Here is a 230,686-nt window from a genome sequence, read left to right as displayed (position 1 = left end):
GACGCTCTGCGACAGGGACTTGGCCGTATCCAGCGTCGTGCCGGTGCCGTCGCTGCCGATGGCAATGTGGCCGCCGCCGGCGTCGCCGCTGGCGTCAACCACGGCGCCCGTCGCCACGGCCACGTCGGCGCCCGTGGCGATGACGGTGCCACCCGTCTGGCCCGCGTCCTTGCCGCTGGCGTTCAGGGTGCCGTTGACGGCGACGGTGCCGCTGTCGCCGCCCGACAGCACGATCTTGCCGTTCTTGGCGCTGACGCTGGTGGCGACCAGCACGCCGTCGGTGTTGATGACGTGGTCGATCACGCCCTTCACGGCGCGGGCCGACAGCTCGATGGTGCCGCCCTCGGCCGCGATCTGGCCGGAATTGACCACCAGCGCCTGGGCGGGCGTGCCGTCGGCGTTGTGGGGCAGGGCGGTGACGGCGGAGCTGGCGTCAAAGCTCAGCAGGCCGTCGCCCTGGAAGTCCAGGGTGAAGGTCTGGGCGCCGCCCAGGGCCACGCGACCCAGCCTGGCGTGGATGACGCCGGAGTTTCGCACGCTGGGCGCCACCAAGGCGGCCAGGCCGCTGTCCTTGATGGTGATGTCGCCGGCGTTGACGATGGCGGCGTTGGGGTTGGCCGAGGCCTGGTTGAAGGCGTACCGGCCGGCCAGGAAGTCGGCGTCGCTGATGTTGGCGGTGGTGGCCACCAGGCTGCCCACGTCCACCCGCGACCCGGCGCCGAAGACGACGCCGTTGGGGTTGACCAGCATGACCGTGCCGTTGGCGGTCAGCTGGCCGAAGATGCTGGACGGGTCGTTGCCGATGACCCGGTTCAGGATGACGCTGCTGCTGGACGGCTGCAGGAAGTCGACCTTTTCACCGGCGCCGATGCTGAAGGACTGCCAGTTGATGGCGGCCTTGTCGGTACCCTGGGTGATGGTCAGGGTGTTGGGCTTGGACGCGTCGATGACGGCTTGGCCCACCGTGACCGTGCCGCCGGTGGGGTTGGCGTGCGCCGCCGACAGCAGGGACGAGACGATGTAGGCGCCCAGCGTGGTGCCGACGGCGATGGCGGTGCGGCCGGCGCGGCGATTGCGGCGATTGGCCATCTTGGGCGTCGGCGCCGCCAGCCCGGCGACCGAAGCCATCAGCGCGCCGCGCAGGTCAGCGCGGAAGCGCTTCATGCCCGGCAGGGCCTGGGGTTGCTGCGTACCCGGACGGTTGGCGCCGGAACGGGGGCGGAAAAAGCTGCCATGGTTCATGATTGGATTTCCCCGTTCCGATCTCAGTAATGCGCCGTGATGCTGAAGAAGACCCGGGTCGGCTTTCCGCCCTGGGTTTGGACCTGACGGTCCAGCGGCTGGTCGACCTCAAGGGTCGTGAACAGCTCTTTGGCCATGTTGATGCGGACGCCACCGCCCACCGACGCCACCGTGACGCGGCCGGTGGGACGGTAGTTGGACAGGCTCCACACCCGGCCGCCGTCGAACACGGCGTAGAACTGCATCCCTTCGGGGAACAGTTCGGGCACCAGCGGCGTGTAGCGCAGTTCCAGCGAGCCGGCCCAGCCGTTGTCGCCGGAGATTTCGCCCTCGTCATAGGCGCGGCCGAAGTTCGGGCCGCCCAGCGCCATCTCCTCGCTGGCCAGCAGGGGTGCCAGCGACATCTGCGCCGTGGCCGTGGCCAGTAGGCTGAAGTTGGCCGGCAGCTGCTGGACGCGTGTCACGTCCACGGTGAACTTGGTGAAGTCGGCGTTGCCGCCCAGGCGCGAGGCGTAGTCGGACTTGCGCGGTGTCGCGTTCAGGATGTCCAGGCCCTGGTGCACGGTGCCGCGCACGGCGGTGATGCCGTCCCAGGTGTCGGTCTTGTCGTAGCTGACGCCGGCGCGGAAGATACGAAGGTGGTCCTGGTTGAAGAGGTCGGCGCCCAGCGTGGTGCGGATGTCGCGGTACTCGAATTCCCCGAAGGCGCGCAGGTTTTCCAGGCGCGACCGGATGATGGGGTAGGTGACGGTGCCGGTCTCGGACGCCACGCGGCTGTGGACGTTCAACTGGTCCAGCTCCTGCCCCGGGCTGGCGCGGGAGAAGCTGGAGGTGAGGCCGGCCGTCAGCCCGTCACTGCTGAACATGCCCTGGTAGCCGCCCTGGACGAACCATTCGCGGCGGAAGGGGGTGGAGACCTTGCTGGTCAGGGTCAGGCGGTCGGCATGCTCGCCGAAGCTGTTGACCGAGACGGAGCCCACCCATTCGAAGGCGCCGACATAGGGTGTGTTGCGGTTGTCGAAGGCCAGCGAGGCGTCGACCGTCTTGCGCTCCGACTTCACCACGATGATGGAGGCGCCCAGGATGGTGGGCGACGGCTCCAGGCTGGCGCGCACCGTCAGGCCGGGCAGGTCGTCGGCCAGCAGCAGGCGACGCTCGATCTCGCCCACGCTGATGGGGGTAACGCCGCGCAGGGGCTCCAGCAGGCGGGCCACGGCCGCGCGGGCCGGGCCGATGTCGTCGTCGAACCGGATGTCGGCGACGAAGCCCTCGATGACCTGGATGCGGAAGCGGCCGTCCTCGATGGTCTGCTCCGGCACCACGACCCGGCTGGTGATGTAGCCGGCCTCGCGATAGCGCACCTCGATGTCGTTGGCGACCTTGAACATGTCGGCCACGGTGACCGTCTTGCCCACCAGGCTGGCGTAGAAGGCCGCCAGTTCATCGGCGGGGAAGGCGGTGGCGCCTTCGACCGCGACTCCTTTCAGCGCAAAGCTGTACTGCTCGGCCCCCTGCGGTGCCTGGGCCGCCGTCGCCTTGGGCACGGTGATGGCACCGCCGGGTGCGCCAGGCGTGGGCATGACCGGCCGGGGCGCCTCGCGACCCGGTTCGGCGCCGGACGGCAATCGCGGCGGCTGGACCTGCTGCGCCAGCGCCGGCAGGGTGATGAACAAGGCTGCCGTCGTCAGGGCCGCCGCCCGCAAGGTACGCCGGCCGGCCCCCAAGTCCGCCCGCTTGTGGGCCATGCGCGCGTGGGGCGACAGGGGGGACTGGGCGGTCTTGGTCATTTCCAGGGGCACCTTGGGGCTTAAGCGACGGCGGACGGGATAGCGGCGGCAAACAACGGAAAACCCGGTCCCCAGGGTGTCGAACCTGGATGGGACCGGCCGGCAAGAACGGCTCAGGCGAAAGGGGGACAGGGCTGGAGGATCAGCTACTTTCGGATATATCGCTTTTGAGGGTGGCGCGACAATGGCGCACAAGAACGACGATAGTCAACGGCCATGCACTTAATAAAGAGTGAATGTTGGAAGGATGAACATTTGCGACAATATGTGATGATTTGTGATATTGGCTTTAAAATGAGAAATTTAAGGCGGGAATGTCAGAATTTATCAGCTTCCATTGGGATCATCATGCACAAATATCGGCTTTATGATCAGCATCATCTCTCAACGTTAACCAATTCAATTTCAAGTAAGTACAAATGTATGCGTAATTGAAAGACGATGTGGGGATATAGGGAATGTTCAAAATGGCGGCGCCTATACCCAAGGCATAGGTAGCCAACCGGCTTAGAGGTCTGGTCCGGGCGCGATGCCCACTGGGCACCGGGGTTGCCGTCCTTGGTCGGCCGCCGCGACCGTCCATTTGCGCGGTGGAATCCGGGCCGGAAATTTTTGGCCCGTCCCCTGGGCCACCCCTCTTGACATGGATTCCGGGCTGAATAAATTTTTGCCGCGGCCCGGCCCAGAAGGGAGGGTCGCCTTATAAAATCCATGGCATTCGCTTGTAATGAGGAGTGACCCCCATGCGATTCCGCCCCTTGCACGACCGCGTCGTCGTGCGCCGCGTTGACAGCGAGCAGAAGACCGCTGGCGGCATCATCATCCCCGATACCGCCAAGGAAAAGCCCCAGGAGGGCGTGGTGCTTGCCGTCGGTCCCGGCACCCGGGACGAACAGGGCCATGTCATCGACCTGAATGTCCGGGTCGGCGACCGCGTGCTGTTCGGCAAATGGTCCGGCACCGAGATCAAGATCGACGGCGAGGATCTCCTGATCATGAAGGAGAGTGACATCCTCGGCGTCATCGACACCAGCGCGGCCCGCAAGGCCGCCTGAGGCAGTACATCATCACGGGAGAAGGAAATGGCAGCCAAGGACGTGAAGTTCTCGGCCGATGCCCGCGCGCGCCTGCTGCGGGGCGTCGACATCCTGGCGGACGCTGTCAAGGTCACGCTGGGCCCCAAGGGTCGCAACGTCGTCATCGAGAAGAGCTTCGGCGCGCCCCGCATCACCAAGGACGGCGTGACCGTCGCCAAGGAAATCGAGCTTGCCGACAAGTTCGAGAACATGGGCGCGCAGATGCTGCGCGAGGTGGCGTCCAAGCAGAACGACCTGGCGGGTGACGGCACCACCACCGCCACCGTGCTGGCCCAGGCGATCGTGCGCGAGGGCGCCAAGGCCGTGGCCGCCGGCATGAACCCCATGGACCTGCGGCGCGGCGTCGATTTGGCGGTGGAGGCCGTCGTGGCCGAGCTGAAGGGCAAGGCCAGGAAGATCACCACCAACGCCGAGATCGCCCAGGTTGGCACCATCTCGGCCAACGGTGAGGCCGAGATCGGCGAGATGATCGCCAAGGCCATGGAGAAGGTGGGGCATGAGGGCGTGATCACGGTGGAGGAGGCGAAGAGCTTCGACACCGAACTGGACATCGTCGAGGGCATGCAGTTCGACCGGGGCTATGTCTCGCCCTATTTCGTGACCAATGCCGACAAGATGACCGTGGAGCTGGAGGACCCCTACATCCTCATCCATGAAAAGAAGCTGTCTGGCCTGCAAGCCCTGCTGCCGGTGCTGGAACGGGTGGTGCAGAGCGGCCGGCCGCTGCTGATCATTTCCGAGGATGTCGAGGGTGAGGCGCTGGCCACCCTAGTGGTGAACAAGCTGCGCGGCGGCCTGCGGGTGGCGGCAGTGAAGGCGCCGGGCTTCGGTGATCGCCGCAAGGCCATGCTGGAGGATATCGCCATCCTCACCAGTGGGCAGGTCATCTCCGAAGATTTGGGCATCAAGCTCGACACCGTCACCATCGACATGCTGGGCCGGGCTAAGAAGGTGGTCATCGGCAAGGACACCACCACCATCGTCGAAGGGGCGGGCGCCAAGGATGCCATCCAGGCGCGCTGCGCCCAGATCCGGGCGCAGATCGAGGAGACCACCTCGGACTATGACCGCGAGAAGCTGCAGGAGCGCCTGGCGAAGCTGGCGGGCGGCGTCGCCGTCATCCGCGTGGGCGGTGCCACCGAAGTCGATGTGAAGGAACGCAAGGACCGCGTCGACGACGCCATGCACGCCACCCGCGCGGCGGTGGAGGAAGGCATCCTGCCGGGCGGCGGCGTGGCCCTGGCTCGGGCGGTGAAGGCCCTGGAGGGGCTGAAGCCGGCCAACGACGACCAGCGCATGGGCGTGGACATCATCCGCAAGGCCCTGCAGGCGCCGGTGCGCCAGATCGCGGCCAACGCCGGCTACGACGGATCGGTGGTCGTCGGCAAGGTGACCGACAATCCGGACTACAACTGGGGCTTCGATGCCCAGGCCGGCCAGTACCGCGACCTGGTGGCCGCCGGCATCATCGACCCGGCCAAGGTGGTGCGAACTGCCCTGCAGGACGCGGCCTCCGTCGCCGGCCTATTGATCACCACCGAGGCCATGGTCGCGCAGCTTCCGGAGAAGAAGCCCGCCACCCCGGCGCCAGCGGATTTCGACTGACGAAGTCCTAACATAACAGCTGAGTACACTTGGCCACGGCGGCGACTGCCGCCGTGGTTATTGTCGTTCTATAATAAAATTGTCTGTCGATTTGCCTATATCAAAATCAATATTGATATATTGCCAATATTTTCTATATTCACAGGCAGTCGGATGCCGCTTGCGGATCCGGCCCGAACCGGCTCCCGGGTGGGTCCCGGGGCCGCTCGTACCTCGTTGCTCAATGGAGGACATGGCTATGAGCGCTTTTGATTTTTCGCCCCTGTTTCGGTCCGGCGTTGGATTTGACCGTTTGGCGTCTGTGCTGGAACATCTGTCCACCACCAGTCCGGCGGACAGCTATCCCCCGTACGACATCCTGAAGACCGATGAGAACGCCTATCGCATCGTTGTCGCCCTCGCGGGCTGGTCCGCCGACGAACTGGCCCTGACCGCCCATCCCAACCTGCTCATCGTCCAGGGCCGCAAAGCTGCTGAGGAAAAGGCGCAGTATCTGCACCATGGCCTGTCGGCCCGGTCGTTCGAGCGCCGTTTCGAGCTGGCCGATTTCGTTTTCGTTGATCGCGCCTCGCTGGAAAACGGCCTGCTGACCATCGATCTGAAGCGCGAGTTGCCGGAGGCCATGAAGCCACGGCGCATCGAAATCCTGTCCGGTGGCGCCAATCCGCGCCTGGAAGAGCATCAAGCCGGCGAAAAGCAAGCCGCCTGAGGCCGAAGATGAAGGGAGCCGCCGCCGGCCGTCGTGCCGGCGGCGTGTCACCGGCCCGTTGTCAGCACTTCACCTTGACGTTGCCGGTGCCGCGAAGGGCCGGCTGTTTGAACCGGTATCGCTCGTGAGGAGGGTATCGCCATGTTTCCAGTTGTCACCACCCTGGTCCGCTCCGCCATCGCGTTGGCGGCTGATGGCGCCGACCGCGCGGCGGCGGCAGGCGCCTGCCTGTCGGCCCTGCGCCTGTTGCGCCAACTCGTCGTGCAAGCGGACGGTGAGGTGTCGGCCGCCACGCTGATCGATGGCAGCGTTGGCGCCTGTCTGCTGCAGCACAAGCTGGCCGTTTTGAAGGAGGTGGGCGAGGTGCCGCCGGCAATCTCCTTGCCGGGCCCCAGCTTGCCGGGAACACGGGAATACGCCTTGGCCAGCGACCTGGTCGACAACCTGGTGATGGTTCATCAGCAGATGCCGGGCAACCAAGCCCTGGTGCAGGCCTGCGCCGAAGTGCTGTCCGCCCTGGTGGGCCAGATGGATGGCCTGCCGGACTCGGGCGCGCTGCTTGACCTCCTGCGTGACGGCGCCGCCGACACGGGCGATGGGGCGGGCGTGTCCATCCGTACGCTTCCCCTTCATTGAGCGCCTGCACGATAGATGCGCAGTCCCTATGACATCCTGGGCGTATCGCGTACCGCCTCGGCCGAGGAAATCCGGCGGGCGTACCGCAAGCTCGCCAAGACCCATCACCCCGACCTGAACCAGAACCACCCAGAGGCTGAACGCAAATTCAGGGAGGTCACCGCCGCCTACGACCTGTTGTCGGATGCCGCCAAGCGCGCCCGCTTCGACCGCGGTGAAGTCGATGCCGATGGTAATGAGCGGCCACAGGCCTATTCCCGGCGTCACCATGCCGGCGCGTCCGGCAGCGGCTTCCAGTTCACGTCTAACGTTGGCGGGATGGGTGGCTTTGAGGGCATCATCGCCGACATGTTCGGCGGCGGTTCCCGGACCGGCGCAGGGCCGCGCAAAGGCCAGGACATATCGGTCAGCGTCACCGTGGATTTCGTTGAGGCGGCGAAAGGTGGACGCCATCGTGTGACCCTGCCCGACGGGACGCGGCTGGACGTCGACCTACCGCCAGGGCTCGAAGACGGGGGCAAGGTCCGGCTGCGTGGCCGGGGTGCCCCGGGCACCGCTGGCGGACCTCCTGGCGACGCGCTGGTCACCGTTTCGGTCCGGCCCCACCCGTGGTTCAGGCGCGAGCGGGACGATGTCCACCTGGACCTGCCCGTCACGCTGCACGAGGCCGTTTTCGGCGCCAAGGTGCGGGTACCGACCATAGACGGCTCCGTCCTGATGACCATCCCCAAGGGGGCCAATGACGGCACCCGGCTGCGATTGAGGGGACGCGGCATATCCTCAACCGGCGGCCGGGGCGACCAATACGTGACCGTGCGCCTGGCCTTGCCGCCGTTACCGGACCCGGCGCTGGAATCCTTCCTGCGGAACTGGCGGCCCGCCGAGTACAACCCCCGCAAGCCCATGGAGGGGGATTGATGGCAGCAGCCACTACCGTCGGCTGCTAACTATCTGGAGAGATTAGATAAATATTGACGCGCGGCACTCCGTTGATGCCAGAATTCCATCCTCCGCACCCTGGTTGGAAGGACGTCATGACGGACTTGGAAAAGCAACTTTTGGGCTGGCGCCTGACCACGGCTGAGATCCTCTATCGCATGCCGGACCATCCCGGCTTGCTGCAAGCCTATCTATGGCAGGAACTGGACCAGGCGCCCCGTTTCCCGCAACTCCGCCAGTTCCTCGATTTCTGGGAGGCTCGGCTGGACGGCCGCATCCATCGGGTGACGGTGGTTTCGGCGGCCCTGGTCCGGCCTGCGGAAATCCGCCACGGGCAGGACGCGGGCTGGCTGCACTGACGGCCCGTCGCGCTGTTCCGGTCAGGGCCCCTTAGCGGCCCGCGCGGCGGCGATGGTCTTGACCAGGGCGTCGGGCGTCATGGCGCCGGAATGCACGGTGTCGCCGATGACCAGGCCGGGCGTGCCCCGGATGCCGATGGTTTGGGCCAGGGCGCGGGTGCGCTGCAGCCGGACGACGATGTCCGCCGACTGGCTGTCGCGCTCCAGCCGGGCGGTGTCCAGGCCGACGCCGGCGGCGATCTCCTTCACGCGCGCCTCGGTCAGCTGGTGTTCCGGCGTCTTGTCCGCCATCAGGGCGGCGTGCAGCGTCAGATACTTCCCCTGCTGCTGGGCCGCAAGGGCATAGCGCGCCGCGATTTCCGAGCCGGGGCCCAGGACGGCCAGTTCCTTCAGCACCACGCGCACGCCGGGATCGGTCTTCACCACCGTCTCCAGCGTGGGCGCCATCATCTTGCAGTAGGGGCATTCGTCGTCGAAGAACTCCACGACGGTGACGTCGCCCTTGGGGTTGCCCAGGATCGCGTCGCCGGCGTCGGCCATCAGGGCGTCGTGGTTGGCGGCCACGACCGCGCGGGTCTGCGCCTCCCGCTCCGCCGCCTGCTTGGCCGTCAGGGCCTGCTGCATTTCCGTCAGCACCTCGGGGTGGTTGATGAGGTAGGCGTGGATGCGGGCGTCGAAATCATCCGCCGGTCTGGCGGCCTGGGTGGCGGTGCTGGACAGCAGCAGGCAGGACGTGAGGAGGGCGAGGAGGATGGTGCGCACGGATTGATCCTGGAATGGCCGGTGGAAATCAGCGGGGCGTGGAAGCGCCCGGGCTGGGTGGCGGGGACGCGCCCGGGCCCAGGGGAATGGGTCGCGAGGGCAGCTGGGAATTACGGGCCGGCGCCTGGGTGAAGATCCAGTCGGCATAGCTGTCGCGGTTGCGGAAGTCCTGGTAGGCCGCTGGGAAATTGTCCTGCTTGATGGGATGCCCCGGTGCCCGGCTGTAGATCCCGATGATGCCGGCACCGTCCGGGCTCATGACCAGGCCCCAGGGCTGGCCGCCGCCCAAGGGGTCGGGCGGCACCCTCCGCAGGTAACGGCGCACACCGGGATAGCGCGGGTCGCGCACCAGATCCTGCAATGTGCGGGGGGAGCGGGGCAGGCCGGCGGGGGTGCTGTCGGCATAGCTGCGCAAGGCGGTGCGGAAGTCCGATCCGATATCGAGCAGGCTTTCCTCGGCCTGGCGCCGTTGCATCAGGGCGCCGGCCTGCAGGCTGGCTGCGGCCACCACCCCGATGATGGCCAGGATGATCAGCAGGCCGAGGTAGGTGAAGCCCGCTTCATCGGGACGGATGGCGTCACGGCGGTCCCGCATCACATGTCCCCGAAGGCCTTGCCGTCATGGCTGGGGCCCGGCGCCCCGCTTTTGATGTCGTAGACGTTGCCGGTGAACTGCTCTTCCGGCGGGACGATGATCCAGGCGCTGTCGCTGTCGGCCACCGGATCGAAAGGCAGGGCGCGCAGGTAATGCTTCTGCACCAGCTCGTCCAAGGCCTCGGGATAGCGGCCGGTGTCGCCGTAGAACTTGTCGATGGCGTCGCGGGTGACGCGCAGGTTTTCCGCCAGCACCCGCTCCTTTGATGTGTCGATGGCGTGGTAGTAGCGGGGCAAGGCCAGGCTCAGCAGCATGCCGATGATGGCCATGACCACCAGCAACTCCACCAGGGTGAAGCCGGCGGTCCGTTTCTTCGCCGCGCGTCGCGCCATGGTCCTCACCATTTGTTGTAGGGGACGCCGTTCAGGCCGACGCGGGGGCTGGCGGCGTAGACGTCATAGACATCGTCGCCCTCCTGCGGGTCGTCGGGTTCGCTGGCATAGCTGCGCTTGGCCCAGGTGGCGGCATCGGCCAAGTCGGGGTCGCTGGCCAGCGGGTTGCGCGGCACCCGGCGCAGGAAATAGATCTTGTGCTTCTCCGGATCCTTCTGGTCCTCCACCCCCGTCACCAGCACGTCCAGGTCGGGGGGATAGCCGGTGGTCCCGGCTTCCTTGGCGATACGGCCGTCGTCACTGGCGCGGTGATAGGCGTCGATGGCGGCGCGGATATCGCGCAGGGCGCGGCGCAGCTCCGTCTCCTGTGTTCGCTGGGTCGCCACCTGGGCCACCGGCAGGACCAGCGTGGCCAGCAGGCCGACGATGGCCAGGGTGACCAGCAGCTCCACCAGCGTGAACCCCGCCTCTGAGGTGCGTTGCGCCGTCATTTGGCGGCGATCTGCACGGTGTAGGGGCTGGGCGACAGCAGGGTGACGGGCACCCCGTCCACCCCGATGGGGGAGGCGGAGGCCACCTGCACATTGGCCGGCCCGGCGGCCAGCGCCTTGAAGGTCACCGTGGCCAGGACGCCCTGGCTGGTGACGTCGGCGCCCCCGGTGCTACTGTCGGCGATGATGACCTGGCCGTTGCCCAGGCGGCTGGAAAAGCTGGTGGTGGCGCCACTCTGCTTCAGGAACGGCCCCTCCGCGATGTTGGTGACCTGCAGCTTGGCGGCATCGAAGCCCAGAGTAACGGGGAAGCTGGTAACCCCCTGCGTCGCCTGGGCCAGCAGGCTCACCGTGACGGTGCCGCCCACCGCCGCCTGGTTGGTGCCTTGCAGCTGCAGCTGGGCGGTGCCGGCCCCGGGCACGGCGCCCACCGCCCCTTCCTCCGCCCCGCCGACGGTGCCGCCCACGCCATTCTGGCTGAGGCCGAGGCCCAGGTCGTTCACCGCCCCCGTGCCGCCGCCGGTGGTGGACGACGACCCGGTGCCGCTGGTGGCGTTGGGGGCGGCCGGTGGCATGGGCGATACCGGTGCCACGGTGGTGGTGACGGTGGAACTGGTGGAGACGCTGCCGCCGCCGGAACCGGGCAGGGCGGTGTGCATGCTGGTTTCCGTGCCGGCGTTGAACATGGCGTCATTCACGTCCGGCCGCTGCAGGTTGCGCACCAGGTGCGGGGTGATGGACAGGACGATTTCCGTCTTCTGGTCGTCGTCCGTCGTGGCGCCGAACAGGCGGCCCAGCACGGGCACGTCGCCCAGGCCCGGCAGCTTGTTGCCCGAGGTGCGCTCCTGGCTGTCGATCAGGCCGGCCAGCACGTCGGTTTCCCCGTTCTTCAGGCGCAGCGCGGTGCTGGCCGTGCGGGTGCCGATCTCGTAGGCGCTGGTGCCGGTCTGCGTCGTCACCTGGCGGATGATGCTGCTGACCTCCAGCGTCAGTTTTATGCCGACGTTGTCGTCCAGGTAGATCGTGGGCTCCACATTCAGGGTCAGGCCCACGTCGATGTAGTTCACCGACTGCGACAGGAATCCGGTCGAGGTGGCGGTGGAGGTGATGTTGGGCAGCCGTTGCCCGATCAGGATCTTGGCCTTCTCATGGTTGCGCACGCGAATGCGCGGGTTGGTCAGCAGCCGCGCGTCGGAGTCCTGCAGGTTGGCGTTGGCCGTGGCGCTGCCCACGCTGACGCCGATGTTGCGCGTGGTCTGGTGCGTCAGGTCATAGAGCGACACGGCGGAACTGGTGCTCGCACTGCCGCTGCTGCCGGCCGACGAACCGCTGGAGGAGCTGTCGCCGCCCGTCGTCAGGCTGCCCAGGGGGGAGGGCTGGAAACTGGCGGAGGCCGGCCATTGGATGCCGAAGTTCTGCAGCTTGCTGCGCTGGATCTCCAGCACCTCTACATCCAGCATGACCTCGGGATCCGGCACGTCCTCCACCGCCACCAGCTTTTCCGCCATGCGGATGGCCTCGGGCGTGTCGCGCGCGATGACCATGTTCAGCTTTTCGTCCACCGCGATGTCGCGCACCTTAATGATGGTCTTCAGGGTGTTGGCGATGGTCTTGGCCTCGGCGTTGGCCAGGTAGAAGGTGCGGACGCTCAGCTCCTGATAGTCTTTCTGCTTGGCCTGGGTGTTGGGGTAGATCAGGACTGTGTTGCCGTCCAGCACCTGCTGTTCAAGCTGGTTAGTCAGCAGCACCAGGCGCACCGCCGCCTCGATGGTGCTGTTCTTCAGGAAGATGGACGTGCGCTGGTCCGTCTTCACATCCTTGTCGAACAGGAAGTTCAGGCCCGAGGTGTGGGCGATCACCTCGAACACCTGCTTCAGGCTGACGTCCTTGAACTCGATGGTGATGGGCTTGCGGTAGACCTGGGCCAGCCGCGCCTGGGGCGTGCTGGCCGCCAGGCGGGTGTCGATGGCGTGCTTCAGCGCCAGGGCGCGCGGGTCGGCCGGCGCCTCCGTCAGCACGCGGGCCAGTTTCTGGCTGGCGGCGTCCACCTGGCCGCGTGACAGCAGGGCGTCGGCCTCGTTCATCCAGCCGGCCTGCCGGGCCCGGGCCTCTAGCGCCGCCAGGCCGTCCTGCGCACGCTCGTAATTGGCGTTCAGGCCCAGGGCGTGGCGGTACAGGGCCCGCGCCTCGTCATACGAGCCGGCGGCCGCCAGTTTGTCCGCCCGCTCCACATCCGTGGTCAGGGCCCGTTCCCGCGTCTGCAGATAGGCGGTGCGCACCTGCACATCGCGCGGGTCCTGGCGATAGGCCTCCTGCAGCTTGGCCAGGCCGTCGTCCATCTTGCCTTCGGCCACCAGGCTCACGCCGTCCTGATAGGCGGAATGGCCCGCGCAGGCCGTCAGCGCCACGCTGAGCAGCAGGGAAACCCCCTTGCGCGCGGCGGACCGCCACCCCCTCACAACCCCCATCACTCTTCCCCGCCGATCGTCATCGTCTGCTGTTGCTTGGTTGGTAGGTAGGTCATCGTCAGCACCGGCGGCCGGATCTGGTTGACCGCGTATTTCTGGTCGATGACCGTGCCCTCGCGCACGAAGTAGGTCTGCTCCCCGATGGCCAGGTAGACCTCCCACGCCGCGTTCTCATACTTCTTGCCCAGGTAGGTGAAGGGCAGCCCCGGCGTGGCCGACGGCACCGCCATGGGTCCCTGGGCGCCCGCCCCCGCCGGCGCCCGGTCCAGGCTTTGCGCAGCGAACAGCGTGGACTCCGGCCGCTCCTCATCGCGCGGCCCCATCAGATCCTCGCGCGGCAGCAGGGCCAGGATGACGGCCGCGTGCTTGCGCTTGGCGGGGGAGGCGGCCGCCTTGGGTGCCGCCGCGGGCTGCGGGCGCGGCGCCGGCTCCACCGTCTCGCCGCCGCCGTTGGGCGTGCGGTCGCCGAAGATGGCGAGGCCTGCGGACGCGGCCAGGGCCGCCAGCATCAGGGCCTGACGCAGCTTCATCGCGCACCCCCGTCCACCGCCTTGCCCGGCGTGTAGTCCGCCGGACCGTCGAGGTACAGCCCCAGGCGCAATCGCGCCTCCACCGTCGCGTCGCCGATGGCGGCCCGCTTGACGCTGATCTCCTCCAAGGCGGCGTAGGGCAGGGACAGCAGCACCTGCCGGCAGAAGGCGCGGATGGCGGCGTAGCTGCCCGTCACCGGCATCTGCATGGTGTAGACGTGGTAGAGGCCGGCCTTGTCATAGCTCAGCTTGTAGTCCGCCTGGGCGATGGTCAGGCCCTGGCGGTCGGCCTCATCCAGGACGACGGCCACGTCCTGGTCGATATAGCGCACATCGCCCAACGCGTCGTAGAAGGCCTGCAGGTTGCGTTGCGCCGGCGGCAGGGGGGCGGCAGCTGGCTGGGGCTGCCGCGCGGCCCGGGCCGCCCGCGCCGTCACCCGTCCCAGGTCGGCCTGACGGGTGTCCACCCGCGCCTGGAGGGCGGGCAGGCCGATGAGGAAGGCGGCGGCGCCCGCGATGAACAAGGCTCCGGCCAGCAGGCTAGTCCAGCCGATGCGGCCTAGCGCCAGCCGGGTGCGCAACAGCAGGGTGGGGGCGGAGGCCGACAGGAGGCTCATGGCGTGCCCCCAGTGAGATCCCCGGCGGCAATCCCCGCTTCAATCTGGAAGCGTAGGGGGCGTCGCGCCTGGCTTTCCTCCATTCGGTGCTTCACCAGCACGGCGCCGGCCAGCAGGGGCTGCTGCTTCAGCTGCTTCACATAGGCCAGCATGGCCTCGCCGTCCGGCGCCTCGGCCTCGATGCGCACCAGGCCGCGCCGCACGTCGGGTTCCAGCGCCAGCAGGGCGACGGTCTTGGGCGTGCCCGCCTCCACCGCGTCCAGCACGGTGCGCCAGGGCAGGTTCAGCTGGCGCACGGCGGCGTTCACCGCCGTGGCCTGCGCTTCGGGGATGGGGATGTCGGCCACGGGGGCCCGGCCGCGCGCGCGCGCCGCCAGGTCGCCTTCGGCTTGGGCGACGGCCCGGTCCAGGGCCGACAGGCGGTCCAGCCGGTCCCGCGCCTCCAGTGCCGCCGCGAGGCACAGGCCCAGGCCGACGATGCCCAGCAGCTTGGCGGCGGCGGGGGTTTCCTGCTTCAGCCGGGTGTAGCCTTGGGGGGCGAAATTGATGCTCTGCCGTTTCATCCCGCGCGCTGCCCCCAACCGAAGAGATAGGAGAACGCCTGGGCGGCCGTGGGCCGTGCCGCTGGTACCTGCCAGCTGAGCGTGGGTGTGCCCGCGGTGGGGGCGGCCAGTCCGGCGGGAGGGCGTCCTATCAGCTTGACGGCCACCGGGTCCGCCAGGCCATGGCGCAGCGCCACGGTGCGGAGCTGATCGCGCAGCCAGCGGGCGTCCACCCCCGGCGGCAGGGCCAGGCGATGCACCGCCATCAGGCCGGTGGCACCCCTGCCGGGCGGAACGTCCACACAGCCCAGGGTGATGCCCCTCTCCTGCGCGACGCCCAGCCAAGCGCCATCCAGCCGCCGGTGTTCGGCATTCCAGGCGGTGACGAAGCGCGGGGTGACGGCGGTCAGCGCCAACCGGTGCGTTCGGGCCAGGTCCAGCAGGGCGGCGTGCAGCGCCTGCGGCATGGCGCAGGCCAGGAAGGGTTGGTCCACCGCCGCGTCGAAGGTCAGGCGCCACGCGGCGATATCCTCGCCGTAGAGGCGCTGGAAGCGCAGTGCCGCCACGGCGCGGATGTCACCCAGGCCGCGCGCATTGCCCGGCGGGGCCACCATGAACAGCCGCACCAGATCGTCGCCCAGCGTGACCGACAGCGGCAGGCCGGCAAGACGGCCCGCCGCCAGGGTGGGGGCCAGCGCGTCCGGATGAAAGGTGCCGGCCAACGGCAGCTCCACCAGGGAAACGGGGCCCCCCCAAGCCGTGCGCCGCAGGGCCAGCGACAGGCTGGCGCGGGTCAGCGTCAGCTCCAACCGGCCGCCCAGGAAATGGGTGAGGGAGGGGAGGGTGGGCTTACGCATGCTGGGTCACCCGCTTGACCTCGGCCAGGGTGGTGCCGCCCTCCCGCGCCAAGGCCATGGCCACGTCGCGCAGGCTGCGGGTGCCATTGCGGTAAGCCGTGTCCTTGATCAGGCGGATGGGGCTTTTCTCCACCACCATCTCGCGCAGCTCATCCGTCAGGGTCAGGATCTCGGCGATGGCGCGGCGGCCCTTGTAGCCGGTGCCCCGGCAATCGCCACAGCCCAGGCCGCGGCGGAAGCGGAAGCCGGCGATGGCCTCCCCCGTCAGGCCCAGACGCTGCAACTCCCCGTCCTCCGGCGCGTAGTCGGCGGCGCAATGGGGGCAGTTCACCCGGATCAGGCGCTGGGCCCAGATGCCATTGAGGGCGGAGACGAAGGCATAGGGGTCGATGCCCATGTGGGTGAAGCGGCCGAAGACGTCGAACACGCTGTTGGCGTGCACGGTGGTCAGCACCAGATGGCCCGTCAGGGCCGACTGCACCGCGATCTCCGCCGTTTCCCGGTCGCGGATCTCGCCCACCATGATCTTGTCGGGGTCGTGCCGCAGGATGCTGCGCAAACCCTTGGCGAAGGTCAGGCCTTTGCGCTCGTTCACCGGGATCTGGAGGATGCCCGACAACTGGTATTCCACCGGATCCTCAATGGTGATGATCTTGTCGCGCCCGTTGTGGATTTCCGTCAGCGCGGCGTACAGCGTCGTGGTCTTGCCCGAGCCGGTGGGCCCGGTGACCAGCAGCATGCCGTGCGGTTCCTCCGCCAGCTCCCGCAGGATGGCCAGCGAGGCGGCGTCGAAGCCCAGCGTTTCCAGGCTCAGCGCGCCGTAGGCCGCCATCATGGCGCGCTTGTCCAGGATGCGGATGACGGCGTCCTCGCCATGGATGCTGGGCATGATGGAGACGCGCAGGTCGATCTCCCGGCCCGCCGCCTCCACCCGGAAGCTGCCGTCCTGCGGCACGCGGCGTTCGGCGATGTCCAGTTCGGCCAGCACCTTCAGGCGGCTGATGACCTGCTCCGACGTTTCGGTGCCATTGATCGCCGTGCCCCGGTCCAGCACGCCGTCGACGCGATACTTGATGGCCAGGCCGGTGGCCGTGCTTTCCATGTGGATGTCCGACGCGCCCGCCTTCAGCGCGTCGTAGAGGGTGGAGTTGACCAGTTTCACCGCCGGGCTGGCGGCCTCGCTGACGCTGGCGAAGGACAGGATGGCGGCGGTGCGGCCGTCGCGGCGGTCGCCGTCGGCGGCCTGGACCACGCTATCCATGGCGCGCACGGACTCTTCCAGCTTGGACAGATAGGCGTGGATGTCGGCCTGCAGGGCCAGCGCCACGCCCATCTCAGCCCCCGCCTGGGTTTCCAGCCAGGTCAGCAGGTCGGCGTCGAAGGGGTCGGTGACAGCGGCCAGCAGTCCCCCGCCCTCGGCGCGCAGCAGGGCGCAGTGGCGCTGCATGGCGCGGGGCAGGGGCAGCAGGTCCAGGGCCGGCGTCAGGACCAGCATGGCCGCCGTCTCCAGCACGGGCAGGTCCAGCACCCGGCCCAGGCGGTGCAGGCGCTGGCGCGGTTCCCCGCCAGCCAGGGCGTCGAACTCCGCCAAGGTGCCGCGCCGGCTGGTCAGGGCGGCCCGCCGCGCCTGGCGCAGCAGGGCCTCGTCATCCAATGCTGGGAAGAGGGCGTCTTGGCTCATTGCAGGCTGTCCGCCAGGTCGAAGATGGGCATGTAGAGCAGCACGACGATGGCGCCGACGATGATGCCGATAGCGGCCATGAGCAGCGGTTCGAAGATGCGGGTGAAGCGGTCGATCCAACGCCCGATCTCCCCGTCGTAGAACTCGGCGGAGCGGGTAAGCATGGCGCCCAGCTCGCCCGAGCGTTCCCCCACGCGCAGCATGCGCAGCGAGATGGGCGTGGCCAGGCCCTGGGCCTCGAAGGCATCTGACAGGGGGGTGCCGGCCTGCACGGCGTCGCTGGCCAGCCGCAGGCGGGCGGCCACGTCGGCCGACATCATGCCCTGGATGGAGGCCATGGCCGCGACCACGGTGATGCCGCCCTCCAGCAGCATGCCCATGGTGAGATAGAGGCGCGACAACTCATAAATCCGCACCCGCGCCGCCATGCCGGGAATGACGGCCAGCAGCCGGCCCACGCCGCCGCGCCGGACGACGTGCCGGACACCGAAGGCGAGCAGGGCGGCCAGGGCGACGATGCCCGCCGCCAGCGATGCGGAATGCGCCCCGGCGAAGCGGCCCCAATCCATCAGCATGCGCGACAGGAAGGGCAGGGAACGGCCGGTGCCCTGGTAGATCTGGGCGAAGCTGGGAACGACGTAGCCCACCAGGAAGAAGGACACGGCCCCGCCTACCAGGGCCAGGATGCAGGGATAGATCGCGGCGCTGACCACCTTGCCGCGCACGCCATCCACCCTCTGGCGATAGTCGAGATAGCGGGCGAGCGAGCGGGGCAGGTCGCTGGTTCCCTCCGCCGCGCGGACGATGCCCACATAGAGTGGCGGAAAGTGCGCCGGCTGTTCCGCCAGCACGACCGACAGGCGCTTGCCGTCACGCAGGCCGGCCAGCAGGCGCTGCAGGATGGCGCGTGCGGTCTCGTTCGCCTCCTTCTCCAGCAGCGCCTCCAACCCCTCGACGATGGACAGGCCGGCGCGCAGCAGGGCCAACAGCTCCTGGCTAAACAGCACCAAGGACCACTGACGGGCGGTGGCCCCCCCAAGGGCCGTGGGTACGCGCAGGCCCTTGGCCGGCCGCACCTCGGCCACGGCCAGGCCGCGCATCGCTGCCTGGCGGCGCGCGTCGTCCTCATCCTGGGCGTCCAGGACCAGCTGGGTCATCAGGTGATCGGGCGACAGCGCCCGGACCTCATACCGCATTCGAAATGATCCCCGCCTGGCCGCCTACTCGTTGCTGATGTCGGCGTCGGGGCCGCTGCCGCCCGGCTGGCCGTCGCGTCCGTAGGAGGTGATGGCGAACTCGCCCTTCTCCCCGGGGGAGCGATAAAGGTAGGGGTGGCCCCAGGGATCCGGGATCACGTCCTTGCGCAGGTAGGGGCCGTTCCATTTGTCGCCGTCGGTGGCCGGGCGGGTCATCAGGGCGGCCAGCCCTTCCTCCGTCGTGGGGAAGCGGCCCACGTCCAGGCGGAAATTATCCACGGCTTTGGCATAGGCCTCGATCTGCGCCTTGGCCGTCGTCACCTCGGACTTCGATACCTGAGAGAAGTATTTGGGGCCCACGTACGAGGCCAGCAGGCCGATGATCAGCACCACGACCAGCAATTCCAGCAGGGTAAAGCCCCGCTCGCTAGCCCTGTTCTCAAATCCCCTCATTTCCCTATCCCCAAAAGATTACTGGCCCTGAAATGCGAAGAAGCGGCGACGCCCTTTCAGGCGCCGCCGTTCTTTCAGTTGCTTGACGTCGCCGCCATCACCAGCCGATGCCGAACACCGCGTGCTCCGGCGTGTCGGTGGTGATGGTGGAGCTCTGGTCCGACACGTCGTCGTAGGCGAAGCCGTAGGCCAGGCCGCCGACGCTGTGGTCGTGCCAGAACTTGGCGTAGAAGTTGGCCGGCGCCGCGCTGTACCAGACGGACGGCGTGGCCCAGGCCCCGGCGTTGTCCATGATGTGGCGGTTGAAGGCCGCGCACAGCTGGGCTTCCAGCGCCAGCTCGGTGTCGTTGCCGGTGTGCAGGGCGCCAGCCCCGCGCAGCACGTCCTGCGTCGTCGGCTTGTTCACGATGTAGCTGCCGCCGACATAGGCGCCGTTCTTCAGGTCGACCTCGCTGAACACCATCTGGCCGCCTTGCACCTGGCCCCCCTGGACCTGACCGACAAAGCGGCGGGCGCCGCCCCACATGTCGATGGTCAGGGTGTTGGTGGCGTAGAACGCCCAGATCTGGTCGACGTAGCCGTCGAAGTAGGTGGCGTTGGCCTGGCCCACGTCGAAGGTGCCGTTGTAGGGCGCCATGATGCGGTAGGGCGACAGCGGGGCGGAATGGAAGGCCGCCGGCGTCTCCGCGATATAGGCGTCGTACAGCGCGGCACGGCTCTGGTTGATGCCGGTCTGCTTGTGGAAGGTGTTGTTGGCGCCGTAGACGTCCACCAGCAGCGGCAGGCCGAACTGGTCCACCTGGGTGGTGTTGATCCACAGGCCGGACGCGTTGTAGGTGAACTCGTACCAGTCGTAATAGACGTTGATGTTGGGGTCCGTGCCGTTCAGCGGATTGGGTCCCGCGTAACCGACCTGGTTGTTCGCATCCATCAGGATCTTGATGTACAGCGGCTCACCCAGGGCGATGAACACGCGCCCGCTGTCCATCTTGGGCAGCTTCAGCTGTTTGGCCTGGGCCAGGGTGAAGAAGTAGTTGCTGTAGTTCTGGCCGTTCTTGGTCAGGTGGCCGGCGCCGTCATTGTCGGCTGCGCTGGCGGCCGTCAGGGTGCCGTCCGGCTTCAGCCAGGCGAACTGCCCCGTGGCCGGGTCGCGGCCGATGACGGCCACGTACACCTGGTCGTCGCTGTAGGTGCCGTGGGTGTTGTTCTGCAGGTCGACACCGACGAAGCCGGGGAAGACCGTGTAGGGCAGGCCGCTGGCGTTGACCGTCAGGATGGCTGGGGTGCTGGTGACCTTGGTTCCCTGCGGGCCCGTCACGACGACGGTGTACTGGGCGTTGTTGTCGGCGCTGGTGGTGGCCGGCGTGCTGTAGCTGGCGCTGGTGGCACCAGCGATGTCGGTCCCGTTGCGCTGCCACTGGTAGGTGAAGGGACCGGTGCCGCTGACGGTGACCGAGAAGCTGGCGCTCTGGCCCAGGCGCACGGTCTGGTTTTGCGGCTGGCTGGTGATGGCGGGCGCCTGGTCCGTCTGGTTGTTGAACACCTGGAAGCTGAACAGGCTGTAGCCGTAGGGGCTGGACCGCTGCGTGCCCAGCAGGCGGACGTAGCGGGCGGTCACGGAGGTGAAGCTCAGATCCTCCACCCCGCCCTTGCCGGCGGCCTGGGTGTAGACGGTGGTCCAGTCCTTGTCGTCGGTGCCGCCCACGTTGGACACCTGGATCAGGTAGGCGATGCCGTGCGCGTTCTCCCAGTTCAGGACCACGCGGTTGAAGGTCTGGGGGGATCCCAGGTCGATGGCGATCCACGACGGATCGACGAAGGCGGAAGACCAGCGGGTGTTGGGGTTGCCGTCCACCGCGTTGCCGGCGGGATAGCCGTCATTCTCCGTGCCGCTGGCCGTGGCGGCCTTGCCGGCCGCCAGGTCGACGCCGGCCGAGGCCGGACCGAAGGTGACGGCGAGGCTGTGCGGCCCCAGGACGTTGGCGAAGGTGTAGCCGGCCTGGGGGCCGATGTCCTGCCCGTCCACCGCCACCTTGGTGACGACGAAGCCGTCGGCCGCGGTGAAGGTGTAGTGCGGGTCGGCCCCCTGCAGCACCTGGGTGGCGCCGGCCGGGGTGATGGCGCCGTTGTCGCCCGCCGTCGCCGTGACGGTGAAGCGGGGCGTGCTGGCGGTGTTGTACACCTCGAACTCGAACAGGCTGTAACCGTAGCCGGAAGAGCGCTTCACCCCCTGCAGGCGGACGTAGCGGGCGTTCACGGTGGCGAAGGACAGATCCTCGTCCCCGCCCTTGCCGTTGGTCTGGGTGAAGGCGGTGTCCCAGGTCTTGCCGTCGGTGGAGGTCTGGATCAGGTAGCCCACGCCGTAGGCGTTCTCCCAGCGCAGGACCACCCGGTTGACCGCCCGCACCGCGCCCAGGTCGGCCTGCAGCCAGGCCTGGTCGTCGAAGTTGGAGGAGAAGCGCGAGTTGGCGCTGCCGTCGGCGGCGTTGCCGGCGGGGTAGCCGTCATTCTCCGTGCCGCTGGCCGTCATGGTGACGCCCAGGGCCAGGTTGGCGTTGGTGGAGACCGGCGGCGTGCCGCCAGTGCCCGTGTTGCCGTTACCGGTGTCGCCCGTGCCCGACCCTGTCCCCGTTTGGGGTGGGGCAGTCACCGTCACCGTGGCGCTGGCGCTGGCGACGGTGCCGGCCACGTTGCCGACGACGACGCTGACGGTGGTGCCACTGTCGGCGGTGGTCAGGCTCTCGGTGGTGAACAGGGGGGAGTCGGTGGTCGCCGCCAGCGTGCCGTTCACGTACCACTGGTAGGTGAAGGGGGCGGTGCCGGTGGCGGCCACGGTGAACTGCGCGGTCTGGCCGGCCGTCACCGTGACGTTGGCGGGCTGGGCCGTCAGCGCCGGCGGGGTCGGCATGTCGTACACCTGGAAGGACCAGAGGCTGTAGCCATAGGGGCCGGACCGCTGGGTCAGTTTCAGGCGCACATACTGGGCGGTCACCTCGGTGAAGGTGATGTCCTCGATCCCGCCCTTGCCGTTGGTTTCGGGATGGACCGTGGTCCAGTTCTGGTCATCGGCGCCGCCCACGTTGGACACCTGGACCTGGTAGCCCACGGCGTAGGCATTCTCCCAGCTCAGCACCACGCGGTTGAAGGCCTTGGGCGCGCCCAGGTCCACCTGCAGCCAGGCGGTGGGCCCGACGGCGGACGACCAGCGGGTGTTGGGGTCGCCGTCGACCGCGTTGCCGGCGGGGTAGCCCGCGTTCTCCAACTCGCTGGAGGTCGCGGGCTGGTGCAAGGCCAGGTCCACCGCCGCCGAGGAGACGCTGAACGTGGCGGCCACGGTGTGGGTGGCCTGGATGTTGGTGAAGGTGTAGCTGGCCACCTGGCCCACGCTCTGGCCGTCCGCCGTCACGCCGGTGGCGGCGAAGCCGTTGGCCGGCTGGAAGGTGAAGGTCTGTGTGGCGCCGGCCAGGACCGACACCGTGCCGGGCAGGATGGTGCCGTTGGCCCCGGCCGTGGCGGTCAGGGCGTACTGCGGCGTGGTGGCGGTGTTGTAGACCTCGAACTCGAACAGGCTGTAGCCGTACTGGCTGGAGCGCTTGGTGCCGCTCATCCGCACGAACTGCGCCTGGGTGGCGTCGAAGCGGATGTCGTCGACCCCGCCCTTGCCCTGGGTTTCGGTGTGCACCGTCTTCCAGGACTTGTTGTCCGTCGACACCTCGATCAGATAGCCGACGCCGTAGGCGGCTTCCCAGCGCAGGACCACGCGGTCCACGGTCTGGACGGCACCGAGATCGACCGTGATCGATTCCGTGTCGCTGAAGCCGGACGACCAGCGGGAGTTGAGATCACCGTCCACCGCGGCCGACGCCGGATAGCCGTCGCCCTGGTCGCTGGTGGCCGTGGCCTTCTTTCCGGCGGCCAGATCCGACGCCGGGGACTTGGTGGGCGGCGCCAGCGGATCGGCGTTGCCGCCGCCGTTATTGCCCCCGCCATTGTTGCCACCACCACCGGTGTTGCCGCCGGTGTTGCCGTTGCCGCCATTACCGGTGTTGCCGTTACCGTCGCCGGCGGTGCCGTTCAGGGTAAGGGTGGCCACAGCACTGGAGGCACTGCCGCCGCCGTTGCTGACGATGACGTTGAAGGACGCGCCGTCATCGGTCGCCTGCAGGGGGGCCGTGGTGAAGGTGGGAACGGTGGTGATGCCGATGGGGGCGCCGTTCTCCAGCCACTGGTAGCTGAAGGGGCCGGGGCCGCCGACGCCGACGGTGAAGGTGGCGGTGCCGCCCAGCGGCGCCGTCTGGTTGGCGGGCTGCGCCGTGATGGTGGGGGCGGCCAGCGGCTTGCCCACCACGCACAGGGCCCAGCCCGGCGAATTGTCGGTGATCTGCGAGGACGACTGGCCGGCCGAGGAGACGAAGTAGGACCGGTCAGTCTCACCCGCCACGTCGGTTTCCGTCCAGGTGGTCCAGGGGTTGGGGAAGGCGCAGGCCGAGTAGTTGTTGCCGGCGATGGTCAGCGCCTCGTCCTGGGTGGGGACGCGCATGCCCACGGAGGCGCAGTACTGCTCGGCCACCGGCCGGGTGAACTGGGCGCCCGCCTGGGTGAAGGTCGTCACGTACTGCTGCCAGGTCAGGCCGCTGACGTTGTCGACCACGGTGGGCACGAAAGGCCCGTTGGGGATGCCGGCGATGGGCGAGACGTAGGTGCCCGACCTGGCCGGCTGCAGGGTGTAGCGCTCCGTCGCCGTGCCGCATTGCGGCACGTCGTAGACCTGGAACTCGAACAGGCTGTAGCCGTAGTCCGTGGCGCGCTTGTTGCCCAGCATGCGCACGAAGCGGGCGGTGGTGCTGGGGAAGGCCAGGGTTTCCGTACCGCCGTGGCCGACGGCCATGCTGCCGTCCGCGGGGTACACGGTGGTCCAGGTCTTGTTGTCGCCCTCGTCATTGGAAACCTGGATTTGGTATTCCGTGGCGTAGGCGTTCTCCCACACCAGGACAACCTCGTCGAAAGTCTGGAGTGAGCCGAGGTCCACACCCACCCAGGACGGGTCGATCTGTGGGGCGGAGGACCAGCGGGTGGTGGCGTTGCCGTCGAAGGCGTACTTGGCGGTCAGGCCGCCGTTCTGCTCGCTGCTTTCCAGCGGCGTCTTGCCCTGGGCCAGGTTGGTGCCGTTGCTGCCGCTGACCGACAGGGTGGCGGCGGGCTTGGAGGTGATGGTGCCCGCCACGTTGGTGACGGTGACCGTGTAGGCGCCGGCGTCGCCCGTCTGCACCGACGGGATGACGAAGTTGGCGGCGTCGGGGCCGACGGCCACGCCGTCATGCGTCCACTGGTAATGCAGCGGCGCCGTGCCTGAGGCCAGGACTGACAGCACCACCGTCTGGTTCACCGGCACCGCCTGGCTGGCGGGCGGGGTCAGGATGGTGGGCGGGGTGGCGGCCCCCACGGTCAGGACGGCGGCGTCGGAGGTGACGCTGCCCGCCGTGTTGGTGATCACCACGGTGTAGCTGGCGCCGTTGTCGTCCAGCGTCAGCACGGGCGTGTTGTAGATCGCCCCCGTGGCGCCGGTGATGGCGGTCTTGTTCTTGAACCACTGGTACTTCAGCACGGGCGAGCCGTTGGCCTGGACGCTGAAGCTGGCGTTCTGGCCGGCGATGACCGTCGCCCCCTTGGGCTGGGTCAGCACGGTGGGCACGGTGGGCGGCACCACGGTCAGCAAGGCCGCCGTGGAGGTGACGCTGGCGCCCGAAGCGTTGGCGACGATGACGCTGTAGGCGGCGCCGTTGTCGCCCAGGCTGGTGGCGGGGGTGGTGTAGCTGTAGCTGGTGGCGCCGGGGATGGCGACGCCGCCCCGCTGCCACTGGTAGCTCAGGGGCGCCGCCCCCGCGCTCAGCACCGTGAAGGTCGCCGTCTGGCCGACGGTGACGGTCTGGTCCTGCGGCGGGGTGACGATGGACAGCTGGCCGGCCGGCGTGGCCGGGACGGACAGGTTGCCGTTGGCGCCCAGGCTGGGCCCGGTGGTGGGCACGGTCTGGAAGCTGGCGGTACCGGCGCCCAGGCCGGGGGCCGCGGCGGTGACCGTCACGGTGCCGGGGGTGAACTGGGCGCGCACGGCGATGCGGGTGACACCTCCCTCGGCCGTCAGGTTGGGGTCGCCCGGGGCGTGATAGCCGTCGGGTTGGCTGTCGTTGACGTAATGGTCGGCGCCGCCGCGGTAGGTGCCGGGGCCGCTGACCGCGAAGGTCAGGGTGGGGGAAACGTTGGGGACGCGCACATTATTGGCGTCCACCACCTCCGCCGTGATGAAGGCGGCGTCGGTGCCGTTGGCCTGCACGGCGAAGGGCTGGCCGCTGGGGCGAACCAGTTCCGGGGTGACGGTCAGGCGGATGTGGTCCGGCGTGCCGGCGGTGACCTGGGTGTCCTGGATGGGGTTGCCGGCGGCGTCCAGCACCACGCGGGCGTTGGCGTCCAGACACTGGGCGGTCAGGGTGCCCGCGGCCCACATCACATCCCAATGCACCTGCGTGGGCAGGAGGGTGGTGTTCTGGGTCATGTCCGGGCTGACGTCGCTGGTCAGCGGGTTGGGCGTCATGTCGCCGCCCTGACGCTGGCCGTTCAGCAGCAGGCGCACGGACGGGCAGTTGGAGAAGGCGTTGACCCGCACCTGGCCCATGCGATTCCAGTGATAGGCCAGCTTCACGACCGGCCGGGTGTCGTACGGGGTCCAGGCGGCCTGGTAGATGTAGTAGAGCAGGCGGGGAATGCGGTTGGCGTCCATCATCGAGGCGCCGTTGCCGCGGATGCTTTCCGGGGTGTGGCCGCTGGCGGAACCGGTGGGCGAGCCGGGGCCGTCCACCTGGGTCACGATCTCACCCGGCGTGTCGGCCAGGTACCAGTGGGCCATGCCGAAGGACTTCATGGCCACGCTCTGCACCCACTGCTTCATGTACAGCGCGGCGAAGGGCAACTCGAAGTCATAGAGGTCGCGGCCGACGCCGTTGTCCCAGTATTCCGAGCCCCAGGCCGGAACGTTGGGGTTGTCGCGCTTCACGCCGATGTCGCAGCCGTCGCCCGAGCAGCCCAGGATGTCGCCGTTGGCGGCGTCGGGCGTGCGGTCGGACTGGGCGCGGGTCAGGACCGGGTCCCAGGTTTCCGACAGGGACTTCAGGGCGCGGGCGAAGCCGGTGTCCGTGACGCCGTTGTCCGCCTCCCACGCCAGCACGGACGGGTTGTTGCGGTCGTGCACGATCATGTCACGGTGCACCTCCTTCTTCATCTCGATGTCGAGGGTGGAGGCGGTGCAGTTGCCGACATAGGTGTCGCCCGGGCACAGGTGGGCGAAGCCGTTCTCACCATCGCCGCTGGGCTGGACCATCATCACGCCAAAGGCGTCGGCGGCGGCCAGGAACTCCGGTCCCTGGGCGGAATGGCCCGGGCGGTACAGGCTGCCGCCGGCGTTGGCCAGCAGGGCCACGTCGCGCCATTGCTGTTCCTCCGGCACGGCGGATCCCAGGGCGGGGTAGTCGTAGCGGCCCGAGGCGCCCCACAGGTAGTGGGCGTGGCCGTTGATGATGGGGAAGTTCTGGTCCCAGGCGATGGTGCGGATGCCCAGCGGCGTGGTGGTGGCGTCAACCACGACGCCGTCCACGCTGACGGTGTGCACCACCGTGTACATGTAGGGGCGGCCCCACTGGCTGTTGTTGGGGTACCAGAGGGTCGGGTGGTCCACCGTCAGCGTCTGGTCGAAGGTGGCGGGCGGCGGGGCCGTCTCGGGCGCGTTCTGCGCCGGGGTGGCCGGCAGCGGCGCCGAGGCCAGCGTCTTGGTGTCCTGGGCGGACGCCACCACATTGCCGGCCGCGTCCACGATCTGCGTGTTCAGCGTCACCGTCTGGGCGTTGGCGTACTCGTTGGCGACGTTGGTCTGCACCCGAACGGTGGCCGACGCGTCGCTGGCGCTGAGCGTGGAGACGTAGGTGCCCCAGGTGTTCAGCACGGCGTAGGTGTTGCGGGGGATGTGCACCCGGTCGGTTATGTACATCCACACCGGGCGGAACAGCCCGCTGTCGGCCTGGCCGAAGCGGAAGGCGCCGGAGAAGTTGGGGTTGGTGAAGAAGGTGTCGCCCCGGGCTACCTTGACCGCCAGGACGTTGTCGGCGCCGTCGAACTTCACATAGTCGGTGATGTCGACGATGAACGGCACGAAGCCAACGACGTGGGTGGCGTTGGGGTTCACCAGGCTGTTGCCCGGGATGAAATGCCCGTTGATGAAGACGCGGGCGCCCATGTGCGCGCCCTCGAACTCCACGAAGATCTTGCGGGTCTTGTAGGCGTTATCCAGCGAGAAGTGCTTGCGGTACCAGGTGATGTTGCCTGTCAGCTGACCCTGGCCGCCACCAGACTTCAGATTCAGGAAGGTGTCGTTGTCGCTGGGGGAATGGGGCACGCCGACCGAGGTCCATACCTCGTTCGGATTGGGGTTGCTGGGGGTGTCGTTGTAGGCGGGATCCATGGCGTTGGCCGGGTCGCTATCCTTCAGGAAGCGCCATGGCGTTTCGCCCAGGTTGATGGAGATGCGGTTGGACGGCGGCAATGCCGTGCCGTTATCCGCCCATGCGGCGGTCATTCCTAAAATACCGCTAATAATTAACCCGACAAACAAAACCCTCAGCGCCCCTAAGGACGCCAGCAAGGCACGAGCTGTCATTTTAAGCCCCCAACTTGCGAGAGACATGCCCCGTCTTCTCTTGCAGTAGCGCCGCCTGAGCGGGCGCGTTTCTTCGGGAGGCTGTATAAGTCAACACTGTCGAGTCAAAGAAGTGGTTAATTCCTAAAATGTTATCGATGTCGTACCCGAAGTTACTGCGCCATGTTCTGATTTCATATGGCCGCAATGGTTACAAAATTCGGCTCTAACTGTCCAAAAGGGGAAAGCGCTCGCTTACAACTTTGAACATGATGCAATGGTATACATTGTTACCTGGAACGCGAGGACGTGCTTCGGCCATGCGCAAGCCATCGAAAGGACGGGTGCGTCGTCTATCCGGATAGGTAACCGGTGACATCGAACCTGTACTTAAAAATTTGAAAGATTCAAAAGTGTGGCGCCGTTTCCGTGGCGTTAACGGCTCATTTCCAGCCGCCGTCACCGATTGGCTGTTGAAATCCCTGGCGAATCGGAGGGGTATGGCGGGCGGTCCCATGGGGCCCCCGGGAGGCATCGGGAAACGGAAAAGTGGACATCATCACCCTTTGGACATTGCTGATTGCCGCCCCCTTCGTCGGCAGCTTCCTGGGGGTGGTCGTGACCCGGCTGCCGGCGGGGCGGTCCGTCGTGTGGGGGCGGTCGGCCTGCGACCGGTGCGGCCATACGCTAGGTCCGGCCTCCCTGGTGCCCGTCCTCTCCTACCTATGGTCCAAGGGGCGTTGCCGGCATTGCGCGGCGCCCATAGGCGCCTTCCATCCGGCGATCGAGCTGGCGGCCGTCCTGCCGCCCCTGTGCCTGGTGTTCCTGATGCCCTTGGATTCCCTGACGCTCTGCGCGGGGGCCGGCCTGGGTTGGGCCTTGCTGGCTTTGGCATGGATCGACCTGCGCCACATGATCCTGCCAGACGCGCTGACCCTGCCGCTGATCCTCGCAGGCATCCTGGTGGGATGGGCGCAGGATGGGCATTTTCCGGTCGACCGGCTGGCGGCGGCTGCCGCGGCCTATGCCGGGCTGGTCCTTCTGGAAACGCTGTACCGGCGGATCAGGGGCCGTGACGGCATCGGCCGGGGGGATGCGAAGCTGCTGGCCGCCGGTGGCGCCTGGACGGGACCCGCCGCCGTGCCCCACGTGTTGCTGATCGCGGCGCTGGCCGGCCTGCTGGCGATGGCGGCGCTGCGTCTGGCAGGTCGGCGGGTGGATGGCCGGCGTGTGGACGGGACCACCCCCATGCCTTTCGGTCCCTGCCTGGCGCTGGGCATCTGGGCCGCCTGGCTGTTTACTCTTTCAGGCCTGTGACGGACGAGGGGTGACATGGATGCCTTGAAGGACCGCTTATCCGGCCTCCTGGGCCGCCACGTGCTGTCCCTGCGCCGCATGGCGGGGGGCGACCTCTCCGTTGTCTATGAGCTGACGCTGTCGGATGGCACGTGGGCGGTCGCCAAACACGGGGACGGCGCCGGGCGGGAAGGCGCCATGCTGCGGGCCATCGCGGCCACGGGCGTTCCGGCGCCGGCGGTGCTGGCGGTGGACGACGGCTGGCTGGTGATGGAAAAGCTGCCCCCGCCGAGGGCGCGCTGGTGGCGGCCTGGGATGATCTGGCGGCCTGCCTGAACCGGCTGCACGCGCCCACCGATGAACCCTATGGCTGGCTGCACGACCACAGCCTGGGGGCCGTGGCCATGCCCAATCCCAGGACAGACGACTGGCCCGCCTTCTGGGCGGAGCGGCGGCTGCGTTGCCACATCGCTCATGTCGATGCCGGCCTCGGCACCCGTATCGGGCGTCTGGCCGACCGGCTGGGCGACCAGGTTCCGCAACGCCCGCCGGCGTCGCTGCTGCACGGCGACCTATGGGGCGGCAATGCGCTGGTGTCCGGTACCCGGGTCTCCGGCCTGATCGATCCGGCCTGCTACTTCGGTGACCGCGAGGTGGACGCGGCCATGCTGACCCTATTCGATCATCCGCCGGCATCCTTCTTCGACGCCTTGGCCTTGGAGCCCGGGTGGCGAGAGCGGCTGCCGGTCTACCGGCTCTGGCCCCTGCTGGTCCATCTGCGGCTGTTCGGCCCAGCCTACGCCGCCGCCGTCGATGCCGATCTGCGTCGGCTGGGGGTCTAGGGGTGCGACCGTTCAGACGGACACGTCCGAAGCGTGATCACTTACCGAAACAGAACCCTGGATCAGGAAGAACTGCCGGTTGACGGCGAACATGTCCGTCGTAGTGCGGGATTCCGTTGCCACAATACCCATGACTGGAGAGGGCGCGGGTTGCAGCCATGTCCCGAAGGGCATGCGTTAATGCTTGTGCTTTGGCGCTGCAAGGTGGATGCTATGGAGGTCGACTTTGCTACTGGGCTATCTACCGGCTGACGCCGGTTCTGTTCCCTGTCGTGACTTTGATGCCCGTCCGCACTCTCGCGCCGGGCAGCTCCGAACGGGAAAAATCCCAGAAAGGCATCTCATGTCCACCGGTACCGTCAAGTGGTTCAACAGCACCAAGGGCTTTGGCTTCATCCAGCCCGAGGATGGCTCCGCCGACGTTTTCGTCCACATCTCCGCCGTTGAGCGCGCTGGCCTCAGCGGCCTGAACGAAGGCCAGAAGGTCAGCTTCGACTCCGTCCGCGACCCGCGCAAGGGCAAGACGGCGGCGGAGAACCTGCGCGCCATCTGACCTCCTCCTCATTTGGACGAGCGGCGGCGGCATGCCTAGGCGTGCCGCCGCCTTTTTCCTTTTTGGGAGGATGCAATGGCCAAGGAAGAATTTCTCGAATTCGACGGCTATGTCGAAGAGGCGCTGCCCGATGGCCGCTTCCGCGTGAAGCTGGAAAACGGGCACGAGATCATCGCCTACACCGCCGGCAAGATGCGCAAGAGCCGGATCCGGTCGCTTGCGGGTGACCGCGTCACGGTGGAAATGACGCCCTATGACCTGACCAAGGGGCGCATCACCTACCGGCACAAGGACGAGCGGCCTGGGTCCGCCGCCCCCGCTCGCCGTCCCCCACCCCGCCGCCGCTGACGGGGATTGTTCCTTTAGGGGGACGCCATCGATACCCACCCCGACCATCTCCGCTGTCCCGTCTACAGCCGTCGTGAGTACGCCGCCGATGCCGTCGTCCACCTGCTGGGCGTGACGGCCGGATGGTTGGGAGGTATCTGGCTGGTCCTGTCGCGCTCAGGGTCCCTCGGCACCGGCAGCTTGACGGCCGTGGCCATCTACGCCCTGGCCATGGCGGGAATGTTCACCGCGTCCGCGGCTTATAATGTGATGGGCGGCGGGTGGCTCAAGGATTACCTGCGGCGGCTGGACCATGCCGTCATCTACGCCGCCATCGCCGGCACCTATACCCCCTTGCTGACACGTCTGCCGGGGGTAACGGCCGCCATTGCCCTCGGCATCGTCTGGGGCGTCGCCATGGCGGGAATCCTGTTGAAGCTGTGGCGGCCTCGCCGCCATGAACGGCTGGGCCTCATCCTCTATGTCTGCCTGGGCTGGGTCGGCCTGCCCCTGATCCCCGCACTGTCCGGCCGCTTGCTGGCGGACACTGGGCTATGGATCGGCGCCGGCGCGCTGACCTATACGCTGGGCGTCGGTGTCTATCTGGCGCACCGCGTGCGTTATCACAACGTCCTGTGGCACCTCATGGTGCTGGTGGCCGCCTCCTTCCATTACGTGGCTATCGGAAACGAGTTTCCGTGATCAGAAGAAGTGGTGCAGGAGGGCAGGGGGGCGGCCCCCAGCGCCGCGCTGTCGCTGCCTATGCGCGAGGCGATCACGCTGGGCGGCACGGAATACGTCCGCGCACTTATCTCAGGATGGCGCGAGCGATCCCCAGGCCGGATCGGACCGGCCAGCCCGGCCGGTTTCGATATAGCCAGCCAGGCGCCAGTTCAACTGCCCCTCGGGCCCCGTCAGGGTCAGCGTGGCGTCGTACCATCCGTCACTGGCGGCGGTGGGCCAGGACAGTACCTTGGATGCCCCGGCCGCAACCGTCGCCGCGATGGGCGCGGCCCCGTAAACGCCGTCAGCGAGGTGCCATCGCACCGTCCCGTTACCATGGTTACGCATTGTCAGGGCCAGTGTCAGGTCGGCTGCGTCGGGTGTGGCCGACAGCGACAGGTGGCCAGCCATGCCCGGGCCGGCCGTGAGATGGCGCAGGAAGCCGTTGGGGCCCAGCACCAGCACATCGCACCCCTGTCCGGCCTTGAGCGGCACCGGCGTGGGCAGGCTGGTGCCCGGCGCCACCGTGTGCCGCGCCGGGCCGGAGCCGGGCGCGAGGCGATCGAAGACGTGAAAGACGGCCGCGGCCCGGCCCCGGTTGTGGAAGACCAGGGAGGGAGGCCGCCCCGGCGCCGCGACCAGATCCATCGCCAAATCATACGGCGTGGGGCGAAGCGGGCGCTGGCCGGGTTCCTGCGGCAATGGCGTGTCGTGGTGGCGGGGCGTCGGTTCCGGCCGGTGGGCCTGCGCCTCCACCTCGGCGCGATAGCCGCGCGTGTCCGGCAGAACCACTGGCGCCTGTGGGGCTTGCGCAAAGTCGAAGGCGCTGGTCAGGTCGCCGCACACCGCCCGGCGCCAGGGGCTGATGTTGGGCTCCGTCACGCCGAACCGCGTTTCCAGGAAGCGCAGGACGGAGGTGTGGTCGAACACTTCCGAGCAGACGGCCCCGCCCGTGGTCCACGGCGAAACGACGATCATGGGCACCCGGGCGCCCAGGCCGAAGGGCTGGCCATCGCCGGCGTTGATCTCGCCGGCCAGGTCCACGTTCGACAGGCCGCCGCCCGGGCCCGCCGGCGGGGCTGGCGGCAGGACGTGGTCGAAGAAGCCGTCGTTCTCGTCATACAGCACGAACAGCGCGGTGTGGCGCCACGTTTCCGGATTGGCGGTCAGCGCTTCCAGCACTGTGGCGATGTAGGCGGCGCCGTCCAACGGGGCATAGCGCGGATGTTCGGAATGGTTGTGCGGCGGCATCAGCCAGGAGACGGCGGGCAGACGGCCCGCCTTGGCATCGGCGGCGAAGACGCTGGGCGGGCGGCGGGTCATCGCCTTGGCGTGCAGCGGTGACCCTACCGGGGCATGGGCGAACTGAGTGAAGAAGCGCAGGGCGTTGAAGCAGCTGACGCCGTCGTTCTCATCCACCGCCAGGCGGTGCCGCGACCGGATCATGTCCTGGACGTCGATGGTGAAGGGGCCGTCCGCGTCCACCCCCTGATAGACGCACCAGGAGATGCCGGCCTGTTCCAGGCGCTCGGGATAGGTGGTCCAGGAGAAGGGCGGGCCGTTCAGCGGCTGGAAGTCCGATCCCTCCGCCGGCTGTTTCAGCACCGGGCCGCCGGCCCGGCCGAACGGGTCGGGGGTGCCCGTCATCAGATGGATGCGGTTGGGATTGGTGGCGCTGGGGGTGGAACAGAAGAAGGCGTCGCAGACGGTGAAGGCGTCGGCCAGGGCGCAGTGGAAGGGGATATCGGCGCGGGTATAATGCGCCATGGTCAGCGCCCCCTTGGCCGGCACCCAGTTGTCGTTGCGGCCGCCGTTCCAGGCGGCATGCCCGTCCACCCAGGAGTGGGGCAGGGAGGCGATGTTCTGGGCGGCGGTCGTGGCACCATCCAGGGGGAAGGGGCGCACATGGCCACCCTGGCCGTCCGCCTGGCGCCAGATATCGCCGTCGCTGCCGGGCGCGGTCGCCCGGTCGTGGAAGCCGCGTACGCCGCGCAGCGTCCCGAAATAATGATCGAAGGAGCGGTTTTCCTGCATCAGGATGACGACATGGCGGATGTCGTCCAGGCCGCCGCCGCTCGGGGGCGGGGACAGGGCCAGCGCCCGCCGAATGGGGGCCAGCAGGGCGGCGGTGCCGGCGGCAGAGAGAAGATGGCGTCGGGTGAACCGCACGGGGATGATCTCGCGTCGATGGGTTGAAAAAGGCGCCCCGGGGACGGTCGCCCCCGGGGCTTCCGGTCCGTCACAGGTCCGGCGTGAACCGCACGCCCACCCAGAACACGGTGGGGACGGAATAGCTGTCCTTCAGCAGGTTCTGGTTGGGACCGACCAGGCTGGTGAGGCGGCTGTGGGTCAGGTTGCTGGCCTCGCCGAACAGGGTGACGCTGTCGCGCACCTTGTAGCTGGCCTGCAAGTCCAGTTGCTCACGCGGCGCCCAGTACAGATCCTGCCAGGCGATATCGGGCACGATGGAGCGCAGGGCCTTGCCCTGGCGGTTGTAGGCCAGGCGGATCTCGAAATCGCTGTCGCTGTAGAACACCTGGACGTTACGCGTCTGGTTGGGCTGGCCCACCAGGCGGCTCAAGGTGCGGGTGGCGCCGCTGGACTGCACCACCGACAGCTCCCCTTGCATGAAGGACCAGTTGCCGCTGACGCCGAAGTCGCGCAGCCAGGGATGGATCCATTCCAGCGAGTTGACGATGGCGTTCAGCTCCACGCCCCGGATGGAGGCGTTGCTTGCGTTCTGCGGGGTGGAGACCACGGCGTTGCTGTAAGTGACGCCCTGGTAGGTGTAGCCGATGGAACTGGCCGTGAAGATCTCGTCCTTGATGTCCTTGTTGAACAGGGCCAGCGACAGCAGGCCGCCGCCCTCGTTAGGCAGCTTGTAATCGAAGGCCAGGTCGACGTTGGTGGACAGGCGCGGCTTGATGTTGGGGTTGCCGATGGTGACGGACACGCCGGTGGCGTTGGGATTGCCCAGGTCGGAGGCGTTGGTGAAGCTGATGGAGGTGCGGGCAGCGTAGGCGTCGTAGCTGGGCCGGCCGATGGTCTGGCTGGCGCCCACGCGCACGTCCACGTCATGGGTGATGTCGTAGCTGGCCAGGGCGGAGGGCAGCAGGTAGTCGTAGCTGGAACTGGTCTCCAGGTCCGTCCACGCGCCGGAGATCTTGGCCCGGCTGATGGTGTCCTGGTCGGTGCTGTCGTTGTGCAGGCCCACCTGGGCGTGGAAGTCGTCCAGGGCGTAGGCGACGGTGGCATAGGCACCCACGGTCTGTTCGGTGTGCTTGAAGTTGTCCTGGTTGTTGAAGGAGGACTGGTCGGTCAGGTTGAACCAGGACGGGTTGGCGTTGAACGCGGCCCAGGCCTTGGCCGGGTCGATGGTCAGCAGGTTCAGGCCGTTGGAATATTTCATGGGTGCGCCGGCCGGCCCGGCGGCGTTGACCAGCAACAGGCTGCCAGCGGTGTTGTTCGGCTCCCAGTCATTGCGCCAGACGTTGTAGTCGGGCCGGTCGTCGGTGAAGCTGGCGCCCAGGGCGAAGCCCAGGCCCTGATCCTTGGCCCCCATGTTGTAGCGATAATCGGCGCGGGTGTTCTTGATATCGTCATCGGCCGAGCGCTTGCCCTGGCGCCAGTACAGCCCGCTGTAGTTCGAGAGGTTGTAGTAGGCGCTGGGCGCCATGGCGAACTGCTGGTTCAGCTGGCTGGTGTCATAGGTGAAGCCATAGGCGGGCTTGGCCGCATTGGTGGTTATGGCGCCGGCGCTGCCCGGGGCCGGATAGCTCAGCCCGGTCATGTATTTCACCATGTCCAAGGGCTCGCGGTAGGTGGAGCGGGAGATGTCACCCCGAACGGACAGCACCTGGTTGGCCGCGGGCCGCCAGTCCAGCCCCGCCTGTGCCAGATTGGTGGTGGTGATGATGTTGGCGTGCTCGTACCCCACCTCCACATCGCCGCCGGGATAGCTACCTGACGTAGCCGTCTGATTGTACACGGTGCCCGTGTTGCGGGGATCGAGGATGACCTCGTTGCGGTCCATCGTGTCGACGAAGCGGTAATGGCCCAGGGTCAGGAAGCCGTAAAGCGTATCCGTGGGCTGGGCTTCCAGCTTGGTGGTGGCACCCACGCGCTGCCGGCTGTCTTCCACGTACCAGTACTTGTCCTGCTGCGGCACGGCGATGCCGTTGCCCAGGTTGTTGTTTTTCTGCAGGACGCCGGCGCTGCTGTAGAAGTCGTAGTGGACGGTGTCCGTCGTCATGTGGGTGTCGGTGAAGCTGTCCAGCTTCTGGTAATTGGCCGACACCACCACGCCGAACATATGGTCGGGCCCGAAGGTCATGCTGCCGGTGCCGCTGATGCGCCGGCCCAGCGGATCCTGGCTGCGGGGCTGGCCATGGTCGTTGGCCATGCCCAGCGCGCCCTCCGCCGTGAAGAAGGGACGGCCGCCATTGTCGAAGGCGCTGCGCGTCTTCAGGTTGATGGCGCCGCCGACGGCGTTGGGGTCGAGATCGGCGGTGAAGGTCTTGGTCACCTGCAGTTCGCTGATCATGGAGGTGGGCAGGATATCCAGCCGCACGCCGCGCCCCATGGAGCCCAGGTTGCCGTTGGGCGTGCCGGGACTGGCGATGGGCACGCCGTCGATGGTCACGTTGTTGTAGGCGGGCCCCAGGCCGCGGATGACAGGCGTCGCCGCTTCGTCACGCGGGTGTTCGTTGTCGGTGGCCGGCAGGACGGACAGGCCGGGCACGCGCCGCAGCGCCTCGACGATGGTGCGGTCCGGCAGGGCCTGGGCGTCGTCGGCGCTGATGACGTCGGTGACGCCGGGCGTGTTCAGCTTGGTGTCGATCGCCTTGGCGTTGGACCGGCGCACGCCGGTGACGATGATCTCTTCCGGGCTGTCGGCGGTATCGACGGGTGCGGCCGTTTCCGCACCCGCGGCCGGCTGCGCCCAGGCGGTCGTCGCGTGCAGAAGCCCCCAGGTCAGCGCGGACCCCATAAGTACGCGCTGGCGGCGTTTATCACAGAGCATGGTCCCCAACCTCATTTCTTTCCCCTGGCCTGTTCCGGCCCTTGAACCGCGGATGGAACCGCAGGCGCCGATTGGCGCGTTAAATGTATGCAGCATGCATACTATGCAGAATGTATGACGCCTTGATGACGACGCCGGCTTATGTCTCTATGGCGCTATCATCACCGTTAACGACTGCCTGCGCCCATGCGGATGTTCCCTGAGTCAGAACCAACACTCCCCATGGTTTCCGTGGCCCGGCCCGTCAGTGAGGGGGGCCGCCGTATCCTGGATTTGCTGTTGAAAAGCGGGGGCTTGAGCCAGGCGGAACTGACCCGGTCGCTGGATCTGTCGCAGCCGACGGTGACGCGGCTGCTGCAGGGGTTCCACCAGGACGGGCTGGTGCGCACGGCGGCGCGGCAGGCGGACCGGCCGGGCCATCCCAGCGTCCACGTCTCCCTCAACCCCGACTTCGCCTATGCCCTGGGCGTGTCGCTGCTGGGCGACGCCGTGTCCATGACCTTGATGGATTTCACCGGCAAGGTGCGGGGGCTGCGGCGCGCTGCCATGCCCACCATGGCGCGGCCGGTGGTGCTGGAGCGCCTGCGGGCCTTTCGCCGGGAATTGGAGGAGGAGACAGGGATCGATCCCCGGCGCCTGGTGGGGGTAGGCGTGGGCATTTCCGCCTTTTATGTGGGGCGGGGGCGGTTGTTCAACCCGCCGGCCTACCTGGACGATTGGGCGATGGTGGAGATCGAACCCATTCTGGAAGAGGCGCTGCGCCTGCCGGTGCGGGTGGACAACGACGGCACGGTGGCCGCCATTGGCGAAAGCCTGTTCGGCGTGGGCCGGCGCTGCCGCAACTTCGCCTACCTGCACCTGACCAATGGCTTCGGCGGCGGCATCATCGCCGATGGCAAACCCTTCCGGGGCCAGAACGGCAACGCGGGGGAGTTCGGCGGCATCTGGACGCTGGCTGGCGTGACGTATGCCAACCTGGACCTGTTGCAGACCTGCCTGAAGAACCACGGTCACGTTTTCGCGACGGTGGAGGAGATGGTGCAGGCCATCGACGCGGGCTGGGATGGCGTGGCGGATTGGCTGGACCAGGCGCGACCCTCCTTCGCCATGCTGTGCGGGCTTCTGGCCTACAGCATGGATCCCGGCCTCATCGTCATCGGCGGCCGGCTGCCCCCCTCCATCGCCCAGGCCTTGGCCGAGCGTATCGTCGTGCCGGTGCCGACCAACCGTCGGGGGTATCCGCCGCCGCTTCCCGCGGTGGTGGTGGCCGAGGCGCCGGGCGATCCGGTGGCGCTGGGCGCTGCCGTCATGCCCCTGCGGGAGGCTTTCTTCGCCTGACGTCCTGTCATAAAGCCGCAATGGCGGGCGGGCTAGTGTGCCGCCCGAACAAAGTCGGGTGGGCCGGATGTCCAGCATGGATGGGAATGGCGGCCCGGAATGGGCGCGGATGCTGCGGGTGGCCGTCTGGCGCGCCTACAGCGTCGGCCATTACGGCAAGAGCCTGATCTGGTACAGCAGCGAACTGCTGTTCGCCTATTTCCTGACCGAGGCGTGCGGCCTGCCGCCCCGCGCCATGGGGGCCGTGCTGGCGGTGTCGCTGGTGATCAACGGCGCCACCGACATGGTGATGGGGCATATGCTGCGGCGCCGGGCGGCGACCGTTCCGGCCGCCGCCCGCCTGCACGTCCTGGGCAGTATCCTCGCGGGGGCGTCGCTGCTGCTGTTCCTGGCGACCGGGCTGGTACCCGCCGGTTGGCGCATCCCCTACGCGCTGGGCACCGGGCTGCTGTTCCGCCTGACCTACGCCTTGTATGACGTGCCGCAGAACGCCGTGCTGGGCATGGTCGCCGGGGACAGGGCGCGCACCGCCCTGTCGGCCTTGCGCTTCGTCGGCGCCGGTCTCGCCACCCTATCCGTCGCGGTGGCGGCGCCGCTGCTGCTGGCCCGGAGCGGGCTGGAACAGGCGCGCGCTTTCGCCGCCTTCGCCCTGGTGTTGTGGGTGCTGGGCATGGCCAGCGCCGGCTGGTTCTGGTGGGCTGCCCGTCGCGGCCTATACCTTGAGCCCTCGGTGCCGGCGATGACGCGCCCTTTGCTGTCACAATTCCGCGTCCCCATGGCCCTGACCGCCGTGCTGGCAGCGGAGTTCGTCCTGTCGGCGACCGCCTCGGTGTTCACCCGGCTGGAGCCTTATTTCGCCGCCACCGTCCTCACCTCCTCCCTGGCGCGGGGAACCGTCATGGCCTGCGTCGCCATCGGCGGGCTGGCCGGGCAGCCACTATGGACGCTGGTGGTGGACCGGCACAGCCCCTCGGCCGCGTTTCGCGCCTCGGCGGCGGCGGCCATCACCGGGGCGCTAGCCTTTCTGGTCTTCGGCGCGCGCAGTCTGCCGCTCACCGCCGCTGCCGCCGGGTTGCTGGGAACGGGCCTGGGCGGCATGAGCATGCTGTTGTGGGCGGCGGCGGGGGCCTGCGCCGTGTCGCCCGCGATGTCGGGCCATCGCCTGGCGCCAACACAGGTGTTCGGCCTGCTGACCCTGTGCATCAAGGTGGCGTGCGCCGTCGCCATCCTGGTGGTCAGCGAGATCCTGGTCTGGCGCACCGGGGATCGCCACACGGTCGTTTCCGCCTTGGGCCTGATCCTGCCCATGACCATCCTGCCTTCCCTGGGCGCCATGCTTTGCCTCGTGCTCACCCCCCGCCTGCGCTTGACGTGAAGCAGCTGTGTGGAACGGAATTTCTAAATAATATAAATATGAAATAGTCATTGCGGCTCCGGAAGCCGCCCGTTAGCATCCACCCAGCAAATCAGCGGGGGGAGGACGCGATGGTGGTCAGCGACGGGGGCATCAGTCGGCGGCAGGTCCTGAAGGCGGGCGGCGGCGTGGCCGTGACGGCGGCCGGGTACGGCCCCCTCACCACCGCGCGGGCCTTCGCGGCGGCAGCCGGAGCGGCACGGCCTGCCGCTTCTTCCCGGGAGGTGCTGGCGCTGGACCAGGGATGGCGCTTTTTCGAGGGCGACATTCCCTTCCCCGAGATCCTCGGCCAGGACGAGTCCTACGACAACGCCAAGGCGGGCAAGGCCTGGGGGGCGGCCGCCCCCAGCTTCGATGATTCCGACTGGGCCGACGTGCGTCTGCCCCATGATTTCGTCAGTTTCCAGCCCATCGAGGCCGACGCCAACCGGGCCCAGGGCTACCGCCGGCGGGGCATCGCCTGGTACCGCACCGCCCTGCGCTTCGATCCGGCCGACCAGGGCCGCCATATCGAACTGCAGATCGACGGCATCGCCACCCATGCCACGATTTGGTTCAACGGCACGGTCGTGGACCGGAACTGGAGCGGCTACAACGGCATCACCATCGACCTGACGCCCTTCGCCGCCTTCGGCGACGACCTGAACACCTTGGCCATCCGCGTGGACGCCCATGCCATGGAAGGCTGGTGGTATGAGGGCGGCGGCCTGTACCGCCCCGTTCGCATCGTGAAGCGCGATCCCGTCCACATCATCACCGACGGCGTCTACGCCCACCCCGTCCCGCAAGGGGACGGCTGGGTGCTGCCGGTGGAGGTCACCGTCTACAACAGCGGCAAGACCACGGCCGCCATGATGGTAATCAGCACGCTGGAGGATGCGGAAGGCCGGGTGGTGGCCAGCGGCCAGGCGCCGGTGTCCGTCCCCGCCCTGGAGCAGGGAATGGCCAGGCTGGACCTGACCGTTGCCAGCCCCCGGCTATGGAGCGTGGAGACACCCACCCTTTATCGCGTCCAGACACGGTTGATGGCGGGGGATCGGTGCGTGGACGCGGTCACCACCACTTGCGGCTTTCGCACCACCAGATTCGACAAGGACAAGGGCTTCTTCCTTAACGGTCGGCCGCTCAAGATCAAGGGCGTGTGCGTGCACCAGGACCATGCCGGCGTCGGCACCGCCATACCCGACGCGCTGTGGGACTACCGTATCCGGCGGCTGAAGGAACTGGGCTGCAACGCCATCCGCTGCACCCACAACGCGCCCTCCGCCGTGGTGCTGGATCTGTGCGACCGATACGGCCTGCTGGTGATGGACGAGAACCGGCAGTTCAACCCGTCGCCCGACACTTTGGCCCAGCTGGAATGGATGGTGCGGCGCGACCGCAACCATCCCTCCGTCATCCTCTGGTCGGTGTTCAATGAGGAACCGATGCAAGGGTCGGCCGCCGGTTATGAGATGGTGCGGCGCATGGCCCACGCGGTGAAGGCGCTGGACTGTACCCGCCCGGTCACGGCGGCCATGAACGGCGGCCTGTTCACCCCGGTGAACGTGTCCCAGGCGGTGGATGTGGTCGGCTTCAACTACCAGCAGGACAAGTACGACGCCTTCCACGCCGCCCATCCAGACGTGCCGCTGATCTCGTCGGAGGACACCAGTGCCTTCAGCACCCGGGGCGCCTATGTGACGGACAAGGACAGCCGCACCATCGCCGGCTATGACGACCCGGTGAAGGACTGGAACACCCACCGCGCCGCCTGGAAGGCGATCGCGACGCGCGATTTCATCGCCGGCGGCTTCGTCTGGACGGGCTTCGACTATCATGGCGAGCCGTCGCCCTGGGGTTGGCCGTCCAATTCCTCCTTCTACGGCATCATGGATTTGTGCGGCTTCGCCAAGGCCGCCTTCCACATCCACCAGGCCCAATGGGTGACGGACCGGCCCGTGCTGGCCCTGGTGCCCCACTGGAACTGGGCGGGGCGGGAGGGCCAGCCCATCAAGGTCATGGCCTGCGCCAACATGGAGGAGGTGGAGCTGTTCCTGAATGGCCGTTCCCAAGGCCGGCAGGCGGTCGACCCCTATGAAATGAACCATTGGATGGTGCCCTACAGCCCAGGGCGGCTGGAGGCGGTGGGCTATGCCGGGGGCAAGGTCACCGCTCGCGCCCTGGTGGAGACGACGGGCCCCGCCGTGGCCCTGAGACTGACGCCCGACCGTGACCGCCTGCGCGGCGACGGACTGGACGCCACGCCCGTCATGGTGGAGGCGATCGACGCCCAGGGCAGGCCGGTGCCGCTGGCCCAGGACATGGTCACCTTCACCATCGAGGGTGGCGACATCATCGGCCTGGGCAATGGCGATCCCAACAGCGCCGCGCCTGAGAAGGGCGACCGCCGCGCCCTGTTCAACGGCCTGGCCCAGGTTATCGTGCAGACGCGGGCGGGTAGCCGTGGGGCCCTCACGCTGACGGCCACGGCGCCTGGCCTGAAATCCGCCCGTGCCCGCGTGGCGATCGAGAGGGCGGCGGCCCCGGCGGAGCAGGCGACCGCGCCCTCCGACCTGATCCTGGACACCTGGTATGCGGCACCGCTGGTTGCCACGGCGGCGGAGGCCTTGGCCTACCGGAACGCCGACATGACGGCGTGGGACGATTTCGGCACACGCTGGGCGCACGACCCGCAGACAGCGGACGGCTACACCCTCTGCTCCGTCCGCTTCACCCCGCAGGCCAAGGTGGGGCGCCAGGGCGGCCGCCTGGCCTTCCTCAGCCTGGTCGGGGCCTGCGACGTCTATGAGGGTGGCCGCCTGTTGGGCCGCAAGACGGAAACGGCGCCGGGGCCGCTGACGGTGGCGCTGGCCCCCGGGGCGGGCGTACGGCGTCTGGACGTGCTGTTCCGTACCCCGGCCGGGGCCGAGTTCGGCTTCAGCCGCAATGTCGCGGTGCGTCAGGCTTGACCGCTGGCCGGGGCGCCGCGCTGGATCCCCCGCTGGGTCCGTTGCGCGGCGGTCTTATGCAGGACATCGTGCTTGGGCAGCAGCCGGTGCAGGAAGGGCAGGGTGGCGGCCCCCACGGTCATGGCATCGGGGGCCACCACGATGCGAACGTGGCCCGGCAGGCCGGTCATTCCGTCCAGGCGCCGGTTCAAGACGCGGGCCAACTGATCCAGCAAGGGGCCCGGCAGCCGGCCGCCGAGATGGATGGCGGGCGGGTTCACCAGGCAAGTGATGGTCACGATGGGCCCCTCCAGCAGGCGGGCGCAGGTGTCGACCCAATCCGCGGCCAGGGCGTTGCCCTGTTCCGACAGGGTCGACAGCCCGTCCAGGCTGTCGATGGGCAGCCCTTGGGCCGCCATGTGCCGGTGCAGGCCGGGCAGGGAGACGATGCTGCCCATGCCTTGGGGGCCCATGCCCGCGGCGCCCGGTGGCCCGCCATGGGGGATCAGCAGATTGATGTCGTTGCCGTGCCCCCCGGCCCCGGTGAAGGGGCGGCCTTGCAGGACCAGGCCGCCACTCAACTCCCGCCCGATCAGAATCTGGAAAAAGCTGGGTTCACGCAGGCCGGGCCCAAAGTGCAGGTCACCCGCGGCGGCGGCGACCGTCATGGTTTCGGTATGGACGGGATAGGGTAACTGCGCGGCCAGCCGGTGCACCACCTCCGCCGCCAGGGCTTGGCCGGGCTCTGATGCGTAGGCCAGACCCAGCCCCATCGGCACCATGCCACCGGCGTCCGCCGGGCCACACAGGTCCTTGATACCTGTTAGGATGGCGTTCGCCCAGGCGGCCGGCGCCTTGCGCGGGATGAGCTGGGTCAGGCGATCCACGATTCGGCGGCCCAGATTCATCAGCGTCAGGGTCAGCCGGTCGCCCTCCATATCCGCGCCCAGGGCTAGCGCCCCGGCGGGATTGATGGACAGCAGCCGCCCCGGCCGGCCCCGGGCGGGAACCGGCGGGTCCCGTTCCACCAACAGGTCATCCCGCACCAGCCGCCGGCAGATATAAGCCACCGTGGGCCCGGTCAATCCGGTGATGGCCACCACTTCCGGCCGGGACAGCGACCCGGCGGCGCGGATAGATTGCAGGATGATGCGCTGGTTGTGGTCCCGCGCCTGGGCGCCGGTCGTTCCCGACAAGCCTTCGCCCGCAGATACCCGGCGGCCGGGGTGCGGGGGTGCGGGCGATAGGCTTGTATGAACTCCACTCATCGGGCCGCCTCCTGGTAGGATGGTTGACCTGATAGCCGGGAGAGGGTCGCCGCAGGTCGCTCGAAGTTATGTCTTCGTGCATGAGATTGGCGCCCTCGCCCGGTGCTTTTTGCCCGGACGGTATCCGGCGGTGTCGTGGCGAGGGGGCGGATGACCGCCCCGATCGGGGCGGTCATCCGCGCATGGACAAGCGGGGGCACGAGCACCGGCTCCGAGGCTTCCGGCCCATCCGTACGGGAGGCGCCATGCAGTTCGTCGGCATCGACATCGCGTCGGAAACCCACGTCTTCGCCGTCATCGACGCGGACGGCACAGTCCTGGTCAAACCCAAGCCGATCGCCGAAGACGCCACCGGGCACAGCACCTTGCTGGCGGCTCTGGCGCCGCCGGGTGAGGCGCTGGTGGTCATGGAGGCGACCGGGCATTACTGGAAGAACCTGTTCGCCGTGCTGGCCGCCAAGGGCTACGGGGTCGCTCTGATCAACCCGCTGCGCACCCACCGCTTCCAAGGCGAGAGCCTGGAGCGCACCAAGACCGACGCCATCGACGCCATCGGCCTTGCCCGCTTCGGCCGTGAGAAGCGGCCGGCCGCCACCCGGCTCGGCAGCCAGGCCAGCGAGGACCTGCGCGAACTGGTCCGCCACCGCGACCGGCTGCGCCAGGACTTCGACGACCGTGTCCGCCAACTCCACCGGCTGGTCGATCTCGGCTTCCCGGAATTCCGCCGCTACGTCCGCACCCTCGACAGCATGTTGGCCACCGCAATCCTGGCCGAATATCCAACCGCCGAGGCCGTCGCCAAGGCCACACCCCGTCGCCTCGCAAAGCTGCGCTACGATGGCCGCCACGCCGTCGGTGCCGAACTGGCCGACCAACTCATCGCCGCCGCCAAACGCTCGGTCGGCCAGCACCACGGCACCGCCTACCGCGTCCAGGTCCGCGACGTCTGCCAGGACCTCGACCTGTGGCGCCGCCGCCTCGCCGAGCGCGACGGCGACATTGCCCGGCTGCTCGATGACCATGAGGTCGGCTCGCTGCTCACCTCCATCGACGGCATCGGACCCGGAACCGCCGCTCGCCTCATCGCCGAACTCGGCGACCCCGCACGCTTCGACAGCGCCGCCGCCCTCGCCGCCTATGTCGGGGTGGTCCCGGCCCTGCGACACTCCGGAAAGCGCCGGCCAAACAGGGCCGCTATCACTGCCATCGGAAACGCCCGCCTGCGCACCGCCTTGTGGATGCCAACACTCACCGCAGTCCGACGAAACCCGTGGCTCAAAGCCTTCTATGACCGCCTGCGCGCCCAGGGAAAGCCCCCCAAGCTTGCCCTTCTCGCCGCCATGCGAAAGCTTCTCGTCGCCGTCTACGCCGTCGCTAAGGCCCGAAAGCCCTTCGTGCCAAAGCTCGCTGGCTGACAAAAACCCTTGATCAACGTGACGGTATCTCATGGGCTGTCCTCTCCCTCGCGAGGCCCGTGTCAGCAGTCGGGGGATCAGCAGTGGATGCAGCGGTCCAGCAGATCGTGCAGCAGGGGGTCCGACGGCTCCCACTCCCCAATGGCGGGATGGATCAGGAAGGCCATGCGCGCCGTCAGCCGGTCGGTGTTCATGGCCGACCGGATGGCGGCCCGCTCATAGGACTTCACCGACTGCACCAGGCCGTGGACTTCGTCCGGCAGGGGCTCCAGCGGTTCCGGAATGATGCTGTCGCGGCTGATCTGGCAAGGCGTTTCGACGATGTCGTCGTCCGGCAGGTTGGGCACGGCGCCATCGTTGCGGGTGTTGACGATGATGCGCGCGGGCTTGTCACCGCACAGCGCCGTCATGACGTCCAGGGCGATGCGGTGATAGCCGCTGGCCACGCGGAAGGGATCCTCGTCGAAGGGCGCGTCCTTGTCGAAGGCCGAGCCGGCCGAGGCCTCCAGCTTCATGTAGGAGCCGGAGCGGCGGTTGAGATAGGCGGCGTAGGCGGCGACCGCCCCCTCGCCGTCGTCGGCCCCCAGCCGGTCCTTCAGGGTGGCGAACAGCTCGTGGTTCAGCTGCTCCACCTCCGTGCCGCGGCTGCTGCCCTGGCGCTTCTGGTTCTCCAGCGCGCGGCGGCGGCTGTAGTAGAAGAACAGGTACTCCGTAGGGATCAGCCGCAGGGTGCGGATCATGGCGAAGTCGAATAGCGGGGCGGTGTACAGCTGCGACAGGATGCTGTCGTCGTCCAGCACACGGTCGGTCACGTCCTCGCCGCGCAGGCGGATGCGGCGCACCCAGCCCAGATGGTTCAGGCCGACATAATCGCACACCACCTCGTCATGCCGGGCGTCCAGCGCCAGGGTGATGCGGTGCAGCAACTCGGTGGGGGTGTCGCAGATGCCCACCACCCGCGCCTTGGTGTGGGTGCTGATGGCCTGGGTGATCAGTCCGGCGGGATTGGTGAAGTTGACGATCCAGGCGCCGGGCGCCAGCCGCTCCACCACCCGCGCGTGGTCCAGGGCCACGGGCACGGTGCGCAGGGCCATGGCGGCGCCGGCCGGGCCGGTGGTTTCCTGCCCTGGATAGCCGTGCTTGATGGCCGCCAGCTCATCGGCCGCGCGCGAGGCGATGCCGCCGACGCGCACGCTGTTCAGGACGAAGTCGGCGCCCTCCACCGCGTCCTCGACAGAGGCGGTTTCCCGGATGATCAGGCTGCCGCCCTCCTTGGCGACGACGGCGCGGCCCAGGGCGGCGATGACCTTCAGACGCTCCTGGTCGGGGTCGTACAGCACCATCTCGCGGGCGCCCAGGGCCTCCGCCGCCTCGTTGATGCCGAAGATGACCAGCGGCGTGCGCACGCCGCCGCCGCCGATCATCGCGATCTTACGATCGGTAGGATTGCTCATAAGTGCTCCATAGTTCCGTTCGGTCGGGGATACCCCCCAAGGCGCCCGCCACCCGGGTGGACAGGGCGCCGCATATGCAGGCGCGGCGCAGGCGTTCCAACACCGGCGCACCGTCCAGCAGCGCGTCGATGTAGCCCGCGTCGAAGGCGTCGCCGGCGCCGGTGGTATCGATGGCGTCCACTGGGGGTGGGGCCGCGCCAAGGGTCGTGTCGCCGTCCAGGCCCAGGGCGCCGCGCCGCCCCAGCTTCAGGACGGGATTGGGCAGGGCCAGGCGGCGGGCCAGGGACAGATAGTCCTCCGCCACGTCGCTGCCGCAGAACAGCGCCGCCTCCTTCTCATTGGGCAACAGATGGTCGACGGCGCGGCAGGTGGCGTGGTTGGCCGGATCGGGCAGCCACCCGGGCTGGAAACCCACGTCCAGCGAGGTGGTGCAGCCGGCGGCCCGCAGGGCGGGCAGCAGGGCGTCGGCCACCGCACGATCCAGCGGCAGGGCGAAATGCACGTGGCGGGCGCGGGCCAGGCCGGCCACCGTCGCCGGGTCGGACAGCAGGGCCGGCAGGGCGCGGTTGACGCCGATATGGGTGAAGAACGAGCGGTCCTCGCGGGTGGAGACGCTGATGCTGATCCCGGTGGCGCCGTCGCCGACACGCAGGCCGCCGGTGTCCAGGGCATAAGGGGCCAGGCGCTGCCGGAACCAGGCGGCGTCAGCCTCGCCCACGATGCCCACCAGCTGGACCGCGCGGCCCAGGCGGGCCAGGCCGCAGGCGGTGTTGGCGGCCCCGCCGCCCACCTCGCGGGTGTAGGCGTCGGTCACCACCTCCTCACCCGGCTGGGGCCAAGTGGTGAAGCCGCTCAGCACATGGTCGATGTACAGTTCGCCGACCACGGCCACGTCATGGGTCTTGGTCACGGTCATGGCGCCCGCCAAGCCGGCATCCGGAAGGGCCAGGCCCCCTCGCGCCGCGATTGCGCCAGATAGATCGCGACACCCAGCGCCAGCATGCCGATACCGATGGCGATGTGCCGGGGCTGGCTGGTGGCGACGATATACAGCCAGCCGGCGATGGTGATGATGACGGGCAGGGGGTACAGCGGCATGCGGAACTGCCCCGGGGCCGCTGCCCCTTGCCGGCGCAGCATGACCACCGCCACGCATTGGGCGGTGAACTGGAACAAGGTCTGGATGACGATCAGCACGGCGATCAGGTCGGCCAGCGAGAAGAAGCAGGCGATAGCCGAGGCCATGCCCATGAACAGCAACGACACGGTGGGGAAGCGCCCCTTGGGATGCAGCCGGGCGAAGGGCTTGAAGAAGCGCCCGTCCACCGCCGCCGCGTAGGGCACGCGGGAAAAGCCCAGCAGCACCACCAGTGCCGACCCCCAACTGGCAATCAGGATGAGGACGGAAACGACCACCCCGCCCCAGCGGCCATAGATCACCTGCATGAAATCCGCCACCACGGCGCCGGACTTCTGCGCCGTCTGCCAGGGTAGGGTGCCCAGGATGGACAGGTTCAGGCCCAGGTACAGCACGGCGACGATGGCGATGGACAGCAGCACGGCGCGGGGGATGGTGCGGCCGGGGTTCTTGATCTCCTCGCCGATCATGCAGACGTTGTTATACCCGCCGTAATCATAGACGGCGATCAGCGTGGCGGAGCCCATGCCCATCCAGAAGGCGCCCGTGGGCTTGAACGCGCCCTCAGGGAAGTCGAAGGCCAGCCTGGCATCGAAATGCAGGGCGCCGCTGAACACGATCCACAGGCAAGCGGCCACCACAACCACCGTGATGGCGATGGACAGGCGCTGGATGGAGCGGATGTCGCGGTACAGCAGGGCGGTGTTCACCAGGCAGACGGCCGCCGCGATGGCCATCATGTGCCAGGGCTTCATGTCCGGCGCCAGGAAGCTGGCGTACTGCGCCAGGCCCACGGTTCCTGAGGCGATGGACAGCGGACCGATCAGCAGCGACTGCCACAGATAGAGGAAGCTGAACAGACGGCCTAGGCGGGCGGGTCCGAAGGCGTGAAGCAGGTAATGGTAGGGCCCGCCGGAGCGGGGAAAGGCGGACCCCAGCTCCGCCCACACCAGGCCATCATAGGCGCACAGCACGGCGCCCACCAGCCAGCCCAGCATGGCCTGCGGTCCGCCCATGGCGGAAATGGCCAAGGGAATGGTGATGAAGGGGCCGATGCCCACCATGTTCAGGATGTTGGCGGCCAGGCCGCCGCCCAGCCCGATGCCACGGACGGGCCTCAGGGCCGGTTGGGAAGCAGGCGCCGGGGCCGTCGTCATAGGCGCACGGCCTGGCCGGTGGCGACGGATTGGGCGGCGGCCTCCGCCAGGGCCAGGGCCGCCACGCCGTCGTGGTATCCCACGCTGGGCTTGGCCGTGCCGGCCAGGATCTCGGTGAAATGGGCCACCTCTTGCCGATAGGCCTCGGCATAGCGGTCCAGGAAAAAGTTCTGGAAGGCGTCGCTGGCCGCCCCCGGGTTGCCGCCGGCCCCGCCCCAGGTCGAGACACTGCTTTCCAGGATGTTGTCGGCGCGCAGCAGGCCCTGCGAGCCGAAGGCCTCGATGCGCTGGTCATAGCCATAGCCGGAGCGGCGGCTGTTGCTGATGACGCACAGCTTGCCCGTGGCGGTGCGCAGGATGGTCTTGGCGGTATCGACGTCCCCGGCCTCGCCGATGGCCGGATCCACCAGGCAGCTGGCGGCGGCGTACACCTCCACCACCGGTTCGCCCAACAGCCAGCGGGCCATGTCGAAGTCGTGGATGGCCATGTCCTTGAACAGCCCGCCGGACACCTTGATGTAGCTGACGGGCGGCGGGGCCGGGTCATGGCTGGTGATCTGCAGGGTCTCCAGCGCCCCCACGGCGCCGGCCTCGAGTCGGGCCTTCAGGGTGGCGAAGTGCGGGTCGAAGCGGCGGTTGAAACCCAGCATCAGGGGAACGTCGCCACCCAGGACGGGCGCGGCGGCCTGGGCGCGGGCCAGATCCATGTCCAGCGGCTTCTCGCACAGCACGGCCTTGCCGGCGGTGATGGCGCGGGCGGCCTGGTCCAGGTGCAGGTCGGTGGAGCTGGCGATGATCACGCCGCGCACGCTCTTGTCCGCCAGGACCGTGTCCAGGTCGGTGACCGTGGCGCCGGTTTCGGCCGCCACGGCGTCACTGGCCGCGGCGTTGGGATCGGTGACGTACTTCAGGCGCAGGGCCGGGTGGGCCGCGACGTTGCGGGCGTGGATGCGGCCGATACGGCCGGCGCCCAGAATGGCGATGTCGAACATGCAGGCTCCCTGTCAAGGCCCGGCCGCCCGGCTGACCGGCCTTTTCGGCGCCGGCGGGGCGGTCATCAACACATTATGGAATGAAAATATCATACCATGGAGTATGATGGAATATCCATAACGCCGGGCGGCGTTGCCTTCACCCGGTGAGCGTCTATTCTTGGGGTCACATAGGATTTTGGAGGGGCGATGACGGGGAGTGCCACCGTGCCGCGCACGGCCGAGGAACTGCGGGCCGCCATATTGGAACGCTACGACACCTTCAGCAAGCGGCTGCAGCAGATCGCCCGCTTCGTCCTGGACCATCCGGACGACCTGGCGCTGGAAACCCTGGCCGTGGTGGCGGAACGCTCGGGCGTCCAGCCTTCGGCCATCGTCCGCTTCGCCAAGGCGCTGGGCTATTCCGGCGCCATGCCCATGCAGCGCCTGCTGCGCGATGGCCTGCTGGCCAACCACACCGCCCTGGGCTATGGCGAGCGCGTGCGCCAGTTCAACGCCGCCCTGGACCACCAGGCGGGAGGCGGCGACGGCGGCGACCTGCTGGCGGAATTCGTGGAACGCGACACGCTGGCGCTGGAAAACCTGGGTCAGACCATGACCAAGGCCGACCTCATGCGCGCCGTGAAGCTGATCGACCAGGCGCAAACCCTGTATATCATGGGTTTCAGGCGCGCGTTCCCGGTGGCGTCATATTTGGCATATTCATTCCAACAGGTGGGCAAGCGCACCATCTTCGTCGATGGCGTGGGCGGTCTGACCAGCCAGCAGATGGGCGCGGTTGGGGAATCCGACCTGCTGATCGCCGTCAGCTACCACCCCTATGCCGAGGAAACGGTGCATGCCGTCGAGGCGGCAGCCGGCGCCGGCGCCAAGGTCCTGACCATCACCGACAGCCTGGTGAGCCCCATGGCCAAGATGGCGGTCCATGTCCTGCAGGTGCGCGAGTCCGAGGTGCGCGGCTTCCGCTCGCTGGCGGCCTCGCTGTGCCTGGCGCAAACCCTGGTGATCAGCCTGGCGTTCGAGCGCGAACGGGCGAGCGCCAGGGGCGTATCGCGGCCCCGCCGCCGGAAAGCCTGACCCGTTTGGCGATACGTTATTTACAAAAACATTGAACGTGGAATATATGTTCCATTCTATCGGGCGCTGATCCGGCGCCCCCAAGGCTGGAACCGGCATGGCGTCTTCTGCGCAATCCCCCGTCCAAACCCATCCCAAGTCGCTGGATCTGATCGCCATCGGCCGATCCAGCGTCGACCTTTACGGCCAGCAGATCGGCGGCCGGCTGGAGGACATGGCGTCCTTCGCCAAGTACCTGGGCGGCAGTCCCACCAACACCGCGGCCGGCGGCGCCCGCCTGGGCCTGCGCACGGGGCTCGTCACCCGGGTGGGGGCGGACCATATGGGCCGCTTCATCCGGGAAGAGCTGGAGCGGGAAGGGGTTGATGTCACCGGTGTCGTGTCCGACCCTGACCGGCTGACCGCGTTGGTGGTATTGGGCATCCGCGACCGCGAAAACTTCCCCCTGATCTTCTATCGCGAGAACTGCGCCGACATGGCGCTGGACGTGGGGGATCTGGACCGCGACTGGCTGCGCCACACCGGCGCGGTGCTGATCAACGGCACCCACCTGTCCCAACCCCAGGCCTTCGCCGCCAGCGTGGCGGCGGCGCGGCTGGTGAAGGAAAACGGCGGTCGCGTGGTGTTCGACATCGACTACCGCCCGGTGCTGTGGGGCCTGGCCGGCCGCGACCGGGGCGAGGATCGCTTCGTGGCGCATGAGGGTGTCACCACCCGCCTGCGCGAGGTGCTGCCGCTGTGCGACCTGATCGTCGGCACGGAGGAGGAAATCCACATCCTGGGTGGCGTGACCGACACGCTGGCGGCGCTGGGCGCCATCCGCGCGCAGACCGGCGCCCTCATCGTCTGCAAGCAGGGGGCGGGCGGCTGCACCGTTTTCCCCGGTGCCATTCCGGCCACCCTGGCAGAGGGCGTCGTGGTACCCGGCTTCCCGGTCGAGGTATTCAACGTCCTGGGTGCCGGTGACGCCTTCATGGCGGGCTTCCTGCGCGGCTGGCTGCGCGATGAGCCGCTGGAGCGCTGCTGCGCCTGGGCCAACGCCTGCGGCGCCATCGTCGTGTCGCGCCACGGCTGCGCTCCCGCCATGCCCACCTGGCCGGAACTGGAATGGTTCCTGGCCCAGCCCAGCCTGCCCCACCGCCTGCGTGACAGCGCCGAGCTGGAACACATCCACTGGGCCACCACCCGGCGTCACCGCTATGACGAGCTGACGGTGCTGGCCGTGGACCACCGCAGCCAGTTCGAGGATCTGGTGGCGGAGCTGGGCGCCGATCCGGCCCGCATCCCGCTGTTCAAGGCGTTAGCCCTGCGGGCGGTGGAGACGGTGGCCGGCGGCGACGACCGCTTCGGCCTGCTGCTGGATGGCCGCTATGGCTTCGAGGCCTTGGCCAGTTCCGCCGACGACCCCTATTGGATCGGCCGCCCCATTGAGGTGCCCAAGTCCCGCCCGCTGGTGTTTGAAAGCTCCGCCGACGTGGCGACGGAGCTGGCGGAATGGCCCCTGCACCATGTGGTCAAGTGCCTGGTCTTCTATCACCCGGACGACGCCGCCGACATGCGCGACCGGCAGGAGCGGCAGCTGCTGCGCCTGTTCGATGCCTGCCGCAAGACGCGGCACGAACTGCTGGTCGAGATGATCGTGCCGGCCGGCTTGCCCGTCGATGCCATGACGGTGGCCCGCGGCATCCGCCGCCTGTATGCCCTGGGCATCAAGCCCGACTGGTGGAAGCTGGAGCCGGTGACCGACCCCGAAGCCTGGCGCAATATTGAAATGGCGGTGCTGGAAAACGACCCCTATTGCCGGGGCGTAGTTTTGCTGGGCCTCTCGGCGCCGGAGGAGGAACTGTTGGCCTCCTTCCAGGCGGCGGCCCCCTCGGGTATTGTCAAGGGCTTCGCCGTCGGGCGGACCATCTTCTATGATGTCGCGCGCGGCTGGCTTGCCAACCGGCTGGACGATGAACAGGTGGTGGCCATGATGGCGGGCAAGCTGAAGACCCTGGTGGACGCCTGGCGGCAGGCCCGCGCGGCCGTGACTGAAGGGCAAAAGGCGTGAGCGGCAGGGTGCTGCGCCTGACGGCGGCCCAGGCGACTGTGCGCTATCTGGCGGCGCAACGGGTCGAGGGCGCGGACGGGCAAGCGGTGCCCTACTTCGCCGGCTGCTGGGCCATCTTCGGCCATGGCAACGTGGCCGGGTTGGGGGAGGCCCTGCAGTGCAGCCAGGACGCCCTGCCCACCTATCGTGCCCATAACGAGCAGGCCATGGCCCACGCCGCCATCGCCTTCGCCAAGCAGGCGCGCCGCCGGCGGGCCATGGTCTGCACCACCTCCATCGGGCCGGGCGCCACCAACATGGTGACGGCGGCCGCCCTGGCCCACGTCAACCGCTTGCCCGTGCTGTTCCTGCCAGGCGACGTCTATGCCAGCCGCCGGCCGGATCCGGTGCTGCAGCAGATCGAGGATTTTGGCGACGGCACCGTCTCGGCCAATGACTGTTTCCGGCCAGTCTCACGTTATTTCGACCGGCTGACGCGGCCCGAGCAGATCCTGGATGCCCTGCCCAAGGCCATGACGGTCCTGACCGATCCTGCCGCCTGCGGCCCCGTCACCCTGGCCTTCTGCCAGGATGTCCAGGCCGAGGCCTGGGATTATCCGGAGGATTTCTTCGCCCCCCGCCTGTGGCGGTTCCGCCGCCCGCCGGCCGACCCCTATGACCTGGCCGACCTGGTGGTGCGCATCCGGGCGGCGCGGCGGCCCCTGATCATTGCCGGCGGCGGCGTGCTGTACGCCGGGGCGGAAGCCCTGCTGGCCGACCTGGCGGCGGCCACCGGCGTTCCGGTGGCGGAGACGCAAGCCGGCAAGGGGGCGCTGCCCTGGGATCATCCGTCCAACCTGGGCGCTGTGGGCGTCACGGGCACCGGCGTGGCCAACGCGGCGGCGGCCGAGGCGGACCTGGTCATCGGTATCGGCACGCGCCTGCAGGATTTCACCACCGGATCCCGCGCCCTGTTCCGGGGGGCGGGGCGCACGCTGGTGCAGGTCAACGTTTCGGCTCACGACGCGGTCAAGCAGGGGGCGGTGGGCGTGGTGGGCGATGCCGCCGCCGTGCTGGCGGCCCTGGCGCCGCTGCTGGCCGGCTGGCGCGTGCCGGCGGACTGGGCGCGGGCCCTGGCGGCCCCGGCGCTGGCCTGGGATCAGGCGTGGGAGGCGGCGATGGCCGCGCCGGGGGGCCCAGGGGGGGATAACGTCCTGCCCACGGACGCCCAGGTGCTGGGCGCCCTATGGCGCCAGGCGGCCGAGGATGCGGTGGTCGTTTGCGCCGCCGGCGGTTTGCCGGGGGAGTTGCACAAGCTGTGGCGGGTGCGGCGGCCCGGCGGCTACCACGTGGAATACGGTTATTCCTGCATGGGCTATGAGATCGCCGGCGGCCTGGGCGTGAAGATGGCGGAGCCGGAGCGCGACGTTCACGTCGTGGTGGGCGACGGCAGCTATCTCATGATGAATTCCGAGATCGCCACGGCCGCCATGCTGGGCCTGAAGCTGACCATCACCGTGCTGGACAACCGCGGCTATGGCTGCATCAACCGCTTGCAGCGGGCCACCGGCGGCGCGCCCTTCAACAATTTGCTGGCCGACACGCGCCACGCGGCCCTGCCCGCCATCGACTTCGCCGCCCATGCCGCCAGCCTGGGCGCCACGGCGCGCAAGGTAGCGGACATCGCCGCGCTGGAGGCGGCCCTGGCCGAGGCGCGATCGGGCACGGGCGTGCAGGTCATCGTCATCGACACCGACCCGGCCGTATCCACCGCCGCCGGCGGCGCCTGGTGGGACGTGGCCGTGCCCGAGGTGTCCGACCGGGCGGCCGTCCGCCAGGCCCGCGCGGCGTATGACGAGAAGACAAAAGACCAACGTTAGGGAGATCAGCCCCCATGTCTACCCGCTTAGGGTCCATCCGCTTCGGCGTCAGTCCCATTGCCTGGATCAACGACGACATGCCCGAGCTGGGCGGGGCGACGCCGGTGGAAACGGTGCTGGCCGACGCCCGCGCCATCGGGTTCAGCGGCATAGAGCTGGGCGGCAAGTTCCCCCGTGATCCGCAGGCGCTGAAGCCCCTGTTGGCCGCTCATGGCCTGGACCTGGTGGGCGGTTGGTACAGCGGCAACCTGCTGGTCCAGGACGCGGCGGCTGAGATCGCCGCCCTGCAAGGGCACCTGGCCCTGCTGAAGGCCATGGGTAGCACCGTCTTCGTCCATGCCGAGACCAGCAACGCCATCCATGGCGACCGCACCCGCCCGCTGGCGCAGACGCCCCGGCTGGATGCCGCCGAATGGGCCGTGTTCGGCCGCCGGCTGACCGAGGTCGCCGACTACATCGCGGGGCAGGGGTTGCGCTTTGCCTATCACCATCATCTGGGCACGGTGGTGGAACGGCCGGACGATCTGGCTCAGTTCCTGGCCCGTACCGGCCCATCCGTGGGCCTGACGGTGGACACCGGCCACGCCGCCTTGGGCGGCATCGACGCGGTGGAGGTCATCCGCGCCCACCCGGCCCGCGTGGCCCATGTCCATTGCAAGGATGTGCGCCAGCCGGTGTTCCAGGCCCTGATGGACCGCGGCGGCAGCTTCCTGGACGGCGTGCTGGACGGCATGTTCACCGTGCCCGGCGACGGCCGCCTGGACTATGCCGCCGTCATGCGCGCCCTGGCCGACATCGGCTACAGCGGTTGGGTCATCATCGAGGCGGAGCAGGATCCCGCCAAGGCCGACCCGCGCCAGTACGGCGAAATGGGCCTGCGTCACCTGCAACAGGCGGCGGCGGGAGCCGGCCTGACGGTGGCGTCATGAGCGCGTCGCCCTTGCTGGTGCGCTCCCAGGCGCCCGGTGCCGATGGCCGCGTGCTGGAGGTGACGCCGGAAAGCGCCGGCTGGACCCATGTCGGTTTCCGCCTGCACCGGCTGGCGCCGGGCCAGTCCCTGGAAGGGGTGGAGCCGGGCCGTGAGGCCTGCCTGGTGGTGTTGTCGGGCACGGCGCGGGTGACGGCGGGGGACCAGGACCTTGGCTCCGTCGGCGGCCGCGCCAGCGTTTTCGACGACAAGGCGCCCGGCGCGGTCTACGTGCCGGCGGGCCAGCCCTATCGCGTGGTGGCGACGGCCGCCGTCGAGCTGGCGGTCTGCACCGCGCCGGGCCAAGCCGGCGCCCAGGCCCGCGTCATCGCGGCGGATGAGATGCCGCGCGAGGTGCGGGGCCAAGGCACGAACACCCGCCATGTCCGCAACATCCTGCCGGAGGGCAAGCCGGCCGACAGCCTGCTGGTGGTGGAGGTCATCACCCCCGGCGGCCACTGGTCCAGCTATCCGCCGCACAAGCACGACACGGCCGAGGCCGGGCACGAGACGGCGCTGGAGGAAACCTACTATCACCGCCTGAACCCACCCCAGGGCTTCGCGTTCCAGCGCGTCTACACCGATGATCGCAGCCTGGATGAGACCATCTGCGTGCAGGACGGCGACGTGGTCATGGTCCCCCGGGGCTATCATCCGGTGGGCGCGCCGCACGGCTATGACCTCTATTATCTGAACGTGATGGCGGGGCCGGAGCGGCGCTGGATATTCCGCAACGACCCCGCGCACGACTGGCTCATGCGCCGCTGACGGGCCCGGTCAGGGGCCGAGATCCAGGCGGATCACCCGGTCCCAACCGTCCATGCCCTCGCCCGCCGTCGCCGGCAGGGTCAGTTCCAGTCCATCCGGTCGGGGCTGCACCGGCACGGCGCTGCCGTCGCGCAGCAGGGTCGCCTTGCGCACGGCCTGGGTCAGCGGCAGGAACAGAGGGCCATCCTTCCAGTCCAGGACATGAACGTAGACGCGGCCTGGCGCCTGGGTGGTGACGCCCCAGGGGCGCGGCGTCACGGGACCGCCCCGGGTCTGGTAGACGCTTTCGCCATAGCGCTTCAGCCACTGTCCCATTTCCTTCAGGGTCTGGACGTTCTCCGGCTGCAGCTCGCCATTGGGCATGGGGCCGGTGTTCATCAGGAAGTTGGCGTTGCGGCCGGCGGCGCCCACCAGGCTGCGGATCAGCGTCGCCGTCGACTTGTACTGGTCGTCGATCATGTTGAAACCCCAGGAGCCGTTCATGGTCTCGGCCATTTCCAGCGGCAGGGCGCTCACACCGGCCTTGTTGAAGCCCATGCTGTTCTCGCCCGGCAGGTCGCGCTCGAACATCTGGAAGTCTTCGCCGGGGAAGGGCGTCTGGTGGTGGTTGTTGCCGATCAGGGCGGCCGGCTGCAGGCTGTGGATCAGGCGGTAGGTCTCATCCAGGCGCCAGCGGTCGCGCATGGCCGTGTCCTTCTGGTCCCACCAGCCGTCGAACCAGATGCCCCCGATGGGCCCATAGTGGGTCAGCAACTCACGCAGCTGCGCCTGTTCGAAATCGATGTAGCGGTCCCAGTCGCCGCCGGCCGGCCGCTCCGAGGCATGGCCCGTGGTGCCCTGGGGGAAATAGTCGGGATGGTGCCAGTCCAACTGCGAATAATAGAAGAACAGCTTCAGCCCGGCCTTGCGACAGGCGGCGGCCAGTTCAGCCAGCGGATCGCGATGGAAGGGTGTGGCGTCGACGACGTTGTAGGGGCTGGCCTTGCTGGCGAACATGGCGAAGCCCTCATGGTGCTTCGACGTGATGACGACGTAGCGGGCGCCCGCCGCCTTGAAGGTCTGCGCCCAGGCGTCGGCGTCGAAGGCCGTGGGGTTGAAGAACCGAGCCAGGCGTTCGTAATGGCGGGCGGGGATCTGGTTCTCATCCATGATCCATTCGGCGATACCCATCTTGCCGGCGCCGCCCAGTTCGCTATACAGCCCCCAGTGCAGGAAGATGCCGAACCGGGCATCCTGGAACCACTGCCGCGCGGCTAGGTTCTCCGCCGTCGGCGCATAGGCCTGGGCCACGGCCGGCGGGGCGGTGTCCGCCCTGGCTTCCGTGCCGAGCGCCATGAGAGCGGCGAGGGCGGTCCCGGCCAGAATGGTGGCGAGGCGGCGGCGGATGACGGCCATGGCGTCGGCTTTCCCTGTCGTGTGGCTGTGCCCATTTCGATAAATATATTCCCAAACGCCGCATAATGGAAATTATTTTCCATCTTGTCGCCGCGATGGCGACCCTCGCGAGTCGGAGACCGGACGGGGGAGTCTGGCGCCGCCTGAAACCGTGTCGGCGCATCCCAAGGGTTCGCCTGGTCCAAGGCTTTGCATCGGCAAGTGGCGATGCGCCCGGGCAATGGTAGGGAAAGCGCCCTTTTTCGCGTCCATGTGAAACAGCACCTTGCGGCATGGTCATTCTGTTAGCCGATACGGCCGTATAGCTTGTTCGAACAATGCAAGCGATTCCAATATCTTCGCCGGCCGCCTTTTCCATCTTCATGAACTCGGGTTTCATATGGGAAGCGATATGGAATGGAATTTTTAGATCAAAAATAAAGAAAATAGAAAAAATGAATTGACTTGGCCGTCAGCCAGGCGTTCCTGTGTAGGTAGAACGGCGCGCTGAATCACCCTTTCCCCAGGGACCGATGCCCCGGGGAAACCGGCCGCCGCTCCACTAAAATCGGGGAGCAAGACATGGGCCTGGGCAAATTCAGGGCTGGCCTTCTGGCGGGATCGACGGTGATGGCGTTCTCGCTGCCGGCCATGGCAGGTAGCATCACCGGCACGATCGTGGACCCGGGCACGGGCAAGCCGCTCGCCGCCACGGCTATCACCATTCCCGGTACCGGCTATTCCACCGCCTCGGGTGAGGACGGGACCTTCACTCTGGCCAACGTGCCTGAGGGCACCTACACGGTGACGGCCTCGCGGGCCGGCCTGCACACCAGCTCGACCCGCGTGACCGTGCCCAGGGACGGCGCCGTGACGGTCAGCTTCGAGGCCTACACCGCCGCGCTGGAAGAGATCATTGTCGCCGCCAACCGCTACCAGGCCTCCAGCCTGCAGATGAACGCCAGCAACACCGTCGACGTCATGTCGGCGGCGGACCTGGAGCACACGGCGGTGCACAACGTGGCCGAGGCGCTGGGCCTGCTGCCCGGCGTGAACGTCATGAACACCGGCCAGTCCTTCGTGGGCGGCATCGACGGCGCCTCGCGCGGCGAGGGCATGTTCACCTCCATCCGCGGCCTGAACGGCGAGTACAACGTCAACCTAATCAACGGCGTCAACGTCGCCCAGGGCATGCCCTACAGCCGCGAGGTGCAGCTGAGCCTGCTGCCGCCGTCCGGTCTGAACACGATCGTCGTCAACAAGACATCCAAGGCCGATATGGACGGCGACGCCATCGGCGGCACCGTCGATTTCCGCACGCCCACGGCCTTCGACTACAACCAGCCGCTGATGTTCAGCTTCACCGCCAGCGGCCGGTTGGAGACGCGGGCGGAGGACTACAACAAGAGCAGCCTGGGCTATGGCCTGGCGGGCGAGGCGGCGGGCAAGTTCGGCCGCGACAACCAGTTCGGCGTCTATGTCAGCGCCTATTACGACATCCGCCACTACGCCAACAGCGAAATGGGCGCGGTGATGGAGTCCACCTGCTGCGACAACGCCTGGGCCTTCGCCGTGGCCAATGCCGACGGCAGCAATCCCAGCAACCTCGATCCGTCCAAGAATCTGGAGACCACGGGTTTCAATGCCGGCGTCTCCTCCGGCTATACCGAGCGCTATGGCGGCAACGTTTCGCTGGACTGGCGGCCGGACGACACCACCAGCGCCTTCTTCCGCCTGGGCTATGCCGTGGCGCAGACGGAACAGAACAGCACGCTGAGCCAGCTGGTCGGCATGAACGTGACCTATGACCAGATCGGCAGCACGGGCCTGTACCACCCCAACATCCAGTACCTGTCCACGCGCCTGTGGTACGAGACCAACCCGGAATATTCCGATCTGGCGACCGCCCAGCTGGGTGGGGAGAAGAAGTGGGGCAACTGGACCTTCAGCCCCAGCGTGTTCCTGAGCTGGGGTGACAACGACCGCCCCAACCACATCGAAATCTCGACCCGGTCCACCCAGAACGACGGCAACGGCTTCGCTTACGGCAACAACGTCCTGGCGACATATGTGAACGACCTGCCCTATCCGCTGGTCGGCTCGCAGATCATCTCGCAGTTGGGCAATGTCGCCAGCCTGCCGGCCCGCGACCGGGGTGAGCTGACGGAGCAGTACAGCGGCCAAGTGCGGGGCGGCGCCAAGCTGGACACCCGCTACGACGTGGACGCCGGCCCGCTGGAATACATCAAGTTCGGCGTGAAGTATCAGGACAGCGAGCGCCAGGTGACCAACCGCGACTGGTACAACGGCAACTTCACCGACGGCCGCACCTTCGGCTCACTGGGCATCATCAACGGCAACTATTCCGCAGTCTATCCCGGCGTCTACAACTGGCCGGTGCCGGTCATCGACCAGTCCGCCCTGTTCCGCCTGTACAACACCTATTCCAGCCCCGGCAACCTGGACAGCTGCAGCAGCCTGTACGTCAACAACTGGAACTGCAACACGCAGAAGGGCACCGAGGCGGTGACGGCGGCCTATGTGATGGCCAACCTGAAGTTCAACGACCTGGAGGTCATCCCCGGCTTCCGCTTCGAGCACACGGCCATCCACAACACCTTCTGGGTCACGCCGCATGATGCCGACGGCAATGAACTGGCGGGCCACTGGGGCTATAACTCCACCCATTACAACGAGCCGCTGCCCAGCATCTTCGCCAACTACCGCCCCGACGACAATTCGGTCTACCGCGCGGCCATCTGGACCAGCTACACCCGTCCCCCCTTCGTGCAGCTGGGTGGCGGGTCGCAGACCAGCATTTCCAACGGCGTCACCACCATCACCGAGGGCAACCCCAACCTGAAGGCCATCACCGCCGTCAATTACGACGTCTCCGGCCAGTGGGACAGCGGCCACGGCGGTACGTTGGTTGTGGCGGGCTATGCCAAGCAGCTGTCCAACTACATCTACGACAACGGCAGCACCTATTCGAACCCGGCTGTCACCAACAGCAACTCCGTGATCTTCCATCATCCTACCAACGGTGGGGACGGCCAGGTCTACGGCGTCGAATTGTCCGCCCGGCAGAAGTTCCAGGACATGCCGGCGCCGTTCGACGGTTTCGGCATCGGCGCCAACCTCACGCGGCAGTGGACCTCGGTCGATACCAAGGCCCCCGGGCTGGATCCGAACGAGCGCATCCAGAACGCCCCGGAATGGATGGCCAATATCGAGGCCTTCTATGAAAAGGACGGCTTCACCCTGGACCTGATCTACCACTACACCGGCGCTTATGTGGCCCAGTACGACTACCTGGGCCTGGGCAGCAGCTGGGATGACCTGTGGGTGCGTTCGTCCCAGCGGGTGGACCTGCATGCCGGCTACGACTTCGGCTATGGCGTGCGGGCCGACCTGTCGGTGGCCAACCTGTTCGACGATGTCTCCTACTGGTCGCACATCGGCAAGCAAAGCCTGGCCATCTCCGACGTGGTGGAGACGGGCCGGACCATCCTGGTCAGCATGAAGTACAGCTACTGATCCTGCGCTGAGACGAAAGGTCCTGGTGGCGGTCACCGGGGCCTTTCCCTATTCTGCAGGGGATGAGGCCGGCGGAACCGGCCCATTCCCATTACGGGCCCCGGACATGGGTTGTGGATGCCTAACCGCCGAGATGTGCTGACTATGGCCGTGGCCGGCGTGGGTATGGGCCTGACCGGCCCGCTTCGTGCCGCCGGGACGCCCACCCTGGCCGGCCGGCGCCCCGCACCTTCCGTTCGGGGCTGCACGAGCCCGGCGGTGGAAGCGGTGATACGGGATGCCCGTGCCGCCATCGCCGACCCGGAACTCTACTGGCTGTTTCAGAACTGCTATCCCAACACCCTGGACACCACGGTATCCTTAGGATCCCTGGATGGCGGGCCCGACGCCTTCGTCATCACCGGCGACATCCCCTGCCTGTGGCTGCGCGACAGTTCCGCCCAGGTGTGGCCGTACCTGCCGCTGGCGCGGCGGGACGCGGCCCTGCGCCACCTCTACCAGGGACTGATCCGCCGCCAGACGCGCTGCATCCTGATCGACCCCTACGCCAACGCCTTCAGCCGCGACACCGACGCCGCCACGCCCTTGAGCTGGGCCAAGGAGGACATGACGGAGATGAAGCCTGGGGTGGCCGAGCGGAAGTGGGAGGTGGACAGCCTGTGCCACGTCATCCGCCTGTCCCACGGCTATTGGCGGGCGACGGGCGACACCGTCCCCTTCGACGCCGCCTGGCGCCAGGCCATGGCCCAGGTGGTGCGCACCTTCCGTGAGCAGCAGCGGCTGGATGGCCCCGGCCCTTATCGCTTCCAGCGCGCCAGTGAGACGCCCAGCGACACGCTGCCCTTGGACGGCTACGGCGCGCCCACGGCCAAGGTCGGACTGATCCACTCCATGTTCCGCCCGTCGGACGACGCCTGCGTCCTCCCCTTCCTCATCCCCGCCAACCTGTTCGCGGTCGTCAGCCTGCGCCAGCTGGCCGACATGACGCAGGCCATCCATGGCGATGCCGATCTCGCCACGGACTGCGGTGCCTTGGCGGACACTGTCGTGGCCGCGCTGGCGCGGCACGGCCGCATGGCGGATGGGGAGGGGCAAGAGGTCTGGGCCTATGAGGTCGACGGTTTCGGCAACGCCCTGTTCCTGGACGACGCCAACGTGCCCAGCCTGCTCAGCCTGCCCTATCTCGGCTGCTGCGACGCCCGGGATCCGCTGTACCGCCGTACCCGGCAACGGGTGTTGAGCGGCCGCAACCCCTATTTCTTCCGGGGCCGCGCGGCGGAGGGTGTCGGCGGGCCGCATGTGGGCCTGGGTATGATCTGGCCCATGTCCCTGATCGTGCGGGCCCTGACCAGCGACGACGACGCGGAAATCCGCCAGTGTCTGGTGTGGCTGAAGGGCACGCATGCCGGTACCGGCTTCATGCACGAGGCCTTCGGCCAGGACGATCCCGGCCATTTCACCCGACCCTGGTTCGCCTGGGCCAACAGCCTGTTCGGCGAACTGATCCTGGACCTGATGGCGCGCAAGCCGGCGCTGCTGCGCCAGCCTTTGACCTGAGCCGATGATGACGGAGGGCCTTTCCATGATGACACGGCGTGACCTGCTGGGCGGTGTGGCCGCCACGGCCCTGGTGCCGCTGGCGGGCGGTGTCGGCACCGCGTTCGCCGGCACAGGGTCCAAAGCAGGCGGGGGCTTTTGCCGCCATGTCGATCCCTTCATCGGCACCGGCGGCCATGGCCACACCTACCCCGGCGCCACCGTGCCCTTCGGCATGGTGCAGCTGAGCCCCGACACCAACACCGCCGGCTGGGACGCCTGCTCCGGCTATCACATCCAGGATCGCAGCCTTCTGGGCTTTTCCCACACCCATCTCAGCGGCACCGGCGTGGGCGACATGCTGGACGTGCTGGTGGTGCCCCGGGTTGGGCCTGTGCGCCTGGACCCCGGCACGCCGGAAAGCCCGGATGAAGGGTACCGCGCCCGTTTCGACCATGCGGACGAACAGGCGACGCCCGGCTTTTACCGCGTGCGGCTGAAGGACAGCGGCATTGAAGCGGAGTTGACGGCCACAAAGCGGGCGGGCCTGCACCGGTATCGCTTCCCCGACGCGGCCGGTGCGCACCTGCTGATCGACTTCGCCCACGGCTTCCAGGACCCTGCCGGCTCCGTCACCCGCATCACCGGCGCCTCGCTGCGCCTGGTGGGCAAGGACACGCTGGTGGGCGGGCGACATGTCCACCAATGGGGGCAGGGGCGGGTCATCTACTTCGCGATGAAGCTGTCGCGCCCCTTCGCCGGCGCGCGGTTCTACAGCAACGACCACGCCATGCCTGAGGGCGCGCAGGATGTCGAAGGGGCGGCGCTGAAGTGCGTGCTGGACCTGCCGGACGCCCACAGCGGCCCCCTGCTGGTCAAGGTCGGGCTGTCGGCCGTAGACATCGACGGCGCCCTGCGCAACCTGGACACCGAAATTCCGGGCTGGGATTTCGACGGCGTGCGCGCAGCGGCGGCCGCGGCGTGGGAGGCGGAGCTGGGCCGACTGGCCATCACCAAGGGTGGTGATGCCGCCGACATCAAGATCTTCTACACCGCCCTCTACCATGCCCTGTTGGCGCCCACGCTGTTCAGCGACGTGGACGGCCGCTACCGCGCCATGGACAGCACGGTGCGCCAGTTGCCGGCGGGGGCCAACAACTACTCCACATATTCGCTGTGGGACACCTATCGCGCCCTGCATCCGCTGTTCACTCTGGCCCAACCGCCTAGCCGAGTGGGCGACATCGTCGGTGGGCTGGTGCGCATGGCGGAGGAAAGCCCCGCCGGCCCGCCCGTATGGCCCCTACAGGGCACTGAAACGGGCTGTATGATCGGCTGGCACTCGGCGGTGGTGGTGGCCGAGGCGGCGGCCAAGAACATACCCGGCGTCGACTACAAGGCGGCCTGGCCCATTTTCCGCAAGCAGGCCTTCCAGGGCCAGACCAGCGGCCTGCCGGAATACCGACGCCTGGGTTACATCCCCAGCGATACGGTGGAAGAGGCGGTCAGCAAGACGCTGGAATACGCTTATGACGACTGGGCCATAGCCCGCCTGGGCGATGCCGTGGGGGCGGCGGACGACGCCAAGGCCTTGCGCCAGCGCTCCCTGAATTACCGCAAGCTGTTCGACCGCGACATGACCTTCATGCGCCCACGCTTCACCGACGGCAGCTGGGCCCAGCCCTTCGACCCGCGCGGCATGGGGCATAGCCGCAAGTGGCGCGACTTCACGGAAAGCAACGCCTGGCAGGCCACCTTCCTGAACCAGCATGACATCTACGGCTATATGGAGATGTTCGGCGGCCCGGCGGCGTTCGAGAACAAGCTGGATGAGCTGTTCACCACCAGTTCCGACCTGCCGGACGATGCGCCCCCGGATATCGCCGGCCTGGTGGGCCAGTACGCCCACGGCAACGAGCCCAGCCACCACATCGCCTACCTCTACGCCTACACCGGTGCACATCATAAGACCCAGGCGCGTGTGCGCAGCCTGCTGAAGACCATGTACCGGGCGGATCCCGACGGCCTGGCCGGCAATGAGGACTGCGGGCAGATGAGCGCCTGGTACCTGATGAGCGCGCTGGGCCTGTACGCCGTCGATCCCGTCACCCCGATTTACGTCTTCGGCTCCCCCCTGTTCGACCGGGTGGACGTGACGGTGGGTGAGGGGCGGACCCTGACCATCGAGGCCGCCGGCAACGCCCCGGACAGCCCCTACATCCAATCGGTCACCTGGCAGGGCAAATCTTACACCCGGACCTGGATCCGGCATGGCGATCTGGTGCAGGGCGGCCGCCTGTTCTTCACCATGGGGCCCAAACCCAACCCCCGCTTCGGTGCCGCGGCGGAGGATCGGCCGTCCTCCTTCACCGCCACGCGGGTTTAGGCCTTTAAACGCTTCCGCAGGCATGGCATCATTAATTTAATTCAGTTTCATTAATGATAAACCATGCCGGGGAGCCAGCCGATGTCCCGCCCGTTCCTGCCGTCGCGCCGTGCCGTCCTGGCGACCGGCGCCGCCTCCAGCGCGCTGTCCCTGGTGGGCGCCTCGGCGGGACAGGTGCCGGCGCCCCAACCCTGGGGGGCGGTACCGACGGCACGGCAGCTGGCCTGGCATGAAATGGCGGCCTACGCCTTCGTCCATTTCAGCATCAACACCTTCACCGACCGGGAATGGGGTTATGGCGATGAATCGCCGGCCTTGTTCAGCCCCACGGACTTCAGCGCCGACCAGATCGCCGGGGCCGCCAAGGCGGCGGGTCTGACGGGCCTGATCCTGACCGCCAAGCACCACGACGGCTTCTGCCTCTGGCCCACGCGGTATACCGAGCACTGCATCCGCAACAGCCCCTACAAGAACGGGCAGGGTGACATCGTGGGGGAGATGGCTGCCGCCTGCCGCCGGGCCGGCCTGCGGTTCGGCCTCTACCTTTCCCCCTGGGATCGCAACCACGCGGAGTATGGCCGACCCGCCTACATCACCTATTACCGCAACCAGCTGCGTGAGCTGCTGACGGGCTATGGCCCCCTGTTCGAGATGTGGTTCGATGGTGCCAACGGGGGCGACGGCTTTTACGGCGGGGCGCGGGAGAAGCGCTCCATCGACGCCGAAAGCTATTACGACTGGACCAACACCTGGGCCCTGGTGCGGCAATACCAGCCGGACGCCGTCATCTGGGGCAATTGGGGCCGTGACGCCCATGGGCCCTGGGGCGCCGATGCGCGCTGGGTGGGCAATGAGGAAGGGTATGCCGGCGACCCTTGCCGCGCGACGGTGGGCGATACCCCCTACACCCAGGAAATTGGGGAGCATGGTGTGCGCGGGGGAACGCACTGGCGCCCGGCGGAGGTGGACGTTTCCTTGCGGCCAGGCTGGTTCTGGCACGCGCGCGAGGATGCCGACGTGAAGTCGGTGGGGCGCCTAACGCGGATCTATTTCGAGTCCGTCGGCCGGGGCGCCAACCTGATCCTGAACCTGCCCCCTGACCGGCGCGGCCGCATCCCGGACCATGACGCGGCCGTGCTGAAGGGCTGGGGTGACGTGCTGCGCGCCACCTTCGGCACCGACCTGGCCCAGGGGGCTATGGTCCAAGCCAGCGCTGCGCGTGGGCCGGGCTTTGACCCCGGCAACGTCCTGGACGGGCGGGCGGACAGTTATTGGGCGCCGCCCGATGCCGCCCGCGCAGCCGACCTTACATTGGAATGGTCCCAGGCGCGCACCTTCAACGTCGTGCGCCTGCGCGAATATCTGCCGTTGGGCCAGCGGATCGGCGCCTTCACGCTGGAGGTTTGGGATGAGGGGCAGGGCAACTGGGCGGAACTCGCCCGCCACACCGCCATCGGCAGTCAGCGCCTGGTGCGCCTGCCCGCCCCGGTCAGCACCACCCGGCTGCGCTTGCGCATCCTGGATGCGGACGCTTGCCCGGCCATCCGCGAGGTGGCGCTGTTCCGTCTGCCCGACCTGGTGGAGGAGCCGGGCATCCACCGCGACCGCCACGGCCTGGTGGCGCTGTCCAGCGACATTCCGGGCGCCATCCTGCACTACACCACCGATGGCGAGGTTCCGACCCTGCGCTCTCCCCTTTACCAGGACCCCTTCCCCTTGCCGGAGGGCGGTGTCGTCCAGGCCATCTGCCACCTGCCGCGGACCGGTGCCAGCAGCGGCGTCGCCATGCGCCGGTTCGACGTGTCCAAGGCGGATTGGCGGGTGGTGTCGGCCACGGCGCCGGGGGCCGAGGCGATCATCGATGAGGACCCCGGCAGCCTGTGGGTCACCGGCGGGCGCGACTTGCCCCATGAGGTCGTGGTGGATTTGGGGGCCATGCGCCCGCTGAAGGGCATCACCCTGCTGCCGGCGGGCCAGCGTCCCCCAGGGGTGGGCGCGCCGGGCGACTACCGAATCGAGGTCAGCGCCGATGGCAAAACCTGGGGGCCGGTGGTGGCGGGGGAGTTCGCCAACATTGCCGCCAACACGGGTGAGCAGCGCGTGATGTTCCCCGAGGTGCGCACCGGCCGTTTCCTGCGGTTGGAAATCACCCGGGCCGCGGGGGGCGAGGGCCAGGTGGCCTTCGCCGAGTTGGGTGTCGTGACCCGCTGATGGACTCAGGGCTGGGGGATCAGCCAGGCCTCGGCCACCTGGTGCCCCCGCCCGCTGCCGCCCAGGCCTGGGGGACGCGTCCATTCCAGATCCAGCCGGCCGTCGCGGGTGGCCTGCTGGGGGATGTCGAAATCCAGGGTCGCCGGGTTCGCCGGCCGCGGCAGGGCCGCATGAATCTCGATGCCGCCGTTGGCCGTCAGGCGCATGGGCAGGGCGTAATCCTCGCCCGCATAGGTGACGCGCAGGGTGTAATGGCGCTTGGGGTCCAGATGTCGGTACCGCAGGTGGATGGGGCGCTCATACAGCGTCTCGGCATAGGTGATCCAGGACCGGCGCCAGCCGTCATCCGGTGTCCGGTCGGCGATGCCGTCGATGGCACTGTCGTACAGTTCCGGATCCTCTCCGTAGGCCTTGCCCCGCACCAGGTGCGGCTCATGCCCCGGGTCCCCCAGGTCGTCGTACAGGCTGCCGGGTACCGGATGCCGCCAGGTGACGATCTCGGCTAGGCGGGCCTGGCGCTCCGCCTCATCCGGCAGTTGGACGATGTCCGCGAAGCGCCGGGTCAACCAGACACGGTCGTTCAGGCTAGTGTCCACCCGGTCCAGGTTGGCGCCCCGCTCGACGCCTGAGGCGCCGTAGAGAGGGACGCTTAGTTGCAGTCCCACATGCGCATAAAGGCGGCCGGCCAGGTCGAACAGCTGGTCGCGCAGGCGGCCGGTTTCGCCATCGTCGGGCTGGGCGAGGGCGGCGGTCGCCGCCGCCATGGCGTCGCGGCTGTCCCGGGCGGAGACCTGGGCCAGGGCATCCAGGGCCTGGGCCTCGCGCCGTGCCTCCGCGCCCACCCGCGCCTGGGCGTAGGCATCGTAGGTGGCACGATAGAGCAGGGACTCGAAGCGCCAATTGTCCTTCAGGCCGGAGCGTTCCTTCAGGCCCTGGAAGCCCTGCAGCGTGGCGGCGATACCGCTGTTGTCCTTGATGGGGCCTGTCCAGTTGCGCTCGAGCGCTGGGATCAGGGCGGCCAGTTGGTCTCCTTCCGCCCCGCCGAGGAAATAGCGGGTGTAGTCGCGCAGCGTTTCTTCCGGTGGGGTGGCGGCGTTCCAGCCCAGGCGCGTCCATAGCACCTTGTTGACATCGTCGTTCACCCCTTCCGAATAGGTCACGAACCCGGCCGTCAGGCCGGCGAAGTAGCGGAAGATGAGTGTTTCGTCCCGGGGGCGGGGGTTGATGGGCTCCCGCCCCTCCAGCAGGGCGAAGGCCGGATCCCAGTGCGGCACGGGGAACTGGGCGTGCAGGGTGTGGCCGATGTCGGGATAAAACTGGATGGGATAGGTCCGGGGAATGCGGGCGCGCTGCCGGGGCAGCGGATCGCGCGATTGGGGACCGAAGAACACACCGGTCAGCCAGGCCGGGCGTCGGGCCAGCAGGCGGTAGAAGGCTTCATAGTGCGCCTGGTCGAAACCTTGGCCCGATACCCACAGCTGGGCCCCGGGGTGATATCGCCGCAGGATGCGTGCCTGCCTTTCCAGCAGGGGGAACAGCAGATCCGGCGGCGTGTGGCCCGGGTCGCCGCCCGGGACGTAGACGGCATGCAGGTGGGGGAAGCGCCGCACCAGATCCTCGAACGCCGCCAGCTCCGCTGTCACCGTGGCCGGATCGGCATAGTCCTGGCGCATCTCCGGGTAAAACAGGTCGCAATCCAGGCCGTATTTGTCCAGCAGACGGGCGATGCCCAGGGTGGTCTCCAAAGCCGAGGCGGGGAACAGGGGGCTGCTGGGCTCATCGTCCGACGCCGGGGCGATCAGCTGGACGGCGTTGGCGCCGAACACCGCCAGGTCGCGGATCTGCTGCTCGAATTGCGGCAGCGTCCAGGCGTCATAGGTGTTGTTCTTGTAGCGATAGCCGATCTGGTGGCCGCGTACCGGCTGGTCCGGGCTGGTGGACAGGTTCAGCGGTTGGTCCAGGGCGATGTGGCCTGGGGTCATTGACAGGGTGCGCAGCAGGTGGCCGATGCCGAACAGCACGCCCCGGCTGTCGTTGCCGGCGATCGTCAGCACGGTCCGCTGCCCCTGCAGTCGGGTCGTGAGGCGATAGCCTTCCGGTTTGCCAACCGCATGCGTGATGACGATGCGGGCTGGCGTGTCGGGCGCCACCGACACCTGGGACCAGGCAATGCCGGTGCGCTTGCGTACCTCATCCACCAGCATGTCGATGGCGGCGACCTCCGGCCCCTTCACCCCTGGGGCCACGACCACGGCCGCCGACAAGTCCAGGGGGGATGCGGCCTGCGCGGTGAGAGACACGGCGGCCATGACCACCGTGGCCCAGTGCCGAGGGGGCAGCATTACAGCGTGCGTTCCCACAGTCGGGCGGCGCCGCGCACACCGGAGGAATCACCCCACCGGGCCGGGACCAGTTTCGCTTCCCAGACATCGGTGAAGAGATAGGGCCGGATGGCGCCGGCCAGCCGGTCGTAGATTTCGGTGACGTTGGACAGGCCGCCGCCGAAGACGAAAACGTCCGGATCGACGATGTTGCTGACCAGGGCCAGGCCGCGGCCTAGCCGGTCGATGAAGCGGCCAAAGGCGGCGACGGCATCCGGCTCGTTGCGGCGCATGCTCTGGATGATGGTCTCGGCATCCAACTTGCGGCCGGTGACTGCCCGGAACTCCCGGCTCAAACCAGTGCCGGACACCCAGGTTTCCAGGCAGCCCTTGTTGCCGCACCAGCAGTCGGGCGCCGGCACCTCATCCGCCTTGGGCCAAGGCAAGGAGATGTGGCCCAATTCCCCGGCCAGTCCGTTGGCGCCCTCGATCAGGCGGCCGTCGATCACGAGGCCGCTGCCACAGCCGGTGCCGAGGATGACGGCGAAGGCGATGCGCGCGCCGGCGGCGGCGCCGTCCACGGCCTCGGACAGGGCCAGGCAGTTGGCGTCGTTGGCGACCCTGACCTCACGGCCCAGGGCGGCGGCGACATCGCTGTGAAAGACGCGGCCGTTCAGCCAAACCGAATTGGCATTGCGCATGAGGCCGGTCTGCGGGGAAATCGAGCCTGGCACGCCGATCCCCACGGTGCCCTGCGTGCCCGCCTCCGCCTCCACCCTTTGGACCAGGCGGCAGATGGTGGCGATGGCGGCGTCATAGCTGCCAGGATTGGGTTCGCGCAGCCGCGACAGGAAGCGGCCGTTGAGATCCAGGGCAGCGGCCTCGATCTTCGTGCCGCCGAAATCGACCCCGATTTGAATCATGCGTAAGCCCTTTCGCAGGCCGTCTGGTAACGGATGGGAATGGTGCTGTGATGGCGTTGCCCGGGCCCCCTCCCTTGCTTCGAGGCCTGCGGATGTCTCCCTAGGCAGACCATACCCATTAAAAAGGCAAAATGAAATAATTAATACCGTCAGTCGGCCGCCGTTTTCATGAGGGTGGTCCGGGTGGGAAGCAGCCGGTCATTGAAGGGCAACAAGGCCGCCCCCACCGCCGGCGCGTCGACGGCCGTGGCCGCGCGGTGGACGGGAACGATGACGGGGATGGCGCCCGAGTGCGCCCACAGCCGGTCGTTGATCATCTGCGCCAGACGGTCGATCAGCGGGGCCGGCAAGCGGCCGCCGAGGAACACCGCTTCTGGATTCACCAGGCAATTGACCGCCACGATGGGCGTGGTCAGCAATTCGGCGGCCAGGTCCAGCCAATCGTTCAGCAGCTGCTGGCCCACGGTGTCGAGATCCAGCAATTGTTCCGGCCGCGTGACGGCGCGGCCCCGGGCGGTCAGATAGGCGCACAGGGCCGAGAGTGACACCGCCTCCTCCAACGTCCGTGCCGGCGTGCGGGGGGAGTTGATGGGCAGGAAACCCAATTCGCCGCTGCGGCCCTGGGCCCCCCTGAAGTACTGCCCGTCGATGACGATTCCGCCGCCCAGGCCCTGGTTGATCAGCACGTAGAAGAAGCTGGGGTCGCGTAGGCCATAGCCGAACTGCAGTTCCCCCAAGGCCGCCGCCGCCGCGTCGTTTTCCATGAACACCGGCAGGGGCAGGGTGGCGGTGAACAGGTCGGGGATATCCGTCGTGCTCCACGCCTCGAAGCTCTTCGGCCGGTTGGGCAGGTTCACCCGGCCCAGATCATCGGGTAGCGCCACGCCGACGCCGATGAGGCGGTTGCGGGGGAAGGCCTGGCTTTCCACCAATTCCTCCACCTGCGCCTTGAAGAAGGCGGCGACGGCGTCGGGCAGGGGGAAGTCCACCTCAAGCACGGCGCGGTGCCGCACCTGGCCCAGCAGGTCCAGGACCACCAGGGTCACATGGTCGCGGTCGACATTGACGCCGATGGCGAAACAACCGTCCGGGTTGATGGCCAGGCGCATGGCGGGCTGCCCGCGTGTGCCTTGCAACCGGCCAACCTCGAGGATGAGACTTTCGTTCAGGAGGCGTCGGGTGATGTTGGCGATGGCCGGTGGGGTGAGGCCGGTGATTCGCCCCAGGTCGGCCCGGGTCAGGGGACCGCTGACGCGGATGGCCTGCAGCATGACCCGCTGATTATGGTCGCCGGCGCGCTCCAGATTCGTGCCGGAAAGACTGGCCCCCAGGGTGGGGTGAAGCTCGGGCTGGTAGTGGGCGAGGGGCGGCTGCATGCGGCCGGGTTCCCTTATTCAAATTAATTTCTTTATTCCACGTTATGATGAGACACCGCTGTCAGAGACACAATGACGCAATTGCGGGCGGGCAAAGAAAGTTCATTGCACATTTGTACAGTGGGATAGCGTATAAAATATAACAGCGCCTTCCGGGTCCCCAATCGCTCAGGCGGGACCGGTCGGGCCGTCCCGCTGTCCGGCGACCCAGGTGCCGAGGACCCGCTGCTGCGCGTCCAGCAGCACCAGGTCGGCTTGGAACCCGGCGGCCAGTTGCCCTAGACGCCCGTCCATGCCCAGGAAGCGCGCGGGGTAAAGCGACGCCATGCGCAACGCCTCTTCCAGTTCCACGTCCAGCAGGCGCATGGCGTTGCGCACCGCTTGTGCCATGTCGATATCGGCGCCGGCCAGCACCCCGTCATCGGTCACCAGCCGCCCATCACGCCGGTGGATGCGCTCGCCATACAGCGTGAAGGTGGTCGCGTCGGTGCCGGTGGGCGGCATGGCGTCCGTGACCAGCATCATCTTGCCCCGGGGCTTGGCGGCCAGGGCAAGCGCCAGCAGATCGGGATGCACGTGCACGCCGTCAACGATCAGGCCGCACCAGGCGTCCTTGGCGGTCATGGCCGCCAGGGCGATGCCCGGTGTCCGGTTGCTGATGGGCGGCATGGCGTTGAACAGGTGGGTGAAACCGCGCAGGCCGGCGCGCAAGGCCGCTTGCGTGCGTTCATGGCTGGCGGCGGAATGCCCCCCGGCCAGCACGATTCCGGCGCGTACCAGCCGCGCGATGTCGCCATCGTCCACCTGTTCCGGCGCCAGGGTCAGCAGCACGCGGCCCAGGTCGCCGAAGTGGCGGGGCAGGGCGGACAGCCGGTCCAGGTCGACACCGTTGGGCCGGCGGATGTGTGCCGCCTTGTGCACGCCCCGGCGTTCCGGGTTCAGGAACGGACCTTCCAGGTGAACGCCGATGATGCCGCCGCCGGGTATGGCGGCCGCTTCGGCGGCGGCTTCCGCCGCGGCCATCATGGTGTTCAGGTCGTCGGTGATGACGGTCGGCAGCAGCGCCGTGGTGCCGAACCGCCGGTGGGCGGCGGCGATGGCCAGCGCGCCGGCGGCGGTAGGCGTGTCATTGAACAGCACGCCGCCGCCGCCGTTGACCTGGGTGTCGATGAAGCCCGGGGCGAGCAGGCTGCCCTCGGGCAGGGGCACCCGCGCCGCGCCCGCCACACTGGCAACGGCCGGCACGATGTCCAGGATTTCGGCCCCCGCCAGCAGCAGCGCGTGGTCATCCAGCAGCACGTCGCCGGTGAACAGCCGGGCCCCCGTCAGAAGTTGGCGCATGTCAGACCGTCTCCGTCACCTTGGCCAGGTTGGGGGGAACGTCGGGGTTCAGGCCCCGGTCGGTGGCGATGCGGTGGATGCCCATGTAAAAGCTTTGCACCGCCGTCAGCGGGGCCAGTTCCGCCGGCACGCCGGCCACCGCGGGCAGTGCCACCACGCCCGGAATGTCGCCCGCCGTGGACAGCACGGTGGCGCCCAGGCCGACCATACGGCGGATGGCGTCGCTGGTGGGGGCCAGGGTCGCGTCATCCTGCGTCAGCGCCAGGACGGGGAAGTCCGGACCCACCAGAGCCAGGGGGCCGTGAATGACCTCGGCCGCGCTGAAGGCATCGGCATGCAGGCGGCTGGTTTCCTTGCACTTCAGGGCCATTTCCTGGGCGGCGGCAGCGCCCAGCCCCCGGCCGATGATGTAGAGACCCCGCACGGCCGCCAGGTGCGATAGGCCGGGATACCAATCCAGCGCCATGGCCTTTTCCAGCCAGCCGGGGGCGTCCGCGACCGTGGCCAGCAGGGCCGGGTCCGCCTTCCAATACGCCACCATCTGCAGGAAGGCGAACAGCGAGGTCAAATAGGACTTGGTCGCCGCGACGCTCTTTTCCGGGCCGGCGCACAGCGGGATGGCCACGTCCACCATCTGGAACAGGGGCGAGGTTTCGTCATTCACGAAGGCCACGGTCAAGGCGCCGCCGGCCTTGGCCGTCTCCGTCAGGCGCAACAGGTCGGGGCTGCGTCCCGATTGCGAAACCGCGATGTAAAGGCTGTCCTGCAGGTGCAGGGGCGTCTGGTACAGCGACACCACGGACGGACCGATGGAGGCCACGGGCAGGCCCAGCTGCGTTTCAATCAGGTACTTGCCGTAGGTCGCGGCGTGGTCGCTGCTGCCCCGGGCGCCGGTCACGACGAAGCGTGGCGCCAGGCGGCGCAGGCGCTCGCCCAGATCCTGGAACAGGGGGGCGCAACGGTCGATTTGCCGGCGCAGGGCGTCCGGGGTTTCAGCGGCCTCGCTGGCCATAAGGGGGGCCATCAGGGTGTCAGCCATCAGGTTATCAAGGGTCATGGCAGGGCGCTCTTGGCGATGGGGGAGGGGATGTTCAGGCGGGCCATCAGCAGGGCCCCTTCCAGGGCGTCGCCCTCGGGCGCGGCCAGCAGGGACCGTGCCCAGGGGCTGAGCCACGGGGTCAGCGGGGCGGACAGCCCGCCCATCAGGCACAGGTGCGGGGCGCCCAGGGCGTGCAGGTGACGGATGTAGGTCTCCAGTTCCTTGGCGGCTTTGGCGATGATGGTGCAGGCGACCACGTCACCCTTGGCAGCATGCGCCAGAACATCCGGGGCCAGGCGGCCATAGTCGGCGGGGCCGGCATCGTTCACCCAGGCGACGATGGCGGCGGGCGAGCCCCCCAGCCGCTGCCGGATTTGCCGGGTCAGGCCGGTTTCCGGGGCCAGGCTGTCATGGGCGCGCAGGGCGACGCGGATGGCTTCGCGGCCGATGCTGGCGCCGCTGCCTTCATCGGAGACCTCGAACCCCCAGCCGCCCACGGCGTGGCCTTGGCCGTTGATCAGGGCATAGCCGGCGCTGCCGGTGCCGGCGATCAGGATGGCGCCGTCCCGGCCGGAGAAGGCGCCCAGGCAGGCGGCGTGGGCGTCCGTCTCGGCGGCAACGCTGGCGAATCTGGGGGCCGCAGCGCGGGTGCGGACGCCGTCCGCCGCCGTGACGATGCCGGCCAGGCCCAGGCCGACATGCAGCCGGGGATAGGCGGCGGCGTCCAGGCCAGCCTGTGCCAGGGCCGCCTGGATGGCCTCCATGATGCTGGCCCAGGCCCGGTCAAGGCCGAGACGGATGTTGGCGGGACCGCCCAGGCCTTCACCCAGCAGCGTGCCGTCGGGGGCGCGCAGGCGGGCACGGCATTTGGTGCCGCCGCCGTCGACGCCCAGATAGTAGCAATCGGATGTCATGAGCTTTTTCAGAAGAAGCGATAAGGATCAGGCGAGGGAGGGAGCCGCGATGGCGGCCTTGCGGCCGACGCGATGGCCGTAGAGGGCGAAGAACAGGATGTAGAGGTAGGCCGGCGCCATCAGGGCAAGGAACACGGCCTGGAAGGGGAAGTGCTGCTTCAGCTGCACGAACAGCTGGGGCAGAACGGCGCCGCCGGCGATGCCCATGACCATGAAGGCGGAGCCGATCTCCGTGTGCCGGCCCAGGCCACGGATGCCCAGGGGGAAGATGGCGGGCCACATCATGGCGTTGGCGAAGCCCAGCGCCGCCACGCAAGCGACGGAGGCGTAGCCATGGGTGGCATAGGCCGCGATGGTCAGCACCACGCCCAGGGCCGCGGACAGGGCCAGATACCGTTCCTGCGACAGCACGCGGGGGATCAGCACCAGGCCGCCCAGATAGCCCGCCAGCATGGCGGCCAGGGTGAAGGAGGTGAAGAACTTGGTCTCATCCAGCGGCAGGTCGAATCCATGGCCGTAGGTGCCGATGGCGTCGCCGGCCATGACCTCCACCCCCACATAAAGGAACAGGCACAGCACGCCCAGCCATAGGTGGGGAATGCGGCTCAGGGGCGGGGTGTCCCCGTCCCGCGATTCGCTGCCCGCATTGGAGTCGGCCGAGATTTCCGGCAGGGGGGAGCGGACCACCCAGACGGCCAGCAGGGCCAGCAGCGCCGCCATGGCGAGGTAGGGCAGGTGAATCTTGGCGGCGAAGGCGGACAGCAGCGCCTCCCGCGCCTCCGGCGTGGGGGCGGCCTTGACCTGCTGGTCCAAGGTGTCGATGCCGCTCAGCACCAGTGCGCCGATGGCCACCGGCGCCAGCATGCCCGCCACCTTGTTGCAGATGCCCATGACGGCGATGCGCTGGGCGGCGCTGTCGATGGGGCCCAGGATGCTGATGTAGGGATTGGCCGCCGTCTGCAGCAGCGACAGGCCCGCACCGATGACGAACAGGCCGGCCAGCGCGCCGGGATAGACCCGAATCGTGGCGCATTCGCCGAAAAGTGCTGCGCCGACGGCCATGACGAACAGCCCAGCCCCCATCCCCTTCTTCATGCCCGTCCGCCGGAGCACCCAGGAGGAGGGCAGGGAAAGGAACAGGTAGGACAAGTAGAAGACCATGGGGATCAGGAAGGCGTTCACATCGTCCAGCGTGAACGCCAGTTTCACGAACGTGATCAGCGGCCCGTTCAGCCAGGTGACGAAGCCGAAGATGAAGAACAGAACCCCGATGACGACCATGGATGCGCGGTTCTGATGCGGGGAAGGGGACGGTTTCACAGGGGCCATGGGCGCCATCCTTGTCCGTGATCGTGAATGGAACGGGTGGGTAGATCAGTGTCGGGGGGGCGTTGTCACCGCTTCCCGGACGGGATGGGCCGGCCGGCCCGCATCCTGCTGGTACTCCTCACTTCCGCCATCGCCCGTTTGTCTCATCATCAGGGCAAAAGGGGAATTATGAAAGCAAATTAAAAAAAAATTGACGAGCGCGGGGCTCTGCGGCACTTTGGTTACCGTTAACACCGACGCAGTAATGCCGATACGGATCGGATCGAAATCAAAGACATCGGCAGAACTCAGAAAAATAAAGCGCAGCAGGGGAAACCACATCATGGGAATTAAGAAGTATGCCTTGGTTACCACCATGCTGATGGGCATGGGGGCGACATCGTTCATATCCATCCAGGCGTACGCGGCGGATGCCAATGCTGACGACGATCTGCAAGAGATCGTTGTCACAAGTATCCGCAAGAGTTTGGAGCGCTCCATCGAGGTGAAGCGCGAGGCGAATGCTATCGTCGACGTCATTTCGGCCGAGGGCGTGGGCAAGTTCCCCGACACCAACGTGGCGGAATCCCTGTCGCACCTACCCGGCATCAGTGTCGATCACCAGTTCGGCGAAGGCGAGAAGATCAGCATCCTGGGTACGGACCCGGCGCTGAACCGCATCCTGGTCGACGGCCAGAGCATCGCCTCGGCCGACTGGGGCGGCAACCCCAACGACCCGAACAGCCGCACGTTCAACTACAGCCTGCTGTCGCCGGAAATCATCGACCAGGCCGAGGTGTACAAGTCGACGGAAGCCCGCATCGACGAAGGCAGCTTGGGTGGTACCGTCATCATCCACACGCGCAAGCCGCTGGATCTGGACGCCAATACCTTGCGCGGCTCGGTTGGTTATTCGTACAACACGCGGTCTGAGCAAGGAAATCCGCGCGGGTCGCTGCTCTACAGCTGGAAGAACGCCGCCAGCAACTTCGGCGTGATGGTCGCCGGCACTTACGATAAGGAAGACTTGTCGCGCGCCGGTATCGAATTCTTCGGTTATGGCAGCGGCAAGGACATCACGGCGGCCAATCCGAATGTGGCCGTCACGGGCGGCGACATTAATTCCGCCAAGTACCCGGCTGGCATCAACGCCGCCTACTTCCAGCAGACCCGTGAACGCGAGGGCGTGCAGGCCGCCATTCAGTACCAGCCGACCGACACCCTCGATTTTGATCTGTCGGGTATCTACATTCATGGCGACTATAACAACTTCAGCCAATCTCGCTTTATCTACCCGGCTGGCAGCAAGAGTGCGTTCCAGACTGCCACGGTGAAGGACGGGTTGATCACCAACGCGACGTTGGGTAATGGCGCCTACACCGAACTGGACACGAATTATCGCCAGACCACGGTGCAGACCGCTCGCCTGAACTTGGCGGGCACCTGGACGCCGACCAAGGATTGGAAGGTCCACACCGACGTCGGCTACACCCGCGCCTTCGGTGGCAAGGACCCCGAATACCTGCTCTCGTTCTATTCGTCGGCGCCGTATAGCTTCGCTTATGACGGCACCAACACGAACGTCACCTACACCAATGGCTCCGCGTCCGGCAATGCGCTGTCGACCCGGGCTGCGGGCGGGCAAGCGGGCGGTATCGCGGCTCAGCTGAATGCCGACTCCGAGGCCTACGGCCAGATGGACGTGACCCATGATATCAACTTGGGTCCGATCACCAGCGTCCAGGCCGGTGTGAAATACACCGACCACCTGAACACGGTCCGCGCCTACGGCAGCCGGACCATGTCCAATGGCGCGGTTTCCCTGACCAGTCTGGGCGCGTCGCCGGTGCCGAGCAGCGTGTTTGATGACCTGAATGCGAGTGGCGACCTCATCCACTTCTCCACCATCAGCAAAGAAGCGGTGGTTAACTATCTGGATGGGCTGAACACCACCTACTATCGGGATTACGGTTCCGAATATAAGGTGACCGAGAAGAATGGGAATGCGTACGTCCAAGCCAACTTTGCCGGCACCAATTACCGCGGTAATTTGGGTGTGCGCTACGTGCACAGTGACGACGATATAAAGTTCTGGAACACCAGTGACAACGGCAACAGCTATCAGTCGGTGACCACGAATAACCGTTATGGCCGCTTCCTGCCGTCCTTCAACGTCGCTTATGACGCCACAGACGATGTGGTGGTTCGTTTCGGTGCCGCCAAGGTTATTGCCCGTCCGCGTTACGCCGACTACGCCGGCGCCTTCTCGAAGGATGACACCAGCTTTAACGGCAGTGGTGGCAACCCCAACCTGAAGCCGTACGAATCGAACAACTACGACGTTTCCGCTGAATGGTACTTCAGTAAGGACTCGCTGGTTTCTGGCGAATTCTTCTTCCGCCAGATTTCATCGTACATTGTGAGTGTCACGAAGGATAACGTGCCGCTTGTCAGCCAGCGCGACGGCCTGGTTCACGATTACTCGATCACAACGCCTCAGAACTTCTCTGATGCGAACGTTAAGGGCTTCTCCGCCCTTTACCAGACCAACATTGCTTACGGGTTTGGTGTCCAGACCAACTACACCTATGCGATCGCCGATACGGCCAGTGGCCTGAACATGCCGTACCTGTCGCGGCATACGGTGAACTTCATCCCCTACTATGAGCAGGGGCCGCTGCAGGCGCGCGTGAGCCTTGGCTGGCGTTCGTCCTACTTCACCAGCATCGGTCGTTTGAATTCGAACAACATGACCGACTCGTACATGCAGTTGGACTTCTCCGCCACTTACAGCATCACGGAGAACCTGCAGGCGACGGTGAACGCCACGAACCTGCTGGACGAGTTGTACTACTCGTACAGCGGCACGAAGGCCGCGCCGATCGGTTACTATCGCAACGGCAGCGTTTACTCCGTCAGCATGTCCTACAAGATGTAAACCTTCCCTCCCCTGGGCCGTCGCCTCGCGCTTTGGCGGCGGCCCATTCTTTTTTAAATTAAAGAAAAGATTTGGCAGAATGGGACGGTTGACAGATCCGCCCCCACGGCTGGGCAGCGCCATTGCCCGCCGATCCGACTCAACTGTCCAAACCGGAGGCCAAGCCATGATCCGCCGCTCTTCACGCTTGACCGGGGGGCGCCTGATCCGGGCCTGCCTGCTGGCGACGGCGCTGTCCGTTCCGGTAGGGGCGGCTCTCGCGGCCAATCAGCCGTCAGCGCCCGCCACCGCCCCCACCGCCGACACTCTGTCGCCGGCGCAAATTGACCTGCGGTGGGAAAAGCGTGGCGCCAAGCATGTGTCCGACGTTGCCGCCGAGCTGAGGCAGGTGGAGCAGGGGGATGGACAGGGCCCATTCCGGCCGGACTGGGCCTCGCTGAAAAACTACCAAGTGCCGCAATGGTATGCGGACGCCAAGTTCGGTGTCTTCATCCACTGGGGCCTGTATTCCGTTCCCGCTTTTGGCAGCGAGTGGTACTCGCGGCTCATGTACACCAAGGGCACCAAGGAATACGACCACCATATCAAGACCTTCGGCTCCCAGGACAAATTCGGCTACAAGGACTTCATCCCCCTGTTCAAGGCGGAGAAGTACGACCCCCGCGCCTGGGCCGCGCTGTTCCGGGCAGCCGGTGCCCAGTACGTGGTGCCGGTGGCGGAGCATCATGACGGCTTCGCCCTATACGACACCAAGCTGTCGGACTGGTCGGCGGTGCGCATGGGGCCTAAGCGCGACCTGATCGGCGACCTGGCGCGGGCGGTGCGGGCGCAAGGCCTGCATCTTGGCCTGTCGTCCCACCGGGCAGAGCATGATTGGTTCTTCGATGAGGGACGCAAGATCCCCTCAGACGTCAATGATCCACGCTACGCCGATTTCTACGGGCCCGCCCAGCTGCGGGTGAAGGAGAAGGGGTCGGACGACGCCGACGTGTTCGGCGACTTCACGCCGGTGTCGCAGGCCTGGCTGAGCGACTGGCTGGCCCGCTCGGCGGAACTGGTGGATCTCTACCATCCCGACCTGATCTACTTCGACTGGTGGATCGGCCACCCGGCATTCCGCGGCACATTGCCCAAGTTCCTGGCCTACTACTACAACAGCCAGGCCAAGCTGGGCGGATCCGCCATCGTCAACTACAAGATCGGCGCCTTCCCCGAGGGCGCCGGCGTGCTGGACATCGAGCGTGGCCAGTTGCCGGGCATCCAGCCGCGCGTCTGGCAGACCTGCACCTCCATCAGCAACGACAGCTGGGGCTATGTCGAGAACGACACCTACAAATCGCCGCAGGCGCTGATCCATCTGCTGGCCGACGTGGTGTCCAAGAACGGCAACCTGCTGCTGAACATCGGCCCGCGCGCCGATGGCAGCATTCCCCAAGGGGCGCAGGACACGCTGATGGCCATGGGCGGCTGGCTGACGGTGAATGGCGAGGCCATCTACGGCACCCGGCCCTGGCGCCAGTTCGGCGAAGGCCCGACCGAGGTGGCCAGCGGGTCCTTCCAGGAAACCAAGACCAAGCCCTACACGGCCCAGGACTTCCGCTTCACCACCAAGGGCGCGGCACTCTACGCCATCGAGCTGGGCTGGCCGGCGGAAGGGGAGGCCGTGATCCACAGCCTGAAGGTGGAGGACAAGGTGAAGGCCGTGACCCTGCTGGGCGTGGGGGGCGGCACGCTGACCTTCCGCCAGGACGCCGATGGCCTGCACCTGACCCTGCCGCAGCGGCCGGCGGGCGCCATCGCCGCCTACGTCTACCGCATCGAGATGCAGTGAGCGGCGTCAAAGCCGCCTTGAAGGAGATGTCATGAAACGACTGTTGGGAACGCTGGCCGCCGGCCTGTCGATGCTGGTGGCCGCCGGATCCGCGCCCACCGCCTGGGCCGCTACTGGGGCCGCCACTGGGACCAAGGCGCCTACCGCCTTGTTCTATATGATGGAAACCCAGAAATCGATTAACTCGTTCGAGCAGCACATCGACAAGATCGACCTGCTGGTTCCCACCTGGTACGGCGTCGACCAGAACGGTCTGGTGTATGGGCAGCCCAACCCCTATGTGCTGAAGCTGGCGCACGAGAACAAGGTGCCGGTGATGCCCATCATCTCGCCGGTGGACAAGCAGAAGTTCCATGAGCTGATCACCAGTGAGCCGGCCAAGAAGGCCATGATCGCCTCGCTGTTGCAGCAGGCCAAGGAACACGGCCTGATCGGCTATCAGTTCGACTTCGAGAATATCGCCTGGACCGACCGTGACGCCTTCACCCTGCTGATCAAGCAGACGGCGACCGCCCTGCATGGCGCCGGCCTGAAGCTGTCCATTGCCGTCGTGCCCAACGCCCCGGGCCATGCCGGCCGCGGCCCCTTCTCCAAGTGGATGTGGGAGTTCTGGCGCGGCGCCTTCGACTACAAGGCCATCGGCGATGCCGTCGACCTGTTCTGCCTCATGACTTATGACGAGCACACGCGCTGGACCGTGCCCGGCCCGGTCGCCGGCATGCCCTGGGTGATGGAGCACCTGAAGTACGCCCTACAGTTCATTCCCAAGGAAAAGCTGTCGCTGGGCATCCCGCTCTATGGCTACCGCTGGTACACCGACAACCCGGTGAAGCCGGACGGGACCGAGGCCTCCAACATCGCCGGCGCCTATTTCGATGCCGACGAGTCCATCCCGCAGGCCAAGCAGTATGGTGCGCAGATCCAGTGGGATCCGGTGGAGCATGAGGCCTTTTACTTCTTCTACCGCGACCAGATGCGCGAGTGGGTGTTCATGCCCGAGGCCCGCAGCTTCCATGACCGTTACGCCCTGGTGAAGGAGTATGGGCTGGAGGGCTTCTGCTCCTGGGTCCTGGGCTCGGAAGACCCCAAGGTCTGGGATGAGCTGCCCAAGGCGCAGCGCTGAGAACAGGAACGAGGCTGAGGGGACTGGGCCGATGGGGATGGGGCCGATGGGGGTGGCAATGAGGACCGTTTTGGGGGCTTTGGCCATGACGATGGTGGTGGTGGCCAGTGCCGCCGCCGGGTCGGATCCGGTGTCATCGCCACCTGGGACGGCACCTGCTCTCATTCCCATGCCAGCCGAGTTCCAGCCAGGACAAGGGACCTTTACCCTGGACGCCGGCGCCGGTATCGCGGTGCCCGCCGGTGACGCTCAGGCGCGCCAGGCGGCCACCCTGCTGGCCGGTATGGTGAGCCGGGTGCGGGGCCTGACCCTGGACGTACGGGACGGCGGCGGCGGCGCCATCACCCTGGCCCTGGATGCCGCCGCCCCGGTGGCCCAGGTCGAAGGCTACGCCCTGGCCGTGACGCCGCAGGGCATTCGCGTCACGGCGCGGGATGAGGCCGGGCTGTTCTATGGCGTCATGAGCCTGGCCCAGCTGTTGACGCCGGAGGGGGAGGGCCGGGGCCCGGTTACGGTGCCGGCGCAGGAGATACGGGACTGGCCGCGCTTTTCCTGGCGCGGCCTGATGCTGGACGTGGCCCGCCACTTCCAGCCCCTGGACAGCGTCAAGGCCCTGGTCGACCAGATGGCGGCGCACAAGCTGAACCGTCTGCACCTGCACCTGACGGATGACCAGGGCTGGCGGCTGGAGATCAAGCACTATCCCGACCTGACCAAGGTGGGCGCCTGGCGCACCCCACCCACTGTCGGCGGGCCGGACGCGCCGAGCCCGCGCTACGGCGGTTTCTACACCCAGGACCAGATCCGTGACCTGGTGGTCTATGCCGCCGCGCGGCACGTGACCATCGTGCCGGAGATCGACATGCCTGGCCACGGCCAGGCGGTCATGGCGGCCTATCCCAAGATCGGCATCACCGGCGCACGGCCCCCGGTGGCGGTGGACTGGGGCGTGAACCCCTATCTGTTCAACGTGGATGAGGCCAGCTTCACCTTCATCCAGACCGTGCTGGATGAGGTGATGGCCCTGTTCCCCTCCACCTATATCCACATCGGCGGCGATGAGGCGCTGAAGGATGAATGGAAGTCGTCCCCCCGGGTACAGGCACGCATGCGCGCCCTGGGCCTCAAGGATGAGAACGCGCTGCAGACCTGGTTTATCGAGCGCGTGGGCCAGTATTTGGCGGCCCATGGCCGTCGCATGATCGGCTGGGACGAGATTCTGGAAGGCGGCATCCCGCCCACGGCCACCATCATGTCCTGGCGCGGCACCAAGGGGGCCGTGGATGCCGCCCGCATGAACCACGACGTGATCCTGTCGCCGGCGCCCACCCTGTACCTGGACAGCCTGCAAAGCCGCAGGAATGATGAGCCGTCCGGCCGCCTGGCCATCGTCACCCTGGCGGACATCTACGCCTACGACGCCCTGCCGGCGGAACTGGATGCGGAGCAGGCACGCCATGTGCTGGGCGGTCAGGGCAACCTCTGGACGGAATACATGATGACGCCGTGGCATGTGACCCATGCCATCTACCCCCGCATCGACGCCCTGGCGGAGGGGCTGTGGTCGCCCAAGGATCGGCGCGATTGGCGGGGCTTCCTGGGGCGCCTGCCGGCGCAACTGGCCCGCTACCGTCACCTGGGCGTGGACGCGGCCGACAGCGCCTTCGCCGTCGATTTCACGGTGGAGGGTGGACCCAACGCCGCGCTGGCCGCCGGGGCCGCCACGGTGGCCCTGTCCAATCAGGCTGGCTTCGGTGCCATCCGCTACACCACCGACGGCAGCGCGCCGACGCCGGCGTCCGCCCGCTACGAGGCGCCGCTGCGCCTCACCCTACCTGCCATCCTGAACGCGGCCGTGTTCAGCGACGCCGGCCAGATGCTGGCGGCCCCCCGCCGGTATGACCTTATCGCCGAGGCGCTGCGCACGCGGCAGAGTGGGGAGCTGGCGGCCTGCCCCGAGGGCGAAATGGGCCTGCGCATTCCCCTGACACCGGACGCGACCACGCGCGGCCCTGTGTTCAACGTCAACCTGTTCGACGCCTGCTGGGTCTATCCCAAGGCCCGGCTCAACGGCGTCACCGCGCTGACGGTGCGGGCCGCCCGCCTGCCGCGCAACTACGGTTTGGCCCATGACGCGGTAAAGGTGCGCAGCCATCCCGCGACCACGCCGAACGGCGAGCTGGTGGTGAGGATGGACGGGTGCGACGGGCCGGTGGCCGCCACCGTGCCCCTGCCGTCGCCGGCCAAGGCGCCCGTACAGTTCCCCCTGACCACCCCGCTGCCGGTGGCGACGGGGGAGCATGACCTATGCCTGACGTACACCGCGTCTATCCATGGTCCGCTATATGCCATCGGAAGTGTCAGCCTGCAGGCCGAACCATGACTAAGCTGATGCCGCACCAGAGGAAATTTCCCATGCCGCGCGCCCTGAACCATTCCCTGTCCCTGGCGTTCGCCTTGGCGCTGATGGTGCCCTGCCAGGCCGAAGCGGCGCCGGTGACGCGGGATCTGGACCAGGGCTGGACCTTCCGCCTGGCGCCGCAGGATCCGGCCGCCAAGGCGCATGGGGGGGAGACGCAATGGCGGGCGGCCACCGTGCCGGGCGCGGTGCAGACCGACCTTCTGGCCCTGGGCCGCATCGGCGACCCGTTCTACCGCGACGCCGAGGCCGGCCTGCAATGGATCGGCCTAGCCGACTGGGACTACCGCACCACCCTGGCCGTGGATGAGACGACGCTGCGCCATGACCATGTCGACCTGGTGTTCGAGGGGCTGGACACCTTCGCCGACGTCAGCGTGAACGGCAAACCGCTGCTGTCGGCCGACAACATGTTCCGCCGCTGGCGCGTGCCGGTGAAACAGGCGCTGCGCCCCGGCACCAACACCCTGTCGGTGGCGCTGCACTCCCCCATCGCCAAGCTGCAACCCTGGCTGCTCAGGCAGCCCTATGCCCTGCCGGGCGAGTTCGACAGCGCCTTCGGTGATGAACCCGCGGGCAAGCAGACCTCCAACTACGTGCGCAAGGCCAACTATCAGTACGGTTGGGACTGGGGTCCCCGCTACGTCACCCTGGGCATTTGGCGGCCGGTGCGGCTGGAGGCCTGGGACGGCCCCCGCCTGGCCGATTTCCACATCGATCAGCAGAAGGTGGGAACAGAGGCGGCGGCGGTGCGGGCGGAGTTCGAGGTCGCCGCCGACCGGCCGGGCACCGTGCGCGTGACGGTCATCCCCACCGCGCCGGATGGCACGGCGCTGCCCGCCGTCACCCAGGACGTGACACTGGACGCCGGCACCAACCAGATCAGCCTGCCGGTACGCATCGACCATCCCCGCCTGTGGTATCCGGTGGGCTATGGTGCGCCCGACCTTTACACCTTCAAGGCGACCATCAGCGATGGCGCGGAGGTGGTGGCGACCACCGCGCGGCGCACCGGCCTGCGCCAGGTGGAACTGCGCCGCGCGCCCGACCAGTGGGGCAAGAGCTTCGAGTTCGTGGTGAACGGCATCCCCGTCTTCGCCAAGGGCGCCAACCTCATCCCCATGGACAGCTTCCCCAGCCGGGTGCCGGCGGAAACCGCCCGCGCCCTGCTGCAGTCGGCCCGCGACGCCAACATGAATATGTTGCGCATGTGGGGCGGCGGCCACTACCAGGACGATGCCTTCTACGACCTGGCGGACGAGATGGGTGTCATGGTGTGGCAGGACTTCATGTTCGGCGGCGCCATCACCCCCTACGACACCGCCTTCCGCGAGAGCAGCAGGGCGGAGGCGGTGGACCAGGTGAAGCGCTTGCGCGACCACCCCAGCATCGTCCTGTGGTGCGGCAACAACGAGGTGCAGACCGGCTGGGAATCCTGGCCCGACCGCCAGACGTTCAAGGACAGCATCGCCCCGGCGGAGCGGGAGCGCATCGTCACCGGCATGACCGTGCTGTTCGGCGACGTGCTGCGGGGCGTGGTGGCCAAGTACGCCGGCGGCGTGCCCTATTGGGCCAGCACCCCCAGCACCGATTTCGACGGCCCCGCCGACCAGATGGACGACGGCGACAAGCATTACTGGAAGGTGTGGTCCGGCTCCGCCCCGCTGGAGGATTACCTGGACACCACGCCGCGCTTCCAGTCCGAGTACGGCCTGCAATCCTTTCCCGTGATGCGCACGGTGCGCGCCTTCGCCAACGCGGAGGATCTGGCCAGCCCGAATTCGCCGGTCATGCGGGCGCACCAGAAGTTCGCCAATGGCAACGGCAACGACCGCCTGCTGTTCTACATCCGCAAATATTATGGCGAGCCTAAGGACTTCGCCGCCTTCGTCTACCTCAGCCAGGTGATGCAGGCGGAGGGCATACAGATGGCGGCGGAACACCTGCGCGCCTCACGACCGCACAGCATGGGCTCGCTGTACTGGCAGCTGAACGACGTCTGGCCCGGTGCCTCCTGGTCCAGCATCGACTATTTCGGCCGGTGGAAGGCGCTGCAGTTCCACGCCCGCCGCTTCTATGCCCCACTGCTGGCGGCGGCCCAGCGGCACAACGGCAAGACCGACGTCCATTTGGTGTCGGACCTGACCGCGCCGGTGGCGGCGCAATGGCGCCTGCGGGTCATGGACATGGACGGCACCGTCCGGCAGGAGCGCACGACGCCCGTCACCCTGGCGCCGCTGTCCAGCACCGACGCGGGGTCCTTCGAGGATGCTGCCCTGTTGAAGGGGGTGGATCCGGCCCGCACCGTCGCGGTGGTGGAACTGCTGCAGGGAGGCCAGCCGGTTTCGCGCGAGATCGTCTATTTCGCCGACGCCATCGACCTGTCCCTGACGGATCCGGGGCTGACCGCCGACCTGCAGCCGGCCGCCGACGGCTATAGCCTGACGATCAAGGCGCAGCGCCTGGCCCGTGGCGTCTGGGTGGAGTTCGGCGACCAGGACGCCAGCCTGTCGGATAACGCTATCGACCTGCTGCCGGGCCAGACGGTGACGTTGGCGGTGCGCAGTGCCGCCGACATCGCCGCCCTGCGCCAGGCCCTGTCCGTGCGCTCCCTGGCCGGCGCCACCAAGGGGACACGGTCGTGAAGCGGGTTCTCGCGCTGGGGGCGGCCCTGCTTTCCCTGGTCCTGCCCACCGGGGCTTGGTCGCAGACGGAAAGCGATGCGCTGGTCAACCGCATGACCCTGGCGGAGAAGATCGGCCAGATCCAGAGTGCGGCCCCGGCCATCCCGCGCCTGGATCTGCCGGCCTACGAATGGTGGAACGAAGGGTTGCACGGCGTCGCCCGTGCCGGTTACGCCACCGTTTTCCCCCAGGCCATCGGCCTGGCCGCCACCTGGGACACGGACCTGCTGCGCCGTGTGGGCGACACCGTTTCCACCGAGGCGCGGGCCAAGTACAACGCCGCTGGGCCCAAGGCCGATCATGACCGCTACCAGGGCCTGACCATCTGGTCACCCAACATCAACATCTTCCGCGATCCGCGCTGGGGGCGGGGGCAGGAAACCTATGGCGAGGATCCCTACCTGACCGGCCGCCTGGCCGTGGCCTTCATCCAGGGCATTCAGGGGCCGGATCCGGCCCATCCCAAGGCCATCGCCACCGCCAAGCATTTCGTCGTGCACAGCGGGCCGGAGGCTGGGCGCCACGCCTTCGACGTCGACGTCTCGCCGCATGATCTGGAGGCGACCTACCTGCCGGCCTTCCGCGCGGCGGTTACGGAGGGGCAGGTGGGGTCCGTCATGTGCGCCTACAACGCCCTGCACGGCACCCCGGTCTGTGCAGATCCGGAATTGCTGAACGGCCGGCTGCGGCGGGATTGGGGGTTCAAGGGCTATGTCGTGTCCGACTGCGACGCGGTGGACGACATGACACGTTTCCATCACTACCGCGCCGACAATGCCGGCTCGGCCGCCGCCGCGCTGCTGGCGGGCACGGACCTCAACTGCGGCGGCGGCGGCCGCTACGCCTATGCCGACCTGGGCGCCGCCGTCAGCCAGCACCTGGTGACGGAGGGTGCGGTGGACCAGGCGGCGCGGCGCGTCATGTCCGCCCGCGCCCGGCTGGGCGCCTTCACCGCCGCCGACCCCTACGCCGACATCGGGGCGGAGCGCATCGACGACGTGAACGCCCGCGCCCTGGCGCTGGAGGCGGCGCGCAAATCCATCGTGCTGCTGAAGAACCGCAACAACGCGCTGCCGCTGGTCCCCGGCTCCAACTTGGCCGTGGTCGGCCCCAACGCCGACGCGTTGGGGGTGCTGGAGGCCAATTATCACGGCACCGCCGTCCAGGCCTATACGCCCCTGGCGGCGCTGCGCATGGCCCCCGGCGTGGGCACAGTCCGCTACGCGCAGGGATCGACCCTGGCGGAGGGCGTGCCCGTGCTGGTGCCGGAGACGGCGCTGAAGACGGGGGCGGGCAGCGGGGCGGAGGCCGGCCTGACCGGCGACTATTTCGACAGCCTGGATTTCAGCGGCGAACCGCGCCTGACCCGCACCGACCGCACCGTCGATTTCGACTGGGACAAGGTGCCGCCGGTCCCCGGCATGGACGCGCGCCGCTACGCCGTGCGCTGGACCGGCCTGCTGGTGCCGCCGGGGCCGGGCGACTACACCCTGGCGGTGCGGGTGGACCGCTGCTTCGACTGCCAAGGGCACGACCCCGTGCGCCTGTACCTGGACGGCCGGCTGGTGCTGAACGACCCCGGCACCGGCAAGGACAGTGACCTCATGGTGCCCTTGCATGTCGAGGGCACCAGCCCCCACCGCCTGCGCCTGGAGCTGGTGCACAGCGGCCAGGACCAGGGTGTGCGCCTGATGTGGCTGGCCCCGGCGGAGGTCCAGCGGGCGGAAGCTTTGGCCGCCACCAAAGGCGCGGACGCCATCATCGCCTTCGTCGGCCTGTCGCCGGACGTGGAGGGGGAGGAACTGGGCATTGCCGTGCACGGCTTCGACGGCGGCGACCGCACCGACATCGGCCTCCCCCTGCCGCAGCGCCAGTTGCTGGAAGCCCTGGCCGGGACCGGCAAGCCCCTGGTGGTGGTGCTGATGTCCGGCAGCGCCGTGGCCCTGAACTGGGCGCAGGATCACGCCGACGCCGTGCTGGCCGCCTGGTATCCGGGGGAACGCGGCGGCCGGGCGCTCGCCGAGACGCTGACCGGCAGCAACAATCCGTCCGGCCGCCTGCCGGTGACCTTCTACCGCTCTGTCCGCGACCTGCCGCCGTTCGTCGACTATGCCATGGCCGGGCGCACCTACCGCTATTTCGAGGGTACGCCTCTATACCCCTTCGGCTTCGGCCTCAGCTACACCCGCTACGCCTATGACGATCTGACGCTGTCCGCGACCGATCTGGCGGCTGGCCAGCCGCTGACGGCCAGCGTCACGGTCAGGAACGTGGGCGACCATCCGGGTGAGGAGGTGGCGCAGCTGTACGTCACGCCGCCGTCCGGTCCCCTGGCGCCGCGGCGCCTGCTTGCCGGTTTCCAGCGCGTGCGCCTGGAACCGGGGGAGAGCAAGCGCGTGACCTTCCAGGTGCAGCTCCGTGACATCAGTGGCGTGGACGCCGCCGGCAACCGCGCGGTGGAGGCGGGGCGCTATCAGGTCTTCGTGGGTGGTGGCCAGCCGGACTTCACCCCGGGGGTGGAGAAGACGGTCGACATCCAGGGCCGTCAAGCCCTACCCAAATGAAGGGCCGAAATGAGGAAGACGCGATGATCAGCCGGCGTGACGCGCTGTGGGGCTTGGCGGGCGGCGCCCTGATCGGGGCCTTCCCGGCAGGGCATGCCCGTGCCGCCCCCCTTGCCAGCCGGCGCCCGCCGCCGGCCCAACGCAAGGTGTCCAGCCCGGCGGTGGAGCGGGAGCTGGCGCGGGTGAAGGCCGCCATCGCGGATCCAGAGCTGGCCTGGCTGTTCGAGAACTGCTTCCCCAACACCCTGGACACGACCGTGGAACTGGGACGGCTGGATGGCAAGGCCGACAGCTTCGTCATCACCGGCGACATCGAATGCCTGTGGCTGCGCGACAGCTCCGCCCAGGTGTGGCCCTACCTGCCGCTGGCCAGGAACGACGCCGTTTTGCGCCAGGTATTCCAGGGCCTGATCCACCGCCAGGCCCGCTGCATCCTGATCGACCCCTACGCCAACGCCTTCCTGCCGGACCCCAAGGGCACCACCCCCAACAAGTGGGCGGTGGACGACCTGACGGACATGAAGCCCGGCGTGGCGGAGCGGAAGTGGGAGATCGACAGCCTGTGCTATCCCATTCGCCTGGCCCACGGCTATTGGCGGGCCACCGGGGATGTGACGCCGTTCGATAAGGAATGGCGGGCGGCCACGCGCCTGGTGGTCGCCACCTTGCGCCAGCAGCAGCGCAAGGACGGCCCCGGCCCCTATCGCTTCCAGCGCAAGGCGGAGACGCCGACGGAAACCCTGGCGCTGGACGGCTACGGCTTCCCCACGCGCAAGGTGGGCATGATCCACGCCATGTTCCGCCCCTCGGATGACGCCTGCCTGTATGCCTTTAACATCCCCGGCAACCTGTTCGCGGTCGCAGCCCTCCGCCTGCTGGTGCCCCTCTGGCGCGCCGTGGGTGGGGAGGAAGCGCTGGCCCAGGACGCGCTGGCCCTGGCGGCGGAGGTCGAGACGGCGGTGCATGCCCATGGCCGCATGGCCGACGCAGCCGGCCAGGACATCTGGGCCTATGAGGTCGACGGCTTCGGCAACCGCCTGTTCATGGACGACGCCAATGTGCCCAGCCTGCTGGGCCTGCCCTACCTGGGCTGCTGCGCTGCCGACGATCCCCTGTACCGCCGCACGCGGGCGCGGGTGTGGAGCGACGACAACCCCTATTTCTTCCAGGGCACCGCCGGGGAAGGTGTTGGCGGCCCACATGAAGGCCTGCGCATGATTTGGCCCATGGCCATCATCGTGCGCGCCCTGACCAGCGACGACGACGCCGAGATCCGCCAGTGCCTGGCCTGGCTGAAGGCCACGCATGCCGGTACCGGCTTCATGCATGAGGCCTTCGACCAGGATGACCCCACCCATTTCACCCGGTCCTGGTTCGCCTGGGCCAACACCCTGTTCGGCGAACTGATGATCGACCTTCTGGCCCGCAAGCCGGCGCTGCTGCGCGCGCCCGTGCGCTGAGGGGGAGGACACGCATGCCGAAGCCTGACGGGGCCGCGCCCCAGCACCTCTCAAACCGGACAGCCATGATCCCCCGCAGAACCTTACTGGCCGGCGCCGCCGGTCTCACCGCTGGCGCCCTGGCGCCTTTCACCGCCGCGCGAGCCGGCACCAGCCGTTTCACCACCAACGGCGACCACTTCCTGCTGGACGGCCAGCCCCTGCAGATCCTGGCCGGGGAGCTGCACTATCCCCGCATCGCCCGTGCGGACTGGCGCGACCGCCTGCGCAAGCTGAAGAGCCTGGGGCTGAATACGCTCAGCGCCTACGTCTTCTGGAACGCCCATGAAAAGGCGCCGGGGCGGTATGACTTCACCGGCAACCTGGACCTGTCCGCCTGGCTGGCCCTGGCGCAGGAGGAGGGCCTGCACGTCCTGCTGCGCATCGGGCCCTACGCCTGCGCGGAATGGGACGGCGGCGCGTTGCCGGCCTGGGTTTTCGCGGACGAAAGCGTCAAGGCGCGGTCGCTGGACCCGACCTATATGGAGCTGTCCGGCCGCTGGCTGAAGCGGCTGGGGCAAGAGGTCGCCCATCTGGAGATCGACAAGGGCGGGCCGGTCCTGATGACCCAGGTGGAGAATGAGTACGGCTCCTTCGGGCAGGACCGCGCCTATATGGAGGCGGTGCGCGACCAGATCCGGTCGGCGGGATTCGACGGCGCGCTGTACACGGTCGACGGCGCGTCGGTCATCGAAAAGGGCACCCTGCCGTCGCTGATCAACGGCATCAATTTCGGCACCACGGACAAGGCGGAGGAGGAGTTCAAGCGCTACGCCGCGTTCAAGCCATCCGGTCCGCGCATCTGTACCGAACTCTGGGGCGGATGGTTCGATCATTTCGGCGAGGTGCATTCCGCGATGCCGGCGCCGCCCTTGCTCGACAGCCTGACATGGATGCTGGACCGCCAGATCTCGGTCAGCTTCTACATGGCGCACGGCGGTACGTCGTTCGGGTTCGATGCCGGCGCCAACTTCGATCGCAAGACCGAAACCTATCAGCCCGACATCTCCAGCTATGACTATGACGCCCTGTTCGATGAGGCCGGGCGCCCCACGCCGAAATTCAGCGCAGTGCTGGAGGTGATGAGGCGCTATCTGCCGGCGGAGCGGTTCGCCCCCCTGCCGGCGCCACAGAAGGCGCTGGAAATTCCCCGCTTCCGGCTGACCGAGACGGCGGCGGTTACGCCCCTGTTCGGCAGACCGGTGGCGGCGCCGGCCCCCCGGACGCTGGAATCCCTGGGTCAAAACCACGGTCTCATGCGCTATCGCCACCGGTTCGCCAAAGCCGCCAAAGGCACCTTGCGTATCGGCGAGGTCCGCGATTACGCCGTGGTGTCGGTCAACGGGCGCCGCGTCGGCGTGCTGGACCGGCGCCTGAGCGAACGGGAAATCACCCTGTCCGTCCAGGCGGGGGACAGCCTGGAGATCCTGGTCGACACCATGGGGCACGTCAATTATGGCGAGCGCATCGGCCGGGACCAGAAGGGCCTCATCGGCGGGGTGGCGCTGGAGGACCAGTCTTTGCAGGGCTGGACCCACGAGGGGTTGCCGCTGGACGACTTGGGCGGCCTGGCGTTCCGGGTTGGCACGGTGAGCGACGGCCCCGCCTTTCACCGCGGCACGTTCGAGGTCAAGGAGGCCGGCTACACCTTCCTCGACATGCGTGGCTGGGGCAAAGGCTACGCCTGGGTGAACGGCCACAATCTCGGCCGTCATTGGTCGGTCGGGCCGCAGCGCACCCTGTTCGTGCCAGAGAGCTTTCTCAAGGTCGGGGTGAATGAGGTCATCGTTTTCGACCTGCATCCAGTCCTGGACGCCAGCCTGGCCGGCGGTCGCGCGCAGATTTGGGACCTGCCCGGACAGGTCAAGGAATAGGTATCCACATAATCAGCCCGCCGGTTCCCGCGAGGGACGGTGGCACCGTGGGCGCCCCGCCAGCAGGCGGGGACGCGATGGGGAAGGAGAAGATCATGCTGACACGTCGGACGTTGCTGGGGGGCACCGCCGGCCTGGCCTTGCTGGGCGGACGTGGGCTGCCGGTGGCGGCGGCCTGGGCCAGGGAAGGGGCAGGGGAGGGCGAGGACCTCACCCGCTGGGTCGATCCCTTCATCGGCACCGGCGGTCATGGCCACACCTATCCCGGCGCCACCGTGCCCTTCGGCATGGTGCAACTGAGCCCGGACACGGACAATGGCCGCTGGGACTCTTGCTCCGGCTATCACCAGGACGACCGCACCCTGATGGGCTTTTCCCATACCCATCTCAGCGGCACCGGCGTGGGCGACATGCTGGACGTGCTGGTGGTGCCCAGGCTCGGCCCGGTCGTGCTGCAACCGGGCAGTCTTGAGTCTCCCGAGGGTGGTTACCGCGCCCGCTTCGACCATGCCGACGAACAGGCCACCCCCGGCTATTACCGCGTGCGGCTGAAGGACAGCGGGATCGCGGCGGAACTGACGGCCACGGCGCGTGCCGGTCTGCACCGCTATATCTTTCCGCAGGGAAAGGACGGGGCTCATCTGCTGGTCGACTTCCACCACGGCATGCAGGACAAGCACGGCGTGCCCACCCGGGTGACCGACGCCAGCCTGCGCCTGGTGGGCAACGACACCCTGGTGGGCGGCCGGCGGGTGCACCAGTGGGCCGACGGGCGCCACATCTACTTCGCCCTGAAGCTGTCCCGGCCCTTCACCACGGCGCAGCTCTATTCCGACGACCAGCCGGTGGCGGGCGACCAGGCGGCCGGCACCAACCTGAAGTGCGCGCTGCATTATCCCGACGCCGCCCAGGCGCCCCTGCTGGTCAAGGTCGGCCTGTCCGCCGTGGATGAGGCGGGCGCGCTACGCAACCTGCAGGGCGACATTCCCGGCTGGGATTTCGACCGCGTGCGGGTGGCGGCGCGCAACGCCTGGCAGGCGGAGCTGTCCCGCATCCGCATCGACGCGGATAGCGACGCCGACCGCCGCATCTTCTACACCGCCCTCTACCACGCCCTGCTGGCGCCCACCCTGTTCAGCGATGGGGACGGGCGCTATCGCGGCATGGACGACGCCGTGCATCAGATGCCGGCGGGGCGCCACACCTATTCCACCTATTCGCTGTGGGATACCTATCGCGCCCTGCACCCCCTGTTCACCTTGGTGCAGCCCGATCGCGTGCCCGACCTCGTGGACGGGCTGGTGCGCATGGCGGTGGAAAGCCCGGCCGGCCCGCCCGTCTGGCCGCTGCAGGGGCGGGAGACGGGCTGCATGATCGGCTGGCATTCCGCCGTGGTGTTGGCGGAGGCGCAGGCCAAGGGCTTCAAGGGCATCGACTACAAGGCCGCCTGGCCGGTGTTCCGCAAGCGGGCCTTCGAGGACACCACCCTGGGCATGGGCGAGTATCGGCGCCTGGGCTACATTCCCAGCGACACGGTGGATGAGGCGGTCAGCCGCACGCTGGAATACGCCTACGACGATTGGGCCATGGCCCATCTGGCGGCGGGGGCCGGCGCCCGCGACGACGCCCGCGCCCTGGCCGAACGCTCCCGCAATTACCGCCATGTCTTCGACCCGGCACTGACCTTCGTGCGCGCCCGCGACGGTGCCGGCAAGTGGATCGAGCCCTTCGATCCCCGTGCCATGGGTCACATGAAGAAATGGCGGGATTTCACCGAGAGCAACGCCTGGCAGGCCACCTTCCTGAACCAGCATGACCTCTACGGCTATATGGAGATGTTCGGCGGGGCCGGCGCGTTCGAGCGCAAGCTGGATGAGCTGTTCACCACCAGTTCCGAGATGCCGGCGGACGCGCCGCCGGACATCGCGGGCCTAGTGGGCCAATACGCCCACGGCAATGAGCCCAGCCACCACGTGGCCTATCTCTACGCCTACGCCGGCGCCCCTCATAAGACCCAGGCGCGGGTGCGCATGCTGTTGCGCACCATGCACCAGGACCAACCCGATGGCCTGGCGGGCAATGAGGATTGCGGTCAGATGAGCGCCTGGTACCTCATGAGCGCCCTGGGCCTTTATGCCGTCGACCCCGTGACGCCCATCTACGTCTTCGGCTCGCCCCTGTTCCGGCGGGCGGAGCTGACCGTGGGGCAGGGGCGCCGGCTGGTGGTGGAGGCGCCGGGCAACGGGCCCGACAGTCCCTATATCCAATCCGTCTCCTGGAATGGAGCAGCCTATACCAAGAGCTGGATCAGCCATGCCAGCCTGGCGGCGGGCGGCCGGCTGACTTTCCAGATGGGCCCCAAGCCCAACCCCCGCTTCGGTGCCGACGCGGCCGACCGGCCGCCGTCCTTCGCGCCCGTCAAGGTGTGAATATCACAAGAAAGACAATGATGAACCGCCATGTCCTGATGTTGGACCTGAAGTCCGATCCCGCCTTGATCGAGCGTTATCGCCAGTGGCACGCGCCCGGTAAGGTGCCGCCGGCCGTGGTGCGCGCCATCCGCCAGGCCGGCATCCTGGAGATGGAAATCCATCTCTGCGGCGACCGGCTGGCGATGATCGTGGAGGTGACGGATGACTACGACCCCGAAGCCAAGGCCGAGGCCGACGCCGCCGATCCCGACGTCCAGGCTTGGGAGGCGCTGATGGATACCTTTCAGCGCCCCTTGCCCTGGGCCAAGCTGGGGGAGAAATGGGTGCCGGCGGAACGCATCTTCAGCCTGGCCGAGCAGTAAGGCTCACTTCATCGTCGGCATGACGAACTCGGCGCCCGCGCGGATGCCGGTGGGCCAGCGGGTGGTGATGGTCTTCAGCCGGGTGTAGAAGCGGATGCCCTCGGGCCCATGCATGTGGTGGTCGCCGAACAGCGACTGCTTCCAGCCGCCAAAGGAATGGAAGGCCATGGGCACGGGAATGGGCACGTTGATGCCCACCATGCCCACCTGGATCTGGTGGGCGAACTCACGGGCGGCGTCGCCATCGCGGGTGAAGATGGCGGTGCCGTTGCCATAGGGATGATCGTTGATCAGCTGGGCCGCCTGGTCGTAGCTGTCTGCCCGCAACACCGACAGGACGGGACCGAAGATCTCCTCCCGGTAGATGCTCATGTCCGGCGTCACGTGGTCGAACAGCGTGCCGCCCAGGAAATAGCCGTTCTCATAGCCCTGCAGCCGGATGTCGCGACCGTCCACCACCAGTTTGGCGCCTGCGGCCACGCCGGCCTCGATGTAGCCGCGTACCTTGTCCAGGTGCTGGCGGGTGACCAGGGGGCCCATTTCCGACTGCGGATCGGTGCCCGGCCCCACCTTCAGCGTGCGCAGCCGGTCGGCCAGGCGGCCCACCAGGGCGTCGGCCGTGGCCTGGCCCACCGGCACCGCGACGGAAATGGCCATGCAGCGCTCACCCGCCGAACCGTAGGCGGCGCCCATCAGGGCGTCCACCGCCTGGTCCAGGTCGGCGTCGGGCAGGATGACCATATGGTTCTTGGCCCCGCCCAGGGCCTGGCAGCGCTTGCCGTGGCGCGCCGCCGTCTCATAGATGTACTGGGCGATGGGCGTGGATCCCACGAAACTGACGGCCTGCACCTGCGGGGCGGTGAGCAGCGCGTCGACCGCGACCTTGTCCCCGTTCACCACGTTGAAGACGCCGGCGGGCAGGCCCGCCTCCTCCAGCCACCGGGCGATGACCAGGGCGGCCGACGGATCCCGCTCCGATGGTTTCAGGATGAAGGTGTTGCCGGCGGCCAGAGCCACCGGGAACATCCACATGGGCACCATGGCCGGAAAGTTGAACGGGGTGATGCCGGCGACCACGCCCAGGGGCTGGCGCAGGGAATGGCTGTCCACCCGCGTGCCCACATTCTCCGTCACCTCGCCCTTCAGCAGGGTGGGGGCGGCCGTGGCGAACTCCACCACCTCCATGCCCCGCTGGATCTCGCCCAGGGCGTCGGAGTGCACTTTGCCATGTTCGGACACGATGATGGCGGCCAGTTCGTCCGCCCGATCCTCCAGGATGCGCAGGAAGCGGTTCAGGATGCGGGCGCGGCGCAGGGGCGGGGTGGCGGCCCAGGCGGGAAAGGCAGCAGCAGCCGCCGCCACGGCCGCCGCCACCTCATCGACGGAGGCGAGGTCGACGCGGGCCGTCTCCTCACCCGTCGCCGGGTTGTAGACCGGCGCGGTGCGGCCGGACCGGCCAGCCTGGGGGCGGCCAGCGATGTGATGGGGGATGGATTTGGTCATGGCGCTCGTTCCTCCGCCGGGTCTTATCCCCTCGCTTATCCGGCTTGCAGAACTGCGCATCAACCTGCAATGTCGCGGCTTCGTTGTGCAGATTTTATAGTCTGGATATGTCGATGGAATGGGATCAGGTCCGCGTCTTCCTGGCCGTGGCCCGTGCTGGGCAAATCCTGGGGGCTGGCCAGCGCCTGGGCCTGAACCACGCCACGGTGGCCCGACACCTGACAGCGCTGGAAACGTCCCTGGGCGTGCTGTTGGTGGAGCGCCGGCCCCAGGGCTGCACCCTGACACCGGCGGGTGAGACGCTGATGGCGGCGGCCGAGCGCATGGAGTCCGAGCTGCTGCAGGCGGGGTCCATCCTCTCCGGCAGTGCCGACCGGCTGACCGGCACGGTGCGGGTGGGCGCGCCGGACGGCATCGGCACCTATTTCCTGGCGCGGGAACTGGGCGCCTTGGCGGAACGGCATCCCGGCCTGACCATCCAGCTGGTGCCCCTGCCGCGCACCTTCTCCCTCTCCCGGCGCGAGGCGGACCTGGTCATCACTCTGGAACAGCCGGACCACGGCCGGCTGATGGTGCGCAAGCTGACCGACTATTCCTTGAGCCTTTATGCCAGTCAGAGGCATCTGGACCGCCATGGCCCTCTGGGTACGACGGCGGATCTGGCCGGCCGGCTGTTCGTCACCCATGTCGAGGATTTCGCCTACAGCCGGGCGCTCGACTACGCCGGAGAAGTCGGCCGCCACACCGACCGCCATTACGAATGCGGCAGCGTCGTCGCCCAGATCGAGGCGGTGCGGTCCGGCCACGGCATCGGCGTGCTGCATGATTACGCGGCTGCGGGCTTTCCGGAACTGGTGCGGGTGCTGCCGGACATACGCTTCACCCGCACCTACTGGCTGCTGAGCCACCCGGACAGCCACCACACCCGGCGTATTGCCGCTGTGCGCGAGCACATCGCCGACCGCATCGCCGCTGCACGCGGCATGATGCTGGCCTGAGCCGTCACCAGCAGGTGAAGTTCGCCGCCTCGTCGCTGGAGCCCTTGCCGGTCCAGTGGGCGACGGCGGGGTAGGGGCACAGGGGCCGGGTGCGCAGCACGGCGGAGGTGGGGTCCAGATCCTTCTCGTGCTTGGCCGCGACCAGCCGGTCCGGCGCCTTGCCCTGTTCCACCCAAGCGCGCAGGGCGGTTACGGCATCGAAACGGTTGGGGCCGGGGCCGCCATAGCAGTGCCCCATGCCCGGCGCCATGAACAGGCGGAAATATCCCCCCAGCCGCGCCCGCGCCTGGGCCGGATCGGACGTGCCCGCCACAGCCTGGTAATACTGGATGGGATAGGTCTGGGCGTTCAGCTGGTCGGCCCAGCCCTGGCTTATGATCAGTTTGCCGCCTCGCGCCTTGAAGGCGGACAGGTCCGGCGACACGGCGGTGATGGTGGCACCGACCTTTTCGTCCGTCAGCGTCACGTCCCGGTCGAAGTCGAAGTCCTGCCAGCGCCAGGACAGGTTGTCGTAGACCATGTTCTGGAACAGGGGGATGACATAGGCTTCCAGCAACTTGCCCTGCTGCAGGTCCCAGCCCCATTCGCTGCCCGGCACCAGGCCGGGATAGATCGCCTCGCCCGTGCGCGGGTTGCGCGGGCCGGCATAGAGCGCGCGCACGGCGGCCACCTGCGGCGCCGTCAGGCAGGCCGTGGTGTCCGTGGCATCAGGCTTACATTGCAGCACGCCAGGGTCGAACCGGCAGGCCTGCGGGTTCTCGATCAGCCCGTCCTTGACGCCATCGGCGGCATCGCAAGCGTTCAGCGCCGCCTGGTGCAGCAGGGTCAGCTTTTCCGCCGACAGGGTGCTGGCGGGATCCAGCAGCGTCGCCCGCGAACTCCACAGGAAGCTCATCATCAGGCGGGTGTAGTTCATGCCCGGCGCGCCGGCATGGATGCCGTCATAGTCGCCGGGAAAATACTCCGCCTCCGTCATGGCCTGGGCGCCGCCGGTGGAGCAGCCTTCGAAATAGGCCTTGGCCGCCGGCGTGCCATAGCGGGCGGCGACGATGGCCTTGGCCGCCACGGTCATGCGGTGGATGGAGTTGTGGCCCCAGTTGGCCAACTGGGTGGGGTCGTGCATCCAGTCCAGGCGGGTACCGGGCTTGCCTTCCGCCGGGCCGTGGCCCGTGTCGGTACCGGCCACGGCATAGCCGGCGCGCAGGGCTGGGCCCATGGCGTAATAGCTGAAGTTGCCGGCGAAGCCGCCGTTGCCCACGCCCTGGAAGCGGCCGTTCCACCCGGCCTCGGGCAGCCAGACCTCCACCTTCACATCCGTCTCGGCCATGGCCACCACGCGGCAGAAGGCGGGCAGGTCGGGGAAGGTGACGGTGCCGTCCGGCGCCTTGTAGGGGCCGGCGGCCACGGGCTCGGCCGACAGGACGCGCGCCTCGGGCAAGCTGCGCCCGGCCAGGCTGGCGCAGTCTACGCTCGGGGTGGCCGCCAGGGCCGCAGGGGCGTTCGCGGCCCATACCAGCAAGGCGCCGGCCGCCGCCCCCATCCAGGTCATCACACGCATGGTCAACCTCCCCACCCTATTCTGTCTTCTGTCCCTGGGAATGCCATGGCGGAAGGGCGGAAGGAATTAGATTAACTTTATGCGATTGATAGATTTTGATTATCGCTGCTGCCCGGCCCCGGGAGGGTCAGCGTGGAATTCATTAAACTTTACTATCGCAAATATAGAACAAATCTATTTCCCTTATCGGGCCCTCCTCCTTAACCCTAGGGATCGAACCATCAGGCGCCAAGGGCCACGACGTCCGGGCTGAACCGGACGCGGGAGAAGGGGGAGAGGCATGATCGCGGTACTGGGTTTCGGTACGGTCACCGTCCTGTTCCTGGCCATTCTCAGCAACCGGCTATCACCCCTGGTGGCCCTGATCGCCGTGCCCGTCGCCGGGGCGCTGCTGGGTGGCTTCGGGCTGGAGACCAGCCGTTTCATCCTGGACGGCATCAAGGCCATCGCCCCCGTGGCCGGCATGTTCGTCTTCGCCATCCTCTATTTCGGCGTGGTCACCGATGCTGGCATGCTGGACCCCATCATCAGCCGCATCCTGCGGCTAGTGGGGCATCGGCCCTGGCGCATCACCGTTGGTGCTGCCTTTTTGGCGCTGCTGATCCATCTGGACGGGTCGGGGGCGGTGACCTTCCTGGTGACCATCCCCGCCATGCTGCCGCTGTTCGACCGGTTGGGCATGGACCGGCGCATCCTGGCCTGCGTCACCTCGCTGGCGGCGGGGGTGAACTTCCTGCCCTGGACGGGCCCCATGATCCGCGCCGCCGCCGCCCTGCACCTGCCGGTGTCCGACATCTTCCGCCCGTTGGTGCCGGTTCAGGTGGCGGGCCTGGCCTTCGTCTTCGCGGCCGCCTGGTGGCTGGGCCGGCGGGAGGAACGCCGCCTGACCCAGGCTGGAACGCTGGCGGGCGCAGGCCCCGTCCCGGCCGCCGAACGGCCGTTGACGGCGGAGGAGCGGGCGTTGCGCCGCCCCCGGCTGTTCTGGGTGAACCTGGCCCTGACGGTCGCCGTCATGACGGTCATGGTGGGCGGCTGGGTGGATCCGGTGGTCATGTTCATGCTGGGCACCGTAGCGGCCCTGATGCTGAACTACCCCGACGTGGCGGAACAGCGCCGGCGGGTGGATGCCCATGCCAAGGCGGCGCTGATGATGGCCGGCATCCTGCTGGCCGCCGGCGCCTTCACCGGCATCATGCAGGGCAGCGGCATGCTGAAGGCCATGGCCGGCGCGGCGGTGTCCGTGATGCCGTCCGGCATGGCGGGGCACATCCCCGTCATCCTGGGCGTGCTGTCCATGCCGCTCAGCCTGCTGTTCGATCCAGACTCCTTCTACTTCGGCATCCTGCCGGTCATCGCCTCGGTTCACGGCAGCTTGGGCGGCCAGCCCGTGCATGTGGCGCAGGCCGCCGTGCTGGGCCAGATGACCACCGGCTTCCCCGTCAGCCCCCTGACGCCCGCCACCTTCCTGGTCATCGGGCTGACCGGCATCGGGCTGGGAGAGCATCAGAAATTCAGCATCCCCTATCTGTTCGGCGCCACACTGCTGATGACGGCGGCCGCCGTCGTCATCGGCGTGCTGCCCCTGTAGGGATCCGCGACCAGGAGGCATCCGCGTTGAAACGCGTCAGACTAGGCACCGGCGCCGGCTATTCCGGCGACCGTATCGAGCCGGCGGTGGAACTGGCCGAGGCGGGGGACATCCGCTATCTGGTCTTCGAATGCTTGGCCGAACGGACCATCGCCCTGGCCCAATTGGCCAAGCGGCGGGATCCCTCCGCCGGCTTCGACCCCCTGCTGGCCGACCGCATGGCGGCCGTTCTGCCCGCCTGCCGGCGCAATGGCATCACCATCATCACCAATATGGGGGCCGCCAACCCCCATGCCGCCGGCGCCGCCGTGGCGGCCGTCGCGCGGTCCTTGGGCCTGGGGCCGTTGCGCATCGCCATCGTCACCGGCGATGACGTGACGGAGATCATCCGCGCCCGCCAGGACCTGACGATCGAGGAAACGGGCGCCCCGGTATCCAGCCTGGCGGACAGCCTGGTGGCCGCCAACGCCTACCTGGGGGCGGAGCCCATCGTGCGGGCGCTGAAGGACGGGGCCGACGTGGTCGTCACCGGCCGGGTGGCCGACCCGTCGCTGTTCCTGGCGCCGCTGGTGCATGAATTCGGCTGGGCGGCGGATGACTGGACACTCATGGGCAAGGGCACGCTGGTCGGCCACCTCATGGAATGCGCCGGCCAGGTCAGCGGCGGCTATTTCGCCGATCCCGGCTACAAGGACGTGCCCAACCTGGCGCGCCTGGGTTTCCCCCTCGCCGAGGTCGCGGCCGATGGCGCCGCCACCATCACCAAGGTGGCGGGCAGCGGCGGCCTGATCACCGGCGCCACCTGCCGGGAGCAGCTGCTGTATGAGGTGCACGATCCCGCGCGCTATCTGACGCCGGACGTGGCGGCCGATTTCAGCGGCGTGTCCATCACCGAGGCGGGCCCCGACCAGGTACGGGTGGATGGCGGCAGCGGGGCGGCACGGCCCGGCAGCCTCAAGGTCTCGCTGGGCTACAGCGACGGTTACATCGGCGAGGGCCAGATCTCCTACGCCGGTCCCGGCGCCCTGGCGCGGGCGCGCCTGGCCCGCGACATCGTGGCGGAACGTCTGCGCATCATCGGCCTGCCCTTGCGCGAACTGCGGCTGGACCTCATCGGCGTGGACGCCATCCATGGGCCGGAGCTGTCGGCGGCGGCCCCCGAACCCTATGAGGTCCGCCTGCGCGTCGCCGGCCGGACCCATACCCTGAAGGATGCCGAGCGCATCGGCAACGAGGTGGAGGGGCTGTACACCAACGGCCCGGCCGGCGGCGGCGGCGCCACCAAGATGGCCAAGGAGGTCATCGCCGTGCAATCGACCCTGATCCCGCGCGAGCTGGTCAATCCGCAAGTCCACATGATGGAGGTTCAGCCATGAAGCTGCGCGAGCTGGCCCATTCCCGCACGGGGGACAAGGGCAACACCTCCAACATCTCCGTCATCGCCTATCGGACGGAGGATTACACCCGGCTGGAGGCGGCGGTGACGGTGGAGCGGGTGCGCCACCACCTGGGCGCCCTGATCCAAGGGGAGGTGGTGCGCTATGCCCTGCCGGGGCTGGGGGCGCTGAACTTCGTCCTGACGCGCACGCTGGGCGGCGGCGTCACGCGATCACTGGCCCTGGACGCCCACGGCAAGTGCCTCAGCTCCGCCATCCTGGACCTCGACATTTAGGCAAGCCCCCGACGTCGCCGTGCAGGAGTTGGCCGCCGCCAGCAGCACCTTGGTGAATTCCTCCACCGCCGGCAGCAGCGAGCTTCCCCGGCGCTTGATGATGACGATGCGGCGGACGAAGCCGGCATCGTCGATCGGCCGCGTGGCGATGTCGGCAAAGCCCCGGATCTCGATGGCGGAGGCAGGCAGGATGGCCAGGCCCAGGCCAGCGCGCACCATGCTGACCGCCGTGGACATGTACGTCGCCTCGCACGCGGGGGTGGCGATGGAACCGGCGCCGGCGAAGGCCTCATCCACAAGGCGGCGCACGCTGGTGTCCTTGTCCATCAGCACCAGCGGGAATTGGGAAATGACGGGCACGGAGGCCAACGGCAGCTCACCCGCCGCATGGCCCCGGGGATAGACCAGCACCAGCCGGTCCTCACAGACGTCGATGGTGTCCAAATCCGGCTCATCCACGCCGCCGACGCCGATGCCGAAGTCCACCTCCTCATTGCGCACCATGGCCAGCACGCGCTTGCCCACCGCGTCCTTCAGCACGAAGGAGACGCGGGGGTTGCGGGCGCGGAAGTCCGCGATCAGGGCGGGCAGGGGCCCGGCGGCGAAGCTGGGCAGCACGGCCACCCGGATGGTGCCGCGCGGCTCTTCCGAGAATTCCCGGATGTCGGCCATGGCGCCGTCGAAATCCTTCATCAGGCGCTGGAACACGGGCAGCAGTTCCTGACCCACGCGGGTCAGCTGCACCGATCGGGTGTTGCGGTCGAACAGGCGCAGGCCGATCTGGTCCTCCAGCTGGCGGATGCGGATGGTCAGGGCGGGCTGGGAAATGTTCAGCGCGCCGGCGGCCCGGGTAAAGCCGCCGAGCCCGACCACCGCCAGGAAGGCGCGGATCTGCCGAAGATTGACATCCATATAAATTCCTTATCACAGCAACCTCATTCATCACAATCGTTGCCGCGCTGAAGGCGGCAGTTTTGCGATGGTTGCATTGATAAGCGCCGTTTATTAATGCATGTAAAAAACAAATTTTACAAATCTAACGACCCCTACAATACTCCTCATGAATAGAGAAGGCGATGCCGTCGTGGGTCGGCATAAAACGCCAATCGGGGAGGGGAAATAATGAAAATTGAAAGTGTATCTGCGTCTGGATTTGCAGCCAATCTGCGGGCGACCGCTTCGGTCGTGGCGCTCATTTCTTTGTGCGTGGCGGCCAATCCTGCAATGGCTCAGCAGAAGGACGTGGATCCGGCCGACGACGGCATCGCGGAGATCGTCGTTACCGGCACCTACCTCAAGGTGAAAAGCCAGGCCGATATTCCCGACCCCACCCAGACCCTGGACCGCGACGCCATCAGCCGTTCAGGCGTTAGCAACCTCAGCCAGCTGACCAATCTGACCCCCGCTAACATCGGCAGCATGGGCGGCGCGCAGGATCTGTCCAAGGGCGGACCGGAAAACCACGGCTCCCGCTCCGCCAACCTGCGCGGCCTTGGCCCGTCCTCCACCCTGGTGCTGCTGAACGGCCACCGCACGGCGGCCACGGACACCGACAGCAACCTCAACCCCTACGTCAACCTGAACACCCTGGTGCCGCTGATCGAAATCCAGCGGGTGGAGACGGTGCTGGACGGCGCATCGGCCCTCTATGGTTCCGACGCCATCGCCGGTGTCATGAACTTCATCACCGATGACAAGTTCAACGGCGTGGCCGCGGGCGGGCAGTACACCTTCATCGACGGGGCGCCCAAGTATTTGGCGGAGGGCATGTTCGGCGGCGGCGGCGACCGCTTCCACGTCGTGGGATCGTTCAGCTACGAACACCAGAAGAACCTGCAGAATTCCCAGCGCCGGGTGACCAACTTCTACAGCCCCTCGGGCACGTCGCAGCCGGGCAACTTCATCCTGTCCTCGGCCCCGCACACCGCCAGCGGCGGCGACGTCGTCATCAACAACGGCGTCAACGGCGCCATCGATTACACCCAGCTGTACAACAACACCGTGGCGGCCCGGGTCGCCGCCGGGGCCAACCCCACCGCGGCGGCCACCAAGAACGTGCAGGTGGCGGACCCCAGCTGTGACGTCCCCGGCACCGGCGGTGTGTTCGTGGGCAACAGCTTCCCCCTGGGCGCCTGCCAGTTCAGCTACCAGGCCATGAACCCCATCCAGCCGGCCTACAAGCAGGTGCTGTCGCATGTGCGCGGCACCTATGACCTGACGGACACCCAGCAGATCTTCTTTGAAGGCCGCTATTACTTCCAGGATTCCGACCGTTACGGTGTCGCCAGCACACCCATCACCCGCGGCAACATTATCGTGCCCGCCAACAACCCCGGCAATCCCTTCGGCGTGCCGGTCACCTTTCTGGGCCGTGTCATGGGCGTGAATGGCCCCCATGACGACGACAAGACGGATTTGACCGGCACCCACCTGGTGCTGGGCGCCAAGGGCAAGCTGTGGGGCGATTGGGAATATTCGCTGGACGGCGTCTATTCCCGTGAGCAGCAGGTCTACGACGTCAAGGAAACCGACCTGGTGTCGCTGCAATACGCCGTCAACGGCTATGGCGGCGCCGGCTGCCCGGTATCCTTCAATGGCACCGCCAGCTTCGTGCCCGGCACCAACGGCTGTTCCTACTTCAGCCCCTTCGGCAAGGACCAGAAGGTCAACAGCCAGGCGGTCATCGACCAGTTCTTCACCTACACCACCTCGCGCACCGTGTCGGAATACATGATCGCGGAGGGGGTGGTGACGGGGAAGCTGTTCGACCTGCCCGGCGGCACCAGCGCGCTGGCCGTGGGTGGTCAGTTCCGTAACGAATATCGCTCCATCCTCTATGACGCCTTCCGCACCAGCGGCCGCACCGCCTACCTGCCGCCGGGGGTGTCGGGATCGGGCACGCGCCAGATCGGCAGCGGCTTCGCCGAGCTGGGCCTGCCCATCCTGAAGGACCTCTATGTCGACGGCGCCATCCGGTATGAGGATTATGGTCCCTTCGACAGCATCGACCCCAAGATCGGCGTCAACTGGCACGCGACGCCGGAACTGACCCTGCGGGCCGCGGCCAGCACTGCTTTCCGCGCGCCGGCCCTGGCCCAATCGGTGGGCAGTGCTGCCACCAGCGGCACGTCCAACCTGTATGACCCGCTGGTGGCCGGGGACAAAGGCACCTTCCGCAACGTCAACACGGTGCCCAACAACAAGCTGCAGCCGGAAACCTCAACCAACTACGATCTGGGCATCACCTGGAACCCCATCCGCCACGCCGAGGTGTCGGTCGATTACTGGAACTATGACTTCAAGAAAAAGATCGCGCTGCAGAACGCCCAGGCCGTGATCAACGCCGACCCGACAGGGCCGGCCGTCATCCGCGACGCCAGCGGCACGCTGGTGGGTGTCAATGTCGGCTATTTCAACGCCGGTGCGGTCACGACCGATGGCATCGACGTCTCCGCCGCCTACACCTGGGACCTGGACGACCATGAACTGACCCTGCGCAGTACGCTGGCCTACATCCACAGCTATGAGATCCAGAACAACCCGGGCGGGCCCATCTATGAGGTGGTAGGCCACCGCAACGCCAACAGCTTCGCCCCCGTCACGCCGCGCTGGCGCGACAACACCTACCTGACCTGGGAGCATGGGCCCCACACCGCCACCCTGACCATGCGCTACACCTCCGGTGTGGTGGACGATTACGGCGTGAACCTGGGGGCAGCCAGTTCCGCCACGGTGGGGTCCTGGGTGGTGTGGGATGCGCAGTACGCCTTCCAGGCCACGGATGCCATCCGGGTCAGCGTGGGTGCGGTCAACCTTCTGGACCGCGATCCGCCCTGGGCCAAGTTCACCGGCTATCTGCCCAGTCTGGAGGATGCGCTGGGCCGGCAGGTTTATATCCGGCTGGACACCAAGTTCTGACGCGACATGCAGGCTGGCGGTCCGTCACAGGGCCGCCAGCCATTTCCTTGTTCAATCCGCCGCCGCCTGCTGCCGCAGCACATGCTTCTGCACCTTGCCGGATCCGGTGCGGGGCAGGCTTTCGACGATCAGCACCCGCTGGGGACGCTTATAGCGGGCGATGCGGCCATCCAGATGGGCCAGCACCTGCTCCGGCGTCACGGTCTGTCCGGCCCGGACCACGACATAGGCCCAGCCGGCCTCCCCCCAGCGTTCGTCCGGCACGCCGATGACCGCGACCTCGGCCACGCAGTCCAGTTCCATGACCGCCGCCTCCACCTCCGCCGGATAGACGTTTTCCCCGCCGGAGATGAACATGTCCTTCTTGCGGTCCACCAGGTAGTAATAGCCGTCGGCGTCCCGCCGGGCAGCATCGCCGGTGCGCAGCCAGCCGCCCAGTTGCGCCAGGGTGGGCAGTTCCGGACGGCGCCAGTATCCGGCCGACAGGTTCGGGCCGCTGATCCAGACCTCTCCCACCTGGCCGTCGGGCACGTCCCGCCCTTCATCGTCCACCAGGCGCAGGCGCACCGTAGGGCCGGGGATGCCGGCCGACCCCGCCTTGGCGGCGATGCGGTTCCGGTCACCCAGGGGCATGCCCAGAACGGTCCCCGCCTCGCTCATGCCGTAGCCGTCGGCGATGGTGATGCCATCGTCACAGAAGCGCTGGATCAGGGCGGCCGGCATGGGTGCGCCGCCGGTGCACAGGGCCACCAGCCGCCGCAGCCGCGCCGGGTCATAGTCGGGATGCTGGCGCAGCGTCTGGGCCATCTGCGGCACGCACATGTAGTGGGTGACGCCCAGAGCCGGGTCGGCCAGCCGGGTCAGGGTCGCCGCCGGCTCGAACCCCCGGGACACCAGCAGCGTGCCGCCGTGGGTCAACGGCGTCCGCGCCAGCGACACGAGCCCCACCACATGGAACAGCGGCATGTCGCACAGCACGACGGATCCGCCGCTGATCCTGTTCATCAGCCCGAAATTGATGGTGGTGAAGAACAGGTTGCTTTCCGTCAGCAGGGCGCCCTTGGGCCGGCCGGACGTGCCGGAGGTGTAGAGCAGGGTGCTGGGTGCGTCGGCATGAGGCGGGCAGGCCGGACGGATGGGGATGGCCTGGTCCCAATCGGCTTTGGCCGACGCCAGGGTCACGACCCGTGTCCCCGTGCCATCCGCCGCCCGGCGGGCGGTTTCCAGGAACTCGGCATCGGCCAGCAACAGGGCGGGTTCGGCGTCCTGCACCTGGAAGGCCAGTTCCGGCACGGTCAGGCGCCAGTTCAGCGGCGCGAAGATGGACCCCAGCCGCGCGCCGGCCAGATGCAGCACGATCATGGCCGCGTCGTTGCGGCCCAGGACGGCGACGCGCTGGCCGGCGGGGGCGCCCAGCGTTGCCGCCAGCCAGGCGGCGCAGCGATTCACCGCCTGGTCCAGCGCGGCATAGGTGTACCGCCGGCCACTGGTCAGGTCGGCCAGGGCCAGCGTGTCCGGCTGCGCCGCCGCCTGGAAGGCGACCGGGTCCGGTGCGGGCAGGAAGGAGGGGGGCACGGTCATGGCGGCGGGCTTCGCGGTTGCCGAGGGGGGATGGATGGGGAAGGGGCGGCGCCCTTATCCCCGCCGGTAGGCGCCCAGGCCGGGCTTGTAGCTTTTCTCGTCGATGAACTGGCGGATGCCTTCCTTGCGGCCGGTGTTGTCATGGAAATTGGCCGCCTCCTGCGCGCGGACCAGATAGTCCTCGGCATTATCGTAGGTCATCTCCTTGACCCGGCGCACCGCGTCCTTCGTGGCCTTCAGCGCCGCCGGATTCTTTTCCAGCAGCATCCTGGCCACCTGCGTCACCCGGTCCTGCAACTGATCCAATGGCACCGCCTCGTTCACCAGCCGCCATTCGGCGGCCTTTTTGCCGTCGATCAGTTCACCGGTCAGGGCATGGTACATGGCGTCGCGCAGGGGCATCAGGTCGACCACCACCTTGGTCGCGCCGCCGCCGGGCAGAATGCCCCAGTTGATCTCCGACAGGGCGAACTTGGCCTCCTCGGCGGCGATGGCCAGGTCACAGGCGTAGAGCGGGCCATAACCGCCGCCGAAGCACCAGCCGTTGACCATGGCGATGGTCGGCTTCTGGTACCAGCGCAGGGCCCGCCACCAACCATAGCTTTCCCGCTGCGACTGGCGCACGGCGCCCAGGCCCTTGGCCTCCGTCTCGCGGAAATATTCCTTCAGGTCCATGCCGGCCGACCAGGCGCTGCCCTCACCCGACAGGACCAGCACGCCGACGTCGTCGCGGAACTCCAACTCGTCCAGCACCTCCATCATGCGGCGGTTCAGGGCGGGGTTCATGCAGTTGCGCTTTTCAGGCCGGTTGAAGCGCACCCAGGCGATGCCATCGGCGACATGGTAAGCAACGGTATCGGCAGTCATGGTCCTGTTTTCCTGTCACGGGGTCGCACGACCCCTCTTGGGTTGGTTAGTTCGATAATGGGGTCAGGCGGCGAACCGGCCCGCGCGGTAGGCGCGGGGGCTGACGCCGAAATGGGCGCGAAAGCTGCGGCTGAAGTGGGACAGATCGTTGAAGCCGACATCGTAAGCGATGTCGCTGATGGTGCCGCCGGCGGCATCACGCGCCTGTCGCAGCGTGGCGGCGGCCAATTCCAGGCGCCGCGCCAGGATGTAGGCGGTCGCGGTGGTGCCCAGGCTGGCGAACGCCATCTGCACATAGCGGGATGAGATGCCCAACGCCGTCGCGATGCGGGCGCTGTTCAGGCAGGGGTCGCGCAAATGGGCGTCCACGTGCCCCCGCACCTGCCGGGTCCAGTGGGCCAGCGCGCCCCGGGCCGGAACGCCGTCGCCGTCCGACGCCGGCTCACACGCGGCGTCGCCGCGGCAGGCCAAGGCCACCACGTCCAGCAGGATGTCCGCCACGGCGCCGGTCCAGCCCGGTTCCGTCGGCAGATCGGCCTGCGGCGCCAGGGAGCGCAGCAGCGACAGCAGCATACGGGATTCCGGCCGGTCGGCCCCCATGCGCACCCCGACCAGGCGTTCCGGATCGGCCACCCGCCGGGTCAGCAGCGACTGCGGCAGCTTCACCACCAGCATCTGGTTGGTGTCGGCGAAGGCGATGGAATAGGGGCTGCGGCTGTCGCACAGCGTCCAGTCGCCGTCGTTCAGCCAAGCCTCGCGCCCCCCTTGACGGTTGAGGCTGCTGCCCCGGTGTTGGGCGTGGATCTTGAAATAGGGCTCCTCCGCCGCGTGCGGGCGGCCCTGCGGCAGGCGGCACACCTTGGCCGGGCTGGAATTGACATAGGCGAAGTCCAGCCGCCCGAGGGGCTGGCGGACGAGATGGGCGGTGAAGCCATCGTCCCGGGGGTCGACGGCCACGTTCGGAAAGGCCTGGGCGACGATGTCGTTCCAGCACGCCCGCCGCTGTTCCGGCGCTATGGTGTCCACGGAAAAGCGCTCCATGAGGCCCATGGCTCTTTTTCCTCCCTGTTTCGGACGTCCGCAGAATGGGCCGCTTGCCCACCGGAACGCTGCTTGTCGTCAGCATAGCCATGATTGTTATATGACACAACAATTGTGATGGCGAAAATGTCGCCGCAAGGCTGGCGGGCACGTCTTTTCGCCCCACGCCAAGTTCCTTTCGCCCAGTGCCAAGAACTCCCGCCCACGCGCATGGTTAGCTGCGTCCGGCGGCCCGCTCAGGGCCCACATGCGGTGCGTTGGCCAAGGGGACTCGGATGTTGGCGATGGATCAGACGGACACCCTTCGGGTACGGACGGAAGGGGGTGACGTCCTCGGCATGGTCGAGGACGGGGTGAGGGCCTGGCGCGGGATCCCGTACGCGGCACCGCCGGTGGGGGAGTTGCGCTTGCGCGCGCCGCGCCCCGTTGTGCCATGGCGGGGCGTCCGGGCCGCGCATGAGTTCGGCCCCATTCCCATGCAGCGGCGCGGGTTCGAACACATGGGCGGCGCCGGCGACACGACGCCCATGTCCGAGGATTGCCTGACCCTCAACATCACGGCACCCCTCGCGCCCGCCAGGGCGCCCCGCCCCGTGGTGGTCTGGCTTTACGGTGGCGCCTTCGCCCTGGGTGGTTCGCGCGGCCCGCTCTATCGCGGTGACCGCATCGTCAAGGACGGCGACGTCATCTTCGTCAGCCTGAACTACCGGGTCGGCGTCTTCGGCTTCAGCGACTTCAGTGCTTGGTCCACGCCCGCCGGCCCCCTGGACAGCAACGTGGGCCTGCGTGACCAGGTGGCCGCCCTGGCGTGGGTGAAACGGAACATCGCCGCCTTCGGCGGGGACCCGGCCAACGTGACCCTGGCCGGCCATTCGGCGGGTGCCATGTCAGTGCTGTGCCTCATGTGCGCGCCCGTCGCCGCCGGCCTGTTCCACCGCGCCTTCGTGATGAGTCCGGCCGCCCAGTGCGCCTACGGCCCGCAGCGGCATGCCGGTCTGGCACGCGACCTGTTGGCCGCGTTGGAGATCGATCATACGGACATGGCGGCCGTGGGGCAGACTCTGCGTCATCTGCCCGCCGACCGGCTGGTGGAGGCGTCTTTCCACCTGTTCTTTGACAAGGGACCGGACGCCTACCCCGGCGTCCTGGCGACCTCACCGGTCATCGACGGCGATTTCCTGCCTTGGCATCCGGTGGACGCGTTCCGCCAGGGAAAGGCCCACCCCATACCGCTGGTCATCGGCACCATGGCGCGCGAGGGGGCGATCCTCGACAAGGGACTGCCCCTGCTGCCCAGCCGCGTGAACCGGCTGGACGCCATGTTCCAGGCCACGGACCCGGCCGTGCGGGGCCGCGTGGCCCCGGCCTATCGCGGCTACCCCTCCCGCCGGTCGGCGATCGACATGGGGGGCGACTTCATCTTCTGGGCGCCGTCCGTCCTGATCGCCGAAGGGCACGCGGACGTCGCTGACACCTGGATGTACCGCATCGACTATGCGACGCCCTTGGCCCGCCTGATGTTTGGCGGCGCCACCCACGCGCTGGATCTGCCGTTGCTGTTCGGCACGACGGGGGAGGGGGATTTGGGTCGCCTCGACCTGTTCTGCCGCCAGACGTCCAAGCGGGTCAGCCAGCGCTTCCAAGGCGCCTTTCTGAACTTCGCTGACGGCATATCGCCCGGCTGGCCGACATACGACGCGGGCACCCGCCTGACGCGTATCATCGACACGACGGATCGGGAGGAGGGCGATCCGCGCGCTGCGCTACGTGTCGCCTGGGGGGACTATCGCGGCCCACTGTGAACCGCCCGTCTTTCCCTTCGCCTCGCGTCAAATCCCCTTCGCTCCGTTCCAAGATCCGGTGCGGCACCCCGTGTTCTTCTTCGTCATCGATAACCGGGCCGGTTTCCAAGGCCTGGGCAGGAACGGGAGGTGATGAGGATGAGGATAGCCATGCATGTGCCGGGCTTGCGGCGCTGGGGCCTGCTGGCCGGCGTCTCGGCCCTGGTGGTGGCGCCGGCGGCCCTGGCGGCGGAAACGCCCCCTGTAGTCGACCAGTTGCAGGACGTGATTGTGACCGCGCAGAAGCGGGCGGAAAATGTGCAGGACGTGCCCATCGCCGTCTCCAGCTTTTCCGCCGCCGCGCTGGAGGGCAAAGGCATCGACGATGTCCAACGCATTGGCGGCCTGGCCCCCAACGTCACCCTGGACGCAGGCTCGCCCTTTTCCGGCTCCACCTCCGTCCTTTCCGCCTCCATCCGTGGCATCGGCCAGGATGACTTCGCCTTCAACCTGGACCCTGGTGTGGGCGTCTACGTCGACGGCGTCTATCTGGCGCGCACCGTGGGCGCCAACAGCGACCTGATGGACGTCGACCATATCGAGGTGCTGAAGGGCCCGCAGGGCACGCTGTTCGGCCGCAACACCATCGGCGGCGCCATCAGCATCGTCACCCGCCAACCGTCGGAGCAGTATCACGCCACGGCGGCCATCACCGGCGGCAGCTTCAACCGCATTGACGTCGGCGCCTCCGCCGACATCCCCCTGACCGACACCCTGTTCAGCACCATCACCGTCTCCTCCAAGAAACGGGACGGCTATCAGCAGGTGGTGCCCTATCCCGGGGCGGCGGGCACGGTGACCGACGCGGCCGCCTTCTCCCGTTCCGGCAACGGCACCTCGGACACCCAAGGCGGGCAGAACAGCCAGACGGTGCGGGCCAAGCTTTACTGGAAAGGGTCCGGCCCCGTCACCGACACGCTGGTCGCTGACTACACGCAAGAGGACCAGTCGGCCACGGCCAACAGCCTGCTGGGCACGGTGACGGGCGGCGGCCTGTCGGCCCTCTACAACGCCTGCGTCACCCTGCCGGTGGCGACCCTGAACGCGATCAGCGGCGTGGGCGGCAACCCCAATTTCACCAACCTGTGCACCGTGCCCCGAGCGGTGGTGGGCACCGCCCTGACCACGGGTCCGCGCCTGACCTTCGGCAACCAGTTCCTGACGGGCGACATCGACAAGACCTACGGCAACGGCCTCAGCTTCTCCCGCCTGCAATCCTACGGCATCGCCAACACCCTGGACTGGGAACTGGGTGAGGATCTGGACCTGAAGTCCATCACCGCCTATCGCCGCCTGCTGTGGCGCACGGGACTGGACGCCGATGGCTCGCCGCTCACCATCGCCGAGCTGTCGTTCAGCATGGACCAACACCAGACCTCGCAGGAATTCCAGCTGACGGGCAAGGCACTGGACGGCCGCCTGCACTTCGTCAACGGCCTCTATTTCTTCAACGAGGGCGGCAACCTGCACGACTACGTCACCTTCGACGAAGGGCTGCTGCAGCTGGACGGGCCCAATAAGCTGGATACCACCTCGGTCGCCGCCTACACCCACCTGAACTATCAGCTGACCGACCGCATCGGCCTGACGCTGGGCGGCCGCTACACCTGGGAACACAAGACGTTCGAGGGCTTCCAGTCCGACCTGAACGGCCTGAACTACAAGATTTCCGGCTGCTATCCGGTGTCGGAGGCCTGCCGGGCGGCCCTGGGCTTCCCCGTGGCGGGGGAGCCGCTGCGCTACTACCCCGCCGGCGTCAACACCAAGGACTTCTACATCTTCACGCCCCGGCTGGGCGCGGAATACCACCTGACCGACGACGTCATGGCCTATACGTCCTGGTCCAAGGGCTTCAAGTCGGGCAGCTGGACCACGCGCCTGTCCAACCCGCTCGGCACCGCCCCCGGCTTCGGCCCGGAAAAGGCGGAAACGGTGGAATTGGGCGTGAAGTCGGAACTGCTGGACCGGCGCCTGCGCCTGAACGTGGCGGGTTTCCACACCGACTACACCGGCATCCAGCTGAACTTCCAGGAAGGGGTGTCGCCCACCCTGCACAACGCCGGCGACGCCGAGATCTGGGGCGGTGAGGTGGAGGCGCAGGCCCTGCTGGGCGGCGGCTTCACCCTGGACGGCACGCTGGGTTACCTGCACGCCCGCTACACCAGCGTCGATCCCCGTGTGGTGGGCGTGACATTGGACAGCCGCCTGCCCAAGACGCCGGACCTGAAGTTCAGCGTCAGCCCGGCCTACACGGTTGGCTTGGCCAACGGCGCCAGCCTGCGGGTCACCGTCGACTATACCCACACCAATCCCATGTACAACGACACCGCCAACACCGCACTGCTGGAGCGGCAGTCGACCAACGTGGTCAACGCCTCCGTCACCTACACCACGGCGGACGAACGCTGGCAGGCCACGGTGGGCGGCAGCAACATCACCAACGACCGCTACCTGACAACCGGCAACGAGAACGACGCCGCCGGCGTCATCTTCGGCACCTACAGCCCGCCGGCCCAGTGGTTCGCCACCCTGAAATACAAATACTGATCCCGGGAAAGAAGAAATGACCAAGCAGTTGGTGTCCGATGCATCTGACGCCCACCTTGATGGCCCATGGAACACGTCCGGGGATGCCCCAGGCGAGGGGCGGATTTTCACCGGCGCCTGGGTCCCGGCTCGGGGCGGGGTGATCGAGGTGACGGAGCCGGCGACCGGCCGGCTCCTCACCCTGGTGGGGCGGGCGGATCCGGCGGATGTCCGCGCCGCTGGCCAGGCCGCGCGGGCGGCCCAGCCGGCCTGGGCCGCCTTGCTCGCTGCGGCCCGCGCCCGGGTGGTGGAGGACGCGGCGCGGGTGATGGGCGCCATGGGCGACGTCGTGGTGCGCTGGCTGATGCGCGAGGGCGGCTCCGCCGGCGGCAAGGCGCAGGTGGAGCATGAGCACGCGCTGGGCTTCCTGCACCACGCCGCCGCCATGGCGCTGGAGCCCCGCGGCCACATCCTGGCCTCGGCCCCGCCGCGCACCAGCGTGGCGGAGCGGGTGCCCCTGGGCGTGGTGGGCGTCATCTCCCCCTTCAACTTCCCGCTGGTCCTGTCCATCCGCGCGGTGGCGCCGGCCCTGGCCGCCGGCAATGCCGTAGTGCTGAAGCCCGATCCCCGCACACCCGTCTCCGGCGGATTCCTCATCGCCCAGGCCTTCGCCGCCGCCGGCCTGCCCCCCGGATTGCTGCACATCCTGCCCGGCGGGGCGGAGGTGGGGCAGGCGATGTGCGCCGACCCCGACATCGCCATGATCACCTTCACCGGCTCCACCGGCGCCGGCCGCGCGGTGGGGGAGCTGGCGGGGCGCCACCTGAAGAAGGTGCAGTTGGAACTGGGCGGCAAGAACGCCCTGGTCATCCTGGAGGATGCCGACATCGACCTGGCCGCCCGCAATGCCGCCTGGGGCGCCTGGCTGCACCAGGGCCAGATCTGCATGAGCACCGGCCGCATCCTGGTGCACCACAGCCTGCACGACGCCCTGGTGGAGCGCCTGGTGGCCAAGGCACGGGGCCTGCCGGTGGGCGACCCGCTGGACGGTGTCGCCATCGGCCCGCTGATCGACGCCGGCCAGGTGGCCCGGGTGCATGCCATCGTCGAGGCCAGCGTGGCGGCCGGCGCCAAGCTGCTGGCCGGCGGCACGCATGACGGCCGCTGCTACGCCCCCACCGTGCTGACCGGTGTCACCCCCGGCATGCCGGCCTTCGAGGAGGAAATCTTCGGGCCGGTGGCGGTGGTCACGGCCTTCGCCGACGACGACCAGGCGGTGGATCTGGCCAACCGCGGCAACTACGGCCTGGCCGCCGGTGTCATCGGCGCCAATGTCGATCGGGCCGCCCGCCTGGGCGCCCGCCTGCGCACCGGCCACCTGCACATCAACGACCAGACCGTGGTGGCCGAACCCCAGGCGCCCTTCGGCGGCATGGGGGCCTCCGGCAACGGCAGCCGCATCAGCGGCCCCGCCAATTGGGACGAGTTCACCACCTGGCGCTGGACCACCACCCAACCCCAGGCCCCCGCCTATCCCTTCTGACCTGCCAAGGACGCAGCGACCCATGCAGATCACCGCCGCCGTGGCCCACGGCATCAAGGCCCCCCTGACCCTGGAAACCGTGGAGATCGAGGACCCCCGTCCCGATGAGGTGCTGGTGCGGGTGGTGGCCACCGGCGTCTGCCACACCGACATGGCCATGCGCGACCAGGAGCTGCCGGTACCGCCGCCGGCGGTGCTGGGGCATGAGGGGGCGGGCATCGTCGTGCGGGTGGGGGCGGACGTCACCTACGTCGCCCCGGGCGACCGCGTGGTCATGAGCTTCAATTCCTGTGGCGTCTGCCCGTCCTGCCACGACCATGTTCCCGCCTATTGCCATGATTTCTTCGGCCGCAACTTCAGCGGTCGGCGCGCCGATGGCAGCAGCGGCCTGAGCTGGCCGGGGGAAGGGCGGGTGCTGGGCGGCAACGTCTTCGGCCAATCCTCCTTCGCCACCCACGCGTTGTGTCCTGAACGCAACGTGGTGAAGGTGCCGGCGACGGCGCCCCTGGAGATCCTGGGGCCGCTGGGCTGTGGCGTCCTGACCGGGGCGGGCGCGGTCATGAACGCCCTGCGGGTGGCGCGCGGCCGGTCCCTGGCCGTCTTCGGCACCGGGGCCGTGGGGCTCAGCGCCGTGATGGCGGCCCGCGTGATGGGGGCGGCCCCCATCATCGCCATCGACTTGGTGGAGGCCCGGCTGGACTTGGCGCGGGAACTGGGCGCCACCCATGCCTTCAATCCCACCCGCGCATCCGTGGTGGACGGGATCATGGAACTGACAGGCGGTGTGGGTGTCGATTACGCCCTGGACACCACCGCCCGCCTGGCCGTCGTCGGCGACGCCGTCCGCTGCCTGGCGCCGCGCGGCGTCTGCGGCCTGGTGGGCGCCATGCCCTTTGGCCAAACCCTGCCGGTGGATGGCGGCCATCTGATGAGCGGCGGCCGCAGCGTGCGCGGCATCGTCGAGGGCGACGCCGACCCGCACCAGTTCATCCCGGCCCTGATCGACCTGTACCTCGCCGGGCAGTTTCCCTTCGACCGGCTGATCACCTTCTACCCCCTGGCGGAGGTCAACCAGGCCATCCACGACGCCGAAGCCGGACGGACGGTGAAGCCGGTGCTGCGCATGCCGGGGTGGTGATCAAGTCGCCCATCGCGATCCTCATATCCAAAACTTCCACCGTGACATAAGGTTATGGAGGATAAGAATAGGGGAGGGCGATGCACGAGTTGCTGCTTGATCTCTATGCGTGCCCGTCCGCCCCAGAACGATGGCCGGCGGTGCTGGACCAGTTGCGCGACCGCATGTCCGCCCTCAGCGCGGTGGTCCAAGTGCTGGACCACCGGGATGGCCGTTTTCATCCGGTCTGGACGGTGAGGGATTCCTATTCATCGGCCCACTGGCGCGAACATGACCGGGTCTTCAACAACGACAGCAATCCCCGGCTGCGCGTCGGCGCCGGTGACCCCATGCCGCGCCACGCTGCGGTTACGCGGGATGAGGATATTTTTCCGCCCGGCTCCGCTGACCTGAGGGAGGTTCAGCGCCGGCGGCGGGCGCTGAACCTGGGCGCCAACCTCAGCGGCATCATCGAACTGTCGCCCGGCCGCTTCCTGGCGCTGGTGCTGCATCGCTCGGCTGACTGCCCCCGGCCCATGGGCGCGGAAGAAGAGGCACTGGCCGTGACGCTGCTGCCGCACTTGCGCCAAGCCGTCGCGCTGGGTGAGCAGTTGCACATGGCGACGCTGAAGGCCGACCTGCTGGCGGACGCCAGTGAGCGGCTGGGCGCCGGCGTCGTCCTTTGTAATGGCGGCGGGCGCCTGATATGGGCGAATGGGTCGGCCCGCGCCATCCTTGCGGGTTCCCCCGTGATCCGGCAAAGCGCGGGCCATGTCCGCGCTGTCCTGCCCGCCGACGCCATCCCCTTTCGCCGGCTGCTGGCGCGCGCCGCCGGGGAAGCCGTAGAGCGGCCGCTTCTTCTGACGTTGGGGCGGATGGAAGGGGACGCCGTTGTCCAGGTCATGGCCATGGCCACGCGATGGGCGCCGGCGCCGGTCCAGGTTCCGGGACAGCCGCGCCCGGTGCTGTTGCTGCTGCGCGAGCCCGGGCGGCCCCTGAACCTGTCCCCCGCGTCCATCGCCGGGCTTTTCGGCATGTCTTCCGCCGAGGCCCGCCTGACCGCCGGACTGTGCGATGGCCTTTCCGTGGCGGAATACGCGCACCGGCGCGGGATCGCGGAAGGGACGGCGCGCATTCAATTGAAGCGGGCCTTGGCCAAGGCGGGCTGTCCCCGCCAGGCGGAATTGGTGCGGCGGGTTTGCGCGTCGCTGGCCGTCAGCCTGACGCAAGGCGGCGGCCTGGCGGACGCGCCCCGGCTGGCGGCAGCAGTACCCTGACGTCCCGTATCCCATTTGGGAGCCGCCAGCCCTTCGCACCCCCCTTAACATTATCGGTACGGACGCGCGAACCAGGCCTTGTGAAGGCCGGCCACGTTCCGGCGACATCGCCATGAACAGGGGGGAATGATGAAAGTCGATAAAGTAAGGGGCCGGGTGCTCGCTCTCATGGTCCTGCTGGCCCCGTGCGGGGTGCTGGCCTATCCAGCGCCGGTCCCCGACCCGTCGCTGCCGGCCTCGACGGTGCCGCCCGCGATCCAGGATCTGCGCCGCAAGATGAACGACGCCGACGTCAACGCGCTGACCTTCCGGGACATGGACCAACTGTTCACCACCCGGACCGTCGCGCGCTCCGGCCCGGTGTGGGAACTGCCGCGGTCCGACCACGCGCTGGACTTCACCTATTCCTTCAAGGGCCAGCGCTACACGGCGGACCAGTTCCTGGAACGCACCTACACCAACGCCCTGCTGATCCTGAAGGACGGGCGCATCGTCTCGGAGGTTTACCGCAACAACACCGATGCGGCGACGCGCCTCATGGGTTGGTCGATGACCAAGTCCATCACGTCCATCCTCATCGGCTGCGCGGTGCAGGAGGGCCGCATCAAATCCCTGGATGACAGGATCACCCAGTACCTGCCGGAACTGAAGGGCGGCGGCTATGACGGCGCCACCATCCGCCAGGTCCTGCAGATGCGTTCCGGCGTCGATTATGAGGAGCGTTACGACTTCGCCAACCCGGGCATTGCCGCCCGAAACCATGAACTTGCCCTGGTGGAGAACGTCGTCCGCTTCGCCGACGCGGCACGGACCGTCAAGCGCGCGCATGCGCCGGGCGAGGTCTGGCAGTACAAGACCCTGGACACGGCGGTTCTGGGCTGGCTGCTGGAACGCGTCAGCGGCGGCAGCACCATCGCCGCCTATGCCGCCCAACGCCTGTGGGAACCGTTGGGGGCGGAGCGGGATGGCTTCTTCATCATGGACGGGCCGCCCGGCGTGGGCCGCGAGTTCAACGGCGCCGGCTTCAACGCCACGCCGCGCGACTACGCGCGCATCGGCCTGATGATGCTGCAGGACGGCCAGGCCAACGGCCATCAGATCGTCCCCGCCGCCTGGGTCCGGGAATCGACCAAGGCCACCGGCGGGCCCGGCCCGGGCTACGGCTATCAATGGTGGATCCCCAACGACCACGCTTTCCAGGCGATCGGCCTGCAGGGCCAGTACATCTTCGTCGACCGCGCGACCCGCACCGTGGTCGTGAAGCTCAGCTATTTCCCGCCCGAGAACCAGGAGGCGCATGATGAAACGGCCGCCTTCATGGCCGCCGCGTCCGCATGGAGGCCACGGTGAGGGGATGCGCGCGATAAAGAACCAAGCCCGGCGTGCAGGCATATCCCGCCTGCACGCCGGCGCCTGTGCCCTATCGCCAGACGGGGAAGCCCAACACGGCGCCCAACTCGACCGAAAGGCGCACGCCGAATGCCAGGATGTCCTTGGATTGATGGACGGCGCCGGGCCGCAGGATGTTATCCGGGTCCAGGACGTACTGGATGTTGGGGCTGACCTTGATGCCGCGCGCGACCTTGTAGCCGTAATTGATTTCAAAGATGCTTTCGGCGTTGTGCACCGGATCCGTGCCGCCGGCCGCGGCACGCGAGGCGCGCAGGAAATCCACCTCACGCGGGCCCAATTGGATATAGCTGCCGACGATGCCGAAGGTGTCGTCCGGCCGGCTCTCGAATGGCCCCGTCAGTACAAAGCCGAGCAACGTCTGCTTCTTGAATTGGGTGTAGTCCGCGGTTGACCCGATCATACCCCCGAACAGTGTCAGGTTGCGCTGCCGGTCCCCGCTGAAGCGGGCCACGACCATGTCCCCCATGGCGTACCAGCCGGTTTGGCCTTCATCGTGGACCAGCGCCGCGCCTTTGTAGGCGATGCGTGACACGCCGCGGCTGTTAAGAAACGGGTCGGAAACGGGGGAGGTGTTGCGGAAACCGCCCAGACGCACATGGTAGGCATAGTCATCCAGGGGTGATGCGGACTGCAAGCCCATCTCCCCCGCGGTTTGCACGCCGGTCCCGCCCTTGGTCGACCAGTCAAACCCGTTGGTGGGGATGAGGGAAGTGTTGGCTTCGAACGCCCCCGCCTGGACATAGAAGGTCTTGGACAGGTTGGCCTTCACCCGCCCGCCCCAGGTGCCGTAGGGAAAGAAGGACAAGGTCTTGTTCTGGATCGGCAGGACGGCGGGGTTGAAGCAGACGGAATTATTCTGAAAGTTGCAGTAAATGGTTGAGGCGTTAAAGAACGTCAGTGCCGAGACGCGCCCGCCGGTGATGTTGATCTTGCCATCAAACAGGTCCTGATCCAGCGACAGGGCGGAAAGGCGCATGTTGTGGTAGGTCTTGAAGCGGGTCTGAAAGCTGACGGCGTTCAAGGTATGCTCAGCGGCCAGGGATGTGCCGATGGAGTCATTGATCGACATATGGAATGTCGCGCCCGTCCAGCCGACCATCTTATCGAGGTCGAGGTCGGTGCCGAAGGGGGTGGCCAGTGAATTCGCCTTGCCCTGTCCCTGGCCGCCCGTGGTGTTGGCCGCGAACTCATCCACGACCAGGGCGCGCAGGTAAACGCCCCGGTCGGCCAAGGCTTGGCCAATGTCCCTGAAGGGGCCGTCGGGGGGAGGGGGTGTGAACCCGCTTCCGGGGGGTGGAAGGATGTGGAGTTGGGGAATGATCCGGGCGCGATCGGCCTCAGTTTTCGGCGCCGCCTGACCTTCAGCGGTGGTAGCCGGTTTCTCTTGAACGGTTTCAGGTGTGGTTTCAGCCAGGCCGGGGGTCGTGCCCAAGATGATGCACCCCGCCAGCACCGCCAGCGTTTTCATGGATAAAGCCTCCCCTTTCGGACTTCGTCTCGCGCGAAGTTCCGTTGAAATTTCCCGTTGAAATTTTGACGTGTGATCGGACGGCCCAGATCTAGGGCGACAGGGTTTCCAGGGACTTGCCGGTCGTCTCCGGTGCCCGCAGCCACACGGCCAAGCCCGTGACGGCCGATACGACAGCGAAGACCAGGAAGACGGGCGCCACGGAGCCTTGGGCGACGACCATGCCGATCACCCAGGGCCCCGCCATGGATCCGGCGCGCAGCCAGGCGCTGCCCAGGCCGGCCCCTAAGGAGCGCAGGCGCGTCGGGTACAATTCGCCCGAGTAGAGGTAGAGGGAATAGGTGACGGTCTGGACGGCGGCGAAGGCGGGGGTGGCGAGCAGCAGAACGGTCAGCGCGCTGCTCGCCCCCTGCAGATAGAGCGCCGCCAGCGGGATGACGGCGAAGGCCAGGGCACCGATATACCAGCGGCGGCGGCCGACCCGATCGATGACCAGTGCGCAGATGAAGGAGGCCACCAAGGCGGCGCCGGTGGTGATGAAGCCATAACCGATGGCCTGTCCGACCGGCATGTTGAAGACCGTCTTGTAAAGGGTCGGCAACCAGGTGACCAAGCCGTTGTTGATCATGTAGGCGCCGAACCACATGACCCACAGCAGCAGCGTCCGCGGGCCATAGAGTGGACCGAATAGCTCCTTCACCGAGCCCTGGGCTTTTGGGGCGATCACCGTCGTGGGAACGGCCGGTTCCGGCAGAACCTTGCCGCTGCGGATCGCGCTCGCCTCAAGGCGGGCCACGATGGCCTCCGCTTGGGCCAGCCGCCCCTTGCCGATCAGCCAGCGCGGGCTTTCCGACAGGAAGAAGCGCAAGGGTATGACCAGGGCGACCGGCACCATGCCTACGATGAACATGGCCTTCCACCCGGCCTCAGGAACCAGCACCAGGCCGATGGCGCCGGCGGATGTAAGGCCCACCAGGAACAGAAGCTCGTACAGCAGGAAGAAGCGCCCCCGTTTCTTGGCGCCCGACAACTCGTTGACGTAGGCGCTGGCCACGGGGACTTCGCCGCCTGTTCCTATCCCTTGCAGGAAGCGGAACAGCATGAGGGAGTGCGCGTCCCAGGCGAAAATGCAGGCGCAGCTCATGGCGGCGAAGATGGCGATGGCGATGGCCAGGACGGGCAGGCGCCCCAGGCGCTCAGCCAGCCAGCCGAAGATGACCGCGCCGATCAGCTGGCCGAAATATCCGGAGGAGATGATGGCGGCGGTGGCCGCCGGCGTCAGCGCCCATTCCTTCGACAGGATGGGCATGGCGTAGGCGATGGCGATGGTCGTGTACCCATCGAAGAAAGTCGCCATGCCGACACATCCGCGCGCCCACATGACGGGCCTGGTTGCCGGCAGGCGTTCCAGCCGGGCGATGAGGCGGGCACCTTCGGTCATGGACGTGGCGCTCCGTCGCTTCGCGTCGTCCATCAAGATCATATCCATTTGACCCCTCCCTCTGGACGCACGCCTTCCCGCCCCAGCGTACCGGGCGCGTGGCATGTCTTATTGTCTTTATATGGGTGGTCAAGGCACCCCAGCGGACCTGGGGTGCCCCGCAGCCGGAATCAGATGATGGACGCCGCCTTCAGCGCGGCCTTGATCTCAGCCTCCGCTTCAGGGGACAGGTCCCGAAGGGGCGAACGGATCGTCGCGTTTTCAAGGATGCCGCGAGCGACCAGCGCGATCTTCAGGGCCACCGTGCCCTCCATATGCGACCCGCGATGATAGATGGCCTTGGTGACCGGCAGCAGCTGGTCATGAATCTTTCGGGCCTTGGGATAGTCCTTGGCCTTCCCCGCGGCGATGAACTCCACCAGCAACTCAGGCGCCACGTTGCCGTATCCGACCAGCGCGCCGTCCACATCGAACATGGTGTGCAGCAGGTATTCATCATGGCAGGTGAGGATCTGCAGATCGGGGAACTCGTTGCGCAGGACGGGGATTTCCGTGTCCCAGCGACGCATGTTGCGCACGCCGTTCTTGGTGGCCACGACGCCCGGCTGGGCGGCGATCTCCAACTGGGTCTTCAGGTTGTAGCTGGCCTTGGTGACGTCGGGGTACTGGAACAGAATGCACTGCAGGCCGGACTCTTCGTGGATGGCCTTGTAGCGATCCTGCGGCGCCCCGTCCTGGAAGCCGAAACGCAGCCAGCCATGGGACGGGTAGACCAGCGCCCCGATGGCGCCGGCGTCGGCGGCGCGGCGCGCTTCCTTTGCCGCCACTTCGGTGCCTTCGCCGGTAATGCCGGCGATGATGGGGACTTGGCCGCCCACCGCCTCCACCAGCGTTTCAATGAGTTTCACCTGCTCATCCTGGGTCAGGAAGGTGCCTTCACCGGCGTGCCCCAGGCAAACCAGGCTCTTCACCCCGTTGATGGAGACCAGCCATTTCGCCAGCGCGGCGTTGGCTTCGTAATCCACCTTGCCGTCCTTGGTGAAGGCCGTCACCGGGGCCGGGCTCAGGCCACGCAAATCCATGACGGGGGTGCGAAAGGCAGACTTCTCCTGTCGGGAGATGGGCGCGTTCATGGGTTTCCTCACAGTTATCGGTTTCAGGCGACGTCCCATCATTCGGGCAGGGATCGTTCGCGGGAACGTTCCCACGATCGATCCAAAGCCTACTGGAGTCAAGCCCCATCTTGGGGCATACAGAAGGCAGGGCAGGGCCTGCGCGGCAGCGTCAGGTCGATGGCGGGGAGAGTCTCTTGACGGAAAAGGAAGACATGGCTGGCGGCTCGGCGCGAGTGACCCCGGGTCGTGTGACCCTGCACGATGTGGCGGCGGCGGCAGGGGTGTCCAAGTCCACCGTATCGCGCATCCTGGATGAGCGGTTGCCGCAGTCGGACAGCGAAACGGCCCGGCGGGTCCGGCAGGTGGCCGCCGGTCTCGGCTATATCCGTGACGTCTCGGCCGCCAGCCTGCGGCGAGGGAAGACGATGACCATAGGCGTGATTGTGCCGCGCCTGACGGACACGGCGATGGCGATGCTCTATGAGGCGCTCACCAAGGCTTGCGTCCGTTCCGGACGCTTCGCCATTGTCGCGACGACGGACGACAGACCCAAGGCCGACAGGATAGCGGCGGAAACCTTGTTGCGGCGGGGGGTTGACGGCCTGATCTTGTCCACCGCCCGGCAGGATGACGACTTCCCGGACGATCTGACGCGGCGCGGCGTGCCTCATGTCCTGGCCCTGCGCACGGATGGCCGCAGCCTGTCCTCCGTGGGGGATGACATGTTGGGCGGGTATCTCGCCACCCGGCATCTGCTGGACCTGGGGCACCGCCACATCGGCCTGATTGCCGGCCCTTCTTATGCATCCAGCGCGCGGGGTCGCGTTGAGGGATATAAGCAGGCGCTCGCCGAGGCCGGGGTGTCGCAGGACCCCGCCTACATCGTCGAGTCAACGTTCGGCATTGAGTCCGGTGCGGAGGCGGCCTTGGCCTTGATGCGCTTGGACCCCAAGCCCACCGCCGTTTTCGCGGTCAACGACAACACGGCCATCGGCGCCCTGTCGGCGCTTGCCAGAATGGGGTATGCGGTGCCGGGCGACGTCTCCATCGTGGGGTTCAACGACATCCCCATCGTCAGCCATCTGCCAACGCCGTTGACCACGTTGCGGGTGCCCTTCGACCAGATTGCGTCAGTCGCGCTTGATTTGCTGACGGAGGATCCGATCGCCGTGAGCGACAGGATCAGGGTTTCCGCACCCACGCTCATTCCCCGCCGGTCCACGGCCCCATTTCCGCCAAAGCGGGGCTAAGCGGGACGCATACGAGATGTTGTCGCCTTCAGAGCACACTCATTGAATAATTTCCATAATTATCCTTATCGGTTTTTTCGTATGTAGGCGCAAAGTTAAAATGTCAGGCCTGTGCAAAGTAGAACTGTCAGTCTTCCGGTTGGCTGTGTCCGACGTGGGAGGCTGCGGTGGGCTGGGTCGTGATGAGCGAACGGGATGTTCGTCGGGTTGAGGTGCTGTCGGATGTCGTGGGCGGCCGGCTGACGGTGTCGTCAGCGGCGGCTGTTCTGGGCTTGAGCGAGCGTCAGGTATGGCGGTTGCTGGGCCGGTATCGGTCAGGCGGCGGTGGTGCCATCGTGCACCAGGCGCGAGGGCGGCCGTCGAACCGTCAGCTGGGTGCTGGGTTGCGCGAGTTGGCGCTGGAACTGGTGCAGCGGCATTACGCGGATTTTGGTCCGACGCTGGCGGCGGAGCAGTTGGCGGAGCGTCATGGGCTGGCTGTGTCGCGGGAGACGCTGCGGGGGTGGATGTCCGCGGCGGGGTTGTGGGTGTCGCGGCATCAGCGACGTCAGTTCCACCGCCCTCGCCTGCGCCGGGAGCGCTTGGGCGAACTGGTTCAGATCGATGGCAGCGAGCATCGGTGGTTTGAGGACCGGGCGGGCCCGTGCAGCCTGCTGGTGTTCATCGACGATGCGACGGGCCGGTTGATGGAACTGCGGTTCGCGGCGTCGGAGAGCGCGTTCAGCTACTTCGCGGCGCTGGAGGGGTATGTGACGCGGCATGGGCGGCCGGTGGCGTTCTACTCCGACAAGCACACGGTGTTCCGGGTGGCGAAGGCGGAGGCGCGGACGGGGCAAGGGATGACGCAGTTCGGTCGGGCCTTGGCGGAGTTGGGGATCGAGATTCTGTGCGCGAACTCCAGCCAGGCGAAGGGGCGGGTTGAGCGGGCGAACCGGACGCTGCAGGACCGGCTGGTGAAGGAGTTGCGGCTGGCGGGGATCAGCGACATGGCGGCGGGGAACGCCTTTTTGCCCGGATTCATGGAGCGGTTCAACGCGCGGTTTGCCGTGGTCCCTGCCCGGCCGGAGGACGCGCACCGACCGCTAGGAGCCTTGGCTGAGCGGTTGGGGGACATCCTGTGCTGGCGGGAGCGGCGGTATGTGGGGCGGCAGCTGACGCTGTCGTATGAGCGCCGGCGTGTGATGCTGGAAGAGACGGCGGTGACGCGGGGGTTGGTGGGGCAGTATGTGGACAGCTACGCCTTTGCCGACGGGCGGGTGGAGTTCCGCTGGCAGGGCGTTGCCCTGCCCTACACCGAGTTCGACAAGACCCAGCGGGTGAGCCCGGGGGCGGTGGTTGAGAACAAGCGGCTGTCGGCGGTTCTGGCAGAGATCAGGACGATGCAGGACACCAGGCTTGCGCCCCAGGTGCAGACCAATAGCGAGCGCATCGGTTATGCCAAGACGGGGGGAAAGCCGGGTCGCAAGAGGGGCTCGACGTCACTGTGTGCTGGGGGTGGCCGGTCCACTGCGCCTTCGGCTCCGCTCCCCGCCCACCCCCAGCACTGACAGTTCTACTTTGCGGGACACCCTGACACTTCTATCCGGTTGAAACATCGTATGTAGGCGGGTGGACTCAAAAACGAAGTGCGACTTTCCAACGTTCTCAGTGAGTTGGACAGGAGGTCGCAAATGGGGTCTCACTACTCTCACCTGGATTTGTCGGAACGTCGGCTGATTGAGGCCGGTCTTATCGCCGGTCTCTCGGTTGCGGCCCTGGCCTCGACACTGGGTCGGCACCGGTCGACGGTCTATCGGGAGATTGCGCGTCACTTCTACCACACGGCGGAGCGAGACCGCTGGGGCCATGGCTATCATGGCTACTATTGCGTGGCGGCGCATCGGGCGGCGGGCCGTCGGCGGCATGGCTGTGCCAAGCTGGCCCGTAATCCGGCGCTTCTGGCCCACGTGCTGTCGAAGCTTCGTGCGGGCTGGTCGCCGGAACAGATCGCCGGGCGGCTGAAGGTGGAACCGGAGGTTGTCGGCTGTGTTTCTCATGAGACCATCTACAGGTATGTTTACAGTGCCGAAGGCCGGCGCGACGGTCTGTTTGCCCTTCTAGCGATGGTCAGGCATCGCCGACGCCGACTGCGGGGCCGCAAGCCCCGCCAGGGTGCGATCCCGCCGGAGCGTTGGATTACCGCCCGGCCTGCCAGCGTGGCGGATCGCAGTGAGTTCGGCCATTGGGAATGCGACCTGGTTCTGTTTGCCAGGGCATTCGGTAAAGCCAACGTGACCTCTTTGCAGGAGCGCCAGAGCCGCTATCTCATCCTGCAAGCCAATGAGGATCGCCGAGCCGGGCCGTTGGCGGCCAGTCTATCGGCTCTCCTGACGCCCCTGCCCGCGCCCGCCCGGCAAACCATCACCTTTGATCGCGGTACCGAGTTCATGGGCTATCGGACTGTTCCGGCGGACTGTTACTTCTGCGATCCGCACAGTCCTTGGCAGAAGGGCGGCGTGGAGAATGGTGGACTCAAAAACGAAGTGCGACTTTCCAACATTATCCGCGGGTTGGTTTCCATCCTGGAGTGCGCACACCAAGGCCGCTACCCTGGCGCAGGATCGGCGACAAGGGAGAACCGCGGTGGATGACCTGAAGCCCCTGCCCGAGGCAAATCCAACCGTTTCCCGGCGCTCGATGGCGATCGCGGCGTTCTCCACGGTGGTGGAATGGTATGATTTCACGCTGTATCTCTATTTCGCGCCCATCATTGCCCGCATCTTTTTCGGAGACGGCAAGGGGTCGTTGATCACCGCGTTGGCGGGATTCGCCATCGCCTACCTGCTGCGGCCACTGGGGGCCGTGGCGTTCGGCCACGTTGGCGATCGCTTCGGGCGCCGACGCATGATGCTGCTGTCCATGGCCATGATGAGCCTGGCGATGCTGGCCACGGCCCTGCTGCCGACCTATACGGCCATCGGTGCCGCCGCCGGGTGGCTGCTGCTGGTGCTGCGCTGTGTCATGAGTTTCTCGGTGGGCGGGGAATATACCGGCGTGGTGGCCTATCTGCTGGAGGGGACCAAGCCGCGGCGGCGGGGTCTGGTCACCTCCTGCGCCTCGGCGGCCAGCGAGGTGGGCGGCCTGCTGGCTGTCGGCATGTCCGCGCTGACCGTACACCTGTTGGACGCGACGGACCTGGCGTCCTGGGGCTGGCGCGTCCCCTTCCTGGTGGGGGCCGGGCTGGCGGGTGGTGTCTGGATCGCGCGGTCGGCCATGGAGGAGTCCCCGGACTTCGAGCGGCAGGCCGCGGCCGGGGCGGCGCCGGCCCGCCCCCTGGCCTACGCCCTCATTCATCATCGCGCGGGCATCTTCCGGTCATTCGCCATCTCCGCGCTGGGGTCGATCACTTATTATGTCGGTATCACCTATGTTCCGGCCTTCCTCACCTCCACAGGGTCGTTGAGCGAAGACATGTCGCTGTGGCTGTCCACCCTCGCCGCCGTGGCGGTCATCGCCGTGACGCCGGCCATAGGCGCGCTGTCGGACCGCGTGGGGCGCAGGCCCGTGCTGATCGGCCTCACCTTGGGAAGCGCGCTGTTGCCGGCGCCCCTGTTCTGGCTGATGGCCAGCGGGTCTGCCAGCCGGGCCCTGGTCGGGGCCATCCTGTTGGCAGCGGTGGCAGGCGGTGTCAGCGCGGTAGGTGCCGTGGCGACGGCCGAGCAGTTTCCCGGCGAAGGGCGGCTGACGGGCCTGGCCCTGGGTGCCACCGGGGCAACGGCCTTGTTCGGCGGACTGACGCCCTTCATCGCCCACGCGCTGGTGACCCGCACGGCCTGGCCCTTGGCTCCCGGCGTCATGATCGCCCTGGTCGCCCTGCTGGTGCTGCCCGTCCTCACGCGGATGCGGGAAACCGCGCCTGGCAGCGGCGATTGAGCGCCGGGCCGACAAGCCCCGCCCTTTCCCCCTACCCTCCGACACACGTCACAGTTGACGCCAGCATCCCATCCGGCACAGGCTTGCGCTAAAAGCGCGAGATGCGTTGAGGCTATTGGATACAACGTGCCAGGGAAATAATCCTTGTGATGTTCGGCATGCCGCACTATACCCATGCCACCCATTAGAGCGGGCATGCCTATCACGTTAATGCAACTTTTATGGAATTGGTCGTTACCTGAGCCAACATACTGAGGCCTCCTTGCCGATTTGGCGAATTATGTAAAACATCAAGGTTTATTTATATTACTGCCTTAATACATTCATGAATGATCAACATATTCCGGCAAATAAATAGCATAACTCAAATCATAAATTAGAATATCGGTTGCGTAGCGTGTATTAAGTTCTGTCTTTAATCACGCGATGGGGCCTTAACCCGTCGTCGCGGGTGGTATCTTTTTACCGTATCCGCCGGTCTATCCGAAAATCACCGATGGTGTTCCTATGCCCGGGTCTGTTCTAGGCGCTAAAGCCATCAGAAACGTCGGCCCATCACCGATGATGGAGCCTGCGCGCGACCTTCAGGATTTTGTCGCCATCGATCAGGCCTTTGACGGCCACGCTCAAAGCCATCCCCATCATCCGGCAATCCTGACCGATGGCGGCATCCAGACCGCCGCCGACATCAACCACAGGGCGAACGTCCTGGCCGCCGCCCTGGTCGCCCGCGGCGTGGTGCCGGGCGAGGCGGTGGGGGTATTTGTGCACCGCTCCGCACAACTCCCGTTTGTGTTCCTCGCCATCCAGCGTGCGGGCGCCGTCTATGTGCCGCTGGCCGCCGACCATCCGCCCGCTCGCCTGCTGGCCATGGTGGAGGATGCGGCCATCCGTTTCGTCGTGGCCATGGATAGCCTGGTACCGCCGGTGGAGGTCATGGACCGGCTGGCTGGGCTGTCCGGCGGGTTGATAGACCCGGTCACGGCCCTGGCCACCGAATCCCGCGATGCCCCTTTGTCCGTCCCGCGGCGGACGGCCGACGACATCGCCGCCATCCTGTTCACCTCCGGCTCCACCGGCCGGCCCAAGGGCGTGCTGATCCGCCATGGGGGCATCGCCCATATGGCGCGCGGCCATGCCCAGGCGCAGGGGGTCCATCGGAACGACCGTTTCCTGCTGTCCAGCGCGCCGGGCTTCATCCTGGGTTTTCGGGAGCTGTGCCTGCCCCTGTATCTGGGCGCCACCCAGGTGCCGGCCACCCGTGCCCTTCTGGACGATCCGGCGGCCCTGCTGGCGCTGATGGAGCGTCACGCGGTCAGCGTCGCCTCGTTCACCCCATCCTACCTGCGCTTGCTGGACGGATGTTTGCCTGCCGGCCTGCGCTGCCTGATGACGGCGGGGGAGCGGCCCAATATCGCTGACGCCCTGCACTATGGCACCCGCGTCGCCTATTGGAACATGCATGGCGCGACGGAGGTGTGCGGCACCATCTGCCTGCTGCGTGTCACGCCGGAGGATTGGGCCGATGCCGACCGCCTGCCCAGCGGCCGGCCCTTCCCCGGCATTCGGGTCCTCATCCTGGATGGCGAGGGCAACCCGCTGCCCGCGGGTGAGGTGGGCGAAGTCCATGTCCTGGGTGAGGGCTTGTCGCCCGGCTATCTCAACCAGCCGGACTTGACCGCGCGCACCTTTGTCGACACCGCCTTCGGCCGGGCGTACCGCACCGGCGACATGGGCCGCTGGCGCGAAGATGGCTTGCTGGAGGCGCTGGGCCGTCGCGACGATATGGTCAAGGTCTCCGGCCAGGCCGTGGCTTTGGCGGAGATCGAGCGCGCGCTGGCCCGCCACCCCGGCGTCACCCATGCCAGCGTCGTGCTGGCGGACGGCGGCCTGGTGGGATTCGTGGCCGGCACGGTTTCGCCCGGCACGGACTGGACGGCCTATCTGGCGACCCTGCTGCCGGCCTACATGGTGCCGGCGCGGGTCATCACCCTGCCCCGACTGCCCACCAGCAGCGCCGGCAAGATCGATCGCCAGGCCCTGCTGACGCTGGCCCGCAACCAGCGCTCGGCCCGTGTCGCGACGCCCGACACCCTGCCTCAGGGCGATTTGGAACTGGCTGTGGCCGCCGCCTGGCAGGCCGTGCTGGGGCCAGGCCTCATCCTGCGCGACGATAATTTCTTCAGCCTGGGCGGTACCAGCCTGCGCGCCATCGAGGTGGCCCAGCACCTGCAGGCGCTGGGCCACGCGGCTACGGTGCAGGACGTGCTGTCCACCCTGACGGTGCGCAGCCTGGCGACCCATCTGGCGGCCGGCGGGACTGTCACCGACGACGACGGCGCAGAGGACGAGGGGCCCGCCACCGTGGGCCAGGCCGATTTCTGGCTGGCCCATCGCCTTGGCTTGGCGGGCGTGGGGCATCATGTCGTCCGGGTGCTCGAAATGGCGGCGGGGCAGGCCACGGTTGAGGAATGGCGTGCCGCGTGGCACGGCTTGGTCGCCGACCACCCCGCCCTGCGCACCGCCTTCAAAGAGCAGGCCGACGGCGCCGTCCATTGGCAGACCCTGGCTGACTTGGCGGCACCGGATCCGGCTCTCTGGGATTGCGCCGACGAGCAGGACGCACGGGACCGGTTGGCGGCCGCCGCCGCCCAGCCTTTCGACCTGACCCAGGCGCCGCTGGTGCGCGCCGGCCTCATCCGCCTGCCCACCGATGGGGGGCGCCTGCTGTTCTGGGTGGTGGCGCACCACGCTGTGGTGGATGGCTTGGCCATGGGCCGGTTGCAGGATGACCTGGCCCGCTGGCTGCGGGGCGACGCTGCCGGCCCGGCCGCGCACGGCATCCGGGCCGCCGCGACGGCCGAGGCACGCTACCTGGCCTCCGCCGCGCGGGAGACGGATCAGCGCTATTGGCGGGACCAGCTGGACGTGGCGGCAGCTGGCGGGGATGACGTCCTGGCGGATCTCGCCACCGATTACAGCCGCCCCGCCACGCCCCAACGGGCGCCCGCCGCCCCCCGCCACGCCGTCATCCCCGCCGCCGCGGCCCAGGTCCTGGCCCGGCTGGCCCGCACGGTGGAAACAGGCCTGCACGGCCTGCTGCTGGCCCTGCTGGGGTGGGAGGCGCAACGGCGCAGCGGTCGGTCCCGGGTCATTATCGGCAGCGGCTTTTCCATCCGCCCCTCGGGGGCCGAGACTGCCATCGGCCATTACGTCAACGTGCTGCCCCTGGTGCTGAATAAGGCGGACAACACCTTGGCCGGCCGGCTGGCGGACAGCCGCGACACGCTGCGCGCCGCATTGACCCATGCCCGCTATCCCGGCAGCTGGATCGCGCGGGAGTTCCAGCAGCGCTGGCCCGGCCGCCGCGCGGCGGAACGCCCTGGCCTGTTCGACATCACGCTGACTGCCAACCCGCCCCCAGCCACGGAAGATGCTCCGGACGGCATGCGCCGCCGTCCCCTGCCCGGCTTGGGCCTGCCGCCGCTGGCCGGCGTGGACCTGGCCTTCAGTTATGAATGGGCCGAGGCGGCCGATGACCAGGCCGGCGATGATCTGCGCCTGGTCCTGCATTGGAATCCGGACGTCTATGCCGCCACGACGGCGCAAGCCTGGCTGGACAGCCTGGTGGCCTGGGCGGAATGGCTGGCGGCCGATTCCGATCGGCTGCGCCAGTCGCCCCCGGCCCTGCTGGCGCACGAGGCGGCGACACTGGCAGTGTGGGAGGCTGGCCCCACCGTGGAGCGGCCCGCGGTCGGCGCCCAGGTCCTGTTCCAGGATTGGGCCCGGCGCCAGCCGGACGCCGCGGCCGTGGTGACCCTGGAGGAAACCCAGAGCTATGCCGACTTGGACGCCGCCGCCAACGGCGTCGCCAACGCCCTGCTGGCCCTGGACCTGGGGCCGGATCGTGTCGTCGCCGTCCTGACCGACTGCGCGCCGGCCCTGCCGGCCGTCATTCTCGGCATCTGGAAGGCGGGGGCCGTCTACCTGCCCTTGGCCGCCGACTTGCCGGCGGAGCGCCTGGCCTACATGGTGTCCGACGCGGGCGCCAAGGTTCTGATCACCGTTCCCTCCGGGGACGGGCAGGCACCGCCGCCAGCCCTGCTGACAGGCCTCGGCCCCGTGCTGGACGCCGGCACCCTGCCATCCGCCACAAGCGTGGACCATGCCGGCGCCGGGCCGGACGACCTAGCCTATATCATCTACACCTCGGGGACCACCGGCCGGCCCAAAGGGGTCGCCGTCACCCACCGCGGCTACGTCAACACCATCCTGTCCCATGCCGGCACGGTCGGCTTGACACATGCTGATCGCACCAGCCTGGTGGCAACGCCGGGCTTCGACGCCAGTCCCTGGGAGCTGGGGATGGCGCTGCTGAACGGTGGCGGCCTGGTGCCCATCAGCCCGGCGCTGCGTGACGATCCCTGGGCGCTGAAGCGCCATTACACCCGCCTGGGCGTCACCTGCGCCTTCCATGCCCCCTCATACCTGCGGGTCAGCGCCGAGACGCCATTCCAGGGCCTGCGTATCCTGAACACCGGCGGCGAAGCGCCGCGCCATGGCGATGCCGCCCGGCATGGTCCCCCCATCGCCTTCTGGAACGCCTACGGGCCGACCGAGACCACCATCATCGTCACCATTGGCCTGGTGGAGGGCGATGCCGACCCGCGCCGCCCGCTGTCCATCGGCCGCCCCCTGGCCAATACCAGCGTCAGCCTGCGCCGGGACGACGGCACGCCCGTGCCGCCGGGTGAGGTAGGCGAACTGTGGTTGGCCGGCGCCGGCGTGGCCCGGGGTTACCTCAACAACCCCGAATTGACGGCCGACCGCTTCGTCATGACGGACCAGGGCCGGGCCTACCGCAGCGGCGACCTGGGGCGCTGGACGGCCGATGGCCGCCTGGAACTGCGGGGCCGTATGGATCAGCAGGTGAAGCTGCACGGCCAAAGGGTGGAGCTGGGCGAGATCGAGGCCGCCCTGTTGGCCCATCCGGCGATGCGCCAGGCCGCCGTTCTGGTCTCCGCCGATACCGGGCACATGGCCCTGCGCGCCTTCCTGGTGGCGAAGGACGACCAGGCCCTACCCACCCGCGACACGTGGCAAGCCTGGCTGGCCCCCCGCCTGCCGGCGCACATGATCCCAGCCAGCTACACCCCCGTGGCCGCCATCCCCACCACCGCCAGCGGCAAGATCGACGGCCGCGCCCTGCTGGCCTTGGCGCCGGCCCTGGAGGAAGGTGCACGCACCCCGCCGACGACCGCGCTGGAGCAATCGGTGGCTGGCGTCTGGGCCACCCTGCTGGGGCCGGGCCTGACCGAGCGTGAGCCGCGCGTGGCGCGGGAGGACAACTTCTTCGCCCTGGGCGGCAACAGCCTGCTGGCCGTGACCATGGCGCACCAGTTGGCGCAGGCCTTGGGCCGCCCCGTGCCAGCGCGCGACCTGTTCATCGCGCCGACCCTCGCCCAATTCGCCGCCCACCTGGCGGCGACGGAGATCGTCGCGGACAGCGCCGTGATCGCCGATGTGGACCCCACCCTGGCCACGCTGGGTGAACGGGAGTTTTGGCTGGCGGAGGCCGCGGGCCTCGACACCGGGCATTTCACCATGCCGCTGACCCGCCGCGTGGAGGGACCGCCGCCGGATGCGGCGCGCTGGAACGCCGCATGGCAGGCGCTGGTGGCGCGGCACAGTGCCCTGCGCACGACCTTCGCCGCCGATGCGGACGGCGTGGTGCGCCGGCATGTGAGGGCCCCTGGGGATGCTGTGTTCGCGGAATTGGAATTCACCACCGTTACCGACCGCGCTGCGGCCTTGGCCCACATCCGCGACCGCCAGTGCGCGCCGCTGTCCCTGCGCCAGGCACCGCTGTACCGCGCCGGCGTCGTGACGGTCGCGGAAGGGGAAGCCCTTTTCTGGCTGGCCCTGCACCATGCGGTCGGCGACGGCGCCTCGCTGGAGGTGCTGGTGCGCGACCTGGGCACGCTGCTGCGCGGCGATGAGTTCCGGGGCCCCGCCGTGGATGCCGTGGCGTTGGCCCGGCAAGAGGTGGTCTATCTGGCCGGTCCCGGTGCCGCCCGCGATGCCCAGGCGTGGGGCGCCATCCTGCGGGCCCTGCCCGACGCGGCATTTGCGGAGTGGTCGCTGGACCATCCCCGCCGCCTGGATGCGCCCGCCCGCAGCCACCGGCTGGAGGCGGTGTTGCCCGCCCACCAGGCCGACGCCCTGCGCCGCCTGGCCCGCCGGGGTCAGGGCAGCCTGCACGCCCTGATGCTGACGCTCTTGGGTTCGGAGGTGTTCCGCCGCACCGGCCGCAGCGATTTCCTGATCGGCAGCACCGTATCCCTGCGTGAGGATGCGGCGGTCGCGGAGGCCGTGGGCTATGCGGTCACCCTGGTGCCGGTCGCTTTCCAGCTGACGGTCGACCAGAACCTCGCCAGCCGTTTCGATATCGTAAGGAATGAGCTGACGCACGCGTTACATCATGCCCGCTATCCCTTCGCCCGGTTGTGCCATGATCTGTGGCGCGAGCGCCCCGCCGTGCGCGATCCCGCCCGCTTCCCCCTGTTCGATATCGTCGTGACCGAAACGCCGGACCTGACCGGCACGCGTGACGCCGGCCAGGCGGCCACCGGCCTGGCGCGACTCAGCGCCGTCGAGGCCGGGGGCATTCACTATGAACTGGCGCCCCACGGGGCCGGCCAGGATATGGCGCTGTCGCATGAGGCCCTGCCGGACGGCAGCCTGGTGCTGAAGTGGCAGATGAACGCCGCCATCTATGACGTTGATACCGCTCATCATTGGTTGAAAGGCCTTCTGGACTTGGCCGCCTGGCTGGCGGACGGTCCGGCCATGGACGGCGCCGTGCCCGCCGCGCTGCCGTCCGAGCAAGCGCTGCTGGCGCGCTGGCAGGCGGGCTCGGCCGTCTTCCGGCCCGATGCCCGCCCGGTTGACCTGATCGCCGCGCAAGCGGCCGCCCGGCCAGAGCATCCCGCCCTGATCCTGGCGGACGGGGCCGTGGTTTCCTACGCCGCGCTGCTGGGGCGCGCCAACCGGCTGGCCCGCGGCTTGGTGGTCCAGGGGGTGACGCCGGGCACCGTGGTCGCCATCGTCGCGCCGCGCGGCGCCGCCGACCTGCCGGCGGTGCTGTTGGCCCTTTGGCAGGCCGGGGCGGTGTATTTGCCCCTGGCCGCCGACCTGCCGCCGGAGCGGCGGGAGTTCATGGCCCGCGACGCGGGTGCGGCCCATATCCTGGACCTGACGGCGGACGGGCTGGCGGCCCTGGAGCGGGCGGCCCAGGACGACATCGCCCTGCCGCAGGGGCGGTCCAACGACATCGCCTACATCCTCTACACCTCCGGTTCCACCGGCCTGCCCAAGGGCGTGCGGGTGAGCCATGCCGCCCTGCTGAACACCCTGCTCGGCGTGGGCGACGACTATGGCCTGACTGCCGCCGACCGCACGCTGATGTTCGCCTCCCCGGCGTTCGACGTATCCCTGTCCGACATCGGCTTGCCGCTGGTCTTCGGCGCCACCCTGTGCCTGGCGACAGCGGAGGTCATCGAGCGGCCGGCGGCCCTGTTGGACCTTATCCGCGACCGCGGTGTCACGGTGGCCGACCTCACGCCCACCTATCTGCGCCTGCTGGATGGCGCCCTGCCCGACAGCGTGCGCATCCTGGTGACGGGCGGCGAGGCGCCGCTGACCGGTGACGTGGCGCGCTATGGCAGCCGCCTGCGTTACGTCAACGCCTACGGCCCCACGGAAAACGCGATCACCAGCACCATGGGCGCCCTGCCCGTGGCTGGGCTGGACGGCGTGCTGGCCACCGGCCGCCCCCTGCCCAACACCCTGGTGGAGATCCGCGACGCCACCGGCGCCCTGGCGGCCCCCGGGGCGGTGGGCGAGATCTGGCTGGGCGGCCTGAATCTGGCGGAGGGCTATCTCAACCGCCCCGACCTGACCGCCGCCGCCTTCATCGGTGAGGGTGATCAGCGGCGCTACCGCACCGGCGACCTGGGCCGCTGGCGCGGCGGCCATGATGGCGGCCTGCCGGTGCTGGAGGTGCTGGGCCGGCGTGACCATCAGGTCAAGCTGAACGGCATTCGCATCGAGTTGGGGGAAATCGAGGCGGCGCTGGAGGCCCACCCCGCCGTGGCCCAGGCCGTCGTGGCGCTGGAGGCCGCCCCCAATGGCGAACCCGGCCGCAAAAGCCTGTGGGCCTTCGTCCGCCCGCAGGCCGGCAGCCCCCGCGAATGGTTGGCCCAGGGTTGGCGCGAGACCCTGGCGGGTCGGTTGCCGGCTTATATGATCCCGGCCGCGTTGCTGGTGGTGGACGCCATCCCCACGACCACCTCCGGCAAGATCGACCGCGCGGCCCTGCGCGCCCTGCTGGCCCTGTCGGGCGCGCAGGCCGACGCCGGCCCGGTCGGCGGCCCGCCCCAGGGGCCGGTTGAGGAGCGCATCGCGGCGGCGTGGCGGGATGTGCTGGGCTGTGGCGCCGTGGGTCGGGAGGACGATTTCTTCCGCCTGGGCGGGCATAGCCTGCTGGCCATCGCCGTGTCGCATCAGTTGGAGAAGGCCTTCGGCCATCCGGTGCCGGCGCGCGAACTGTTCAGCGACCCCACCCTGCGCGGCTTCGCCCGCCGCGTGGCCCAGTTGGGCCAGGGCGAAACGGTGGTGGTGGGCAGTGGCAGCGACCGCGCCACCGAAGGCCAACGCGAGTTCTGGGTGGCGGAGGGTGCCGGGCTGGACACACGCGCCTTCACCATGGCGCTGGCCCTGACGGTCACGGGCGCCGTGCCGGATGATGCCGCCTGGCGCCGGGCCTGGACCGGCCTGGTCCAGCGCCATGACGCCCTGCGCTGCCACTTCGAGGAGGCCGGCGAGGGCGTTCTGCGGCGTCCGGTGCTGGACGCCGCTGCCGCCGGGGCGCTGGTCAATCGCCACTTCCTGATCGAGACGGCGGCCGATGCCGACGCGGCGCTGGCCCAGGCGCGCGGCCATGCCGCCACGGCCATTCCGCTCGGCCAGCCCCCGCTGTGGCGGGCGGGCCTGGTGCGGGCGCCGGACACTGCCGTGTTCTGGCTGGGCCTGCACCACGCCGTGGGTGACGGCCTGTCCCTGGCCGTGCTGATCGAGGATCTGACCGCCCTGCTGAAGGGACAGGCGCTGGAGGCGCTGCCGGGCGGCCTGGCCCTGACGGCGGCGTGGGAGGAGGCCTACCTGGCCAGCCCGGCCGCCGATGCCGACGCCGCCTATTGGCGCGATACGCTGGACCATCTGGTGGCCAGCCCGGCGCCGGAGGGCAACGGACCCTTCGATGAATGGCCGCTGGACGCGCCGCGCCCGCTGGGCCGCAGCGGCCAGGCCGCGAAGGGCAGCCACAGCCTGCGCCTGTGCCTCGACGCCAACACGTCCACCGGCCTGCGCCGCATCGCCCAGGGCCAGGGCGCCAGCCTGCATGCCCTGATGCTGGCCCTGATGGCCATCGAGGTGCGGCGACGCACCGGCCGGGCCCACTTCACCCTGGGCACCGCCGCCTCCACCCGCGAGACGGCGGATGAGGCCCGGGTGGTGGGGTATTACCTGAACATGCTGCCCCTGGCCTGCCATCTGGCGGAGGGCGACACGCTGGCCGAGGTTCTGGCCGGGGTGCAGCAGTCGCTGGCCGACGGGCTCGGCCACTCCCGCTACCCCACCGCCCGCATCCTGGGGGACTTCCGTGGCCAGTACCCCCACCTGGTCCAGCCAGGGCGATTTCCCCTGTTCGACATGGCGGTGACGGAGAACCCGGGCGATATGAGCGGCGACGCCGGCCACGATGCTGCCTGGCGCTTCGTGCCGAAGCAGCCCCCCGCCACCGGGGCGTTGGATTATCGCCTGACCACCAACGCCCCGGCCCAGGACATGGTGCTGGCGCACGAGGCCCGGGCCGACGGCAGCCACGCGCTGCAGCTGTTCGTCAACGCCACCATCTATGACCAGGACACGGCGGAGAGCTGGGCGCTGTCGCTGGCAGCCCTGGCCCGCCATGTGGCGCAAGGGGCCGCCGACCAGCCCCTGCCCACCCTGCTGCCCGATGAGGTCGCCCAGCTGGCACGGTGGGAGCACGGGCCCGAATTGGCTTCGCCCGCGTCCCGCTTCGACCGCCTGTTCCAGGATCTGGCCCGGGCCCAGCCTGAGGCGCCCGCCCTCATCACCGCCGCCGGCGTGCGCACCTATGCCGAGGTGGATGCCGAGATCGGCGCCCTGGCGGCCGCCCTGCGCCTGCGGGGCCTGCGCCGGGGCCAGGTCGTGGGCGTCCTGACCGACCGCTCCCCCGCCCTGCCCGCCGCCGTGCTGGCCGTCTGGCGGGCCGGCGGCGCTTATGTGCCGCTGACCAGCGACCTGCCGGGCGACCGGCTGGCCTTCATCGCCCAGGATGCCGGCGCGCAGATGATCCTGGCGCTGGACGGCCATACCCCGCCCGACGCCCTGGCTGCCCTGGGCCTGCCCCTGCTGCGGCCGGAGGAAGTGCGGGATGTCTCCCTGGCGGACGAGGACCTGCCCCAGGATGTCGGCGCCGATCCCGCCTACATCCTCTACACCTCCGGCTCCACCGGCACGCCCAAGGGCGTGGTCATCACCCATGCCGGCCTGATGAACCTGGCGGTGGGCATGGGCGAGCGGTTCGGGATCACGCCGGCGGACCGCGTGCTGACCCTGGCCTCCCCCACCTTCGACCTGTGGGTCTCGGATGTCGTGATGGCCTGGGGGGCGGGCGCCGCCCTGTCCCCCTTGATCCGGGCCGAGATGGACGACATCGCGGCGATGCCGGCCTTGATCGCCGGCCGGGGCATCACCGTCGCCACCATGGCGCCCTCTTACCTGCGCCTGTTCGAGCGGGCGGACCTGCCGCCCTTGCGCATCCTGATGACGGTGGGGGAGGCGCCCATCGCCGCCGACGCCCGCCACTATGCCGGCCGCCTGGCCTGCTACAACGGCTACGGCCCCACGGAAAACACGGCGGCCACCACCATCGGCCGCATAGACCCGGACGCGCCACGTTTGACGGCCGGCCGGCCCCTGCCCAACATCCGCGTCATGATCCTGGACGCCCAGGGGCGCCAAGTTCCCCCTGGCGCCATCGGCGAAATCTGGGTGGCCGGCGACAGCCTGGCCCAGGGCTACCTGAACCGCGCCGACCTGACCAAACGTGCCTTCCCAACCCCGCCTGACGGACGGCGCTATCGCACCGGCGATCTGGGCCGCTGGACGGCCGGGGGCGAGTTGCTGGTGCTGGGCCGTACCGACGGCCAGGTGAAGCTGCGCGGCCAGAGGGTGGAACTGGGCGAGATCGCCGCCGCTATCGAGGCGCAGCCGGGCGTGTGCCAGGCCGTGGTGTTGGTGCACAAGGATCCCGCCGGCAACCAGGCGCTCTACGCCTTCGCCACCGGCGCCAACCTGCCGGACAACACCGCCTGGCGCGAGGCGCTGGCCCAGCGCCTGCCCAGCTATATGCTGCCGGCCGCCGTCATCCCGGTGGAAAGCATCCCCACCACCCTGGCCGGAAAGGTCGACCAGGCCAGCCTGCGTGCCCGCATCGATGAGTACCGACTGCGGCAGGACGGCGGTCAGCGTGCCACCACCCCGCCCCAGGGGCCGGTTGAAGAGCGCATCGCAGCGGCGTGGCGGGATGTGCTGGGTTGCGGCGCCGTGGGTCGGGAGGACGATTTCTTCCGCCTGGGTGGGCATAGCCTGCTGGCCATCGCCGTGTCGCACCAGTTGGAGAAGGCGTTCGGCCATCCGGTGCCGGCGCGCGAACTGTTCAGCGACCCCACCCTGCGCGGCTTCGCCCGCCGCGTGGCCCAGTTGGGCCAGGGCGAAACGGTGGTGGTGGGCAGTGGCAGCGACCGCGCCACCGAAGGCCAACGCGAGTTCTGGGTGGCGGAGGGTGCCGGGCTGGACACACGCGCCTTCACCATGGCGCTGGCCCTGACGGTCACGGGCGCCGTGCCGGATGATGCCGCCTGGCGCCGGGCCTGGACCGGCCTGGTCCAGCGCCATGACGCCCTGCGCTGCCACTTCGAGGAGGCCGGCGAGGGCGTTCTGCGGCGTCCGGTGCTGGACGCCGCTGCCGCCGGGGCGCTGGTCAATCGCCACTTCCTGATCGAGACGGCGGCCGATGCCGACGCGGCGCTGGCCCAGGCGCGCGGCCATGCCGCCACGGCCATTCCGCTCGGCCAGCCCCCGCTGTGGCGGGCGGGCCTGGTGCGAACGTCGGACACCGCCGTGTTCTGGCTGGGCCTGCACCACGCCGTGGGCGACGGCCTGTCCCTGGCCGTGCTGATCGAGGATCTGACCGCCCTGCTGAAGGGACAGGCGCTGGAGGCGCTTCCGGGCGGCCTGGCCCTGACGGCGGCGCGGGAGGAGGCCTACCTGGCCAGCCCGGCCGCCGATGCCGACGCCGCCTATTGGCGCGATACGCTGGACCATCTGGTGGCCAGCCCGGCGCCGGAGGGCAACGGACCCTTCGACGAATGGCCGCTGGATGCGCCGCGCCCGCTGGGCCGCAGCAGTCAGGCCGCGAAGGGCAGCCACAGCCTGCGCCTGTGCCTGGACGCCGACACCACCGCTGCCCTGCGCCGCATCGCCCAGGGCCAGGGCGCCAGCCTGCACGCCCTGATGCTGGCCCTGATGGCCATCGAGGTGCGGCGACGCACCGGCCGGGCCCACTTCACCCTGGGCACCGCCGCCTCCACCCGCGAGACGGCGGATGAGGCCCGGGTGGTGGGGTATTACCTGAACATGCTGCCCCTGGCCTGCCATCTGGCGGAGGGCGACACGCTGGCCGAGGTTCTGGCCGGGGTGCAGCAGTCGCTGGCCGACGGGCTCGGCCACTCCCGCTACCCCACCGCCCGCATCCTGGGGGACTTCCGTGGCCAGTACCCCGACCTGGTCCAGCCAGGGCGCTACCCGCTGTACAACCTCCTGGTCAGCGAGACGCCCATGGCGGTTGGCAACGGCGGGGATGCGGACTGGGCGCTCACGACGGCCACCATCGCCATCCCCGAACGCCCCACCTATCGCCTAAGCCCCTTGGCCGCCGCGCACGACATGGCCCTGACGCACGAGGCCCTGGCAGACGGCCGCCTCGTGCTGCAATGGTTGGTGGACGCGGCACTTTATGAGCGCGAAACGGTGGAGAGCTGGGCGCTGTCGCTGGCGGCTCTGGCCCGCCACGTGGCGCAAGGGGTCGCCGACCAGCCCCTGCCCACCCTGCTGCCCGATGAGGCCGCCCAGCTGGCACGGTGGGAGCACGGGCCCGAATTGGCTTCGCCCGCGTCCCGCTTCGACCGCCTGTTCCAGGATCTGGCCCGGGCCCAGCCTGAGGCGCCCGCCCTCATCACCGCCGCCGGCGTGCGCACCTATGCCGAGGTGGATGCCGGGATCGGCGTCCTGGCGGCCGCCCTGCGCCTGCGGGGCCTGCGCCGGGGCCAGGTCGTGGGCGTCCTGACCGACCGCTCCCCCGCCCTGCCCGCCGCCGTGCTGGCCGTCTGGCGGGCCGGCGGCGCTTATGTGCCGCTGACCAGCGACCTGCCAGGCGACCGGCTGGCCTTCATCGCCCAGGATGCCGGCGCACAGATGATCCTGGCGCTGGACGGCCATACCCCGCCCGACGCCCTGGCTGCCCTGGGCCTGCCCCTGCTGCGGCCGGAGGAAGTGCGGGATGTCTCCCTGGCGGACGAGGATCTGCCTGAGGACGTCGGCGCCGATCCCGCCTACATCCTCTACACTTCCGGCTCCACCGGCACGCCCAAGGGCGTGGTCGTCACCCATGCCGGCCTGATGAACCTGGCGGTGGGCATGGGCGAGCGCTTCGGCATCACGCCGGCGGACCGCGTCTTGACGCTATCGTCCCCCACCTTCGACCTGTGGATCTCGGATGTCGTGATGGCCTGGAGGACGGGCGCCGCCCTGTCCCCCCTGACCCGGGCCGAGATGGACGACATCGCCGGCATGCCGGGCCTGATCGCCGGCCGGGGCATCACCGTCGCCACCATGGCGCCGTCCTACCTGCGCCTGTTCGAGCGGTTAGAGCTGCCGCCCCTGCGCATCCTGATGACGGTGGGGGAGGCACCCATCGCCGCCGACGCCCGCCACTATGCCGGCCGCCTGGCCTGCTACAACGGCTACGGCCCCACGGAAAACACGGCGGCCACCACCATCGGCCGCATAGACCCGGGCGCGCCACGCCTGACGGCCGGCCGGCCCCTGCCCAACGTCCGCGTCATGATCCTGGACGCCCAGGGCCGCCAGGTACCCCCCGGCGCCATCGGCGAGATCTGGGTGGCCGGCGCCAGCCTGGCCCAGGGTTATCTCAACCGGCCCGACCTGACCAAGCGCGCCTTCCCAACCCCGCCTGACGGACGGCGCTATCGCACCGGCGATCTGGGCCGCTGGACGGCCGGGGGCGAGTTGCTGGTGCTGGGCCGCACCGATGGCCAGGTGAAGCTGCGCGGCCAGAGGGTGGAACTGGGCGAGATCGCCGCCGCTATCGAGGCGCAGCCGGGCGTGCGCCAGGCCGTGGTACTGGTGCACAAGGATGCCGCCGGCAACCAGGCGCTCTACGCCTTCGCCACCGGCACCAACCTGCCGGACAACGCCGCCTGGCGCGAGACCCTGGCCCAGCGCCTGCCCAGCTACATGCTGCCGGCCGCCGTCATTCCGGTGGAAAGCATCCCCACCACCCTGGCCGGAAAGGTCGACCAGGCAAGCCTGCGCGCCCGCATCGACGACTATCGCCTGCGGCAGTCCACGGATGGCGATCACCGCGCCGGCACCCCGCCCCAGGGACCGGTGGAAGAACGCGTGGCCGCCATCTGGTCCGCCGTGCTGAAGGTGGGTGGCCTGCGACGCGAGGATGACTTCTTCCAGCTGGGCGGCGACAGCCTGCGCGCCACGGCCATGGTCAACCGCGTGCGCCGGGAATTCGCGTGCACGGTCAATGACCTGTATGAGAACCCCCGGCTGGAGGACTTCGCCCGAAGCTGCCGTCCGCAGGCGGGCCAGCTGACCGGCCTGATCGCCGGCGCCCGCGCGCACTGGCAGGCCTTCAAGGCCCGCGAGGCCGCGTTCGAGGCGGCACGCGAAACCACGTTGGAGCCCCTGCTGGCCGCCTATCGCCAGCGTTATGAGCCCCTGGCGGCCTCGCCCCCGGCGACGACCCGCCCCTATGGCAATGTCCTGCTGACGGGGGCCACCGGTTATCTCGGCGCCTACCTGCTACGCCACCTGGCGTTGGACCCGGCACGGCGCGTCACCGCCCTGGTCCGCGGCCGCGACGACGCGGAGGCGCAAGGGCGGCTTTCCGAGGTGCTGCGCCATTATTTCGGCGACAACGCGGCAATGGACCTGCTGGCGTCCGGTCGCGTCCAGGCCTGGGCCGGCAACCTGCGCGTACCCGATCTAGGCCTGGCCGAAGGCCGGCACGACGCCTTGGCCGTCGAGACCGACGCCATCCTGCACTGCGCGGCCAATGTGAACCACTACGGCCACTACCGCGACAGCCACGCCGACAACGTCCAGGCCACCCGCCACCTGCTGGACCTGGCGGTTGAGCGGGGCCGGCGCACGGGCCGCACGGCCGACATGCACTTCATCTCCACCCTGTCGGTGTGCGGCCGGTCGCCCGACGATGGCTACCGCCTGTACACCGAATATGACGAACACCACGCGGCGTTGGACGACAACTACTACGTCCGCAGCAAGCAGGAAGCGGAGCATCTGGTGGTGGCGGCGCGGGGCGAGATCGCCAACGCCAGCATCCATCGCGTGGGCAATGTCGTCTTCGCGGCGGAAGGTGGCGCACTTCAGCGCAACATCCGGCAAAACGCCTTCTTTCGCCTGACGGCGGCGCTGACCCGCCTGCGCTTCGTGCCCGAGGACATGCACGCCTGGCTGTGCCATGTCGACAAGGTGGCGGAGGCGGTGGTGACCCTGGCGCAGGCGCCGGATCTGGCCCACCACACCCATCACGTCGACCACGCCCGCCGCGATTTCCTGGCCCAGGTCATGCGGGCGGCCCCCGGCATGGCCAGCCATCTGGACACCGGCAGCTACAGCCAATTGCTGGAGCGGATCGAGACCGCCCTGAACGACCCGGCGATGGAAAAACCGCTGGCCGAGCTGCTGCCCACCTTCGGCGTCTATCGCCAGGAATCGCCGCACGAGCGGGACCGCCGCACCGAGTTGGCGACGGCCAAGACCCAGGCCTTGCTGGCCCGTTTGGGCTTCCGCTGGCCGGACGGGCTGCCCGCCGACGGGCTGGCCGCGATGATGGAGGCCGCCCGTGACGCCTACTGACCATTCTCCGAACCCTCAGCCCCTCCTGTTTCCAAGACGGTGACGAGCCATGTTGACCCATCTTGAAGACCTAGGCCTCCGCATCGGCGACTTCGCCCTGTCGCCCGTGCCCGAGCGGGAACGCCTGTGCGTGCAGGCGGCATTACGGGAATTTTACGGCCCGGACATCCGGATCGAGCGGCTGGTGCCGCCCACCACACCCGTGGAGCTGCGCGCCGCCCTCACCGTGGCCAGCCCCACCCTGGCCGCCACGGCCGAGGCGCTGTGCCACATCCTGGAGACCGACTACAGCGGCATCGCCGTGCGCCAGGCCGGCTTGGCGCACCTGGAGCTGGAGGAGCGGGCCCAGGTGCTGTTCGCGCTGGCCGCCTGCATGGGCCGGCCGACGGCCACGGACCAGGTGAACCGCCGCGTCATCTGGGACGTTAAGGTGCGACAGCAGAAGGCAGCCACCACCTTCTCCGAGCATGCCGACGAGGCCGATCTGCACACCGATACGCAGTACTTCGCCCGGCCGGAGCGATACATGATGCTGTACTACATCCGCCCGGCGGCCTGCGGCGGCGGCATCTCCCTGGTGCGCGACCTGCAATGCCTGAAGCGATCGCTGTCCGCGACAGAGGAGGGGCGCTGGGCCATTGACCTGCTGTCGCGCAAGGTGCTGCCGTTCCGCATTCCCGGCGTTTTCACCGCCAACGGCGGCACGGACACGGTGGAGGTGACCTTCGCCACCATCTTCGCCGAACGGCCCGGCATCCGCTTCCGCGCCGACACGCTGATGAAGGGACTGGCCCTGCACCCCGCCGCCGACACACCGGACGTGCGCCGGGCGCTGGACCTGCTGCTGACGGAGGCGCGGCGGCCCGAGGCCCTGCTGCAGATCTCCATGCCGGCGGACAGCATCCATTTCGTCAACAACCACATGGCCTTGCACGGCCGAACTGCGTTCGAGGATCATGAGCGCCACGTCTGGCGCATCCGCGTCGACGATGACGTGCCGCTGTCCGCCTATGGCGGCGCGGACGCCCCCAAAGTAGGACGGGCCGCGTGAACCTTCTCCGCCTGATCAAGCTTATCGGTCCCGCCCGCATCCGGCGCCTGTTGTTGGCGGCGGCGGGATCGGCGTTGTCCAGCACCCTGATCCTGGTCATCGTCAACGCCGCCGCCTCCGAAATCGCGGAGCAGCAGCGCGCAGGCGTCAACTTCGTCCTGGCCGGTGCCTTCCTGGCCAGCCTTGCCGCCTACATGGCGACGGAAGGCTGGATGGTCACCCAGATGGCCGCCTATCTGGAAGAGGTGGTCGACACGGTGCGCATGCGCCTGGTGGACCAGGTGCGCCGGTCCGACCTGCTGAAGCTGGAGCGGTTCGGCCAGGCCCGCCTGTTCGAAAGCGTGACCCAGGCGGGGCAGTTGATCTCGCAGAACTCCGAGTTCATGGCCATCACCCTGCGCTCCGTCCTGTCGGTCGTCGCGGTGCTGGTCTACATGGCGGTGCTGTCGCCGCTGGCCTTCTTCGTCATCTCCGCCGTGCTGGTGGGCGGGGCCTGGTTCTATGTCCGGCTGAGCAGGGCGTTGGAGGAACAGCAGGTCCTGCTGATGGCGGAGGAGGAGGCGCTGTTCGAAAGCGTGTCGGACCTGTTCGACGGCTTCAAGGAACAGCGTTTGAGCAGCGCCCGTAGCGACGACCTCAACACCATTTTCGTCACCACCTCAGACCGCACCATGGCGCAGCGCGGCCGGGTGCACATGCACACCTGGCAGCAGTTCATCTTCGGGGAGATGGTCTTCAACCTGATGCTGGGCATCCTGGTCTTCGTGCTGCCCCACTATTCCAGCAGCTTTTCGCAGCAGATGGTGAAGGTCGCGGCGGCGGTGATCTTCCTGTCCACGCCCATCTTCGGCCTGATGCAATCCTTGGCGGTCATGACCGCGGCCGATGGTGCGGCCGGCCGCATGCTGGACCTGGAAAAGGATCTGGCGGCCCTGGCCGAACCGGGGCAGGACGCGCCCCCCCTGGACCTGCCGGCGGATTTCCGCGAGATCCGCCTGGATGGGGTGGAGTTCACCTTCCCGGCCCCAGCGGGTGAACCGGCCTTCGCCGTCGGACCTTTCGATCTTACCCTGCGGCGGGGCGAGGTGGTGTTCATCACCGGCGGCAACGGCTCCGGCAAGTCCACCTTCATCAAGCTGCTGACTGGCCTGTACCAGCCCATGCGCGGCCGCCTGATGGTGGACGACCTGGCCATCGGGCCCCAGCGGCTGGACCCCTATCGCGAGCAGATGGCCACCGTCTTCGCCGACTTCCACCTGTTCGCGCGCCTCTACGGCGTGCCGGCGCTGGACACGGCCGAGGTCGATGAACTGGTGCGCTGGATGGAGATGCAGCGCGTGACGCGGGTGGACGGCGACCGTTTCGCCCGCCGCGACCTGTCCGCCGGACAACGCAAGCGCCTGGGCCTGGTGGCGGCGCTGCTGGAGCATAAGCCCGTGCTGATCCTGGACGAATGGGCGGCCGACCAGGACCCGCACTTCCGTCAGAAATTCTATCGCGAGGTGGTGCCGGCCCTGAAGGACCGGGGCCTGACCCTGATCGCCGTCACCCACGACGACCAGTATTTCGACGTAGCCGACCGGCGCCTGCACATGGAGGAGGGACGCCTGCGCGAGGTGCCGCTGGATACCGCCTGGCATGGGCGGGAGGTGCCGGCATGAGACTGGCCAAGGTCGTCCTGCGGGAGATCCCGCAGAACCTGAAGATGCTGACCTTCATGAACCTGGTATCGGCCATCGCCACCACCGCCCTGCTGGGCCTGGTGGCGGCGGCCAGCCAGGAAGCGGACAAGGTCGACGCCCGCCTGGTGTTGATGTACGCGGTGACCATCACCCTGTTCTGCGTATCGCACAACGCCATCCTGGTGACGGCGTCGCGGGATGCCGAACGGCTGATCCACACCTTCCGCATGCGGGTGTTCGACGCGGTGCGGCGGGCCGACCTGGTGACGGTGGAGCGCATCGGCCGCGCCGCCCTGCACGGCGTGCTGATCCAGGATACCCAGATCCTGGCCCGCGTGCTGCCCATCCTGGCGGTGGGCGCGCAGCAGGCGGTGATGCTGGTTTTCCTGGCCTATTACCTGGCCTATCTCTCGCCCCTGGCCTGCGTGCTGGCCTTCGCCTTCGCTGGCCTGGCGGTCTCCATCCGCTATCGCCGCACCCGCTCGTTCAAGGAAATGCTGGCGGAATCCGGCCAAGCGGAGGCCGACGTCTTCGACGGGCTGACCGACCTGACCCAGGGCTTCAAGGAGGCCCGCATGAGCCGCCGCCGGGCCGACGCCCTGGTGGGGGCGGTGGGGGCGGCGTCATCCCGCGCACGGCGGGTGAATGTCGAGACCAAGACCCAGTGGGTGCGCAACTTCTCCCTGATTGAGGCCATGTTCTATGCCCTGATCGGCCTGATGGTCTTCGTCGTCCCCCTGGTGTCGGCGGAATACTACAAGGTGGTGGTGCCGGTGACGACGGCCGCCCTGTTCATCGTCGGGCCCATCAGCACCGTGTCCTTCGTGACGCCCATGGTGTCCATGGCCGAACGGGCCTTGAGCAATATCGAGGACATGGAGCGGCGTCTGGCCGAGGCCGCTGGCCGCTGGGCCGTCACCGCCGACGCCCCCGTACCGGCCGGTCGCGCGCCCATCGAGGAGAGACCGGCCGATGGCGTGGCGACGCTGCCCGCCCCCCGGTCCATCGCCCTGGCCGAGGCCGGCTTCGCCTATCGCAACGATGACGGCACGCCCAGCTTCGCCGTGGGGCCGCTGACGGCGGAGTTCCGGGGTGGGGAGGTCACCTTCATCACCGGCGGCAACGGTTCCGGCAAATCCACCATGCTGCGCCTGCTGACCGGCCTCATGCCGCTGGACCACGGCACGCTGCTGGTCAATGGCGCGCCCGTGCCGGCAGCGGCTTTGCAGGACTACCGTGACCAGATCTCGGCCATCTTCTCCGACTATCACCTGTCGCGCCGGCTCTACGGCGTGGCGTCGCCGGATCCGGCGCGGGTGCAGGGGTTGCTGACCCGGCTGGAGATGCAGGACAAGGTGGCCGTGGCCGACGGCGCCTTCACCACCGTCCGTCTGTCCACCGGGCAGCGCAAACGCCTGGCCCTGGTGCTGGCGCAACTGGAGGACAAGCCGGTCATCGTGCTGGACGAATGGGCGGCCGACCAGGACCCCCACTTCCGCGCGGTCTTTTACGAGCAGCTGCTGCCGGAATTGAAGGCGCAGGGCAAGGTGGTCATCTGCGTCACCCATGACGAGCGCTGGTTCGACCTGGCCGACCGCGTCTATCAAATGTCCGAAGGGCGCCTGCGCCTGGTGCATCCCCTGCCGCTTGAACCCGGCCCGGCCGAACCGACGGAGGCCCAGGCATGAGTTGGCTGCACCCCCTGATCCGGGGCACGAACCCTATTGGTACCATCGTCGCCTTCCCCTATGGCGGCGGCGGCTTGAACGCGCTGAATTTTCTGGCCAAGGGCGTGCCGCCGGGCCTGGACGTCTGGGGCGTGCTGCTGCCCGGCCGGCCCGGCCGCTGGCAGGAACCGGCCGCCACCCGCATGGACCAGGTGGTGCCGCCCATCGTGGCGGCGCTGAAGGCCCTGCCCCGGCGGCCCCTGGTCCTGGCCGGCCATTCCCTGGGGGCCGCCATCGCCCACGCGGTGGCCGAGGCGCTGGTGCGCGTCGGACGGCCGCCCCTGGGCCTAGTGGTTTCCGGGCGCCGGGCGCCCCACCTGCCCCCCAACCGCTCCCCGGTTTGGGAGTTGGACGACGCCGGCCTGGATCAGGAACTGCGGCGCCTGGGCGGCACACCGCCCGAGGTGCTGGAGAACCGGGACCTGATGGACCTGATGCGCCCCCTGCTGCGCGCGGACTTCACTTTGTCCGACAGCTATCGGGTGGCTACCCCCGCACCCTTGCCCCTGGAGCTTCTGGCCCTGGCCGGCGATGCCGACACGACCGTCACGGTGGAAGAGGTGGCGGCCTGGGAAACGGTCAGGGCCCGCGGCTTCCAACTACAAACGATGAAAGGAGGTCATTTTTTCATTCAGGAAAATCCCGACGATTACGTCCGCCTTATTCACAGTCTATTTTTAAAGAACGCATTGGCGGCTTCCTCAACCGGGGAACCGCCGTCATGAGCCCGTTATTGGTTAGCCCATATCGTCGGGCTGCCGGCCCTTGCCGGCGGCCAGTCACATCGGGCCGTCCCTCCCGGGATGGAACAAGCCGGACCCGTGGTCCGGACCGGTCCCCCCTCAACGTCTTCTTTGGAGCGTGAGATCATGGTCACGAAGAAAGAACTAACCCCAGAAGAGGCCGCGGCGGCCGGCCCCGAGGCCGTGTCCCCCACGGCCACCACCACGGAAGCCCCGGTCGACGCGGTCGCCTCCGACACGACCCACGCGGCCGTGGCCGTGGCGGATGAGGTCGCCGTCCGCCATATCATCCGCACCCACCTCCTGCTGGCGGCCGGCTCAGCCGTCATCCCGGTCGTGCTGCTGGATGACGCGGTGCTGGCCGGCGTGCAGCTGAACCTGCTGCGCGAATTGGCCAAGCACTACGGCGTGGATTTCCGCGGCGACATCGGCAAGGCCGCCATCGGCACCCTGCTGGCCACCGTCGCCCCGGCAACGCTGGGCGGCAGCCTGCTGGGCTCCTTCGCGTTCCGCCACACGCTGAAGGCCATCCCGCTGGTTGGCCCGGTCCTGGGCCTGCTGACCCAGCCGGCCTTCAACGCGGCCTTCACCTACGCCCTGGGCAAGGTGTTCGCGCAGCACTTCGCCTCCGGCGGCACCTTCCTCACCTTCGACCCGGCCAAGGTCACGGACTTCTTCAAGGAGAAGTTCAACGAGGTGCGTGGAAAGTCGGCGCAGGCGGCTGCGGCGGCCGCCTGATCGCGTTTGAATTGTGGTACCCTTGGAATGAGGCCGGCGTCAGCCGCCCCATTCCAAGGCCCACCACTTGCACGGCGGCCCTTTGCGGGGCTCCACTCGTACGGGATTGCGCACCTCATGCCCTTGACCGTCATCGTCATCTACCTGCTGGCCTGCATCCTCTGTGGTGTCATGGGCCGGAACACCACCATCGGCTTCATGGGTCACTTCCTGCTGGCCTTGATCCTGACGCCCCTGCTGAATTTCCTGATCCAGGCGGTGGGCCGGCAGAGTTCGCGGGTGCGTGACCATTTGCGGACGCCGACCGAACGATGACCATGGCCGAACCCGGGGCCAAGAGCGGCCCGCGATCCTTCCGTCAGCGTCTGAAGCGCTGGGCCGACGCCAACAGCCTGTCGCTCTATGCCGCAGCGCTGCTGCTGCTGCTGGCCGCCCTCGCGCTCGCCCCGGCGGTGGTCGTCGCCGTGCCCGCCGGATCCGTCGGCGTGCTGTGGCACCGCTTCGCCGGCGGGACCGTCACCGACCATGTGCTGGAGGAAGGGACGCACGTCATCGCCCCCTGGGACCAGATCTACATCTACGACAGCCGGCTGCAGACCCTGACGCGCACCTATCCCGCCGTGGCGGCCAATGGCCTGACCATGGAGGTGGAGATGTCGGTGCGCTTCCGCATCAACCCCCACGCCGCCGGCCTGGTGCACAAGCTGGCGGGTCCCGACTACGCCGACACGCTGGTGCGGCCCAAGATCGCCTCGCTGCTCTACGAATTCGTCTCCCAGCACAGCCCGGAGGAGTTCTACTCCCTGAACCGCGCGGAGATTCAGGCCTATCTGCTGAAGCGCGACCGCGAGGAATTCCCCCTGCCGACGCGGGAGACCGCGCCCGATACCCTGACGCTGGAGGAACAGATGGCCAGCGGCCGCGGCCCGGCCCTGGTGCGGGTGGAGGACATCCTGATCTCCAGCGTCACCCTGCCGGACAGCGTGCGCGCCGCCATCGAGCGCAAGGCCGAACAGCAGCAGATCATGCAGGAGTACGACTTCCGCCTGGCGCGCGAGGCCAAGGAACGCGACCGCAAGCGCATCGAGGCCGAGGGCATCCGCGACTTCCAGGCGACGGTGGCCAACACCATCACGCCGGAATACCTGCGCCTGCGCGGCATCGAGGCGACCACCACTTTGGCCAATTCCTCCAACGCCAAGACCATCATCATCGGCGGCCGCGACGGCCTGCCCGTCATCCTGAACACGGGCGACGACGGCCGCCCGCAGGAGGCGCCCAAGCCGGCCGCGGAGGAACATGGCCGCGCCCCCGCGCCTCGGGCTGAGGCGGCCAAGCCCGCTCCCGGCGCTGCCCCGGCCGCCAAGCGGCCGGAACCGACGGTGGCACGCGAAGCGGCGCCGGGACCGACCAACGCCCCCACAACCCCTGCGGAGGCTCCGCCCCTTCCCAATGAACCGACAGGGCCGGCGGCGGATCCGCCGCAGCGCTGACGTCTGCCCCCGGATCCCCCTCACAGCTGGTCGAAAACGGAACCCATGTGCGGGCTGAAAAGCCGGTCGTAGGTCTTCATCAGGAAGTTGTCGGTCATGCCGGAAATGTGGTCGCAGATGACCCGGGGGCTGTCCCCTTCCTGCCGATAACGGGCATAGACCTCGCGCGGCAGGAAATTTGCGGGCTCGGACGCCATGGCCTCGAACACCGACACCACCATCTTCTGGCCCTTGAACTCCAGTTGCTGCACGGCCGGGCTGAGGATGACGATGTCCATCACCGCCTGCTTCAGCGCGTCCAGGAAGCCCCGCGCACGGTCGTCCATGGCGGCGCGATAGCGGATCAGCGGTTCCTGGAACGCTTCCCGCGTGTCGATATGGCAGCTGGCGATCAGGTAGTGGACCATGCGGCCGATGAACAGCTTGCGCTGGTCCTCCTCCCCGAACAGCCTGTCGACGAAGGCCGCGTAAGCATCGCCGCCGAGTTCCTGGGCATAGGGCCCGCGCAGCGTGTCCAGGAAGGCGGCGCACCGTTCACGGGGCACACGGGTCGTGAAGTCATCCCGCCCTATCAGCCGCAGGGCCAGCGCGTCCTCCAGATCATGCACGCCGAAACCGATGTCGTCGGCCAGGTCCATGATGCTGCAGTCGAACGACTTGTGCAGGGGCTTGTGATGCCTGCCGTCCTGGCGGACATAGGCGCGGAAGGCGTCCCGGTCGGACGTGCTCAGGGGCGCCAGGATCCAGTCGACCACGTCCGCCTCGCTGTCCATATAGCATTTGGGCGGCTTGGACGCCTTGCGGTCGATGATCCGGATAGTGGTCGCCCTGGCGTCCAGACCGGGCCGCACCGCGGGATTGGCGGCCTCATGGTAGGCCACGGGGTATTTCAGCACACCCAGAAGGGTGCGGCGCGTCAGGTTGGCACCGGCCCCCTCGGGAAACTTCTCCAGCCGGGACAGGACGCGCAGCGTCTGGCCATTGCCTTCGAAACCGCCATGGTCGCGCATGCAGTAGTTCAGCGCCACCTCCCCGCCATGGCCGAAGGGCGGGTGGCCCAGATCGTGGGTGCAGCCGATGGCCTGGATGCGGGCGATGTCCGGCAGATGCGGATGGGCGGGGTGATCAGTGAACTGGTGCTGGAACTGGCGCACGATGCCGCCGGCAATCTGCGCCACCTCCAGCGAGTGGGTCAGGCGGGTGCGGTAGAAGTCGCTGTCGCCCAAATTCAGGATCTGGGTCTTGCCCTGCAGCCGCCGGAAGCTGGCCGAGTGGATGACACGGGCGTAGTCGATATCCGCCGGCCGGCGCGTGTCGCTGGTCTGCCCCCGCCGATCGCCCCGCCGCTCATCCCACACCATAGGAACCCTCTACCGCCGCCGCCGACCCACCGGGCGGGCCAAATCGGGCGGGAGTGTAGCGGGCGCGGCCGGGAAATGCCGCAGCTAATCCTTGGCCGTCCCGGCCGGTGGCCATGGGGACTACCGCGCCGCGATGGCGGTCATCTCGATGGCGAAATCGGGATAGGCCAGCCGTGACTCGACCGTCGCCCGGGCCGGGGGATTGTCGGAATCCACCCAGCGATCCCAAACCGAATTCATCTCATCGAAGCCGGCCATGTCGGCGAGGTAAATGGTGACGCTGACCAGGTTGGCTTTGGTGATGCCGGCCTTGGCCAAGGTCTCGTCCATCTGGGCCAGCACGTCCGCGGTCTGCGCCGCGACGGACTGGCCGCGCGTCTTATCCGCGACATGGCCGGCCAGAAACACCAGGCCATTCACGGCGACGGCGTCGCTCCAGCGTTGCGCCTTGCCGATGCGTTCGATCATTCAAAAAGCTCCCCTCTTGCATGCGCGCCACCCGGCCCGCGGAGAGGTTATAGCCGCACATGCCCTGGCGGAGAACCGTCGCGGTCCGGTCGGCCAGACCCGGCCGGCCAGACCCGGCCGGAAGTGTGGCGAGGGCTAGCGGGAATAAGCCCGTCCGTCCACACATCCGGCCGGCGGCCCCCTGCCCCGCCGCTGGCGGCTGGCGGGACTTGGCAGGGAACCGGTTGGAGATCGCCCCTTCAGAAGTCGAAGGTGGCGCGCAGAACCCCGGCGTGGCTCTGATAGTCGCGGCGCAACTCGCCGGAGTATTCCAGCCGCAGCTTGAAGCCGTCGCCCTGATCCAGGGTGGCCCCCACGCCGATGCCCAGACCATCGGCGGCGGTGCGGCCGGTGCTGCTGACGAAGCTGGTGCCGGCCAGGACGCTGGTGGTGGCGATGGGGCCGTTCAGATAGTCGTGCACCCAGGCCAGACGCAGGTCCGGCAGCAGCCGGCCCCAGGCCGTCCCTATATTACCCGACAGCTTGGCGCCCAGCTCCTGCGTCAGGTTGTCCACCTTCAAGGCGCCCACCGCCATGTTGGCCACGCCGGCATCATGCTCGTCATAGGCGTGGTTGGTCAGGCGCACGGCCCGCAGGCTGGCCTGCGGCGTCAGGGTGAAGCTGGCGGAGACCGGCAGGTCGTAGCCCACCGTCACCTTGCCCAGATACTGCTCCCCGCCATAGTTGGCGTTGGCGCGGGCGCCCAGGAAACCGATCCAGCGGCGCTGGTCGTAGTGGTTGTAGCCGAAGCTGGCCTGGCCCTCGACCGACAGGCGCTGGTCCGCCCAATCCGGTCGCCAGACGCTGTAGGCCGTCAGCTGGTAGCTGGCCGCCTTGGTCTGGCTGCCGGCGGCGGTGCCCTCGCCGTTGACCGAACCGTTCAGCCAGCTGAAGGCCAGGCCCGCCATGACCGTGTCATTGGCGTACCAGTCCACGCCCAGCACCAGGCCGGCCGTGGTGCCGCTGTAGCCCGCCGCGTCGGCGTTGTTGCCGCGCAGAACGCCGCCGCCCAGGATCTCGCCCCACACCGCGCCTTGCTGGCCGTCGGAGCCGGCCGCCGCCCCCTTCCCGTTTACATCCCCCATTGGGCCATCCATGTACGCCGCCGCATGCTGCTGGTGCAGGCTGATGGCGTTGGTGGAGGGCGTGACGGAGAAGGTGTTGATCTGCGGCGTCAGCTGGCTGGGCGACAGCTGGATCACCGCCAGCTGCTGCGCCTCGCCCGACAGCTTGGACAGGCGGGTCAGCACCGCCGTCTGGAAGGCCTGGGCCGCCGCGCCGTCGCTGTTGGCGATGACGTCCAGCGCCCGGCCGGTGCCCACCCCCGGACCGCCCGCCGCCAGGCCCACCGCCGTGTACTGGGTGCTGGGCGTGGCCGGGCCGGTGGGACCCGTGGGGCCGGTGCTCCCGCCGCTGCCGCTGCTGAGCGTCAGGATCAGATCCGTAGCGCCGTTGGCGGTGATGGTGGAACTGGTGACGGTGTAGCCGGTGGCGGTCAGGGTCAGGTTGCTGGTCGTCAGGGTGGAGCCGGCCGATGCGATGGTGTAGCTGCCCGCCGACAGCTGGCCGCCATTGATCGCCGTCAGCGTCACCGACCCGCCCGTCAGGCTGGCGCTGCCGCTGATGACCAGACTGCCGTAGCTGGTGGTGGACGACACGCCGACCACCAGATTGCCGGCCGTCTGGCTGTAGCTGCCGGTGATGTTGACCGCGCTGTTCACCAGCAGGGTCGCCCCGTTGTTCACCACGCTGTGGCTGCCGACATCGACCCGGCCGTTCAGCATCATGACGCCACGCACGAAGCGCAGATCGGACCGGGTATTGGTGATGGTGCCGCCCGTCAGGGTGCCGGGGGCGCTGTCGGTGCCGCCCGCAACCACCAGGTCGTTGGCCGACAGGTTGGTGATGTTGCCGCTGATGGTGCCGCTGTTGGCCAGGGTGCCCAAGGCGCCGGTGGCCGCGATATAGAGCGCCGTCGGACTGCTGAGCGTGCCGGTGACCGCCAAGTTGGCCAGGCTACCGCCGACATAGTCGTTGCCGGCCACGGCCATCAGGCTGCTGCCGCTGACAGCGGTACTGGCCGACAGGCCGGTGAGGCCGCTGGTGACGGTGGCACCGCTGTAGCTGGAGCCGGTGCCGCCCCGGATCAGGGTGACGCTGTCTCCCGCCAGGACGTTGGCCGTGGCACTGACACCGGCATTGACCACGCCGCCCGTCACGGTGGCAGCATTGCTGACGGTCAGGACATGACCGCCCGTGGTCAGCGTGCCGCTGCTCTGGGCGAAGTTGCCCGTGACCGCCACGTCACTGGCGAGCGCAATGCCAGCGCCGGCGTTGCTGACGGTATGGGTGGCGACGTTCAGCGCATCAGCCAGGCTGACCGCACCGGACGCGAACACCACGTTGGCCCCGGTGCTGGTGATGGTGCCGCCGGTGAAGCGGCCCACCGCGCCATTGCCGCCGCCCCCAGTGGCGCCAATGATGGTCAGGTCCCGGACACCGGTGTTCACCACATTGCCGGTGATGGTGCCGCTGTTGGCCAGGCTGCCCAGGGTGCCCGTGCTGGCAATGTACAGCGCCGTGGCACCGCCGGCCGTGTTGGCCAGCGTGCCGGTGACGTTCAGGGTGTTGAGAGTCCCGCCGACATAATCGTTGCCCGCGATCGCCAGCAGGTTGGTCCCGCTGGTGGTGCCGGTTGCATCGAGGCCGGTGACACCGCTGGTGACAGTCGCACCGGTATAGCTGGAGCCGATGCCGCCCTGGATCAGGGTGACGCTGTCGCCAACGATGTAGTTGCCGGTGGCGTTGACGCCGGCGTTGACCACGCCGCTGACGCTGGCGGCGTCGCTGACGCTCAGCACATGACCGGCAACGGAGAGTGTGCCCGCCGACTGGCTGTAAGCACCGGTGACGCTGATGTCGCTGGCCAGGCTGATGCTGGCACCGCTGTTGGCCACGGTGTGGCCGGTGGCGACAATGGCGTCGCCCAGGCTGACGGCGCCCGACGCGAACACCACATTACTGCCGGCATTCCGGATGGTGCCGCCGGTGAACACACCCACCGCGCCGTTGGACCCACCGGTGATGCTGAGATCACCCGCCGACAGGTTGACGATGTTGCCACGGATGGTGCCGCTGTTGGCCAGGCTGCCCAAGGTGCCCGTGCGGGCGATGTACAGCGCCGTGGCGCCGCCCGCATTGTTGGCCAGGGTACCCGTGACGTTCAGCGTGGCCAGGCTGGCACCGATGTAGTCGTTGCCCGCCACGGCCAACAGGTTGCTGCCGCTGGTGGTGCCGGTGGCGTCCAGGCCCGTCAGGCCGCTGACCACCGTGGCCCCGGTGTAGGTCGAGCCGTTGCCGCCCCGGATCAGGGTGACGCTGTCGCCCACCAGGTAGTTGGCCGTCCCGGTCATCCCGGCATCGACCACGCCGCCCGTCACCTGCGCCGCCCCGCTGACGCTCAAGCTATGACCCGCGACGGCCAACGTGCCCGCCGTCTGGCTGTAGTTGCCCGTCACCGCCACGTCGCCGGCCAGGGTCAGGCTGGCCCCGCTGTTGCTGACCGTGTGGCCCGTTACGTCGATGGCGTCGCCCAGGCTGACGGCACCCGAGGCGAAGGTCAGGTTGCTCAGGCTGTTGCGGATGGTGCCGCCGCTGAAGCTGCCCACCGTGCCGCCATTAACGCCATTTGGGGAACCACCGACGACCACCAGGTCATTGGCGCTGGCGTTGATCACGTTGCCGATGAGGACACCGCTGTTGGCCAGGGTCCCCAGGCTGCCGGCGCTGGTGATCAACACCGCCGTGGCGGCGTTGATCGTGCCGGTGTTGGTCAGCGTCCCCAGCGTGCCACTGACATAGTCGCTGAGCAGCGTCAGCAGCAGGTCGGTGGCCGCGCCGTTGGCGCCCGTGCCCAGCGTGGCGCTGAAGCCCGTGGCTGCGGCACTGAGGCCGCTGGTGGTCAAGGCCCCGCCCACCTCGGCGATGGTGTAGCTCTGACCCGCGATCAGGTTGCTGCCCGAGAGCGCCGTCACGGCGACGGTGCCGCCGGTGAAGGCGGCGTTGCCGCTGACCAACAGCTCACCCGCCGTGCCGCTGCCGATGCCCATGGCCAGCGTGCCCGCCGACTGGCTGTAGTTGCCCGTCACGCCGATGGCGTTGGTCAGCAGCACGTTGGCGCCGCTGTTCACCAGCGTGCCACTGCCCACGTTCACGTGGTCGTTCAGCAGCAGGTTGCCGCTGGTCAGGGTGACGTTGGCGCCGGTGCTGGTGATCGTGCCGATGCCGCCGGTCCCCGTCAGGGTGCCGGTGACCGTGCCGGTGCCGCCCGTAAACACCAGGGCGTTGGCGCTGGTGTTCACGATGCTGCCCGCGATGGTGCCGCTGTTGGCGATGGTGCCTAGCGTGCCCGTGCTGGCGATGTACACCGCCGTGGCGCCGGCGGTGTTGGTCAGGCTACCAGTGACGGCCAAGCTGGCCAGAGTGCCGCCGATATAGTCGTTGGCAGCGACGGCCAGCAGGCTGGTGCCGTTGGTCGTGCCGGTCGCCGACAGGCCGCTGACACCGCTGGTCACCACGGCGCCGGCATAGTTGGAACCGGCACCGCCCTGGATCAGGGTGGCGCTGTCACCCACCAGGTAATTGCCGGTGCCATTGAGACCGGCGGAGACCGTGCCGCCGCTGACGTTGGCGGCATCGCTGACGTTCAGGCTATGGCCGGCCACGTCGAGCGTGCCCGCCGATTGACTGTAGGCGCCGGTGACGGAGATGTCGCTGGCCAGGGTGAGGTTGGCGCCGCTGTTGCTGACGGTATGGCCGGTGACGTCGATGGCATCGCCCAGGCTGACCGCGCCCGACGCGAAGGTCAGGTTGGACAGGCTGTTGCGGATGGTGCCATCCGAGAAGCTGCCCACTGCCGTGCCGCTGCCACCCGCGATCACCAGATCATGGCTGCTGGCGTTGATCAGGTCGCCGATCAGGGCGCCGCTGTTGGAAAGATTGCCCAGGCTGCCGCTGGCCGCGATGTACACAGCCGTGGCGGCGGTGAGGGTGCCGGTGTTGGAAAGATTGCCCAGGGTACCGCCGACATAGTCGTTGCCAACCACCGCCAGCAGGTTGGTGCCCGCCACGCCTTGGCTCACCACCAGACCGGTGAGGCTGCCCTGGACCACCACGCCGAGGTAGCTGGAGCCGACACCGCCGGCCACCAGCGTGTCCACGCCCGCCAGGTAGTTACCGGTGGCGCTGTACTGGGCGACAACCGTGCCGCCGCTGAAACTGGCGGTCCCGCTGACGGCCAGGCCGACATGGGCAGGATCCGTCAGGGTCAGGGTGCCGGCCGTCTGGCTGTAGGCGCCGGTGACGCTGACCAGGCTGTCCAGGATTACCGAGGCGCCACTGTTGACCAGGGTGTGGCCTGCGACATTCACGGCGTCGTTCAGCAACAGGTTGCCGGAGGCAAGGTTCACGTTGCCAAGGGTGTTGATGATGCTGCCCTGGCTGCCGGCGGTGTAGCCGGTCAGGGTACCCACCACCGTCCCGCTGCCGCCGATGATGTTGAGCGTGTTGGCCGACAGGTTCAGGATGTTGCCGGCGACGGTGCCGCTGTTGGCCAGCACACCCAGGCTGGAGCCCGTGTCGAGATAAAGGGCGGTGGGCGCCGTGATCAGGCCGCTGTTGGCCAGCGTGCCGATGGTGCCGGCATTGTAGACGCCATAGGTGGCGCCCAGGATGGTGCCGCTGCTCAGCACCGTGGCGATGTTGCCGGTGTTGTACAGGCCGGCGGCCGTCGGGGCGCCGGCATCGATCAGGGCGCCATTGTTGACGACCACCTCGATGGTGCCGGCGTTGTTCAGCGCCATCTGGCCGGCGACAGTGCCACTGTTGCTGAGCGTGCCGATGCTGGCACCCGCCTGGTTGCCCAGGCCGGTAATGCTGCCGGTGACGGTGCCGGTATTGCCCAGGGTGCCGATGGTGCCGCTGTTGACCACACCGGCGATGGAGCCGCTAACCGAGCCGTCGTTGCTGAAGCTGCCGACGGAACCGGCGTTGGCGACACCGGCGACGGAACCGGTGACGGTACCGCTGTTGGTCAAGGTGCCGACGGTGCCGTTGTTGACCACGCCCACCACGCTGCCCGACAGCGCGCCGCTGTTGCTGACACTGCCGACGCTGCCGCCGCTGCCGACATAGAGGGCGGTGACGGCAACGATGGTACCGGCATTGCCCAGCGTGGACAGGGTGCCGCCGATGTAGTTGTTGGAAACGGTGGCCACCAGGTCGGTGTCGGCGCCGATGCTCACGGCGCTGGCGGCCGCCCCTAGGCCCGTCACGTTCACCTGGGTGAAGACACCGGTGTAGCTGGAGCCGGCGCCGCCGACCACCAGGGTGCCCAGGATGTCACCCTGCAGATAGTTGACGTTGGTGGCCGCCGCGATGCTGGTGCTGACCGTGCCGCCGCTGAGGCTGGCGACACCGCTGACCACCAAATGGTTGCCGGCCAGGGCCAGGGTGCCGCCGGTCTGGCTGTAGGCGCCGGTGATCGTCAGGGTGCTGGACAGCAGGACGTTGGCGCCGCTGTTGACCAGGGTGTGGCCCGTTACGTTGACGGTGTCGTTGAAGACCAGGCCGCCCCCCGCCAGCACCACGTTGCTGGCCAGGTTGGTGAGGGTGCCACCGGTGAAGGTGCCCGCCACGGTGCCGCCACCGGTGATGGTCAGGTCCTGGGCGCCGGCGTTGGTGATGTCGCCGATGATGGTGCCGCTGTTGGCCAGCAGGCCCAGCACGCCGCTGCTGGTGACGCTGAGCACGCCGTGGGTAGCGGTGATCAGGCCGCTGTTGGCCAAGGTACCGAGCGTACCGCTGATGCGGAAAGCGGTGGAGGCGCCGCCGGTGAGCGTGCCGCTGTTGTTGACCAGCCCGGCCTGACCGGCAATGCCTACCAGATGCGCGCCGGTCAGGACACCGGCGTTGCTGAAGCCGCCCAGGGTGCCGCCCAACGCCACCAGGACGCCGACGGTGCCGGCGGCCAGCGTGCCGCCGGCCAAGTTGCTGACCGAACCCACGATGCCGCCAGTGGCGATGTCCAAAGCCACGCCGCCGCCGGTCACCTGGCCGCTGTTGGTCAGGCTGCCCAGGCTGCCCTGGACCAGCACGCCCGAGCCAATGTCGGAGGCGATGGTGCCGCTGTTGCTGAGCGTGCCGAGGCGGCCGCCCGTGCCCACCTGCACACCGGCGGTGGAGGAGCCGCGGATCAGGCCGGCGTTGCTGATTTGGCCCATCTGGCCACCGGCCACGGCCAGACCGTTGAGGGTGCCCGCCAGGGTGCCGTTGTTGACCAGGGTGCCGACGCTGCCCGCCGCCGCCACGTAGAAGGCGGTGGGCCCACCCAGGGCGGCGGTGTTGGTCAGGCTACCCAAGGTGCCGCCGATGTAGTCGTTGGCGATGCTGGCCGTCAGGTCGGTGCCCGACAGCCGCGTCACCATGGCCAAGCCCGTCACGGTGTTGGTGATGGAGGCCGAGACGCTCAGGCCGCCCGCCGCCGACACCAGGGTGGCGATGGCCCCGCCGAAGTAGTTGACGCCCGCGTCGTAGGCGGCCGCCACGACGCCGCCCGACAGGGTGGCGGCACCACTGACCGCCAGGCCGCTGCTGCCTGCGGTCAGGCCCAGGACGCCGCCCGTCTGACTATAGTTGCCGGTGACGGAGACGACGCTGGTGAGCACCAGGGTGGCGCCGCTGTTGACCAGGGTATGGCCGGTGACGTTGACGGCGTCGGCCAGCAAAAGCGTTCCGGCGTTGAAGGCCACGTCGGCGCCGGTGCTGGTGATGGTGCCGCCGGCCAGGGTGCCCACCTGGGTGCCGCTGCCGCCGCTGATGGTCAGACCGCCGGCCGCCAGGTTGACGATGTCGCCCTGGATCAGGCCGCTATTGACGATACCGCCGACGCTGCCGCCAGCCGCGTTGCGCAGGGCGGTGATGCCGGACAGCGTGCCGCTGTTGTCCAGCAGGCCGATGGTGGCGGCGTTCAGCAGCCCCACCTGGCCACCCTGGATCAGGCCGGTATTGGCGACGGTGGCGATGGTGCCGGCCCCGCTGTTGGCGATGGCCGTGGCACCGGTGATGAGGCCGGCGTTGGCCAGTTGGCCCAAGACGCCCTGGTTGGCGATGCCACCCGCCACGGTGCCCGCGACGGCGTTGAGCAGGAGGCCCAGCATGCCGCTGTTGGCCACGCCGGCGGTGGTGCCGGTTATCAGGCCGGCGTTGTACAGCGTGCCCAGGGTGCCGAGGTTGGACGCGGCGTCGACGCCGCCCAGCAGCACGCCGCTGTTGGCGAAGCTGCCCAGTGAGCCGCTGCTGGCGATGCGCAAGGCCGTGACGGCGCTGACCGTGCCGGTGTTGGCCAGGCTGCCCAGGGAAGCGCCGATATAGTCGCTGTGGGCCACGGCCAGCAGGGCGTTGCCCACCACCGTGCTACCGATGTCGAAACCGGTCAGATCGTTGGTGATGGACAGGGTGTAGCGGGATCCCGCGCCACCGGACACCAGGGTGGCCAGGGCAGAGCCCACGGTGTAGTTGGCCAGGCTGCTGGCGCCGGTGATGGTGACCACGCCGCCGGTCAGGGCCGCACTGCCACCGACCGCCAGCTGGCTGCCGCCCAGCGACAGCATCAGGCCGCCGCCGGTCTGGCTGTAGTTGCCGGTGATGGCAACGGTGCCGCCGATGGTCAGGGTGGCGCCGCTGTTCACCACCGTGTTGCCGCCGACATCGATGGCGTCGGCCAGCAACAGGTTGCCGGCGATGAAGGACACGCCCGACAGGCTGTTGACGATGGTGCCGCCGATCAACGTGCCCACAACACCGCCACCATTTCCGCCCCCGGGGCCGCCCACGACCACCAGGTCATGGGCCGTCAGGTTGCGGATGTTGCCCGTCAGGGTGCCGCTGTTGACCAGCGTGCCCAGATTGCCGCTGGCGGCGATGTAGAGCGCGGTGGCTGCGGTGACGGCGCCGCTGTTGGTCAGCGTGGCCAGGGTGCCGCCGATATAGTCGTTATCGGCCATCAGCAGCAGGTCGCCGCCGGCGGTCAGGCCGCTGGACGCCAGGCCGGTGACGGCGGTGACGATGGTGGCGCCGGTGTAGGTGGAACCAACCCCGCCGGCCACGAGGGTGCCCAGCGTACCGGCCAGGTAATTGGCGCCGGCGCTGACGCTGGCCACGATGGTGCCGCCGGTGATGCTGGCGGCATCGGCCACCGCCAGCTGTCCCGCACCTCGGCTGAGGTCCAGCGTGCCGCTGACCTGGCTGTAGGCGCCGCTGATGCTGACGATGCTGGTCAGGATCAGGTCGGACCCGGCGTTGACCACGCTGCCTGCCACCTGGTCGTTCAGCCACACCCCACCACCCGCGAACACCAGGTTGCCGCCGGTGACGGTGATGGTGCCCTGCGTGTTGGCGGCATAGCCGGTGAAGGTGCCGACATGCGTGCCGCTGCCGCCGGTGATGCTGAGGTCGCCGATGGTGGCGACGATGTCGCCGGCCACAATGCCGCTGTTGCTGAAGCCCGCGACCTGGCTGCCGAACCGGGCCGCGACCGGGCCCTGGATCAGGCCGGCGTTGTCGATGACCCCGAAGGCGCCGGACAGGGCGACGGTGCCGCCGACCACGGTGCCGGTGTTCACCAGGCTGCCGACGCCGCTGTTGCTGAAGACGGCGGTGCCGCCGCTGAGGAGACCACTGTTGTTCAGCAGGTCCAGGCCGTTGACGTTCACCGCCCCAAAGCGGCTGACGATGCTGCCGCTGTTGAGGATCGTGCCGGTCGTGCCGGCGGCCGCCACACCGGCATAGCCGCCGCTGATGGTGCCGCTGTTGCGCAGCAGGCCGATGGCGTTGTTATAGACGACGCCCTGGCCGGCGGTCATGCCGGCGGTGAGCGTGCCGCCCTGGATCATTCCGTCGTTCACCAGCGTATCCAGGGTGTCGGCGCGAACGCCGATGGTGCTGCCCTGGATGGTGCCGCTGTTGGCCAGGGTGTTCATCACCCCGGCGTAGACAGCCTGGGCACCAATGACCTGGCCACCGCTGGTGATGGACAGCAGGCCGATGCTGCCGCCGTAGATGCCGGTGCCCGTGGCCAGACCGCCACTGATGAGGCCGCTGTTCAGCAGGGTGCCGATGGTCCCGGCGTTGTTGATGGCGAAACCGGTACTGCCCGTGGCCCAGATGGTGCCGCGGTTGTTCAGCAGGTCGATGGTGCTGGTGGTGCGGCGGTTGTTGATGCCCGCGCTGACCCCCTGGATCAGGCCGTCGTTGGTCAGGGTGCCGATCCGCTCCTCACTCTGGAGGCCCAGCTGGGTGCCGGCCAGCACGCCGCCGGCGCTGATCGACAGGCTGGCGATGGTGCCGCCTTGTGCCAGGTAGATGCCGTTGGCGTTACCGCCGATGGACCCACTGTTCAGCAGCGACAGCACCCGGCCGCTGACGTCCAGCTCGGTGATGGAGCCGGCATTGTCCAGGATGCCGATGGTGCCGCTGTCGCCCAGGCTGCTGATCCAGCCGGTATTCGACAGGGTGCCGATGGTGCTGCTGCCGTCAACGGCAACGGCGACAGCGGCGCTGATGGTGCCGGTGTTGGACAGGTGGCCAATGCTGGCCTGGGTGAGGTTGATCCCGGTCGAGCCGCCGCCGATGGTGCCGCCGTTGCTGATGAGGGTGACCAGGCCGCTGGCGCCCAGGCTGCCCATCCAGCCGGTGTTGACCAGGCTGTCCAGGCGGCCGCCCAGGGCGACCAGCACGCTGGCGAGGCGCCCGCTGTTGTCCACGGTGCGCAGCGTGCCCGTGCCGCCCACGGACACGCCGCCCATGGTGCCACTGTTGGACAGCAGGCCCAGGGTGCCGGCGATGCCCACCTGGTTGCCGGCGGTGCCGATCATGCCGCTGTTGGACAGGGCGCCGACGCTGCCGATGGTGTCGACATGGACGGCCAAGCTGTTGCCGCTGAGGCTGCCGGCGTTGACGAAGGTACCGATGACACCGGCCACGTCCACCTGGAAGACGCCGCCCGTCAGCCTGCCGCTGTTGGTGAAGCTGCCCAGGGTGCCGGTGCTGGCCACCGTCAGGAAGCTGGAGGCCAGGCTACTGACGATGGTGTCGCTGTTGCCGGCCGAGGCCAGGCTGCCGCCGATGTAGTCGCTGGTGGCCACGGCAACCAGGTTGCCGCCGTTGGAGAGGGCGGCCACGCCCTGGTAGCCGGCGGTGAGCGAGGTGCCGCTGTAGTCGGAACCCGCGCCCCCGGCTACGACCGTGCCCAAGGTGCCGGCCAGATAGTTGCCGGTGGCCGTCTGGCCGGTCAGGGAGAAGACGGCGCCGCTGATGCTAGCCACGCCGCTGACAGCCAGCTGGTTGCCCGGGGCCATGGTGACGGTGCCGCCGGCCTCGGCATAGTTGCCAGTGATGCTGACGGTGCCGGCCAGGGTCAGGGCGATGCCGCTGTTGACCACCGTGTGGCTGCCCACGTCGATGGCGTCGTTCAGCGTCAGGGCGCCGGACGCGAACACGACGTTGCCGCCGGTGTTGCGAATGGTGCCCTGGGTGCCGGCGCCGTAGCCGGTGAAGGTGCCGATGGATCCGGCGTTGTTGATGGTCAGGTCCCGGGCGGCCAGGTTGACGATATCGCCCGCCACCAGGCCATCGTTCCGGAAATAGCCGAGAGTGCCCAGGGTGCCAATGGTCAGGGCCGCGGCATTGCCGGCCAGGGTGCCGCCGTTCAGCAGGGTACCCAGGGTGCCGTCGTTGGCGAGGCCGACGACACCCTGGATGGTACCGCTGTTGGCCAGGGTGCCGAGGGTACCCAGCGCGCTGGCCGAGCCTTCGTTGAAGATCGCGGCGCCGTTGGCGCTGGTGATCAGGCCGCTGTTGTCCACCCGGGCGATGGTGGGGCTGAGCGCGCCGCTGACCATGTTGTCGACGCCGTGCGAGGTGCCGCTGATGGTTCCAGCGTTGGTCAGCGTGCCGAGGCTACCCCCGCCGGCGTTGCCGTTGCTGCCGCCGACCCGCACGCCGATGGGACCGGAGATCTGGCCGTCGTTGATCACAGCCGCCAGCGTGCCGGCATTGGCCAGCCCCGTGAACCAGCCGTGCATGGTGCCGGCGGTGCCGATGCTGACCAGGCCGATGGTGCCGCCGTTGTACAGGCCTTGCAGCATGCCGGTGTTGGACACCGTGCCGATCCCGGCCCCCCAGTTGTTGGCCAGGGCCGAATAGGGGTAGGAGGAGGCGATGGTGCCGCTGTTTTGGATCAGGCCGATGGTGCCGGCGAAGTTGTCGATGGCGGCATAGCCGGTTCCGGCCAGCGTGCCGCTGTTGACCAGGATGCCAAGGATACCGCCCTGGCCGACGAAGACGGCGGTCTGGCCGGTGATGCCGCCCTGGTTGACCAGGGTGTCCACCCGGCCGGCGGTGCCGTAGGGGCTGATGGCCACGGCCCGGCTGCTGGTGGTGATGGCACCAGTATTGGTGAAGGTGCCCAGGCTGCCGGTACCGGCGACGTACAGGCCGGTCACGACACCGCTGATGGTGCCAGTGTTGTTCAGCGTGCCCAGCGTGCCGCCGATATAGTCGCTGAACGCCATGGCGACCAGGGCGTTGCCGGCGATGCTGCTGCCGATGTCGAAGCCGGTCAGGTCGGTGGTGATGGACAGACCGGCGTAGTTGGCGCCCGCACCACCGGAAACCAGGGTGGAAAGGGCGGATCCCACGGTGTAGTTGGCCAGGTTGCTGGCGCCAGTGATGGTCAGGGCGCCGCCGGTCATGGCCACGCTGCCGGACACGGTCAGCTGGCTGCCGTACAGGTCCATCAGCAGGCTGCCGCCGGTCTGGCTGAAGTTGCCGGCCACGGCGACGGTGCCGCCGATGGTGAGGTTGGCCCCACTGTTCACCACCGTATGGCCGGTGACGTCGATGGCGTCCTCCAGCCGCAACGCGCCTTCCGTAAAGGTCAGGTCGGACTGCGTGTTGCGGATGGTGCCACCGGTCAGCAGACCCGTGCCGCCGGCCGTGTTGCCGGCGATGGCCAGCGCGTTGGCCGACAGGTTGCGGATGTCACCCGACAGCGTGCCGGTGTTGATCAGGGTACCCAGGCTGCCGGTGGCGGCGATATAGACGGCAGCGGCGGCGGTGATGGTGCCGCTGTTGGTCAGCGTTGCCAGGGTGCCGCCGATGTAGTCGTTGTTGGCGACCAGCAGCAGGTCGTTGCCCATCGTCTGGCCGACGACGTTCAGGCCGGTCAGGTCGGACGCCAGGGTGACGCCGGCGTAGCTGGAGGCGGCACCGGCCGTGACCAGGGTGCCCAGGGTGCTGGCCAGATAGTTGCCGCTGGCGGTGACGCCCTGGGCCACCAGCACGCCGCCCGTCAGGCTGACCGCGTCGCTGACCGCCAGGCTCATGATGGACAGGGTGCCGCCCGTCTGGGCGAAGGCGCCGGTGATGGTGCCGCTGCCCAGCGTCAGGGTGGCGCCGCTGTTGGTCACCGTCTGTCCGGCGGCGTCGATATCGTCGTTCACCAGCAAGTTGCCGGCGGCGAAGGTCAGGCCGCTCAGCACATTGGTGATGGTACCCCGCCCGCCGGCATAGCCCGTGACGGTACCCACCGTGCCGGTACTGCCGCCGGTGATGACCAGCGCGCCGCTGGTGGCGTTGAGGATATCGCCCGCGATGGTGCCGGCGTTGGCCAGGGTATCCAAACGGCCGCTGATGGACAGCGCATTGTCCTGGCCGGCGATCAGGCCGGTGTTGGCCAGGGTGCCGATGGTGCCCCCCACCTGCACCGCCGTGTTGGACCGGGCGGACAGCGTGCCCTGGTTGGTGACGGTGCCAATGGTGGCGGATGCCGCCACGTAGACCGCGACGGAGGTGCCGTCGATGTTCGCCGTGTTGACTACGCTGGTGGCGGAGGCGCCCAGATAGTCGGTATGGGCGGTTGCCAGCAGGCTGCTGCCGCTGACGGCGCTGGTGATGGACAGGTTCCAGCCCTGGACGGTGGCGCCGCTGACACCCAGCGTGCCGCCGGCCTGGGCGATGGTGCTGACGTCGCCGGCCAGGATGTTGGCGGTGCCGGCGTAGACCAGCACCTGGCCCGCTAGGTCGACATTGCCGCTGGCCCGCAAGGCGCCGCTGCCGGCGATGACGTCCAGCTCACCCGCCGTCTGGCGGTAGTTGCCCACCACGTTCAGCGGCGCGTTGGACAGGATGGTGGCGCCGGTGTTGCGCAGCGTCAGGGCGCCGACGTCGACGACATCGCCCATGGAGAGGCGGCCGGCGGCCAGCACCACGTCGGCGCCGCGGCTGCGAATGGTGCCGTTCTGGAAGGAACTGGCCTGGCTGGTGTTGCCGACGATGGTCAGCCCATGGTTGCCGTCGTTGATGACGTTGCCGTCCACCGTCTGTTCGTTGTCCAGCACGTCCAGCACGCCGCCGGCGGCGATGGACACGGCGGCCAGGGTGCCGAACAGGCGGTCGGTGTTGACCAGGGTGCCCAGGCTGCCCGTGCCCGCCACATAGACGCCGGTGTTGGCGCTGATGCTGCCAGTGTTGGACAGGGTCAGCAGGCTGCCGCCGATATAGTCGTTCCGGAAGGCGGCGATCAGGCGACCGGCGCCATCCACCGTGCCGGCGACGTCCATGCCCGCCAGGCCGCCGACGGTGGCGGCGCTGTAGTCGGAGCCCGCCGCCGCGCTGACCAGGGTGGTGGTCTGGTTGACGGTGAAGTTGGCCGTGGCCTGGCCCACCCGCACGCCGCCGGCGATGGTGGCCTGGTCGGCCACCTGCAGCGGGGTGGCGGTGTTGAGCTGGAGGGTACCGCCCGCCTGGGTGTAAGCGCCAGCGATGGTCACCGCCGACGCGATGGTCAGGTTGGCGCCGGCATTGACGACGCTGGCCTGCACCTGGTCGTTCAGGGCCACATTGCCGCCCGCCAGCACCAGGGTGCCGCCGGTGACGGTGATGGTGCCTTGCGTGTTGGCGGCATAGCCGGTGAAGGTGCCCACATGCGTGCCGCTGCCGCCGGTGATGCTGAGGTCGCCGATGGTGGCAACGATGTCGCCGGCCACAATGCCGCTGTTGGTGAAGCCAATGACCTGGTTGCTGAACCGGGCCGCGACGGGGCCCTGGATCAGGCCGGCATTGTCGATGACGCCGAAGGCGCCGGACAGGGCGACGGTGCCGCCGACCACGGTGCCAGTGTTCACCAGGCTGCCGACGCCGCTGTTGCTGAAGACGGCGGTGCCGCCGCTGAGGAGACCGTTGTTGTTCAGCAGGTCCAGACCATTGACGTTCACGGCCCCAAAGCGGCTGAGGATGCTGCCGCTGTTGAGGATCGTGCCGGTCGTGCCGGCGGCCGCCACACCGGCATAGCCGCCGCTGATGGTGCCGCTGTTGCGCAGCAGGCCGACGGCGTTGTTGTAAATGATGCCCTGGCCGGCGGTCATGCCGGCGGTGAGCGTCCCGCCCTGGATGATTCCGTCGTTCACCAGCGTATCCAGGGTGTCGGCGCGAACGCCGATGGTGCTGCCCTGGATGGTGCCGCTGTTGGCCAGGGTGTTCATCTCCCCGGCGTAGACACCCTGGGCACCAATGACCTGGCCGCCGCCGGCGATGGACAGCAGGCCGATGCTGCCGCCATAGATGCCGGTGCCCAAGGGGGCCTCGGCCCGGATGAGGCCGCTGTTCACCAGCGTGCCGAGGGTGCCACCGTCGTTGCTGATGGCGGCGGCGCTGGAGCCCACACCCAGGATGGTGCCGCTGTTCACCAGCCTGGCGATGGTGCCGCCGGTGTTGCTGACGCCGACGCCGCCCCCGGTGGCGCCGATAAGGCCGGTGTTGATCAGGGTGCCGATGGACCCGGTATTGCTGTTGTTGATGCCATAGCCGGACTGGGCCTGGATGGTGCCGTCGTTGGTCAGCAGGCCGATGCTGCCCATCCCATTGTTATTGATGCCCGCTTGCTGGCCGAAGATCGTGCCCTCATTGGCCAGGGTGCCAATGGACTGATCGCTGTAGACGCCGTACCGGCTGCCGGTGATCAGGCCGTCGGCGGCGACCGACAGGAGGGCAATGGTGCCGCCGGTGGCGATGGACACGCCGGTATCGCCGCCGCCCAGCCGGCCGCTGGTCAGCAGGGTGCCGATCCATGCCGTGGGGCTGGTGCCGTTGATGCTGACGCCCAGCTGGATGGCGGTGATGGAGCCGGAATTGTCCAGCAGGCCGATGGTGCCGCCGCTGACCAGCGTGGTGATCGACCCAGTGTTGGCCAGGCTGCCGATGCCGCCGAGGTTGTAGAGGGCGGTGTGCTGACTCCAGATCGTGCCGGCGTTGCTCAGCACGCCGATGGTGCCGGCCGCGTCCACCAACACGCCAGTGTTGGCGAAAATGCCACCGGTGTTGGACAGGGTGGCGACGCTGCCGCCGGCCAGGTGGATCGCCTTGCTGAAGGCGTTGAGGATGCCGCTGTTGCTGATGGTGCCGACGGTGCCGCCGACATGCACCAGGTCCGTGCCACCGCCGTGCAGGGTACCGGTGTTGGTGTAGCCGTCCAGGCTGCCCGTGACCGCGACGTACAGCTGTGCCGCCCCCAGCGTCGCCTGGATGTCAGCGCTGTTCGCCAGCGTGGCGTAGGTGGTGCCGATATAATCGTTCAGCACCACGCCCGTCAGGGTGCCGTTGGCCGCCACACCGCCCACCGCCACGCCATCGACGGTGTTGAGGTAGCGGGCGCCGCTGTAGTCGGACGCGCCGCTGCCGGTGGCCAGCACGCCCAAGGTGGTGTGGATATAGTTGACCGTGGCCGCCAGGTCGTTCACCTGGACATAGCCGCCGCTGATGCTGATCGCGCCACTGGCGCCCAGGGTATTGGTGGTGTTCAGCGACAGGGTGCCGCCGCTTTGTCCATAGTCGCCGGTGATCCTGGCAGCTGACGCCAGGGTGACGGCGGCGCCGGTGTTCAGCACGGCGTGGCCGGTGGCGTCGATGTCGTCATTCAGCAGCACATTGCCGGCCGAGAACACCACGGTGCTGACGGTGTTGTCGATCTGGCCCCGGCCGCCGTTAAGGCCGGTGAAGGTGCCAGTGAGGGTGTCGCCGCCCTGGATTGTCAGGTCCCGGGTGGCGTTGTTCTGAATATTGCCAGCGATGACACCGCTGTTGGCCAGCAGACCCAGGGCGGAATTGCTGTCAATGGTGATGGCATTGCCACTGCCGCCGATCAGGCCGCTGTTGGCTAGGATGGCAATGCTGCCCCGGTTGGTGAGCGCCACGCCGGCGCTGCTGCTGGACAGCGTGCCGCTGTTCAGCAGGGTGCCGATGGTGCCGCCGTTCACGGCGACGGCGAAGTTGTTGCCGGAAATGGAACCGCTGTTGTCCAATAAGCCCACGCCGCCGGCATTCTGCACCACACCGCCGATGCCGCCGTTGATCCAGCCGCTGTTGGTCAGGGTGTCGATGACGCCGATATTGCCGCTGGCGCTGTGATTGCGCAGGCCGAAGTGGGTGGCGGTGATGGTGCCGCTGTTGGACAGGGTGGCGATGCTGCCCTGGCTGTTCAGGCCGGTATTGGCGGCGCTGATCAGGCCGCTGTTGCTGAGGCTGCCGATGACACCGGTGTTGCGCAGGCCGACGGAGGCGCCGATGGCGCTGCTGAAGGTGCCGCCGCCCTGGCTGATGGTGGCGGTGTTTACCAGGGTGCCGATGCTGCCCTCGGTGAAAAGCCCCGCGTACTGGCCCGTCAGCGTGCCATTGTTGGCTAGGCTGCCGACGCTGCCGCTGGTGGCCACGTACAGGGCGGTACGGCTGATTATGGTGTCGGTGTTGACCAGGCTGCCCAGCGTGCCGCCGATATAGTCGTTGCCGATGAGGGCCAGCAGGTTGCCGCCGGTGACGCTGCTGGCGATGTTCAGGTTGCCCACGCCGTCGGCGGTGATGGCGGCGCCGGTCATCAGGGTGCCGCCGGCGTGGACCAGGGTGCCCAGCGTGCCGGCGAAATAGTTGCCGGTGACGCTGAAGCCCGCCATGGCCACCGTGCCGCCCGTCAGGCTGGCGTTGCCGCTGACGTTCAGGCTGTCGGTGCCCGGCCGCAGCAGCAGGATGCCGGCGGACTGGCCATAGTCACCCGTGACGCTGACGGCGCCGGCCACCGTGACGTTGGCGCCGCTGTTGACGAGGGTATGGCCGGCCACGTTGACGGCGTCAGCCAAGGCCAGGTCGCCGGACACCAGGGCCAGGTCGCTGGCGGTATTGGTGATGGTGCCACCGGTGAAGGTGCCGGAGGCACCGCCGGCGCCGCCGCTGATGGACAGGGTATGGGCGCTACGGTTGACGATGTTGCCGGCGATGGTGCCGCTGTTGGTCAGCGTATCCAGCGTGCCGGTGCCGGCGATGTACAGGATGGTGGCGGCGCTGATGCTGCCGCTGTTGGCCAGGCTGCCCAGACTGCCGCCGACGTAATAGTTGGTATGGATGCCCAGCAGGCTGCCGCCGCTGATGCTGGTAGTGACGCCCATGCCGGTGACGGTGGCGACGTGCGCCGCGCTGTAGTCGCTGCCCGAACCGCCGGCCACCAGGGTAGAGACCTGGCCCAGGGTGGCGTTTTCGGTCGCCAGGCCGGCGACAACGGTGCCGGCCACAGTGGCGGCGTCGGTCACGGACAGCCGGCCGGACGTGCCCACCACCAGCGTGCCGCCCGCTGCCTGGGTGTAGGCGCCGGTGACCGTAATCGCGCTGGTCAGGGTGACGTCGGCGCCCAGGTTGCCGACCGTGTGGCCGGTGGCGTCGATGTCATCGTTCAGCCAGAGGTTCCCGCTGGTGAAGAGCAGGTCGCTGAGACGGCTGAGGATGCTGCCCTTGGCCGTCAGGTTCCGGCCGGTGAAGGTGCCGACCAGGCCGCCGCTGCCGCCCTGGATGGACAGGTTGGCGGCCACCGTGTCGACGCCCAGGCCGATCAGGTTGTTGTCGCCATTGACGATGGTGCCGGCGATCACGCCGCTGTTAACCAGGGTGCCGAGCGTGGCGCCGCCGCCCAGGCCCAGGGCGTAGGCGGCGTTGATGGTGCCGGTGTTGACCAGCGTGGCGATGGTGCCGCCATTGCCGACCACGCCCGCCGTCACGCCACCCAGCACGCCGCTGTTGCTGAGCGTGCCGATGCTGCCGGTGGCGGCCACGTACACGCCATAGCCGCCGCTGGTGAGGGTACCGGCGTTGTTCAGGGTGGCCAGGCCGCCGCCGAGATAGTCATTCAGGTAACGGACAACCAGGTTGCCGCCGTCCTGCGCCACGCTGCCGCTGAGGCCGAAGAGGCTGGCCAGGGTGGCGGCGCCATAGTCGGCGGTGGTGGCCTGGACCAGGGTGGGCGTGTCGCCCGCCCTGTAGTTGCCCAGGGCGTCGGTCAGCACCCGGCCGGTGACGGTGGCGCTGTCGGCCGTCAGCAGGCCGGTGGTGGTGCCGATCAGCAGGCCGCCGGCCATGCGCAGGGTGCCGGTCACGGCCACGGTGCCGCCCAGCGTCACGAAGGCCGGGCTGTCGATGGACAGCGCGCCGGTGCCGGCGTTGACCGAATCGTTCAGCCGGATGGTACCCTGGGTGACGTGGATGTCGCCCAGGGTGTGGGTGATGGTGCCGCCGGTGAAGGTGCCCACACCGGTGCCGCCGGCCAGCAGCAGGCTGGCGCCGGCGCGGTCGTCGATGATGTCGCCGGTGATCACGCCGCTGTTGACCAGCGTGCCCACGGCCGTGGCGCCACCGGCGATGTAGACGGCGGTGGCGGCGCTGACAGTGCCGGTGTTGGTGATGTCGGCGCCCAGGCTGCCGCCGATGTAGTAGTTTTGCGCCGTCACCACCACGGCGTTGTTCGTGACGCTGTTGGTCAGCGCCAGATGCGCCAGGTTGCTGGCGATGGTCGCGGCGCTGTAGTCAGACCCCAAGCCGCCGGTTACCAGGGTGGCCTGCTGGCCCGGCAGGAAATTGTCGGTGGCCACGCCCGCGCGCAACTGGCCGGCGATGGTGGCCTGGCCGTCGATGGCCAGCTGGCCACCCTTGCCTACCACCAGTGTGCCGGCGCTACCCTGGACGTAGGTGCCGGTGACATCGATGGTGTCGACCAGGGTCAGGCTGGCGCCGCTGTTGAGCGCGGTGTGGCCGGTGACGTCAACGTCATCGTTCAGCAGCAGGCTGCCGCCGCTGAACACCAGGTTGCTCAGCTTGTTCTGGATCAGGCCGTTGCCGGTCTGGCCAGTGAAGGTGCCGACCGTCCCGTTGCCGCCGCCCTGGATGGTCAGGTCACTGGCGACGGTGTCGTTGGGCAGGAAACCCAGGACGCCGCTGTTGCCGTTGACGATGGTGCCGGCGATGACGCCGCTGTTGATCAGCGTGCCGATGCTGCTGGCGCCGCCCTGGCTACCCACCATGAGCAGGGCATACTGGGCGTTGATGGTGCCGCTGTTGACCAGCGTGCCAATGCTGGAGGCCGCCATCAGGCCGGCATAGGAAATGCCGGCGAAGGAATTGTAGGCGCCGGTGATGGTGCCGGCGTTTGCGAAGCGCGTGGTGCTGTCGCCAAACAAGGCGATAGCCCCCCGGACGACGCCGGTGTTGAGCACACTGCCCACGGTGCCCGTCAACCCGATGGCGGAGATGGCGCTGATGGTCCCGTTGTTGACCAGGGTATCGATGACACCACCGAGGGCCACGGCCTGCTGTGTCCCGATGACCGCGCCGTCGTTGGTCATGGTGCCGACGCTGCCGGTGCTGGCGACGACGATGCCGGGGAAGGCGCTGGTGATGGTGCCGCTGTTGGTCAGGGTCACCAGGCTACCGCCAATGTAGTCGCTGCTGAACTGCGCCAGCAGCGCGCCGCCGCTCTGGACCAGGGTGCCCAGGACGATGGCGGAGCCAGTGCCGATGGTCCCGTTCAGGGTGGCGCCGCCGTAGGCGCCGGTGGCGCCGCCGATCACGGTCCGCGCCTGGCCGACGATGTAGTTGCCGGAGGCGTCCAGGCCGATCTGGCCGCCCGTCACCGTCGCGCTGTCGGCCTGCAGGGTGTTGGCGCTGCTCACCACCAGCGTGCCGGCGCTCTGCGCATAGGTGCCGGTGACGGTGATGGCGCCGCCCAGGGTGATGGCGGCGCCGCTGTTGATGACGCTGTGGCCAGTGGCCAGGATGTCGTCGTTCAGCAGCAGGTTGCCGCCGGCGATGGACAGGTTGCTTACCCTGTTGTCGATCAGGCCCTTGCCGGTCAGGCCGGTGAAGGTGCCCACGAGGGTGCCGGTGCCGCCCAGCAGGGTCAGGTCGCCGACGGCGGTATCCACCTGGCCCGTCCACGCCCCCGTGGCGTCGCCATTCATGAGGTTGCCCCGGATCAGGCCGCTGTTGGCCACGGTACCCAGGCCGGAATTGCCGTAGGAGCGGATGACGACGCCGGCGGCGATGGTGCCGGTGTTGATCACGGTGCCCAGGGCGGCGCCGTAGGCCTCCTGGATCGCCACGTTGTCGGCCAGGATGGTCCCGGAGTTGACGATGGTGCCGATCGTCCCCGGTATGCCGTAGTTGTTGATGGCCGTGCCGCTGCCGCTGATGCGAATGGTGCCCTGGTTCAGCACCGTGCCGATGGTGCCGTAGGTGTTGGAGATGGCGTTGCCGTTATGGTCCGCCGCCATCAGGCCGCTGTTGGCGATGGTACCGACGGTGGCGTAGGAGATCTGCACGAGACCGGCTGAGGTGGTGCCATAGCCGCTCAAGGTGCCGCTGTTGGTCACCAAGCCGACCCGAGAGAATGCAAGATTGATATTGGCCCGGCCACTGATCACCCCCTGGTTGTCAATGGTGCCGATGACGTTCCCGGTGCCGCTGCTGAAGATGGCGTTGAAACCGGTGATGGTGCCGGAGTTGGTGATCTGGCCGATGGTCCCGCTATTGTTGGAGATGGCGTAGATTTGATAGACGCTGAAATCACCGGGATCGTTGGCGACGGCGATCAGGCCGGCGTTGGTGATGGTGCCGATAGAGCTGAACTGGCCGTTGTAGATGGCCGCGGTGTCCTGATGCAGGGTGCCGGCAGCGGTGACGGTGATGGTGCCGCCGGCCTGGTTTTCCAGCAGGCCCAGGGTGTTGTAGTTCAGGATGGGGCGGTAGGCGCCCGTGACCAGGCCGCTGTTGCTGAAGGTCCCTAGGCTGCCGGTGCCCCCGACCTGCAGGGCCACGGCCCCCGCCAGCGTGCCGCTGTTGGACAGGCTGCCATAACTGGCGCCGATGTAGTTGCCGGTGGCGAACAGCGCCAGGTTGTTGCCGGTCACGGTGCTGCCCATGCCCGGGATGGCGCTGCCGGTCACCGTGGCGCCGGTGTAGTCGGACCCCGCACCGCCGGCCACCAGGGTGCCGTAGATGCTGCCGGCCAGATAGTTGCCGGTGTCAGAAAGGGCGGCGGCGGCGACGGTGCCGCCGCCGATGCTGGCGGCCCCGCTGACCACCAGTTCCGCCCCCGTACCCAGGGCGAGCGTGCCGGTCGCCTGGCTGTAGTTGCCGGTGACGCTGACGATGGTGGAGAGGGACACGGCGGCCCCGGCGTTGGCCAGCGTGCCCGTACCGACATTGACGGCGTCGTTCAGCAGCAGGCTGCCGCCGGCCAGCACGACGTTGGCCAGCGTGCTGGTGATGGTGCCCTGGTTGGTCAGGCTGCCGCCCGTCAGGGTGCCCACCGTGCCGCTGGTGCCGCCCGTGATGCTGAGGGTGTTGGCGCTGGCGTTGACGATGTCACCGGCGATGGTGCCGGTGTTGACCAGGGCGCCCAGGCTGCCCGTGCCGGCGATGTACAAGGCGGTAGGTCCGGTCAGCAGGCCGGTGACGCTGATCGTGCCGTAGCTGCCGCCGATATAGTCGGTGGTGGCGAGCGCGAGCAGTTCGCTGCCGCTGGTACCCACAGTCAGCTGCGCATGGCCATCCAGCGCGCCGTGATTGACGAAGGTGCCGGCGTAGGTCAGGCCACCCGTGGCCTGCACCAGGGTGCCCACCGTGTCGCTCACCAGGTAATTGGCGGCGCTGTCGCCGGCGACCGAGGCCGCCACCTGGCCGGCGATGCTGGCCACGCCGATGACGTTCAGTTGCGCCGCCCCATCCAGCACCAGGGTGCCGGCGGACTGGCTGTAGGCACCCGTCAGGTTGATGGTGTTGACCAGGGTGAGGGCCGCACCGGTGTTGGACACGGTATGGGCGTTGGCCCGGACGTCGTCGTTCAGCAGCAGGGCGCCGCTGGCGAACACCAGGTTGCTCAGGCTGTTGAAGATCAGGCCCGTGGAGACACCATCCTGGCCGGTGAAGGTGCCCACCGTACCGCCGGTGCCGCCCTGGATGGTCAGGTCGCCGGCGACGGTGTCGTTATAGTCGGTGCTGCCGTTGTAGATGCCGCCCCGGATCAGGCCGCTGTTCACCAGGGTGCCCAGGCTGGCGTTCGCAAAACCCAAGTAGGCCCTGACGCCCATGATGGTGCCGCTGTTGACCAGGGTCCCGATGCCGCCGCCGTAGCTGTTCTGGATGGCGGTAGTGCCGCTGATGGTGCCGCTGTTCCCCAGCGCGGTGAGGCTGGCGTAGGCCATCCTGATGCCGATGGCCGCGGCGATGGTGCCCTGGTTGACCAGCGTATTGATGGTGGCGAAGTTGAGGTTGACGCCATAGCCATACCCGTCGGTGCTGACCAGGCCGCTGTTCACCAGGGTGTTGATGGTGCTGTTCGACAGGTTCAGCGCGACCGGCACGCCGGCGCCGGCCAGGGCCTCCAGCGTGCCGCTGTTGGCCAGCAGCGTGACCTGGGCGTATTCCAGGCTGACGGCGTAGGTGCCGCTGATCAGGCCGGCGTTGGCCAGGGTGCTGAGGGTGCTGTTGTTGCCGCTGTAGAGGCCCATCGTGCCGGTGATGGTGCCGATGCTGGTGTTTTCCAGCAGGCCGATGCTGCCCCGGTTTTCGACGGCCCTGCCGCCGCCGATGCTGATCAGACCGTTATTGGTGAAGGTGCCGAGTTGGCCATTCTGCACGATGCTGAGGCCGACATGGCCCGCCAACGTGCCGTTGTTGGCCAGGCTGCCCAGGCTGCCGCCGATATAGTTGCCGGTGGCGCCCAGCAGCAGGCCGTTGTTGGACACGGTGCCGGCCAGGCCCAGGGCGTGGCTGCCGGTGGTGACAGCGACGTTGGTGTAGCTGGACCCGGCCCCGCCGGCCACCAGGGTGGCGTAGGTGCTGCCGACCAGGTAATTGCCCAGAGTGGATTGGCGGGCGACGGAAACGGTGCCGCCGCTGATGCTGGCGGCGCCGCTGACCACCAGTTCCGCCCCCGTGGCCAGGGCCAGGGTGCCGGTCGCCTGGCTGTAGTTGCCGGTGACGCTGACGATGGTGGAGAGGGATACGGTGGCCCCGGCATTGGCCAGCGTGCCCGTGCCGACGTTCACGGCGTCGTTCAACAGCAGGCTGCCGCCGGCCAGGACGACGTTGGCGAGAGTGCTGGTGATGGTGCCCTGGCTGGTCAGGCTGGCGCCCCTCAAGGTGCCGACCACGCCGCCCGTGCCGCCGCTGATGGTGAGGTCGGCCGTGCCGAGATTGACGATGTCGCCGGCGATGGTGCCGCTGTTGGCCAGGGCGCCCAGGCTGCCCGTGCCCGCGATGTACAGGGCGGTGGGTGCCGTCAGCAGGCCGGTGACGCTGATCGTGCCGTAGCTGCCACCGATATAGTCGTTGATCGCCAGGGCCAGCAGCTGGTTGCTGGTGGTGCCGTTGACCAGGACCACGTGGCCGTCCAGCGCCGTGCCCGTCAGGCTGCCGCTGTAGGATACGCCGCCATCGGCCTGCACCACGGTCCCGACGGCGTCACCCACCACATAGTTGGCGCCGGCATTGCCGCTGAGCGTGACTTGGTACAGGCCCGCCAGCCCGGCGCTGCCGGTGACCGACAGCCCGCCGGCGGTGCCCATGGACAGGGTGCCGCCCAACTGGCTGTAGGCGCCGGTGATGGTGACCACCGTGTCCAGGGCCAGGGCGGCGGCGACATTGGTGACGGAATAGCCGGGGACGTAGATGTCGTCGTGCAGCAGCAGGGCGCCCGAGGTGAAGGTGACGTTGCCCAGCGTGTTGTAGATCATGCCCTTGGCAGACATGTCCCAGGCGGTGAAGGTACCCACCGTGCCGGTGTCGCCACCCTGGATGGTGAAATCGGTGCCGATGGTGTCGGAGCTGTAGAGGGCACCCGTCACTGCGCCCGCGATGACACCGGCGTTGATCAGCGTGCCGATGACGGCACCGTTGTGGTTGGCCAGCGCGTAGCCGCTGCCGTTGGCGGCGCGCAGGGTGCCGGTGTTGATCAGCGTGCCGATGGTGGCGGTGTCGCCGTTCAGGATGGCGCCCGTGCCGCCGCTGATCAGGCCGCTGTTGACCAGGGTGCCGATGCTGGCGCTGCTGCTGAAGTTCCCGATGCCGAGGCCGGCGGCGATGATGGTGCCGCTGTTGAGCACGGTGCCGATGGTGCTGGACGCATAGTTGACGATACCGTTGCCGCCGTAGCCGGTCTCGCTGATCACTCCGGCGTTGTCGACGGTTTCGGCACTGGCGCCTTGCAGCAGGATGATGCCGTCGCCGAACGTAGCGGTGCCGGCGATGGTGCCGGTGTTGGTGATCAGCCCGGCCCGGGCGTTATACAGCTCGATGGCGGAGGCAGAGGCGCCGATGCTGCCGCTGTTGGCGATCGTGCCCACGGTCGCGCCAGTGTCGAGCTGGACGCCCCTATGGGCGATGATGGTGCCGCTGTTGTCGAGCTGGCCGAGAGAGCCGCCGCGATCGTAGATGCCGATACCGGTCATGCCCGTGACGGAGATCAGGCCGCTATTGCTGAAGGTGTCCAGGGTGCCGAGGTTGCCCACGACCAAGCCAAAGGCGCCGGACAGGGTGCCGGTGTTGGCCAGACTGCCATAGGTGCCGCCGATATAGTTGCCGGTGGCGCCCAGCAACAGGGCGTCGCCGGAGACGATGCCGCCGATGCCCCCCACCACAGCACTGTTGTTGGTAACCGTCACCCCGTCATAGCTGGACCCCGCGCCACCCGTCACCAGGGTGTCCAGGATGGTGCCGGCCAGGTAGTTGCCGGTGGCGGACAGCGGACGCCCCGACACCAGGCTGCCGCCGGTGATGCTGGCAGCCCCGCTGACCGCCAGCGTGCCGCTGCCGCCCAGTTCCAGGCCGCCGGTGGTCTGGTTGTAATTGCCGCTGACATTAACCAGGGTGGACAGCGTCAGATTGGCGCCATTGTTGACCAGGGTGCCGGTGCCGACATGGACGGCGTCGTTCAATGCCAGGTTGCCACCGCCCAGCACCACGTTGGCCAGCGTGCTGGCGATGGTGCCCTGGTTGGTCAGGCTGCTGCCCGTCAGGGTGCCGATGGTTAGACCGGCGCCGCCCAGGATCGTCAGGTCGCGGGCGCTGTCGTTGGTGATGTCGCCGGCGATGGTGCCGCTGTTGGCCAGTGCGCCCAGGGTGCCCGTGCCGGCAATGTAGAGCGCGGTGGGGGCCGACAGCAGCGTGCCGCCACCAATGCTGAGGGTGCCGTAGGTGCCGCCGATATAATCGCTGGCGGCCAGAGCCATCAAATCGGTGCCGGTGGTGCCATCGCCGACGGCCAGGTGGCCGCCCAGCGCGCTGCGGCCCAGGCTGCCGCTCCACACCAGACCGCCATCCGCATGCACCAGCGTGGCAACGGTATCGCCCACAAGGAAGTTGGCGGTGGCCATGCCGGCGAGGTCGGCCTGCACCAGGCCGCCCACCATGGCCGCACCCGTGACCGACAGGCCGCCGGCCGCGCCCAGCACCAGGGTGCCCGCCGCCTGGTCATAGACGCCGGTGATGGTGAGCAGGGTGGCGACCTGCAGGCTGGCACCGGCGTTGGTGACCGTATGGCCGGTGGCATTGATATCGTCGTTCAGCAGCAACGCGCCGGCGCTGAAGGTCAGGTCGCCCATCTGGTTGACGATCAGCCCCTTGGCCACCCCGTCCTGGCCGGTGAAGGTGCCCACCGTGCCGCCGGCGCCGCCCTGGATGGTCAGGTCAGTGCCGTTTTCGCTGGTGATGCCGCCTTCGATCAGGCCGCTGTTCACCAAGGTACCGAAGTCACCGGAGGTGTAGAGGGCAGTGCGGGCACTGATGGTACCGCTGTTCACCAGGGTGCCGAGGACGCCGGAGGACCAGTTCCTGATGGCGGCGTTGGCGGTAGTGATGGTGCCGCTGTTGGCGAAGATTCCAACCCTGCCAAACTGCCCGCCGTACCCGCCGTTGGATAGCGCGCCGCCACTGCCGCCGTTGATCACGCCGCTGTTGCTGATAGTGCCGATGCTGCCATTGGTGTTGACGACGAAGGTGCCATTCCGGATCGACACCAGGCCGCTGTTGGCGATGCTGCCGATCGTGCTGTTGTCGGCACTGACGATGTAGCTATTGACGCTGCTGTTGGCCGCGACCACCGTGCCGCTGTTGCTGATCTGCCCAATGGTGGCATAGCTCAATTGGATGGCGGTGCCTGTCGGGTATGAGGCGCCCACCACCATGGTGCCGCTGTTGGCAATGCCGCCGATGGCGGCCAGCGCGCCGCTGCTGCCGATGGCGGCGACGAGATAGCGGCCGGTTAGGGTGCCGCTGTTGATGAAGGTGCCGATGGTGCCGCCGCTTTGGACACCGATGACGATACCGCCCTGGCCCTGGATGGTGCCGATGGACTGGTTGTCCAGCGTGTCGACAGTGCCGCTGACGACCACGCCGGAGTGACCCAGGATGGTGCCGCTGTTGATCAGCTGGCCGACGGTGCCGGTGACGCTGATGCCCGCACCGACGGGGGTGGCCAGGGAGAGGTCGGATGCCAGCAGGCCGGCGTTGGTCAGCGTGCCGATGCTGCCGTCGTTGCGCAGGGCCGTCAGGCCGCTGTAGTTCGACACGGTGATGGTGCCGCCGTCCCGGTTTTCCAGGACATCAATGGCACCGGTGTTGAGGACGCCCCGGGTGCCGCCGGAGATATAGCCGCTGTTCACCAGGGTGTGGAGGAGAAGGCTGTTGTCCACGCCGGCGGCATTGGAGGAAACGATGCTGCCGCTGGCCTGGTTTTCCAGCAGGCCGACGGTGCCGTAGACGAAGGCGGCGGGGGCGACGTTGATGGCGCTGCCGATGCCCTGGATGACACCGGCATTGGTCAGGGTGGTGATGCCGCCGTAGACATTGATGGCATGGCTGTTGCCCGCGATGGTGGCGCCGGCCTGGTTCCGCAGCAGGCCGACGGTGCCGTCGACCTCGACCCCCACGGCACTGCCGCTGATCAGGCCGCTGTTGCTCAGCGTGCCCACGGTGCCGGCCGTGCCGTGCAGAGTGGGGGTGACGATCAGGATGGCTTCGACGCTGTTGCCGCCGATGGTGGCGCCGGCCAGGTTCTGCAGCAGGCCGATGCTGCCCTGGACGAACAGGCTGAGGATGTTGCCGGTGATGGTGCCGCTGTTGTTCAGCGTGCCGATGGTGCCGTTGGCGTTGAAGCCGCTGGAGCCGCTGACCTGGATCAGGCCGGCGTTGTCCAGGGTGCCGATGGCGCCGTGCAGGTCGAGGCTGGAAATGGTGCCGGTGGTCTCGTTACGGAAGCCGCCCAGGCTGCCCGTCGCGGCCACGTACAGGCTGCTGATGCTGCCGGTGTTGGTCACGCCGGCCAGCGTGCCGCCGATATAGTCGCTGTCCGCCAGGGCCAGCAGGTTGGACGTGTCCGTCCCCGTCACCAGCGCCAGGGTGAGGCCGCTGGTCAGGGCGCCGGTGATGCCGCTGTAGCTGCCGCTGTCGGCGGCGATCAGCGTGCCCACGGTGTCGCCCACCACGTAATTGCCGCCCGCCGCCAGGCTGGCCAGCGAGGCCGTGACGGTGGCGCCGGTGACGGTGGCGCCGCCGCTGACCACCAGTTCGCCGCTGTTAAGGGCCAGGCTGCCGCCCGTCTGGGCGTAGTCGCCGGTGACGCTGACGATGCTGGCCAGAATGATGCCGGCACCGCTGTTCACCAGGGTCTGGCCGGTGACATTGATATTGTCGTTCAGCAGCAAGCCGCCGCCACCCAGGGTCAGGTTGGCGAGATTGCTGGTGATGGTACCCTGGTTGCCGGACACGCCGGTGAAGGTGCCGACCGCGCCGCCGGTGCCGCCGAAGATGGTAACGGCGCTGTCGCCGCCCAGCAGCAGGTTGCCTTGGATCATGCCGCTGTTGACCAGCGAGACCAGGGTGTTGCCCAGGCCGATTTCGATGGCGTTGCCGGCGGAGACGATGCTGCCGGTGTTCATCAGCGTGGTCAGCGTGACGTAGCCGGCGGCCTGGGTGCCGGCCAGATACGCCCCGCGGATGCTGCCCTGGATCAGGCCCTGGTTGATCAGGAAGCTGGTGCCGTCGGTGTACTTGAGGGCGGTGGCGCCGCTGAGGGTGCCGCTGTTGGTGAGGGTCAGGTTGCCCGATGACTGCGTCGCCACGAACGACGTGCTGCCGCCGGTGATGGTGGTATCCGCCGCCGTTGCCCGGGGGGCCGTCAGGGCCGTGCCCATGGCCAGGAGGGAGGTGCCAGCCAGCAGCAGTGTGCGCGATGGCCGTGCGCGCAACGGCCACGTCCGCGTGTCCTGGCCCTGCGTATCCAGGTCCTTGCGCACGTCCGGCAGCATCTTGCCCATAAGCCCACTCCCCCAAATCAGAAACCGGCATTACGCCGGTTGCCACCCCCACGCGCCGGGACGCGCGCAGGGGACAGCGGTCCCAGCACATCTGAATATCCGAGTAACCCCTTCGTTGGAGATTTGCATCAAGATAGTAGATTCATAATCATCAGGCATATTTTCGGGCTTTGTTTACGGGACATAAACGCCAAATGTGGGAAAATATAGCGTCGTTACTGTCATCAGATTGATGACGTAAAACATGAACGCTCTGGTGATATTTTCATGAGATGCACAGTTTTCCGATATATGTGCAGCAGTTTATGGCAGCATTCTCCAATAAGTTCTTTAACAATATGAGGAATAATTTATTCAAGACGCCATCGCACACGCTTAGCGCAATGCGGTTCAGCAAGGGAGGCCTTGCATAGACATAAGGGAGGATGTGGGGCGAGAGGGGGCGTCCTCTTGCCATGCGTGGCCTGCAGGCCTGTTCTCAAAGTGGCGCCACGCCTTGGTTTCCAGCGCCACGCAAGCACCCAGCCGATGGGCTTCCGCTCCCGCGCACGTTCCGAAAAGACCGCTGCGCGGGTCGCGGGACGGCGGAAGTGCCCATTCCCTTTTACATAAGCGAAACCCATTGGTGATCGGACGCTACTCGGGCCCACCTACCCAAAAGGGTAAGACGGGGCGGGCCGCATGCCCACGCCGTGGCCCTGTCTGGCCGCAGCTTCTCCCTGGTGCGCCACTGTTTCAGCGACGCCCGCATCCGCAACGAAGATGGCGCGGAGCGCGTGACCCTGTACTGTCCCTGATCCGCGAGAATGACCCGCTGTGACGCGCTATTCCTTGCGGTAGCGCAGCAGCCAGGTAACCGTGCCGATCTGGCTGAGAACGGCAAGAGTGGTGAACCAGCCCACGACGATGAGATCTGATTGCCCGCGCACCAAGTCCTCTGTCGGCAGGTTCCATACCAAGATGAAGGCCGCCAGACCCGCCAAGACCTCGACGCATAACACCAGCGTCAAGAGCGTACGCACCAGGTTCTGCATTTGTGGGGGCACCTTCTCCCAGAAGATCAGGCGGAAGGCGTACAGCAGGAACCAGACGAACAGTAGCGCGGGCAGACCTACGGGATTGAGAATGTCGAAAGGATCGGCATGCGCCCGGATCTGTAGGGACGCGGCAATGCTGGTGGCCGCGAAGACGATGCCTGGCAGCGCCAAGCCCAACGTGAGATAGTAACCGGTGGAGGGCCGGCGCCATGTGGGACGTGACGCGGCGCTGGATATCGTCGACACGCCCATCCCGCCCTCCTCACTCCTTGCGGTAGCGCAGCAGCCAGATGATGGTGGAAATCTGGCAGAGGGCGGCCGCTAGGGTGAAGACGGTCACCAGGACGCTGCCGCCAACGCCGCCGGGCTGGGTGAACAGCAGGCCCAAGGCCACGATTGTAGCCACGACCTCGACGGCGAAGATGGCGCTGAGCAACAGGCGAACCAGGCCCTGGGTCTGGCTGGGCACGCGGCCCCAGAAGATCAGGCGAAAGCCGAAGACCAGCGCCCAGCTGAACAGGAAACCCACCAGCCCCGCCCCATCCAGCGCTTCCACCGGATCAAGCTGCGCCCGCAGCTTGAGCGAACCGTCCAGGCCGATGGCCAGGAAAGTGATGCCCACCACCGCGAGCGCCAGGTGGAAGAGATATCCGGGAGAGGGGCGCCGCCAGGCGGGGGCGGAGTGGGTGTCTGTCATCATTTGTGCACCGCGACGCTGTGAACCTGAAGGCGGCGGGCGATTTCATGCAGGGCCGATTCATCACCCAAGATCTCTTCCCGGATCATAAGGAAGCCGGAGCCGACGCCAGCGGCGCGGGGGGCAACCTCCAGCGTCATACCGGCGTGGATCTGCTTGGCACGAAGTTGGGACCGCAAATGAGCACGCTCCGCAATCTGCGCATACCGCTCCGCACGGGAGGCATTGGCGGTGCGCGCGGCCAGGGTCTCCGCCGAACGGGCCGTCGTCAAGTCCGCCTGCAACAGTTCCCGCGCCTCCGCCAGTTCCTTGATGGCCTTGGGACCACCGACGACGATGTCAGGCAGGGTCATGACCGTCGCGATGATGCGGTATTTCTCGGTGTGCTGCTTGAAGGCCTCGGCCCCTTCATCGTTGCCGGCCAGCTCCATGCCGTAGGCGGTACCGTCGGCCACCAGCAGGAAGGCGCCGCCCACTAGGCCGGCCACGCCCAGCACGCCCAGCCCGGTGGGGATGAGCGCGATGGAGGCCGCGACGCACAGCACGTCCAGCGCCACGCCCAGGGCGTCATCGCCGTGCGAGGTAAACATGCGGTTGAAGACGCGTCCCACGGCCTGGCTCATGGCCAGGTCGGCCTCGCTCTGCGCGATGGCGGCCTTGCCCTGCGCTTCCATGCAGCTCTCTATGAAGGCCTTCACCCGATGCCAGAAGTCGGGCGGCGGCTGATGCTTGGGCGGCGGAGCGGGAATGTGGCTCCACTGGAAAACGAAGATGTCACCAAAGCCGCCGGCATCGCGCGTAGGGCCGCGCAGGGGGTAGACATAGCCGTTGGTGGCCCAGGAAATGCCGACCCCGGGACCGCACACCTTGTCGACATAGGCGCACAGGCAGGTCGTGGCCTCGGTCTCATTGCGGAACGGTCCCCAATCACTGTTCAGGACGACTGCCATAGCGTTTCTCCCACTCTCCTATTTCCGCCGAAAGCGGCTTCTACTGCCGCCTACTGTCTTCCGGGTGCAGGTATTCGCCGAGGCCAGGCTCCTGGCATTCTGTTCCTTGCAATACATATAAGTAATCGTTGGAACGATCGGCCACCTTGAAGCACTTCTTATATCCGTGAGCCGAAGCCCATAGATCTCCGGCAAATATCCCAAGAACCATGATCGTTATAAAAGCGCCGATGGAAATCTGGATGATCCCAATTTCCATAGTCATCGGCTTCTTATATTTTCTAAAGATCGCGACATACATCGCAATTCGGATGCCATACAAAAACGGCCCAGCAAAGAAACAAAACACATATCTGCTAAAGAGGACGTGGTCGGCGCCACCGTCAAATACCAAAAGATCCGGATAGGACGTCCAGATCAACCAGATGCAGACTACAAACAAGATATCGAGAAAGTAAAAATGCCAGGTGCTTAGCGTCGCTTGCCCTCGATCCCGCCCCCGACGATGAACACCCAGGGCAGACATCATCTCATTCTCCGTCCACGACTCTGGGCGACCGCCGAAACGGCGGCTTCACCATCCGTGTTACGAGCGCGAGCGATCCCAGGCGCTTATCAGGAGCTTGGAACCACGCGGGCGGCTGCCCGCCCGCGTGGTCGCTCAAGAGATCGATCAAGCCGACTTGGTGGTGGCCAGGTCGTAGGAGGCGATGATCGGGGACTGCGGGTTGTGCTGGCTGTCGTACGGGGTGTACTTCATCTCCACCTTGGTGAAGTTCAGCACGATCTGCTCTTCCGGACGGTCGCTGGAGGCAGAGATGTTGTAGGACGAGATCAGGGTGTTGGTCAGGGTGAACTCGATGTAGGTGTCGCCGGGGTTGCCGCTGGTGACGATGTGGATCTTGGCGGTCACGCCCGAACGGCCGCTGCAGGCCTGGGAGAACAGCTTCACGGAGGAGCTGTCGCTGGTCTTGGTCAGCACGACTTCACGCACCGACGGCTCAGAACCTTCGCGGTTGGCGGTGGCGCCGGCCAGGGTGTTCATGGACCGGGTCACGCCCCACTGCAGGGTCTTGATGTCGGTCCACTGCTGATGGTTCTGCTGGGTGGCGTCGCCGGAGATGCCGTCGATCTGCAGGTAAATGGGCATTCGTAGTTCTCCTCACTTCATGGACTTTGGTTGAACGCGGGTTTGCGTCGATGCACCGGACTGGCGGGCGGCCAGCGGCCGGTGCGGTAGGTACGGTGCGCCGGGTGACCCCAAGCGGCTTGGGTCCGGGCGGTGCCTTGGCGGCTTATTCCGCCGCGGACTCCACCATCGGCCTTTCGGCCAGTGGCACCGTTTGGATGTCGATCCGGAAATCCCCGGCCTCGTCATCCCAATCCACGGTCGCGGCGGCGACGGTGCGCCGGGCGGCCAGGGTTTCCAGAAGGCGCTTGGACAGCGCCGGCATCAGGCTGCGCGACAGCACATGGTCGATAGCGCGGGCCCCGACGTCGCTTTCGCCGCACCGGGCCACCAGCCGTTCGATCACCGCAGGCGACACGGACAGGACGGCGCCATAGGTTTGCTCCACCCGCTGGCGCAGGCGGCCCAGCTGCAGGCCGACAATGTCGCGCAGGCGTTCCGCTGTCAGCGGCAGGTAGGGCACCACCGTGACCCGGCCCAGGAAGGCCGCCTTGTAGTGCTTCAGCAGTTCCGGATGCAGCGCGGCCGTCAGGCCGGCCAGATCCGGCAGGGTCTCGCGGTCGGCGGCCAGGGCCGTCAGCAGGTCGGACCCGGCGTTGGACGCCATCAGGATGGTGGTGTTGCGGAAGTCGATGTCGCGACCTTCGCCGTCGCGCAGCACGCCCTTGTCGAACACCTGGTAGAAGATGTCCTGCACGCCGGGGTGCGCCTTCTCCATCTCATCCAGCAGCAGCACGCCGTAGGGCCGGCGGCGCACCGCCTCGGTCAGGATGCCGCCCTCGCCATAGCCGACATAGCCGGGCGGTGACCCCATGAGGAGGGAGACCTTATGCTCCTCCTTGAACTCCGACATGTTGATGACGGTCAGGCTCTGTTCCCCGCCATACATCATGTCGGCCAGCGCCAGGGCGGTCTCGGTCTTGCCCACGCCGCTGGGGCCGGCCAGAAGGAAGATGGCCGGCGGCTTGCGCGGGTCGGCGATGCCGGCCCGGGCGGTGTGCAGCACGTCGGCGATCAGGTGCAGGGCGTCGTCCTGGCCCACCACCCGCTGGCCCAGGCGCCCTTCCAGGCCCAGCACCGTCTCGATCTCGCTGGACAGCATGCGGCCCACGGGAATGCCGGTCCACCGCGCCACCACCTCGGCCACCGCCTGCGCGGTGACGTCGTGGTGCATCAAGGGCTCCTCACCCTGATAGTCCGTCAGGTCCTGGTGCAGACGGGCGTGGCGTCCGCGCAGGGCGGCCACGTCGGTATCGCCCTGCGCCGTTTCCAGCGAGCCCCGGACGCCGACGATTTCGTCGATCAGGCGGCGTTCCTCCGTCCAGCGCCGGTGCAGGTCGGCCTGGCGCACCTGGGCGTCGGCCAGCCGTTCGTCCAGGGCGGCGATGGCGTCGCCATGGTCGGCACCCAGCGCCACCTCCCGCAGCAGGGACGCCTTTTCCACCTCCAGCCCTTCCGTCTCCCGGGCCACGGCGTCCAGCGCCTCGGGCCGGCCGGCCTGGCTCATGGCCACCATGGCAGCGGCCGTGTCCAGCACGCTGACGCACTTGTCGGGAAGCTGGCGCCCGGTGATGTAGCGGTGGGACAGGTGCACGGCCGCCCGCACCGCCGCATCCAGGATGCGCACGCCGTGATGCTTCTCCAGCGTCGGGACCAGGCCGCGCATCATGGCGATGGCGGTCGCCTCGTCCGGCTCGTCCACCTTCACCGGCTGGAAGCGCCGGACCAGGGCGGCGTCGCGCTCGATATAGCGCTTGTATTCCGCCCAGGTGGTGGCCGCCACCATGCGCAGCGCGCCACGGGCCAGATCGGGCTTCAGCAGGTTGGCGGCGTCACCCTGCCCCGCCTGGCCGCCGGCACCGATCAGGGTGTGCGCCTCGTCCACGAACAGGATGATGGGCTTGATCGAGCCCTTGACCTCGTCGATCACGCCCTTCAGGCGGTTCTCGAACTCGCCCTTCACGCCGGCGCCGGCCTGCAGCAGGCCCAGATCCAGGGTGCGGATGCTGACCTCGCGCAGGGCCGCCGGCACCTCGCCCGCGGCGATGCGCAGGGCCAGGCTTTCCACCACGGCGGTCTTGCCCACGCCGGCCTCGCCCACCAGGATGGGGTTGTTCTGGCGGCGACGGGTCAGGATATCAATCACCTGCCGCACCTCGGCATCGCGGCCGGTGATGGGGTCGATGCGGCCCTGGGCCGCCTCCGCCGTCAGGTCGATGGTGTAAGCATCCAGGTTGGGCGTGCGCCCGCCGGGCTTGCGCGGGGTCTGGCCATCGGCGGCGGCACCCTCGGGAACCTCGGTCTCGATCAGGGCGTCCAGCGCCTGCGGGTCGATGGCTTCCAGCGCGGCGGCCAGATCGCCAAAGGCCAAGGCGCCCTTGTCATCGGCCACCAGGGCCGCCAGCAGGTGCAGGGGCGACACCGCCCCGGCCTTGAAGCGCAAGGTGGCCAGGAACCAGGCCTCGCGCATCAGCGACACGACGCGCGGCGAGAAGGCCGGGGCGCGGCTGCTGCCGGTGCGGCAGCGGGCAAGCCCGCGCTCAAGCGCGCGCTCAAGCGCCTCCGGCCCCAGACCCACTTTGGGCAGCGCCTGGCGCAAGCCGGTGTCCGGCCGGTCGAGCAAGGCATGCAGCCAATGCTCGATCTCGATCTCATAGTGGGTTTTGGCCATGGCACCGCCCGCGGCGGCTTCAAGCGCCCGCCGTGCCGTGGCATCCAGCCCATCGACCAGCGTCCTTAGATCTATCGAATCCATTTCAAGACCCGCGCTTTTGGTTGACGTATTCCCCTACCCCCATCGTCCGACCCAGGTCCGCCGATGGCACGACTGCAAAAATAAAACTCGAACGGCAATTGGAACTTACCCAATAGTTATAGTATCGAATTTTCCGTCTGTTATTATACCGTTCATGTAACATTACATTAATAGAACGGCATTACTTCCGATATATGCTTCAGGTGATACTAATCAGTGTCATTGATACTGATGATTGCATCATCCGGGTCGTGCAGCATGGGCAGCGACGCCAGCCAGCTGTCGTAGCCCAGGCGCGGGCCCGCGCCGTCCCGCCCGTCCAGCTGGCAGGGCGGCACCTCCTCCCGGTGCAGCACCAGCTGCACGTCGAAGCCCAACTCGGGCCCGGCATAAAGACGCGCCAGTTCCACCAGACGTGTCAGCCCCGGCCGGCCCGGCAGATGGTCCATGAACTGGCGTCGCGTCAGGGGGCCCAGGATGATGCGGAACTGGCCCTGCACGTCCCACATGCGGGCGCCGGCAACAGCGTCCACGCCCAGGCGATTGTAGGCGGGTGCCTTTCCACCCAGGCGCAGGCAGGTCTGCTCCTCCGCCGGGATGGCGATCCAGCGGCCGGCGAATTGCTGCACCTTGACAGGCAAGCCGCAGGCGTCGGCCAGCATGCGCTCCAGTGAGATGGCGGCGCGCGGCTGCTGGCTGAACAGGCCGGCGTAGTAAACCGCCACCTCATCCCGCACCGACAGGCGGCCGCGCAGGTGCCCGGTGCCGAAGCCGGCGATGCCGAACAGGGCGGCCGTGGCGGCGTCCCCGCCCTCCAGCCCGCGATGTTCATACAAGGCGGGCAGGCGATAGCGCCGCCAGGCGCGGAACAGCAGGGTGGCGATACGGTCGTTGAACAGGTCGAGGAAGGCGGCGAAGCCAGGCGTGCGGTCACGCAGGCTGCGGATGGCCGTCTCGGTATAGGCCTGCGGCAGGGCCGAGACGGGCCCCGTCAGGGTCATGACGTTCAGATCCAGCCGGGCGGGCTCCGCCGCTGCGCCCTCTCCCCCGTCTTCCGCCAGCCCACCTTCCGCCAGGTGGGGCAGGTGCAGGCGCTGGATCTCATGCGCCGGGAAGCATAACGACTGGTGCGCGGCGAAACGGATGGGCAGTTCGTCCTCTTCGGCCGAGGCGCCGAACTGCCGTTCCAGCAGCTGGATGGCGCGGAACAGGTCGAAGCGAAAGGGCTCATGCCGCAGCATGTCCAGCAGGGCGGGCGAACCGCTGAGCGTCGGCAGGGGCACGATGGCGTTCATGCCGTCACCTTGGCGCCAATGCGCGCGCCCCAGCGGACCAGCGCCTCCTTCCGGCCCTTGGCCCGCACCGTCAGCCGGGTGAAGGAGTTGATGGAGGTGTAGAGGGCGAAGAAGCGCTCCAGCACCGCCGAGGGCAGGTAGATGCCCATGGCGCCCGCCCGCTCCGGATCCATCACCAGGTCGATGTCCACGCCCCGGCACAGGGCGGCGAAATCGGCGTGCGGCGCCCGGGCCGTGGCGCGGCGGTAGCCGATGCCGGTGACGCTGTCGATGATGGCCCGCGTCTCCGGCGTGTCCTTCAGGTCGTAAAGCTTCAGCAGCTCCCGCAACGCCGCCGCCCCGCCCTGGCCATCCCTCCCCCCTTGGCCGTCCACCAGCGACAGGTGGTTGAGGTTGAGGTGGGAGATCAGGCGCCAGCGGGCACCGTCACCCGTTTGCGGCCGCACCACCGCCGTGGGCGGCGTCAGGCAGGTGACGCCGGCGATGGGCCCGCCCTCGGTCAGGTGCATGCGCGGATGGCCACCGCCGAAGGGCAGCTGCGCCGGCAGGTCGCGGTTGAAGCACAGCGTCTCCACGCTGACCGTCCAGTCGGGCGGGGCGTTGGGGTTGAGGCCCAGATCCACCAGCGACAGGTACATTTCGCTGCTGGCGTCGCGCCCGCCCCGGGGGCGACGCATGGCGTGCCAGAAATGCTGGTGGCGCGACGGATCGGTGCCGTGATGGTTGCCGTAGAGGGGCAGGAACTCCGCCTTCTCCCCCCGGGGGGAGGACGCGCGCACCCGTTCGATGGCATAGATCTCGCGCGCCTCCGGCCGGCGGGCGTCGGCCTGCACCAGATATTCGGTGGCATCATGGCCCAGGATGATAGGCTCGGCCGACTGCCGGAACAGGTTGACAACCGGGGCGCAGCCCAGGGCGAACACCTGGGGACGCACCAGCCGCTCCCCCTCGGTCCAGACGCGGTCGAGGTAGAGGTAGACCTCCATATGCTGGCCCACCCCACGCAGGGACCGCGCGCTGAGGCCGTGCAAATCGACGAACAGGAACTTTTCCGGAAAGGTGAACAGCTCGCTCAGCAGGCGGTAGCCCAGGAAGGACTGGGCGCCGTAGGGCACCATGCCGTCCTCGGGCTCGAAGCCCACCGGGGTCAAATGGTCGGGCCCCAGTTCCACGGGGCTGGGGTCATTCACATCCTCCACCACCGCCATGCCGACGACGTTGTTCAGCAGCAGCTCGTGCAGGGTGAACGCCACCTCCGGCGGGCCGGAGAGGAACAGGCGCAGGCGATCCACGCCCAGGTCGGTCAGGCCTTGCCCTTGCGCGGTTGAGCTGATCTTCAGCCGCAGCACCGACTTGGCCTGGCGGGTGGCCGCCACCAGGGGGGCCGCCGCCGGCAGGGCCGCCAGGCTGGCCGCCGTCACCTCCACCGGCCAGATCTCGGCCGGCATGGTGGTCTGGAAGCGGCAGGCCTCACCCCGTACGGCCTCCGTCTCCACCTGTGCGCCGCGCGGCACGGTGAAGCTGCCCGTCAGTTCCGGCGCCGCCTTCATCTGCACGATGGCCATGGACGGCAGCGGCGTCACGTAGTGGGGATAGAGCACGCCCAGGAGCGCGTCGGTCAGTTCCGGGAAATCGTCGTCCAGCTTCTGGCGCACGCGCGCCGTCAGATAGGCGAAGGATTCGATCAGCCGGGCGACGTGGGGGTCGTCCACCGTGGTCGGGCTGATGCGGAGGTTGCCCGCCACCTTGGGATGCTCACCCGCGAAGCGGGTCGCCGCCCGCCGGATGGCCGCCAGTTCCTGGTTGTAGAAGGACAGGAAGGTGTCAGGCATGGGGGTCGCCCTTGATCAGGAAGGTCTGGCTGACGGGGTCCAGCACGGATTCGAAGACGATGGGCTCCGGCGATGGGTCCAGGCGGATCACCGCCTCCACCCGGAAGCGCAGGGTGCGGTCCAGGTTGCGGCCGCCGTTCAGCAGGGTGACCGCCACCGACGACAGGCGCGGCTCGAACTCGCGGATGGCCACCTCCAGCGCGCGGCCGAAGGCGGCCTGGCGTTCCGGTGCGGCCATGCTCATGGCCGTGAAGTCGGGGATGCCGTACTGCAGGGGGGACCGGTGCAGCTCGCCGACATCATTGCCCAGCTTGCCCGGCCGCCGCCGCGTGTTCAGCATGGCCTCCAGATCCCGGCGGATGGAGTTCTTGAGCTGCGACAACGCCGCGTTCCAGCCCAGGCTGCGCACGGCCGGCCCTTCCACCGGCTGGATCAGCCGGTCGAGGACGGAGGGCACGATGGTGGCGGGCTGTTGCGCCGGCATGGCTTACGCCGCCTCCACATCGGCCTGGGTTTCATCGAAGCGCAGGGAGGTGAGGTCGGCTGCCCCCACGGCGTCGTCGCCAAGCAGGAAGCAGCGCTGGCCCCGCCCCAGGATGGCGCCGTGCCGATCCACCCAATCCGTCAGGCGGCCCAGCCGGTGCTGGTCGGTCAGGCCGTCGGTCCCGGCGCCGGCGTAAATCATGGGCATGTACAGGCTGCCGGCCGTGCCGTCGCGCAGGGTCAGGCGCACGGGGCGCCAGATCAGGTCCGACAGGCGCTTGGGCGGCGCGAAATCCAGGCCCAGAACCTCGTCAGCGCCCACCCAGAAGTACTTGCCATCGGCGCTCAGCATCTCCAGCAGGCCGCCGCAGGTGTCGTCCAGGTCGCGGAAGTCGGCAAAGGCCGCGCCCTTGTGCTGGCCGGTGGTGGCGCGGCGCAGCGTCTCCGCCTCCGCCAGCGTGGCGGCGGCCCCCTGCCCGTCCCCGGCGCGTGCCTTCACGCCCGCCTCCAGGTGCAGGCGGGCGGCGGCGGTGATGTCGGTCAGGAATTCCGGCGGACGGCCCTCGCGGTACCAGTCCTGGCGCGCCGTCTCCGCCCGGATCAGCTGGCGCAGCAGCGAGACCGGCACCATGGAGCCGGGGTCCTGGTTCAGCACGACGGACAGCTGATTGTCCGCCCGCTCCAACTGTCCCGCCACGCACAGGATCTCCGCCAGCAGATAGCGGGCGCCGGTGTCGGTGGGCGCCTTCTGCACATGCGCGGTGGCGGCGGACAAGGCGCCGAACAGGTCGCCGGCCTCCAGGGCGTTGGTGATGGCGGTCTGGCTCATGGGGTCCTCTCCCGTCAGGCCTGCGGGCCGACGAGTTCCGTGACCAGGCGGAAGCTGGTCTGGACATCGTCGAGCTGGAAATGCGGTTTCAGATGGATGACGCAGCCGAAGGCGCCCGGCCGGCCCGCAATGTCGCGAACCTGCACCTCGGCCTCGCGCAGGGGATAGCGGGCCTTGAACGAGGTGCTGGCGTCGTCGTTGGCCAGGCAATAGCCCCTGAGCCAATCGCGCAGATGTTCCTCGAAATCATGCGCCGTGGCGAAGGAACCGATCTTGTCCCGGCCGATCATCTTGATGTAGTGCGCGAAGCGCGAGGCGCAGAGAACGTACTGCAGCATGGCCGACAGCCGGGCGTTGGAGGTGGCCGTCGCCCGGTCATAGACCTTGGGCTGGTGCAGCGACTGGCAGCTGTAGAAGACGCAGGCGTCGACGTAGCTGACCCGCGACAGGGGCACGATGCCCAGGTCGCTCAACTGCTTCTCCTGCCGGTCGGACAGGTAGACGTCCAGGGGTGCAGCCGGCGCCGCGGCCCCGCCCAGGGTCGGGAAGGTGTGGCCGGGGAAACGGTCCACCAGGCCGCCGCCGTTCAGGTCGTCCGGCGCGCCCCGGATGTCGGCGAACCAGCCGTACTGGTGGAAGGCGCGCATGACCACGGTGGCGAAGGCGAAGGCGGCGTTGCCCCACAGGTAGTCCCCCGCCCCCGGCCGGCCCGTGCGTTCCATGAAGCGGAAGCCGTCGATGCGGTTGGGGTCGTGGCGGTAGGGTGGCCGCATCATCACCCGGGGCAGGGCGATGCCGATGAAGCGGGCGTCGTCCGCCTCGCGCAGGGCCCGCCAGCGGATGAACTCATGCCCCTCGAAGGAGCGGGCGAGGTCCACGTCGCTGGCCATGTCGCCGAAGCTGTCCAGCCCGAACAGCGCCGGCGAGCAACTGGTGACGAAGGGGCAGAAGGCCGCGGCCGCCACGGCGGCGATGGCCTTCAGCGTGCCCACGTCGTCCGTGGGGTGGTCGGCGTCGCGCTGGTGTTGCACGGCGTAGTCGCCGATCAACAGGCCGAAGGGCTCCCCACCGGGCGTGCCGAACTCATCGCTGTACACCTTGGTGAACAGCTGGCTCTGGTCGAACTCGATGGCGCGTTCGAAGTCGCGGCACAGTTCGCGCCAGGACACGTCCAGCACGCGGATCTTGATGGCGCGGGTGGAGGCCGAGGCCTCCACGAGCTGAAGCAGCCCGCGCCACGACGCCTCCAGCTGCTGGAAGCGGGGATTGTGCAGGATGGCGTTGACCTGGGCCGTGAGCAGAGCGTCGATCGCCGCGATCAGCTGGTCGATGACCAGGCGCTTGTCGGGATGGCGGCTGAGGTCCAGCCGCCAAGCCGGGGGCGCGTCGGGCCGGGGAACCCGGCCTTCCGTCGTGTCGATGCGTCGTTCCACCCCCGGGGCTGCCGCCTCAAGGGTCTGTTGCATCAGAGCTTGCTCGGTATCCGTGCCACCATGCGCAGCGAGGTCGTCAGTTCCTCCATCTGCAACCAGGGCCGCAACCAGGCGATGGCGTTATAGGAACCGGGCTTACCCGGGATTTCCTTCACCGTGATCTTGGCCTCGCGCAGCGGGTAGGCGGCCTTCATTTCCTGGCCGGCGCCCTCGTTGGCGTTGACGTAATTGTTGATCCAGCGGTTCAGCCAAGCCTCGCAATCCTCGACCTCCAGGAAGGAGCCGATCTTGTCGCGCGCCATCACCTTCAGGTAATGGGCGAAGCGGGACGTGGCCATCATGTACGGCAGGCGGGCGGAGATGGCGGCGTTGGCCGTGGCGTCCGGACGGTCGTACTTCTTGGGCTTCTGCACCGTCTGGGCGCCGAAGAACACGGCATAGTCGGTGTTCTTGTAATGGCAGAGCGGCAGGAAGCCCAGCTTGCCCAGCTCGGCGTCGCGACGGTCGGTGATGCCGATCTCCGTCGGGCACTTCTGGTCGGGGTCGCCGTCATCGCTGACGAAGACGTGGGTGGGCAGGGTTTCCACCTTGCCGCCGCCCTCGGCACCGCGGATGGCCGTGCACCAGCCGTACTTGGCGAAGGCCTCGGTGGCGCGCGAGCCCAGGACGTAGGCCGCGTTCATCCAGCAATATTCGTTGTGCTCCAGCGCCAGCGACTTGCCCGAGGGGTCCAGGGGCGCCTCCTCGAAATTGAAGTCATCCACGCTGAGGGTGGCGGCGCCGTAGGGCAGGCGCGCCAGCACGCGCGGCAGGGTCAACGTGGTGAAGCGGCTGTCCTCGCTGTCGCGGAAGCTGCGCCACTGCGCGTATTCCGCCGTCTCGAAAATCTTCTCCAGGTCACGGGGCTTGGCCAGTTCCTGGTAATCCTGGAAGCCGAAAAGCTTGGGGCTGGCGGCGGAGATGAAGGGGGCGAAGGCCGCCGCCGCGATGCTGGAGATGCTGGACAGCATCTGCACATCCTCGGGGTGGTTGGTGAACTCATAGTCACCAATCAGCATGCCGTAGGGCTCACCGCCGGGCGTGCCGAACTCGTTCTCATAGAGCTTCTTGAACAGCTCACTCTGGTCGAACTCCACCGCCTTGGCCAGATCCTTCGCCAGTTCGCGCTTGCGCACGTTCAGCACGCGGATCTTCAGGTTGGCGCTGGTCTCGGTGTTCATGACCAGGTGGTGCAGGCCGCGCCAGCTGCCTTCCAGCTTCAGGAATTCCGGGTGGTGCATGATGGCGGCCAGCTGCTTGGACAGCTTGGCGTCGATGGCCTTCACCGCCGCGGTCAGCGTCTGGGTCAGGTTGCGGCTGTAGGTGACGGTGCCGCCCAGCGCCTCTTCCGTCAGGGTGCGCAGCAGTTCCTGCACACGCGCCGGCTCGGTCTGCTTGGTGGCGCCGATGGCCTGGTCCAGCAGCGAGAGGCCTTCGACGGTGCCGGCCGCGGCTTCTTCGCGGGAAACGGTCAGGGTGTCGGTCATCACTTCACCTCCTCGGCGGTGGCGCCCAGCTGCTGCGACAGCTTGCGCAGCTGAGTGTCGTCCTGAAGAATGGATTCCAGCAGGTCTTCCAACTGGGTCGAGCGGTCGGCCTTGGTCAGCAGGTCGCGCAGCTGGTTGCGCGTCTCCAACAGCTTGCGCAGCGCCGGCACCTGGCGAACGATCTGGCCAGGCTCCATGTCCTCCAGCGAGGAGAACTTCAGCTCCACGGCCATTTCGCTGCCGTCGTCTTCCAGCTCGTTCCGCACGCGCAACGACAGCGACGGCTTCATGCGCGCCAGGATTTCGTTGAAGTTGTCGCGGTCGATCTGGATGAACTTGCGGTCCTTCAGCGGCTTCAGGTCGTCCGTCGGGTCGCCGGAGAAATCGCCGAGCACGCCGACCACGAAGGGCAGCTCCTTCTCGACCATCGCCCCATCGGTTTCGACCTCGTATTTGATGTGCACGCGCGGCTTGCGAACCCGCTCGAGCTTGTCATGAACGCTGGCCATCTACCTTCTCCTACCCATGGGTTGCTGCATGTCGTCAGGGGTTGCCCCGAAATAAAAATGATTTCTCATCAGTGTCTTACTGTCCGTTGCCCTGCACCGGGCGGATGCCGGCGGTGGTCAGCAGGGTGTTGCGGGCACCCGCGTCCGCCAGCAGCTCGGCCAACAGTTCGGGCAGCGGCATGCGGCCGCGCCGGACCAGGTCCTCGATGGTGTAGGACAGGGGTGAATGGGGTTCAGTGCGGCGGAAGTACTGACCAATCTCCGCCAGCAGGGTCAGCGCCTCTTCCCGGCTGGTGATGCCCTTGGCCGGCCGCTGGGGCGCCGCAGCCTCGTCCACGACGGGGGCGCCGGTGGCGGAATGCAGGATGACGTCGGGCACGGCGGCCTCCTCCACCTCTTCCTTGGCCGACAGGCCGGTCAGGAACACCACCGCGTCCTCCACCTCCTCCAGGATGTGGGTGATGGTGGAGGTGGGCGGGGCGTCGGCGCCCGCCCGTTCGGTCAGCAGCCGATCCAGGTCGCGGAAGGCCCGGCGGCAGGCGCGGATGTCGGCCAGCAGCGCCCGGTTGCGGGCCGCTGGCACCTGGCTCATGCGCTGGGACAGGGCGTCCAGCGTGGGCGGCGGGGTGCGGCCCGGGCGGCTGCGCGTGTCCGGCGTCTGGCTGGCGCGCTGGGCCAAGGCATAGTGCCAGTAGGCGATGGGCTGGTCCTCGCGCAGCAGCGGCACCTTGCGGATGGGCTGGATCAGCGTGCCTTCCGCCCCGTGGCCGTTAAGGCCGCCGATCGGCGCCAGGCGGACCGCGATGCCATCCTCGTCCGGCTGGGGATGGACGCCGTCCCAATACTGCTCCACCAAGCCGGCCAGCAGGCGGAAGCCATCGGCCAGGCCGGCGAAACCCTCCAGCCGCACGGCGGCCTCGGTCAGCCAGACGGCGACCTCGATGTCCTTGGTGCGCTGGGCCAGGACGCTGCGCGCCAGGTCCTGGATACGCTGCCACTCCGCCAGAGAGGTCTGGGCCTCATCCTCGGAATCCGCCCGCCGCTCAATGGCACGCGCGGTGGCGCGCAGATCCTTCAGCTGGAAATAGGCGGCATCGCCGCCGTTGTGCACACGCAGGTCCGGCCCGCAGGGCGGGTCGCCCGGGATGGGGGCCAGCAGGGCGGGAAGGTCCAGGACGCCGGGGGGCACGATAACGCCGTTATCCATCATGCACCTTTCCGCGACGGCCACAGCCGGCCCCAGAAGCCGCCCTTGGCCGACGAACCGCTGTTGGCGTCCAGCGCCCGCAGCAGCGTGTTCAGGTCAGTGGGCCGGCGCTTGGGATCGGGCTGCAGCATGGCCTCCACCAAGCCGCGCAGCCGGTCGGGCACGGCGCTGATGTCGGGAACCTGGCGGCGGGCGGCCGTCGCCTCCTCCACCGTCTGGCCCATGGCCAGCTTCTCGCCCCGCGCGGCCGCGACGATGACCAGGCCCAGGCTATAGATGTCGGACGCGACGCCGATGGCGCCGCCGTGCATGCCCAGCTGCTCGGGCGAGGCGAAGGAGAACTTGCCGGCGAAATCCAGCCCGTCGCGCGGGGTGACGCCGTTGCGCATCTCCCGCGCCACGCCGAAATCGATCAGCTTGGCCGCCGCCGGATTGTCGCCGGGCAGCAGGATATTGTCGGGGCTGACGTCGCGGTGGACGATGCCGACGGCGTGCACCGCCGTCAGGCCCGCCGCCAGGCGGCGCAGCAGGGCCTCCAGCGCCGTCAGGCCCAAAGGCCCGCGCCGTAGGAAGTAGGACAGCGATTGGCCGTCGATATACTCCAGCACCAGCATGGACCGGCCGTCGCCGTCGCGGTACAGGCCGGCGCAGCTGACCACCGCGTCATGGCGGATGCGCTGCAGCAGGCGGCCTTCCTCGTGGAACAGGCCCACGATCTTGGCGTCGTCCCGGTATTCCGGGATGATGACCTTGATGGCCTGGTCGGTCTTCAGGTCGCGATGGCGCACCCGATAGATTTCCCCCATCCCGCCGCGCGCCAGCAGGGTGCGCACGATGAAGGTGTTCAGCATGGTGCTGCCCGGCGCCACCGACCAGCCGGTGGGATCGGCCTTGGCCGCCGGCGCGGCACCGGCCGCGGGCTCCGGTCCATCCTCCCAAGGGCGCTGGGCGGCCTGGATGTGGCGGTCCAGCGCGGCACGGGCGCCGCTCAGCAGGTCCAGCGACGCGACCTCATCCAGGCCGGCGCGGTGCGCCTGCGCCCGGACGCCGGCGATGAAGCCCGCCACCTGACTTTCCACCACCTCGCGCGTCGGCACCACCGGGGCGGCGTTCGGCGCGGCGACGTCCGCCGCCACCATGACCTCGGTCAGCTCGGCCGGGGCGAAGCGGGTCAGTTCATCCGGCGCTTCGGGGCTCAGCAGCAGCGAGGTCATCTCGTCCGGCTGCTGCGGTTCCTCGTTCGCCACGGTGGCGCCGGGGTTGGTAAGAACGGCGGCTTGGCTCATTCCGCACCCCCTTGGCGCACGTCTTCAAGCGCCGGCGGGTGCGGCGCCGGCACGGCCGTGGCCTGCATGGCTGCCTCGGCCACCGGATGATCGCTTTCCGGCACATCGACGATGACGGCGGTCAGGTTGTCCGGCGCGCCGCTGACCAGGATGTTCTCCACCAGGGCATCCACCGTCTCGCGCGGGGGCATGCCCCGCATCAGCGTGGCGATCTCCGTCTCGCTCAGCACCTTGGTGACGCCGTCGCTGCACAACAGGAAGCGGTCGCCGGGCTGGACGACGTCCTGCACCATGTCGATCTCCAGCGTGTCGGCGGCGCCCACGGCACGGGTGACCAGCATGGTGGCCCGCTGCTGCTGGTTGATGCCGGCGGCCACGTGGTCGGTGGTCAGTTGGCGCAGCCGGCCGTCGCGCAGCAGGTAGATGCGGCTGTCGCCCACCCACAGGCAATTGAAGCGGTTGGCGTAAATCAGCAGCACTACGGCGGTGGAGGCGATCAGCGCCTGATCGCCCAGGGTGGCAGCCTGGGCCCGCAGCTTGTCGTTGGCCTCGACCAGGGCCTCGCGCACCTCTTCCACGAAGCCGCCGTAGGACAGGGGCGGCATCACCGCGTCCAGCGCCTTCACGGTCAGGGCGCTGGCCACCTCGCCCGCCGAATGGCCGCCCAGGCCGTCGGCGACGCACCACAGGCCCAGGTCGGGCCGCAGCAGCAGGGCGTCCTGGTTGATGGTGCGGCGGGTGCCGGGATGGGTGCGGCCATGGCTGGGCAGCGCCACCACGGGCCGCAGCAGCAGGATGGGCAGTTCCTCGTCCGCCAGGTGCAGCGCCGTGTCGGCCGGCCGTTCCCAGCCCCAGCGCTCCCAGCGTCCATCCAGGAAGGCGGCGTAGTTCTGCGGCGCCGGCAGGCCGGGCGAGATCAGCAGCGAGGACGCCACCTTGTCCGACCCCGTGGTCCACCACAGGCTGAAGCGATTGTTGAAGCCGATCAGCACCTGGTCCAGCAGTTCGGCATAGGCGCCGCCCAGGGCGCCCCGGCCGTTGGCGCCGCCATTGTTGGCCAGCCCGACGCGGAAGGCGCTGCTTTCCACCGGCCCGCGCGTGGTGTCGTAGGGCGGTGCGCCCAGCACACGGGCGGCCTGGTCGAAGCTGTCAAAGTTGAAGTCGTCGTCCAGCGAGGTCAGCGCCAGGTCCTCCACCTTGTCGAACCAGGCGCGACCGCTTTCGATCAGGCGGATGGGGGCGACGCAGCCGGGCAGCGGGGTCGCCAGCACCAGGGGGAAGTAGCGCCCCACCCGGTCGACGCTGGGCATCAGCACGCCGGCCATGGCCGTGTCGCCGCAGACCCCCGGCCCCAGGACAAAGCGCCAGACCGGCGTGTCCAGGTAGCTGGGCAGCCACGCCTCACCCATCTGCCGCTGGCTGGTGGCGAGCGACGCCTGCAGCCATTCGTCCAGCGGGCGGACGGTCGCGGGATCCAGCCGCCGGGAGACAAAGTCCCCCCGCGCCGGGATCTTGCCGAAGAAACCCGGCTCGTGAGCCGAGACGGCGCCATTCAGAAAGAGACTGGACAACGGAACGCCCTCAGTTCTTTGAGGATGAAGGGGTTGAGCGAGGTGCTGGACTTCACCTCGAAGCCGGCGTTGTGGGTGCCGGAAGCGAAGTTGACGCGGAAGTTGTCACTGCCCAGCGGCGTGACCGTGCCCTGGTCCACCAGGTGGAACAGCGACCAGGGACCGCTTTTCAGCACGCTCTGCGGCAGGCCGTCGGTTACCTCGAACACCACGCGGCTGACGCCGTTGGGGTCGTTGTCCGGCCACTGGAGCGAAGCCGGCCACTGAGGCCCATGCTGGTATTCGATCTGCTGGCCGCCGCTGGCGAACAGCACGCCGGTGGACTTCGGATCCAGGGTCACCGGCGTCACCTGCAGGGCGACACGGGGCTGCTGGCCGCCATCGGGGAAGAAGGCGTCGCGGATCTGGGCGGCATACTGGAAGGAGGCCAGCACGCTGTCGGGGATGCCCAGGCCGGTGTCGCCAACCTTGGTCCACCGCCACTTGGCACCTGAGGTGTCGACCAGCGTCTTCAGATGGTTGTTGAAGAAGTTGTCCAACATGCCGTTGGGGGCGAACAGCCGGGTGAAGTCACCCACCGAAATTTCCTTGGTGCTGTCCTTGGCGAAGGGATAGCGGCCATTGACAGCGCGGGTGCAGAAGCCGCCCACCTCGCCACCCCAGAGGTTGCTCAACTGGGCGCGGGCACCGCCCACCGACTGTTCCGACGCGCTACCGGTGATGGTGGCGATCCAGCCGTTGACCGGGCGCGGCATCTGCGCCGCCTGGTTGTTGAGCATCTGGATGGGGCCGCCGGCCCCGCCGTGGGAGGCGCGGGTGTACATGGCCATGCGGCCGTTGCCGGGCCCGCTGGCGACGTTGCTCAGCTCTTGATAAGCCTCGCCCAGCAGGCGCACCAGATCCTCCGCCCGCGCCGGCGCGCCGTTGCTGGGCGTGACGAAATCGGCGATGGGCTGGAAGTGCTGGGCCACGGCCACGGCGCCGGCCGGCGCGTCCGGCGTGGGCAGGGCCGCCGGGGCAGCGGCACCGCCCGGGGCCGGGACCGCCTTGGGCAGGCCCGGCAGTGGGACGATCTGCGTCTCCGCCGCCACGTCCTTCAGCAGCTTCAGCATCGGCATGTCGGGGCTGGACACCAGGTTCAGCACGGCGATGGTCTGCTGCATGTCGGCCAGCGGCACGATGCGCAGGTCGCCCAGCATGGTGTCCCACTGCTGGATGTAGTCGGCGTAGTACAGCTGCGTCACCCGCTCGCGCAGGTCATCGGCCTGGGCCGCCTGCTGCGCCTGGGCGTTGGCCCCGGCGGGCTTGTCGCCCAGCACCCAGCTCTGCCCCTGCACCTCGGCGATGACGGCGGAGAGCGCCGGCTGGAAGGCCTTGTAGCCTTCCGGCGTGTACAGGCCGGGAATGCCCTCGGTCAGCGGCTTGCCGGAGACGCGGGTGAAGACATGGTCGGCCGTGGCGCCGGCATGGTCGACGGGGCGCCATTGCGGCAGCTGGCTGATGCCTTCATGCTGGCGCACCAGGGCGTAGACCCGCTCGGCCGGGGACAGCTTTTCCAGGCTGCGGCGCGATTGGGTGATCAGGTTGGCGTCCAAGGGGATGGGCGTCAGGCTGCCCCGGGTCAGCAGACTGTCCAGGTGGCGGGCCAAGTCGTCGCGCAGGCCCTTGTTGGCCTCGCCCGGCCAGGTGGCAGCCCAGTCGGCCACCATCCACTGGCGCACGGCATTGGCGTCCAAGGGACCACGGCTGCCCAGCATCAGGTAGATCTTGAGCGCGCCGGCCACGAAGTCGTCGTCATCCTCGTGCGCCTGGATCTGCTCCTGCAGCCGCACCAGCAGGCGGGGCAGCATCAGGCCGTTCAGCGCCCGGTGATACACGGCGGCATGCACCGTCTTCAGCTTGTCACCCTGGTAGAGGCCGAAGGTCAGCCACTGACTGGCGACACCCTCGTTGTTCTCCAAGCCCGTGGGCAGGTTGCGCAGGATGTTCAGCGGCTTGACCACGCGCACCAGGTCGGCGTCCGTCACACCCTGGCTGGGGATGCCGGTGGCCGCCTTGTCATAGGCCTGCAGGCCGTCGTCGATCAGGGCCACCTGACGCTTGTTCTCCTGATAGCCGGTGCTCCAGGCATAGGCCAGCACGGCCAAGATGACGGCGGCGGAGGCGTACGTCGCGATGCGCAGGCGGCGGCGGCGCTGCTCCACCTTGGGGTTCAGGCTGACGACGGCGGCCTCGGCGAAGATCACCTCGTTGAACAGCCGGGTCAGGAAATAGCTGCGGCCCTGGCGGTTGTTGGCCGGCATGCGCACCGGATCCAGGCCGAAGGTGGCGGCGATGGTGGCCATGGTGCGGTCGATGGGCATGCCCACCTGCACGCTGCTGGTGAAGTAGCTGCCGCGCAGCAGGGGCCGCGTCTCATAGGGGCTGGCGCGGAAGATTTCCGTGAGGATCTCCAGCAGCGCGTCGCTGAGGCTGGCCACCTGGTTGGGGAAGTTGAACACCAGGCCGCGGCGCTCGATGTCCGCCTCCTGCTGCACCCGTTCCAGCAGCCGCTCGTTCAGGCGGATGACCAGGCCCTCCAGCTCCTGCGGGAACTGCTCGACCACGCCGGGACTGTCGGCGGCGCCGTCGTCCAGGGGGAAGGTCATGCCCCACACCTGTTCGCGTTCCGACTTGCCGAGATTGTCGAAGTATTCGACGAAGCCGGGCACCAGATCGACCTTGGTGAACAGCATGTAGACCGGGAAGCGCAGGCCGAAGCGGTCGTACAGCTCGTTCAGGCGCAGGCGGATGGCGCGGGCATGGTTCAGGCGTTCCGTGGGATCGGGCGCCATCAGGTCTGCCAGGCTCATCACCACGATGGCGCCGTTCACCGGCTGGCGCGGGCGGTAGCTCTTCAGCAGGTCCAGGAAGCCCAGCCAGGCGGCTTGGTCCTGGTGCGGGTCGCTGTCCTGCGTGGTGTAGCGGCCGGCCGTGTCCAGCAGGATGGCCTCGTCCGTGAACCACCAGTCGCAATTGCGGGTGCCGCCGATGCCCTTCAGGGGGTCGCGGCCGATGGTGGTGGACAGCGGAAAGTTCAGGCCCGAAGTCAGCAGGGCCGAGGTTTTGCCCGAGCCCGGCGGCCCGACCATGATGTACCAGGGCAGCTGGTAGAGATAACCCCGGCCCATGCCCTTGCGGCCGGCCTTCTTGCGCAGCTGGCTCAGCGCCTCTTGCAGACGGTCGCGCAGCAGGCGCAGTTCCTCGGCGGACGCGGCGTCGGCACCCCGGCGCTTCTCCTCCTCGCTGGGATCGGTCAGGTCGTGGACCATGCGCCGGTCGGTCTGCCGGGCCTTGAGATTGACCTGAAGGTTGAAGGCGGCCCAGGTGGCGAACACGGCGCAACAGGCGATCAGGCGCACCAGGTCGCCTTCCAGCGGGCGGTGGTTGCCCACCGCCACCAGGGCGCCGAAGAACCAGATGACCAGCGCAAAGCCGATAGCCCACACCAGGGACCAGACCCAGCGGGCGCGGAAGGGCTGCGCCAGGGCGGAAATCAGGGGCTGCGCGAAGTAAACGCTGCTTGGGACGTTCATTGGGCCGTTCCCTGGTTGGGGGTCGGGACAGGCGTGGCGGCTGGGGTCACCGTGGCGGCCGACGGCACCGGCACGGCGGCCGCGGGCGAGCTCAGGATCACGTCGATGCGGCGGTTGGCTTCTCGGCCGGCGTCCTGGTCGTTGGTGGCGATGGGTTGGGTGTCGGCCATGCCCTGGGCCTTCAGACGGGACTTGTCGGTCAGGTGGGTGGCGATGACGGCGGCGACCGCGTCGGCCCGGGCCTGTGACAAATGCCAGTTCGACGGGAACCGGATGGTGCGGATGGGAATATTATCGGTATGTCCCGTGATCAGCACCGTACCGGGCCGGGTGTTCAGGGCCTCGCCGATACGGTTCAGCAGGGCGGTGTAGCTTTCGTTCACCTCGCTGCTGCCGGACGCGAACATGCCGGCGTTGCGGATGCGCACCACGGTGTCCGTGCCCTGGGGCACCACGGTCACCAGGCCCTGGGCGATCTCCGGCGCCAGGAAGGCGCGGAACTGGTCCAGATCCTTGGACTTGGGCTGCACCGGTGCCGTGGGCTGCGCCAGGGCGACGCTGGGCTGTCCCACCGGCGGCAGGGTGGCCATCTTTTCCAGCGTGGCGTCGGAACTGCCGTTCAGCGCGAAGCTGAAGCCCGTGGCCATCACGGTGATGATGATCAGCGTTGCCGCCATGACGGTCCAGAACTCGATGCTGGGCAGCAGGGGGCGGAAGGGCGCCTCCACCCCGCGCCAATGCACCGACAGCTCGCGCTCGGCCTCGCCGCGCCGTTGGGACAGGATGCGGTAGAGGTTGTCGCGGATGCGGGAGTGTTCAAGCGAGCCCTGCGGCAGGATGCGCAGCCGGCCCTCGAACCCCAGCGACAGGCACAGGTACATCAGCTCCAGCACCTGGAAGTTGGCGGCCGGATCCTTCAGCAGGTGGTTCAGCAGGTCGTAGAAGCGCTCGCCACCCGTCACGTCGATGTGGAAGGTGATGACCATGCCGGCCCGCGCCCAGGTGCTGCTGGCGCCCCACGGGGTGTTCAGCACGATGTCGTCGATGGTGGCGCACAGGGCGTAGTGGGCCGCGCGCGCCGCCTCGTTGGTGACGCCGGTGCCTTGCGCCCGCTTCTCGAAGGTCTTGATCTCGTCGGCGACGCGCTCGCGCAGTTCCTCGATATTGGACTGGGCGGCGGACGTGCGCAGGCGGCGGGCCAGCGTCAGGATGGGGCCGGCGGCGGCCACCAGCGGGTTGAGACCGCCCAGCGTCAGGTCGACCGTGTCTTCCGGCGCGTAGTCGGTGGGCGGCGCCACCAGTTGCACCGGCGCCGGACGGCGGCCACCGGGTGTCGGCTTGACGATGGTCGGCTCATGCGCCGTCTGGCCGTAGCTGGGATAGGACATCACGCACCCCCCTTGATGGCCCACAGCTCCATTTCGATCTGCGCAAAATCACCCGCCAGATGCAGAGCGATGCCGCCGGACTTCTGAAGCTGCTTGAAATGCTGGCTGCTGCGGTCCAGTTCGAAGAAGACTTGGCCGCTGCGGTATGGAAGCTGGCGGGGCGCCACCGGCAGGGGCCGGACATTGATGCCGGGCAGCGCCACGTTCACCAGCTGGGCGATCTGTTCCACCGGGCCGATCTTCACCTGGTTGGGGAAGACGCGGCGCAGGTGCTCCACCGGCATGTCCGCGTTCACCGCCAGCACGAAGGTGGCGTTGAACAGCAGCGACCGGTCGACGATGACGCCGACCTTGATGCCGTGGCGGCGGGCCTGCAGCGGGATGGAAACGGCGGTCTGCTCCAGCACGGCGCTCAGGGAGGCGCGCAGGTCGGAGAAGACGGGCCGGAAGGTGTTCTGCAAATCCTCGTGCCGGTATTCCGGAAAGACGGCCGCGCGCTTGGCCTCGGTGGTGAAGGTGGCCAGTTCCCCCGCCACCTCGACACACAGGCGGTAGAACCGCTCCGGATGCAGCATGGGGGCGGTGGCGGCGTAATGGCGCAGGAGCGGCTCATACCGGTTCACGGTCTGCAGCAGCAGGAAGTCCGCGATCTCCGCCGCCCCCTTGGCCGAGGGGCCGGACAGACGGCCGGCCAGGGCCTCAGCCCGGTGCTGGATCAGGGCCTGCAGCTCGGTCAGGAAGGCGGCCAGCGGCGCCTGGGCCGCGACCGAAGTGACCGGGGCGATAAACTGCTCATCCAGGATGATGGCGCGGTCGGACCGCACCTCGACCACCCGGGCGATGGCGATCTTCTCATACCCCGCCAACGGCTGCGTCTCCGGCGCCAAGCGCAGGCGCAAGCGGGCGACATCCATGGCGGCCGCCTGGTCGCTGCCCAGGTTGGCGTCCTCGGCCTCATACCGCGCCGGGACGAAGCGGGTGATGGCGTCCTCGGAGTTGGTCAGCCCCACCTCGGCCCCGCCCGGCTGGCGCACGGGGAGCGTCAGGTAGATGACGCAGTTCTTGGTGGTGTCGAACAGTTCCAGCGGCGGCGGATGATCGGCCTCGTCCGGAATGGAAAAGGGCGTGCCGTCGGGCAGGATGCCCTTGGCGGAGACGATGGCGAACTTGCCGATGCCCAGCAGTTCCCGGTTGATGGTCAGCTCGCTCAGGCCCCAGGAGAAGGGGGTCAGCGGTTCGGTGCGCGCGTGCAGCAGCCGTTCCACATGGCGGTCGGCTTGCTGGAAATGCTGGACCCGCAGGAACATGCCCTCGGTCCAGACCACGCGGTTGGCGGACATCATGGCCGGGGCCTCACTTGGTGGGGGTGCGCTTGGACGCGGCGGCGCCCGGCGGGGTGCCGGCGTCGGCCGTGTCGCGCTTCACCACCAGGCCGTTGGCGCCGATGGTGACGTTCAGCGTCACCGGGCCGGTGTCCGGCAGGGCCACGACCTCGCGCCAGTTGGCCTGGTCGATGGCGCGATAGGCGGCGACGATGCCGACGTAGTGCACCTTGTCGTTCTGCGGCAGGACCATCTGCTTCTTGTCGCCCGGCTGCAGCACGAACTCGTCCCGGCCCAGCTGATCGGTGCCCAGGGCCTGGGTATCGTGCTGTATCAGCTGGATGGGGGCGGCGATGGTGAACTTGTCCTTGGACGCCAGCTGGTAGACGCGCGTCACGATGGGCGACGGACGGCCCAGCGTGTCGGGATTGGCGTCGGGCCCGACGTTGATCGATACCGGCACGGTGGTGCGCACCGGCGGCGGGGGCGGCGGCTCGTGCGAGCAGGCCGCCAGCTGCAGGACGGCGCCGGCGAGCATGGTGGCGAGGGCCGCGCGGCCCATGGGGTGCAGGGTGGAGCGGCGGGCGGTGGTCGTGGCGAAAGGCATCGTCTAGAGGACCCTGTTAGTCTGGGCAGTCTCGGGGCTGGGGTTATCCCCAGGCGGCTGGCGGACGGGTGGAAGTGAGGCGGGTGCCAGGCGGGGACGAAGGCGGATCCCAGGCGGTTCAGAGGCTTCTGAACTGCTGGGTGTAGGCGGAGGAAAACTTGCTGCCGAGGGGCGGTCCCGACGACTGTTCGCCCATCATGCGCTGGTGGACCTGCTCGTACCGTTCCCAGCAGCGGGCCTTGTGCACCTGCGGCAGCATGGAGGCGCTGACGTCGTTCTTGATGGTCTCGGGCGACAGCTGTTCCAGCACGTCGCCCACCACCGTCTTCATGCCGGCGATCAGGGCCACCTCATGGGCCTTGATGTCGCGCAGGCTTTCGCGGATGGCCTCCGGCGCGTCCATGAAGCCCATGACCCGCCGTCCGATCAGCACGGACAGCGTGCCGTCCAGGTTGGCGGAGAACTTCAGGGGGTTGTTCTCCTTGGCGCGCAGCAGCGTGTGCTCGATGCGGAACTCGGATTTCAGGAAGGCGCGCAGTTCCAGCAGCTCACGCAGGCCGTTGACCGCCTCGCGCAGCGCGACGCCCATCTTGTGCATCAGCGCCGGGGCGTCGGATGCATCCACCGCGTCCAGCGGCAGGCCGACGCCGGCCAGGAAGGCCTCGAACACGTCGTTCGGGATCTGGGGAGGCGGGCTCTGGGGGGTGGGGGTCTGGGTAGGCCCCGACTGGGCCTGAGCCTGGGTAAGGGGCGAGGCCTGCGCCGCCGGCTGCGGCGGAGCGACCGGGACGGGCTGCGCCACCGGGGCCACGGCCGGCGTGGCGAGCGCCGCCGGGTTCATGGTGCCCAGCCCCACGACGGGCGCGACGGCGGGGGAAACGGAAGGGACCGGCGCCACGGGGGTGGCCACCGGCTGGGGCCGCACCGGGGTGGCGGCCGGATTGATGGGCAGGATGGTGGCGCCGGCGCCATTGACCGAGGCGCCATTGACTGGGGCGCCATTGACCGGACCCGCCGGGGTGGGGCTGGAAACGGCCGGGCTGGCCATGCGGGCCGTCGCCTGGCCGTTGCGGGTCCCGGCGAAGGCTTCCGCCATCACCTGGGCGGCGGCGCTGACGGACTCCAGCTCATCCTGCGCGCCGACGCCTTCGACGCCCTCGGCCTGCCAGTCCATGGGAATGACGGGGTGTTTGACCTCAGGCGCCTCGAAATAGGCGCCGGTACCGGAATGGGCGGCCAGCGACGGGGCCAGCGCGCCACCGAACGGCGCCTCCACCTCCGCCTCCCCTTCCCCCAGCATGTCGGTCAGCTGCATCTCGGCGACGCGGTCGCCGGCCAGGACCTGGGTCAGCGAGGGGACATAGCCGGTACGGCCGTTGTTCAGCCCCTCCAGGCCGTATTCCATGTCCGGGTCGGCCAGGGCGCCGCTGGTCATGCCCGATCCGGACAGGGGATGGCCGATGCCGGCGACACGGCCGGCGCTGGTCATCGTCGCCATGGGGGACACCGAGGCCGACGGCTGGTCGCTGATTTCCAGGCGCAGGGTGCAGGGGCCCAGATTGATGACATCGCCGTCGTTCACCGGCTGGCTGTTGCCCCGGCCCAGGGGCGCGGCCGCCCCGCCGACGTAGACGCCGTTGGTGCTGGTGTCCGTCACGAAATAGGTCTGGCCGCGCAGCTCTATCCGGCAGTGCTGCTTCGACAGGTGGCGCTGGGGGTCGTTGACCACCCAGTCGTTCTCGGCGCCACGGCCAATGGTGAAACTGGCGCCATCGCAGACGCGGGTTTCGCCCTCGGATATGGAGCAGTCCCCGGCCGAAATAACACGTAAGACAAGGGCCATCTGATCCTCGCTGCGCAAGGACGGCATTGGCGACGTCACTGAGAGGTCGACAACGTGTCCAATCTTTTAACGATAAATTTACCAAGCAATGCACGCTGATATAATTCGGAAGATAGTTCCGTCGACCCCCCAGAAACGGTTCTCGGTGGCGTATCCAGATAGAGGTAGAGATAGGGGCGATCCGCACCAGAGCCCAGTCATAGGGCATAGCTTCAAAGTATATTTTGAACACAATTTTAATTGATATTTTAAGCAATCGCCTTTGTAATTGCTGAGGAAATTACGGAAGCCTATTCCTTATCCACTGGTTCTATAACCGCAGGGATGAAGCGGATATATATCTGCAAAACATAGGTCATATGACCCCGAAAACTGGTGTCGCGGCACCCCTTGGAACCAGCTTTCCACCCCTCAGTCCAACTCAATAACGCGTTAATACGAAGGTGCCTACCCCCGTGAATCGCGCTGAATCCCTAGGGTTTCTCTTCGCCTTGCGGTGAAGGTCGCCGTTCCGGCCGGCAATTTGGACCGCCATCGGTATATGAGGCATCAAGCTTCCTATATCGGAAGGGCGTAACCCTTCGTGGAATGGCCAAGGCGCCGGCAGCAAATCAGAATCGAAGCACGGGCGTTCAATTCTACAGTAACGGCCGATTTTTAAAGCCACATCAACATGAAGCCGCCTCTCATTCATCTCCGGTTAAAGAATAAATTGCGTCACTTTCTTGCCTTATTCATGACGGCATAGGAACCGCGGCCGGCGCGCCCGGCCCTTGACGCCCCGCCGCCGGCCCATAGTTCTGTGTCGCGCCGAAGTTACAGGAGCGGTTTGGAAGGTTTTGAAATCACACCGTGTGAACGGTGGGTTAACAGACGATGACAGTAGCAGCCAGGCGGCCATACCGCCGCGACTGAGGACGTTCGGCGCGCATCCGTCCGCCGGGCATACGAGGATTTGATGGACGGTTACACGCAAGCGGAACGGTTGCTGGGGATCGAGAGCCCCTTGGGGCCCGACCAGCTTTTGCTGGAGGCGCTGGAGGGGGCGGAGGGTATCTCCACGCCCTTCGAGTTCCGCGCGACCGTGCGCGCCATGGACGACAACGTCGACCCCGCCGCCCTGGTGGCGCAGAGCGTGGACCTGAAGCTGCGCCTGGATGACGGCGTTTACCGCGTCTTCAACGGCATCGTCGCCTCGCTCACCGGCGGCCACGCCGCCTCGCGCGGGCAGCGCCACTATGTCCTGCGCGTCGTCCCCCGCCTGTGGTTCCTGACCCGCACCAGCGACTGCCGCATCTTCCAGAACAAGACCACGCTCGACATCCTGGAGACCATCTTCGGCGAGCTGGGCGTCACCCAGTACGACTTCTCCGGCGTCAGCGCCCCGCCCCCGCGCGAGTACTGCGTGCAGTACCGCGAGACCGACTTCGCCTTCGTCTCCCGCCTGATGGAGGAGGACGGCCTTTATTACTTCTTCCGCCACGAGGCGGGGAAGCACACCCTGGTCCTGGGCGCCCAGACTTCCGCCTACCAGACGGGGGATGAGCCCCTGATCCCCTTCAGCGCCACCTCCTCCCGCTCCAACCACATCACCGAGTGGCACCGCAGCCATGCCTACCAGGCCAGCGCCTGGGCCATGACCGACTACAACTTCCAGACCAGCAAGCTGGACCTGAAGCAGACCGTCCCCACCGTCTCCAGCTACACTCAGGACCCCCAGCACGAGCACTTCGACTATCCCGGCCTGCACGACAGCGCCGGCGATGGCGAGCGCCGCGCCAAGCTGGCCATGCAGGCGGAGGAGGTCGAGCGCGAGACGGTGCAGGGCGCCAGCGACTGCCGCTCCATGACCCCCTGCGGCCGCTTCCAGCTGACCGACCATCCCGTCGCCGCCGAGAACGGCGCCTATGTCGTGCTCTCCGCCAGCCACCGGGCCAGCGACCTCAGCTATGAGGGCGGCGGCGCCAGCCACTCCGGCTACGCCAATCACTTCACCTGCCTGCCGGCCGCCACCCCCTTCGTGCCCCGCCGCGTCACCCCCCGACCCACCATCTCCGGCCTGCAGACCGCCGTCGTGGTCGGCCCCAAGGGCCAGGAGATCCACACGGACAAGCATGGCCGGGTGAAGGTGCAGTTCTTCTGGGACCGGCGCGGCCAGTCCAACGAGGGCAGTTCCTGCTGGGTCCGCGTCGCCCAGGGCTGGGCCGGTCGCGGCTTCGGTGCCCAGACCATCCCCCGCATGGGCATGGAGGTCGTCGTCGCCTTCCTGGAGGGCAACCCGGACCGCCCCGTCATCCTGGGCTCCGTCCCCAATTCCGAAACCACCGCCCCCCTCGGCCTGCCCGCCCAGAAAACCCAGACCACCTTCCGCACCGCCAGCAGCCCCGGGGGCGGCGGCTTCAACCTCTTCACCCTGGAAGACAAGGCCGGCGCCGAAGAGATCGCCTTCCACTCCCAAAAAGACCTCTCCGTGGTCGTCCAGAACAACGCCTTCGAGACGGTGACCAAGGCGTCGGTGCGCCAGGCGGGGCAAGTGCTGGCCTTCAAGGTGGGCAACAGCTCCATCCAGTTCACGCCGGACAACATCATCCTGTCCAGCAACGGCAGCACCGTGGTGATGGACAAGGATGGCATCCGCCACAAGGGCGGCAAGATCTGGCTGAACATGAAGGAGCCGGCCCCGGCCAAGCCGCCGGGCCAGGACTTCAAGGCCGAGGGCTCCGCCTGGGCGGCCAACAAAACCACCGGTCCCGTCACCGCCAAGGTCATGGGCGCGGAAGGGTCGATCACCGCCCACGCCGACCCGACCAAGGCCACCGTGGACGCCAAGGGCGAAATCGCCATGGCCCGCATCTCGGCCAAGGGCAAGAACAGCTGGGGCGAGATTTCCGGCGGCATGGACATCTTCGCGGCCGAGGGCACCGGCCACGCCGGGGTGACCACCAACGGCCTGGGCGCCCAGGGTGAGGCCAAGGCCGCCATGCAGCGCGTCACCGGCGAAGGTATCGCGGGCGACCTGAACAAGGGTGGCCTCGGGGTGAAGGGCACGGGCGAGCTGTTCTCCGCCGACGCCAAGGGCCAAGCCTTGCTGGGGGACGACGGCCGCTATGTCGGCGCCGCGCTGGGCGGCAAGGCCGGCGCCCGCGTGGCCCAGGCCAGCGCGGAAGAGAACGTGACCATCCCCATCGGCTGGCTGCCGGGCGTGCCCGATGACTGGACCATCGCCGTGAAGGGCGAACAGGGCGTCTCCGCCGGCAGCGCCGGCATCGGCGCCGGGGGCTACGGCTACTACGACCGGGTGGACCAGCGGACGCATGCTGGCATCTTCGGCGACATCGAGGCCGGCCTGGGCATCAAGACCGGCCTGGACGCCAGCATAGGCCCCGCCCCCAAGGGAGGTGCCCCGTGACTTCCCCTGCCCGACAGGAGCATGGCGTCCTATTCTTCATCCTGGCGGCCGGGCTGCTTGCCGTCCTTACACCGCGTACCCATGCCGCGGAGACCATCACCGCGAAGGAACGACCCATGGCCGACCTGCGAACCACCGTTCAAACCACCCGCGCGGAGGTGGAGCGCGACTATCTGCACCAGGCTTTCCCCAGCCCGGTTCCGGCCTTCGCCTTCGAGCTGATGATTCCCAAGGACTGGCAGTGGTTCGAGAAGGACGGGCGGCCCGCCAAGGCGGACGGCAGCCTGCAACTGCTGGCCCGTTATGGCGAAAAAAATCAGGAGGCCATCACCGAGGTCTACGCCCAGCAGATCGAACGCGAAGTGGCGCCGGAGGACTGGCTGGATCCCTGGATGGCGGCGAACCATTACACGGTGGTGGCCCGCCGCAGCATCCCGTCGGACGCAGGACGCAACGCCGACGTGCTGGCCTCGCGCAGCGTGCAAGGCCAGCCCTATCTGTACCGGCTGCGCACTTTCAAGAATGGCAAGTTCATCTACCTGCTGCACAGCTTCGCCCCCGAACGCCGCTACGCCGCGGCGGAGGACGCCTTCCTGGTGGCGGCCGCCTCCTTCAAGCTGACGGAGGCGAAGCCCCAGCCCACCATGGAAATCCTTCAGGACGTCGCCCTGAACAAAGTCTTCCAGCTGGGCTTCAAGGTGCCGGCGTCCTGGATAGTGCGGGCTGATGACAGCGTTGATGCCGATTGCCAGTCCTGGGGCCTGTCCAATGGCACGGGCGCGGATCGGGCCGGCATGATCAACGTCTACACCGCCCCGCGCGACCGCTTCCGAGGCCCCGACCAGATCGCGCACCTGGTGGCGAACGGGATGCGGCACCTGGGCGCCAGCTTCGCCGACGGCGCGCTGCGAGAGGTGCCGACGGGCACCGCCGGGGTTTCCTTCTGGACAGCGGACGCCCCCGCGACGCTGGGCCAGCGCTCCGCCCTGGTTCGGCAAACGGTGATCGCCACGGCCAAGGGCTGGGCAGTCTTCACCCTGGTCACACCTGCCGGCCCCTCCGACCCCTATCTGGTGACGGCCATCAACAAACGCGCCTTCGACATCGCCATCACCAGCCTGTTGAACGCCTTGGCACCGGCAGGCTGATCCGCCATGTCCCTGTTTCCCCCAACCACCCCACCGCCAACTCTGGGCCTGCTGGCTTCCCTGGCCGCGCGCCTGCCGGACCGGAAACGGACGCCTAAAGCCTTCCTGGCCCTGTTCGGGCTGCTGGGCGTCTGCCTGGCCCTGTTGGCCCTGGGCGGCAAGTCCATGTCCATGATACTGGCAGCGCCCCTGCTGGCCGCCGCCGGCGTCGCCGCGCTATCGCTGTTCTTCATGGTCGGCCTGCTGCAGTGGCGCTCGACCATCAAGACCTGGATGGCCAGGACCGGGGGAACCGGCGAGTTTCCGGGCCTGTGGCGTCTGTTCCTGGCGCCTTACCGCAAGACGGACGTCGACCACATGGCGGCCACCGGCCGCCTGCCTGAGTTGATGGCCTTTTCCATGATCATGATCATCGTGTCCGGCCTGGTGATCGCCGCCCTTGTCGGCGTTCGACCGGCCGGCGCCCAGCCTATGTGAGGCCTCCATGGACGGTTACACGCAAGCGGAACGGTTGCTGGGGATCGAGAGCCCCTTGGGGCCCGACCAGCTTTTGCTGGAGGCGCTGGAGGGGGCGGAGGGTATCTCCACGCCCTTCGAGTTCCGCGCGACCGTGCGCGCCATGGACGACAACGTCGACCCCGCCGCCCTGGTGGCGCAGAGCGTGGACCTGAAGCTGCGCCTGGATGACGGCGTTTACCGCGTCTTCAACGGCATCGTCGCCTCGCTCACCGGCGGCCACGCCGCCTCGCGCGGGCAGCGCCACTATGTCCTGCGCGTCGTCCCCCGCCTGTGGTTCCTGACCCGCACCAGCGACTGCCGCATCTTCCAGAACAAGACCACGCTCGACATCCTGGAGACCATCTTCGGCGAGCTGGGCGTCACCCAGTACGACTTCTCCGGCGTCAGCGCCCCGCCCCCGCGCGAGTACTGCGTGCAGTACCGCGAGACCGACTTCGCCTTCGTCTCCCGCCTGATGGAGGAGGACGGCCTTTATTACTTCTTCCGCCACGAGGCGGGGAAGCACACCCTGGTCCTGGGCGCCCAGACTTCCGCCTACCAGACGGGGGATGAGCCCCTGATCCCCTTCAGCGCCACCTCCTCCCGCTCCAACCACATCACCGAGTGGCACCGCAGCCATGCCTACCAGGCCAGCGCCTGGGCCATGACCGACTACAACTTCCAGACCAGCAAGCTGGACCTGAAGCAGACCGTCCCCACCGTCTCCAGCTACACCCAGGACCCCCAGCACGAGCACTTCGACTATCCCGGCCTGCACGACAGCGCCGGCGATGGCGAGCGCCGCGCCAAGCTGGCCATGCAGGCGGAGGAGGTCGAGCGCGAGACGGTGCAGGGCGCCAGCGACTGCCGCTCCATGACCCCCTGCGGCCGCTTCCAGCTGACCGACCATCCCGTCGCCGCCGAGAACGGCGCCTATGTCGTGCTCTCCGCCAGCCACCGGGCCAGCGACCTCAGCTATGAGGGCGGCGGCGCCAGCCACTCCGGCTACGCCAATCACTTCACCTGCCTGCCGGCCGCCACCCCCTTCGTGCCCCGCCGCGTCACCCCCCGACCCACCATCTCCGGCCTGCAGACCGCCGTCGTGGTCGGCCCCAAGGGCCAGGAGATCCACACGGACAAGCATGGCCGGGTGAAGGTGCAGTTCTTCTGGGACCGGCGCGGCCAGTCCAACGAGGGCAGTTCCTGCTGGGTCCGCGTCGCCCAGGGCTGGGCCGGTCGCGGCTTCGGTGCCCAGACCATCCCCCGCATGGGCATGGAGGTCGTCGTCGCCTTCCTGGAGGGCAACCCGGACCGCCCCGTCATCCTGGGCTCCGTCCCCAATTCCGAAACCACCGCCCCCCTCGGCCTGCCCGCCCAGAAAACCCAGACCACCTTCCGCACCGCCAGCAGCCCCGGGGGCGGCGGCTTCAACCTCTTCACCCTGGAAGACAAGGCCGGCGCCGAAGAGATCGCCTTCCACTCCCAAAAAGACCTCTCCATGGTCGTCCAGAACAACATGTTCGAAACCGTCGGCAAGTCCATGGTGAACGTGGCGGGCGAGATGGTCGTGCTGCAGGTGGGCAAAAGCTCCCTGCAGATGACCACCGACCACATCATCCTGACCAGCAACGGCAGCACCGTGGTTCTGGACAAGGACGGCATCAGCCAGGACGGCCAGAAAATCTGGCTCAACTGCAGCGGCTGACGCCGACGCGCGCAATCCCAGGCCAGACACCTTCATTCCCCGGGAGATTTCCGGATGTTCGACCTTCCCGCCCTGATCCAGCCCGGCGCCATCGGCGCCAGCCTCGGCATCCAGCCCTACACGCCCCTGTCAATGTCGGCGGCCCCGGCCGGCTTCGGTTCCGCCGGCGACCTCGGGGCGCTGGCCAACGCCGCCGCGCCGGCCCTGCCCTCTTCCGTCGGCGCCCCCCTGGGCAGCGCGGCGCAGGCGGCCCAGCTGCTCGGCGGCGGCTCTGGCCTGGCCACCCCCTCCTTGGGCGCGCCCGCTCTCGGCGCCCCTTCCCTGGCCAGCCCGGCCATCCCCGGCGCCTCCAGCATTCCGGGGGCGTCGACGGCGTCAGGCCTGTCCAATCTGGCGTCGGCCGCCGGCGTGAACACCGGGCTGCCATCCTTGCCCCAGGCGCCCTCGGTTGCCGCCCCCTCGCTCTCGGCACCCACCATGGCCGCGCCTACCGTAGGCACGCCCTCGATGGCCGCACCTGGGGTCACGCCTGGGTTCACCTCCCCGACCTTGTCGCCCACGGGCCTGACGCAGCCGTCCTACGCCCCGCCGCCGGTGGTCGCGACCTCTTCCGCAACGCCGCCCCTCTCGCCCTACACCGCCGGGCCGCAGGCTGGATCGTGGAACCAGGGCGGCACTCTGCCCGGTGTCCAGGCCTCCAGCTATCAGACACCCGGTTACCAGGTGCCCGGTTACCAAGCGCCCAGTTACCAGGCGCCAAGTTATCAGGCACCCGCCTTCCAGACACCGGGCGCGGGGCAATCTCCCCTGCCGAGCCAGACGCCGACCCTGGGCCAGACCGCCTCGGCCTTGCCCAGCACCGGCAACGCGGACGCCGACAGCGCCGTCGCGGTCGCCCGCATCCTGGGCCAGATCTAAAGGAAACCCACCATGCCGCAGACCTGCCGCACGCTAGACTTCAGCATCCAGCTGCCGGACAGCTGGATCGACCGCTCCATGGTGGCCTGGTCCGCCCCGCCGAGCGGCAGCCCCGTAGTGCCCAACATCATGATCGCCTATGACCGGCCACAGGCGGAGGAAGGCCTGGGCGCGTACGTCAACCGGCAGCTGAAGGATCTGATCGCCCGGGCGCGCAGCTTCCAGCTGATCACCCGGCAGGACGTCATGCTGGCCGGCCGCCCGGCGGTGGAACTGCTGTTCCAGTGGGACGGCGGCGCCGGCCCCATCAAGCAGCGCCAAATCTACAGCCTGCTGCCCGACGGCCGCTGCATCACCATCGTCAACACCGCCCGCCTGACGGAGTTCGCGGACGCCGACGCGCAGTTCATGCAGATCCTGAACAGCTTCGCCTGGCCGAGCCCGGCCGGCACCGGAGCCTGACGATGGACGGCGGCGCGCCGCAATACGGGGCCGCCCGACTGGGGGATCCCATCCAGCACACCAGTGCGCTGTCCGGCTTCATCGCCGGCGCGGCCATCGGCCTGGGTGCCGCCCTGGCGGTCATCGCCGTGGTGGGCACGGGCGGTGCGGCGCTGGGCGTCATCGCGGCGGTGGGCGGCGCCATGGCTGCGACCGGCGGCGGCGCCCTTCTGGGCGAGGCACTGGGCAGCACCTTCACCGACCAGACCGGCGTGATCTCACCCGACTGCTCCGACAACGTGCTGATCAACGACAAGCCGGCCGCCCGCGCCATCCAGGACGCGGCCGCCTGTTCCCGCGACGGGCCGCCCGACCAGCACATCGCCCAGGGCAGCAAGACGGTCTTCATCAACGGCAAGCCCGCCGCCCGCATCGCCGACAAGCTGGAGTGCGACGGGTCCATCATGGACGGCTCGCACGACGTCTTCATCGGCCGCGAGCCCGGCACCTACATGTCCATCCACGGCGAGGTGCCGGACTGGGCCAACACGGCGGCCGAATACCTGATGATCGGCGGCTCGCTTCTGGCGCTGGGCGCCGGGGCCGCCGGGGCCTTCATGGCGGAAGGGCTGTGCGGCCTGGCGACTTTCGGTGAAACAACGGTCATCAGCATGGCGGGCGGCTATGCCGGCGCCAAGGTGGGCGGCGCCATCGGCCAGGCGGTGGGCGGAGAGCGCGGACGCATCATCGGCGAAGCCCTGGGCGGGGCCGCCGGTGGCTTCGCCGGCGGCAAGCTGGCCACCCGCTATACTGCCGGCCACCCGGTGGACGTGGCCACGGGCGAGCTGTTCACCCAGGCCACGGATTTCGAGGTGGCGGGCCCCCTGCCCCTGGTCTGGTCGCGCACCTGGATGTCCAGCTCCACCCTGGTGGGCGAACTGGGGTCCGGCTGGCACCACCCGCACGACATGGTGCTGTACCGCTGGATCAACGGCGGCGGCTGGGCCGCGCGCCTGGCCGACGGGCGCCTGGCCTTCTTCACCGACCCGGCCCCCGGCCGCCCCAGCCTGAACGTGGTGGAACGGCTGGTGCTGCACACGGACGGTCAGCGCTATTGGCTGGCCACCTATGGCGGCCTGGCCTACGTCTTCGGTGACCGCGACGAGCAGAGCGGCCTGCGCCACCTGGCGCATGTCGTCGATCCCAACGACAACGCCATCCTCCTGCGGCGCGGACCCGGCGGGCGCCTGGCCGGCATCCAGGACAGCGCCGGCCGCGCTTTCGTCGTGACCACGGACGAGGCGGGCCGCATCACCGCCGTCGATGGCCCCGACCCTGCCGGCGGCGACCAGCCCTTGCGCCTGGTCAGCTACACCTATGACGCGGCCGGCGACCTGGTGGAGACACGCGACGCCCGGGGCAACGCCTGGCATTACCACTACGACAACCATCTGCTGGTGGAAGAGACGCGGCGCGGCGGCCTGCGCTTCCAGTTCGTCTGGGACGACGTCGCGCTGGGCCGCCGCGCCCGCTGCGTCGACACCTGGGGCGTGCACCTGTCCGGCGAGGCCGGCCTGTACCGCGCCCGCATGGTCTACGACGTCCAGGCGCACACCACGGTGGTGACCAACGGCCTGGGCGCCGTCACCCGCTATCGCTGGAACAGCCTGGGCCTGGTGGAGGAGGAGGTGAACCCGGTAGGGGGCGTCACCCACCACCGCTACGACCAGGCCGGCAACCTGCTGGCCCTGACGGGGCCGGACGGTCGCACGCTGCGGCTGACCTACGACGCGCTGGGCCGCCTGGCGCAGCGGACCGAGGTCGACGGCGCCGTCACCCACCTGGCATACGAGGGCGGCGACGTTCCCGCCGATCTCACACCGCCCGGCTTCGGCCAACCCGTGCGGGTAACACGGGCCGATGGCACCGAAGACAGCTTCACCTACGACCGGCGCGGCAACCTGGCGACCCATACCGACCCGCTGGGCCATACCACCCGCTATACCCGCGATACCCGTGGCCTGCCCTTGGCCATCCAGGATGCGCTGGGCCTGGTGGCGCGCTTCAACTGGTCCCCCACCGGCGATCTGCTGGCACAGGGCACGGCGCGGGCCGACCGCCGCCGCTATGCCCATGACGCGCTGGGCCGGGTGGTGGAGATGCGCCGGGGCGAGGACGCGCCCGTGCGGCTGGAGCGTGACGCCAACGGCAACATCACCACCGTCCACCGCCCCGACGGCGGCACGGTGACGCTGGAGTACGACGCCGAGGACCATGTCACCCTGCACCGCGACCCGCTGGGCCGCGTGACCCGCTGGCGCTATGACGGCCTGCCCTATCCGGTGGAGCGCACTTCCGCCGATGGCTCGGTCTTCCGCTATCATTACGACAGCGAACTGAACCTTGTGGCCCTGCGCAACCAGAAAGGGGAGCAGTACCGGCTGGACTATGACCTGGCGGGCCGGCTGGTGGGCGAGACCGGCTTTGACGGCCGGCGGCTGGATTACCACCGCGACACGGCCGGCCTGGTCACCGCCGCCGTGGACCAGGGCCGCGTGACGCGCTTCAACCGCGACCCCGCCGGGCGCCTGCTGGAGACGCTCTACGCCGACGGGAACAGCCATCGCTTCGGCTATGACCCGCTGGGGCGGCTGCTGTCCGCCGACACGCCCGACACCCGGGTGGCCTTCACTTATGACGCCGCCGGACGGCCGACGGCGGAGCGGCAGGGCGACCAGGAGATCCGCTTCCAACGCGACGCCCGGGGCCGGCGTATCGCCACCATCCTACCGGATGGGCGCCGGCTGGAGGTGGCCTGGGGACCGGACAACCTGCCGGCGGCCGTGGGGCTGGACGGCAAGGCCCTGGCCCGCTTCGCCCGCGACGCCGCGGGGCGGGAGGTGGAACGCCTGGCCGGCGGTATCCACCAAATCCAGGCCTTCGACCCCCAGGGCCGCCTGGTCCGCCAGGAAGGCCGGCGCCGGGCCGGTGGTGGAGGCGATGGTGAGGCCGTCTACGCCCGTGCCTATGGCTATGACGGCGCCGACACCCTGACCGCCATCGAGGACGCCCGGCGGGGCGTGAAGCGCTATCACTACGACGCCTGCGACCGCCTGCTGTCGGTGGAGGGCACGAACCCCGAAAGCTTCGTCACCGACCCCGCCGGCAACATCCTGGCCTCCGGCCCCGACGCCGCCTTCTGGGGTGGCGAGGCCCGGGGCGATCGCCTGCTGGTCCATGGCGACGCCAAGTTCGAGTACGACGCCTGGGGCAACCGGGTGAAGGAATGGCGCGCCGCTGGCGGTGCCGTGACCGTGGACTACCGCTATGACGCCGGCAACCGCCTAACGGCGGTGGAGGAGAGCGGCCGCCGGGGCACCACCCTCACCCGCTTCGGCTATGACGCCTTCGGTCGCCGCGTGTGGAAGGAAAGCGCGCATACGGCACCCACCCCAGCCAATGATACCGGCACCGCGCCGCCTGCCGCTCAGCGCACCGCCTTCCTCTGGGACGGCGACACGCTGCTGGCCGAAAGCGCTCCGGTGGAGACCAAGGCGGCGGAGGCGGCCCCCACGCCCGCCGACCCCCTGGCCACCGTCTATGTCTACGAACCCGGCACCTTCCGCCCCCTGGCCCAGCTGCGCCGGGCGGAACCGGGACAACGCGCCCAGGCCTACCACTACCATCTGGACCATCTGGGCACGCCCCAGGAACTGACCAACGACAATGGCGAGGTGGTGTGGGCCGCCGACTACAAGGCCTGGGGGGCGCTCGCCCGCCAGACCGTCGCCACCATCCCCAACCCCCTGCGCTTCCAGGGCCAATACCACGACAGCGAAACCGGCCTGCACTACAACCGCCACCGCTATTACGCCCCGGCCGAAGGCTGCTTCATCACCCAGGACCCCATCCGCCTGCGCGGTGGCAGCAACATCGCCGCCTACGCGCCCAACCCGGTGCAGTGGGTTGATCCATTAGGGTTGGCATGCGGCCTAGAGGAAGAAGCTCTTACGCCTGCGCAGCAGGCCAAGGCATGGCAGGGCAATGAAAAATACCCCGGTGTCGATGATTACCGCGACATAACTCTACCCAAGGGGAAATTGGTGGTTGGCGCTTCGCCAGGCCCATCGGAGTATCACACCACGCTGGAAGGCTTTGAAGCGACGGGAGGCACTGCCGAAGGGTACTACAATGGCCTACAAATCCGGCCAAACATCGATAATCCCGACTATCCGAAGTACCGTAGCGGCGTCACGGTTTATGAGGTGATGGAAGACACGCCCGCCGCGACCGGAAAGACATTGGCCAATCCGCAATATGGCACAGGCGGCGTGGATCAAATCTTCATTCCCAGCTACAAGACTTCTCTCAAACCCTTGTATTCAATACCATTCGCCAAGTGAGACAATGAAAGCAAACATCAACATCACCTGCGGCACGGTCGAGCTTGAGAATGAACCATCGCTCCATAAGGGCTTGGACTATTCCGCCGTCAAAGCCGCCGGTTTCCCAATCGTCCGAGAAGATGACATGGGAACCGGCTGGAAATATCTGCTGATCGGGCCGTGTAACATTGATGGAAACCGCGCTCATTTCTCCTTGGCCTTCGCCCAAGGTTCCCTGGAAAAAATCAGTTTTTCCTTCAATCGGAAGGGCGTGCCTATTGAAGATTTAGTTCATATCCATAACCAATATCTGTCGGACAAGCTCGGACCGCCAACCATGCACGACAAGGGAATTACGCGGTACGTATTCCCCTGGGGCACGATCGCATCCAGCTACGACGCCCGCGGCGGCTCCTGCAGCGTCATCATTGCTTGGGCATAACAAACTGATGCCAGCGGCACGATCGAATCGGAGAACGGGCCATGAACATCGCCGTCAGCCGCGACCATCGCTTCAGCATCGGGGTGGAGCGGGATGGCGGCCGGTTCTATCTGTCCATCCCGGTCAGTAACCGCCTGGTCGATTACGAAGAGCACTACGAGATCAGCCCGGCGGAATTCGAGCTCTATCGGCAGGACCTTTCGGCAGCGCTGCCCTTGATAAACCTGTGCCGACGCCGCCAGGCCGACGACCGGCTGATAACGCCACCGGGCGAAGACCGCGGCGTGGCGACGTAGGGGCGGAGGGTGCCATGGATGGACTGATGACGGTGCGGAAAGGCAGAAGCGTTTGCTGGGTGCGAGAGGACGGCCCCCTCACCCTGACCGTTCCCGGCGCCGATTCAGCCTATGCGCAGGGTGACCTGCTGTTCGTCCTGACAGTCAGCCCACCCGCCCTGCCGCATAGGCTGACGGTCTTCGGCCGCGATGGCATGCCGCTGGCGGAGCTGCCCCCGCCACCGGGCCACGTTTTCCAATACCTCTCCCGTCATATCGAGGCCGGGATGTCCGTGGTCTGCGCGGCAGAAGTGCCGGCGGAACAATGGCCGGACTGGCATTTCGGTTATGACTCCCAGAAGCGCGCCTTGGTCCGGCTCGGGCCGGCCTATTGATGGGGCCGGCGCCTGATCGTCCTGCGAGAGACCGAAAATGGACTACGCCGTGACCACCGTCTGCCGCGGAGGCATTTATCTGGAAAGCCACGCCGGAAAGGCGGTGGCCGAGGGCGAGGGCCTCGCGCCCGGCAACCAGTTCCTGCCCGGCTATGTCATCTACCTGAACGCCATCTTCATGCTGGACGCGGCCGGCGCGCGGCGGCCGGCCACCGGGGTGGAGAAGGAAAACATCGTGAGGGCCATCCAGAGCCATTTCGACACCCGGGGGACGCTCGTTGACTTCGAATGAGCCGCCGCCCGCCATGCCGGACGACGGGATCATCATCACCGAACTGGCCGGGGGACGCGCGGCGGCGCGGGCCATGACACCCACCGATGAGGCGGGCCTGAGCCGATTGGGCTTCCTGCCGCGGGACGGGCAGCTGGTGCGCAGCATCCTGTCGGTAGCGGACAGGATCGCCCTTATCCAGGCGCTGATTGACATCGGCGCGCTGTTCACCGATGGGCGCGACTGGTGTCCGGCGGGGGTGGTCGCCCATTATCGGGACGCGGGGCACATCCGCCAACCGTTCAGGGTAATATCCTGGAATAATCCCAGTAGTTTTCGGATCCGCGAAGCGTGACGGCAACGGAACCGTATTTGATTCAAAACATTTAGCTCAAGCCTGCCCGACAAACCCGCCCCATCCGTCTAAAATCCCTGTACACTCGGGATACATAGAACGGAGAGCTGCCGATGCCCATGAACAGGACCTGGATGACCGCCGCCATAGTCGCCCTTTGCGGCGCGGTCGGTTTCGGGGTCGCCTTCATGCGGACGTCATCGCAGCCGCCGTCGGAGGTGGCGGAGTTCCGCGCCACCATGGCAGCCAACTTCGCCGCGCAGTGCTTCAAGGCGGCGCGGAGCTCATCACCGGCCGATGTGACCGACGCCAAGCTGCACAGCTTTTGCGACTGCACCGCCACCCGGGTGAACAAGGCCCTGAGCGATGCCGACGTGACAGTGCTGGCGGAGCAGGAGCGCAAGGGCGTGACCGCCCCGCCGGCCCTGCTGATGGACAAGGCCAAGCCCATCGCCGCCATCTGCCGCAGCGAGGCCGGCCTGGCCGGCTGAGCTTAAAAGAAAGGGAGGCGCCCCGCAGGACGCCTCCTCGTACGTCAAACGCCGAACACTATTACTGCACGGCCGCCGGCAGGGTGGCGTCGGGCAGGTGCACGGTCACCGTGGACGTGATGTCCTGGTAGGACGTGCCGGTCATGACCTTGTAGTCACCGCCCTTGATCTTCCAGGCATGCGTCGCGACGTCGTAGGTCGCCAGTAGGCGCGGGTCCACCGTCAGGCTCACGTTCTGGCTTTCGCCGGCCTTCAGCGCCACCTTGTGGAACGCGCCCAGGCGCTTCGGCGCTTCCCAGCCGCCGGCGGCCGGGGCCACGTAGACCTGGGCCACGGCCTTGCCATCGCGCGCACCAGTGTTGCGCAGGGCCAGACTGACCTTCAGGCCCTTGCCCTCGGGGGCGGCCGCCAGGTCGGACGTGGCGAAGGTGGTGTAGCTGAGGCCGTAGCCGAAGGGGAATAGCGGCTTCAGGCCCTTCTTCTCATACCATTTGTAGCCGATGGCGGCGCCGTCGATGGTGTAGTCGACGTGTGGATGTTCCGCCTTGTCCTTGCGGTCGCCATCCACCACCTTGCGCGGCAGCTGGTCGACCGAGGCCGGGAAGCTGACCGGCAGGTGGCCGGAGGGGGTGACCTCGCCAGCCAGCACGCGGGCGATGGCCTCGCCGCCGCTGGTGCCGGGGTACCAGGCGTCGACCACGCCCGCCACCTGGTCCAGCCAGGGCATGACCACGGGGCCGCCGTTCTCCAGCACTACCACCGTCTTCTTGTTGGCGCCGGCCACGGCCTTGATCAAGGCGTCCTGGTCGTTGGGCAGGTTCAAGTCGATGGTGTCCTGGCCCTCGCCCGTCCATTGGGTGGCGAAGACGATGGCGACATCGCTGCCGGCGGCCAGCTTGGCGGCGGCCTTAGGATCCTTGCCGTCGATGTAGGTGATCTTGGCCTGGGTCAGGCCTTCCAGCGCCTTCAGGGGCGAGGACGGGTCATAAACCATGGGGCCGGGGAAGGAAGCGGGACCCTCATTGGGGACGATCAGGCCGTTGGTCGGGGCGCCGTAGGGGTAGACCTGGGCCGAACCGCCGCCCGAGAGCACGCCCACGTCAGCATGGCCGCCGATGATGGCGATGGTCTTGACGGTCTTGGCCAGAGGCAGCACGTCGCCCTTGTTCTTCAGCAGGACGATGGCCTCCTCTGCGTCGGCCTGGGTGACCTTGGCGTGAGCGGCATAGTCGATGGTGGCCGCCTGGTCGCCGTTCAGCGGATGCTCAAACAGGCCGTTGGCGAACATGGCGTGCAGCACACGGCCGGCCATGTCGTCCAGGCGGGCGGCGCTGACATGGCCGTTGTTCACCGCTTCATCCAGGGCGTCCTTGAAGTAGGGCGACTTGTCGAAGGGATATCCCGACTGCTGGTCCAGGCCGGCATTGGCGGCCGGTGCGGTGGAGTGGGTGGCGCCCCAGTCGGACATGACGAAGCCCTTGAAGCCCCAGTCCTTCTTCAGGACCTGGTTCAACAGCCAGTCGTTCTCGCAGGCATAGGCGCCGTTGACCCGGTTGTAGGAGCACATGACGGAGCCGGGCTTGCCCGTCTCCAGCGCGATCTCGAAAGCCAACAGGTCGGACTGGCGGCCGGCCGCCTCATCCACCTTCACATCGATGAAGTTGCGGCTGGTCTCCTGATCATTGAAGGCATAGTGCTTCAGCGTGGAGATGATGTTGTTGGACTGGATGCCTTTGATGGCGTGGCCGACGATGGTGCCGGCCAGCAAAGGATCCTCGCCGCCATATTCGAAGTTGCGGCCGTTGCGCGGCTCCCGCATCAGGTTGGTGCCGCCGGCCAGCTGGACGTTGAAGCCGGAACGGCGGGCCTCGTCACCGATCATGGCGCCGCCGGCGAAAGCCATCTCCGGGTTCCAGGTGGCGGCAGTGGCCAGGCCGGACGGCAGCGCGGTGCGTAGGCGCGGGGTGGGGCTGGCCTGCGTGGCCACGCCGACGCCGGCGTCGGTCTGCGACTGGGCGGGAATGCCCAGCCGGGCGACGCCGGGGATGTAGCCGGCGGAATCGGCCATGCCGCCCTCGATGCGCGTATACGCCTTGGGCTTGAAGTCGGTGGAGAAATAGCCGAACACCAGCTGCAGCTTCTCTTCCCGGGTCATGACCTTCAGCAGAGCGGCGGTGCGCGCCTCGGGCGACTGGGCGGCGTCCTGCCAGGGGCCCGTGACCGGCGCGGTCGTGGCGGCCGGCGCATCGGCGGCCAGCGCGGGCCTGAATCCGACATAGGTAAGCGTTGTCATAAGCAACGCAGTCGAGAGCAGCAGGTGATGTTTAACCGACATGGACGTTTCCAATTTTCGTTTAGTCGTCAAGGCGGCATCGCCGGTGGCGACACCGCTGGCGCGGACCTCCCTGGCGTACCCGGGCGGGTGCGCACCCTTCTTCATACCAGCCCTGGCCGGATGGGCGAAGGCGATAATTCCCGGATATCGGATATCCCATGACTATTGGCGTCGCCGCCGCACACCCCTGGCCCCGGTCCGCCCGCGCTTCCGGCGGGAAGGGCTTTGCGGTAGAACGCTCCACTTCGCGTAGGGGCATCCCATATAGGGAAGCCAGCGTTCCCACCAGGGCCCAGAACATGACCGGCGACAGTGACCAGAAGACCACCCTTTACCAATGGATCGGCGGGATGGAACCCGCCGGCCGCCTGGTGGAGGCCTTCTACGCCAACATGGACACCCTGCCGGAGGCGCGCGACCTGCGCGCCATCCACCCGCCGGACCTGACCGAAACCAAGCGCGTGCTGACGCTGTACCTGGCCCAGTGGATGGGCGGGCCCGGCGATTATTCCGCCGAGCGCGGCCACCCCCGCCTGCGTGCCCGCCACATGGGCTTTTCGGTGGGTGAGGCGGAACGTGACGCCTGGCTGTTGTGCATGAAGCGGGCGCTGGATGAGACCATCCCCGACCCGCGCGGCCGCCAGGCCATCCTGGGCGCCCTGGCCCCGCTGGCCGACTGGATGCGCAACCAGCAGCCGGCCGGCTGAGGCTCAGCGGTCCGCGGGCGGGCGCACGGCCAGGTAGACGGTGCTCCACAGCTGGGCGGCGTTGGCCTCGTCGGCGTCGGCGCCACTAGCCCCGAAGGCCACCGGCTGGTAACGGCCGTCCTGGAAGGTCCACGACCAGAGTTCCGAATTCTGAAGTCCGCGCGTGGCCTCGATGGCCCGCCACAGCGACGCCTGGGCCTGGCGCAGCCGCGCCCTGGTGGCGCGGGGCAGATCCGGACGGCGCGCTTGCCGTTCCAAGCCTGTCGCCATCATCGCCTGCTGCCAGGACCAGACCACGCTGCCGTGATAGGCGTTGCGGGTGAAGCGGGCCTGAACCTCG

138 protein-coding genes (2 of these 138 cut by a window edge) are annotated in these 230,686 nt (G+C 68.1%); 72 read left to right on the top strand and 66 right to left on the bottom strand.

The annotated features are described in order from the left end of the window. Window positions 1-1,242 carry the beginning of a filamentous hemagglutinin N-terminal domain-containing protein gene (locus Y958_RS32100; RefSeq protein ID WP_088875610.1) on the bottom strand. 21,345 nt of this gene lie to the left of the window's left edge, so 1,242 of the gene's 22,587 nt are visible here — the first part of the coding sequence; its start codon is at window positions 1,240-1,242; its stop codon lies beyond the left edge, outside the window. 23 nt (window positions 1,243-1,265) lie between these two features. After that, window positions 1,266-3,029, bottom strand: coding sequence for a ShlB/FhaC/HecB family hemolysin secretion/activation protein (locus tag Y958_RS30280; protein WP_244909714.1), 1,764 nt, complete (start codon window positions 3,027-3,029; stop codon window positions 1,266-1,268). Window positions 3,030-3,772: 743 nt separating this feature from the next. Here Y958_RS30280 and groES point away from each other — a divergent pair. The 6 genes from groES to Y958_RS30250 all read left to right on the top strand — a co-directional run bounded on the left by groES (window position 3,773) and on the right by Y958_RS30250 (window position 8,374). Further along, a complete protein-coding gene (groES, locus tag Y958_RS30275) occupies window positions 3,773-4,084 on the top strand; it encodes a co-chaperone GroES (protein WP_040844223.1) in 312 nt (103 codons plus the stop codon). A 27-nt stretch (window positions 4,085-4,111) separates the two neighbouring features. Then, window positions 4,112-5,731: a chaperonin GroEL gene (gene groL, locus Y958_RS30270; protein ID WP_088875609.1), complete on the top strand. Its 1,620-nt coding sequence runs from the start codon at window positions 4,112-4,114 to the stop codon at window positions 5,729-5,731. Between the two features lie 301 nt (window positions 5,732-6,032). Continuing rightward, the gene (locus Y958_RS30265; protein ID WP_425600701.1) at window positions 6,033-6,440 is read left to right on the top strand and encodes an Hsp20 family protein; all 408 of its coding nucleotides are present in this window, start codon (window positions 6,033-6,035) and stop codon (window positions 6,438-6,440) included. A gap of 141 nt (window positions 6,441-6,581) precedes the next feature. Continuing rightward, window positions 6,582-7,076, top strand: coding sequence for a hypothetical protein (locus Y958_RS30260; RefSeq protein ID WP_088875608.1), 495 nt, complete (start codon window positions 6,582-6,584; stop codon window positions 7,074-7,076). 15 nt (window positions 7,077-7,091) lie between these two features. Then, entirely contained in the window at window positions 7,092-7,994 is a 903-nt protein-coding gene (locus tag Y958_RS30255) for a DnaJ C-terminal domain-containing protein (protein WP_088875607.1), read from the top strand. Window positions 7,995-8,110: 116 nt separating this feature from the next. Then, a complete protein-coding gene (locus Y958_RS30250; RefSeq protein WP_088875606.1) occupies window positions 8,111-8,374 on the top strand; it encodes an usg protein in 264 nt (87 codons plus the stop codon). A 21-nt stretch (window positions 8,375-8,395) separates the two neighbouring features. On the opposite strand, the gene Y958_RS30245 is transcribed toward Y958_RS30250, so the two are convergent. From Y958_RS30245 to Y958_RS30185, 13 genes are all read right to left on the bottom strand, one after another. Beyond that, entirely contained in the window at window positions 8,396-9,136 is a 741-nt protein-coding gene (locus Y958_RS30245) for a DsbA family protein (RefSeq protein ID WP_186291636.1), read from the bottom strand. A 28-nt stretch (window positions 9,137-9,164) separates the two neighbouring features. Next, on the bottom strand, window positions 9,165-9,731 hold the full coding sequence (locus tag Y958_RS30240; protein ID WP_186291635.1) for a type II secretion system protein: 567 nt from the start codon (window positions 9,729-9,731) through the stop codon (window positions 9,165-9,167). Continuing rightward, window positions 9,731-10,123, bottom strand: a complete 393-nt coding sequence (locus tag Y958_RS30235; RefSeq protein ID WP_211098816.1) for a type II secretion system protein — start codon at window positions 10,121-10,123, stop codon at window positions 9,731-9,733. Before Y958_RS30235 ends, Y958_RS30240 begins: the two co-directional genes overlap by 1 nt. Window positions 10,124-10,128: 5 nt before the next feature. Next, window positions 10,129-10,614 (bottom strand): type II secretion system protein, encoded by a 486-nt coding sequence (locus Y958_RS30230; protein ID WP_088875603.1) that lies wholly within the window; start codon window positions 10,612-10,614, stop codon window positions 10,129-10,131. Continuing rightward, on the bottom strand, window positions 10,611-13,082 hold the full coding sequence (locus Y958_RS30225) for a cohesin domain-containing protein (RefSeq protein WP_244909713.1): 2,472 nt from the start codon (window positions 13,080-13,082) through the stop codon (window positions 10,611-10,613). Before Y958_RS30225 ends, Y958_RS30230 begins: the two co-directional genes overlap by 4 nt. Beyond that, window positions 13,082-13,612 (bottom strand): hypothetical protein, encoded by a 531-nt coding sequence (locus Y958_RS30220; protein ID WP_088875602.1) that lies wholly within the window; start codon window positions 13,610-13,612, stop codon window positions 13,082-13,084. Before Y958_RS30220 ends, Y958_RS30225 begins: the two co-directional genes overlap by 1 nt. Continuing rightward, window positions 13,609-14,229 (bottom strand): hypothetical protein, encoded by a 621-nt coding sequence (locus Y958_RS30215; RefSeq protein ID WP_088875601.1) that lies wholly within the window; start codon window positions 14,227-14,229, stop codon window positions 13,609-13,611. The genes Y958_RS30220 and Y958_RS30215 overlap by 4 nt, the downstream gene beginning before the upstream one ends. After that, a complete protein-coding gene (locus tag Y958_RS30210; protein WP_088875600.1) occupies window positions 14,226-14,792 on the bottom strand; it encodes a hypothetical protein in 567 nt (188 codons plus the stop codon). The genes Y958_RS30215 and Y958_RS30210 overlap by 4 nt, the downstream gene beginning before the upstream one ends. Further along, a complete protein-coding gene (locus Y958_RS30205; protein ID WP_088875599.1) occupies window positions 14,789-15,628 on the bottom strand; it encodes a hypothetical protein in 840 nt (279 codons plus the stop codon). The genes Y958_RS30210 and Y958_RS30205 overlap by 4 nt, the downstream gene beginning before the upstream one ends. Further along, window positions 15,621-17,309, bottom strand: coding sequence for a GspE/PulE family protein (locus tag Y958_RS30200; protein WP_088875598.1), 1,689 nt, complete (start codon window positions 17,307-17,309; stop codon window positions 15,621-15,623). Before Y958_RS30200 ends, Y958_RS30205 begins: the two co-directional genes overlap by 8 nt. Continuing rightward, on the bottom strand, window positions 17,306-18,505 hold the full coding sequence (locus Y958_RS30195; RefSeq protein ID WP_088875597.1) for a type II secretion system F family protein: 1,200 nt from the start codon (window positions 18,503-18,505) through the stop codon (window positions 17,306-17,308). The genes Y958_RS30200 and Y958_RS30195 overlap by 4 nt, the downstream gene beginning before the upstream one ends. Before the next feature lie 24 nt (window positions 18,506-18,529). Further along, window positions 18,530-18,958: a type II secretion system major pseudopilin GspG gene (gene gspG / locus Y958_RS30190; RefSeq protein ID WP_088875596.1), complete on the bottom strand. Its 429-nt coding sequence runs from the start codon at window positions 18,956-18,958 to the stop codon at window positions 18,530-18,532. A 97-nt stretch (window positions 18,959-19,055) separates the two neighbouring features. After that, complete coding sequence (locus Y958_RS30185; RefSeq protein WP_211098815.1) at window positions 19,056-27,578, bottom strand: discoidin domain-containing protein; 8,523 nt, start codon at window positions 27,576-27,578, stop codon at window positions 19,056-19,058. Between the two features lie 609 nt (window positions 27,579-28,187). Here Y958_RS30185 and Y958_RS30180 point away from each other — a divergent pair. The 6 genes from Y958_RS30180 to trhA all read left to right on the top strand — a co-directional run bounded on the left by Y958_RS30180 (window position 28,188) and on the right by trhA (window position 31,358). Continuing rightward, on the top strand, window positions 28,188-28,955 hold the full coding sequence (locus Y958_RS30180) for a prepilin peptidase (protein ID WP_244909712.1): 768 nt from the start codon (window positions 28,188-28,190) through the stop codon (window positions 28,953-28,955). A gap of 15 nt (window positions 28,956-28,970) precedes the next feature. Further along, window positions 28,971-29,270 carry a protein kinase family protein gene (locus Y958_RS32195; protein WP_211098814.1) on the top strand — a complete coding sequence of 100 codons (300 nt, stop codon included), beginning with the start codon at window positions 28,971-28,973 and terminating at the stop codon, window positions 29,268-29,270. After that, window positions 29,237-29,776 (top strand): fructosamine kinase family protein, encoded by a 540-nt coding sequence (locus Y958_RS30175; RefSeq protein WP_211098813.1) that lies wholly within the window; start codon window positions 29,237-29,239, stop codon window positions 29,774-29,776. The genes Y958_RS32195 and Y958_RS30175 overlap by 34 nt, the downstream gene beginning before the upstream one ends. Before the next feature lie 343 nt (window positions 29,777-30,119). Continuing rightward, a complete protein-coding gene (locus Y958_RS30170; protein WP_040849878.1) occupies window positions 30,120-30,329 on the top strand; it encodes a cold-shock protein in 210 nt (69 codons plus the stop codon). A 75-nt stretch (window positions 30,330-30,404) separates the two neighbouring features. Further along, on the top strand, window positions 30,405-30,677 hold the full coding sequence (gene infA / locus Y958_RS30165; protein ID WP_040849877.1) for a translation initiation factor IF-1: 273 nt from the start codon (window positions 30,405-30,407) through the stop codon (window positions 30,675-30,677). A gap of 126 nt (window positions 30,678-30,803) precedes the next feature. After that, on the top strand, window positions 30,804-31,358 hold the full coding sequence (gene trhA, locus Y958_RS30160) for a PAQR family membrane homeostasis protein TrhA (RefSeq protein ID WP_244909711.1): 555 nt from the start codon (window positions 30,804-30,806) through the stop codon (window positions 31,356-31,358). A gap of 111 nt (window positions 31,359-31,469) precedes the next feature. Here the strand turns inward: trhA and Y958_RS30155 are convergent, their stop codons facing one another. Together Y958_RS30155 and Y958_RS30150 are read right to left on the bottom strand one after the other, a co-directional pair. Further along, a complete protein-coding gene (locus Y958_RS30155) occupies window positions 31,470-33,548 on the bottom strand; it encodes a phosphocholine-specific phospholipase C (protein ID WP_088875593.1) in 2,079 nt (692 codons plus the stop codon). Between the two features lie 70 nt (window positions 33,549-33,618). After that, window positions 33,619-36,369: a TonB-dependent receptor gene (locus Y958_RS30150; RefSeq protein WP_244909710.1), complete on the bottom strand. Its 2,751-nt coding sequence runs from the start codon at window positions 36,367-36,369 to the stop codon at window positions 33,619-33,621. 255 nt (window positions 36,370-36,624) lie between these two features. Between Y958_RS30150 and Y958_RS30145 the strand changes: the two genes are divergently transcribed. From Y958_RS30145 to galA, 3 genes are all read left to right on the top strand, one after another. Beyond that, window positions 36,625-37,740 carry an ROK family transcriptional regulator gene (locus Y958_RS30145; RefSeq protein ID WP_088875591.1) on the top strand — a complete coding sequence of 372 codons (1,116 nt, stop codon included), beginning with the start codon at window positions 36,625-36,627 and terminating at the stop codon, window positions 37,738-37,740. A gap of 67 nt (window positions 37,741-37,807) precedes the next feature. After that, window positions 37,808-39,115 (top strand): MFS transporter, encoded by a 1,308-nt coding sequence (locus Y958_RS30140; protein ID WP_088875590.1) that lies wholly within the window; start codon window positions 37,808-37,810, stop codon window positions 39,113-39,115. A gap of 110 nt (window positions 39,116-39,225) precedes the next feature. Beyond that, window positions 39,226-42,105: a beta-galactosidase GalA gene (galA, locus tag Y958_RS30135; protein WP_088875589.1), complete on the top strand. Its 2,880-nt coding sequence runs from the start codon at window positions 39,226-39,228 to the stop codon at window positions 42,103-42,105. On the opposite strand, the gene Y958_RS30130 is transcribed toward galA, so the two are convergent. Then, window positions 42,096-43,280, bottom strand: a complete 1,185-nt coding sequence (locus Y958_RS30130; protein WP_088875588.1) for an ROK family transcriptional regulator — start codon at window positions 43,278-43,280, stop codon at window positions 42,096-42,098. The two genes, galA and Y958_RS30130, sit on opposite strands and share 10 nt — an antisense overlap. Before the next feature lie 317 nt (window positions 43,281-43,597). Between Y958_RS30130 and Y958_RS30125 the strand changes: the two genes are divergently transcribed. Beyond that, the gene (locus Y958_RS30125) at window positions 43,598-44,767 is read left to right on the top strand and encodes an IS110 family RNA-guided transposase (RefSeq protein ID WP_186291158.1); all 1,170 of its coding nucleotides are present in this window, start codon (window positions 43,598-43,600) and stop codon (window positions 44,765-44,767) included. Between the two features lie 77 nt (window positions 44,768-44,844). On the opposite strand, the gene Y958_RS30120 is transcribed toward Y958_RS30125, so the two are convergent. From Y958_RS30120 to iolG, 4 genes are read right to left on the bottom strand one after another with little or no spacing between them, the layout of a single operon-like run. After that, complete coding sequence (locus Y958_RS30120; protein ID WP_088875587.1) at window positions 44,845-46,221, bottom strand: family 4 glycosyl hydrolase; 1,377 nt, start codon at window positions 46,219-46,221, stop codon at window positions 44,845-44,847. Beyond that, entirely contained in the window at window positions 46,199-47,137 is a 939-nt protein-coding gene (locus Y958_RS30115; protein WP_088875800.1) for a carbohydrate kinase family protein, read from the bottom strand. Before Y958_RS30115 ends, Y958_RS30120 begins: the two co-directional genes overlap by 23 nt. Then, a complete protein-coding gene (locus Y958_RS30110; protein ID WP_088875586.1) occupies window positions 47,134-48,516 on the bottom strand; it encodes an APC family permease in 1,383 nt (460 codons plus the stop codon). Before Y958_RS30110 ends, Y958_RS30115 begins: the two co-directional genes overlap by 4 nt. Further along, window positions 48,513-49,508, bottom strand: coding sequence for an inositol 2-dehydrogenase (iolG, locus tag Y958_RS30105; RefSeq protein WP_088875585.1), 996 nt, complete (start codon window positions 49,506-49,508; stop codon window positions 48,513-48,515). The genes Y958_RS30110 and iolG overlap by 4 nt, the downstream gene beginning before the upstream one ends. Window positions 49,509-49,697: 189 nt before the next feature. Here iolG and Y958_RS30100 point away from each other — a divergent pair, with 189 nt between their 5' ends. The 5 genes from Y958_RS30100 (at window position 49,698) to iolB (ending at window position 56,232) form a co-directional block, all read left to right on the top strand. After that, window positions 49,698-50,585 carry a MurR/RpiR family transcriptional regulator gene (locus Y958_RS30100; protein WP_088875584.1) on the top strand — a complete coding sequence of 296 codons (888 nt, stop codon included), beginning with the start codon at window positions 49,698-49,700 and terminating at the stop codon, window positions 50,583-50,585. A 97-nt stretch (window positions 50,586-50,682) separates the two neighbouring features. Beyond that, the gene (locus tag Y958_RS30095; RefSeq protein WP_088875583.1) at window positions 50,683-52,638 is read left to right on the top strand and encodes a bifunctional 5-dehydro-2-deoxygluconokinase/5-dehydro-2-deoxyphosphogluconate aldolase; all 1,956 of its coding nucleotides are present in this window, start codon (window positions 50,683-50,685) and stop codon (window positions 52,636-52,638) included. Beyond that, window positions 52,635-54,497, top strand: coding sequence for a 3D-(3,5/4)-trihydroxycyclohexane-1,2-dione acylhydrolase (decyclizing) (iolD, locus tag Y958_RS30090; protein ID WP_211098812.1), 1,863 nt, complete (start codon window positions 52,635-52,637; stop codon window positions 54,495-54,497). The genes Y958_RS30095 and iolD overlap by 4 nt, the downstream gene beginning before the upstream one ends. A 14-nt stretch (window positions 54,498-54,511) precedes the next feature. Next, on the top strand, window positions 54,512-55,426 hold the full coding sequence (gene iolE, locus Y958_RS30085) for a myo-inosose-2 dehydratase (RefSeq protein WP_088875582.1): 915 nt from the start codon (window positions 54,512-54,514) through the stop codon (window positions 55,424-55,426). Then, window positions 55,423-56,232: a 5-deoxy-glucuronate isomerase gene (gene iolB / locus Y958_RS30080; protein ID WP_088875581.1), complete on the top strand. Its 810-nt coding sequence runs from the start codon at window positions 55,423-55,425 to the stop codon at window positions 56,230-56,232. Before iolE ends, iolB begins: the two co-directional genes overlap by 4 nt. 9 nt (window positions 56,233-56,241) lie before the next feature. On the opposite strand, the gene Y958_RS30075 is transcribed toward iolB, so the two are convergent. After that, window positions 56,242-57,627, bottom strand: coding sequence for an alpha-L-fucosidase (locus Y958_RS30075; RefSeq protein WP_244909709.1), 1,386 nt, complete (start codon window positions 57,625-57,627; stop codon window positions 56,242-56,244). A 609-nt stretch (window positions 57,628-58,236) separates the two neighbouring features. Here Y958_RS30075 and Y958_RS30070 point away from each other — a divergent pair. The 4 genes from Y958_RS30070 to Y958_RS30055 all read left to right on the top strand — a co-directional run bounded on the left by Y958_RS30070 (window position 58,237) and on the right by Y958_RS30055 (window position 67,276). Beyond that, window positions 58,237-61,143 carry a TonB-dependent receptor gene (locus Y958_RS30070; RefSeq protein WP_088875797.1) on the top strand — a complete coding sequence of 969 codons (2,907 nt, stop codon included), beginning with the start codon at window positions 58,237-58,239 and terminating at the stop codon, window positions 61,141-61,143. A gap of 117 nt (window positions 61,144-61,260) precedes the next feature. Beyond that, window positions 61,261-62,700 carry a glycoside hydrolase family 125 protein gene (locus tag Y958_RS30065; protein ID WP_186291634.1) on the top strand — a complete coding sequence of 480 codons (1,440 nt, stop codon included), beginning with the start codon at window positions 61,261-61,263 and terminating at the stop codon, window positions 62,698-62,700. 25 nt (window positions 62,701-62,725) lie between these two features. Then, entirely contained in the window at window positions 62,726-65,065 is a 2,340-nt protein-coding gene (locus Y958_RS30060; RefSeq protein ID WP_244909708.1) for a GH92 family glycosyl hydrolase, read from the top strand. An 81-nt stretch (window positions 65,066-65,146) separates the two neighbouring features. After that, window positions 65,147-67,276, top strand: a complete 2,130-nt coding sequence (locus tag Y958_RS30055; protein WP_244909707.1) for an alpha-L-fucosidase — start codon at window positions 65,147-65,149, stop codon at window positions 67,274-67,276. 5 nt (window positions 67,277-67,281) lie between these two features. Here the strand turns inward: Y958_RS30055 and Y958_RS30050 are convergent, their stop codons facing one another. The 8 genes from Y958_RS30050 to Y958_RS32095 form a co-directional block, all read right to left on the bottom strand. After that, the gene (locus Y958_RS30050; RefSeq protein WP_088875578.1) at window positions 67,282-69,618 is read right to left on the bottom strand and encodes a hypothetical protein; all 2,337 of its coding nucleotides are present in this window, start codon (window positions 69,616-69,618) and stop codon (window positions 67,282-67,284) included. Then, window positions 69,618-70,520, bottom strand: a complete 903-nt coding sequence (locus Y958_RS30045) for an ROK family protein (RefSeq protein WP_088875577.1) — start codon at window positions 70,518-70,520, stop codon at window positions 69,618-69,620. Before Y958_RS30045 ends, Y958_RS30050 begins: the two co-directional genes overlap by 1 nt. Before the next feature lie 149 nt (window positions 70,521-70,669). Beyond that, window positions 70,670-71,896 carry an ROK family transcriptional regulator gene (locus Y958_RS30040; RefSeq protein ID WP_040845515.1) on the bottom strand — a complete coding sequence of 409 codons (1,227 nt, stop codon included), beginning with the start codon at window positions 71,894-71,896 and terminating at the stop codon, window positions 70,670-70,672. Between the two features lie 168 nt (window positions 71,897-72,064). Then, window positions 72,065-73,237, bottom strand: coding sequence for an N-acetylglucosamine-6-phosphate deacetylase (gene nagA / locus Y958_RS30035; protein ID WP_088875576.1), 1,173 nt, complete (start codon window positions 73,235-73,237; stop codon window positions 72,065-72,067). 1 nt (window position 73,238) lies between these two features. After that, window positions 73,239-74,294 (bottom strand): SIS domain-containing protein, encoded by a 1,056-nt coding sequence (locus Y958_RS30030; protein WP_088875575.1) that lies wholly within the window; start codon window positions 74,292-74,294, stop codon window positions 73,239-73,241. Beyond that, a complete protein-coding gene (locus tag Y958_RS30025) occupies window positions 74,291-75,190 on the bottom strand; it encodes a glucosamine kinase nucleotide-binding domain-containing protein (protein ID WP_088875574.1) in 900 nt (299 codons plus the stop codon). Before Y958_RS30025 ends, Y958_RS30030 begins: the two co-directional genes overlap by 4 nt. Window positions 75,191-75,217: 27 nt before the next feature. Then, the gene (locus tag Y958_RS30020) at window positions 75,218-76,471 is read right to left on the bottom strand and encodes a sugar MFS transporter (protein WP_244909706.1); all 1,254 of its coding nucleotides are present in this window, start codon (window positions 76,469-76,471) and stop codon (window positions 75,218-75,220) included. A 93-nt stretch (window positions 76,472-76,564) separates the two neighbouring features. Further along, window positions 76,565-76,888 carry a hypothetical protein gene (locus Y958_RS32095; protein ID WP_186291677.1) on the bottom strand — a complete coding sequence of 108 codons (324 nt, stop codon included), beginning with the start codon at window positions 76,886-76,888 and terminating at the stop codon, window positions 76,565-76,567. On the opposite strand from Y958_RS32095, the gene Y958_RS30015 reads away from it, so the two are divergent. From Y958_RS30015 to Y958_RS29970, 10 genes are all read left to right on the top strand, one after another. Then, on the top strand, window positions 76,875-79,436 hold the full coding sequence (locus Y958_RS30015) for a TonB-dependent receptor (RefSeq protein WP_244909705.1): 2,562 nt from the start codon (window positions 76,875-76,877) through the stop codon (window positions 79,434-79,436). The two genes, Y958_RS32095 and Y958_RS30015, sit on opposite strands and share 14 nt — an antisense overlap. 166 nt (window positions 79,437-79,602) lie before the next feature. After that, on the top strand, window positions 79,603-81,267 hold the full coding sequence (locus tag Y958_RS30010) for an alpha-L-fucosidase (protein WP_088875572.1): 1,665 nt from the start codon (window positions 79,603-79,605) through the stop codon (window positions 81,265-81,267). A 31-nt stretch (window positions 81,268-81,298) separates the two neighbouring features. Further along, complete coding sequence (locus Y958_RS30005; RefSeq protein ID WP_088875571.1) at window positions 81,299-82,390, top strand: glycosyl hydrolase family 18 protein; 1,092 nt, start codon at window positions 81,299-81,301, stop codon at window positions 82,388-82,390. Window positions 82,391-82,448: 58 nt separating this feature from the next. Next, window positions 82,449-84,773: a family 20 glycosylhydrolase gene (locus Y958_RS30000; protein WP_244909704.1), complete on the top strand. Its 2,325-nt coding sequence runs from the start codon at window positions 82,449-82,451 to the stop codon at window positions 84,771-84,773. Between the two features lie 32 nt (window positions 84,774-84,805). Further along, entirely contained in the window at window positions 84,806-87,454 is a 2,649-nt protein-coding gene (locus Y958_RS29995; RefSeq protein WP_244909703.1) for a beta-mannosidase, read from the top strand. Continuing rightward, window positions 87,451-90,057, top strand: a complete 2,607-nt coding sequence (locus Y958_RS29990; protein ID WP_211098811.1) for a glycoside hydrolase family 3 C-terminal domain-containing protein — start codon at window positions 87,451-87,453, stop codon at window positions 90,055-90,057. The genes Y958_RS29995 and Y958_RS29990 overlap by 4 nt, the downstream gene beginning before the upstream one ends. 23 nt (window positions 90,058-90,080) lie before the next feature. Then, window positions 90,081-91,517 (top strand): glycoside hydrolase family 125 protein, encoded by a 1,437-nt coding sequence (locus Y958_RS29985; RefSeq protein WP_186291633.1) that lies wholly within the window; start codon window positions 90,081-90,083, stop codon window positions 91,515-91,517. 65 nt (window positions 91,518-91,582) lie between these two features. Next, the gene (locus Y958_RS29980) at window positions 91,583-93,430 is read left to right on the top strand and encodes a glycoside hydrolase family 35 protein (protein ID WP_244909702.1); all 1,848 of its coding nucleotides are present in this window, start codon (window positions 91,583-91,585) and stop codon (window positions 93,428-93,430) included. A gap of 95 nt (window positions 93,431-93,525) precedes the next feature. Beyond that, window positions 93,526-95,859: a GH92 family glycosyl hydrolase gene (locus Y958_RS29975; RefSeq protein ID WP_088875791.1), complete on the top strand. Its 2,334-nt coding sequence runs from the start codon at window positions 93,526-93,528 to the stop codon at window positions 95,857-95,859. Window positions 95,860-95,876: 17 nt separating this feature from the next. Further along, window positions 95,877-96,224 carry an L-rhamnose mutarotase gene (locus Y958_RS29970; RefSeq protein WP_211098810.1) on the top strand — a complete coding sequence of 116 codons (348 nt, stop codon included), beginning with the start codon at window positions 95,877-95,879 and terminating at the stop codon, window positions 96,222-96,224. Between the two features lie 3 nt (window positions 96,225-96,227). Here Y958_RS29970 and Y958_RS29965 read toward each other — a convergent pair whose 3' ends face one another. After that, complete coding sequence (locus tag Y958_RS29965) at window positions 96,228-97,727, bottom strand: CoA-acylating methylmalonate-semialdehyde dehydrogenase (protein WP_088875567.1); 1,500 nt, start codon at window positions 97,725-97,727, stop codon at window positions 96,228-96,230. A gap of 113 nt (window positions 97,728-97,840) precedes the next feature. Between Y958_RS29965 and Y958_RS29960 the strand changes: the two genes are divergently transcribed. Then, the gene (locus tag Y958_RS29960; RefSeq protein ID WP_088875566.1) at window positions 97,841-98,725 is read left to right on the top strand and encodes a LysR family transcriptional regulator; all 885 of its coding nucleotides are present in this window, start codon (window positions 97,841-97,843) and stop codon (window positions 98,723-98,725) included. 4 nt (window positions 98,726-98,729) lie between these two features. On the opposite strand, the gene Y958_RS29955 is transcribed toward Y958_RS29960, so the two are convergent. Beyond that, on the bottom strand, window positions 98,730-100,283 hold the full coding sequence (locus Y958_RS29955; RefSeq protein ID WP_088875565.1) for a tannase/feruloyl esterase family alpha/beta hydrolase: 1,554 nt from the start codon (window positions 100,281-100,283) through the stop codon (window positions 98,730-98,732). A gap of 280 nt (window positions 100,284-100,563) precedes the next feature. Between Y958_RS29955 and Y958_RS29950 the strand changes: the two genes are divergently transcribed. From Y958_RS29950 to Y958_RS29940, 3 genes are read left to right on the top strand one after another with little or no spacing between them, the layout of a single operon-like run. Then, on the top strand, window positions 100,564-101,871 hold the full coding sequence (locus Y958_RS29950) for a CitMHS family transporter (protein WP_088875564.1): 1,308 nt from the start codon (window positions 100,564-100,566) through the stop codon (window positions 101,869-101,871). A 26-nt stretch (window positions 101,872-101,897) separates the two neighbouring features. Beyond that, window positions 101,898-103,247, top strand: a complete 1,350-nt coding sequence (locus Y958_RS29945; RefSeq protein WP_088875563.1) for an acyclic terpene utilization AtuA family protein — start codon at window positions 101,898-101,900, stop codon at window positions 103,245-103,247. Next, the gene (locus Y958_RS29940; protein ID WP_088875562.1) at window positions 103,244-103,543 is read left to right on the top strand and encodes an AtuA-related protein; all 300 of its coding nucleotides are present in this window, start codon (window positions 103,244-103,246) and stop codon (window positions 103,541-103,543) included. The genes Y958_RS29945 and Y958_RS29940 overlap by 4 nt, the downstream gene beginning before the upstream one ends. Here the strand turns inward: Y958_RS29940 and Y958_RS29935 are convergent. Continuing rightward, on the bottom strand, window positions 103,481-104,455 hold the full coding sequence (locus Y958_RS29935) for a LysR family transcriptional regulator (RefSeq protein ID WP_088875561.1): 975 nt from the start codon (window positions 104,453-104,455) through the stop codon (window positions 103,481-103,483). The genes Y958_RS29940 and Y958_RS29935 overlap by 63 nt on opposite strands. A 312-nt stretch (window positions 104,456-104,767) precedes the next feature. On the opposite strand from Y958_RS29935, the gene Y958_RS29930 reads away from it, so the two are divergent. Further along, window positions 104,768-107,461: a TonB-dependent receptor plug domain-containing protein gene (locus Y958_RS29930; RefSeq protein ID WP_186291632.1), complete on the top strand. Its 2,694-nt coding sequence runs from the start codon at window positions 104,768-104,770 to the stop codon at window positions 107,459-107,461. Between the two features lie 51 nt (window positions 107,462-107,512). Here Y958_RS29930 and Y958_RS29925 read toward each other — a convergent pair whose 3' ends face one another. From Y958_RS29925 to Y958_RS29915, 3 genes are all read right to left on the bottom strand, one after another. Further along, a complete protein-coding gene (locus Y958_RS29925; protein WP_088875559.1) occupies window positions 107,513-109,042 on the bottom strand; it encodes an AMP-binding protein in 1,530 nt (509 codons plus the stop codon). Between the two features lie 54 nt (window positions 109,043-109,096). Further along, window positions 109,097-109,909 carry a p-hydroxycinnamoyl CoA hydratase/lyase gene (locus Y958_RS29920; RefSeq protein ID WP_088875558.1) on the bottom strand — a complete coding sequence of 271 codons (813 nt, stop codon included), beginning with the start codon at window positions 109,907-109,909 and terminating at the stop codon, window positions 109,097-109,099. Between the two features lie 63 nt (window positions 109,910-109,972). After that, window positions 109,973-110,959 carry an AraC-like ligand-binding domain-containing protein gene (locus Y958_RS29915; protein ID WP_088875557.1) on the bottom strand — a complete coding sequence of 329 codons (987 nt, stop codon included), beginning with the start codon at window positions 110,957-110,959 and terminating at the stop codon, window positions 109,973-109,975. Between the two features lie 275 nt (window positions 110,960-111,234). On the opposite strand from Y958_RS29915, the gene Y958_RS29910 reads away from it, so the two are divergent. From Y958_RS29910 to Y958_RS29885, 6 genes are all read left to right on the top strand, one after another. After that, window positions 111,235-112,752: a carboxylesterase/lipase family protein gene (locus Y958_RS29910; protein ID WP_211098809.1), complete on the top strand. Its 1,518-nt coding sequence runs from the start codon at window positions 111,235-111,237 to the stop codon at window positions 112,750-112,752. Window positions 112,753-112,890: 138 nt separating this feature from the next. Further along, entirely contained in the window at window positions 112,891-115,338 is a 2,448-nt protein-coding gene (locus tag Y958_RS29905) for a TonB-dependent receptor (RefSeq protein WP_211098808.1), read from the top strand. A 16-nt stretch (window positions 115,339-115,354) separates the two neighbouring features. Next, window positions 115,355-116,860, top strand: a complete 1,506-nt coding sequence (locus Y958_RS29900) for a benzaldehyde dehydrogenase (protein WP_088875555.1) — start codon at window positions 115,355-115,357, stop codon at window positions 116,858-116,860. 22 nt (window positions 116,861-116,882) lie between these two features. Then, window positions 116,883-117,998: an NAD(P)-dependent alcohol dehydrogenase gene (locus Y958_RS29895; protein ID WP_088875554.1), complete on the top strand. Its 1,116-nt coding sequence runs from the start codon at window positions 116,883-116,885 to the stop codon at window positions 117,996-117,998. 80 nt (window positions 117,999-118,078) lie between these two features. Beyond that, a complete protein-coding gene (locus Y958_RS29890; protein WP_088875553.1) occupies window positions 118,079-119,254 on the top strand; it encodes a helix-turn-helix transcriptional regulator in 1,176 nt (391 codons plus the stop codon). A gap of 126 nt (window positions 119,255-119,380) precedes the next feature. Next, complete coding sequence (locus Y958_RS29885; RefSeq protein ID WP_211098807.1) at window positions 119,381-120,604, top strand: serine hydrolase domain-containing protein; 1,224 nt, start codon at window positions 119,381-119,383, stop codon at window positions 120,602-120,604. Between the two features lie 70 nt (window positions 120,605-120,674). On the opposite strand, the gene Y958_RS29880 is transcribed toward Y958_RS29885, so the two are convergent. The 3 genes from Y958_RS29880 to Y958_RS29870 all read right to left on the bottom strand — a co-directional run bounded on the left by Y958_RS29880 (window position 120,675) and on the right by Y958_RS29870 (window position 124,709). Continuing rightward, entirely contained in the window at window positions 120,675-122,135 is a 1,461-nt protein-coding gene (locus tag Y958_RS29880) for a carbohydrate porin (RefSeq protein WP_088875552.1), read from the bottom strand. A gap of 91 nt (window positions 122,136-122,226) precedes the next feature. Beyond that, window positions 122,227-123,624, bottom strand: a complete 1,398-nt coding sequence (locus tag Y958_RS29875) for an MFS transporter (protein ID WP_244909701.1) — start codon at window positions 123,622-123,624, stop codon at window positions 122,227-122,229. A gap of 122 nt (window positions 123,625-123,746) precedes the next feature. Further along, window positions 123,747-124,709: a dihydrodipicolinate synthase family protein gene (locus tag Y958_RS29870; RefSeq protein ID WP_211098806.1), complete on the bottom strand. Its 963-nt coding sequence runs from the start codon at window positions 124,707-124,709 to the stop codon at window positions 123,747-123,749. Window positions 124,710-124,885: 176 nt separating this feature from the next. Between Y958_RS29870 and Y958_RS29865 the strand changes: the two genes are divergently transcribed. The 12 genes from Y958_RS29865 (at window position 124,886) to Y958_RS29810 (ending at window position 153,631) form a co-directional block, all read left to right on the top strand. Next, a complete protein-coding gene (locus Y958_RS29865; RefSeq protein WP_244909700.1) occupies window positions 124,886-125,941 on the top strand; it encodes a LacI family DNA-binding transcriptional regulator in 1,056 nt (351 codons plus the stop codon). A gap of 167 nt (window positions 125,942-126,108) precedes the next feature. Next, the gene (locus Y958_RS29860; RefSeq protein WP_088871506.1) at window positions 126,109-127,488 is read left to right on the top strand and encodes an ISNCY family transposase; all 1,380 of its coding nucleotides are present in this window, start codon (window positions 126,109-126,111) and stop codon (window positions 127,486-127,488) included. Window positions 127,489-127,611: 123 nt separating this feature from the next. Next, on the top strand, window positions 127,612-128,571 hold the full coding sequence (locus tag Y958_RS29855) for an IS30 family transposase (protein WP_088875550.1): 960 nt from the start codon (window positions 127,612-127,614) through the stop codon (window positions 128,569-128,571). After that, window positions 128,564-129,853 carry an MFS transporter gene (locus Y958_RS29850; RefSeq protein ID WP_211098805.1) on the top strand — a complete coding sequence of 430 codons (1,290 nt, stop codon included), beginning with the start codon at window positions 128,564-128,566 and terminating at the stop codon, window positions 129,851-129,853. Before Y958_RS29855 ends, Y958_RS29850 begins: the two co-directional genes overlap by 8 nt. A gap of 561 nt (window positions 129,854-130,414) precedes the next feature. Next, window positions 130,415-146,197: a non-ribosomal peptide synthetase gene (locus tag Y958_RS29845; RefSeq protein WP_186291631.1), complete on the top strand. Its 15,783-nt coding sequence runs from the start codon at window positions 130,415-130,417 to the stop codon at window positions 146,195-146,197. A gap of 49 nt (window positions 146,198-146,246) precedes the next feature. Then, window positions 146,247-147,248 (top strand): TauD/TfdA family dioxygenase, encoded by a 1,002-nt coding sequence (locus Y958_RS29840; RefSeq protein ID WP_088875548.1) that lies wholly within the window; start codon window positions 146,247-146,249, stop codon window positions 147,246-147,248. Further along, window positions 147,245-148,909 carry an ATP-binding cassette domain-containing protein gene (locus tag Y958_RS29835; RefSeq protein ID WP_088875547.1) on the top strand — a complete coding sequence of 555 codons (1,665 nt, stop codon included), beginning with the start codon at window positions 147,245-147,247 and terminating at the stop codon, window positions 148,907-148,909. Before Y958_RS29840 ends, Y958_RS29835 begins: the two co-directional genes overlap by 4 nt. After that, the gene (locus Y958_RS29830; protein WP_088875546.1) at window positions 148,906-150,618 is read left to right on the top strand and encodes a cyclic peptide export ABC transporter; all 1,713 of its coding nucleotides are present in this window, start codon (window positions 148,906-148,908) and stop codon (window positions 150,616-150,618) included. Before Y958_RS29835 ends, Y958_RS29830 begins: the two co-directional genes overlap by 4 nt. Then, window positions 150,615-151,382, top strand: a complete 768-nt coding sequence (locus Y958_RS29825) for a thioesterase II family protein (RefSeq protein ID WP_088875545.1) — start codon at window positions 150,615-150,617, stop codon at window positions 151,380-151,382. The genes Y958_RS29830 and Y958_RS29825 overlap by 4 nt, the downstream gene beginning before the upstream one ends. A 144-nt stretch (window positions 151,383-151,526) precedes the next feature. Further along, window positions 151,527-152,138, top strand: a complete 612-nt coding sequence (locus Y958_RS29820) for a YcjF family protein (RefSeq protein ID WP_088875544.1) — start codon at window positions 151,527-151,529, stop codon at window positions 152,136-152,138. A gap of 117 nt (window positions 152,139-152,255) precedes the next feature. After that, window positions 152,256-152,453 carry a hypothetical protein gene (locus Y958_RS29815; protein WP_088875543.1) on the top strand — a complete coding sequence of 66 codons (198 nt, stop codon included), beginning with the start codon at window positions 152,256-152,258 and terminating at the stop codon, window positions 152,451-152,453. A 2-nt stretch (window positions 152,454-152,455) separates the two neighbouring features. After that, window positions 152,456-153,631, top strand: a complete 1,176-nt coding sequence (locus Y958_RS29810; RefSeq protein WP_244909699.1) for a prohibitin family protein — start codon at window positions 152,456-152,458, stop codon at window positions 153,629-153,631. A gap of 20 nt (window positions 153,632-153,651) precedes the next feature. Here Y958_RS29810 and Y958_RS29805 read toward each other — a convergent pair whose 3' ends face one another. From Y958_RS29805 to tagH, 24 genes are all read right to left on the bottom strand, one after another. Next, window positions 153,652-154,992 carry an anti-phage deoxyguanosine triphosphatase gene (locus Y958_RS29805; protein ID WP_088875541.1) on the bottom strand — a complete coding sequence of 447 codons (1,341 nt, stop codon included), beginning with the start codon at window positions 154,990-154,992 and terminating at the stop codon, window positions 153,652-153,654. 120 nt (window positions 154,993-155,112) lie between these two features. Continuing rightward, complete coding sequence (locus tag Y958_RS29800; RefSeq protein ID WP_088875540.1) at window positions 155,113-155,460, bottom strand: RidA family protein; 348 nt, start codon at window positions 155,458-155,460, stop codon at window positions 155,113-155,115. A 239-nt stretch (window positions 155,461-155,699) separates the two neighbouring features. Then, window positions 155,700-185,237, bottom strand: a complete 29,538-nt coding sequence (locus Y958_RS29795) for a hypothetical protein (protein ID WP_088875539.1) — start codon at window positions 185,235-185,237, stop codon at window positions 155,700-155,702. Between the two features lie 824 nt (window positions 185,238-186,061). Then, window positions 186,062-186,526, bottom strand: coding sequence for a hypothetical protein (locus Y958_RS29790; RefSeq protein ID WP_088875538.1), 465 nt, complete (start codon window positions 186,524-186,526; stop codon window positions 186,062-186,064). Between the two features lie 10 nt (window positions 186,527-186,536). Further along, a complete protein-coding gene (locus Y958_RS29785) occupies window positions 186,537-186,974 on the bottom strand; it encodes a hypothetical protein (RefSeq protein WP_145619276.1) in 438 nt (145 codons plus the stop codon). Next, window positions 186,971-187,921, bottom strand: coding sequence for a hypothetical protein (locus Y958_RS29780; protein ID WP_088875536.1), 951 nt, complete (start codon window positions 187,919-187,921; stop codon window positions 186,971-186,973). The genes Y958_RS29785 and Y958_RS29780 overlap by 4 nt, the downstream gene beginning before the upstream one ends. 40 nt (window positions 187,922-187,961) lie before the next feature. Further along, the gene (locus Y958_RS29775) at window positions 187,962-188,450 is read right to left on the bottom strand and encodes a hypothetical protein (protein WP_088875535.1); all 489 of its coding nucleotides are present in this window, start codon (window positions 188,448-188,450) and stop codon (window positions 187,962-187,964) included. Window positions 188,451-188,594: 144 nt separating this feature from the next. Then, complete coding sequence (locus Y958_RS29770; RefSeq protein ID WP_040848882.1) at window positions 188,595-189,071, bottom strand: Hcp family type VI secretion system effector; 477 nt, start codon at window positions 189,069-189,071, stop codon at window positions 188,595-188,597. 145 nt (window positions 189,072-189,216) lie between these two features. Continuing rightward, window positions 189,217-191,865 (bottom strand): type VI secretion system ATPase TssH, encoded by a 2,649-nt coding sequence (tssH, locus tag Y958_RS29765; protein ID WP_088875534.1) that lies wholly within the window; start codon window positions 191,863-191,865, stop codon window positions 189,217-189,219. Window positions 191,866-192,074: 209 nt separating this feature from the next. Continuing rightward, complete coding sequence (gene tssG / locus Y958_RS29760) at window positions 192,075-193,160, bottom strand: type VI secretion system baseplate subunit TssG (protein WP_088875533.1); 1,086 nt, start codon at window positions 193,158-193,160, stop codon at window positions 192,075-192,077. Beyond that, a complete protein-coding gene (gene tssF, locus Y958_RS29755; RefSeq protein ID WP_088875532.1) occupies window positions 193,157-194,992 on the bottom strand; it encodes a type VI secretion system baseplate subunit TssF in 1,836 nt (611 codons plus the stop codon). Before tssF ends, tssG begins: the two co-directional genes overlap by 4 nt. Further along, complete coding sequence (tssE, locus tag Y958_RS29750; RefSeq protein ID WP_004273669.1) at window positions 194,985-195,476, bottom strand: type VI secretion system baseplate subunit TssE; 492 nt, start codon at window positions 195,474-195,476, stop codon at window positions 194,985-194,987. Before tssE ends, tssF begins: the two co-directional genes overlap by 8 nt. A gap of 3 nt (window positions 195,477-195,479) precedes the next feature. Then, on the bottom strand, window positions 195,480-196,304 hold the full coding sequence (locus Y958_RS29745) for a type VI secretion system accessory protein TagJ (protein WP_088875531.1): 825 nt from the start codon (window positions 196,302-196,304) through the stop codon (window positions 195,480-195,482). Window positions 196,305-196,318: 14 nt separating this feature from the next. Next, window positions 196,319-197,770: a type VI secretion system contractile sheath large subunit gene (gene tssC / locus Y958_RS29740; RefSeq protein ID WP_088875530.1), complete on the bottom strand. Its 1,452-nt coding sequence runs from the start codon at window positions 197,768-197,770 to the stop codon at window positions 196,319-196,321. After that, window positions 197,770-199,263, bottom strand: a complete 1,494-nt coding sequence (tssC, locus tag Y958_RS29735; protein WP_050898220.1) for a type VI secretion system contractile sheath large subunit — start codon at window positions 199,261-199,263, stop codon at window positions 197,770-197,772. The genes tssC (Y958_RS29740) and tssC (Y958_RS29735) overlap by 1 nt, the downstream gene beginning before the upstream one ends. Beyond that, window positions 199,263-199,772 carry a type VI secretion system contractile sheath small subunit gene (tssB, locus tag Y958_RS29730; protein WP_040845788.1) on the bottom strand — a complete coding sequence of 170 codons (510 nt, stop codon included), beginning with the start codon at window positions 199,770-199,772 and terminating at the stop codon, window positions 199,263-199,265. Before tssB ends, tssC (Y958_RS29735) begins: the two co-directional genes overlap by 1 nt. Before the next feature lie 76 nt (window positions 199,773-199,848). Further along, window positions 199,849-200,982, bottom strand: coding sequence for a type VI secretion system protein TssA (gene tssA / locus Y958_RS29725; RefSeq protein ID WP_088875529.1), 1,134 nt, complete (start codon window positions 200,980-200,982; stop codon window positions 199,849-199,851). Then, on the bottom strand, window positions 200,979-202,265 hold the full coding sequence (locus tag Y958_RS29720) for a serine/threonine-protein kinase (RefSeq protein ID WP_088875528.1): 1,287 nt from the start codon (window positions 202,263-202,265) through the stop codon (window positions 200,979-200,981). The genes tssA and Y958_RS29720 overlap by 4 nt, the downstream gene beginning before the upstream one ends. Further along, window positions 202,262-203,836, bottom strand: coding sequence for a type VI secretion system-associated protein TagF (gene tagF, locus Y958_RS32670; RefSeq protein WP_244909753.1), 1,575 nt, complete (start codon window positions 203,834-203,836; stop codon window positions 202,262-202,264). The genes Y958_RS29720 and tagF overlap by 4 nt, the downstream gene beginning before the upstream one ends. Beyond that, a complete protein-coding gene (gene tssM, locus Y958_RS29705) occupies window positions 203,818-207,411 on the bottom strand; it encodes a type VI secretion system membrane subunit TssM (RefSeq protein ID WP_088875527.1) in 3,594 nt (1,197 codons plus the stop codon). The genes tagF and tssM overlap by 19 nt, the downstream gene beginning before the upstream one ends. Next, the gene (icmH, locus tag Y958_RS29700; RefSeq protein WP_088875526.1) at window positions 207,408-208,799 is read right to left on the bottom strand and encodes a type IVB secretion system protein IcmH/DotU; all 1,392 of its coding nucleotides are present in this window, start codon (window positions 208,797-208,799) and stop codon (window positions 207,408-207,410) included. The genes tssM and icmH overlap by 4 nt, the downstream gene beginning before the upstream one ends. Further along, window positions 208,799-210,142, bottom strand: a complete 1,344-nt coding sequence (tssK, locus tag Y958_RS29695) for a type VI secretion system baseplate subunit TssK (RefSeq protein WP_088875525.1) — start codon at window positions 210,140-210,142, stop codon at window positions 208,799-208,801. Before tssK ends, icmH begins: the two co-directional genes overlap by 1 nt. Window positions 210,143-210,152: 10 nt before the next feature. Then, window positions 210,153-210,728 (bottom strand): type VI secretion system lipoprotein TssJ, encoded by a 576-nt coding sequence (gene tssJ / locus Y958_RS29690; RefSeq protein WP_088875524.1) that lies wholly within the window; start codon window positions 210,726-210,728, stop codon window positions 210,153-210,155. Between the two features lie 118 nt (window positions 210,729-210,846). Continuing rightward, window positions 210,847-212,571: a type VI secretion system-associated FHA domain protein TagH gene (tagH, locus tag Y958_RS29685; protein WP_186291671.1), complete on the bottom strand. Its 1,725-nt coding sequence runs from the start codon at window positions 212,569-212,571 to the stop codon at window positions 210,847-210,849. Window positions 212,572-213,529: 958 nt separating this feature from the next. On the opposite strand from tagH, the gene Y958_RS29680 reads away from it, so the two are divergent. From Y958_RS29680 to Y958_RS29620, 13 genes are all read left to right on the top strand, one after another. Then, a complete protein-coding gene (locus Y958_RS29680) occupies window positions 213,530-215,980 on the top strand; it encodes a type VI secretion system Vgr family protein (RefSeq protein ID WP_088875522.1) in 2,451 nt (816 codons plus the stop codon). Window positions 215,981-216,096: 116 nt separating this feature from the next. Beyond that, window positions 216,097-217,128 carry a DcrB/PsbP domain-containing protein gene (locus Y958_RS29675; protein ID WP_145728019.1) on the top strand — a complete coding sequence of 344 codons (1,032 nt, stop codon included), beginning with the start codon at window positions 216,097-216,099 and terminating at the stop codon, window positions 217,126-217,128. A gap of 6 nt (window positions 217,129-217,134) precedes the next feature. Next, window positions 217,135-217,605 (top strand): hypothetical protein, encoded by a 471-nt coding sequence (locus Y958_RS29670; protein ID WP_088875520.1) that lies wholly within the window; start codon window positions 217,135-217,137, stop codon window positions 217,603-217,605. A gap of 7 nt (window positions 217,606-217,612) precedes the next feature. Continuing rightward, window positions 217,613-219,331: a type VI secretion system Vgr family protein gene (locus Y958_RS29665; protein WP_145960806.1), complete on the top strand. Its 1,719-nt coding sequence runs from the start codon at window positions 217,613-217,615 to the stop codon at window positions 219,329-219,331. 54 nt (window positions 219,332-219,385) lie between these two features. Next, complete coding sequence (locus Y958_RS29660) at window positions 219,386-220,249, top strand: hypothetical protein (RefSeq protein ID WP_088875518.1); 864 nt, start codon at window positions 219,386-219,388, stop codon at window positions 220,247-220,249. A 12-nt stretch (window positions 220,250-220,261) separates the two neighbouring features. After that, a complete protein-coding gene (locus tag Y958_RS29655; protein ID WP_040847883.1) occupies window positions 220,262-220,711 on the top strand; it encodes a DcrB-related protein in 450 nt (149 codons plus the stop codon). 2 nt (window positions 220,712-220,713) lie between these two features. Continuing rightward, window positions 220,714-225,093: an RHS repeat-associated core domain-containing protein gene (locus Y958_RS29650; RefSeq protein ID WP_088875517.1), complete on the top strand. Its 4,380-nt coding sequence runs from the start codon at window positions 220,714-220,716 to the stop codon at window positions 225,091-225,093. 4 nt (window positions 225,094-225,097) lie between these two features. Next, on the top strand, window positions 225,098-225,517 hold the full coding sequence (locus tag Y958_RS29645; protein WP_088875516.1) for a hypothetical protein: 420 nt from the start codon (window positions 225,098-225,100) through the stop codon (window positions 225,515-225,517). Window positions 225,518-225,558: 41 nt separating this feature from the next. Further along, window positions 225,559-225,813, top strand: coding sequence for a hypothetical protein (locus Y958_RS29640; protein WP_088875515.1), 255 nt, complete (start codon window positions 225,559-225,561; stop codon window positions 225,811-225,813). A 14-nt stretch (window positions 225,814-225,827) separates the two neighbouring features. After that, complete coding sequence (locus Y958_RS29635) at window positions 225,828-226,187, top strand: hypothetical protein (protein WP_145727965.1); 360 nt, start codon at window positions 225,828-225,830, stop codon at window positions 226,185-226,187. Window positions 226,188-226,224: 37 nt separating this feature from the next. Continuing rightward, entirely contained in the window at window positions 226,225-226,479 is a 255-nt protein-coding gene (locus tag Y958_RS29630) for an Imm74 family immunity protein (protein ID WP_088875513.1), read from the top strand. Window positions 226,480-226,492: 13 nt separating this feature from the next. Then, window positions 226,493-226,813: a hypothetical protein gene (locus Y958_RS29625; protein WP_088875512.1), complete on the top strand. Its 321-nt coding sequence runs from the start codon at window positions 226,493-226,495 to the stop codon at window positions 226,811-226,813. Between the two features lie 113 nt (window positions 226,814-226,926). Further along, window positions 226,927-227,304: a hypothetical protein gene (locus Y958_RS29620; protein WP_186291670.1), complete on the top strand. Its 378-nt coding sequence runs from the start codon at window positions 226,927-226,929 to the stop codon at window positions 227,302-227,304. Window positions 227,305-227,365: 61 nt separating this feature from the next. Here Y958_RS29620 and Y958_RS29615 read toward each other — a convergent pair whose 3' ends face one another. Then, the gene (locus Y958_RS29615) at window positions 227,366-229,639 is read right to left on the bottom strand and encodes a glycoside hydrolase family 3 C-terminal domain-containing protein (protein ID WP_211098838.1); all 2,274 of its coding nucleotides are present in this window, start codon (window positions 229,637-229,639) and stop codon (window positions 227,366-227,368) included. 299 nt (window positions 229,640-229,938) lie between these two features. On the opposite strand from Y958_RS29615, the gene Y958_RS29610 reads away from it, so the two are divergent. After that, window positions 229,939-230,346: a group II truncated hemoglobin gene (locus Y958_RS29610; RefSeq protein WP_088875509.1), complete on the top strand. Its 408-nt coding sequence runs from the start codon at window positions 229,939-229,941 to the stop codon at window positions 230,344-230,346. Between the two features lie 3 nt (window positions 230,347-230,349). Here Y958_RS29610 and Y958_RS29605 read toward each other — a convergent pair whose 3' ends face one another. After that, on the bottom strand, window positions 230,350-230,686 hold the 3' end of the coding sequence (locus Y958_RS29605; protein ID WP_088875508.1) for a hypothetical protein. Its footprint extends 1,703 nt past the window's final position; only the last 337 of its 2,040 coding nucleotides appear in the window; the start codon falls outside the window, past its right edge — the gene reads right to left on this strand; the stop codon is at window positions 230,350-230,352.

Origin of the sequence: Nitrospirillum viridazoti CBAmc (assembly GCF_000730165.1) — a bacterium.
GTDB classification, from domain to species: Bacteria; Pseudomonadota; Alphaproteobacteria; order Azospirillales; family Azospirillaceae; genus Nitrospirillum; species Nitrospirillum viridazoti.
This window is presented reverse-complemented; position numbering and strand designations above follow the sequence as displayed.

Excerpts from the sequence above, each read along its gene's own strand:
- Y958_RS30280 (WP_244909714.1), bottom strand. The coding sequence starts at position 3,029 with ATGACCAAGACCGCCCAGTCCCCCCTGTCGCCCCACGCGCGCATGGCC.
- groES (WP_040844223.1), top strand. The coding sequence starts at position 3,773 with ATGCGATTCCGCCCCTTGCACGACCGCGTCGTCGTGCGCCGCGTTGAC.
- groL (WP_088875609.1), top strand. The coding sequence starts at position 4,112 with ATGGCAGCCAAGGACGTGAAGTTCTCGGCCGATGCCCGCGCGCGCCTG.
- Y958_RS30260 (WP_088875608.1), top strand. The coding sequence starts at position 6,582 with ATGTTTCCAGTTGTCACCACCCTGGTCCGCTCCGCCATCGCGTTGGCG.
- Y958_RS30255 (WP_088875607.1), top strand. The coding sequence starts at position 7,092 with ATGCGCAGTCCCTATGACATCCTGGGCGTATCGCGTACCGCCTCGGCC.
- Y958_RS30250 (WP_088875606.1), top strand. The coding sequence starts at position 8,111 with ATGACGGACTTGGAAAAGCAACTTTTGGGCTGGCGCCTGACCACGGCT.
- Y958_RS30240 (WP_186291635.1), bottom strand. The coding sequence starts at position 9,731 with ATGCGGGACCGCCGTGACGCCATCCGTCCCGATGAAGCGGGCTTCACC.
- Y958_RS30235 (WP_211098816.1), bottom strand. The coding sequence starts at position 10,123 with ATGGCGCGACGCGCGGCGAAGAAACGGACCGCCGGCTTCACCCTGGTG.
- Y958_RS30230 (WP_088875603.1), bottom strand. The coding sequence starts at position 10,614 with ATGACGGCGCAACGCACCTCAGAGGCGGGGTTCACGCTGGTGGAGCTG.
- Y958_RS30225 (WP_244909713.1), bottom strand. The coding sequence starts at position 13,082 with ATGGGGGTTGTGAGGGGGTGGCGGTCCGCCGCGCGCAAGGGGGTTTCC.
- Y958_RS30220 (WP_088875602.1), bottom strand. The coding sequence starts at position 13,612 with ATGAAGCTGCGTCAGGCCCTGATGCTGGCGGCCCTGGCCGCGTCCGCA.
- Y958_RS30215 (WP_088875601.1), bottom strand. The coding sequence starts at position 14,229 with ATGAGCCTCCTGTCGGCCTCCGCCCCCACCCTGCTGTTGCGCACCCGG.
- Y958_RS30210 (WP_088875600.1), bottom strand. The coding sequence starts at position 14,792 with ATGAAACGGCAGAGCATCAATTTCGCCCCCCAAGGCTACACCCGGCTG.
- Y958_RS30205 (WP_088875599.1), bottom strand. The coding sequence starts at position 15,628 with ATGCGTAAGCCCACCCTCCCCTCCCTCACCCATTTCCTGGGCGGCCGG.
- Y958_RS30200 (WP_088875598.1), bottom strand. The coding sequence starts at position 17,309 with ATGAGCCAAGACGCCCTCTTCCCAGCATTGGATGACGAGGCCCTGCTG.
- Y958_RS30195 (WP_088875597.1), bottom strand. The coding sequence starts at position 18,505 with ATGCGGTATGAGGTCCGGGCGCTGTCGCCCGATCACCTGATGACCCAG.
- gspG (WP_088875596.1), bottom strand. The coding sequence starts at position 18,958 with ATGAGGGGATTTGAGAACAGGGCTAGCGAGCGGGGCTTTACCCTGCTG.
- Y958_RS30185 (WP_211098815.1), bottom strand. The coding sequence starts at position 27,578 with ATGACCGCCGCATGGGCGGATAACGGCACGGCATTGCCGCCGTCCAAC.
- Y958_RS32195 (WP_211098814.1), top strand. The coding sequence starts at position 28,971 with ATGGATGCCTTGAAGGACCGCTTATCCGGCCTCCTGGGCCGCCACGTG.
- Y958_RS30170 (WP_040849878.1), top strand. The coding sequence starts at position 30,120 with ATGTCCACCGGTACCGTCAAGTGGTTCAACAGCACCAAGGGCTTTGGC.
- infA (WP_040849877.1), top strand. The coding sequence starts at position 30,405 with ATGGCCAAGGAAGAATTTCTCGAATTCGACGGCTATGTCGAAGAGGCG.
- Y958_RS30150 (WP_244909710.1), bottom strand. The coding sequence starts at position 36,369 with ATGGGGTCCGCGCTGACCTGGGGGCTTCTGCACGCGACGACCGCCTGG.
- Y958_RS30145 (WP_088875591.1), top strand. The coding sequence starts at position 36,625 with ATGGTTTCCGTGGCCCGGCCCGTCAGTGAGGGGGGCCGCCGTATCCTG.
- Y958_RS30140 (WP_088875590.1), top strand. The coding sequence starts at position 37,808 with ATGTCCAGCATGGATGGGAATGGCGGCCCGGAATGGGCGCGGATGCTG.
- galA (WP_088875589.1), top strand. The coding sequence starts at position 39,226 with ATGGTGGTCAGCGACGGGGGCATCAGTCGGCGGCAGGTCCTGAAGGCG.
- Y958_RS30125 (WP_186291158.1), top strand. The coding sequence starts at position 43,598 with ATGCAGTTCGTCGGCATCGACATCGCGTCGGAAACCCACGTCTTCGCC.
- Y958_RS30120 (WP_088875587.1), bottom strand. The coding sequence starts at position 46,221 with ATGAGCAATCCTACCGATCGTAAGATCGCGATGATCGGCGGCGGCGGC.
- Y958_RS30115 (WP_088875800.1), bottom strand. The coding sequence starts at position 47,137 with ATGACCGTGACCAAGACCCATGACGTGGCCGTGGTCGGCGAACTGTAC.
- Y958_RS30110 (WP_088875586.1), bottom strand. The coding sequence starts at position 48,516 with ATGACGACGGCCCCGGCGCCTGCTTCCCAACCGGCCCTGAGGCCCGTC.
- iolG (WP_088875585.1), bottom strand. The coding sequence starts at position 49,508 with ATGTTCGACATCGCCATTCTGGGCGCCGGCCGTATCGGCCGCATCCAC.
- Y958_RS30100 (WP_088875584.1), top strand. The coding sequence starts at position 49,698 with ATGACGGGGAGTGCCACCGTGCCGCGCACGGCCGAGGAACTGCGGGCC.
- Y958_RS30095 (WP_088875583.1), top strand. The coding sequence starts at position 50,683 with ATGGCGTCTTCTGCGCAATCCCCCGTCCAAACCCATCCCAAGTCGCTG.
- iolE (WP_088875582.1), top strand. The coding sequence starts at position 54,512 with ATGTCTACCCGCTTAGGGTCCATCCGCTTCGGCGTCAGTCCCATTGCC.
- iolB (WP_088875581.1), top strand. The coding sequence starts at position 55,423 with ATGAGCGCGTCGCCCTTGCTGGTGCGCTCCCAGGCGCCCGGTGCCGAT.
- Y958_RS30075 (WP_244909709.1), bottom strand. The coding sequence starts at position 57,627 with ATGGCCGTCATCCGCCGCCGCCTCGCCACCATTCTGGCCGGGACCGCC.
- Y958_RS30070 (WP_088875797.1), top strand. The coding sequence starts at position 58,237 with ATGGCGTTCTCGCTGCCGGCCATGGCAGGTAGCATCACCGGCACGATC.
- Y958_RS30065 (WP_186291634.1), top strand. The coding sequence starts at position 61,261 with ATGCCTAACCGCCGAGATGTGCTGACTATGGCCGTGGCCGGCGTGGGT.
- Y958_RS30060 (WP_244909708.1), top strand. The coding sequence starts at position 62,726 with ATGATGACACGGCGTGACCTGCTGGGCGGTGTGGCCGCCACGGCCCTG.
- Y958_RS30055 (WP_244909707.1), top strand. The coding sequence starts at position 65,147 with ATGTCCCGCCCGTTCCTGCCGTCGCGCCGTGCCGTCCTGGCGACCGGC.
- Y958_RS30050 (WP_088875578.1), bottom strand. The coding sequence starts at position 69,618 with ATGCTGCCCCCTCGGCACTGGGCCACGGTGGTCATGGCCGCCGTGTCT.
- Y958_RS30045 (WP_088875577.1), bottom strand. The coding sequence starts at position 70,520 with ATGATTCAAATCGGGGTCGATTTCGGCGGCACGAAGATCGAGGCCGCT.
- Y958_RS30040 (WP_040845515.1), bottom strand. The coding sequence starts at position 71,896 with ATGCAGCCGCCCCTCGCCCACTACCAGCCCGAGCTTCACCCCACCCTG.
- nagA (WP_088875576.1), bottom strand. The coding sequence starts at position 73,237 with ATGCGCCAACTTCTGACGGGGGCCCGGCTGTTCACCGGCGACGTGCTG.
- Y958_RS30030 (WP_088875575.1), bottom strand. The coding sequence starts at position 74,294 with ATGACCCTTGATAACCTGATGGCTGACACCCTGATGGCCCCCCTTATG.
- Y958_RS30025 (WP_088875574.1), bottom strand. The coding sequence starts at position 75,190 with ATGACATCCGATTGCTACTATCTGGGCGTCGACGGCGGCGGCACCAAA.
- Y958_RS30020 (WP_244909706.1), bottom strand. The coding sequence starts at position 76,471 with ATGGTCGTCATCGGGGTTCTGTTCTTCATCTTCGGCTTCGTCACCTGG.
- Y958_RS30015 (WP_244909705.1), top strand. The coding sequence starts at position 76,875 with ATGCTGATGGGCATGGGGGCGACATCGTTCATATCCATCCAGGCGTAC.
- Y958_RS32095 (WP_186291677.1), bottom strand. The coding sequence starts at position 76,888 with ATGCCCATCAGCATGGTGGTAACCAAGGCATACTTCTTAATTCCCATG.
- Y958_RS30010 (WP_088875572.1), top strand. The coding sequence starts at position 79,603 with ATGATCCGCCGCTCTTCACGCTTGACCGGGGGGCGCCTGATCCGGGCC.
- Y958_RS30005 (WP_088875571.1), top strand. The coding sequence starts at position 81,299 with ATGAAACGACTGTTGGGAACGCTGGCCGCCGGCCTGTCGATGCTGGTG.
- Y958_RS30000 (WP_244909704.1), top strand. The coding sequence starts at position 82,449 with ATGAGGACCGTTTTGGGGGCTTTGGCCATGACGATGGTGGTGGTGGCC.
- Y958_RS29995 (WP_244909703.1), top strand. The coding sequence starts at position 84,806 with ATGCCGCGCGCCCTGAACCATTCCCTGTCCCTGGCGTTCGCCTTGGCG.
- Y958_RS29985 (WP_186291633.1), top strand. The coding sequence starts at position 90,081 with ATGATCAGCCGGCGTGACGCGCTGTGGGGCTTGGCGGGCGGCGCCCTG.
- Y958_RS29980 (WP_244909702.1), top strand. The coding sequence starts at position 91,583 with ATGATCCCCCGCAGAACCTTACTGGCCGGCGCCGCCGGTCTCACCGCT.
- Y958_RS29975 (WP_088875791.1), top strand. The coding sequence starts at position 93,526 with ATGCTGACACGTCGGACGTTGCTGGGGGGCACCGCCGGCCTGGCCTTG.
- Y958_RS29970 (WP_211098810.1), top strand. The coding sequence starts at position 95,877 with ATGATGAACCGCCATGTCCTGATGTTGGACCTGAAGTCCGATCCCGCC.
- Y958_RS29965 (WP_088875567.1), bottom strand. The coding sequence starts at position 97,727 with ATGACCAAATCCATCCCCCATCACATCGCTGGCCGCCCCCAGGCTGGC.
- Y958_RS29960 (WP_088875566.1), top strand. The coding sequence starts at position 97,841 with ATGGAATGGGATCAGGTCCGCGTCTTCCTGGCCGTGGCCCGTGCTGGG.
- Y958_RS29955 (WP_088875565.1), bottom strand. The coding sequence starts at position 100,283 with ATGCGTGTGATGACCTGGATGGGGGCGGCGGCCGGCGCCTTGCTGGTA.
- Y958_RS29950 (WP_088875564.1), top strand. The coding sequence starts at position 100,564 with ATGATCGCGGTACTGGGTTTCGGTACGGTCACCGTCCTGTTCCTGGCC.
- Y958_RS29940 (WP_088875562.1), top strand. The coding sequence starts at position 103,244 with ATGAAGCTGCGCGAGCTGGCCCATTCCCGCACGGGGGACAAGGGCAAC.
- Y958_RS29935 (WP_088875561.1), bottom strand. The coding sequence starts at position 104,455 with ATGGATGTCAATCTTCGGCAGATCCGCGCCTTCCTGGCGGTGGTCGGG.
- Y958_RS29930 (WP_186291632.1), top strand. The coding sequence starts at position 104,768 with ATGGCTCAGCAGAAGGACGTGGATCCGGCCGACGACGGCATCGCGGAG.
- Y958_RS29925 (WP_088875559.1), bottom strand. The coding sequence starts at position 109,042 with ATGACCGTGCCCCCCTCCTTCCTGCCCGCACCGGACCCGGTCGCCTTC.
- Y958_RS29920 (WP_088875558.1), bottom strand. The coding sequence starts at position 109,909 with ATGACTGCCGATACCGTTGCTTACCATGTCGCCGATGGCATCGCCTGG.
- Y958_RS29915 (WP_088875557.1), bottom strand. The coding sequence starts at position 110,959 with ATGGGCCTCATGGAGCGCTTTTCCGTGGACACCATAGCGCCGGAACAG.
- Y958_RS29910 (WP_211098809.1), top strand. The coding sequence starts at position 111,235 with ATGGATCAGACGGACACCCTTCGGGTACGGACGGAAGGGGGTGACGTC.
- Y958_RS29905 (WP_211098808.1), top strand. The coding sequence starts at position 112,891 with ATGAGGATAGCCATGCATGTGCCGGGCTTGCGGCGCTGGGGCCTGCTG.
- Y958_RS29900 (WP_088875555.1), top strand. The coding sequence starts at position 115,355 with ATGACCAAGCAGTTGGTGTCCGATGCATCTGACGCCCACCTTGATGGC.
- Y958_RS29895 (WP_088875554.1), top strand. The coding sequence starts at position 116,883 with ATGCAGATCACCGCCGCCGTGGCCCACGGCATCAAGGCCCCCCTGACC.
- Y958_RS29890 (WP_088875553.1), top strand. The coding sequence starts at position 118,079 with ATGCACGAGTTGCTGCTTGATCTCTATGCGTGCCCGTCCGCCCCAGAA.
- Y958_RS29885 (WP_211098807.1), top strand. The coding sequence starts at position 119,381 with ATGATGAAAGTCGATAAAGTAAGGGGCCGGGTGCTCGCTCTCATGGTC.
- Y958_RS29880 (WP_088875552.1), bottom strand. The coding sequence starts at position 122,135 with ATGAAAACGCTGGCGGTGCTGGCGGGGTGCATCATCTTGGGCACGACC.
- Y958_RS29875 (WP_244909701.1), bottom strand. The coding sequence starts at position 123,624 with ATGGATATGATCTTGATGGACGACGCGAAGCGACGGAGCGCCACGTCC.
- Y958_RS29870 (WP_211098806.1), bottom strand. The coding sequence starts at position 124,709 with ATGAACGCGCCCATCTCCCGACAGGAGAAGTCTGCCTTTCGCACCCCC.
- Y958_RS29855 (WP_088875550.1), top strand. The coding sequence starts at position 127,612 with ATGGGGTCTCACTACTCTCACCTGGATTTGTCGGAACGTCGGCTGATT.
- Y958_RS29845 (WP_186291631.1), top strand. The coding sequence starts at position 130,415 with ATGATGGAGCCTGCGCGCGACCTTCAGGATTTTGTCGCCATCGATCAG.
- Y958_RS29840 (WP_088875548.1), top strand. The coding sequence starts at position 146,247 with ATGTTGACCCATCTTGAAGACCTAGGCCTCCGCATCGGCGACTTCGCC.
- Y958_RS29830 (WP_088875546.1), top strand. The coding sequence starts at position 148,906 with ATGAGACTGGCCAAGGTCGTCCTGCGGGAGATCCCGCAGAACCTGAAG.
- Y958_RS29825 (WP_088875545.1), top strand. The coding sequence starts at position 150,615 with ATGAGTTGGCTGCACCCCCTGATCCGGGGCACGAACCCTATTGGTACC.
- Y958_RS29820 (WP_088875544.1), top strand. The coding sequence starts at position 151,527 with ATGGTCACGAAGAAAGAACTAACCCCAGAAGAGGCCGCGGCGGCCGGC.
- Y958_RS29815 (WP_088875543.1), top strand. The coding sequence starts at position 152,256 with ATGCCCTTGACCGTCATCGTCATCTACCTGCTGGCCTGCATCCTCTGT.
- Y958_RS29810 (WP_244909699.1), top strand. The coding sequence starts at position 152,456 with ATGGCCGAACCCGGGGCCAAGAGCGGCCCGCGATCCTTCCGTCAGCGT.
- Y958_RS29805 (WP_088875541.1), bottom strand. The coding sequence starts at position 154,992 with ATGGTGTGGGATGAGCGGCGGGGCGATCGGCGGGGGCAGACCAGCGAC.
- Y958_RS29800 (WP_088875540.1), bottom strand. The coding sequence starts at position 155,460 with ATGATCGAACGCATCGGCAAGGCGCAACGCTGGAGCGACGCCGTCGCC.
- Y958_RS29795 (WP_088875539.1), bottom strand. The coding sequence starts at position 185,237 with ATGGGCAAGATGCTGCCGGACGTGCGCAAGGACCTGGATACGCAGGGC.
- Y958_RS29790 (WP_088875538.1), bottom strand. The coding sequence starts at position 186,526 with ATGGGCGTGTCGACGATATCCAGCGCCGCGTCACGTCCCACATGGCGC.
- Y958_RS29785 (WP_145619276.1), bottom strand. The coding sequence starts at position 186,974 with ATGATGACAGACACCCACTCCGCCCCCGCCTGGCGGCGCCCCTCTCCC.
- Y958_RS29780 (WP_088875536.1), bottom strand. The coding sequence starts at position 187,921 with ATGGCAGTCGTCCTGAACAGTGATTGGGGACCGTTCCGCAATGAGACC.
- Y958_RS29775 (WP_088875535.1), bottom strand. The coding sequence starts at position 188,450 with ATGATGTCTGCCCTGGGTGTTCATCGTCGGGGGCGGGATCGAGGGCAA.
- Y958_RS29770 (WP_040848882.1), bottom strand. The coding sequence starts at position 189,071 with ATGCCCATTTACCTGCAGATCGACGGCATCTCCGGCGACGCCACCCAG.
- tssH (WP_088875534.1), bottom strand. The coding sequence starts at position 191,865 with ATGGATTCGATAGATCTAAGGACGCTGGTCGATGGGCTGGATGCCACG.
- tssG (WP_088875533.1), bottom strand. The coding sequence starts at position 193,160 with ATGAACGCCATCGTGCCCCTGCCGACGCTCAGCGGTTCGCCCGCCCTG.
- tssF (WP_088875532.1), bottom strand. The coding sequence starts at position 194,992 with ATGCCTGACACCTTCCTGTCCTTCTACAACCAGGAACTGGCGGCCATC.
- tssE (WP_004273669.1), bottom strand. The coding sequence starts at position 195,476 with ATGCCGGCGCAACAGCCCGCCACCATCGTGCCCTCCGTCCTCGACCGG.
- Y958_RS29745 (WP_088875531.1), bottom strand. The coding sequence starts at position 196,304 with ATGAGCCAGACCGCCATCACCAACGCCCTGGAGGCCGGCGACCTGTTC.
- tssC (WP_088875530.1), bottom strand. The coding sequence starts at position 197,770 with ATGCAACAGACCCTTGAGGCGGCAGCCCCGGGGGTGGAACGACGCATC.
- tssC (WP_050898220.1), bottom strand. The coding sequence starts at position 199,263 with ATGACCGACACCCTGACCGTTTCCCGCGAAGAAGCCGCGGCCGGCACC.
- tssB (WP_040845788.1), bottom strand. The coding sequence starts at position 199,772 with ATGGCCAGCGTTCATGACAAGCTCGAGCGGGTTCGCAAGCCGCGCGTG.
- tssA (WP_088875529.1), bottom strand. The coding sequence starts at position 200,982 with ATGATGGATAACGGCGTTATCGTGCCCCCCGGCGTCCTGGACCTTCCC.
- Y958_RS29720 (WP_088875528.1), bottom strand. The coding sequence starts at position 202,265 with ATGAGCCAAGCCGCCGTTCTTACCAACCCCGGCGCCACCGTGGCGAAC.
- tssM (WP_088875527.1), bottom strand. The coding sequence starts at position 207,411 with ATGAACGTCCCAAGCAGCGTTTACTTCGCGCAGCCCCTGATTTCCGCC.
- icmH (WP_088875526.1), bottom strand. The coding sequence starts at position 208,799 with ATGTCCTATCCCAGCTACGGCCAGACGGCGCATGAGCCGACCATCGTC.
- tssK (WP_088875525.1), bottom strand. The coding sequence starts at position 210,142 with ATGATGTCCGCCAACCGCGTGGTCTGGACCGAGGGCATGTTCCTGCGG.
- tssJ (WP_088875524.1), bottom strand. The coding sequence starts at position 210,728 with ATGCCTTTCGCCACGACCACCGCCCGCCGCTCCACCCTGCACCCCATG.
- tagH (WP_186291671.1), bottom strand. The coding sequence starts at position 212,571 with ATGGCCCTTGTCTTACGTGTTATTTCGGCCGGGGACTGCTCCATATCC.
- Y958_RS29680 (WP_088875522.1), top strand. The coding sequence starts at position 213,530 with ATGGACGGTTACACGCAAGCGGAACGGTTGCTGGGGATCGAGAGCCCC.
- Y958_RS29675 (WP_145728019.1), top strand. The coding sequence starts at position 216,097 with ATGGCCGACCTGCGAACCACCGTTCAAACCACCCGCGCGGAGGTGGAG.
- Y958_RS29670 (WP_088875520.1), top strand. The coding sequence starts at position 217,135 with ATGTCCCTGTTTCCCCCAACCACCCCACCGCCAACTCTGGGCCTGCTG.
- Y958_RS29665 (WP_145960806.1), top strand. The coding sequence starts at position 217,613 with ATGGACGGTTACACGCAAGCGGAACGGTTGCTGGGGATCGAGAGCCCC.
- Y958_RS29660 (WP_088875518.1), top strand. The coding sequence starts at position 219,386 with ATGTTCGACCTTCCCGCCCTGATCCAGCCCGGCGCCATCGGCGCCAGC.
- Y958_RS29655 (WP_040847883.1), top strand. The coding sequence starts at position 220,262 with ATGCCGCAGACCTGCCGCACGCTAGACTTCAGCATCCAGCTGCCGGAC.
- Y958_RS29650 (WP_088875517.1), top strand. The coding sequence starts at position 220,714 with ATGGACGGCGGCGCGCCGCAATACGGGGCCGCCCGACTGGGGGATCCC.
- Y958_RS29645 (WP_088875516.1), top strand. The coding sequence starts at position 225,098 with ATGAAAGCAAACATCAACATCACCTGCGGCACGGTCGAGCTTGAGAAT.
- Y958_RS29640 (WP_088875515.1), top strand. The coding sequence starts at position 225,559 with ATGAACATCGCCGTCAGCCGCGACCATCGCTTCAGCATCGGGGTGGAG.
- Y958_RS29635 (WP_145727965.1), top strand. The coding sequence starts at position 225,828 with ATGGATGGACTGATGACGGTGCGGAAAGGCAGAAGCGTTTGCTGGGTG.
- Y958_RS29630 (WP_088875513.1), top strand. The coding sequence starts at position 226,225 with ATGGACTACGCCGTGACCACCGTCTGCCGCGGAGGCATTTATCTGGAA.
- Y958_RS29625 (WP_088875512.1), top strand. The coding sequence starts at position 226,493 with ATGCCGGACGACGGGATCATCATCACCGAACTGGCCGGGGGACGCGCG.
- Y958_RS29620 (WP_186291670.1), top strand. The coding sequence starts at position 226,927 with ATGCCCATGAACAGGACCTGGATGACCGCCGCCATAGTCGCCCTTTGC.
- Y958_RS29615 (WP_211098838.1), bottom strand. The coding sequence starts at position 229,639 with ATGTCGGTTAAACATCACCTGCTGCTCTCGACTGCGTTGCTTATGACA.
- Y958_RS29610 (WP_088875509.1), top strand. The coding sequence starts at position 229,939 with ATGACCGGCGACAGTGACCAGAAGACCACCCTTTACCAATGGATCGGC.